General features: G+C 67.4%; 216 protein-coding genes, 2 tRNA genes, 1 pseudogene and 1 riboswitch (2 of these 220 running past the window's edge). Of the genes and pseudogenes, 115 read left to right on the top strand and 104 right to left on the bottom strand.

Annotated elements, in window-relative coordinates; all coding sequences use genetic code 11:
- The 8 genes from ACE3QC_RS08360 to ACE3QC_RS08325 all read left to right on the top strand — a co-directional run.
- On the top strand, window positions 1-580 hold the 3' portion of the coding sequence (locus ACE3QC_RS08360; RefSeq protein ID WP_374408031.1) for a nicotinate-nucleotide adenylyltransferase. The gene continues 83 nt to the left of window position 1, outside the view; only the last 580 of its 663 coding nucleotides appear in the window; the start codon falls outside the window, past its left edge; its stop codon occupies window positions 578-580.
- 79 nt (window positions 581-659) lie between these two features.
- Complete coding sequence (gene rsfS / locus ACE3QC_RS08355; RefSeq protein WP_374407170.1) at window positions 660-1,052, top strand: ribosome silencing factor; 393 nt, start codon at window positions 660-662, stop codon at window positions 1,050-1,052.
- Window positions 1,053-1,062: 10 nt separating this feature from the next.
- Window positions 1,063-1,485, top strand: coding sequence for a 23S rRNA (pseudouridine(1915)-N(3))-methyltransferase RlmH (locus ACE3QC_RS08350; RefSeq protein WP_374407168.1), 423 nt, complete (start codon window positions 1,063-1,065; stop codon window positions 1,483-1,485).
- Between the two features lie 4 nt (window positions 1,486-1,489).
- Entirely contained in the window at window positions 1,490-2,725 is a 1,236-nt protein-coding gene (locus tag ACE3QC_RS08345) for a murein hydrolase activator EnvC (protein WP_374407166.1), read from the top strand.
- Between the two features lie 100 nt (window positions 2,726-2,825).
- Entirely contained in the window at window positions 2,826-4,163 is a 1,338-nt protein-coding gene (locus ACE3QC_RS08340) for a S41 family peptidase (RefSeq protein WP_374407164.1), read from the top strand.
- 13 nt (window positions 4,164-4,176) lie between these two features.
- The gene (locus tag ACE3QC_RS08335; protein ID WP_374407162.1) at window positions 4,177-4,671 is read left to right on the top strand and encodes a disulfide bond formation protein B; all 495 of its coding nucleotides are present in this window, start codon (window positions 4,177-4,179) and stop codon (window positions 4,669-4,671) included.
- Window positions 4,668-5,189, top strand: a complete 522-nt coding sequence (locus ACE3QC_RS08330) for a demethoxyubiquinone hydroxylase family protein (protein ID WP_374407160.1) — start codon at window positions 4,668-4,670, stop codon at window positions 5,187-5,189. The genes ACE3QC_RS08335 and ACE3QC_RS08330 overlap by 4 nt, the downstream gene beginning before the upstream one ends.
- 106 nt (window positions 5,190-5,295) lie before the next feature.
- Entirely contained in the window at window positions 5,296-5,895 is a 600-nt protein-coding gene (locus tag ACE3QC_RS08325) for a hypothetical protein (RefSeq protein WP_374407158.1), read from the top strand.
- Window positions 5,896-5,919: 24 nt separating this feature from the next.
- Here the strand turns inward: ACE3QC_RS08325 and ACE3QC_RS08320 are convergent, their stop codons facing one another.
- From ACE3QC_RS08320 to ACE3QC_RS08310, 3 genes are all read right to left on the bottom strand, one after another.
- Window positions 5,920-6,933 carry an NAD-dependent epimerase/dehydratase family protein gene (locus ACE3QC_RS08320; protein ID WP_374407156.1) on the bottom strand — a complete coding sequence of 338 codons (1,014 nt, stop codon included), beginning with the start codon at window positions 6,931-6,933 and terminating at the stop codon, window positions 5,920-5,922.
- Window positions 6,934-6,944: 11 nt separating this feature from the next.
- Complete coding sequence (locus ACE3QC_RS08315) at window positions 6,945-8,213, bottom strand: nucleotide sugar dehydrogenase (protein ID WP_374407154.1); 1,269 nt, start codon at window positions 8,211-8,213, stop codon at window positions 6,945-6,947.
- A gap of 86 nt (window positions 8,214-8,299) precedes the next feature.
- On the bottom strand, window positions 8,300-9,478 hold the full coding sequence (locus tag ACE3QC_RS08310; protein WP_374407152.1) for a DegT/DnrJ/EryC1/StrS family aminotransferase: 1,179 nt from the start codon (window positions 9,476-9,478) through the stop codon (window positions 8,300-8,302).
- 216 nt (window positions 9,479-9,694) lie between these two features.
- On the opposite strand from ACE3QC_RS08310, the gene ACE3QC_RS08305 reads away from it, so the two are divergent.
- The 7 genes from ACE3QC_RS08305 (at window position 9,695) to ACE3QC_RS08275 (ending at window position 16,277) form a co-directional block, all read left to right on the top strand.
- The gene (locus tag ACE3QC_RS08305; RefSeq protein WP_374407150.1) at window positions 9,695-11,605 is read left to right on the top strand and encodes a polysaccharide biosynthesis protein; all 1,911 of its coding nucleotides are present in this window, start codon (window positions 9,695-9,697) and stop codon (window positions 11,603-11,605) included.
- The gene (locus ACE3QC_RS08300; RefSeq protein ID WP_374407148.1) at window positions 11,602-12,210 is read left to right on the top strand and encodes a sugar transferase; all 609 of its coding nucleotides are present in this window, start codon (window positions 11,602-11,604) and stop codon (window positions 12,208-12,210) included. Before ACE3QC_RS08305 ends, ACE3QC_RS08300 begins: the two co-directional genes overlap by 4 nt.
- Window positions 12,207-12,839 carry an acetyltransferase gene (locus ACE3QC_RS08295; protein WP_374407146.1) on the top strand — a complete coding sequence of 211 codons (633 nt, stop codon included), beginning with the start codon at window positions 12,207-12,209 and terminating at the stop codon, window positions 12,837-12,839. The genes ACE3QC_RS08300 and ACE3QC_RS08295 overlap by 4 nt, the downstream gene beginning before the upstream one ends.
- Complete coding sequence (locus ACE3QC_RS08290) at window positions 12,836-13,942, top strand: glycosyltransferase family 4 protein (protein WP_374407144.1); 1,107 nt, start codon at window positions 12,836-12,838, stop codon at window positions 13,940-13,942. The genes ACE3QC_RS08295 and ACE3QC_RS08290 overlap by 4 nt, the downstream gene beginning before the upstream one ends.
- 66 nt (window positions 13,943-14,008) lie before the next feature.
- Window positions 14,009-15,190 (top strand): O-antigen ligase family protein, encoded by a 1,182-nt coding sequence (locus ACE3QC_RS08285; protein ID WP_374407142.1) that lies wholly within the window; start codon window positions 14,009-14,011, stop codon window positions 15,188-15,190.
- Window positions 15,187-15,534, top strand: coding sequence for a hypothetical protein (locus tag ACE3QC_RS08280; RefSeq protein ID WP_374407141.1), 348 nt, complete (start codon window positions 15,187-15,189; stop codon window positions 15,532-15,534). The genes ACE3QC_RS08285 and ACE3QC_RS08280 overlap by 4 nt, the downstream gene beginning before the upstream one ends.
- Window positions 15,531-16,277, top strand: coding sequence for a capsular biosynthesis protein (locus tag ACE3QC_RS08275; protein ID WP_374407139.1), 747 nt, complete (start codon window positions 15,531-15,533; stop codon window positions 16,275-16,277). Before ACE3QC_RS08280 ends, ACE3QC_RS08275 begins: the two co-directional genes overlap by 4 nt.
- A 4-nt stretch (window positions 16,278-16,281) precedes the next feature.
- On the opposite strand, the gene ACE3QC_RS08270 is transcribed toward ACE3QC_RS08275, so the two are convergent.
- Together ACE3QC_RS08270 and ACE3QC_RS08265 are read right to left on the bottom strand one after the other, a co-directional pair.
- Complete coding sequence (locus ACE3QC_RS08270; protein ID WP_374407137.1) at window positions 16,282-17,400, bottom strand: glycosyltransferase; 1,119 nt, start codon at window positions 17,398-17,400, stop codon at window positions 16,282-16,284.
- The gene (locus ACE3QC_RS08265; protein WP_374407135.1) at window positions 17,397-18,488 is read right to left on the bottom strand and encodes a glycosyltransferase family 2 protein; all 1,092 of its coding nucleotides are present in this window, start codon (window positions 18,486-18,488) and stop codon (window positions 17,397-17,399) included. Before ACE3QC_RS08265 ends, ACE3QC_RS08270 begins: the two co-directional genes overlap by 4 nt.
- A 129-nt stretch (window positions 18,489-18,617) precedes the next feature.
- Between ACE3QC_RS08265 and ACE3QC_RS08260 the strand changes: the two genes are divergently transcribed.
- The 3 genes from ACE3QC_RS08260 to ACE3QC_RS08250 all read left to right on the top strand — a co-directional run bounded on the left by ACE3QC_RS08260 (window position 18,618) and on the right by ACE3QC_RS08250 (window position 22,865).
- The gene (locus tag ACE3QC_RS08260; protein WP_374407133.1) at window positions 18,618-20,438 is read left to right on the top strand and encodes a sulfatase; all 1,821 of its coding nucleotides are present in this window, start codon (window positions 18,618-18,620) and stop codon (window positions 20,436-20,438) included.
- A gap of 123 nt (window positions 20,439-20,561) precedes the next feature.
- Window positions 20,562-21,746: a nitroreductase family protein gene (locus ACE3QC_RS08255; protein ID WP_374407131.1), complete on the top strand. Its 1,185-nt coding sequence runs from the start codon at window positions 20,562-20,564 to the stop codon at window positions 21,744-21,746.
- A 9-nt stretch (window positions 21,747-21,755) separates the two neighbouring features.
- Entirely contained in the window at window positions 21,756-22,865 is a 1,110-nt protein-coding gene (locus tag ACE3QC_RS08250) for an acyltransferase family protein (protein WP_374407129.1), read from the top strand.
- Window position 22,866: 1 nt separating this feature from the next.
- Here ACE3QC_RS08250 and ACE3QC_RS08245 read toward each other — a convergent pair whose 3' ends face one another.
- The 5 genes from ACE3QC_RS08245 to ACE3QC_RS08225 are packed head-to-tail and all read right to left on the bottom strand — an operon-like array spanning window position 22,867 to window position 28,555.
- Window positions 22,867-23,748, bottom strand: coding sequence for a sulfotransferase domain-containing protein (locus tag ACE3QC_RS08245; protein WP_374407127.1), 882 nt, complete (start codon window positions 23,746-23,748; stop codon window positions 22,867-22,869).
- The gene (locus tag ACE3QC_RS08240) at window positions 23,745-25,040 is read right to left on the bottom strand and encodes a polysaccharide pyruvyl transferase family protein (RefSeq protein ID WP_374407125.1); all 1,296 of its coding nucleotides are present in this window, start codon (window positions 25,038-25,040) and stop codon (window positions 23,745-23,747) included. The genes ACE3QC_RS08245 and ACE3QC_RS08240 overlap by 4 nt, the downstream gene beginning before the upstream one ends.
- Complete coding sequence (locus ACE3QC_RS08235; protein WP_374407123.1) at window positions 25,037-26,584, bottom strand: oligosaccharide flippase family protein; 1,548 nt, start codon at window positions 26,582-26,584, stop codon at window positions 25,037-25,039. Before ACE3QC_RS08235 ends, ACE3QC_RS08240 begins: the two co-directional genes overlap by 4 nt.
- A 4-nt stretch (window positions 26,585-26,588) precedes the next feature.
- Entirely contained in the window at window positions 26,589-28,172 is a 1,584-nt protein-coding gene (locus tag ACE3QC_RS08230; protein WP_374407121.1) for a phosphotransferase, read from the bottom strand.
- Entirely contained in the window at window positions 28,169-28,555 is a 387-nt protein-coding gene (locus ACE3QC_RS08225; RefSeq protein WP_374407119.1) for a capsular biosynthesis protein, read from the bottom strand. The genes ACE3QC_RS08230 and ACE3QC_RS08225 overlap by 4 nt, the downstream gene beginning before the upstream one ends.
- Before the next feature lie 251 nt (window positions 28,556-28,806).
- Here ACE3QC_RS08225 and ACE3QC_RS08220 point away from each other — a divergent pair, with 251 nt between their 5' ends.
- From ACE3QC_RS08220 to ACE3QC_RS08205, 4 genes are all read left to right on the top strand, one after another.
- Complete coding sequence (locus tag ACE3QC_RS08220) at window positions 28,807-30,192, top strand: O-antigen ligase family protein (protein ID WP_374407118.1); 1,386 nt, start codon at window positions 28,807-28,809, stop codon at window positions 30,190-30,192.
- 81 nt (window positions 30,193-30,273) lie between these two features.
- Window positions 30,274-30,984, top strand: coding sequence for a polysaccharide biosynthesis/export family protein (locus ACE3QC_RS08215; RefSeq protein ID WP_374407116.1), 711 nt, complete (start codon window positions 30,274-30,276; stop codon window positions 30,982-30,984).
- 11 nt (window positions 30,985-30,995) lie between these two features.
- On the top strand, window positions 30,996-33,146 hold the full coding sequence (locus ACE3QC_RS08210; RefSeq protein WP_374407114.1) for a GumC family protein: 2,151 nt from the start codon (window positions 30,996-30,998) through the stop codon (window positions 33,144-33,146).
- Complete coding sequence (locus tag ACE3QC_RS08205; RefSeq protein WP_374407112.1) at window positions 33,103-34,344, top strand: hypothetical protein; 1,242 nt, start codon at window positions 33,103-33,105, stop codon at window positions 34,342-34,344. Before ACE3QC_RS08210 ends, ACE3QC_RS08205 begins: the two co-directional genes overlap by 44 nt.
- 12 nt (window positions 34,345-34,356) lie before the next feature.
- Here the strand turns inward: ACE3QC_RS08205 and fabI are convergent, their stop codons facing one another.
- From fabI to ACE3QC_RS08190, 3 genes are read right to left on the bottom strand one after another with little or no spacing between them, the layout of a single operon-like run.
- Entirely contained in the window at window positions 34,357-35,163 is an 807-nt protein-coding gene (gene fabI / locus ACE3QC_RS08200; RefSeq protein ID WP_374407111.1) for an enoyl-ACP reductase FabI, read from the bottom strand.
- The gene (locus tag ACE3QC_RS08195) at window positions 35,160-36,221 is read right to left on the bottom strand and encodes a YihY/virulence factor BrkB family protein (RefSeq protein ID WP_374407109.1); all 1,062 of its coding nucleotides are present in this window, start codon (window positions 36,219-36,221) and stop codon (window positions 35,160-35,162) included. The genes fabI and ACE3QC_RS08195 overlap by 4 nt, the downstream gene beginning before the upstream one ends.
- Window positions 36,222-36,245: 24 nt before the next feature.
- Window positions 36,246-37,220, bottom strand: a complete 975-nt coding sequence (locus tag ACE3QC_RS08190; RefSeq protein WP_374407107.1) for a DnaJ C-terminal domain-containing protein — start codon at window positions 37,218-37,220, stop codon at window positions 36,246-36,248.
- 175 nt (window positions 37,221-37,395) lie between these two features.
- On the opposite strand from ACE3QC_RS08190, the gene pdxH reads away from it, so the two are divergent.
- Entirely contained in the window at window positions 37,396-38,028 is a 633-nt protein-coding gene (gene pdxH, locus ACE3QC_RS08185; protein WP_374407105.1) for a pyridoxamine 5'-phosphate oxidase, read from the top strand.
- 14 nt (window positions 38,029-38,042) lie between these two features.
- Entirely contained in the window at window positions 38,043-38,849 is an 807-nt protein-coding gene (locus ACE3QC_RS08180; protein WP_374407103.1) for a PhzF family phenazine biosynthesis protein, read from the top strand.
- Here ACE3QC_RS08180 and ACE3QC_RS08175 read toward each other — a convergent pair.
- Entirely contained in the window at window positions 38,834-39,961 is a 1,128-nt protein-coding gene (locus tag ACE3QC_RS08175) for a serine hydrolase domain-containing protein (RefSeq protein WP_374407101.1), read from the bottom strand. The two genes, ACE3QC_RS08180 and ACE3QC_RS08175, sit on opposite strands and share 16 nt — an antisense overlap.
- A 35-nt stretch (window positions 39,962-39,996) precedes the next feature.
- Between ACE3QC_RS08175 and ACE3QC_RS08170 the strand changes: the two genes are divergently transcribed.
- Window positions 39,997-40,347, top strand: coding sequence for a hypothetical protein (locus tag ACE3QC_RS08170; RefSeq protein WP_374407099.1), 351 nt, complete (start codon window positions 39,997-39,999; stop codon window positions 40,345-40,347).
- On the opposite strand, the gene mnmA is transcribed toward ACE3QC_RS08170, so the two are convergent.
- Window positions 40,314-41,501, bottom strand: a complete 1,188-nt coding sequence (mnmA, locus tag ACE3QC_RS08165) for a tRNA 2-thiouridine(34) synthase MnmA (protein ID WP_374407097.1) — start codon at window positions 41,499-41,501, stop codon at window positions 40,314-40,316. The two genes, ACE3QC_RS08170 and mnmA, sit on opposite strands and share 34 nt — an antisense overlap.
- A gap of 95 nt (window positions 41,502-41,596) precedes the next feature.
- Here mnmA and ACE3QC_RS08160 point away from each other — a divergent pair, with 95 nt between their 5' ends.
- The 6 genes from ACE3QC_RS08160 (at window position 41,597) to ACE3QC_RS08135 (ending at window position 48,793) form a co-directional block, all read left to right on the top strand.
- Window positions 41,597-41,911: a hypothetical protein gene (locus ACE3QC_RS08160; RefSeq protein ID WP_374407095.1), complete on the top strand. Its 315-nt coding sequence runs from the start codon at window positions 41,597-41,599 to the stop codon at window positions 41,909-41,911.
- On the top strand, window positions 41,911-42,210 hold the full coding sequence (locus ACE3QC_RS08155) for a DUF1153 domain-containing protein (RefSeq protein WP_374408029.1): 300 nt from the start codon (window positions 41,911-41,913) through the stop codon (window positions 42,208-42,210). Before ACE3QC_RS08160 ends, ACE3QC_RS08155 begins: the two co-directional genes overlap by 1 nt.
- Before the next feature lie 155 nt (window positions 42,211-42,365).
- Window positions 42,366-42,632: a GlsB/YeaQ/YmgE family stress response membrane protein gene (locus ACE3QC_RS08150; protein ID WP_374407093.1), complete on the top strand. Its 267-nt coding sequence runs from the start codon at window positions 42,366-42,368 to the stop codon at window positions 42,630-42,632.
- Between the two features lie 211 nt (window positions 42,633-42,843).
- Window positions 42,844-44,043 (top strand): efflux RND transporter periplasmic adaptor subunit, encoded by a 1,200-nt coding sequence (locus ACE3QC_RS08145; protein ID WP_374407091.1) that lies wholly within the window; start codon window positions 42,844-42,846, stop codon window positions 44,041-44,043.
- 5 nt (window positions 44,044-44,048) lie between these two features.
- The gene (locus ACE3QC_RS08140) at window positions 44,049-47,495 is read left to right on the top strand and encodes an efflux RND transporter permease subunit (RefSeq protein ID WP_374407089.1); all 3,447 of its coding nucleotides are present in this window, start codon (window positions 44,049-44,051) and stop codon (window positions 47,493-47,495) included.
- A gap of 77 nt (window positions 47,496-47,572) precedes the next feature.
- Entirely contained in the window at window positions 47,573-48,793 is a 1,221-nt protein-coding gene (locus ACE3QC_RS08135; protein ID WP_374407087.1) for a DUF445 domain-containing protein, read from the top strand.
- 8 nt (window positions 48,794-48,801) lie between these two features.
- Here ACE3QC_RS08135 and ACE3QC_RS08130 read toward each other — a convergent pair whose 3' ends face one another.
- The 3 genes from ACE3QC_RS08130 to ACE3QC_RS08120 are packed head-to-tail and all read right to left on the bottom strand — an operon-like array spanning window position 48,802 to window position 51,457.
- The gene (locus ACE3QC_RS08130) at window positions 48,802-49,686 is read right to left on the bottom strand and encodes an energy transducer TonB (RefSeq protein ID WP_374407085.1); all 885 of its coding nucleotides are present in this window, start codon (window positions 49,684-49,686) and stop codon (window positions 48,802-48,804) included.
- 57 nt (window positions 49,687-49,743) lie between these two features.
- Window positions 49,744-50,673, bottom strand: a complete 930-nt coding sequence (locus ACE3QC_RS08125; protein ID WP_374407083.1) for an electron transfer flavoprotein subunit alpha/FixB family protein — start codon at window positions 50,671-50,673, stop codon at window positions 49,744-49,746.
- 37 nt (window positions 50,674-50,710) lie between these two features.
- Window positions 50,711-51,457: an electron transfer flavoprotein subunit beta/FixA family protein gene (locus ACE3QC_RS08120; protein WP_374407081.1), complete on the bottom strand. Its 747-nt coding sequence runs from the start codon at window positions 51,455-51,457 to the stop codon at window positions 50,711-50,713.
- 199 nt (window positions 51,458-51,656) lie between these two features.
- Here ACE3QC_RS08120 and ACE3QC_RS08115 point away from each other — a divergent pair, with 199 nt between their 5' ends.
- Entirely contained in the window at window positions 51,657-52,169 is a 513-nt protein-coding gene (locus ACE3QC_RS08115; protein ID WP_374407080.1) for a DUF6265 family protein, read from the top strand.
- 4 nt (window positions 52,170-52,173) lie between these two features.
- Here the strand turns inward: ACE3QC_RS08115 and sucC are convergent, their stop codons facing one another.
- Window positions 52,174-53,373: an ADP-forming succinate--CoA ligase subunit beta gene (gene sucC / locus ACE3QC_RS08110; RefSeq protein ID WP_374407078.1), complete on the bottom strand. Its 1,200-nt coding sequence runs from the start codon at window positions 53,371-53,373 to the stop codon at window positions 52,174-52,176.
- 106 nt (window positions 53,374-53,479) lie between these two features.
- Between sucC and ACE3QC_RS08105 the strand changes: the two genes are divergently transcribed.
- Complete coding sequence (locus tag ACE3QC_RS08105) at window positions 53,480-54,268, top strand: 3'(2'),5'-bisphosphate nucleotidase CysQ (RefSeq protein WP_374407076.1); 789 nt, start codon at window positions 53,480-53,482, stop codon at window positions 54,266-54,268.
- 62 nt (window positions 54,269-54,330) lie between these two features.
- Here ACE3QC_RS08105 and ACE3QC_RS08100 read toward each other — a convergent pair whose 3' ends face one another.
- Entirely contained in the window at window positions 54,331-55,020 is a 690-nt protein-coding gene (locus ACE3QC_RS08100; protein WP_374407074.1) for an OmpA family protein, read from the bottom strand.
- Window positions 55,021-55,162: 142 nt separating this feature from the next.
- On the opposite strand from ACE3QC_RS08100, the gene ACE3QC_RS08095 reads away from it, so the two are divergent.
- Complete coding sequence (locus tag ACE3QC_RS08095) at window positions 55,163-56,455, top strand: hemolysin family protein (protein ID WP_374407072.1); 1,293 nt, start codon at window positions 55,163-55,165, stop codon at window positions 56,453-56,455.
- Window positions 56,456-56,734: 279 nt separating this feature from the next.
- Here ACE3QC_RS08095 and ACE3QC_RS08090 read toward each other — a convergent pair whose 3' ends face one another.
- The 10 genes from ACE3QC_RS08090 to ACE3QC_RS08045 are packed head-to-tail and all read right to left on the bottom strand — an operon-like array spanning window position 56,735 to window position 65,734.
- Window positions 56,735-57,151 carry a DUF3035 domain-containing protein gene (locus ACE3QC_RS08090; RefSeq protein ID WP_374407071.1) on the bottom strand — a complete coding sequence of 139 codons (417 nt, stop codon included), beginning with the start codon at window positions 57,149-57,151 and terminating at the stop codon, window positions 56,735-56,737.
- A 1-nt stretch (window position 57,152) separates the two neighbouring features.
- Window positions 57,153-57,683 (bottom strand): signal peptidase II, encoded by a 531-nt coding sequence (lspA, locus tag ACE3QC_RS08085; protein ID WP_374407069.1) that lies wholly within the window; start codon window positions 57,681-57,683, stop codon window positions 57,153-57,155.
- Complete coding sequence (ileS, locus tag ACE3QC_RS08080) at window positions 57,680-60,646, bottom strand: isoleucine--tRNA ligase (protein WP_374407067.1); 2,967 nt, start codon at window positions 60,644-60,646, stop codon at window positions 57,680-57,682. The genes lspA and ileS overlap by 4 nt, the downstream gene beginning before the upstream one ends.
- Before the next feature lie 49 nt (window positions 60,647-60,695).
- Window positions 60,696-61,631 carry a bifunctional riboflavin kinase/FAD synthetase gene (locus ACE3QC_RS08075; protein WP_374407065.1) on the bottom strand — a complete coding sequence of 312 codons (936 nt, stop codon included), beginning with the start codon at window positions 61,629-61,631 and terminating at the stop codon, window positions 60,696-60,698.
- Window positions 61,628-62,809 (bottom strand): dipeptidase, encoded by a 1,182-nt coding sequence (locus ACE3QC_RS08070; protein ID WP_374407064.1) that lies wholly within the window; start codon window positions 62,807-62,809, stop codon window positions 61,628-61,630. Before ACE3QC_RS08070 ends, ACE3QC_RS08075 begins: the two co-directional genes overlap by 4 nt.
- Window positions 62,806-63,300 carry a dihydrofolate reductase gene (locus ACE3QC_RS08065; RefSeq protein WP_374407062.1) on the bottom strand — a complete coding sequence of 165 codons (495 nt, stop codon included), beginning with the start codon at window positions 63,298-63,300 and terminating at the stop codon, window positions 62,806-62,808. Before ACE3QC_RS08065 ends, ACE3QC_RS08070 begins: the two co-directional genes overlap by 4 nt.
- A gap of 7 nt (window positions 63,301-63,307) precedes the next feature.
- Window positions 63,308-64,363: a 5-(carboxyamino)imidazole ribonucleotide synthase gene (locus ACE3QC_RS08060; RefSeq protein WP_374407060.1), complete on the bottom strand. Its 1,056-nt coding sequence runs from the start codon at window positions 64,361-64,363 to the stop codon at window positions 63,308-63,310.
- A complete protein-coding gene (purE, locus tag ACE3QC_RS08055) occupies window positions 64,360-64,857 on the bottom strand; it encodes a 5-(carboxyamino)imidazole ribonucleotide mutase (RefSeq protein ID WP_374407058.1) in 498 nt (165 codons plus the stop codon). The genes ACE3QC_RS08060 and purE overlap by 4 nt, the downstream gene beginning before the upstream one ends.
- A gap of 1 nt (window position 64,858) precedes the next feature.
- Window positions 64,859-65,545, bottom strand: a complete 687-nt coding sequence (gene gpmA, locus ACE3QC_RS08050) for a 2,3-diphosphoglycerate-dependent phosphoglycerate mutase (protein ID WP_374407057.1) — start codon at window positions 65,543-65,545, stop codon at window positions 64,859-64,861.
- A gap of 36 nt (window positions 65,546-65,581) precedes the next feature.
- Window positions 65,582-65,734, bottom strand: coding sequence for a hypothetical protein (locus tag ACE3QC_RS08045; protein ID WP_374407055.1), 153 nt, complete (start codon window positions 65,732-65,734; stop codon window positions 65,582-65,584).
- Window positions 65,735-65,821: 87 nt separating this feature from the next.
- On the opposite strand from ACE3QC_RS08045, the gene ACE3QC_RS08040 reads away from it, so the two are divergent.
- From ACE3QC_RS08040 to ACE3QC_RS08030, 3 genes are all read left to right on the top strand, one after another.
- Window positions 65,822-65,896 (top strand) — tRNA-Thr (locus ACE3QC_RS08040).
- Between the two features lie 397 nt (window positions 65,897-66,293).
- On the top strand, window positions 66,294-66,761 hold the full coding sequence (locus ACE3QC_RS08035; RefSeq protein ID WP_374407053.1) for a PH domain-containing protein: 468 nt from the start codon (window positions 66,294-66,296) through the stop codon (window positions 66,759-66,761).
- Window positions 66,758-68,281 (top strand): PH domain-containing protein, encoded by a 1,524-nt coding sequence (locus ACE3QC_RS08030; protein ID WP_374407051.1) that lies wholly within the window; start codon window positions 66,758-66,760, stop codon window positions 68,279-68,281. Before ACE3QC_RS08035 ends, ACE3QC_RS08030 begins: the two co-directional genes overlap by 4 nt.
- Here ACE3QC_RS08030 and ACE3QC_RS08025 read toward each other — a convergent pair.
- A complete protein-coding gene (locus ACE3QC_RS08025) occupies window positions 68,274-68,582 on the bottom strand; it encodes a GNAT family N-acetyltransferase (protein ID WP_374407049.1) in 309 nt (102 codons plus the stop codon). The genes ACE3QC_RS08030 and ACE3QC_RS08025 overlap by 8 nt on opposite strands.
- A gap of 51 nt (window positions 68,583-68,633) precedes the next feature.
- Between ACE3QC_RS08025 and ACE3QC_RS08020 the strand changes: the two genes are divergently transcribed.
- Window positions 68,634-69,629 carry a low specificity L-threonine aldolase gene (locus ACE3QC_RS08020; protein WP_374407048.1) on the top strand — a complete coding sequence of 332 codons (996 nt, stop codon included), beginning with the start codon at window positions 68,634-68,636 and terminating at the stop codon, window positions 69,627-69,629.
- The gene (locus ACE3QC_RS08015) at window positions 69,626-70,546 is read left to right on the top strand and encodes a DMT family transporter (protein ID WP_374407047.1); all 921 of its coding nucleotides are present in this window, start codon (window positions 69,626-69,628) and stop codon (window positions 70,544-70,546) included. The genes ACE3QC_RS08020 and ACE3QC_RS08015 overlap by 4 nt, the downstream gene beginning before the upstream one ends.
- 166 nt (window positions 70,547-70,712) lie before the next feature.
- Here the strand turns inward: ACE3QC_RS08015 and ACE3QC_RS08010 are convergent, their stop codons facing one another.
- Window positions 70,713-71,492 carry an SDR family NAD(P)-dependent oxidoreductase gene (locus ACE3QC_RS08010; RefSeq protein WP_374407046.1) on the bottom strand — a complete coding sequence of 260 codons (780 nt, stop codon included), beginning with the start codon at window positions 71,490-71,492 and terminating at the stop codon, window positions 70,713-70,715.
- A gap of 53 nt (window positions 71,493-71,545) precedes the next feature.
- Here ACE3QC_RS08010 and pepN point away from each other — a divergent pair, with 53 nt between their 5' ends.
- From pepN to ACE3QC_RS07970, 8 genes are all read left to right on the top strand, one after another.
- Window positions 71,546-74,200, top strand: coding sequence for an aminopeptidase N (gene pepN, locus ACE3QC_RS08005; RefSeq protein ID WP_374407044.1), 2,655 nt, complete (start codon window positions 71,546-71,548; stop codon window positions 74,198-74,200).
- 43 nt (window positions 74,201-74,243) lie between these two features.
- On the top strand, window positions 74,244-74,945 hold the full coding sequence (pgeF, locus tag ACE3QC_RS08000; protein WP_374408027.1) for a peptidoglycan editing factor PgeF: 702 nt from the start codon (window positions 74,244-74,246) through the stop codon (window positions 74,943-74,945).
- Between the two features lie 177 nt (window positions 74,946-75,122).
- Window positions 75,123-75,698: a ubiquinol-cytochrome c reductase iron-sulfur subunit gene (petA, locus tag ACE3QC_RS07995; RefSeq protein WP_374407042.1), complete on the top strand. Its 576-nt coding sequence runs from the start codon at window positions 75,123-75,125 to the stop codon at window positions 75,696-75,698.
- A gap of 17 nt (window positions 75,699-75,715) precedes the next feature.
- Window positions 75,716-77,005, top strand: coding sequence for a cytochrome bc complex cytochrome b subunit (locus ACE3QC_RS07990; RefSeq protein WP_374407040.1), 1,290 nt, complete (start codon window positions 75,716-75,718; stop codon window positions 77,003-77,005).
- Window positions 77,006-77,027: 22 nt separating this feature from the next.
- Window positions 77,028-77,888: a cytochrome c1 gene (locus tag ACE3QC_RS07985; protein WP_374407038.1), complete on the top strand. Its 861-nt coding sequence runs from the start codon at window positions 77,028-77,030 to the stop codon at window positions 77,886-77,888.
- A gap of 84 nt (window positions 77,889-77,972) precedes the next feature.
- Entirely contained in the window at window positions 77,973-78,509 is a 537-nt protein-coding gene (locus ACE3QC_RS07980; protein WP_374407036.1) for an adenine phosphoribosyltransferase, read from the top strand.
- A gap of 62 nt (window positions 78,510-78,571) precedes the next feature.
- A complete protein-coding gene (locus tag ACE3QC_RS07975) occupies window positions 78,572-80,425 on the top strand; it encodes a cation:proton antiporter (protein WP_374407034.1) in 1,854 nt (617 codons plus the stop codon).
- A 29-nt stretch (window positions 80,426-80,454) separates the two neighbouring features.
- Window positions 80,455-81,057: an OmpA family protein gene (locus ACE3QC_RS07970; protein WP_374407032.1), complete on the top strand. Its 603-nt coding sequence runs from the start codon at window positions 80,455-80,457 to the stop codon at window positions 81,055-81,057.
- Window position 81,058: 1 nt separating this feature from the next.
- On the opposite strand, the gene ACE3QC_RS07965 is transcribed toward ACE3QC_RS07970, so the two are convergent.
- The 3 genes from ACE3QC_RS07965 to cysD are packed head-to-tail and all read right to left on the bottom strand — an operon-like array spanning window position 81,059 to window position 84,644.
- A complete protein-coding gene (locus tag ACE3QC_RS07965; protein WP_374407030.1) occupies window positions 81,059-81,796 on the bottom strand; it encodes a 3'(2'),5'-bisphosphate nucleotidase CysQ in 738 nt (245 codons plus the stop codon).
- The gene (gene cysN / locus ACE3QC_RS07960) at window positions 81,793-83,727 is read right to left on the bottom strand and encodes a sulfate adenylyltransferase subunit CysN (protein ID WP_374407028.1); all 1,935 of its coding nucleotides are present in this window, start codon (window positions 83,725-83,727) and stop codon (window positions 81,793-81,795) included. The genes ACE3QC_RS07965 and cysN overlap by 4 nt, the downstream gene beginning before the upstream one ends.
- On the bottom strand, window positions 83,727-84,644 hold the full coding sequence (cysD, locus tag ACE3QC_RS07955) for a sulfate adenylyltransferase subunit CysD (RefSeq protein WP_374407026.1): 918 nt from the start codon (window positions 84,642-84,644) through the stop codon (window positions 83,727-83,729). The genes cysN and cysD overlap by 1 nt, the downstream gene beginning before the upstream one ends.
- Window positions 84,645-84,824: 180 nt before the next feature.
- Here cysD and ACE3QC_RS07950 point away from each other — a divergent pair.
- The 3 genes from ACE3QC_RS07950 (at window position 84,825) to ACE3QC_RS07940 (ending at window position 88,176) form a co-directional block, all read left to right on the top strand.
- Window positions 84,825-84,898 (top strand) — tRNA-Gly (locus ACE3QC_RS07950).
- Window positions 84,899-85,149: 251 nt separating this feature from the next.
- The gene (locus ACE3QC_RS07945) at window positions 85,150-87,375 is read left to right on the top strand and encodes a TonB-dependent receptor (protein WP_374407024.1); all 2,226 of its coding nucleotides are present in this window, start codon (window positions 85,150-85,152) and stop codon (window positions 87,373-87,375) included.
- A 72-nt stretch (window positions 87,376-87,447) separates the two neighbouring features.
- The gene (locus ACE3QC_RS07940; RefSeq protein WP_374407022.1) at window positions 87,448-88,176 is read left to right on the top strand and encodes a TetR/AcrR family transcriptional regulator; all 729 of its coding nucleotides are present in this window, start codon (window positions 87,448-87,450) and stop codon (window positions 88,174-88,176) included.
- 18 nt (window positions 88,177-88,194) lie between these two features.
- On the opposite strand, the gene panC is transcribed toward ACE3QC_RS07940, so the two are convergent.
- Window positions 88,195-89,061 (bottom strand): pantoate--beta-alanine ligase, encoded by an 867-nt coding sequence (gene panC, locus ACE3QC_RS07935; protein ID WP_374407020.1) that lies wholly within the window; start codon window positions 89,059-89,061, stop codon window positions 88,195-88,197.
- 99 nt (window positions 89,062-89,160) lie between these two features.
- Between panC and ACE3QC_RS07930 the strand changes: the two genes are divergently transcribed.
- From ACE3QC_RS07930 to ACE3QC_RS07910, 5 genes are read left to right on the top strand one after another with little or no spacing between them, the layout of a single operon-like run.
- Complete coding sequence (locus ACE3QC_RS07930; RefSeq protein WP_374408025.1) at window positions 89,161-89,961, top strand: division plane positioning ATPase MipZ; 801 nt, start codon at window positions 89,161-89,163, stop codon at window positions 89,959-89,961.
- Window positions 89,962-89,965: 4 nt separating this feature from the next.
- Window positions 89,966-90,253 carry a molecular chaperone DnaJ gene (locus ACE3QC_RS07925; RefSeq protein ID WP_374407018.1) on the top strand — a complete coding sequence of 96 codons (288 nt, stop codon included), beginning with the start codon at window positions 89,966-89,968 and terminating at the stop codon, window positions 90,251-90,253.
- A gap of 9 nt (window positions 90,254-90,262) precedes the next feature.
- Entirely contained in the window at window positions 90,263-91,666 is a 1,404-nt protein-coding gene (gene pgmG, locus ACE3QC_RS07920) for a phosphoglucomutase/phosphomannomutase PgmG (RefSeq protein WP_374407016.1), read from the top strand.
- Between the two features lie 23 nt (window positions 91,667-91,689).
- A complete protein-coding gene (locus tag ACE3QC_RS07915) occupies window positions 91,690-92,514 on the top strand; it encodes a hypothetical protein (RefSeq protein ID WP_374407015.1) in 825 nt (274 codons plus the stop codon).
- A complete protein-coding gene (locus tag ACE3QC_RS07910; RefSeq protein WP_374407013.1) occupies window positions 92,495-94,960 on the top strand; it encodes a ligase-associated DNA damage response DEXH box helicase in 2,466 nt (821 codons plus the stop codon). Before ACE3QC_RS07915 ends, ACE3QC_RS07910 begins: the two co-directional genes overlap by 20 nt.
- Window positions 94,961-95,149: 189 nt before the next feature.
- Here the strand turns inward: ACE3QC_RS07910 and ACE3QC_RS07905 are convergent, their stop codons facing one another.
- From ACE3QC_RS07905 to ACE3QC_RS07890, 4 genes are all read right to left on the bottom strand, one after another.
- On the bottom strand, window positions 95,150-95,596 hold the full coding sequence (locus ACE3QC_RS07905; RefSeq protein ID WP_374407011.1) for an ExbD/TolR family protein: 447 nt from the start codon (window positions 95,594-95,596) through the stop codon (window positions 95,150-95,152).
- Window positions 95,597-95,632: 36 nt separating this feature from the next.
- Window positions 95,633-96,166 carry an ExbD/TolR family protein gene (locus ACE3QC_RS07900; protein ID WP_374407009.1) on the bottom strand — a complete coding sequence of 178 codons (534 nt, stop codon included), beginning with the start codon at window positions 96,164-96,166 and terminating at the stop codon, window positions 95,633-95,635.
- Between the two features lie 71 nt (window positions 96,167-96,237).
- Window positions 96,238-97,050: a MotA/TolQ/ExbB proton channel family protein gene (locus ACE3QC_RS07895; protein WP_374407007.1), complete on the bottom strand. Its 813-nt coding sequence runs from the start codon at window positions 97,048-97,050 to the stop codon at window positions 96,238-96,240.
- Between the two features lie 78 nt (window positions 97,051-97,128).
- The gene (locus ACE3QC_RS07890; RefSeq protein WP_374407005.1) at window positions 97,129-97,758 is read right to left on the bottom strand and encodes an energy transducer TonB; all 630 of its coding nucleotides are present in this window, start codon (window positions 97,756-97,758) and stop codon (window positions 97,129-97,131) included.
- A gap of 375 nt (window positions 97,759-98,133) precedes the next feature.
- Between ACE3QC_RS07890 and ACE3QC_RS07885 the strand changes: the two genes are divergently transcribed.
- Entirely contained in the window at window positions 98,134-98,991 is an 858-nt protein-coding gene (locus ACE3QC_RS07885; protein ID WP_374407003.1) for a hypothetical protein, read from the top strand.
- Between the two features lie 89 nt (window positions 98,992-99,080).
- The gene (locus ACE3QC_RS07880; RefSeq protein ID WP_374407001.1) at window positions 99,081-100,406 is read left to right on the top strand and encodes a homoserine dehydrogenase; all 1,326 of its coding nucleotides are present in this window, start codon (window positions 99,081-99,083) and stop codon (window positions 100,404-100,406) included.
- Between the two features lie 16 nt (window positions 100,407-100,422).
- On the opposite strand, the gene ACE3QC_RS07875 is transcribed toward ACE3QC_RS07880, so the two are convergent.
- Window positions 100,423-100,989 (bottom strand): hypothetical protein, encoded by a 567-nt coding sequence (locus ACE3QC_RS07875; RefSeq protein ID WP_374406999.1) that lies wholly within the window; start codon window positions 100,987-100,989, stop codon window positions 100,423-100,425.
- A gap of 56 nt (window positions 100,990-101,045) precedes the next feature.
- On the opposite strand from ACE3QC_RS07875, the gene glpX reads away from it, so the two are divergent.
- Window positions 101,046-102,026: a class II fructose-bisphosphatase gene (gene glpX / locus ACE3QC_RS07870; RefSeq protein WP_374406998.1), complete on the top strand. Its 981-nt coding sequence runs from the start codon at window positions 101,046-101,048 to the stop codon at window positions 102,024-102,026.
- A gap of 172 nt (window positions 102,027-102,198) precedes the next feature.
- On the opposite strand, the gene ACE3QC_RS07865 is transcribed toward glpX, so the two are convergent.
- The 3 genes from ACE3QC_RS07865 to ACE3QC_RS07855 form a co-directional block, all read right to left on the bottom strand.
- Entirely contained in the window at window positions 102,199-102,663 is a 465-nt protein-coding gene (locus ACE3QC_RS07865) for a hypothetical protein (RefSeq protein WP_374406996.1), read from the bottom strand.
- Window positions 102,664-102,780: 117 nt separating this feature from the next.
- Window positions 102,781-103,389 carry a putative toxin-antitoxin system toxin component, PIN family gene (locus ACE3QC_RS07860; RefSeq protein WP_374406994.1) on the bottom strand — a complete coding sequence of 203 codons (609 nt, stop codon included), beginning with the start codon at window positions 103,387-103,389 and terminating at the stop codon, window positions 102,781-102,783.
- Complete coding sequence (locus tag ACE3QC_RS07855) at window positions 103,352-103,813, bottom strand: helix-turn-helix domain-containing protein (RefSeq protein WP_374406992.1); 462 nt, start codon at window positions 103,811-103,813, stop codon at window positions 103,352-103,354. Before ACE3QC_RS07855 ends, ACE3QC_RS07860 begins: the two co-directional genes overlap by 38 nt.
- A 253-nt stretch (window positions 103,814-104,066) precedes the next feature.
- Between ACE3QC_RS07855 and ACE3QC_RS07850 the strand changes: the two genes are divergently transcribed.
- Window positions 104,067-105,002, top strand: coding sequence for a ribose-phosphate pyrophosphokinase (locus ACE3QC_RS07850; protein WP_374406990.1), 936 nt, complete (start codon window positions 104,067-104,069; stop codon window positions 105,000-105,002).
- 6 nt (window positions 105,003-105,008) lie between these two features.
- Here ACE3QC_RS07850 and ACE3QC_RS07845 read toward each other — a convergent pair whose 3' ends face one another.
- Complete coding sequence (locus tag ACE3QC_RS07845; protein ID WP_374406988.1) at window positions 105,009-106,016, bottom strand: helix-turn-helix domain-containing protein; 1,008 nt, start codon at window positions 106,014-106,016, stop codon at window positions 105,009-105,011.
- A 54-nt stretch (window positions 106,017-106,070) separates the two neighbouring features.
- Here ACE3QC_RS07845 and hisN point away from each other — a divergent pair, with 54 nt between their 5' ends.
- The 3 genes from hisN to ACE3QC_RS07830 are packed head-to-tail and all read left to right on the top strand — an operon-like array spanning window position 106,071 to window position 109,706.
- Window positions 106,071-106,862, top strand: a complete 792-nt coding sequence (hisN, locus tag ACE3QC_RS07840; protein ID WP_374406986.1) for a histidinol-phosphatase — start codon at window positions 106,071-106,073, stop codon at window positions 106,860-106,862.
- A gap of 35 nt (window positions 106,863-106,897) precedes the next feature.
- Window positions 106,898-108,901, top strand: a complete 2,004-nt coding sequence (locus ACE3QC_RS07835) for an LTA synthase family protein (protein ID WP_374406984.1) — start codon at window positions 106,898-106,900, stop codon at window positions 108,899-108,901.
- 25 nt (window positions 108,902-108,926) lie between these two features.
- Window positions 108,927-109,706 (top strand): SDR family NAD(P)-dependent oxidoreductase, encoded by a 780-nt coding sequence (locus ACE3QC_RS07830; RefSeq protein WP_374406982.1) that lies wholly within the window; start codon window positions 108,927-108,929, stop codon window positions 109,704-109,706.
- Here ACE3QC_RS07830 and ACE3QC_RS07825 read toward each other — a convergent pair.
- Window positions 109,703-111,850, bottom strand: coding sequence for an AsmA family protein (locus tag ACE3QC_RS07825; protein ID WP_374406980.1), 2,148 nt, complete (start codon window positions 111,848-111,850; stop codon window positions 109,703-109,705). The two genes, ACE3QC_RS07830 and ACE3QC_RS07825, sit on opposite strands and share 4 nt — an antisense overlap.
- A 163-nt stretch (window positions 111,851-112,013) precedes the next feature.
- Between ACE3QC_RS07825 and rpmI the strand changes: the two genes are divergently transcribed.
- The 11 genes from rpmI (at window position 112,014) to ACE3QC_RS07770 (ending at window position 122,964) form a co-directional block, all read left to right on the top strand.
- Window positions 112,014-112,217 carry a 50S ribosomal protein L35 gene (rpmI, locus tag ACE3QC_RS07820; protein ID WP_374406978.1) on the top strand — a complete coding sequence of 68 codons (204 nt, stop codon included), beginning with the start codon at window positions 112,014-112,016 and terminating at the stop codon, window positions 112,215-112,217.
- Window positions 112,218-112,247: 30 nt separating this feature from the next.
- The gene (rplT, locus tag ACE3QC_RS07815) at window positions 112,248-112,607 is read left to right on the top strand and encodes a 50S ribosomal protein L20 (RefSeq protein WP_374406976.1); all 360 of its coding nucleotides are present in this window, start codon (window positions 112,248-112,250) and stop codon (window positions 112,605-112,607) included.
- Window positions 112,608-112,798: 191 nt separating this feature from the next.
- Window positions 112,799-113,680, top strand: a complete 882-nt coding sequence (locus tag ACE3QC_RS07810) for a helix-turn-helix domain-containing protein (protein WP_374406974.1) — start codon at window positions 112,799-112,801, stop codon at window positions 113,678-113,680.
- 61 nt (window positions 113,681-113,741) lie between these two features.
- Entirely contained in the window at window positions 113,742-114,842 is a 1,101-nt protein-coding gene (pheS, locus tag ACE3QC_RS07805; RefSeq protein WP_374406972.1) for a phenylalanine--tRNA ligase subunit alpha, read from the top strand.
- The gene (pheT, locus tag ACE3QC_RS07800; RefSeq protein ID WP_374406970.1) at window positions 114,839-117,241 is read left to right on the top strand and encodes a phenylalanine--tRNA ligase subunit beta; all 2,403 of its coding nucleotides are present in this window, start codon (window positions 114,839-114,841) and stop codon (window positions 117,239-117,241) included. The genes pheS and pheT overlap by 4 nt, the downstream gene beginning before the upstream one ends.
- A complete protein-coding gene (locus tag ACE3QC_RS07795; protein WP_374406968.1) occupies window positions 117,238-117,990 on the top strand; it encodes an SDR family NAD(P)-dependent oxidoreductase in 753 nt (250 codons plus the stop codon). The genes pheT and ACE3QC_RS07795 overlap by 4 nt, the downstream gene beginning before the upstream one ends.
- A 115-nt stretch (window positions 117,991-118,105) precedes the next feature.
- A complete protein-coding gene (locus ACE3QC_RS07790) occupies window positions 118,106-119,638 on the top strand; it encodes a peptide chain release factor 3 (RefSeq protein WP_374406966.1) in 1,533 nt (510 codons plus the stop codon).
- Window positions 119,639-119,844: 206 nt separating this feature from the next.
- Entirely contained in the window at window positions 119,845-120,411 is a 567-nt protein-coding gene (locus ACE3QC_RS07785) for a pyridoxamine 5'-phosphate oxidase family protein (protein ID WP_374406965.1), read from the top strand.
- Between the two features lie 17 nt (window positions 120,412-120,428).
- On the top strand, window positions 120,429-121,130 hold the full coding sequence (locus tag ACE3QC_RS07780) for an endonuclease/exonuclease/phosphatase family protein (protein ID WP_374406963.1): 702 nt from the start codon (window positions 120,429-120,431) through the stop codon (window positions 121,128-121,130).
- Window positions 121,131-121,279: 149 nt separating this feature from the next.
- Window positions 121,280-121,618 (top strand): P-II family nitrogen regulator, encoded by a 339-nt coding sequence (locus tag ACE3QC_RS07775; protein WP_374406961.1) that lies wholly within the window; start codon window positions 121,280-121,282, stop codon window positions 121,616-121,618.
- 29 nt (window positions 121,619-121,647) lie between these two features.
- A complete protein-coding gene (locus ACE3QC_RS07770; protein WP_374406959.1) occupies window positions 121,648-122,964 on the top strand; it encodes an ammonium transporter in 1,317 nt (438 codons plus the stop codon).
- Window positions 122,965-123,363: 399 nt separating this feature from the next.
- On the opposite strand, the gene ACE3QC_RS07765 is transcribed toward ACE3QC_RS07770, so the two are convergent.
- Genes ACE3QC_RS07765 through ACE3QC_RS07755 form a run of 3 tightly spaced genes read right to left on the bottom strand, consistent with a single transcriptional unit; the run spans window position 123,364 to window position 126,311 of the window.
- On the bottom strand, window positions 123,364-124,950 hold the full coding sequence (locus tag ACE3QC_RS07765; protein ID WP_374406957.1) for a GMC family oxidoreductase: 1,587 nt from the start codon (window positions 124,948-124,950) through the stop codon (window positions 123,364-123,366).
- 25 nt (window positions 124,951-124,975) lie between these two features.
- A complete protein-coding gene (locus ACE3QC_RS07760; RefSeq protein WP_374406955.1) occupies window positions 124,976-125,902 on the bottom strand; it encodes a sterol desaturase family protein in 927 nt (308 codons plus the stop codon).
- Between the two features lie 10 nt (window positions 125,903-125,912).
- Entirely contained in the window at window positions 125,913-126,311 is a 399-nt protein-coding gene (locus ACE3QC_RS07755; RefSeq protein WP_374406954.1) for a hypothetical protein, read from the bottom strand.
- A 99-nt stretch (window positions 126,312-126,410) separates the two neighbouring features.
- Here ACE3QC_RS07755 and ACE3QC_RS07750 point away from each other — a divergent pair, with 99 nt between their 5' ends.
- A complete protein-coding gene (locus tag ACE3QC_RS07750) occupies window positions 126,411-127,838 on the top strand; it encodes an amidohydrolase (RefSeq protein ID WP_374406952.1) in 1,428 nt (475 codons plus the stop codon).
- 7 nt (window positions 127,839-127,845) lie between these two features.
- Here ACE3QC_RS07750 and ACE3QC_RS07745 read toward each other — a convergent pair whose 3' ends face one another.
- Window positions 127,846-128,286, bottom strand: coding sequence for a TIGR01244 family sulfur transferase (locus ACE3QC_RS07745; protein WP_374406950.1), 441 nt, complete (start codon window positions 128,284-128,286; stop codon window positions 127,846-127,848).
- A complete protein-coding gene (locus ACE3QC_RS07740) occupies window positions 128,283-129,086 on the bottom strand; it encodes a TerC family protein (RefSeq protein WP_374406948.1) in 804 nt (267 codons plus the stop codon). Before ACE3QC_RS07740 ends, ACE3QC_RS07745 begins: the two co-directional genes overlap by 4 nt.
- 245 nt (window positions 129,087-129,331) lie before the next feature.
- Here ACE3QC_RS07740 and ACE3QC_RS07735 point away from each other — a divergent pair, with 245 nt between their 5' ends.
- The 7 genes from ACE3QC_RS07735 to ACE3QC_RS07705 all read left to right on the top strand — a co-directional run bounded on the left by ACE3QC_RS07735 (window position 129,332) and on the right by ACE3QC_RS07705 (window position 136,159).
- Window positions 129,332-130,093 (top strand): cold-shock protein, encoded by a 762-nt coding sequence (locus ACE3QC_RS07735; protein WP_374406946.1) that lies wholly within the window; start codon window positions 129,332-129,334, stop codon window positions 130,091-130,093.
- A gap of 118 nt (window positions 130,094-130,211) precedes the next feature.
- Window positions 130,212-131,399 (top strand): aspartate aminotransferase family protein, encoded by a 1,188-nt coding sequence (locus ACE3QC_RS07730; RefSeq protein WP_374406944.1) that lies wholly within the window; start codon window positions 130,212-130,214, stop codon window positions 131,397-131,399.
- The gene (gene argF, locus ACE3QC_RS07725; protein WP_374406942.1) at window positions 131,399-132,328 is read left to right on the top strand and encodes an ornithine carbamoyltransferase; all 930 of its coding nucleotides are present in this window, start codon (window positions 131,399-131,401) and stop codon (window positions 132,326-132,328) included. The genes ACE3QC_RS07730 and argF overlap by 1 nt, the downstream gene beginning before the upstream one ends.
- A gap of 58 nt (window positions 132,329-132,386) precedes the next feature.
- Window positions 132,387-133,280, top strand: a complete 894-nt coding sequence (locus tag ACE3QC_RS07720) for an Hsp33 family molecular chaperone HslO (protein WP_374406940.1) — start codon at window positions 132,387-132,389, stop codon at window positions 133,278-133,280.
- Between the two features lie 59 nt (window positions 133,281-133,339).
- Window positions 133,340-133,780 (top strand): DUF3617 domain-containing protein, encoded by a 441-nt coding sequence (locus ACE3QC_RS07715; RefSeq protein WP_374406938.1) that lies wholly within the window; start codon window positions 133,340-133,342, stop codon window positions 133,778-133,780.
- A gap of 74 nt (window positions 133,781-133,854) precedes the next feature.
- Complete coding sequence (gene queC / locus ACE3QC_RS07710; RefSeq protein ID WP_374406936.1) at window positions 133,855-134,559, top strand: 7-cyano-7-deazaguanine synthase QueC; 705 nt, start codon at window positions 133,855-133,857, stop codon at window positions 134,557-134,559.
- Window positions 134,549-136,159 (top strand): MFS transporter, encoded by a 1,611-nt coding sequence (locus tag ACE3QC_RS07705; RefSeq protein ID WP_374408023.1) that lies wholly within the window; start codon window positions 134,549-134,551, stop codon window positions 136,157-136,159. Before queC ends, ACE3QC_RS07705 begins: the two co-directional genes overlap by 11 nt.
- A 9-nt stretch (window positions 136,160-136,168) precedes the next feature.
- Here the strand turns inward: ACE3QC_RS07705 and ACE3QC_RS07700 are convergent, their stop codons facing one another.
- From ACE3QC_RS07700 to ACE3QC_RS07615, 18 genes and pseudogenes are all read right to left on the bottom strand, one after another.
- The gene (locus ACE3QC_RS07700) at window positions 136,169-136,699 is read right to left on the bottom strand and encodes a superoxide dismutase family protein (protein WP_374406935.1); all 531 of its coding nucleotides are present in this window, start codon (window positions 136,697-136,699) and stop codon (window positions 136,169-136,171) included.
- A gap of 93 nt (window positions 136,700-136,792) precedes the next feature.
- The gene (locus tag ACE3QC_RS07695) at window positions 136,793-137,932 is read right to left on the bottom strand and encodes an OmpA family protein (protein WP_374406933.1); all 1,140 of its coding nucleotides are present in this window, start codon (window positions 137,930-137,932) and stop codon (window positions 136,793-136,795) included.
- Between the two features lie 197 nt (window positions 137,933-138,129).
- Window positions 138,130-138,588 (bottom strand): DUF2793 domain-containing protein, encoded by a 459-nt coding sequence (locus ACE3QC_RS07690; protein ID WP_374406931.1) that lies wholly within the window; start codon window positions 138,586-138,588, stop codon window positions 138,130-138,132.
- Between the two features lie 20 nt (window positions 138,589-138,608).
- Window positions 138,609-140,795: a phage tail protein gene (locus ACE3QC_RS07685; RefSeq protein ID WP_374406929.1), complete on the bottom strand. Its 2,187-nt coding sequence runs from the start codon at window positions 140,793-140,795 to the stop codon at window positions 138,609-138,611.
- A gap of 4 nt (window positions 140,796-140,799) precedes the next feature.
- A complete protein-coding gene (locus ACE3QC_RS07680) occupies window positions 140,800-141,192 on the bottom strand; it encodes a peptidoglycan endopeptidase (RefSeq protein ID WP_374406927.1) in 393 nt (130 codons plus the stop codon).
- 35 nt (window positions 141,193-141,227) lie between these two features.
- The gene (locus ACE3QC_RS07675) at window positions 141,228-142,043 is read right to left on the bottom strand and encodes a DUF2163 domain-containing protein (RefSeq protein WP_374406925.1); all 816 of its coding nucleotides are present in this window, start codon (window positions 142,041-142,043) and stop codon (window positions 141,228-141,230) included.
- Complete coding sequence (locus tag ACE3QC_RS07670) at window positions 142,040-144,373, bottom strand: DUF2460 domain-containing protein (RefSeq protein WP_374406923.1); 2,334 nt, start codon at window positions 144,371-144,373, stop codon at window positions 142,040-142,042. Before ACE3QC_RS07670 ends, ACE3QC_RS07675 begins: the two co-directional genes overlap by 4 nt.
- A gap of 398 nt (window positions 144,374-144,771) precedes the next feature.
- On the bottom strand, window positions 144,772-145,350 hold the full coding sequence (locus tag ACE3QC_RS07665) for a tail tape measure protein (protein WP_374406921.1): 579 nt from the start codon (window positions 145,348-145,350) through the stop codon (window positions 144,772-144,774).
- On the bottom strand, window positions 145,343-145,537 hold the full coding sequence (locus ACE3QC_RS07660) for a phage tail assembly chaperone (RefSeq protein WP_374406919.1): 195 nt from the start codon (window positions 145,535-145,537) through the stop codon (window positions 145,343-145,345). The genes ACE3QC_RS07665 and ACE3QC_RS07660 overlap by 8 nt, the downstream gene beginning before the upstream one ends.
- A gap of 8 nt (window positions 145,538-145,545) precedes the next feature.
- Entirely contained in the window at window positions 145,546-145,881 is a 336-nt protein-coding gene (locus ACE3QC_RS07655; RefSeq protein WP_374406917.1) for a gene transfer agent family protein, read from the bottom strand.
- Complete coding sequence (locus ACE3QC_RS07650; protein ID WP_374406915.1) at window positions 145,878-146,285, bottom strand: phage major tail protein, TP901-1 family; 408 nt, start codon at window positions 146,283-146,285, stop codon at window positions 145,878-145,880. Before ACE3QC_RS07650 ends, ACE3QC_RS07655 begins: the two co-directional genes overlap by 4 nt.
- Before the next feature lie 168 nt (window positions 146,286-146,453).
- Complete coding sequence (locus ACE3QC_RS07645; RefSeq protein WP_374406913.1) at window positions 146,454-146,843, bottom strand: DUF3168 domain-containing protein; 390 nt, start codon at window positions 146,841-146,843, stop codon at window positions 146,454-146,456.
- 18 nt (window positions 146,844-146,861) lie between these two features.
- Window positions 146,862-147,029 (bottom strand): hypothetical protein, encoded by a 168-nt coding sequence (locus ACE3QC_RS07640; RefSeq protein ID WP_374406911.1) that lies wholly within the window; start codon window positions 147,027-147,029, stop codon window positions 146,862-146,864.
- Entirely contained in the window at window positions 147,026-147,568 is a 543-nt protein-coding gene (locus ACE3QC_RS07635; protein WP_374406909.1) for a hypothetical protein, read from the bottom strand. Before ACE3QC_RS07635 ends, ACE3QC_RS07640 begins: the two co-directional genes overlap by 4 nt.
- Window positions 147,569-147,923: 355 nt before the next feature.
- The gene (locus ACE3QC_RS07630; protein WP_374406907.1) at window positions 147,924-149,090 is read right to left on the bottom strand and encodes a phage major capsid protein; all 1,167 of its coding nucleotides are present in this window, start codon (window positions 149,088-149,090) and stop codon (window positions 147,924-147,926) included.
- Between the two features lie 300 nt (window positions 149,091-149,390).
- The gene (locus tag ACE3QC_RS07625) at window positions 149,391-149,780 is read right to left on the bottom strand and encodes an HK97 family phage prohead protease (protein ID WP_374406905.1); all 390 of its coding nucleotides are present in this window, start codon (window positions 149,778-149,780) and stop codon (window positions 149,391-149,393) included.
- Window positions 149,777-150,085: a DUF6127 family protein gene (locus ACE3QC_RS07620; protein WP_374406903.1), complete on the bottom strand. Its 309-nt coding sequence runs from the start codon at window positions 150,083-150,085 to the stop codon at window positions 149,777-149,779. Before ACE3QC_RS07620 ends, ACE3QC_RS07625 begins: the two co-directional genes overlap by 4 nt.
- Before the next feature lie 5 nt (window positions 150,086-150,090).
- Window positions 150,091-151,227 (bottom strand): annotated as a pseudogene (locus ACE3QC_RS07615) (phage portal protein).
- A 28-nt stretch (window positions 151,228-151,255) separates the two neighbouring features.
- Between ACE3QC_RS07615 and ACE3QC_RS07610 the strand changes: the two are divergent.
- Window positions 151,256-151,795, top strand: coding sequence for a cysteine hydrolase family protein (locus tag ACE3QC_RS07610; RefSeq protein ID WP_374406901.1), 540 nt, complete (start codon window positions 151,256-151,258; stop codon window positions 151,793-151,795).
- 29 nt (window positions 151,796-151,824) lie between these two features.
- On the opposite strand, the gene ACE3QC_RS07605 is transcribed toward ACE3QC_RS07610, so the two are convergent.
- The 8 genes from ACE3QC_RS07605 to ACE3QC_RS07570 all read right to left on the bottom strand — a co-directional run bounded on the left by ACE3QC_RS07605 (window position 151,825) and on the right by ACE3QC_RS07570 (window position 158,051).
- On the bottom strand, window positions 151,825-153,153 hold the full coding sequence (locus ACE3QC_RS07605; RefSeq protein ID WP_374406899.1) for a DNA-packaging protein: 1,329 nt from the start codon (window positions 153,151-153,153) through the stop codon (window positions 151,825-151,827).
- A complete protein-coding gene (locus tag ACE3QC_RS07600) occupies window positions 153,153-153,632 on the bottom strand; it encodes a hypothetical protein (RefSeq protein ID WP_374406897.1) in 480 nt (159 codons plus the stop codon). The genes ACE3QC_RS07605 and ACE3QC_RS07600 overlap by 1 nt, the downstream gene beginning before the upstream one ends.
- A gap of 163 nt (window positions 153,633-153,795) precedes the next feature.
- A complete protein-coding gene (locus ACE3QC_RS07595; RefSeq protein WP_374406895.1) occupies window positions 153,796-154,227 on the bottom strand; it encodes an OsmC family protein in 432 nt (143 codons plus the stop codon).
- 56 nt (window positions 154,228-154,283) lie between these two features.
- Window positions 154,284-155,042 carry an SDR family NAD(P)-dependent oxidoreductase gene (locus ACE3QC_RS07590; protein ID WP_374406893.1) on the bottom strand — a complete coding sequence of 253 codons (759 nt, stop codon included), beginning with the start codon at window positions 155,040-155,042 and terminating at the stop codon, window positions 154,284-154,286.
- 4 nt (window positions 155,043-155,046) lie between these two features.
- Window positions 155,047-156,042, bottom strand: a complete 996-nt coding sequence (locus ACE3QC_RS07585; RefSeq protein WP_374406891.1) for a GSU2403 family nucleotidyltransferase fold protein — start codon at window positions 156,040-156,042, stop codon at window positions 155,047-155,049.
- Between the two features lie 68 nt (window positions 156,043-156,110).
- Entirely contained in the window at window positions 156,111-157,361 is a 1,251-nt protein-coding gene (locus ACE3QC_RS07580) for an aminotransferase class I/II-fold pyridoxal phosphate-dependent enzyme (RefSeq protein ID WP_374406889.1), read from the bottom strand.
- Window positions 157,358-157,603 carry an acyl carrier protein gene (locus tag ACE3QC_RS07575; RefSeq protein WP_374406887.1) on the bottom strand — a complete coding sequence of 82 codons (246 nt, stop codon included), beginning with the start codon at window positions 157,601-157,603 and terminating at the stop codon, window positions 157,358-157,360. Before ACE3QC_RS07575 ends, ACE3QC_RS07580 begins: the two co-directional genes overlap by 4 nt.
- 79 nt (window positions 157,604-157,682) lie before the next feature.
- Window positions 157,683-158,051 (bottom strand): response regulator, encoded by a 369-nt coding sequence (locus ACE3QC_RS07570; RefSeq protein ID WP_374408021.1) that lies wholly within the window; start codon window positions 158,049-158,051, stop codon window positions 157,683-157,685.
- 157 nt (window positions 158,052-158,208) lie between these two features.
- Here ACE3QC_RS07570 and ACE3QC_RS07565 point away from each other — a divergent pair, with 157 nt between their 5' ends.
- From ACE3QC_RS07565 to ACE3QC_RS07545, 5 genes are read left to right on the top strand one after another with little or no spacing between them, the layout of a single operon-like run.
- A complete protein-coding gene (locus ACE3QC_RS07565; protein ID WP_374406885.1) occupies window positions 158,209-158,418 on the top strand; it encodes a DUF3572 family protein in 210 nt (69 codons plus the stop codon).
- Window positions 158,415-159,056 carry an HAD family hydrolase gene (locus ACE3QC_RS07560; protein ID WP_374406883.1) on the top strand — a complete coding sequence of 214 codons (642 nt, stop codon included), beginning with the start codon at window positions 158,415-158,417 and terminating at the stop codon, window positions 159,054-159,056. The genes ACE3QC_RS07565 and ACE3QC_RS07560 overlap by 4 nt, the downstream gene beginning before the upstream one ends.
- Complete coding sequence (locus ACE3QC_RS07555; RefSeq protein ID WP_374406881.1) at window positions 159,053-159,514, top strand: RidA family protein; 462 nt, start codon at window positions 159,053-159,055, stop codon at window positions 159,512-159,514. The genes ACE3QC_RS07560 and ACE3QC_RS07555 overlap by 4 nt, the downstream gene beginning before the upstream one ends.
- Entirely contained in the window at window positions 159,486-160,259 is a 774-nt protein-coding gene (locus ACE3QC_RS07550) for a glycerophosphodiester phosphodiesterase family protein (RefSeq protein ID WP_374406879.1), read from the top strand. The genes ACE3QC_RS07555 and ACE3QC_RS07550 overlap by 29 nt, the downstream gene beginning before the upstream one ends.
- A complete protein-coding gene (locus ACE3QC_RS07545; RefSeq protein ID WP_374406877.1) occupies window positions 160,256-161,395 on the top strand; it encodes a GNAT family N-acetyltransferase in 1,140 nt (379 codons plus the stop codon). Before ACE3QC_RS07550 ends, ACE3QC_RS07545 begins: the two co-directional genes overlap by 4 nt.
- A gap of 36 nt (window positions 161,396-161,431) precedes the next feature.
- Here ACE3QC_RS07545 and ACE3QC_RS07540 read toward each other — a convergent pair whose 3' ends face one another.
- Window positions 161,432-161,761 (bottom strand): hypothetical protein, encoded by a 330-nt coding sequence (locus ACE3QC_RS07540; RefSeq protein ID WP_374406875.1) that lies wholly within the window; start codon window positions 161,759-161,761, stop codon window positions 161,432-161,434.
- Between the two features lie 277 nt (window positions 161,762-162,038).
- Between ACE3QC_RS07540 and dksA the strand changes: the two genes are divergently transcribed.
- From dksA to kynU, 6 genes are all read left to right on the top strand, one after another.
- Complete coding sequence (gene dksA / locus ACE3QC_RS07535; protein ID WP_374406873.1) at window positions 162,039-162,497, top strand: RNA polymerase-binding protein DksA; 459 nt, start codon at window positions 162,039-162,041, stop codon at window positions 162,495-162,497.
- Window positions 162,498-162,636: 139 nt separating this feature from the next.
- Entirely contained in the window at window positions 162,637-163,002 is a 366-nt protein-coding gene (locus ACE3QC_RS07530; protein ID WP_374406871.1) for a PilZ domain-containing protein, read from the top strand.
- 53 nt (window positions 163,003-163,055) lie between these two features.
- Window positions 163,056-164,561 carry an ABC transporter substrate-binding protein gene (locus ACE3QC_RS07525; protein ID WP_374406869.1) on the top strand — a complete coding sequence of 502 codons (1,506 nt, stop codon included), beginning with the start codon at window positions 163,056-163,058 and terminating at the stop codon, window positions 164,559-164,561.
- 288 nt (window positions 164,562-164,849) lie between these two features.
- Window positions 164,850-165,275, top strand: a complete 426-nt coding sequence (locus ACE3QC_RS07520) for a DUF4112 domain-containing protein (protein WP_374406867.1) — start codon at window positions 164,850-164,852, stop codon at window positions 165,273-165,275.
- A gap of 36 nt (window positions 165,276-165,311) precedes the next feature.
- On the top strand, window positions 165,312-166,103 hold the full coding sequence (locus ACE3QC_RS07515; RefSeq protein ID WP_374406865.1) for a tryptophan 2,3-dioxygenase: 792 nt from the start codon (window positions 165,312-165,314) through the stop codon (window positions 166,101-166,103).
- A gap of 190 nt (window positions 166,104-166,293) precedes the next feature.
- Complete coding sequence (kynU, locus tag ACE3QC_RS07510; RefSeq protein WP_374406863.1) at window positions 166,294-167,520, top strand: kynureninase; 1,227 nt, start codon at window positions 166,294-166,296, stop codon at window positions 167,518-167,520.
- A gap of 74 nt (window positions 167,521-167,594) precedes the next feature.
- On the opposite strand, the gene ACE3QC_RS07505 is transcribed toward kynU, so the two are convergent.
- Both ACE3QC_RS07505 and ACE3QC_RS07500 read right to left on the bottom strand, forming a co-directional pair.
- Complete coding sequence (locus ACE3QC_RS07505) at window positions 167,595-168,431, bottom strand: hypothetical protein (RefSeq protein ID WP_374406861.1); 837 nt, start codon at window positions 168,429-168,431, stop codon at window positions 167,595-167,597.
- 280 nt (window positions 168,432-168,711) lie between these two features.
- A complete protein-coding gene (locus tag ACE3QC_RS07500; RefSeq protein WP_374408019.1) occupies window positions 168,712-169,299 on the bottom strand; it encodes an HNH endonuclease in 588 nt (195 codons plus the stop codon).
- 143 nt (window positions 169,300-169,442) lie between these two features.
- Here ACE3QC_RS07500 and gluQRS point away from each other — a divergent pair, with 143 nt between their 5' ends.
- Genes gluQRS through ACE3QC_RS07475 form a run of 5 tightly spaced genes read left to right on the top strand, consistent with a single transcriptional unit; the run spans window position 169,443 to window position 172,438 of the window.
- Window positions 169,443-170,315 (top strand): tRNA glutamyl-Q(34) synthetase GluQRS, encoded by an 873-nt coding sequence (gene gluQRS, locus ACE3QC_RS07495; protein WP_374408017.1) that lies wholly within the window; start codon window positions 169,443-169,445, stop codon window positions 170,313-170,315.
- Window positions 170,312-170,542 carry a hypothetical protein gene (locus ACE3QC_RS07490; RefSeq protein ID WP_374406859.1) on the top strand — a complete coding sequence of 77 codons (231 nt, stop codon included), beginning with the start codon at window positions 170,312-170,314 and terminating at the stop codon, window positions 170,540-170,542. Before gluQRS ends, ACE3QC_RS07490 begins: the two co-directional genes overlap by 4 nt.
- A gap of 19 nt (window positions 170,543-170,561) precedes the next feature.
- Window positions 170,562-171,134: a cob(I)yrinic acid a,c-diamide adenosyltransferase gene (locus ACE3QC_RS07485; RefSeq protein WP_374406858.1), complete on the top strand. Its 573-nt coding sequence runs from the start codon at window positions 170,562-170,564 to the stop codon at window positions 171,132-171,134.
- A 42-nt stretch (window positions 171,135-171,176) separates the two neighbouring features.
- Window positions 171,177-172,046, top strand: coding sequence for a 3-hydroxyacyl-CoA dehydrogenase family protein (locus ACE3QC_RS07480; protein WP_374406856.1), 870 nt, complete (start codon window positions 171,177-171,179; stop codon window positions 172,044-172,046).
- 53 nt (window positions 172,047-172,099) lie between these two features.
- A complete protein-coding gene (locus tag ACE3QC_RS07475) occupies window positions 172,100-172,438 on the top strand; it encodes a hypothetical protein (protein WP_374406854.1) in 339 nt (112 codons plus the stop codon).
- Window positions 172,439-172,442: 4 nt separating this feature from the next.
- Here the strand turns inward: ACE3QC_RS07475 and ACE3QC_RS07470 are convergent, their stop codons facing one another.
- The gene (locus ACE3QC_RS07470; RefSeq protein WP_374406852.1) at window positions 172,443-172,844 is read right to left on the bottom strand and encodes a hypothetical protein; all 402 of its coding nucleotides are present in this window, start codon (window positions 172,842-172,844) and stop codon (window positions 172,443-172,445) included.
- A 26-nt stretch (window positions 172,845-172,870) separates the two neighbouring features.
- Window positions 172,871-175,477, bottom strand: a complete 2,607-nt coding sequence (mutS, locus tag ACE3QC_RS07465) for a DNA mismatch repair protein MutS (RefSeq protein WP_374406850.1) — start codon at window positions 175,475-175,477, stop codon at window positions 172,871-172,873.
- Window positions 175,478-175,587: 110 nt separating this feature from the next.
- Here mutS and ACE3QC_RS07460 point away from each other — a divergent pair, with 110 nt between their 5' ends.
- Entirely contained in the window at window positions 175,588-177,858 is a 2,271-nt protein-coding gene (locus tag ACE3QC_RS07460) for an NADP-dependent malic enzyme (RefSeq protein WP_374406848.1), read from the top strand.
- 54 nt (window positions 177,859-177,912) lie between these two features.
- Here the strand turns inward: ACE3QC_RS07460 and ACE3QC_RS07455 are convergent, their stop codons facing one another.
- Entirely contained in the window at window positions 177,913-178,059 is a 147-nt protein-coding gene (locus ACE3QC_RS07455) for a hypothetical protein (RefSeq protein WP_374406846.1), read from the bottom strand.
- Here ACE3QC_RS07455 and ACE3QC_RS07450 point away from each other — a divergent pair.
- On the top strand, window positions 178,046-179,005 hold the full coding sequence (locus ACE3QC_RS07450; RefSeq protein WP_374406844.1) for a TetR/AcrR family transcriptional regulator: 960 nt from the start codon (window positions 178,046-178,048) through the stop codon (window positions 179,003-179,005). The two genes, ACE3QC_RS07455 and ACE3QC_RS07450, sit on opposite strands and share 14 nt — an antisense overlap.
- Before the next feature lie 24 nt (window positions 179,006-179,029).
- Here ACE3QC_RS07450 and ACE3QC_RS07445 read toward each other — a convergent pair whose 3' ends face one another.
- The 3 genes from ACE3QC_RS07445 to ACE3QC_RS07435 form a co-directional block, all read right to left on the bottom strand.
- On the bottom strand, window positions 179,030-181,264 hold the full coding sequence (locus ACE3QC_RS07445; RefSeq protein WP_374406842.1) for a hypothetical protein: 2,235 nt from the start codon (window positions 181,262-181,264) through the stop codon (window positions 179,030-179,032).
- 339 nt (window positions 181,265-181,603) lie between these two features.
- Complete coding sequence (locus ACE3QC_RS07440; RefSeq protein WP_374406840.1) at window positions 181,604-182,089, bottom strand: hypothetical protein; 486 nt, start codon at window positions 182,087-182,089, stop codon at window positions 181,604-181,606.
- A 214-nt stretch (window positions 182,090-182,303) separates the two neighbouring features.
- The gene (locus ACE3QC_RS07435) at window positions 182,304-185,309 is read right to left on the bottom strand and encodes a TonB-dependent receptor (protein WP_374406838.1); all 3,006 of its coding nucleotides are present in this window, start codon (window positions 185,307-185,309) and stop codon (window positions 182,304-182,306) included.
- 394 nt (window positions 185,310-185,703) lie between these two features.
- On the opposite strand from ACE3QC_RS07435, the gene ACE3QC_RS07430 reads away from it, so the two are divergent.
- The 4 genes from ACE3QC_RS07430 to ACE3QC_RS07415 all read left to right on the top strand — a co-directional run bounded on the left by ACE3QC_RS07430 (window position 185,704) and on the right by ACE3QC_RS07415 (window position 190,507).
- Window positions 185,704-186,555 carry a metal-dependent hydrolase gene (locus ACE3QC_RS07430; protein WP_374406836.1) on the top strand — a complete coding sequence of 284 codons (852 nt, stop codon included), beginning with the start codon at window positions 185,704-185,706 and terminating at the stop codon, window positions 186,553-186,555.
- A 5-nt stretch (window positions 186,556-186,560) separates the two neighbouring features.
- Entirely contained in the window at window positions 186,561-186,974 is a 414-nt protein-coding gene (locus tag ACE3QC_RS07425) for a DUF2147 domain-containing protein (RefSeq protein WP_374408015.1), read from the top strand.
- 97 nt (window positions 186,975-187,071) lie between these two features.
- Window positions 187,072-187,287, top strand: a riboswitch (cobalamin riboswitch).
- A gap of 111 nt (window positions 187,288-187,398) precedes the next feature.
- Entirely contained in the window at window positions 187,399-189,702 is a 2,304-nt protein-coding gene (metE, locus tag ACE3QC_RS07420; RefSeq protein ID WP_374406834.1) for a 5-methyltetrahydropteroyltriglutamate--homocysteine S-methyltransferase, read from the top strand.
- 4 nt (window positions 189,703-189,706) lie between these two features.
- Entirely contained in the window at window positions 189,707-190,507 is an 801-nt protein-coding gene (locus ACE3QC_RS07415; protein WP_374406832.1) for an acyl-CoA thioesterase, read from the top strand.
- A 168-nt stretch (window positions 190,508-190,675) separates the two neighbouring features.
- Here ACE3QC_RS07415 and ACE3QC_RS07410 read toward each other — a convergent pair whose 3' ends face one another.
- On the bottom strand, window positions 190,676-191,377 hold the full coding sequence (locus ACE3QC_RS07410) for a tRNA (guanosine(46)-N(7))-methyltransferase TrmB (protein ID WP_374406830.1): 702 nt from the start codon (window positions 191,375-191,377) through the stop codon (window positions 190,676-190,678).
- Window positions 191,378-191,774: 397 nt separating this feature from the next.
- The gene (locus ACE3QC_RS07405) at window positions 191,775-192,539 is read right to left on the bottom strand and encodes a sulfite exporter TauE/SafE family protein (protein WP_374406828.1); all 765 of its coding nucleotides are present in this window, start codon (window positions 192,537-192,539) and stop codon (window positions 191,775-191,777) included.
- 182 nt (window positions 192,540-192,721) lie between these two features.
- Here ACE3QC_RS07405 and ACE3QC_RS07400 point away from each other — a divergent pair, with 182 nt between their 5' ends.
- Window positions 192,722-193,549 (top strand): helix-turn-helix transcriptional regulator, encoded by an 828-nt coding sequence (locus ACE3QC_RS07400; RefSeq protein WP_374406827.1) that lies wholly within the window; start codon window positions 192,722-192,724, stop codon window positions 193,547-193,549.
- A 348-nt stretch (window positions 193,550-193,897) separates the two neighbouring features.
- Here the strand turns inward: ACE3QC_RS07400 and ctrA are convergent, their stop codons facing one another.
- From ctrA to lptB, 3 genes are all read right to left on the bottom strand, one after another.
- Window positions 193,898-194,593, bottom strand: coding sequence for a response regulator transcription factor CtrA (gene ctrA, locus ACE3QC_RS07395; protein ID WP_374406825.1), 696 nt, complete (start codon window positions 194,591-194,593; stop codon window positions 193,898-193,900).
- 418 nt (window positions 194,594-195,011) lie between these two features.
- The gene (rpoN, locus tag ACE3QC_RS07390) at window positions 195,012-196,457 is read right to left on the bottom strand and encodes an RNA polymerase factor sigma-54 (RefSeq protein ID WP_374406823.1); all 1,446 of its coding nucleotides are present in this window, start codon (window positions 196,455-196,457) and stop codon (window positions 195,012-195,014) included.
- Window positions 196,458-196,483: 26 nt separating this feature from the next.
- Entirely contained in the window at window positions 196,484-197,311 is an 828-nt protein-coding gene (gene lptB, locus ACE3QC_RS07385) for an LPS export ABC transporter ATP-binding protein (protein ID WP_374408014.1), read from the bottom strand.
- A 185-nt stretch (window positions 197,312-197,496) separates the two neighbouring features.
- Between lptB and ACE3QC_RS07380 the strand changes: the two genes are divergently transcribed.
- Window positions 197,497-197,901, top strand: coding sequence for a hypothetical protein (locus ACE3QC_RS07380; RefSeq protein WP_374406821.1), 405 nt, complete (start codon window positions 197,497-197,499; stop codon window positions 197,899-197,901).
- Between the two features lie 9 nt (window positions 197,902-197,910).
- On the opposite strand, the gene ppa is transcribed toward ACE3QC_RS07380, so the two are convergent.
- Both ppa and ACE3QC_RS07370 read right to left on the bottom strand, forming a co-directional pair.
- On the bottom strand, window positions 197,911-198,444 hold the full coding sequence (gene ppa / locus ACE3QC_RS07375; RefSeq protein ID WP_374406819.1) for an inorganic diphosphatase: 534 nt from the start codon (window positions 198,442-198,444) through the stop codon (window positions 197,911-197,913).
- A gap of 94 nt (window positions 198,445-198,538) precedes the next feature.
- A complete protein-coding gene (locus ACE3QC_RS07370; RefSeq protein ID WP_374406817.1) occupies window positions 198,539-200,479 on the bottom strand; it encodes a M61 family metallopeptidase in 1,941 nt (646 codons plus the stop codon).
- Between the two features lie 95 nt (window positions 200,480-200,574).
- Between ACE3QC_RS07370 and hisS the strand changes: the two genes are divergently transcribed.
- The 6 genes from hisS (at window position 200,575) to metK (ending at window position 207,525) form a co-directional block, all read left to right on the top strand.
- A complete protein-coding gene (gene hisS, locus ACE3QC_RS07365; RefSeq protein ID WP_374406815.1) occupies window positions 200,575-201,828 on the top strand; it encodes a histidine--tRNA ligase in 1,254 nt (417 codons plus the stop codon).
- Entirely contained in the window at window positions 201,825-202,895 is a 1,071-nt protein-coding gene (gene prfA / locus ACE3QC_RS07360; RefSeq protein WP_374406814.1) for a peptide chain release factor 1, read from the top strand. The genes hisS and prfA overlap by 4 nt, the downstream gene beginning before the upstream one ends.
- Complete coding sequence (gene prmC / locus ACE3QC_RS07355) at window positions 202,892-203,716, top strand: peptide chain release factor N(5)-glutamine methyltransferase (RefSeq protein WP_374406812.1); 825 nt, start codon at window positions 202,892-202,894, stop codon at window positions 203,714-203,716. Before prfA ends, prmC begins: the two co-directional genes overlap by 4 nt.
- Window positions 203,717-203,953: 237 nt before the next feature.
- Window positions 203,954-204,661 carry a DUF4167 domain-containing protein gene (locus ACE3QC_RS07350; protein ID WP_374406810.1) on the top strand — a complete coding sequence of 236 codons (708 nt, stop codon included), beginning with the start codon at window positions 203,954-203,956 and terminating at the stop codon, window positions 204,659-204,661.
- 28 nt (window positions 204,662-204,689) lie between these two features.
- Entirely contained in the window at window positions 204,690-206,267 is a 1,578-nt protein-coding gene (lnt, locus tag ACE3QC_RS07345) for an apolipoprotein N-acyltransferase (protein ID WP_374406808.1), read from the top strand.
- Between the two features lie 46 nt (window positions 206,268-206,313).
- Window positions 206,314-207,525: a methionine adenosyltransferase gene (gene metK / locus ACE3QC_RS07340; RefSeq protein WP_374406806.1), complete on the top strand. Its 1,212-nt coding sequence runs from the start codon at window positions 206,314-206,316 to the stop codon at window positions 207,523-207,525.
- A 7-nt stretch (window positions 207,526-207,532) separates the two neighbouring features.
- Here the strand turns inward: metK and ACE3QC_RS07335 are convergent, their stop codons facing one another.
- Genes ACE3QC_RS07335 through ACE3QC_RS07315 form a run of 5 tightly spaced genes read right to left on the bottom strand, consistent with a single transcriptional unit; the run spans window position 207,533 to window position 210,442 of the window.
- Window positions 207,533-207,835, bottom strand: coding sequence for a nucleotidyltransferase family protein (locus tag ACE3QC_RS07335; RefSeq protein ID WP_374406804.1), 303 nt, complete (start codon window positions 207,833-207,835; stop codon window positions 207,533-207,535).
- Window positions 207,822-208,211 carry an HI0074 family nucleotidyltransferase substrate-binding subunit gene (locus ACE3QC_RS07330; RefSeq protein WP_374406802.1) on the bottom strand — a complete coding sequence of 130 codons (390 nt, stop codon included), beginning with the start codon at window positions 208,209-208,211 and terminating at the stop codon, window positions 207,822-207,824. Before ACE3QC_RS07330 ends, ACE3QC_RS07335 begins: the two co-directional genes overlap by 14 nt.
- A gap of 41 nt (window positions 208,212-208,252) precedes the next feature.
- On the bottom strand, window positions 208,253-208,888 hold the full coding sequence (locus ACE3QC_RS07325; protein ID WP_374406800.1) for a CoA transferase subunit B: 636 nt from the start codon (window positions 208,886-208,888) through the stop codon (window positions 208,253-208,255).
- Window position 208,889: 1 nt separating this feature from the next.
- Window positions 208,890-209,738, bottom strand: a complete 849-nt coding sequence (locus ACE3QC_RS07320) for a hypothetical protein (RefSeq protein ID WP_374406798.1) — start codon at window positions 209,736-209,738, stop codon at window positions 208,890-208,892.
- Window positions 209,735-210,442 (bottom strand): CoA transferase subunit A, encoded by a 708-nt coding sequence (locus ACE3QC_RS07315; protein WP_374406796.1) that lies wholly within the window; start codon window positions 210,440-210,442, stop codon window positions 209,735-209,737. Before ACE3QC_RS07315 ends, ACE3QC_RS07320 begins: the two co-directional genes overlap by 4 nt.
- Window positions 210,443-210,854: 412 nt before the next feature.
- Between ACE3QC_RS07315 and ACE3QC_RS07310 the strand changes: the two genes are divergently transcribed.
- Window positions 210,855-213,161: a CDC48 family AAA ATPase gene (locus ACE3QC_RS07310; RefSeq protein ID WP_374406794.1), complete on the top strand. Its 2,307-nt coding sequence runs from the start codon at window positions 210,855-210,857 to the stop codon at window positions 213,159-213,161.
- 27 nt (window positions 213,162-213,188) lie between these two features.
- On the opposite strand, the gene ACE3QC_RS07305 is transcribed toward ACE3QC_RS07310, so the two are convergent.
- From ACE3QC_RS07305 to polA, 3 genes are all read right to left on the bottom strand, one after another.
- Window positions 213,189-214,268, bottom strand: coding sequence for a mechanosensitive ion channel family protein (locus ACE3QC_RS07305; protein ID WP_374406792.1), 1,080 nt, complete (start codon window positions 214,266-214,268; stop codon window positions 213,189-213,191).
- An 80-nt stretch (window positions 214,269-214,348) separates the two neighbouring features.
- Complete coding sequence (locus tag ACE3QC_RS07300; RefSeq protein WP_374406790.1) at window positions 214,349-215,614, bottom strand: sensor histidine kinase; 1,266 nt, start codon at window positions 215,612-215,614, stop codon at window positions 214,349-214,351.
- Window positions 215,611-218,469: a DNA polymerase I gene (polA, locus tag ACE3QC_RS07295; RefSeq protein ID WP_374406788.1), complete on the bottom strand. Its 2,859-nt coding sequence runs from the start codon at window positions 218,467-218,469 to the stop codon at window positions 215,611-215,613. Before polA ends, ACE3QC_RS07300 begins: the two co-directional genes overlap by 4 nt.
- A 206-nt stretch (window positions 218,470-218,675) precedes the next feature.
- On the opposite strand from polA, the gene ACE3QC_RS07290 reads away from it, so the two are divergent.
- Window positions 218,676-218,960, top strand: coding sequence for a hypothetical protein (locus ACE3QC_RS07290; RefSeq protein ID WP_374406786.1), 285 nt, complete (start codon window positions 218,676-218,678; stop codon window positions 218,958-218,960).
- A gap of 108 nt (window positions 218,961-219,068) precedes the next feature.
- Here the strand turns inward: ACE3QC_RS07290 and ACE3QC_RS07285 are convergent, their stop codons facing one another.
- The gene (locus tag ACE3QC_RS07285) at window positions 219,069-220,112 is read right to left on the bottom strand and encodes a serine hydrolase (RefSeq protein ID WP_374406784.1); all 1,044 of its coding nucleotides are present in this window, start codon (window positions 220,110-220,112) and stop codon (window positions 219,069-219,071) included.
- Window positions 220,113-220,230: 118 nt separating this feature from the next.
- On the bottom strand, window positions 220,231-220,638 hold the full coding sequence (locus tag ACE3QC_RS07280; RefSeq protein ID WP_374406782.1) for a host attachment protein: 408 nt from the start codon (window positions 220,636-220,638) through the stop codon (window positions 220,231-220,233).
- A gap of 198 nt (window positions 220,639-220,836) precedes the next feature.
- Between ACE3QC_RS07280 and ACE3QC_RS07275 the strand changes: the two genes are divergently transcribed.
- Entirely contained in the window at window positions 220,837-223,041 is a 2,205-nt protein-coding gene (locus ACE3QC_RS07275) for a DUF305 domain-containing protein (protein ID WP_374406780.1), read from the top strand.
- Here ACE3QC_RS07275 and ACE3QC_RS07270 read toward each other — a convergent pair.
- Window positions 223,038-223,291: the end of a protein-L-isoaspartate(D-aspartate) O-methyltransferase gene (locus ACE3QC_RS07270; protein ID WP_374406778.1), read on the bottom strand. Its footprint extends 1,717 nt past the window's final position; 254 of the gene's 1,971 nt are visible here — the last part of the coding sequence; its start codon lies off the right edge, out of view; it ends in the stop codon at window positions 223,038-223,040. The genes ACE3QC_RS07275 and ACE3QC_RS07270 overlap by 4 nt on opposite strands.

Genomic DNA, 223,291 nt, shown 5'->3' with positions numbered 1-223,291 from the left:
GCTGAATGCGCTCGGGCTGGACGAGGTCTGGTGGCTGGTCTCGCCCGGCAATCCGCTGAAGCCCGCCGCGGGCATGGCGCCATTGGCCGCGCGGGTACGCTCGGCGATGGTGCAGGCGCGCCGCGCGCCGATCCGGGTCACCGCGATCGAGCGCGACTTCGGCACCCGCTATACCGTCGATACCTTGCGCGCGCTGCAGCGGCGCTGGCCGGGGCGGCAGTTCGTCTGGCTCATGGGCTCTGACAACCTCGCGCAATTCCACCGATGGAAGGACTGGCGCGACATAGCGCGCGCGATGCCGATTGCGGTGATCGCGCGGCCGGGCTATGATGCCGCAGCCGTCGCCGGTCCCGCGATGGCCTGGCTGCGCCGCCACCGCGTCGACGCCGCCACTTTCAGGAACCGGGACGAGTGGAGTGCGCCGAGCCTGATTACCCTGCGTTTCGATCCGGATCCCCGATCGGCCACGGCCATTCGCCGTGCCGATCCCGAGTGGGCCGATCGCCTGCCGCAGGTGCCGCTGCGCGACCAGCTGACATTCAGGCCCATTTCCGAAACGGAGCTTTCGCCGGCGCCATGATGCGCTCGCCCGCCTCCGTCCCTTTCTCCCGCAACCATCAGGAGCTCAGCATACGCCTATGAACCAGGCGCAGACATCGATGTCCGACCAGGATTCGGCCGCCGCCCCCGCGATCGAAGCCGAGCCGGGCTCGCTTCACGCGCTCGTGCTCGACCAGCTCGACGAGGATCAGGCGCAGGACGTGGTCTCGATCCCGCTCGCGGGCAAGTCGAGCATCGCCGATCACATGGTCATCGCCTCCGGGCGCTCGACCCGTCAGGTCGCGGCGATCGCGCAGAAACTTGCCGAGCGGGTCAAGCAGGAGGGGCACGGCCCCGTGCGCTTGGAAGGCCTGCCCCAGGCCGACTGGGTGCTGATCGACGCGGGCGACGTGGTCGTCCACCTGTTCCGCCCCGAAGTGCGCAGCTTCTACAATCTCGAACGCATGTGGGCGTTCGGCGACGCACCGCCGGTCGCCGCCGGAACCGCCTGAGGCGCAAACGATGCTCCTGCACGTCGTGGCGCGCGGCAAGATCGGACGCTCGCCCGAAGCGGAGCTCGTCGCCCGATACGAGAAGCGGCTGACCTGGCCCTTCAAAGCCACCGAGCTGCCCGAAAGCGGCGGCAAGGTGCCCGATCCGCAGACACCGCTGCGCACCGTGCTGCTCGATGAACGCGGCAAGCAGCTTTCGTCCGAGGAATTCGCCGAGCTGCTCGGCCGCTGGCGCGACGAAGGCGTGCGCGAGGCGCGCTTCGTGCTCGGCGCGGCCGATGGTCATGCGCCGGCCGAACGGGCCGAGGCGGACCTGCTGCTCGCCTTCGGCCCGGCGACCTGGCCGCACCTGCTCGCCCGCGCGATGCTGATGGAGCAGCTCTACCGCGCCACGGCGATCCTTGCCGGGCACCCCTACCATCGGGCAGGGTGACGTCATGGCGCACCGCGCGATCCGCTTCATCCCCGCCCTCGGCCTGACGTTCGCGACCGTCGCACTCGGCGGCATGGCGCTGGCCCAGCGCCTGGATACCTTTTCCGATCCCGGCGATGCCCGCGCCGCCCTCCAGCGCGCGCAACAGGCCGCGCGCGGAGCCGAGAGCCGCGGCGCGCGCCTCGAGGCGGCGGCGCTCGCGGCGACCGAAGCGGCGGAAAAGACCGCGCGGCAGGGCGCCGCGCTCGCCGCGCGCATCCAGCAGGCCGAAGCGCAGATCGCCGCGGGAGAGGCGCGGATCGCGCTGATCGACGATCAGCGGCAGCGGCTCGGCCGCCGCCTTGCCGAGCGGCGCGAACCGCTGTTGCGGCTCACCGCCGCGTTGCAGAAACTCGCCCGCCGCCCGCTCGCGCTGTCCGCGCTGCGCCCGGGTTCACTGCGCGAAACCGTGTATCTGCGCGCGATGCTCGAGACGACGATACCCGAGGTGCAGACCCGCACTGCCGCGCTGCGCGCCGAAATCGGGCGCGGCCGCAGGCTCGAGGCCGAGGCGCGCGCCGCGCTTACCGCGCTCAACGCGAGCGAGCAGGAACTCGACACACGGCGCGAGCGGCTGCTGGCGCTGGAGAGCCGCCAGCGCATCGAATCGCGCCGCGCCAGCGGCGCCGCCGACCGCGAGGCCGAGCGTGCGCTGGCACTGGCCGAAGAGACGCGCGACCTCGACACGCTGATCGCGCGGCTCGACGATGCGAGCGCCTTGCGGCGCGAACTCGCCGATCTGCCAGGGCCGATCATCCGGCCCCCGCGGCCGCGCGATTCGACGGTGGTCGCCGCGGGTCTCGCCGAAGCCACGCCCACGCCCGCCGCCACCGCGCCGCCGGGCGATTTCCAGCTGCCGGTGATCGGGCGGACCGTGGCGGGGTTCGGCGCGGTTTCCGCCGCCGGGCTGGTCAGCAGCGGGCTCTCGATCGCTCCGCGCGAGGGCGCGCAGGTGATCGCGCCGGCGAGCGGGCGGGTCGCCTTTGCCGGCCCCTATCGCGGCTACGAGCGGATCGTGATCATCGAGCACGACGGCGGGTGGACGAGCCTCGTCACCGGTCTCGCGCGCGCCGATGTCGCGGTGGGCGAGACCCTGCTCGCCGGATCGCCGCTCGGCGTCGCGGCGGTCGATTCGCCGGTGGTGACGCTCGAGCTGCGGCGCGCGGGCGAGCCGGTGAATCCGCTCGACTACCTGAGTTAACTCCTGGAATCGCGCGCACCGTTGCATGCGGCCCCGGCAATCCTCATCTGGCATTAAGCCCGCGTGCGCGATAAAAGCCGCCCCGAGGAGACTCCTGCCCATGAAATTTGCCGCACTCGCCCGTTCGGCCGCGCTCGTCACCGCGGTGGCGCTGATTCCGGCCACCACCGCCGGGATCGCCCAGGTCGACGGCCGTGCCGGGCCCGAGTTCGCCCGTCTGTTCGCGACCTACGAGCGGATCAAGGCGAGTTACGTCGAGCCGGTGGACGACGAGACGCTCATCCGCGGCGCGATCGACGGCATGCTCGCCAGCCTCGATCCGCATTCGGCCTATCTCGACGGGTCGGACCTCCAGCGGCTCGAGACGATGATCGACGGCAACTACACCGGCCTTGGCCTGTCGGTCCAGATGGACGACGGCGCGGTGAAGATCATCTCGCCGTTCCGCGGCAGCCCGGCGATGGAGGCCGGGCTCAAGGCGGGCGACTACATCACCCACCTCGACGGCAAGCTGATCTACGGCGGCGATCTTGACGAGGCGGTCAGCCAGATGCGCGGCCCCGCCGGAACCTCGATCCGGTTGACGATTTTCCGCACCGGGCGCGAGGAGCCGTTCGACGTGACCGTCACCCGCGGCCTGATCGACCTCGAGCCGGTCACGCACGAGATGAAGCCGGGCGGGCTCGGCGTCATCATGATCAACGAATTTTCGCGCGATGTCGGGGCGGACGTGTTCGCCGCCTGGGAAGCGCTGAACAAGGAGGCGGGCGGACGCCTGAACGGCCTCGTGCTCGACCTGCGCGCCAACCCCGGCGGCTCGCTCGACGAGGCGGTGGCTTTGAGCGACCTGTTCCTCGACGATGGCCAGATCGTCTCGCAACGCGGCCGCGCGCAGGGCGAAACCTACATCTACGAGGCGGAGACGGTCTATCGCGGCCAGATCGCCGAGGACGTGCCGCTGATCGTGCTGATCGACGCCGGTTCGGCATCGGCGAGCGAGATCGTCGCGGGCGCGCTGCAGGATCATCGCCGCGCGCTGGTGATGGGCGAGCGCAGCTTCGGCAAGGGCAGCGTGCAGACGCTGTTGCCGCTCGGCCGCGACGCCGCGCTCAAGCTCACCACCGCGCGCTACTACACCCCTTCGGGCCATTCGGTGCAGGAAGGCGGGATCGAGCCCGACATCGCGGTGCCGCAGCTCAGCGATCCGGACCTCGCCAAGCGCGCCAAGTTCACGCTGCGCGAATCGGACCTGCGCGGCCACCTCGTCAACGAGGCGGCGCTGAAGGACGAGGAGATGGAGCGCGACAAGCGCGAGGATCCGCGCTTCACGCTGACCGCCGCGCAGCTCGAGGAGCAGGGGATCGAGGATTACCAGCTCCACTACGCGCTCGAGACGCTGCGCCGGACGACGCCCAGCACCGTCGCGCGCCGCAAGTAATCGGGGCGCCCGAATGCTCGACACGCCCCACGCCCGGCTGGCCCACGCCCGGCTGGCGCAGCGGCTCGCGCTCGGCGTGCCCGCGCTCCTGCTCGCGGGCGCCTATCTCTCCGAGTACGGTTTCGGCCTCTACCCGTGCGAGATGTGCTGGTGGCAGCGCTGGCCGCATTTCGCCGCGCTCGCGCTCGCGCTGCTGTCGACCGTCGCCGCGCCCAAGCGCCTGTGGGTCGCGCTCGCCGCGGTCGCGGTGCTCGTGTCGGGCGCGATCGGGGCATTCCACGCCGGCGTCGAATACGGCTGGTGGGAAGGCGTGACCGGCTGCGCGATGACGGCGCAGGCGGGCGGCGGGGACCTGCTCGAATCGATCATGAACGCGCCGATCATCCGCTGCGACCAGCCGCAGTGGACGCTGATCGGTATCTCGCTCGCGGGGTTCAATTTCCTGTTCTCGACCGCTGGCGGGCTCGCGATTCTGTGGCTGCTGGGCAAAGGAAGGCGCGCGGCATGACCAGGGACGAAACCGCGCGGATGATCCGCGTCGACCAGGCCGGCGAGTTCGGCGCGACGCGCATCTACCAGGGCCAGCTCGACGTGATAGGCGATCGCGGACCCCACGCCGCCGAGATTGCCGAGATGGCCGAGCAGGAGAAGGGCCACCGCGCGAAGTTCGATGCGCTGATGGCGCGGCGCGGAGTGCGGCCGACCGCCCTCCAGCCATTCTGGTCGGCCGCGGGCTACGCGCTCGGCGCGGGCACCGCGCTGCTCGGGCCCGAAGCGGCGATGGCCTGCACCGCCGCGGTGGAGGAAGAGATCGACCGCCACTATTCGCACCAGCTCGACCGGCTCGCCGAAAGCGACAGCGACCCGGAACTCGCGACGATGATCGAGGAATTCCGCGAGGACGAGCGCGCCCACCGCGACGCCGCGCTCGCTGCGGGGGCGGAGCAGGCGCCCGCCTATCCCCTGCTGTCGGGCGCGATCCGGCTCGGCTGCCGGCTCGCGATCCGGCTCGCCGAACGGGTCTGACGAAGCCGGGCGGGAACCGCTTCCGCCCGCCATACGCTTCATCTAGAGTTCACGCCGAAACACCGAAATTCCCGCGCGACCGCGCCGAAACACGATGGGATACGCCATGAAATCGCTTCTCGCCGCCGCTGCCCTTGCCGGATTGGCCCTGACTGCCGCGCCTGCCGCCGCGCAGGGCGTGGCGTCGGGTGACGAGAACGTGCGCATGGTTATCGTCTACGGCGACGATACCGCCCCCGAAGCGCAGGGCGACGAGATCGTGGTCGTCGCGCGCCTGCCCGAATCGGAGCGCTACCGCATTCCCGAATCGCTGCGGCTGAGCGACGATCCGGCGAACGTTGCCTGGACCCGGCGGGTCGAATCGCTCGAGATGGTCGGCGCCTTCGGCACGCTGTCGTGCTCGCCGACCGGCGCGGGCGGCTTCACCGGCTGTACGCAGCAGCTCATCAACCAGGCTTACGGCGAGCGCGCCACCGGCGCGAACGTGCGCTTCAGCGAACTGATTGCCGCCGCGCGCGCGGAGCGCCTGTCGACGATCGACGAAGCCGCCGCCGCCGAGCAGGAACGCGTCGAGGCGATCGAACGCGATTACATGGAACGCCTCGAAGCCGAACGCGACGCCGAACTGCCCGACGAACAGAACCCCCCGATCGCCCCGAGCGAAGCCGCCGAGCCGATCATGGAAACCCCGCAGCCGCAGGGTTGATGCTGTCAGCTTTCGATTGGCGAGCTAGACCCCGTAATAATCGCGGTACCAGGCGACGAACCGTCGTACGCCGTCGCGGAATTCGGTTTGCGGGCGGTAGCCGGTGAGTTCCTGCAACAGCGTCGCGTCGGCCCAGGTCGCGGGCACGTCGCCGGTCTGCATGGGTAGGAAGTTCTTGATCGCCTCACGGCCGCATTCGGCCTCGATCGCCTCCACGAAATCCATCAGCCGTATCTTATCGCTGTTGCCGATGTTGACCACGCGGAATGGCGCAACGGGCGAGAGGCTGTCGTAGGCGGCGATCTCGTCGCGGCTCTCGGGCCGCACCGGTGCGGCGTCGATCAGCAGGCGGATGCCGCGCACCAGGTCGGTCACGTAGGTGAAGTCGCGGTACATGTCGCCATCGTTGTAGATATCGATCGGCGTGCCTTCGAGGATGCCCTTGGTGAACTTGAACAGCGCCATGTCGGGCCGCCCCCACGGCCCGTAGACGGTAAAGAAGCGGAACATCGTGGTCGGCAGAGTCCACAGGTGGGCGTAGCTGTGCGCCATCGCCTCGTTCGCCTTCTTGGTCGCGGCGTAGAAGGTGAGCGGGGTGTCGCACTTCTCGCGCTCGTCGAACGGCATGTCCTCGTTCGCGCCGTAGACCGAGCTGGTCGAGGCCATCAGCAGGTGCTCGACGCCGAGTTCGCGCGCACATTCCATCACGTTGAACGTGCCGGTGAGGTTCGCGTCGAGATAGGCGCGCGGGTTCTCCAAGCTGTAGCGCACGCCCGCCTGCGCGGCGAGGTGAACGATCACGTCGGGCTTCTCGGCCATCGCGAGTGCGTGCAGCGCATCGAAATCCTCGAGCATGCCGACATGCGCGGAAAAGTGCTGGTTCTGCAGCAGCATCTGATGCCGCCGCTCCTTGATGCGCACGTCGTAATAGTCGGTCATCCCGTCGAAGCCGACGACCGCGAAGCCTTCGTCCAGCAGCAGTTGCGACAAGTGGAAGCCGATGAACCCGGCCGAACCGGTGACGAGAACCTTGCGCATTTCGGTGTGTCCTAGAGAGTCCAGTCGGCGCCTTCGAGCGCGCCCTTGAGATCGGCGAGAGTGCCCCCCGGCTCCAGCCGCTCGCGGAAAACATCCGCGCCCATCGCGAGATATTCGCGGTGGGGCACGGCCAGCAGCACCGTATCGTAGGTGTGCTCCAGCGCGCCGCCGTCGAGTTGCAGCCCGTATTCGTGCAGCGCTTCGTCTGCGTCGGCATGCGGATCGTGCACCGTCACCACGTGCCCGCGCGCTTTCAGCGCCTCGACCAAATCCGCCACCTTGGAGTTCCTGAGATCGGGCACGTCTTCCTTGAACGTGAGGCCCAGCACCAGCACGCTGCCCGCCTTGTCGCCGCGCGCGGCATGGAGCCGCTCGGCCACCCATTCGGCCATCCCGTCGTTCGTGCTGCGCCCGGCCAGGATCACCCGCGGATCGTGGCCCAGTTCCTCGGCCCGGTGCGACAGGTAATAGGGATCGACCCCGATGCAGTGCCCGCCCACGAGGCCGGGCGCGAAGGGCAGGAAGTTCCACTTGGTGCGCGCGGCGGCCAGCACGTCCCACACCGAAAGATCCATTCTGCCGAAGATCTGGGCGATCTCGTTCATGAAGGCGATGTTGATGTCGCGCTGCGCGTTCTCGATCACCTTGGCGGCTTCCGCCGCGCGGATCGAGGCGGCGCGGAACACCCCGCCGCTGGTCACCGCATCGTAGAGCGCGGCGACATCCTCGAGAACTTCGGGCGTCTGGCCCGAAACGACCTTGGTGATGCGATCGATCGTATGCTCGCGGTCGCCCGGATTGATCCGCTCGGGGCTGTAGGCGAGGAAGAAATCCTCGCCGCACGCGAGCCCTGACACCTTTTCAAGCAACGGGCCGCAGATATCCTCGGTCACGCCGGGATAGACCGTACTTTCGTAGACCACGATCGGCCTGCGCCCCTCGGCATGGGCCGCCGCGATCATCGTGCCGACGGTGCGCGTCGCCGCCTCGACGATCGACAGGTCGGGACGCTTGTCGCCGTCGATCGGGGTGGGGACGGTGACGATATAGAAATCGGAGGGTGGGCACTCGTCCGCACTCGCCGTCAGCGAAAGTTTGCTGTCCGCAAGCCGTTCGCGGTCGATCTCGCCGGTGCGGTCGTGTCCGTCGTGCAATTCGGCGATACGGCGCGAATCGACGTCAAAGCCAGTCGTCGGGAACTGCCGGGCCAGCGCGACCGCCAGCGGCAGGCCGACATAGCCGAGACCGATCACCGTAACGTCGCGCCGGGAGTGTGCCATCGTCTGTTCGCACCGCTTTCAGTGGAGGGGGGATCGTGTGCCGCACGCGCTCTATCGGCGCATGGGCTCGGCAGCAACAGGCTCGGCTATGCCGCCGCCTCGCCGAGCGTTTCGGACACCGCCGCGCACATCCGGTCGACGTCCTCGTCGGTCAGCGTGGGATGGGTGAGGAACATCAGGCTGGTTTCGCCCAGTTCGCGTGCGCCGGGCAGGCGTTGCGTGGGCCGCCAGTCGGTGCCGTCGAACGCCGTTTCGAGATAGACTTCCGAACAGCTGCCCTGCATCAGCGGCACGCCGCGCGCGGTCACTTCGGCGACGATCCGGTCGCGGCTCCAGCCCTGTTTCAGCCCGTCTTCGCGGACGTAGGCGTAGAACCGGTACCACGCGTGATCCATTCCCGGTGCGGGGACGGGCGTACGCACCGCCCGCGCGAACGGGGCGAGCGTCTGGCGGTAGCGTTCGGCGATCTCGCCGCGCCGCTGCGCCCAGCGCTCCATCCGGCCGAGCTGGATCAACCCGATCGCGGCCTGTATCTCGAGCATGCGCCAGTTGGTGCCGAAGCTTTCGTGGAGCCAGCGGAAGCCCGGCTCGTGCTCGCGCTCGAACACCGCTTCCCACGACTTTCCGTGATCCTTGAACGACCACATCGCGCGCCACAGGTCGCGGTCGCTGCAGGTGACCATGCCGCCTTCGCCGCCGGTGGTCATGATCTTGTCCTGGCAGAACGACCATGCCCCCGCGTGGCCGAAAGAGCCGACCGGCCGGCCGTCGATCCGCGCGCCGTGCGCCTGTGCGCAATCCTCGATCACCGCGATTCCGCGCGGTTCGGCCAGTGCCATGATGCCCGGCATGTCGCACGGCCAGCCCGCGAGATGGACCGGGACAATCGCCTTCGTCCGTTCGCTCAGCACCGGCGCGATCGTGGCGGGCGAGATATTGCCGCTGTCGCGATCGACGTCGGCGAACACCGGTACCGCGCCCGCGTTGACCACGCTCGAGACCGAAGCGATGAACGTGCGCGGCGTGACGACGACCTCGTCGCCCGGCCCCACGCCGAGGCCGCGCAACGCGAGATCGAGCGCGAGCGTTCCGTTGGCCACCGCCACCGCGTGATCGCACCCGGCGAAATCGGCAAATGCGCGTTCGAACGCGCGCACCTCCTCACCGGTCCACTGGTTTACGCGTCCCGAGCGCAGGACGCCCGCGGCAGCGGCGATCTCTTCTTCATCGTAGGACGGCCAAGGTGCGACCGAGGTGCCGAGCATGTGATCCCTTCGCGCTGCCGGTTGCAGGCCTCGCGCGCTGCCCGATCCCCGCGGCGTTTGCAAGTACGCTCCACTGCGTGGTGGGAAACCGCCGAAAATCTTCGTAAATCCAGGGGAAAGCTGCTCGCTTGCATAGAGCGCGGCAAGTCCATAAGGGGCCGACATTATCTCGATAACAGAATATACCAGAAACGACGCTCACCGAGAGGGGAGACGATGATGATGCGGCTTGTGGACAAGGCTGAAGCGCTCGCGCGAAGCGTTTCCGCCGGCCTGCTGGGCGCCAGCCGCCGCTCCAAGCGCCTGCTCGCCGGCGCGGTCGATGTCGTGCTGTGCGTGCTGGCGGTGATCGTCGCGTTCTCGGTCCGGCTCGGCTACTGGGAGGCGCTCGACCAGCCAATGGTGGTCATGGTGGCGGTCGAGATCGCCCTGTTCCTGCCGATCTTCGTCGCGTCCGGCGTCTATTCGAACCTCTTCCGCTTCCACGGCGCGCAGGGGATGATCCAGATATCGCGGGCCTGCGCCATTCTGGCGATTCCGAACGTGATCGTGTTCGGCCTGATTTCCTATGATGGTGTGCCGCGCACGCTCAGCGTGCTGTTTCCGCTGGTATTCTTCGCGCTCGTCGCGCTTTCGCGCATCGTCGCGCGCTATGTCTTGGTCGATGTGTTCGGTGAAATCGGCGTCAAGCGCAATGTCCTGATCTACGGCGCAGGCTCGGCCGGCCGGCAGCTCTCGTCCTCGTTGGCCCACGAAAACAAGTATCGGCTCGTGGGCTATATCGACGACGATCCAGTTCTCAGCCGGAGCAAGCTGGAAGGCATTCCGATCCACGCCTCGGATCTGCTGGAGAGCGTGATCCGGCGCGACGCGGTCGAAATTGTGTTTCTCGCGATACCGGGGATGCCACGCGCGCGCCGCGCCGAACTGGTCGAGCGCCTGCAGGCGGCGGACGTGCATGTCCTGACGCTTCCCGGCGTGACCGAGATCGTCGACGGGAAGGTTTCGGTCAGCGACTTGCGCGAGATCGACGTGGCCGATCTGCTCAGCCGCGATCCGGTGCAGCCCGACGCCGCGCTGATGCGCCAGACCATCGCCGGCAAGATCGTGCTGGTGACCGGCGCGGGCGGCTCGATCGGTAGCGAACTCGCGCGGCAGATCGTCGCTCAAAGGCCCGAGCGGCTGATCCTGGTCGAGATGACGGAAGCCGCGCTCTATCAGATCGATGTCGAGCTGCGGGCGCTGGCCCGGCAGCACGGGATCGAGGTGGATATCGTTCCGGAACTGGCGTCGATCGACAAGAAGGGCAGCGTCCGGCGCATCTTCGACCACTACCGGCCGCACACGGTCTATCACGCCGCGGCGTACAAGCACGTGCCGATGGTCGAGGCGAACGTGGTCTCGGGCGTGGCCAACAATCTGCGCGGAACGCTGAACTGCGCGCTCGCCGCGTGCGAGATTGCAGCGGAACGGTTCATTCTCGTCAGCACCGACAAGTCGGTGCGGCCGACCAACGTCATGGGGGCATCGAAGCGTATCTGCGAGATGGTGCTGCAGGCACTTTCGACGCAGGACTGCCCGACCGTGTTCTCGATGGTCCGCTTCGGCAACGTGCTCGGCTCGTCGGGATCGGTCGTACCGCGCTTTCGCGAGCAGATCGCGGCGGGCGGGCCGGTTTCGATCACCCACCCCGATATCACGCGCTATTTCATGACGATACCCGAAGCGGCCGAACTGGTGATCCAGGCCGGTGCGATGGCCGAGGGGGGCGAGGTCTACCTGCTCGAAATGGGCGAGCCGGTGAAGATCATCGACCTTGCGCGCACGATGATCCAGCTTTCCGGGCGGACCTTGCGCGATGCCGACAATCCCGAAGGCGATATCGCGATCGTGGAAACGGGACTGCGGCCCGGCGAGAAGCTGTTCGAGGAGCTGCTGATCGGCGCCGAGGCGCAGCCGACGCAGCACCCGCGAATTTTCCGTGCGCGCGAGGATCACCTGCCGTGGGCCGAGCTGGAGGAGCAGCTGGCCCAGATCGACCGGCTGGTGCGCGTGGGCGACGCGCTCGGGATTCGCGCCAAGCTGCGCGAGCTGGTGCCCGGATACACGCCGCAGACGGTCGCATGAAGCGCGCGTTCGACATCGTGCTGGCGGGCGTGCTGCTGGTCGTGCTCGCGCCGCTGTTGCTGGCGCTGGCGCTCTGCGTGCGGCTGGCGCTGGGGAGCCCGGTGCTGTTCCGCCAGACTCGCCCCGGGCTCGGCGGCCGGCCGTTCGGGATCCTGAAGTTCCGGACCATGACCGACGCGCGCGATGCGCGCGGAGAGCTGCTGCCCGACCGCGAGCGGCTAACCGCGTTCGGCCGCTTCCTGCGCGCGAGCAGCCTCGACGAACTGCCCGAGCTGCTCAATATCCTTCGCGGCGAGATGAGCTTCGTCGGTCCGCGCCCGTTGCTGATGGAATATCTCCCGCTCTACACCGCCGAACAGGCGCGGCGGCACGATGTGCGGCCGGGCATCACCGGCTGGGCGCAGGTCAACGGGCGCAACGCGATCGGGTGGGAGCGCAAGTTCGCGCTCGATGTCGAGTACGTGGAGCGCCGTTCGTTCGCGTTCGACATGAAGATCCTCGCGCTCACCGCGCTCAAGGTCATCCGCAAGGAAGGCATCGCCGCCTCGGGCGAGGCGACCATGCCGCGCTTCACCGGCGGGCCGGACGGAGGCCCGCGCGCATGAGGCATCTGGCGATCTACGGCGCTGGCGGCGCGGGGCGCGGCGTGATGCCGCTGCTGCGCGCCGCGGCGCGGCCCGGCGACACGCTGTACTTCATCGACGACGGCGAGGCCGGGCGCGAGATCAACGGGCATCGCGCGCTCGCCTTCGCCGAATTCGCGGCGCTGGCAGGCGAAAAGCGGGCGGCGCTGGCTGTGGCCGACGCGGATACGCGCCGCGCGCTGGCCGATCGGTGCGCGGATGCCGGTGTGAGTTTCCTCGAGGTGCGCGCCGAAAGCGTCGTCGAGATGGACGACGTGCGGCTGGGCGAGGGCGCGATCCTCTCCCCCTTCGTCGTCCTCACCAGCAATATCCGCATCGGCCGGCATTTCCATGCCAACCTCTATTCCTGCGTCGAACACGATTGCGTGATCGGCGATTTCGTCACCTTCGCGCCTTCGGTGCGTTGCAACGGCGCGGTGACGATCGGCGACGGCGCCTATGTCGGCGCGAACGCGGTGATCCGGCAGGGCCTGTCGATCGGCGCGGGCGCCACCGTGGGGATGGGTGCTGTCGTGACGAGAGACGTGCCCGCCGGCGAAACATGGGTCGGCAACCCTGCCCGCAGGCTCGACCGGAGCGGCGGCGGGTGAGGATACTTCTCAACGGCTCCTACGCGCCGTCGCTGATCGGGTTTCGCGGCCCCCTGATCCGCATGCTGTGCGATCGGGGCGACGAGGTGCACGTCTCCGCGCCCGACATCGCCGGTGACGTTCGCGCGGAACTCGAGCGATACGGCGCGACGGTGCACGAGGTGCCGCTCAGCCGCACGGGGACGAGCGTCGCGGGCGATATCGGCTATTTCCTCGCGCTGCGCCGGCTGATGCGCCGCATCGCGCCCGACTTCGTGCTCGGCTATACGATCAAGCCCAACATCTGGGGCTCGCTCGCGGCGCGCTCGCTCTCGATCCGCAGCGCCTCGATGGTCACCGGCCTCGGTTATGCCTTCGCGGAGCCCGCAGGCGCCGCCGGGAGGTTGCTGTCGGGCCTGTCGCGGCGGCTCTATCGGCTGGCGACGAACGCAAATGCCCGCGTGATCTTCCAGAACCCCGATGATCTGGCCGATTTCGCGGCTGCGGGCTGCCTCGCCGATCCCGCCAAAGCCGGCATCGTCAACGGCTCCGGCGTCGATCTCGCACACTACGCCCCGGCACCCCTGCCTTCCGATGCGGTGTTCCTGCTGATCGGCCGTTTTCTCGGCGCAAAGGGCGTGCGCGAATATGCGCAGGCCGCCGCCAGTTTGCTCGCGCGCCATCCCGAGTGGCGCTTCCAGTTGGTTGGATTTCCCGACGAAGGCCCCGACGGCATTCCGGCGGCCGAGCTGACCGCGATCGAGGCATCGGGGGTGGAATTCCTCGGCCGGCAGGACGACGTGCGTCCCGCGATCCGTGAAGCCAGCGTCTTCGTCCTCCCCTCCTATCGCGAGGGCACGCCGCGCAGCGTGCTCGAGGCGATGGCCATGGGCCGCCCGATCGTGACCACCGATGCCCCCGGTTGCCGCGAAACCGTGACCGGCGGCGTGAATGGTCGTCTGGTCCCGGTCGGCGATGCCGAAGCGCTTGCATCCGCGATGGAAGAACTCGGGAGCAGCCGAGCGTTGCGCCAGGCAATGGGCGCCGAAAGCGTGCGCATCGCGCGCGAGAAATACGCCGTCGAACAGGTCAACACGTCGCTGGTGCGGCTGCTCGGCATCTGATCGCGGCCATTGCCACCGATCGGGCCGGACTCTAGGAGGGCGGCACCCGCCGCCGAGGTCGAGCGCATGAGCAAGCCAGGATCCATCCAAGCCTTTCTGTTGTTTCTCGGCGTCGCGCTGCTGCCGGTCTACCTGTTCGGTTCGGGCGCTGCCCAGCCCACCCACATCGCCCTCGCGCTGTTTGCCGGGGCGGTCTGGCTCACCACGCGCATCGCACTCGATCGCTGGAGCTTCCTGCTGCTGCTGCTGGCAATTCACGGAACGCTGGTCGAACTGATATACCTGGCTGCAGGAGCGGACCCGCAGAACCTGATGAGCGCGGTGTTCCTGATCTACAACTTCATCGTCCCCTTTGCCGTGTTCGCCTATTGCTCGCGATACGGCGACCGGCCGATCGCCTTCGGGCTGATGATCGCCGCGGTGATTGCGATCGGCACGGTCGCGCTCAATGGCGTAGAATTGCAGGATGTCGGCGGTACGTCGCGCTCGACCGGATCGTTCAACAATCCCAACCAGCTTGGTTATTTCGCAGTCTGCCTGCTGTCGCTGACCTATCTCCTGCGAGAGCGCGGCGCGTATGGAAACCGGGTAACGATAGCCTTCTACGGCGCGGCCTTGTTTCTCGCGATCGCCTCGCTCTCGAAAGCCGCCATGGTCGCGACGTTCGTGGTCATCTTCTTCGCCTCCAAGCCGCGCATGTCGCGCAATTATTTGGCCGCGTGGACATTGGGCGTGGTCGGCGCCGTCGGGCTGTTGCTGTATGCCTATCTGGCGGGCTATCTCGACCAGTACCTGTTCATCCAGCGGCTGGACGGCATGCTCAATGAAGGCGACAGCAGCCTGGCGAGCCGTGGGTATTTCGCGTTCCTCGACGGGGGGATAATGCAGATATTCCTCGGGCTCGGGTCGGAAAACGTGATCCGCATGGTCGGGCACGAGGTGCATTCGACCTTCTTCTCGATCCTCAGCAACTACGGTCTCGTGGGCTTCGGGCTGCTGCTGGCGGTGGTGATCGTGTGGTTCAGGCTGCTCTGGCGGATGCACGGGTTTGTGGGGCTGGTGTGCATCGCCGGCCCGGCGATGATGTACGGCATAACGCACAACGGCTCGCGGTTCACGATTTTCTGGATTCTGTTCGCCCTCTCGCTCGTGCCGAAGCCCCGCAGCGTGCCGAAGCGTCAGGCGCGGCCGCAATCCGCAATGCCGCCGCCGGGTGCGGGTGCTGCGCCCTCGCGGGCTTCGGCATGAAGAAGATCGTGCTCGATCTCGGGGATGCTCTCGCATGGGCGGAAGGCGACGGCGATCACGCGCCGCTGATGGCCGCTGTCGAACGCTATCGGACGCGCGGATTTTCCGTCGTCCTCGCGGGTGGCGAACCGGGGGAAGAGGACCACTGGCCAGCGGGTCTGGCGCGCGCTGTATCTTCGCTGGAAGCGCGCGGGCTGGTTTGCGACGCCTATTCGCCCCGGGGCGTCCACATCTCGGCTCACGATCTCGTGATCGACGACAAGGTGGTGACGACGAGCGAATTCGTCGAGCACGAACCGGAAGCGCTCGCCGCCCTGCTCGCGCAAGAGGAAGTCGTGCGATGATCGTGTTTCCGATGGCGGGGCTGAGCAGCCGGTTCCTCAAGGCGGGATACGAGACGCCGAAATTCATGCTCCCGCTATGGGATCATTTCGTGTTCGACTACGCGGCGGCGAGCTTCCGCCCGCGCTTCGCGAGCGAGCGCTTCGTGTTCATCTACCGCGAAACCGGGGGGGTGCGGGACTTCATCGAAGCGCGGGCGCGATCGCTCGGGATCGCGGACGCCACGCTCGTCGCGCTCGAGCGCGAAACCGCAGGGCAGGCCGAGACGGTCGAACTGGGCCTCGATCTCGCATCCGCCGGCGCGGCGGAGCCCATAACGGTGTTCAACATCGACACCTTCCGCAATCCCGACATCGCGGTTTCCGGGCTGCGGCAGGACGTTGCCGGATGGCTCGAGGTGTTCCGGGGGGAGGGCGACAACTGGTCGTTCGTCGAGCCCGCCGCGGAGCCCGGCCTGGTCCGCCGGACCACCGAAAAGCAGCCGATCAGCGATCTGTGCTGCACCGGGCTCTACCAGTTCGCCACGGCGGACCTGTTCCGCGCCGCGCTCGCGGCCGAACGCAAGAGCCCCAATGCCCCCGAGCTCTACGTCGCGCCGATCTACAACCACCTGATATCGGCCGGCGAAGCGATCGGCTTCGGGCTGGTCGAGCGCGCGGACATCACCTTCTGCGGGGTGCCCGCGGAGTACGAGGAATTGCTCGAGCGACCCGCGCCTTACGCCCCGGGCATTGCGCCCGCCTGATTGTTCAGCGGCGGGCGAAGCGCAGGAACAGGTCCTCGTATTTGCGCACGATCGCGGACTTCTCGAAATTGCGCGCGACATGGTCGCGCCCGCGCCTGCCCACGGCAGCCGGGTCGCTTGCCATCGCGCGCTCCATGGTCGCGCCGATCGCCTCGGAATCGATCGTGGCGGCGAGGAATCCGGTTTCACCGTCCACCACCAGATCGCGCGTCGCGCCGGGGCAGTCGGTCGCCACGACCGGCACGCCGAGCGCCATCGCCTCGAGCATGGCGTTGCTGAACCCCTCATAGCGCGAAGAGGACACGAACAGATCGGCGCGTGCGATCTCCGCCAGCACGGCCTCGCTGCGTCCGGGCATGGAGACGCAGTCCGCGAGGCCGAGCGCCTCCGCTTGGCGTTCGAGCGCCGCACGCTCGGGCCCTTCGCCGAAGATCGTCAGTGTCGCCTGCGGATACCGGGCGCGAAACGCGGCGAATGCCGGAAGGAAGAGATCGAACCCCTTCTGCGGGGCGAGGCGGCCGACCGTGACGACCGCAGGGCGGCGGCGCTCGGCAAGCGGGCTCGCGGCTTGCTGCCGGGTCAGGGCCTGCTGAATCTCGTCGAGCGAGACCGGGTTGCCGATGACCGCGATTTCCTGCCCCGGCCGCAACTCGCTGCGCAATTCGCGCGCCATGTCGTCCGACTGCGCGACCACCGCGTCGGCGCGGCGCATGAGCAGGCGGATGACCAGTTGCGCGAGGCGATGCTTGATCAGCGAGGTGCGGTTTAGGATCGCGAAATCCGCAGAGATCGCGTTGGCTTGGCGAATTATGACCGGCTGCTTGCGCCGCTGGATGATGCGCGCCGCCAGGGCGGTAACGTTCATTCGCAATGTGGTGAAGACGAGTGCGGGCGCAATCCGGTCGATCTCCCGTGCGAATGCGCGAGCCGGGTAACGCCCGCCATCGATCGCGATGATGCGCACGTCGCGCGGCAGGGCGTCGAAATAGCGCCCTCCGCGTGTCGAGGTTATCAAAACCGGAGCGAAGCGGTTGCGGTCGAGCCCCGTCAGCAACTCGTACATCACGCGATCGGGCCCGCCTGCATCGAGTTCGGGGATCGCCAAGGCGATCGGGACGGTCATGGCGCGCCCGCCGCCGTCCCCGGCGTGTCGTTCGCGGCGCCTTGCGCTTCGTAGGAGGCCATCGCCCGCCGATAGAAAGGCCGGGCGACCATTGTTCCCAGTGGGCCGAGCGCCAGCAGTGCCCGCAGAATCCGAACCTTGCCGCAGTGCCCCGCCACGGCCGGATAGGCGGCCTTGCCGAAGTCGACGCCGCGGCGCGCCAGCGTCCGCTCCCCTTCGGCGACCATCTTCAGGCCGCGCAGCCCGATATCCTGCTCGACGAAGGCGCGCGCCATGTCCTCCCGGCTGAAACCCGCGCGTTCGAGCACTTCGGGCGCGGTGTCGAACGTCGCGCGATACTGGTCCATCAGGTGCTTGAGCGCCCCCGCCTCCCGTTGCAGCGCGGCCTGGTTGTTCGCATGGACGCGATAGGCGAACAGCGGCCGGTCGACGAAGAACGCCTGATCGGCGGCGGACATAAGCTTCCACGCGAACATCTTGTCGGGGTTGAACATGTATCCCCCGCCATAGCCCTCGAGCTGTTCGTAGAGGCCGCGCGGATAGCAGGTCGAAGCGAACGAGAACGGCGTGCGGACCAGTTCGAGCGAGCGCTGCAGCAGGCGCGCGGCATCGTGGCGATAGACCGGCGCGCCGACCGCCGCGCTCAGCGCCTCGTCGCGCTCCGCCTCGGGCCACAGGCGACGGTCGAGACCCGCTTCGCCCGTCTTGATCCCATCGCCATCGATGACCTCATAACCCGAGGAAAATATCGCGCGATCCGCCGCCGGGCCCAGCGCTTCGGCCAGCGCGGCATACGTGCCGAAGGCATCGGGCCGGGCCAGATCGTCGGACGATAGCAGCAGCATGCGGTCGCCCGTCGCGTCCTGACACGCCCGGTCGAGATTTCCCGCGAAGCCGACATTGCCGCGGTTGACGTGCAGTTTGATCCGCGGATCATCGAAGGCCTCGACCACCGCCACGCTGTCGTCGGTGCTGCAGTTGTCCGACACCAGGATCTCGATCTCGGCCTGTTGCCTGCGCACGCTCTCGATCGTCTCGCCGATATAGCGCGCGTAGTTGTAGTTCGGGATGCAGATGCTGAATTTCATGAAGTGTGCGGGTCCGTTGGCGGTGTGCGCGGTGGTCGGCCGGGCGGTTGCGTTACCGGCAGCGCTCGGTAAGGGTCAAGCGTGAAGCCCGGGCGCGCCGCATCGTTCGGGAGGGCAGGGGGAACAGGCATGGCCGAAGGCGTTGCGACGCCCGCCCGCCGCAGGGATTTGCGGTTGACCGCCACGGTCGCCGCGCTGGCCACCGTGCTCGTTCTGTCGAAAGCCGCGATCGCCTGGCGCGACAACAGCCCCCTCGTTCCGCTCGACAATGTCCCGCTCGAGGCGCTCGCGGGTTCGCTGCAGGGCGTTGCCGTTCTCGCGCTGCTGGTCGTGCTCGGCTGGCTCACGCCGCGTCGTGGGGGCGGGATGTGGCTGCTCGGTCCGCTCGCGGCAGGGTATGCGCTGCTGCTGCTCGTCAACGTGGCCTTCGCGGTGAAGTTCGGGCGGAGCTTCTCGCTGTTCTGGCTGAGTTACGCGCACGCCGACAACGCCGTTGCGCTGGAGCGCTATCTGTCGGCGGCATTGACCGGCAAGCTGATGCTCGCGTTAACCGCGATCGCCGTTACGGGTGTCGCGGCATTTCTCGCGGCGCGATGGCTGAAACTGGTTTGGGCGCCGCCGATGCTGCTCGCGCTGCTCGGGGCCTTCGCGGCGCTGGCGTGGGGCGCGGGGCGGCTGTCGCCCTCCCCGCCGGCGAATTTCGTGACGCAGAAGGTGCGCAGCGATCCGCTGATGGCGCAAGTCGGCGATGCGGTCGCCCGCTGGCGCATCCACGCCGCGCCTGACTGGACCGGCGAGCGCGAATGGGCGCGCCGTTCCTTTGCCGCCCGGCCGCTCGACGGCGAACGGCCATCGCTCCTGCTCGTGGTCGCCGATTCGATTTCGGCCGCGACGTTCGAGCGCATGGCGCGCGCGGGCGAGATACCCCACCTCGCGGCGTTCGCGGCCGAAGGCCAATATATCGCGCGCGCCTATACGCCGGTGCCGACCTCGGCCAAGGCGTTTCTCGCGCTGCATGTCTCGAGCTATCTCGACGTCGATAGCTTTGCTGCGAACCCGGCCTTCATCCCCGCAGGCCACCAGACGTTTTCGGACACGCTGCGCGACGCCGGCTATCGCACCGGCCTGTTCATGAGCGGATCGCTGCAGAACTACGGGATCGCCGATTTCCTGCGCAACCATCCGTTCGACGTGCAATACGACAACGCCAACCTCGCCTGCCCCGACAGCCATGAATGGCGCAGGCGGCTATACGATCATCCGGGTGACGATTGCCTGATCGACGCGGCGGCGCGCTGGATCGGACAAGGCGATGAACCATGGTTCGGCTGGGTCTGGCTCAACGGAACGCACTACCCTTATTTCGCGCCCGACAATCCCCGGAATCCCTCGGTCGGCGCTCCGCGCGAGCGGCACGACAACGCGCTGCGCGAAGTCGATCGCGTGTTCGGCGTGTTGCTCGAACGGCTCGCGGCGCAAGGCCGGCTCGACGATACGCTGATCATGTTCGTATCCGATCACGGCGAGGCGTTCGGCGAACATGGCGACTGGATCCACGGCACCTCGATCTACGACGAACAGGTGCGCGTTCCGCTGATCGTCGGGCCGGTTCCGGGCAACCGGGGCGAGGAGCCGATGCCGATCGCCTCGCTCGTCGACATCGGGCCTACGCTGCTCGACGCGGCGGGCTTCCCCCAGCAGCGCGCGGTGCAGGGCCGCAGCCTGTTGCGGGCGGACAGCCGCCGGCCGGTGTGGTTTACAAGCAAGGGCGGCGGCAACGCGATCGGCTATCGCGGCGGCGGGCGAAAGGTGATCTTCGACTACCGGGACGGCATGCCGCTCGCCTACGACCTGACGCGCGATCCGCTGGAGCTCGACCCGCGCGAATTGGAAGGCGAGGATGCACGCCGAGCGATGGCGCGGATCAAGGCGTTCATCGGCGATCGCTGACCGTCGGGATACAGCGACGCAAGAGCGCCCTTCCGCTTCGCCGTTGCTCCGCGGACCCGGTTCTTCTATGCGCCCTGCGACACGATCGCGCGGCACTTTCGCCGATGGCGCAGGGACTTTCCAATGAAACTGGAACGCAAATTCCTCGCGGTGGAGGAAACCGGAACGGCCTATCGGCGCAAGGGCATGCGGCGCATGCTGTTCGCGCTCCTTCCGGAGAACGCCTACGACCGGCTGCGCGGTGGGCGCGTGCGGTTCGAAGCCTCCCCCTGGGGCCGGCGGTGGAGCCTGTTCGTCGCCGCCTGGCTTTCCGCCATCGCCCGGTCGGGCGTGCTCAGCGGGCTGCACTACGCGCTGTTCTCGCGCGAGTTCGATCGCGAGCACCGCGCGGTGCTCGCTGCGCGCGGCCGGCACATCCGCGACGTGTTCGCCGGGCGCGGCAATCTCTACATGCTGCGGCGCAACGTCCACCGGCTCGAGAAGGGCCTGATCATGAAGCCGCCGCGGCCGATCTTCGGCCTCGGCAAGATCGGCGAGACGGTGACCGCCTACCGCGCCTGCCTCGGCCAGCTCGGCCGGGGAGACGAGGATTTGCGGACGAGCCTCGAATGGGCGAAGGATATCCTCAACACCTATTTCGACCGCGTCGCCGATCACCCCGTGGTGGCCGAAGCGCGCGCGCGTTTCGAAGCCGCCGATGCAGATCACCATGTGCCGACCAGCGCCGATCGCGCGCCGTTCCTGCGCGCGCTGGAGCCCAGCCTGCCCACGATCGAGCAGATCGAGAGTCTCGCAGCGCATCGCCGCTCGGTCCGCTGGTTCGACGGGCGGCCCGTGCCGCGCGGCGTGATCGACCGCGCGGTGGAGATCGCCGCACAGTCGCCCACCGCGTGCAACCGCCAGCCGTTCCGGTTCGAGTTCTTCGATTCGCCCGAACTGGTGCAGAAAGTCGGCGCGGTGCCCAAGGGGACTCCCGGCTGGCTGCACCAGATTCCCTGCTTCATGGTCATCATCGGCAAGTTCGATGCGTTTCGCTTTGAGCGGGACCGCCATGTGCCCTATATCGACGGGTGCCTGTCGGCGATGGCGCTGATCAACGCGCTGGAGGTGCAGGGCGTGTCCAGCTGCTGCGTCAACTTCCCCGATTTCGCCGATACCGAACAGCGGATGGCCGAGGTGCTCGGCCTGGCGCCGTGGGAACGCGCGATCATGTGCCTCGCCATCGGCTACCCCGAGGACGGTGAGCGGGTTCCGTTCAGTCAGAAGCTGCCGCTGTCGATGATGCGCCGCTACAATCACGGCGAATAAGGCGCTGTCTTGAACAGATCCGTTCGCTTCGTGGTGCTGGATTCCTGGCGCGGGATCGCGGCGCTCGTGGTTGCGTTCGGCCATCTCCATACCACCGGGTTGCTATCCGGCCTGCCGCTGTCCTCCACCAGCTACCGCTTCGTCGATTTCTTCTTCGTACTTTCGGGGTTCGTAATCGCGCATTCGAGCGGCGAACGGCTGTCTGCCGGACGGCGCGAGGCGGCCCGCTTCATCGTGCGCCGGATCGCCCGGCTCTGGCCGCTGCATCTGTTCATGCTGACGCTTTTCGGCGCGCATCAGCTCGTGCTGCTCGCCGCCAATGGCATGCATCTGGTGGAGGAGCCGCGCGCCTTTACCGAGAGCTTCGATCTCGCCTGGCTCCCTGCAAATCTGGCGATGGTTCAGGCATGGGGAACGACTCCCTTCAACACGTGGAACGAACCGGCATGGTCGATTTCCACCGAGCTCTTCGCCTATCTCTGCTTCGCGCTTGCCTGTCTCGTCGCGCGACGGAAGGGATGGGCCATCATGGCCGCGATCGGCGCGGTCTGCATGGCCTGTGCGTTCGTGTTTCCCCATATCATGCGCGCGACGGTCGGGCTTGCGATCATACGGGGGATGGCGGGGTTCGGGCTGGGCGTGCTGACCCACTGGATATGGGCGAGATGGCGCGACGTGCGCGTTCCTTTCGCCACCGCGCTGGAAGTCGCTGCGATCGGTGCGACGTTTCTGGCTGTCATTTACGATCCGATGGCACTGGGGGCGCTGGTGGTTCCGCTGTTCGCGCTTGTCGTGCTGTTGTTCGCGTACGAGCAAGGCTCGGCTTCGCGGCTTCTGCGGCGGGGCGCGTTCGTCTTCCTGGGCGAACGCAGCTATTCCATCTACCTGATGCACGCCATCATCTTGATGGGCATCCTGTCCGCCGCCGCCGTGTTCGGCCTGCTCGGCGGCAGCGAGGGCAACACCAGGATCGTGTTACCGCCGCCGTTGGGCGACGCCCTCCTGATCGGCTATCTTTGCTTCACGGTTGCATTGGCGAGCCTGACCTACCGCTTCATCGAAATGCCGGGGCAGGCGATCGGCAAGAGAATCCTTCGCCGCGAAGGCCTCGCGCAATAGCTCAGGCCTGGGGCTGACGGTCCAGGATAGCGCGCAGGCGGTCCTCGTGCGGTCGATAGTGTTCGCGCAGCGAGGCCTTGGCGCCTTCGTCGATATCCGCAAAGCGGCGGATGATCTCCGCCTTCTGCGATCGCGCCCTGGCGGCGTTCGTCAGTGACGTCAGGGTGGGTATCTGCCCGCTTCGCAACCGTTTGATGGCCTTGCCGAAGAGCCCCTGCCGCAGCCTGGCGTCGGTTCGGTTCCGGCTGGGTTCGCGGACGACCGGGATCGGCGCGACGCCGAAGAAGAGGCAAGCCGAATCGAGCAACCCTTGCGGATTCCCGCGCAGCTGGTCGAATTCGCAGAAGAAGAAGTTCCGGGCCGGAAACAGGCTGCGAAACGCCTCGACCTGTTCGGCATAGTATCCGCGCGAAACGATCACCGACCGGGGCGGATCGCGCAACTCTTCGGCGATAACCTCGGCGAACGTGCGCAACCGGCCGTTGCGCTGGATCAGCTTCGCACGGTCGGGGTTGCCTTGCGTGATCAGCATGTGCCGGTAATGCGAAACCGCCCTGTCGACCGGATCGCGGAAAATCCACAGCAGACGCAGATCGGCGCCCAGCGAATCGTATATGCGTTGCGGAAGGAAGCCCATGTCCGCGATTCTGGAATAGACCGGCGTCTTCTCCCCTTGCCAGCGCGCATGGGTGCCTTGGAAATGGCGGCTGTAGCTGGCGAGCCCTCGGGCGAAAGCGCGTTCGTCGTTGAAGAAGTGCAGTTCGCGTTCGGCGACGAAAATGTCGTCATGGCTGTCGAGCAGATCGGCCAGCGAGGAGGTGCCGGCCTTCATGGCGCCCACGATCAGGAAGTTGGGCAGCGCGAGGCCATCAGCCCGCGTCACCGGTAGTTCTCCCGGTCCGCCGCACCGCCCCGTCCGCCGATTTCAGGAAATGCCGCCGTCAGGCCGTCCACCAGTCGCGATCGCGCGTCGAACAGGCATTCGTCCTGCCGTTTCAGAGTGGCGTCGCGATCGGCCAGTACGTCTTCGATACGCGCTTCGATACGCGCTTCCCAATCGCCATCGCCCATCCGGATCGGTTCGCCATCCATCCCGATCGCGTTGAAGAAGCCGGTCAGCTTGAAGGTGCCGGTCTCGACCGGTATTATCGGTGCGCCCGCAATCAGGCCCAGCACGCAAGTGTGCAGCCGCGAACTGACGACCGCGTCGAAACCTGCCAGATGCCGGGCATATTCGTCGTAGGGCAAGGTCCGGCCTTCGCATTCGATGCCGTCCAGCTCCAGGTATTTCTGCCAGAACGGAAAGTCGGTCGACCATTCGTTGCTCGTCAGGGTGATCCCGTGCCTCGTGCGAAGGCGATCGATGATGCCGTCCCACTGGCCGGTCAGGCCATGCGTTCGAACCTGCAGCGCGTTGATCGCCAGCGCCAGCCCGCCGCCGCCGGTGCCGCCGGTTCGCTCGATCGCACTCATCGCGGCTCCGTCGGGCAACACGATCGGCCTAGTGCGGCCGCCGTTCTCGGCGAGATAGTCCACGCTTTCGGTGTCGCGGAACTCGACCAGATCGCACTGCGCGAACACGTGGTCCGACAGCGCGACCAGCATCTTGTCCTCCAGCTCGAAGCTCAGGTTGACAAACGCCGTGCGCGCGCCGGCGAGCTGCGCGCAGCGGGTTTCGAGCAGATAGTGCAGCGCGGTGTCGGTCGCGTCGGCCTGGAACTCGCCGGCCGGATTCACCACCACCAGATCGGCCGTACAGATGAAGGCCAGCCGATCGAGATAGTCTTTCTCGCCCAGCCCCAGCGCGGCCACCCGGCTGCGCAGGCGCAGCGCCTTCCGCAGCCGCACGAACCGGAGAACTTGCTGCTGTTCGTGATCGTGCCGCACGGCCCAGCGCGATGGATCGCGGGCCGGCGCGGCGGGCATCCGCGCGACCAGCTTGCGCGCCAGCGCGTCGAATGCCGCCACCGGATCGCGCGCCCGCTTGAGCTCGCCGACGGTATACCGCTTGAGATAGCCCGGCGCACGCTCGACCAGCCGCACGTTCGCATCCGGGTAACGGCGCGCCAGGAAGTCGCGCCAGGCGATCGACAGCGCCTGGTTGCCCTGGTTCTGCGTCGCGGTCTTGGTGATCAGGACGACGCGGGGGTGAACTGTCTGTATCGTTTCGCTCATCTGTCTCTCGTGGAGTGCGGTTTCCCGCGCCGCCGCGGACGGACCCGATCCGTTATGGCGCGCACTATCCGATTTCGCCGCCGGGTCCATTCGGGAAATGTCCAGGCTTCGGGAAGGAACACGGCAAGAGCCACGACGCACACCGCGAACAGCGCCGCGATCACCGCCGCCAGACCCAGCTCTCCCCATGGCCAAATCGCGCCTATCGCCTCACCCGCAATCACCAGCAGGCCGCCGATCGCCATGCCGGGCGCGATGGCGAGCAACACCGCCCGGCGCGACAGCGGGGGGCTCTCGCCCGTGGTGTCGACCGCCACCGGCAGCGCGATGTAGAGCGCGGCGGTGACGACGCAGGCGACCGCGACGATGCCCCAGCTCGCCGCCGCAGCCACGCCGCCGCCGACGAGGACGCACATGAAGATGTGCCGCCGCAGCATGTGCGCCATGCGCCCCGACACCAAGATCGCGCTGTCGATGAAGTTGAGCGCGATGCGGGCGGGCAGCCCGGCGACGAGGATGGCGAGCGGCACGACCACGCCGCCCCATTGCGGGCCGAGCAGGATTTCGACGACCAGCTCGCGGAACAGCACGAGCGACGCGGCCACCAGGCTCGTCCCGATCGTGACCAGCCGCAGGATCTTCGGCGCCAGCGTCGCGATGCTCCCGTCGCGCTCGCGCTTGGCGATCAGAGCCTGCCGGATCGGATGGTCGAGTGCTACGAACGGCTCCTTCGCCTGCGTGCTGAGATTGTAGGCGCGGCTGTAGAGGCCGGTCGCCGCGGCCGAGGTCGACAGCCCCACTGCGATCGTGTCGACCGCCGACCAGAACCAGGCGAACACCCGCGATGCCAGCCCGTAGCTGCCGGTCGCCGCGAGCCCCGACAGGTCGAACCGGCGCGGCCAGCGCAGCGACAGCCGCGCCGCGAACGCGAACTGCACCGCCATCGCGAAGTGTAGGGCGATCTGCCCCGCGACGAGGCTCCAGTAGCCCCAGCCCGCCACTGCGCCCGCGATCGCGACGACGACGTAGATCGCCGCGCTCACCACGAGGAACAGGCCCGCGTCGCGGAACCGGTGCTGGCGCCGCATTATCGCGCGGCCGGTCACCATCACCGCCTGGAAGAAGAAGATCGGGCACGTCGCGCGCAGCACGCCCGCGAGGCCGGCGAAGCCGAACAGCGCTTCCAGCGTGGGCGCGGCGACGATCACCACCGCCGAGCTTGCGGTCATGATCGCGAAGCACGCCCACAGCAGCGAGCGCAGCCGGTCTTCGTCGAGGTCGTTGGAGCGCAGGATCGGAAAGTCGATGAAACCGTCGGCGATCACCAGCATCAGGACGGTGAGCGAGGTCGAGATGGCGATCACGCCGAAATCGCCCGGCGTCAGCAGTCGCGCGAGCACCACGGTGCCGGCGAGCATGACGAAACTCTGTCCGAACCGGCCGAGCAGCGACCAGAAGCCGCCGCCGATCAGCAGGCGCGAAAGGCTCGCCGAACTGCCGCGCCCGGCGCGCGAATCGTGTTCGGGAGGTCTTGTCCCGGCCATCGGCTCATTCGCCGAAGAAGCGCGCGTGGAGGCGCAGCGCGTTGGCGAACAGGGTGCGCTGGCGCTTCGGGTTGTCCGCGTGGAGCGGGATCATCGACAGGAACAGCGACACCATCGCCGCGCGCACCGCCGGCTCGTCGAACGCCGCGCCGCCCGCGCTGGCGGCGAAGAACCGTTCCTCCAACCATTCGCGCAGCGCGTCTCCGCCGGGCACCTCGAGCGTGAAGTCGCGGCCCGTGGCGTCGCACTCGGCCACGAGGTGCTCGGCGACGATCTGGTCGTAGCGGCCGACGATCGAGTGGCCCAGCTTGGCGATATCGTAGCGGATGTCGCCGAATATCGTCTGTTCGCCGCGCACCGCGCCGCGCGGGTCGATCAGCACGATGCGGTCGGAGCGGACATCGAACAGCATGTTCGAAAAACAGAAGTCGCCGTGCATGATCGCAGGCGCGCGCGCGGGCGCCGCGGCGATCGTCTCCGCCAGCCGCGCGACGATATCCTCCAGCGTGCCCACCGGCGCGCCGTTGATCGTCAAGCGCTCGTCCGCGGCGGGCAGGAACCCGGGGTATTGCCCCAGCCGCTCGCGCAGCTTGTCGATCACCAGCCACGCCAGCGGCGTCTCGCCGGGCCCTTCGAACCGCGCCGCGGCGTCGAGGTATTCGCGGCAACCGGCGAGGATCTTCTGCCACACGAAGCGCGAGGACCGCGCGAGGTAGAGCTCAGCGACGGTCGGGAAGTTGGCATAGACCGTGCGGTATTCGCCCGCTTGCGGCGCGCCGCGCGTCTCGATCAGCCGGGCGGTGTAGGGCTGCAGCGCGGCCGGGACCGAGCGCAGCCAGTTCGCTTCGGCATCGAGTTTGGCGGCGTCCCGGCTCTTCTTGTGGACGGTGTAGCCGTCGATCGACAGCGTGTTGAAGTGGCGGGCTGCGGCGAGCCGGTAGCGCGAGGAATAGTACGTCTTGAGATGCCCGAAATCGAGCGCTTCGATGGCCGCGATCCCCGCGACCGCGTGGTCGCGGCAATAGCGGTCGATCGCCGACACGAAGCCGAAGTCCGACCGCGACAGGCACTTGAGCAGCGCGGCGGTGTCCGAGAAACGGAAATAGCCGCTGAGCATCAGCGATTCCTCGGTCAGCCGGTCGCCGCGATGCTCGCTGGCGACCGCGCGCACCCGCTCGCCATCGAGCGTGACCAGCCCCCAGCTGTACTGCTCGACCACGCCGGCGATCGAGAGGCAGTCGTCCGGCGGCGTCTCGGGGGGCGTGACCAGCGTGTCGCCGTGAACGATCTGCAGCGGGCCGTCGGCACCGATCTCGAGGATCGACTGGAACACCGACATGCCGAGCGATTTCGTCGGGTCGATGCGGATGATCCGCACGCCTTCCGCCTCGAGCAGCCGGGCCAGCGCGGCGTCCATCGCGAAATCGGCCGGAAGCGAGAGCCAGACCTCGTCCTGCTCGCCGAGCCGGCGCAACTGGTGCTGGACGAGGTAGCTGGATCCCACGGGAAGGAAGGCGGGCGGGATGCGGCCGAACTCGGCCTGCATTTCCTCGCCGATATAGGTGCCCGAGGTGATGAGCACGCTCATCGGGCATGCCCTTCGCGGGCGGGGGCCATCAGCCGGTCGAGCTCGTCGAGCGGCAGCGCGAGGAATTGCGACGGGCGCATGCTGCGATCGTGAACGTAGAACCCTTCGGTGCCGCACCAGGGCTTGCCCATGTGGATCTCGTCGAACGCAACCGAATGGCGGTCGAGCCAGTCGAGCAGCACGGGCAGGGTATGCTTGTTTATCTTGCCGACGTTGCCCCGGTGGGTGCGCATGTTGCGCGCCGAGTAGACCACGATCGTCGCGCCGCGCCGGTGGAGGTGATTGACCCGCTCGATCACGTCGCGCCGGGGCAGCCGATCGGCGTAGTCGACCGTCGGGTCGTCGACCGTCAGAGTGCCGTCGACGTCGAGGATTATGCGCACGATCCGTCCCTTGCAACTGGCCCTTGCAACCGGCCGCGCCCGCCGTTTCCGGGCTGCACGCCGCGGGTCGGCGCGCCGCGCTCCGCGGGCCGCGAGGTTCCCTAGGTTCATCGGCGCGCGATCTCAACATATTAAGCACGTGCGATATTAAGCATGCGGGGCCGATCGACGGCGGACCAGTCGGCTTGACATCGCGCGCCGCCCCCGCGAGAGCGGCGAACCTTTCCCGGCCCGGCAACCGAAGCGATCCGATGACTCCAAGCCAAGCACGATCGCGCTCCCGACCGCTGTTCGCGTGGACGGTCTTCGGCCTCTTCGCGCTGCTCGTCGCCTTGCTCGGCGGCAGTTCGCGCCCCGACGCGGTGCAGATCCTCGCGCTGCGCCCGCTCGCGGCGCTGTTCCTCGCGCCGGTGCTCTATTTCTGGGCGTGGCCGCACATGCGCGACATGTGCACCCCTTTCCTCTTGCTGGCGGCGCTGACCGCGCTGATCGCCATCCAGCTCGTGCCGCTGCCGCCGGGACTGTGGCAGGCGCTGTCCGGCCGCGGGCCGGTCGCCGAGCTGGATGCGGCGCTGGGAACCGCCGGGATCTGGCGGCCGCTGTCGATGGTGCCGAGCCGGACGCTCGACACGCTCGCCTCGATGATCGTGCCGCTCACCGCGCTGGCGCTGATCGCCATGCTGCGCATCCGCCGCAGCGCGCTGCTCTACACGGTGGTCGCACTCGGCGGCGTCAGCGCGCTGCTCGGCCTGCTCCAGATCGCCGGCGGCGACGCGCTGTATTTCTACGACAGCGCCAATCGCGGATCGCCGATCGGGTTCTTCGCCAACCGCAACCACGCCGCCGTGTTCTACGCGATGACGCTGGTGACGCTCGCCTACCTCGCGACCGCGCCCGACCTGGGCCGCCGCCCGCCGTGGCACAACATCCTCCTCGGTGTACTCGCGGTGCTGGTGCTGCTCGCGGCGCTGCTGACCGGGTCGCGCGCCGGGCTGCTCGCGCTCGTGCTGGCGCTGGCCGCAGGCGCGGGGCTGTTCCGCGCGCGCCATGTCCGGCGCACCCGCGCCCGCCAGGCGGATGCGACGGAGATTTCCCCCGTGCTCGGACTCCGGCTGGCGCTGGGGCTGGGCGTCGCGGCCGTGGCGGGGATCGTCGTACTGTTCTTTGTGTTCGATTCGATTCCCGCGCTCGACCGGCTCGCGGAGCAGGGGCTGGCCGACGACATGCGGGGCCAGTTGGCCCCAATCCTGTTCGAGATGATCGGCCGCTACGGCCTGACCGGCAGCGGCTTCGGCACCTTTGAGGAAGTCTACCACATCAGCGAGCCTGCCGCGCTGATGCTGCCGCAGTACATCAACCAGGCGCACAACGACTGGGCACAATGGGTGATCGAGGGCGGGCTGCCCGCGGTCGCCATCGCGGCGGGCTTTCTGGTCTGGCTGGTGGGTGCGATGCGGGCGATCTTCCGCGGCCGTTATGGGTTCGTGCGCGGACTGCACTGGGTGACCCTCATCGCGATCGCACTCAGCGCCAGCCTGGTCGATTATCCGCTGCGCATTCCGCTGTTCCAGTTCGCTGCGGTCCTGTGGCTCGCCGCGCTGTGCCGCGAGCGGCGCCGGGCGCGCGACGGTTACTGAACGCCCTGCGGGGGGGAAAAGGTCTTTGCATAAGCCCTTGCCGACGATTAAGGCCGGGGTGCTCGGGACGTGAAGGATAGCATGACAAGCCTGATTGGAAGAGTACTGGTGTCGGTACTGGTCTCGGCATCGCTCGCCGCTTGCGCGCACGATCGGACCGTGGGCGCTGCGCCGGGTATCGAGGTGGCCGACGTCGCCACCTTGCCCGTGCCGCAGGATATCGGGGTCTACACCATCGGTGCGCAGGATACGCTGCAGATCTCGGTCATCGGATCGGAGATGCTCAGCGGCACGTTCCTGACCGACGAGGAAGGCTACCTGCAATATCCGCTCGTCGGCGACATCCTCGTTGGCGGCAAGACTCCCAGTCAAGCCGCGCGAATGATCGCCGATGGTCTGCGCGGCCGCTATGTCGTCAATCCCCAGGTGAGCGTGCGACCCGATGCGATCGCCGCGCCGACCATCTCGGTCGGGGGCGAGGTCGAAGCGCCCGGCACCTATCCGGCCGCCACTTCGGTCAGCCTAGTCCGGGCGGTCAACAACGCCGGCGGCCTGTCCGCCTATGCCAAGTCGGACGACGTACTGGTGCTGCGCACGGTCGACGGCCAGCGCTATATCGGGGCCTACAACATTGAAGCGATCCAGCGCGGGAACTACGACGATCCGGCGATCTATCCGAACGACGTCGTGACCGTGGGCGATTCCCCGTTCCGCCGGACGCTGGAGACGGTGCTGCGGTTCGTTCCCCTGCTTTCGACCAGTGTGATCCTGTTCGACCGGGCTGGGAGCTGATGCGAGCCGACATGAACGACACCACGCACTTTCGCGATTCATCTGGCACGGCCGCCGAGAGCGTGTCCGCCCAGGACGCGTTCCGCCGCGATCTCGAGCGGTACTGGCTTCAGGCGCGCAACCTGCGCTACTGGTTGCTGGGCATCCTCGCGCTCGGCCTGCTCGCCGGCGTCGTCGTCACGATGCTGTCGACCGAACTCTACCGCGCCAGCGCGCGGATCGAGATTTCGCGCTCGTTGCAGAACGTCACCGAGGCCGAGCCGCTCGAACTCGATGGCGGAGGGTCCGACAACCAGTATTACGTCACGCAGTACGAATTGCTCGAATCGCGCTCGCTGGCGCAGCGCGTGGTCGACGAAGGCAATCTCACGCGCGACCAGGCCTTCCTGCGCGCGTTCGGCATGGGCAATGGCACCGGCGTCGCGCCCGGCGCGATCGAAGGGGTGCTGCTCGGCAATATAACGATCGAACCGGTCGAGAATTCGAGCCTGGTCGACATCAGCTTCTCCAGCCCCGATCCCGAGGTTTCGGCCAACATCGCGAACCTGTGGGCGCGCCAGTTCCTCGCCGCCAATTACGAAAAGCAGTTCGGCGCCAACATCGAGGCGCGCCAGTTCCTCGAGGACCAGATCGAGGAACTGCGCGAGCGCCTCGCGCTGTCGGAGCGCGAGCTGATCGACTATGCCAACGCGAACGGGATCGTGATCCTCGATTCCGGCGGCGGTGGCGCCGACGGATCGGATACCGCCAGCCAGACGCTGATCGGCTCCGAGCTCACCGCGCTCAACGAAGCGCTCGCCACCGCGACCGCCCGGCGTATCGCCGCGGAAGCGGCGCTGCGCGCCGGCGCGCAGGGCGAGAGCGCGCAGGCGGCGTCCGTCAGCCTGCGTTCGCGGCTCGCCGACGCCCGCGCCGAGCTCGCCGAGCTGCGGTCGCGCTTCGGGCCCGAATATCCCGAGATCGAAGCGAAGGAAGCCGAAGTCGCCTCGCTCGAGCAGGCGCTTTCGGGCGAAAGCAGCTTCGGCTCGGACGCCTCGCGTGCCGCGTTCCGCGCGGCCTCGATGGAAGAGAGCCAGCTTCGCGCGCAGCTCGACCGGGCGCGCAATTCCTATCTCGGGGAGCAGAACGAGAGCATCCAGTACGGGATCCTCAAGCGCGAGGTCGATACCAACCGCCAGCTCTACGATGCGCTCCTCCAGCGCTACAAGGAGCTGGAGGCGGCCGGCGCGGGCAAGAACAACATGACGTTGATCGATGCCGCGCGGGTGCCCGGCGGCCCCTACGCGCCATCGCTGGCGATGAACCTGCTGTTCGGCCTGCTCGCCGCGCTCGTGATCGCGATGATGGTGGTCTACGTCCGCGAAGTGCTCGACCAGACGCTGCGCGATCCGACCGATCTCGACCGGCGTCTCGGCCTCGCGCCGCTCGGCCTCATCCCGCGGGCGAATTCGGAAGACATCATGGCCGATCTGGAGGAACGCAGCTCGGAGATCAGCGAAGCCTATATCGCCGCGCGCACGAACATCACCTTCCTCACGCCCGAGGGTGCGCCGTCCTCGTTCATGCTCACTTCGACCCGGCCGAACGAAGGCAAGAGCTTTTCGGCGGTTGCGCTCGCGCGCAGCTTCAGCGGGCTCGGCAAGAAGGTTCTGCTGATCGACGCGGACCTCCGGCACTCGGCGCTCGACGATTTCGTCCACGTCGAAAGCAGCGAAAGCGCGGGGCTCACCGGCTTGCTTACGGGCAACGGCGACTTGCGCGATGCGGTCGTCGCGGTCCCGAAGCACGGGTTCGACGTGCTGCCGTCGGGCCGCCGTCCGCCGAACCCGGTCGAGCTGCTCGCGGGCACGCGCCTGCGCGAGATCGTTCGCGAGGCTACCGGGCACTACGATCACGTGCTGATCGACGGCGCGCCGGTGCTCGGCCTGGCCGATGCGCTCGAGGTGTCGAAGGCGGTCGAGGGCGTGATCTTCGTGATCGAAGGCAACGGGGTCAATTTCCGCGGCATCGAGAACGCCTTGGCGCGCCTGCGCAGCGCCAACGCGCATATCTTCGGCGCGATCGCGACCAAGCTCGATCATCGCAACGCCAGCTACGGCTACGGCTATGGCTACGGTTATGGCTACGGATACGGCGAACCGCACGATGGCCGCCCGGCCTAGGCCGGGGGCGCGACCCGAGGCTGCGGCGCGCTTCCGGCCCGGCCGGGCGGCTGTGGTGGTGGGGATCGCGCTGGTCCTCGCGGCGGCGCTGCTCGCCCAGGCGGTCACCGGCGCCCTCGCGGGACGCCAGCCGCTGATGGCCGCCCAGCTGCCGGTGCCCAACGGCGCGGCTGACGAACAGGTCGCGATGATCCGCCACACGGCGGCCGTGATGAGCGGCCTCGATCCGCAGGAGGCTGCGCGACAGGCTCGCCCGCTGGCGCTGCGCGCGCTGGCGCACGATCCGCTGGCTCCACGCGCGATCGCCATCGCCGCGCTCGCGACCGAAGACAGCGCGGCGCGGCGCGCGATTCTCGACGCGGGCACGGCGATCAACCGCCGCGACCTGCTGCTGCAGGGGCTGACGCTCGAGGACCGTGCCGCGCGCAACGACTATCGCGGTACGATCGAGACGCTCGACGCCCTGTTGCGGGTCCATCCCGAACAGCGCGACCTGATGTTCCCGCTGCTGCTCCAGGCGCTCGCTCAGGATGCCGCGGTGCCCGAGTTCGTGCGCTTCCTCGACGGCAGCTCGGTGTGGCACCGGACGTTCCTGCGGCACGCCGCCGGACAGGCAGAAGTGCTGCCCAATCTCGGTGCATTCCGGCTGGCCAGCCGGCTCGACGATGCCCCGTTCGACCGCAATCTGGTCATCGGGCTCGTCGCCCAGGGTGAGCTCGACCTCGCCTATCGCGTCTACAACCGCGCGACGGGCAAGCAGATCGGCCCGCTCGCCCCCGGTCCGATCGACTGGAGCACCGAGCTTCCGCCATTCGACTGGCAGTTCCCCAGCCAGCGCGGCATGCGCGTCAATCCGCAGCCGGAGAACGACCGGATCGAGCTCTACGTGCGCGGCGGACAGGGCGGCGTGATCGCGCGCAAGCTGGTCCGCAATCCGCGGGCCGATTTCGCGATTCGAGTGAACGAGAACATATCGCCGCCCGGCGCGGTGAGCGACCTGCGCCTGCGCCTGCGCTGCCCGGGCAGCGGCATCTGGCTGTTCGACCGCGCGTTCGCGGACGGGGCGCAGACGTTCGCGATCGACTTGCCGCCGGCCGACTGCCGTTTCCTCTCGCTGGAAATCCACGCCCGCGCGTGGAGCGGTCAGCCGCCGATCCAGGGCACGATCGACCGCCTCGAAATCATCGCGGCGAACTAAGGCTCGCCCGCCTTAGGTGTCCAGCGCGATATCGGGCGCGTCTTCCTGCTTCATGCCGACCACGTGGTAGCCCGCATCCACGTGATGCGTCTCGCCGGTCACGCCGGAGGACAGGTCGGACAGGAAATAGAGCCCCGATCCGCCGACATCGTCGATCGTCACGTTGCGGCGCAGCGGCGAGTTCAGCTCGTTCCACTTGAGGATGTAGCGGAAATCGCCGATCCCACTCGCCGCCAGCGTCTTGATCGGCCCTGCGCTGATCGCGTTCACCCGGATGTTCGCGGGCCCCAGATCGTTGGCGAGATACTGCACGCTGGTTTCCAGCGCCGCCTTGGCGACGCCCATCACATTGTAGTGCGGGATGACCTTTTCCGCGCCGTAGTAGGTCAGCGTCAGGATCGAGCCGCCGTTCGGCATCATCTCAGCCGCGCGCTTGGTCACGGCGACCAGCGAATAGGCGGAGATGTTCATCGTCATCAGGAAGTTGTCGAGGCTGGTGTCGACGTATCTTCCGCGCAGCTCGTTCTTGTCCGAAAAGCCGATCGCGTGGACCACGAAATCGATCGTCTCCCAGCGGCTCTTCAACGTTGCGAACGCGCTGTCGAGCGCGGCCATTTCGGAAACGTCGCACTCGAAGGTGAAATCACTGCCGAGCTGCTCGGCGAGCGGCTTCACGCGCTTCGCCAGCGCCTCGCCCTGATAGGTGAACGCCAGTTCAGCGCCCGCCTCGCGCAGTTTCTTCGCGATGCCCCAGGCCAGCGACTTGTCGTTCGCGAGGCCCATGATCAGCCCGCGCTTGCCAGCCATCAACCCGTTCATGCCGTTTCCTCTTTCGTTTCCTGTTCGGCCGCTTCCTGGTCGCCTTGCACGCGGCGGCGCGCATCGGCCCGCCGCCGGTCGTCCGCCTGGCCGATGCGGTTCTCCTCTTCCTCGGGAGTCTCGGCCATGGCGGCGTTGAGTTCGGCGCCGATCACCACCCCTAGGCCCACGAGGTAGAAAAAGAAAAGCGCGATCATCATGCCCGCGAGGCTGCCGTAGGTCGCGTCGTAGCTGAAAAAGCTGCGGATCACCGGCGGCAGCGCCAGGGTCACCGCGACCCACCACAGCGTGGTCGCCAGTGCACCGGGCCATTTGGGATAGCGCCGGTCGCGATAGGCCTTGGGCGCGAGCGTCAGGAACAGCAGGTAGAGCGATCCGAACAGCCCGAAGGCGGGGATCAGCCGCGTGATCTGCAATTGCCCGATGACGTGCGACAGCCAAGGAAAATAGGCGTCGATGACTTCCTGTGCCGCGCCGATCGCCACTTGCGCGATCAGCGACAGCATGAGCAGCACCACCGCCGAAACGATCACGCCGGCCGAGAGCAGGCGGTATTTCCAGAACGCCTGCGTCGCCGATGTGCCGTAGGCGCGGCGCAGGATGTCGCGGATCGTCTCGATCAGGCTGGAAACGGTCCACAGCGCCACGATGCCGCCGACCCACAGCAACAGCCCGTTGCGCGCCTGGACGACCTCGCGCGCGACCGGCTCGATCACGTTGCCCACGATCGGGGGCAATGCGGACAGCACTGCGTCGATCGTCGCCGCGCGCTCGCCGTTTTCGCCCAGGATCGAAAAGATCGCCGCGCCCAGCACGAAGAAGGGGAAGATCGCCAGCATCGCCATGTAGGCGAGGTTGCCCGCGTGGATGAACCCGTCGTTGTAGGCACCCACAAGCACGCGCTTGCCGACCGAAAAGGCGCGCGTGCCGGGCCCGACCCGCTCGGCCACCGCGCCGCGCAGCCCGTGGCGCGCGGCGATCGCATCCTTGCGCCGCTCTTCGGGCGACAGCGTGTGGACGACGCGCTCTTCAGGAGCTGGCAGGATGTCTTCGCTCATGGGACCGTTATGCAGCGAGGGCGATCAGACCCCCAGATCGGCGCGCGGATTGCCGGTGTCCTGCCAACCTTCGAGCCGCTTGGCCAGTTCCGACACGTCGCCGGGCAAGGCGATCTCGAGCGTGACGAGCTGGTCGCCGCGCGTGCCCGACTTCGCCGAAAAGCCCTTGCCCTTCAGCCGCATCGTGGTGCCCCCGCTGGTGCCGGGCCGGATCGTCAGCATCACCGTGCCATCCACCGTGGGGCAGCGCACTTTCGCGCCCTCGACCGCTTCGGTCAGCGTGATCGGCAGGTCGAGCCGCACGTCGTCGCCGTCGCGGCGAAAGAACTTGTGGCGATCGACCGCGATCGTGACCAGCCCGTCTCCCGTTCCGCCGGGCCCCTGCTCGCCCTTGCCCTTGAGGCGCATCTGCGTGCCGTCCTCGACGCCCGCGGGCAGCTTGAGGTCGATCGTCTTGCCGTCGGCGAGCGTGATCCGCTGATCCTTGCGCGCGGCAGCATCGGCGAAGGGCACGCGCAGGCGATAGCCGATGTCGGCGCCTTTTCGCGGCGGGGGCGGGGGGCGGCGCTGCTGGCCGAACCCGCCGCCGCCGCCAAAGCCGCCCGCGCGCCGTCCGCCACCGCCGCCGAACAGCCCTTCGAAGATATCGCCGAGGTCCGCACCGTCCTGCTGGAAGCCCTGGAAATCCTCCGCCCGGAAGCCGCGCTGGCCACCACCACCACCCGGCCTGCCGCCGCCGAAGCCGCCGCCGCCCATGCCGGCGAACGGATTGGCCGGGTTGCCGTCGCCGTCGATTTCGCCCCGGTCGAATTGCGCGCGCTTGGCCGTGTCGGACAGCAGGTCGTAGGCCTGCGTCACCTGGCTGAACCGCTCGGCCGCCTTGGGATTGTCCTTGTTGCGATCCGGATGCAGCTCTTTCGCCAGCTTGCGATAGGCGCTCTTGATATCCTTCTCGCTCGCACTGCGAGAGACACCCAGCGTTGCATAGGGATCGGCCATGGCGTGTTAGCTAGGTGAGGCAGTGGGCGGGCGCAAGCGGGCATGGCTTTCCTACCTGTCCGGCGGACGTTAGGACTGGCGCGATGACGCGCTTTCCGCTCCTTCACCCGGCTTCCGCTCGCCCGATCGTCGGCGCTCGCGGGCCGCGAACTTTTTTGCGCCAGGACAGTGTAACATGTGGTCCATGTCTCGGGTGCAAGCGATGAACGAGGAGCGGTCCGCGTTGCCCGAATCGGATCCGCTGGCGCTGTTCGACGCGTGGTTCGCCGAGGCGCGCGCGGCCGAGCCCAACGATGCCAACGCGATGGCGCTCGCCACCGCCACCCCCGATGGCGCGCCGTCGGTGCGCATGGTGCTCTTGAAGGGGCACGGGGCGGACGGCTTCACCTTCTTCACTAATGCCCAGAGCCGCAAGGGCGACGAGATCCGCGCCAACATGCAGGCCGCGCTGCTGTTCCACTGGAAGAGCCTGCGGCGGCAGGTGCGGATCGAAGGGCCGCTGGCCGAAGTGAGCGCGGACGAGGCCGACGCCTACTTCCGCTCGCGCGCCTTCGTCAGCCAGGTCGGATCGGCGGCGAGCGACCAGTCGCGCCCGCTCGATGCGCGCGCCACCTACGTCGCGCGGGTCGAGGCGCTGGCCGAGGCGTGCAAGGCCGCGGGCGAAGTCCCGCGTCCGCCGCACTGGACCGGCTTCACGCTCGCGCCCGAGCGGATCGAGTTCTGGCTCGACCGGCCCAATCGCCTCCACGACCGCCGCTTGTTCACGCGGGACGGCGCGGGGTGGACCAGCACGCTGCTCTATCCATGATCCTGGGAAAGCCCATGAGACTGCCCTACTGGCACGTCGACGCCTTCGCCGCGCGGCCCTTCGCGGGCAATCAGGCGGCGGTGATGCCGCTGGAGGAATGGCTGCCCGACGAGACGCTCCAGGCAATCGCGGAGGAGAACATGTTCGCCGAAACCGCCTTCGTGGTGCGCGACGAAAGCGGCGAAGCGGATTGGGAACTGCGCTGGTTCACCCCGGCGATGGAAATCCGCCTGTGCGGCCACGCGACGCTCGCGTCGGGCCATGTGCTGCTCGGGCAGGCCAATGACTTGACCGATGGCGAGCGGGTCACCTTCCGCACGCGCCGGGCGGGGCTGCTCGAGGTGCGGCGCAGCGACGCGGGTTACGAGCTGGCGCTGCCCGCGATCGCCACCGAGCGGTCGGACTGGCCCGAGGCGACCCGTCTGCTCGGCGCGCAGCCGCAAGAGGTCTGGCGCAGCCCCGACCGCTACGGAATCTACCTGTTCGACAGCGAAGAGGCGGTGCGCGCGCTCGATCCCGACCTGCGCGGCCTCGGCGCGCTGGGGGACGACCAGTTCATCTGCACCGCGCCGGGGGATGCCACCGACGTCGTCAGCCGCGTGTTCGTGCCGGGCGGCGGGGTGGACGAGGACAGCGTGACCGGCTCGGCCCACGCCGCGCTCACCCCGTTCTGGGCCGCGCGGCTCGGGCGTGGCAGCTTCACCGCGCATCAGGCCTCGCGCCGCGGCGGCGATCTCGCCTGCCGGCTCGACGGCGACCGCGCATGGCTCGGCGGCCCTTGCGTCACGGTGGTGGAGGGGACGTTCTACGTCGCGGGGTAGAGTTCCATTATATCGGCCAGCTCCTGCAGCATCGGCGGGCGCTGCTCGGCGTCCGAATGGCCGAGGCGGACCACGGTCAGCTTCTGCTCGGGCGAGACGAGGATATACTGCCCCATGTGGCCGATCGCGGCGAACATCGAGCGCGGCGCGCGCCCGGGAAACAGCGGGCTGGTGTCCTCGCCGGGAACCGGGCGATTGAGCCAGGTCTGCAAGCCGTAGTTCTCCTGCCTGGGGCTCGGCGCAGTCATCAGCTCGACCCACTTGCGCGGGACCAGCTGACTGCCGCGATACGAGCCTTTGTTGCGCAGGAAATCGCCGAAGCGCGCCCAGTCGCGCGCGTTGCCGTGGATCAGGCTGCCGCCGATCAGCGTGCCGCTCGCGTCGAATTCGGGGACCATCGATTCCATCGCCAGCGGGGTGAACAGCCGCGTGTCGAGATAGTCCGCCACCGCGCGCCGCCGCGCTTCGGGATCGTCGCTGCGCGAGAGCACCCGCGCGGCGATATCGGCGAGGATCACGCTGGTGGCGGAGGAATACTCGAATTCGCGCCCCGGCTCGGCCTCGAGCGGCTGGCTCTCGGCCCAGTCGGCCATGTCGTCGCGCCCGTCGAGGAACAGCATGCGCACCTCGGACGATTCGTAGGGGGGATCGCCGGCCTCGGTGTGGCGCAGCCCGCTGCGCATCTGGAGGAGCTGGCGCAGCGTGATCTCGCCGCGCGGGTCGCCGGGCCGCTGCCAGCGCGGGATCGGCGGCGATTCGTCGAGCGCGAGCCGACCGTCCGCGACCAGCATGCCGATCATTACCGCGGTCATCGTCTTGGCCATCGACCAACTGACGAAGCGCGTCTCGGCATCGTATCCCGGCGCGTAGCGCTCGGCGGCGATCGTGCCTCCGTGCATCACCACCAGCGCGCGCGTCTCGCCGAGCCCGTCCTTCGTGAACAGATCGTCGATCTGGCGCGCGAGCTGCTCGGGCGGCGCGCCGGGTTCCTCGGCCACCGCGTCGATCGCTTCCTGCGTCAGCGGTTCGGGCGGCGGTGGAGCATCGCTGCACGAAACGAGGGTTGGCAGCAGGGCGAGGCAAGCGATAAGGGGGGCAGGCCGCAGGCGCATGCGGCAATCCCTCGCGCAGCAACCCGGGCTTGGCAATGGCTAAAACTTCCAGGCGTACAGGACCGGCCCGGCGGCGGCGCTGGCCGCTGTTCGTTTTGCTGCTGGCGCTGATCGTGGCGGGAACGGCGTGGCACTATCGCGCGCCGATCGGCGGCTATTCGGGCATCGCCGCAGCCTATTCCGCGCGCGTCGCCTGCTCGTGCCGCTTCGTCGCCGGGCGCAGCCTGGAAGATTGCGAGAAGGACAAGCTCGCCGGCATGGAACTCGTCACGCTGAGCGAGGATGTCGAGGCGAAGAGCGTCACCGCGCGCTTCCCGCTGCTCGCCAGCGAGACCGCGACCCTGCGCGATGGTTATGGCTGCGTGCTGGAGCCGTGGGCCGGCTGATCGGCCACGCCTTCGGTCGAATCGATCCACCCGCCGCCGACCACCCGCTCGCCCGCGTAGATCACCGCCGCCTGCCCCGGCGCGACGCCGTATTCGGGCTCGGCGAAGCGGATTGTGCACGCCGCGCCGTCGCCCAGCGGCCCTTCCAGCGTGACCGGGACCGGCCGGGCGAGACTGCGGACCTTGGCGGTCAGCGGCGTATCGGGCAGCGGGCCGATGCGATTGGTCTCGATGATCCGCGCTGCCGTTACGCCGAGCATCCGGCGCGGGCCGACTCGCACGCTGCGGTTCTCCGCATCGATCCCGACCACATAGAGCGGCTCGGCCTGCCCGCCGATCTCCAGCCCTTTGCGCTGGCCCACGGTGTAATGGACAATGCCCTTGTGCCGCCCCAGCGTCTCGCCGCTTTCGGCATGAACGATCGGGCCGGGCTCGCCGCCCGTGGGGCGCAGCGCCTTCACGATTTTCGCGTAGTCGCCGTCGGGCACGAAGCAGATATCCTGGCTATCGGGCTTGGCCGCGTTGCGCAGGCCCGCGTCTTCGGCCAGCCGGCGGACCTCGCTCTTGGGCAGACCGCCCAGCGGAAAGCGCAAATAGGCGAGCTGGTCCTCCGTCGTCGCGTAGAGGAAATACGACTGGTCGCGCGCCGGATCGTGCGCTCGATGAAGCTCTGGGCTTACCGCGCCCGCCACGCGCCGCACGTAATGCCCCGTGGCGAGGCAATCCGCGCCCAGTTCGCGCGCCATGCGGAACAGGTCGGTGAACTTGGGCCCCATGTTGCAGCGGATGCACGGCACCGGGGTACGCCCGGCGAGGTAATCGTCGGCGAAGGTTTCGACCACGTCCTCGCGGAACGCGCTCTCGTGGTCGAACACGTAGTGCGCGATGCCGAGCCGGTCGGCGACGCTGCGCGCATCGGCGATGTCGTCGCCCGCGCAGCACGCGCCCTTGCGCCCGGTCGCCGCGCCGTAATCGTAGAGCTGGAGAGTGACGCCGATCGTTTCGGCCCCGGTCTGCGCGGCGAGCGCGGCGACGACCGACGAATCGACCCCGCCCGACATCGCGACTACGATCCGGCATTCGCCTGCCGGGCGCGGCAGGTCGAACAGCGCTGCGGCGTCGGAGGGGGGGGAAAGGCGGGCGGGGGCGTTCATCCGCGCGCCCATACACGCAGGCACGCGATCCATAAACCCGCGTGTCGCGCGCGGCCTTTACCCGATGTTGACCAAGCCGGGTGTAGGACGGGGCCATGTTCGAAGGGCAGATCGTTCCCGCCTCCACCGGATCCCTGGGCGATTCGACGGGCGAAGACGCCGCGTTGCGGGTACCGGCCTGGCCGGACCTCGTCGCGCGCCTCGCCGCGGGGCATGAACTGCGCCGCGCGCTGTCGCATGCCGCGAAGCATCCGGCGGGAAATTTCGATCGCTTCGGCACCAGCGGCGAGGGTTATCCGGAGCGAAGCCAACTCCTCGTTAACCCTGATGATTTAAGCCATGGCAAAGGCCTCAGGGGCATGGTCTTTCCCGCCGCAAGTGACGTGGCAATGGCGAGCCGAGAAACGTGATGATCGAAAACCAGAAAATCCGCCCCGACCACGTGATCGGCCCGCTCGGTGAGCCGCTCACGATCGAGGATCTGCCGCCTCGCAACACCAAACGCTGGGTCGTGCGCCGCAAGGCCGAAGTCGTGGCCGCGGTCAACGGCGGGCTGTTGACGATCGACGAAGTGCTCGACCGCTATGGCCTCACGCTGGAAGAATTCGCCTCGTGGCAGCGCGCGGTCGACCGTTCGGGGATGCAGGGCCTGCGCGTCACCCGCATCCAGCATTACCGCGATCTCTACGAGCGCCAGCTAAAGTACTGAACACCTCCGATTTATCCCCCGCCCTACCGTGCGCCGCTGGCGGCGCGCGCGCGTTTGGCGTATCCTTGTCGCACGGCTCGTAGAAAGCCGGGGAACCGCTTGGCCTTGCCCGCAGTTTAGGGCGGTACAAGGCTTTGCAAACAGGAGGAGTTCATATGGGCTGGATTATCGCAATCATCGTCGGTGGCATCGCCGGCTGGCTGGCAAGCCTGGTAATGAATCGCGATGCCTCGATGGGCATTTTCTGGAATGTCGTGGTCGGCTGTATCGGTTCGCTGATCGGCAACGCGCTCGCCGGACCGCTGTTCGGCGTGCAAGGCACGGTGCAGGCGTTCTCGCTCACCGGTCTGATCATCGCGCTCGTCGGGGCCATCGTGCTGCTGGCGATCGTCAATCTGGTTCAGCGCGGGCGCGTCCGCTAAGGTCGCATTCAGGCTGAATCAGCCGAAAGGGCGGGCGCGGCGCAGGCCGTGTCCGCCCTTTTCGCGTGCGCCGGTCATTCGTCGGGCGCATATGGCATCGGTCGAACGGCAAGTTGCCGCACGCCACGGCCCGGTTTAAGGAAAATCGGACTATTGCCACGAGTGAGTTACGGGGGTAACACACTTCGGTTTTCTGCAGACTGAGAGTGCGATGAACTACGAAACTTCGGTGACGGCGGAATCGGCCGAGGGCTATCCCGCCGACCTGAGCGACGACAGCGAAGTGCGTGCATCGCGCCGCCGGCGCTGGATCGTGATCGCGCTGGTCGCTTTCGTCGTGCTCGCCGGCGTGGCGTTCTTCGTGGCGCGCGGGAACGATGACGGCGCGGTCGGCGCGGGCGACGATCAGTCGCAATTGCCGGTCATCTCGGTCGTGACCCCCGGGCGGACGACGATCGCGGGCGAGATAGACGCTTCGGGCACGCTCGCCGCGCGCCGGCCGCTGCCGGTGGGATCGGTCGGCGAGGGCGGACGCGTCGTTTCGGTGCCGGTCGACGCCGGCGACTGGGTCGACCGCGGTCAGGTGCTCGTGGTGGTCGACCGCGGCGTGCAGGTGCAGCAGGCCGCCAGCGCGCGCGCCAATATCCAGGTAGCGCAGGCCGACGCCGAACTCGCGCAGGCGAACCTCGACCGTGCGTTGCAACTGGTCGATCGCGGGTTCATCTCGAAGGCCGAGGTCGATCGCCTGACCGCGACGCGCGACGCCGCGCGTGCGCGCGTGCAGGTCGCCCGCGCCCAGTTGGGAGAACTGCAGGAGCGGACCGCACGGCTCAATATCTACGCGCCCGCCTCGGGCCTCGTGCTCCAGCGCAATGTCGAACCGGGGCAAACCGTCGGCGGCGGCGGCGAGCCGCTGTTCATGATCGCGCAGGGCGGACAGATGGAAATGATGGCCAAGGTCAGCGAAGCCGACCTCGCCAAGCTTTCGGTCGGGACCAAGGCGACGGTCACCCCGGTCGGCACCGACACCAGCTTCACCGGCCAGATCTGGCAGCTTGCCCCGATGATCGACGAAGGCAACCGCCAGGGCACCGCCCGTATCGCGCTGTCCTACCAGCCCGGCCTGCGCCCCGGCGGTTTTGCCAGCGCAACGATCGCCAGCGGCACCATCGTAGCGCCGATGCTGCCCGAATCGGCGATCCTGTCGGATGACGAGGGCAGCTTCGTCTATGTGATCGATGGCGAGAACAAGGCGCAGCGGCGCGGGGTGCGCACCGGCATCGTCACCGCGAGCGGCATCGCGATCGTCAGCGGTCTCGACGGTAGCGAGCAGGTCGTGCTGCGCGCGGGCGGCTTCCTGACGGAAGGCGAGACGGTCAAGCCGCAGAAGGTCTCGGCGGACGGGAACTGAACGCGATGAACTTCCGCAACATCTCCGCCTGGTCGATCCGCAACCCGGTCATTCCGCTGGTGTTCTTCACCGCGCTGCTGTTCGCAGGGCTGCTGTCGTTCATGCGGATGGACGTGGTCGACCAACCCGAAGTCGAGTTCCCCGCAGTCAACGTCTCGATCTCGCAGCCCGGCGCGGCGCCGACCGAGATCGAGAACCAGATCACCCAGCGGGTCGAGGCCGCGGTGCGCTCGATCAACGGCGTCAAGTCGATCAATTCGACGGCAAGCGAAGGCAGCTCGACCACGATGGTCGAGTTCGAGATCGGGATCGATCCGAACGACGCCACGGTCGAGGTCAAGAACGCGATCGACCAGATCCGTGGCAGCTTGCCCGACGGGATCATCGAGCCGCAGGTTTCGAAGATCGACGTATCGGGCGGCTTCCTCGGCATCTTCGCAGTCGAAGCCGACGATATGACGATCGAGCAGTTGAGCTGGTTCATCGACGATACGGTGGCCAAGCGGCTGCTCTCGGTCGAGGGCATGGCCGAGATCGACCGGTTCGGCGGCGTCGATCGCGAGATCGAGGTGATCATCAATCCCGAACGCATGCAGGCGTTCGGCGTCACCGCCAGCCAGATCAACGGCGTGCTGCGCCAGTCGAACATCGATGCCGCCGGCGGCGCGGCCGAAGTCGGCGGCACGCGCCAGTCGGTTCGCGTGCTCGGCAGCACCGAAACCGCCTACGAGCTGTCGCAGCGGCTGATCCAGCTCGGCGACGGGCGCACCGTGCGCCTGTCCGACGTCGCCACGGTGCGCGACGGCAACAGCGAGCGGACCTCGATCAGCAAGGTGCGCGACAAGGAAGTGGTCAACTTCGCGATGTCGCGCGCGAAGGGCGCGTCGGACGTCACCGTGTTCGACAACGCGCTGGAAGAGATCGCGGCGATCGAGGCCGACAATCCCGGCGTCGAGATCATCCAACTCACCGATCGCGTGCGCTACACCAAGGAACAGTACGAAAGCTCGATGGCCGCTATGATCGAAGGCGCCATCCTCGCGGTCGTGGTGGTGTTCTTCTTCTTGCGCGATTGGCGTGCGACGGTGATCTCCGCGATCGCCATCCCGCTGTCGGCGATCCCGACCTTCTGGTTCATGGACCTGCTCGGGTTCAATTTGAACTCGCTCTCATTGCTCGCCCTGGGGCTCGTCGCGGGTGTGCTGGTCGACGACGCGATCGTGGAGATCGAGAACATCGTGCGCCACATGCGCATGGGCAAATCGGCCTATCAGGCATCGATCGACGCGGCGGACGAGATCGGCCTGCCGGTTGTCGCGACCAGTTTTTGCATCGTCGCGGTGTTCCTGCCCGTGGGCCTGATGCCGGGCATCTCGGGCCAGTTCTTCAAGAATTTCGGCATCACGGTGGTCGTCGCGGTGCTGATGAGCCTTGCCGTCGCGCGCATGATCACGCCGATGCTCGCCGCCTATTTCCTCCAGGCGCATGGCGAAGCTGCGCACGGCGAGGGCAAGTGGATGGACCGCTACATGCGCGTGCTCGGCTGGTCGCTCGATCGCGGCAAGATGTATGCGCGGCGCGAAGGCCTACCGGGTCCGCGCAACCGCTTCCTCTACATGCTCGCGTTCCTGGTCACGGTGCTGGTGCTGATCATGGTCCCGTTCGTGGTCGTGTTCGCGGCCTACAATGCGCTGCAGGCGCTGAGCATGCCCGAGACGCTGGCCGGAGCGCTGGTTCCCAGCGGCGAAGGCACGCTGCACTTCCTCGTGCTCAAGCCGCTCGAAATCCTCGAACTCGGTGTCGTCGTGGCGATCGGGCTCGGCGCAGGGTGGCTCGCGCTCAAGCTGATGGGCCTGCCCTGGCGCGGTCACCTGCGCGACAGCTGGCGCTGGCTCGAGGCGCGCTTCTACGATCACCGCGTGTGGATGATGATGACCGGCTATTTCGCGCTCATCCTCACCGTGCTGCTGTTCATGAACGTGCCGCCGCAGTTCCAGCCCGATATTGATAGCGACAACAGCCAGATCGAGATCGAGATGGTGCCGGGCACCACGCTCGAAACGACCGAACGGGTCGCGGACAACGTCGCCCAGATCCTTTACCAGCAGCCCGAAGTCCTGCGCGCGCTCGAGCGCGTACGGGTAGGCAACGCCTCGATCTACATCACGCTCAAGCCCGATCGCGAACGGACCTCGGTCGAGTTCGAACGCGCGCTGGCGCCGCAGCTCTCCCAAATTCCCGATGCGCGCGTCCGCTTCCAGTCTCAGGGCGGCGGATTCGGCAGCGGGCGCGACATCACCGTCATGCTCGCGGGATCCGATCCAGAGCTGCTGGAGGAAACTGCCGCGCAGCTGGTCGAGCAGATGAAGGGGCTGAACACGCTCGTCGCGCCGCGGATCAGCGCGGATATCAACCGGCCCGAAATCATTATCCAGCCGCGTGCGGACCTTGCCGCCGAACTGGGCGTCACGACCGCCGCGTTGAGCCAGACGATCCGCATCGCCACGCTCGGCGAGATCGAGCAGAACGCGGCCAAGTTCTCGCTCTCCGATCGCCAGATTCCGATCCGCGTCAAGCTGCCCGAGCAGTCGCGCGAGGATATGAGCACGATCGAGAACCTGCCCGTGCCCACGCGCACCGGCGGCACCGTGCCGCTCTCGCGCGTGGCCGACATCAGCTTCGGTTCCGGGCCGACCACGATCCAACGCTACAACCAGAACCGCCGCGTGCTGGTCGGCGCCGACCTCGCCGAAGGCGTGGTGAAGGGCGAGGCCGATGCGCAGATCAACGCGCTGCCCGTGCTGCGGGATCTGCCGCAGGGCGTGATCCGCGATCTCGTGGGCGAGGACGAGTGGCAGCAGGAGATGATGGGCAGCCTGACGATCGCGGTGATCTCGGGCATCCTGCTGGTCTTCGCGGTGCTCGTGCTGCTCTACAAGCGGGTGATGAGCCCGCTGGTCAACATGACCTCGCTCGCGCTCGCGCCCTTGGGCGGCATCTTCCTCGTCTGGCTGGTCGGCCAGCCCCAGTCGATGCCGGTCTATATCGGCATCCTGCTGCTGCTCGGCATCGTGTCGAAGAATTCGATCCTGCTGATCGACTTCGCGCTGGAGGAGATGGACAAGGGCACGCGCAAGCTCGATGCGATTCTCGACGCAGGCCACAAGCGCGCGCAGCCGATCGTGATGACCACGGTCGCGATGACCGCGGGCATGGTCCCCGTCTCGCTCTCGCTTTCGGGCGACGGCGCCTGGCGCGCGCCGATGGGCACGGTCGTGATCGGCGGGTTGATCATGTCGACGCTGCTCACCCTGCTCATCGTGCCGGCGGGCTTCAGTCTGGCCGACGGATTCGAGAAGCGCCTCGGCCCGTGGTTGCGCTCGCGGTTGCTGACCTACCGCCCGGACGAGGCGGACCCCCGCACACCGCCGGGGCCGCAGCCGGCCGAGTGAGCGGCGAAACCCAGCCGCCGCCCGCGCGTTTCCCCATGATGAGGCGCGCCCCGCTCCCACCCGATCGTGCGCGCCGCATGCGCCTGACCGCCACCGCGATGCTGGTGCTGATGGCGGCCGTGTTCCTGTTCTCGCGCCAGTATCTCGGTGTGCACCCGGCCTGGGGCTACGTTCATGCCTTCGCCGAAGCGGCGATGGTCGGCGGGCTGGCAGACTGGTTCGCGGTCACCGCGCTCTTCCGTCACCCGCTCGGCGTGCCGATCCCGCACACCGCGATCATTCCCGAGAACAAGGATCGCATCGCGGACACGATGGCGCAGTTCCTGCGCGACAACTTCCTCACCCCGGCGGTGGTCGCGCGGCGGATGCAGGCGATGAATCTCGCGCGCGCGATGGGCGATTTCTTGGTCAAGCCGCCGGCGGCGGGCCCGGGCGGCGCGCAATCGCGGATCGGTGCGGGTGCGGCGGAGCTGTTCGCCGGCGCGCTCGAATCGCTCGATCCAGAGAGGCTGGGCGGGCAGGTGCGCGCCGGGCTCAAGCATCAGCTCGACAAGCTCGAGGTCGCACCGCTGCTCGGGCAGATGCTCGGTGCCGCGATCGCCGACAAGCGGCACCTGCCGCTGCTCGATGCGATCGTGCGCTGGGCGGGCCTGACGCTCGAGGACAACGAGGCAATGGTCCGCGCGATGATCCACGAACGCGCCAACGCGTTGCTTCGCTGGACGGGGCTCGACGAGCGGCTCGCCAATTCGGTGCTGGACGGGCTCTACAAGCTGCTCGCCGAAGTGCTGGTGGACCCGAACCATCCGCTGCGCGGCAAGATCGAGGAGGGCTTGGAAAAGCTGGTCCACGATCTCCAGCACGATTCCGAGATGCGCGAGAAGGTGGAGCGGATGAAGCGCGAGCTGCTCGACAATCCCGCTGTCGCCGACTGGTGGCAGGGCGTGTGGGAGCGGATGCGCACCGCGCTGATCGCGATGGCGCGCGATCCCGATTCGACGATGGACGGCTGGTTCGGCAGCACGCTGGCCGAGCTCGGCGCCGCGCTGCAGGGCGATCCGCGGCTCCAAATGCAAGTCAACCGTTTCGCGCGCCGCACCGCGGTGGGCGTGGCGACGCGCTACGGCGGGCAGATCGTGCAGCTCGTGTCAGAGACCGTACGCCGGTGGGACGCGCGCACGATCACCGACCGCCTCGAAAACGCCGTCGGCCGCGATCTCCAGTTCATCCGTATCAACGGCACGCTGGTCGGCGGGCTGGTCGGCGTGACGATACATGCGCTCGTTCACATACTTTGAGGCCGAACCTACCTTGCGGCTACAAAGGCGACGGTACTCGCCCAGAACGATGCGACCGGCTGCCCCGTCTGATCGAGGCCGGGTGTGAATTTGGCCCGTTCCGTAACCAGCCTGCATGTCGTTTCTTGAAATGAGAAATCGGACATGGCGCTTTGAATCGTGCAGTCCGTGACATCCCCGTCGGCGCTTATATTCAGGCGGAAGCGAACTTGGCCTGAAATGCCGTTGCGCATGGCGTTTCTGGGGTAGTCTATCGGGCGTATCCAGCGGTCTGGCCGGTTGATCGGTTCGGGCGGCTGGCTCAGGTTTCGCTGAACCTGAGGGTCGAAACCCCAACTGGCGATCAAATCGTCGATGCAGGTGTCCATGGCCGCCATCGGCTTCGCCATGTCCCCCAGTTCCAGCGTAACCGGCTCGCCGATACCCTTCGTTATCGTGAGCTGTGTGACTTGTGCAGCACGCTCTTCTTCTCGGCGAGCCATCAGATGTCGATCGACCGGTTTCGTCTCGATCAATTCGTCGAATTCTTCGTGTGGGATAAGCCCCGTTGTGAATTGCCAGCTCGTACCTGCATCCCCTTTGCCGTACATCGCATTTTCATGCTTGTAAGGTTCGTCGCCGGGCATAAACGCCGCTTCGAACGAGTAGCCTTCAGGTTCGAGGATCTTGCCGAGAAGCACGATCTCCATGCTTGTGCTCGGCTCGTACTTGCTGAAACGCGAAATCACCGCGCGATCGCCATCGCCGAACTTTCGCGCCAGAGCACAACCTTGTTCGTCGTAACTCAAATTCCACGGCGAACTTGCCTTGAGCGCGATGGCATCGTCTGCCGCTGCAACATATTGCGCCTGCGCTGCAAACGCACTCACTGTCAGGATTGTCCAGACCCGCACGCCGATACCCCCCAACTCGAGAGTATCGGCCGTGCACTCGCCTGTAAACTGAGGGTATTACAGCTTCTCGGTCAGCTCCGGCACGACCTTGAACAGGTCGCCCACCAGGCCGACGTCCGCGACCTGGAAGATCGGGGCGTCCTCGTCCTTGTTGATGGCGATGATGGTCTTGGAATCCTTCATGCCGGCGAGGTGCTGGATCGCGCCGGAAATGCCGATCGCGATGTACACTTCGGGGGCGACGATCTTGCCCGTCTGGCCGACCTGGAAGTCGTTGGGCACGTAGCCCGCGTCCACCGCCGCGCGGCTCGCGCCGACGCCCGCGCCGAGCTTGTCGGCGAGCGGCATGATGTATTCCTGGAAAGTGTCGGCGTCCTTGAGCGCCCGCCCGCCCGAGACGATAACCTTGGCGCTGGTCAGTTCGGGGCGCTCGCTCTTGGCGAGTTCCTGCCCGACGAAGCTGGAGATGCCCGCATCGCCGTCGCCCGAGACGGCCTCCACGGTGCCGCTGCCGCCCTCGGCGGATGCCTTGTCGAACGCGGTGCCGCGCACGGTGACGACCAGCTTCGCATCGCTCGATTCAACCGTGGCGATCGCGTTGCCGGCGTAGATCGGGCGGGTGAAGGTCTTGTCGCCTTCCACGCTCATGATCTCGGAGATCTGCATCACGTCGAGCAGCGCGGCAACGCGCGGGGCGACGTTCTTGCCGGTGGTGGTCGCAGGCGCCAGGAATGCGTCGTGCGTCTCCATCAGCTTGGCGGCAAGCGGCGCGACGTTCTCGGCCAGCTGGTGCTCGTAGGCGGCATCGTCGGCCAGGTGGACCTTGCCGACGCCTTCGATCTTCGCCGCCGCATCGGCGACCGCCGCGCAGCCGCTACCGGCCACCAGCAGGTGCACTTCGCCGAGCTTGGAAGCGGCGGTGACAGCGCTCAGCGTGGCGTCCTTCACCGAAGCGTTGTCGTGTTCGACCAGAACCAGGGTTTTCATGGCTGTGTCCTTGTAGATTCGTGCTTGCGGTGAGGGCTCAGGCGATCCCGAGCGCCTTGATCTTGGCGACCAGTTCGTCGACGTCGGCGACCTTCACGCCCGCCTGGCGCACCGGCGGCTCGGCGACCTTGGTGGTTTTCAGGCGCGGCGCGGTGTCGACGCCGTAGTCCGCCGGGCTCTTGGTATCGAGCGGCTTGGACTTGGCCTTCATGATGTTCGGCAGGCTGGCGTAACGCGGCTCGTTCAGGCGCAGATCGGTGGTGACGATCGCGGGCAGCGTGAGCTTCACCGTCTCGAGCCCGCCGTCGATCTCGCGCTTCACCGTCACGCTCTCGCCGTCGAGCTCGACGGTGTTGGCGAAAGTGCCCTGCGGGCGCCCGGTGAGCGCGGCGAGCATCTGGCCGGCCTGGTTCGAATCGTCGTCGATCGCCTGCTTGCCGAGGATCACCAGGCCCGGCTGCTCCTCGTCGTAGATCGCCTTGAGGATCTTCGCGACCGCGAGCGGCTCCACTTCGTCGTCCGACTGCACCAGGATCGCGCGATCGGCGCCCATTGCGAGCGCGGTGCGCAGCGTTTCGGTCGCCTTGGCCGGACCCACGCTGACCGCGATCACTTCCTCGGCCTTGCCCGCTTCCTTGATCCGCAGCGCTTCCTCGACCGCGATCTCGTCGAACGGGTTCATGCTCATCTTCACGTTGGCGAGATCGACGCCGGAGCCGTCCGCCTTGACGCGGGGCTTCACGTTGTAGTCGATCACCCGCTTGACGGGGACGAGGATCTTCATGGGTGGTCCTTCCTCTCGAATTGCGCGGCGTCCGCCTAACTCGCGTTTACGTAAACGTCAAGTGAAGGGGACTCGCTCTCATGGTCAAAACTGCGCGCCATCCCTCGCGTTCCGCACTCTCCGGGTCAAGCCTCGATCGCTTTACGCGGCATCGCCGTGGGGGTATTTCGGCTTTGGTCGCATGAAGGAGAGTTCATTCATGCTTCGATGTGCGATTGTCACGCTGGCCGCGTTGCTGGCCGCCCCGCTTGCCGGGCAGGAAACCCGCGTCGCGCCGGAAGGACACGTGCCGCCGCCCGCGTCGATCGCAGACGCGGCGTGGCTCATCGGCGACTGGGTCGGCACGGGGATCGACGGTGCAGAGGCGGCCGAGGTTTGGCTGCCGCCGTCTGGCGACACGATGGTCGGGCTGTTCGTGCAGGAGAAGCCCGAAGGCGGGCTGATGTTCACCGAGCACATGTACATGGCCGAGGAAGAGGGCAGCCTCGTGCTCAAGCTCAAGCACTTCGATCCCGATCTGACCGGGTGGGAGGAGAAGGACGGGATGGTCCGCTTCCGCCTGCTCTCGATCGAGCCTTGCGTGGCTTATTTCTCCAGCCTCACTTACAAATGCGACGGCGAAGACGGGCTGCTGGTCGCGGTGCGGGTGAAAGGCGAGGGCGACGCGGTCGAGGAACTCGTGTTCCGCTTCCAGCGCCGCCCGCAGCCCTAGGCGATCACGCCGCCTGCTTCACTTCGGCGACGATCTTCTTCGCCGCGTCGCCCAGGTCGTCGGCGGCGACGATCGGTAGGCCCGAGTTGGCGAGGATTTCCTTGCCCTTCTCGACATTGGTGCCCTCCAGCCGGACGACCAGCGGCACCGAGAGGTTCACGTCCTTCGCCGCCGAAACGATGCCGTCGGCGATCACATCGCATTTCATGATCCCGCCGAAGATGTTGACGAGGATGCCCTCGACCGCCGGATCCTTGAGGATGATCTTGAACGCCGCGGTCACCTTCTCGCGGCTCGCGCCGCCGCCCACATCGAGGAAGTTCGCCGGGAACGCGCCGTTCAGCTTGATGATGTCCATCGTCGCCATCGCGAGGCCGGCGCCGTTGACCATGCAGCCGATCGTGCCGTCGAGCTTGATGTAGGCGAGATCGTATTCGCTCGCCTCGACTTCGGCCGGGTCTTCCTCGGTCTCGTCGCGCAGCGCCTGCACGTCGGGGTGGCGGTAGAGCGCGTTCGAATCGAAGCTCATCTTGGTGTCGAGCACCAGCAGCTTGCCATCCTCGGTTTCGACCAGCGGATTGATCTCGAGCATCGCGCAGTCGAGATCCATGAAAGCGGTGTAGAGCTGCTTGGCGAGCTTCTGGGCCTGCTTGGCGAGATCGCCCGACAGCTTGAGCGCGAAGGCCACCGCGCGGCCGTGGTGCGGCATGAAGCCCTGCGCCGGGTCGATCGCGATCGTGGCGATCTTTTCCGGCGTGTCGTGCGCGACCGCCTCGATATCCATGCCGCCTTCGGTCGAAACGATCATCGCCACGCGCCCGGTGGCACGGTCGACCAGCATCGAGAGGTAGTATTCGGAGGCGATGTCGACCCCGTCGGTGACGTAGAGCCGGTTCACCTGCTTGCCCGCATCGCCCGTCTGCACGGTGACGAGCGTGTTGCCGAGCATGTCCTTCGCGTTCGCCTCGACCTCCTCGATCGACTTGGCGAGGCGCACGCCGCCCTTCGCGCCCTGTTCCAGTTCCTTGAACGTGCCCTTGCCGCGCCCGCCCGCATGAATCTGCGCCTTGACCACGTAGAGCGGCCCGGGAAGCTGCTTCGCGCCCGCGACGGCTTCCTCCACGGTCAGCGCCGCATGGCCGGCGGGGATGCCGATGCCGTACTTCGCGAGCAGTTCCTTGGCCTGATATTCGTGGATGTTCATGGAGCGCTGGTCCCGTTGGTCTGCGTGGGAAAGATGATGCGGCGCGGCATAAGCATGGATCGGCGCGCTTGAAAAGTCTCGCGTCCGCTAGCAACAGCGTTCGGACATGCTCGACCGTTTGCGCCTTGAGGAAATCGTCCGCGAAGCTGGGAGGATAGCGCTCGGCGCCTGGCCCGGCGCAGGCCATGTGGTGGAAAGCTGGGAGAAGTCGCCCGGCAACCCGGTCTGCGCCGCCGATCTGGCGGTCGACGCCTTCCTGCGGCGCGAGCTGGCGCGGTTGCTCCCTTCGGCGGGGTGGCTGTCGGAGGAGACCGCGGACGATCCCGCGCGACTCGCACGAGGGCTGATCTGGCTGGTCGATCCGATCGACGGCACGCGCGATTTCATCCGCGGACGCGCGGGCTGGGCGGTCTCGGTCGCGCTCATCAGCGAAGGGCGGCCGCTGATCGGCATGCTCGCCGCGCCCGCGCGCGAGGAGGAGTGGATTGGCGTCTCGGGGCAGGGATCGTGGCGCAACGGCGCGCGGCTTGCCGCTTCGCGTCGCATGGACTTCTCCGGTGCGCGCGTGCCCGCCGATTCGCTGCCGAAGGAAGATCGCGACCTCACCACGGTGGCCAAGCCCAATTCGATCGCCCTGCGCGCGGCGATGGTCGCGGCGGACGAGGCGGACCTGCTCGCCACGCTGCGCTGGGGCTACGAGTGGGATATCGCTGCGGCGGCGTTGATCGCGCGCGAGGCCGGGGCCGCGGTCACCGATGCCTTCGGCGCACCGCTCAACTACAACAAGCGCGATCCGCGCGCCTTCGGCCTGCTGGTCAGCGCGCCGGGCATCCACGCCGCCGCAGTGGATAGGCTCGCCGACCGGGCGCGCGCCCTGACGCGAAAGCAGGCGTAAAAAAGGGGCCGATCCGAAGACCGGCCCCTCTCTCCGCTCGCTGTGCGGAAGCGGTGAACGCGTTACTGGTTGCGGGCCGCGTCGATCTCCGCCTGCGTGAGCGGAATGATCTTGATCTCGACCCGGCGATTGAGGCGACGGCCTTCCTCGCTCGAATTGTCGGCCACCGGCATCGTTTCGCCGAAGCCCTGCCAGCGGATGCGCGCCGAATTGACGCCGCGGCTGGTGATGTAGTTGGAAACGGTCTGCGCGCGCCGTTCCGACAGGCCCTGGTTGAACGAATCCGAACCGGTCGAATCGGTGTGGCCGTACACGTCGATCAGGCTGTTCGGGTATTGCTGGAGGCTCGCCGAAACATTGTCGAGCGTGGTGCGGAACGCCGGCTTGAGCGTAGCGCTGCCGACGTCGAACGTCACCCCGTCGGGCAGGTTGACGAGGATCGCATCGCCGCCATCCACTTCGCTGACGTCGACCCCCGAACCGGCGGTCGATTCGCGCAGTTCCTTGATCTGCTGGTCCATCTTGTAGCCGACCACGCCGCCCACGGCGCCGCCGCCGACCGCGCCGATGATGCGCCCGGTCTTGCCGCCGATCAGACCGCCGAGCAGCGCGCCCGCGGCCGCGCCGCCGACGCCGCCGATGGCGGTGCGCGAAATCTTGCGCTCGCCGGTGTTCGGGTCGGTCACGCAGGCCGAAACGCTCACCAGCGAAACTGCGGCGAACCCGGCGATGAACATTCTCGATTTCTTCATGGGATTACCCCTCTTTTGTGAACATTTCGCCCACATTGCGGGCCGGGCGCGCCCACCTGCGCCTCGATTGCGTAAACACCTTCCGGCCCGGCGCGTTCCCTCGCAGGCTGGCGCGCGCGCACATTTGTGCTAGCGGGATCGCGTGACACCCTTTCCCTGGACAGACCTGTTCATCATCGCCGGGCTGATCGTGCTCAACGGCATTTTCGCGATGTCCGAGCTGGCGATCGTCTCCGCCCGCACCGCGCGCCTCAAGGGCGCGGCGGACAAGGGCAGCAGCGCTGCCGCCACCGCGCTCGCGCTCGCCGCCGATCCGGGCAAGTTCCTTTCGACCGTGCAGATCGGCATCACGCTGGTCGGGATCATCGCGGGCGCCTATTCGGGCGCGAGCCTCGGCGGTCCGGTGGGCGAACGGCTTGCCGCGCTGGGTCTGCCCACCGCATGGGCGGGTGAGGCCGGCTTTGTCCTCGTCATCGCGCTGACGACCTATTTCAATCTCGTGGTGGGCGAGCTCGTGCCCAAGCAGGTCGCGCTGCGTGCCGCGGTGCCGATCTCGCTGGTGATGGCGCGCCCGATGGCGCTCCTGTCGCGCGTCGCCGCGCCGCTGGTGTGGCTGCTCAACACCTCGTCGGGCCTGCTCATCCGCCTGCTCGGCGTGCGTCCGGCCGGCCAGTCGAGCGTGACGGCGGAGGAGCTGCACATGATCTTCGCCGAAGCGACCCGCTCGGGCGTGATCGAGGTCGATCAGCACCAGATCCTCGCCGGCGTGGTCCGGCTGGCGGACAAGCCGGTGCGCGACGTGATGACTCCGCGCACCGAACTCGACTGGGTCGATGCCGATGCCGACGAGGCCGCGATCCGCGCCGCGATCGAGGCGAGCCCGCATTCGCTGCTGCCGGTGGCGGAAGGCTCGTCCGACCGGATCGTCGGCGTGGTCAAGGTGCGCGAAGTGCTGGCGCGAATGGTCGCGGGCGAGGCGGTGTCGCCGCGCGCGATCATGCGCAAGGCGGAGGTGGTGCCCGACCAGCTCGACGCGATGGACGCGCTGCGCGTGCTCCAGCAGGCCGAAGTCGCGATGGCGATGGTGCACGACGAATACGGCCACCTGGACGGGATCGTGACCCCCGCCGACCTGCTGATCGCGATCGCCGGCCAGTTCGCCAGCGATCAGGACCAGGGCGAACAGCCTGGCATCATCGAGCGCGCCGACGGCTCGCTGCTCGTCTCCGGGGCGCTGGCGGCGGACGATCTCGCCGAGCGGCTTGGTATCGAATACCCCGAAGACCGCGAATTCGCGACCGTCGCCGGCTACGTGCTCTCGGTCCTCAAGAACCTCCCGACCGAAGGCGAGAGCTTCACCGACCAGGGTTGGCGCTTCGAGGTGGTCGATATGGACGGGCGCAAGATCGACAAGCTGATCGTGAGCGGGGAGTAGAAGGGGGAAGTAGCGCCGGGGGAAAGAGGAGTTTTTGTTGGCGCAAGCGCATCCGCGCTCGCGATATCCTCGGGCCTGACGGCCCTGCGGGCGCGCGTTCGCGCTTGCGGTCGGCTGGTCGCCGACCGGGCTCTTCCAAGCCATGGCTGTCGGGCGAAATCCGGTCCGCGACTAGCGGACCGCAAGGGCGACGGCCCGCCCGCAGGCGCCTCGTAGCGTAGCGGAGGGAATAGCGCCGAGGACGCGCGCCCGGATGGGCGTGCGAAAAACAAAAAGCGGCTATCCTTCCGGGATAACCGCTTGCGCGAACTGGCCGTCGCCTTCGGGGGCGGAGACGATGTCGCGGGTGACGCTGCCCTTGGCGACGGTGTTGGTCTGCGGATCGCCCACTTCGGTGCGGATGCCCGGTTCTGCCGTGCCGGCGCGGTCGAGCGCGCTGGTTTCCACTTCGCTGCGCGGCGCGGAGCCGCCGAACAGCACGCCGAGCGCTTCTTCGCTCGCGGCGTCGTCGCTCGGGCGCGGGGCGCCGGGGGCGGGGGGGACGAGGTTGAAATCGGGCGGCACGACCAGCGGCGCCTGGCGTTGCACGGCGAATTCGTCGGGGCGATCGCGCCCGAGGATGCCGCCGCTGCTGCCGCATGCCGCGAGCATCGCGCTGGCGCCGGCCAGCAGGGCGAGGGTGGTCGATTTACGCATCTCAGCTCTCCGCGGCGCCGTGCGCCGTGTCTGGTTCGGGATTGGCATCCTTGTCGCGCACGAAGAACGCGCGGGCAAGGATTATCACGACGCCGATGGTGATCGCGGCGTCGGCGATGTTGAAGATCAGGAACGGGCGGAACTCGCCGAAATGCAGGTCGGCATAGTCGATTACGTAGCCGAATTCGTAGCGGTCCTTGATGTTGCCCAGCGCCCCGCCGAGGATCAGCGCGAGGCCGAGGATTTCGCCCAGCAGCTTCTCGCGCAGCATCCACACCGTCACCACCAGCGCGATCAGGCTGGTCACGCCCACGAGGATCCAGCGCATCTCCATCGAATCGGCTTGGAACATGCCCAGCGAGACGCCGAAGTTGTAGGTCAGCCGGAAATCGAAGAACGGCAGCAGTTCGACCACATCCCCGCGCTGCATCGCCAGCGTCTCGGTGACGTAGCGCTTCATCGCCTGGTCGGCGAAAAACAGCACGATCGCCGCGACGAAGCCGATCAGGCGGTATTTCATGACCTTGTTCATGCAGCAGCGTCCATTTGCGAAACGACATCGTCGCAGCGCGCGCACAGCGCGCCGTCTTCGGCCACGTCGGGCAGCAGGCGCCAGCAGCGGCCGCACTTGTGGTCGGTGGTGCGCGTCACGGTCACGCCCGCGCCCTGCCCGCGCGCGACTGACGCGGTGATGAACAGTTCGGCGAGGTCTTCGTCGGTGAACCCGGCGGGCACCGCCTCGGCAGGCACGGTGACCTCCGCCTCGAGCCCGGACCGCACCACCTTGTCGCGCCGCAGCGGCTCGATTGCCTCCATCACCCGCTCGCGCAGGGCGCGCAGGCCGTCGAACCGTTCGGCCAGTGCCGGATCGGCCCATTCCTCGGGCAGAGGATGCAGTTCCTGCAGGTGCACGCTGCCGCGCTCGGGAAAGCGCGTGGTCCACGCCTCTTCCGCGGTGAACACCAGCACCGGCGCGGCATAGCGCACCAATGCGTGGAACAGCACGTCGAGCGTGGTGCGATAGGCGCGGCGGCGTGGATCGTCCGCCCCATCGCAATAGAGCCGGTCCTTGCGGATATCGAAGAAGAAGGCCGACAGGTCCTCGTTCGCGAATTCCACCAGCGCGCGGGTGTATTCGTTGAAGTCGAAATCGTCGATCGCCTGCTGCAGCTCGGCATCGAGCGCGTGGAGCCGGCCGAGCACGTAGCGCTCCAACTCGGGCATCTCGGCGGGATCGACCCCTTCGGCATCGTAATCGAACCCATCGAGCGCGCCGAGCAGGTAGCGGAAGGTGTTGCGCAGCTTGCGATACTGGTCGGCGGTGCCCTTGAGGATCTCGTCACCGATCCGGTGATCCTCGGTATAGTCGATCGAGAGCGCCCACAGCCGCACGATATCCGCGCCGTACTGCTCGATCACCTTGTTCGGATCGATCGTGTTGCCGAGCGACTTGGACATCTTGCGCCCGTCGCTCGCCATAGTGAAGCCGTGGGTCAGCACCGCGTCGTAAGGCGCGCGGCCGCGCGTGGCGCAGCTTTCGAGCAGGCTCGACTGGAACCAGCCGCGATGCTGGTCCGACCCTTCGAGGTAGAGATCGGCGGGCCAGCGCAGTTCGGGCCAGCGCCCGCTTTCGAGCACGAACACATGCGTGCAGCCCGAATCGAACCACACGTCGAGGATGTCGGTGATCCGCTCATAATCGGCCGGATCGTAATCGGGGCCGAGCAGGTCCGCGGCGGCATCATCGGTCCAGGCATCGACGCCGCTTTCGTGCACGGCGGCAACGATGCGGGCGTTGACCGCCTCGTCGACCAGGTATTCGCCGGTCTTGCGATGGACGAACAGCGTGATCGGCACGCCCCAGGCGCGCTGGCGGCTGAGCACCCAGTCGGGCCGCCCTTCCACCATCGCGCCGATCCGGTTGCGGCCCTTGGCGGGCACGAAGCGGGTGCCCGCGATCGCCTCGGTCGCGGCTTGCCGCAAGGTGGGCGGCGCGCCGGTCATCTCGTCCGAAGGATCGAGAGCGCCGCCTTCGTTTTCCCACTTGCGTTCGGGCGGGGTCTTCACGTCGAGCCCGGTCAGCGGCTGATCCATCGGCACGAACCACTGCGGGGTGCAGCGGTAGATGACCTTGGCCTTGGACCGCCAGGAGTGAGGGTAGGAATGCTGATAGTCCGCGCTGGCGGCCAGCAGCGCCCCGGCTTCGCGCAGGTCCGAACAGATCGGACCGTCCGGCGCGTTGAACTTGGGGTTGATGACCGACATGCGCCGCTCGTCCTCGCCGCCGAGCCACAGCCAGTCGTCGCGGTAGCGCCCGTCGGCTTCGACCGCGAACTTCGGCGTCAGGCCGTTGGCCTTGCACAGCTCGAAATCGTCCTCGCCGTGGTCGGGCGACATGTGGACCAGTCCGGTGCCGCTGTCGGTGGTGACGAAGTCGCCGGGCAAGAACGGGCGAGGGGCGGCGTAGAACCCGCCGAGGTGGTGCATCGGGTGGCGCGCGACGGTGCCGGCGAGGTCGGAGCCTTTCCACCGACCAACCTCACGCGAAACTAGGTGCGTCCGAAGCTTGAACTGATCAAGCAAATCCGCCGCCACCAAGATTTTTCGACCAGCTAGCAGTTGGTTTTTATCATGGGGGAATGGCGGAATTTGCTGGCCAATTTCGTAAGCGCCAGCTTGAACATAGCCGAGCCCATCAAGCAGAACATACTCGACATCCGGCCCATAAGCCAAAGCCTGGTTCACCGGAATCGTCCACGGCGTTGTCGTCCAGATCACCGCGTGCGCGCCACGCAATTCTTCGATCGGGCTTTCGACGATCTCGAACGCCACGTCGATCTGGGTCGAGACGATGTCCTCGTACTCGACCTCGGCCTCGGCCAGCGCGGTCTTCTCCACGGGCGACCACATCACCGGCTTGGCACCGCGGTAGAGATTCCCCGCTTCGGCGAACTTCAGCAGTTCGGACACGATCGTGGCTTCCGCCGCGAAGTCCATCGTCAGGTAAGGATTGTCCCAGTCGCCGTTGATGCCGAGCCGCTTCAGCTGTTCGCGCTGCACGTCGACCCAGTTCTGCGCGTAGGCGCGGCATTCGGCGCGGAACTCGGCCGGGGGCACCTCGTCCTTGTTGAGCTTCTTCTTGCGGTACTGTTCCTCGACCTTCCACTCGATCGGCAACCCGTGGCAGTCCCATCCGGGCACATAGGGCGCATCCTTGCCCAGCAGCGTCTGCGTGCGCACGACCATGTCTTTGAGCACGTGGTTCAGCGCGTGGCCGATGTGCATGTCGCCATTGGCGTAGGGCGGGCCATCGTGGAGGATGAACTTTTCGCGCCCGGCACGCTCTTCACGCAGCTTGGCGTAAAGCCCTTCGCCTTCCCAGCGCGCGAGGATGCCCGGCTCCTTCTGCGGCAGGCCGGCCTTCATCGGAAAATCGGTCTTCGGCAGGAAGACCGTGTCCTTGTAATCGCGCTGGGGTTTCGGGGTGTCGGTCATGGAACCAGCGCCGCTAGAGGAAAGCGGGCAGCGAGGAAAGTATTAGGTTCTATCCCGCACCCGCCAGCAACGCCCGCGCCCGCTCGCAGTCCGCGTCGATCTGCGCGACCAGTGCATCGAGCGAATCAAACTTCGCTTCGGGCCGCAGAAAATGGTGGAACGAGACCTCGATCTCCTGCCCGTAGAGATCGCCGGAAAAATCGAAGAAGTAAGGCTCGAGCAGTTCCTTGGGCGGCTGGAACTGCGGGCGCACGCCGATGTTGGCCGCGCCCTGCAATTCCTCGCCCGTCGCCAGCAGGCGGCCCGTCACCGCGTAAACCCCGAACTTCGGGCGCAGGTAGTGCTCGATCGCGAGGTTGGCGGTGGGATAGCCGATGTCGCGCCCGCGCTTGTCGCCGTGCTCGACCACGCCGCGGATCGCGAAGGGCCGGGTCAGCAGGCGCGCGGCCTCTTGCGGATCGCCTTCGCGCAAGGCGTCGCGCACGCGGCTGGAGGAGACCGGCGCGCCGTTGTCCATCACCGGCGCCACCGCGCGCGCGGCGATCCCCGCCTCGCGCCCGAGTTGCTCCAGCCGGGCGCGGTTGCCCGCGCGGCCCTTGCCGAAGGTGAAATCCTCTCCCGTCACCACGCCCGCCGCGCCGAGCCGTTCGGCCAGCAACACGCGCACGAAATCCTCCGCGCTGGTGCCCGCCAGTGCGGCGTCGAAGTGGAACACCAGCATCGCGGTCGCCCCGGCGGCGAGGTAGAGTTCCTGCCGCTGTTCCAGCGTGGTCAGCCGGAACGGCGGCGCATCGGGCTGGAACAGGCGCACCGGGTGCGGGTCGAAGGTGGCGATGATCGCCGGGCGCCCCTCGGCGCGCGCCCATTCGATCGCCTCGCGCGCGACCGCCTGATGGCCGAGGTGGAACCCGTCGAAATTGCCCAGCGCGATCACCGCGCCACGCAAGCTCTCGGGGATCGGCTCGCGATGGTCGAGCCACCTCATCGTGCAGGCTCTTGGGGGGCGATCCCTTGGCGTAGCACCCGCAGCGCGTTGCCGCCCATCGCCGCGCGCACTTCGGCGGGCGTGAACCCTTCGTCGAGCAGCGCCTGCGTCACCTGCACCAGCTGGCTGGCGTCGAAGCGCACCGTGGTCGCGCCATCGTAGTCGCTGCCCAGCGCGACGTGTTCGATGCCCACGAGATCGCGCACATGCTTCATCGCGCGGGCGGCGGCGCGGGGCGAGGTGTTGCAGATCGCCGCATCCCAGTAACCGACGCCGATCACCCCGCCGGTGCGCGCGACGCCGCGGATTTCGTCGTCGGTCAGGTTGCGGTTGACCTTGCAGGTCGCCTGCACCCCGCCATGGCTGGAGACGACCGGGCGGCGCGCCATCGCGATGATGTCGGCGACGCAGGCGTGGCTGCAATGGGCCACGTCCACGATCATGCCGAGTTCCTCCATCCGGCGCACCGCCGCGCGGCCCTTGGCGGTCAGCCCGCCTTTCTCGATGCCGTGCATCGACCCGGCGAGATCGTTGTCGAAGAAATGCGTCAGCCCCGCCATGCGGAAACCGGCGGCGTGGAGCGTGTCGAGATTGCCGAGATCGCGCTCGAGGTTTTGCAGGCCCTCGATGCTCAGCAGCGCGCCGACCGGGCCGCTGCCGCCCTGCCGCGCCGCGATCAGGCCCGCCAGGTCGCCGGGCTGCGCGACCTTGACCAGCCGCCCGTCCGACGCCGCCACCGCGCGATCGAGCTTCTCGCCGTGATAGAGCGAGCGCTGGAGCAGCGAGGTCCAGGTGCGCGGCGGCTGAAGCTGCGCGATCACGAGCGCGGTGATATTGTCGCTGTCGGCGCCGTTCGCTTCGTAATTCTGGCCCTTGGGCGTCTTGCTGACGCTGGAGAAGACCTGCAGCGCGACGTTGCCGTCCTGCATGCGCGGCAGATCCTCGTGCCCGCGATCCGCGCGGTCCAGCAGGTCGCGGTCCCACAGCAGCGTGTCCGAATGCAGGTCCACGATCGCGAGCGTGTAGTGCAGCGCGCGCGCCTCGCCTGACACCGCGATCAGCGGCTTGCCGTCGATCGTGTTCATCCCGCGCTCGACCACGCCGGGCGCGAAGGCGAAGAACGCCGCCGCCGCGAGCACCACCAGCGCCAGTGCGCCCAAGGCGATCCGACGCTTCATCCCGCGCGCTCCAGCGTCACGAAATCGTACGCGGGCAGCGGCCCCGCCGCCGGATGCGCCTCGCGCGCGGTCTCGCGCCATTCCCGCCCGAGCGGCGCCATCGCCACGTCGCCGGGATAGTCGGCGTGGATCTCGGTCAGCTCGACGCGTTCGGCCAGCGGCAGCAGCGCCGCGAACACCGCCGCGCCGCCGATCACCGCGATCTCACCGTCTCCCGCCAGCGCCAGCGCGTCCTCCGGCGAATGCGCGGGCTGTGCGCCATCGACCGCCCAGCCGGTATCCCGCGTCAGCACGATATGGCGGCGGCCAGGGAGCAGGCCCGGCAGGCTCTCGAACGTCTTGCGGCCCATGATCAGCGGCTTGTCCATGGTCAGCGCCTTGAACCGCCTGAGGTCCGCCGGGATATGCCACGGCAGCGCGCCCGCATCGCCGATCGTGCCGTTGGCGGCGCGGGCGTAGACCGCGAACAGGCCGGGACGCGTGGATTTCACCGCCCCCTCACCGCGCCGCGATCCGCGTCACATGCCCCATCTTGCGCCCGTCGCGCGCCTGGCGCTTGCCGTAGAGGTGGAGGTGCGCGCCCGGATCGGCGAGGCATTCGTGCGCGCTCGCGGCGTCCTCGCCGATCAGGTTGGACATCACGACCTGCGCGGCGATCGTGGCGGTGTCGCCCAGCGGCAGACCGCAGATCGCGCGCACGTGGTTCTCGAACTGGCTCGTCGCCGCACCCTCGATCGTCCAGTGCCCGGAATTGTGGACGCGCGGGGCCATCTCGTTGAACACCGGGCCTTCCGCCGTGGCGAAGAACTCGCAGGTCATCACCCCGACATATCCCAGCGCCCCGGCCACTTTCGCCGCCAGTTCGCGCGCGGCGGGCACCTGCGCGGTGACGGTGTCGCCCGGCGGCAGGGTCGAGGTGGCGAGCACGCCGCCGACATGCGCGTTCTCCGCGCTGTCCCAGAAGCGTACCTCGCCATCGCGCCCGCGCACGAGGATGACGGAGAATTCGGCCGCGAACTCCACGAACCCTTCGTAGATCGTCGGCGCTTGCGGCAGGCGAATCGCCTCGGCGTCGCGCGCGGAGCCGATGCGCCACTGGCCCTTGCCGTCGTAGCCGTCGCGCCGGGTCTTGAGGATGCCGGGCGCGCCGATCCGGTCGATCGCTTCCGCCAGTTCCTCCGCCGTATCGACCGGCGCATAGGCGGCGGGCGTGCCGCCGAGGCTTTCGACGAAGCGCTTCTCGCTCAGCCGGTCCTGCGCGGTTTCCAGCGCGCGCGGGTGGGGCGCGAGCAGCGGCTCGATCGCGGAAAGCGGGCCGACCGGCACGTTCTCGAATTCCCACGTCACCACGTCGCACGCGGCGGCGAAATCGCTGAGCGCGGCCTCGTCGGTCCACGGCGCGCAGGTGAAGGCGGCGCTGACCTCGGCCGCCACGCTCTCGCGATCGGGCGCATAGACGTGGCAGCGATAGCCCATCTGTGCCGCCGCCATGGCGATCATCCGGCCGAGCTGCCCGCCGCCGAGAATGCCTATCGTTCCGCCCGGTGCGATCATGCGTCTTCGGGCCAATTCTTGACCGCGGCGGTGCGCGCCGCGCGCCAATCCTGCAACCGGCGCGAGAGGTCCGTGTCGCCCAGCGCGAGGATCGCGGCGGCGAGCAGCCCGGCGTTGGTCGCCCCGGCCTTGCCGATCGCCAGCGTGCCGGTGGGCACCCCGGCGGGCATCTGCACGATGGAAAGCAGGCTGTCCTGCCCCGAAAGCGCCTTCGATTCGACCGGCACGCCCAGCACCGGCAGATGCGTCAGCGCGCTGAGCATCCCCGGCAGGTGCGCCGCGCCGCCCGCGCCCGCGACGATGACCTGGAAGCCTTCGCCCGCCGCGCCCTTGCCGAACTGATACATTCGGTCGGGCGTGCGGTGGGCCGAGACGATCCGCGCCTCGTAGGCGACGCCGAGCTCGTCCAGCACCTCGGCGGCGCATTTCATCGTCGGCCAGTCGGACTGGCTGCCCATCACGATAGCGACTTTCGCCGTTCCCCCGTCGCTCATCTCAGCGGTCCTTCAGATACTGCCGCTCGCCCCGCGCCATGTCGCTGCCGAACTCGTAGACGATCGGCTGTCCGGTGGGGATTTCCAGCCCGGTGATGTCCTCGTCCGAGATGTTCGACAGGTGCTTGACCAGCGCGCGCAAGCTGTTGCCGTGGGCAGAGACGATCACCGTCTCCCCGCTCGCCAGCACGGGCAGGATCTCGCTTTCCCAATAGGGCAGCACGCGCTCGATGGTGAGCTTGAGGCTCTCGGCCTCGGGCACGTCGATCCCGGCGTAGCGCGGATCGGCGGACAGATCGTATTCGCTGCCCGCGTCCATCACCGGCGGCGGGGTGTCGAAGCTGCGGCGCCACACATGGACCTGCTCGTCGCCGTGCTTGTCGCGCGTCTCCTGCTTGTCGAGCCCGGTCAGCCCGCCATAGTGCCGTTCGTTCAGCCGCCAGTCCTTGACCTCGGGGATCCACAGCCGCCCGCAGGCCTCGAGCGCGAGGTGCAGCGTCTTGATCGCACGGGTCTGGAACGAGGTGAACGCGCGCGTCGGCAGCACGCCCTTTTCCGCCAGCAACTCGCCCGCCGCGTTCGCCTCGGCGGTGCCCTTGTCGGTCAGGTCGACGTCCCACCAGCCGGTGAAGCGGTTTTCCAGATTCCACTGGCTCTGGCCGTGGCGGATCAGGATCAGCGTGGGCAAGGGGCGGCTCCTCTCTCGTTCGAAGAGCGAGTGCGGTTAGCTTTTCGCGTCCGGCTTGGAAAGCCCGCTGTCGCCCGATTCGCCCGCGCGCATCCCGCGAGACCGCGCCTTGCGCCGCCGCAGGTTCTCGCGCAGCCGCGCCGCGAGCCGCTCTTCGCGCGACATTTTGTTGTTCGCGTCTTCACCCATGCGCAACGCCTTGCCCTTATCGGCGCGAAGGCTCAAGCTTGGCTTGACATTGCCCGGGGCCGCGACAATAGCGCGCCCGCTTCTCCGGCTGCTGTAGCTCAGTGGTAGAGCGCACCCTTGGTAAGGGTGAGGTCGGGAGTTCAATCCTCCCCAGCAGCACCATTCCTGCCGCAGGCAGGAATGTGGTTTTTGTTTTTCGAGCGCGCATCCGCGCGTTCGTCCTCGGCGCTATTCCCTCCGCTACGCTACGGGGCGCCTGCGGGCGGCCGTTCGGCCTTGCGGTCCGCTGGTCGCGGACCGGAATTTCGCCCGACAGCTTGGTCCAGGAATGTTCCGGTGCCTGACAGCCATGGCTTGGAAAGGTCCGGTCGGCGACCAGCCGACCGCAAGCGCGAACGCGCGCCCGCAGGGCTGTGAGGCCCGAGGATAGCCAAGGGGCCGGATGGCCCCGCCGGCGCTTGAGGCGCAAACAAAAAACTCCGCGGATGCAAACGCCACCGCTGGTGGCTGAACAAACAAACGCTTGCCCCCTTCCACCGTCTTATCCATGTAAACCACCATGGACGAGACCGAGGACCTCACCCCGCTGCACCCCGATCACGTCAGGGCGTTGCGCGCTACGGCGATCATCGGGGCGCTGCCGTTCGTGATCGGGGCGCTGGTGCTGGAGATCGCGGGGTTCCTGCCGCCCGGCGCGTTCCTCGTGCCGGTGCTGCTGGTCGCCGCGTTCGTCGTCGTGCGGATGCCGTTGCGGCGCTATTCGGCGCGCGGTTACGTGATGGGCGAGGATCGGCTGCGCGTGGTGCGCGGGATCCTGTTCCGGTCGGACACGGTGGTGCCGTTCGGGCGGGTGCAGCACATCGACGTCGATCAGGGGCCGCTCGAACGGATTTACGATCTCGCTACGCTCACGCTCCACACTGCGGGCAACCACAATGCCTCGGTGCATCTGCCCGGCCTCGCGCAGGCCGACGCGCTGGCGATGCGCGAGACGATCCGCGCGCGGATCAAGCGCGACACGATGTGAGCGAGGCTTTGCCGCCCCCGCAGACTGCCGAACGCCGGACCGAGCCGGTCGGGCTGGTCCTGCGCGCCATCGCCGGGCTGCGCCAGCTCGTTCCCGCGCTGCTGGCACTGGTCTTCGTCCTGCGCGATCAGGGGCCGTGGCTGCTCTCGGTCGTGCCGCTGGCGATCCTCGCGGCGGGGGCGACGGGTTTCTGGGCCTGGCTCCAGTGGCGTAAGTTCACCTACCGCGTGGGCGAAGAGGATATCCGCGTGGAAAGCGGCGTGCTCAGCCGCGCGGCGCGCTCGGTGCCGTACGAGCGGATACAGGACGTCAGCCTCGAACAGGGGCTGCTCGCGCGGATATTCGGGCTGGTGACCGTCCGCTTCGAGACGGGCGCGGGCGGCAAGGACGAACTCGCACTCGCCTACCTCAAGGAAGCCGAGGGCGAGCGGCTGCGCGAACTGGTGCGCGCGCGCCGCGATGGCATGGACGCGCGGGACATGGCCGAACCCGTCGCGCCCGAACCTGCGCCCGAAATGCTGTTCGCGCTGCCGCCCCGCCGGTTGTTCACGTTCGGACTGTTCGAATTCTCGCTCGCGGTCGTCGCGGTGGCGGCGGGCGTGGTGCAGCAGTTCGACGTGCTGCTGCCGTTCGATCCATGGGACTTCGATGGCTGGCAGGAACGCCTCGCGGGCCCCGGCGCATGGCTGGCGCATCTCGGCCCTGTCGCGCAGGTCGTCGGCGGGCTGATCGCCGTGGGTTCGCTGATTGCACTGGGCGTCGCCACGGGTCTGGTGCGCACGACCCTGCGCGACTGGGGCTTTGTGCTCGAACGCACCGAGAAGGGCTTCCGCCGCCGCCGGGGGCTGCTGACGCGGACGGACGTGGTGATGCCGGCGCACCGGGTGCAGGCGCTGAAGTTCTCGACCGGGATCGTGCGCCGCCTGTTCGGCTGGCACGGGCTGAAATTCGTCAGCCTGGCGCAGGACGCGGGGGCGGAAAGCCACGATGTCGCCCCGTTCGCGCGCTGGGCCGAACTCGCGCCGATCGCGCGCGCGGCGGGCTTCGCTGCGCCGGACGAGGCGCTCGACTGGCACCGCGCCAGCGCGCGCTACCGCACGGATACCGCGCTGATCGCGGGCGGCATGGTCGCCGCGATCGCGCTCGCCGCGCTGCTGGCGTTGTCCGCCACGCAGGCAGCGAGCCCGCTCTTCGCGCTGATCCCGCTCGCGCTCGCGCTGCCGATCGCGGCGTGGCAGTGGTTCCTCTGGCGGTTCGAGCGGCACGCGCTCGATGGCCAGCAGCTCTACGCCCGGCACGGCTGGCTTGCCCCGCGCACCGATGTCGCGAACCGGGTGAAGCTCCATTCGGCCGAGATCGTGCAAGGCCCGATCGCACGCCGTCGCGGCTACGCGTCGCTCAGGCTGGGGCTAGCCGGAGGAAGTCTGGTGCTCGCTGGCATTCCACTGGGCGAGGCGCGCCGCCTACGCGCCGCCGTGCTGGACAGCATCGCGGCGCAGGATTTCTCGCGGATCAACTAGGCGTTGGCGCCAGCAGCTCGCTCCATTCGGGATGGCGGCGGAACTGTGCTTCGACATACGAACACTGCGGCACGATGGTGAAGCCTTGTTCCCTCGCATCCGCCACCAGCGCATCAACGAGCGCAGCGGCCACGCCTTGCCCGCCGATTTCGGGCGGCACCAGCGTGTGATCGGCGATCCGCGCGCCGCCGCGCGCTTTCCACGTCAGCCGCCCGACATGTTCGCTGCCCAGCACCCGCGCGACATATTCGCCGTGCGTGGTGCTGTCCTCGTGCGTGATTTCGAGCCCTTCGCCAGTCATCGCTTCGCTCCTTCTTGCGCTCAACGCCGGGGCGGCTAGACGCGTTCCGCCATGATGTTCCTTTCCGACAACGCCGCCGCCGTCCATCCCAATGTGTGGGAGGCGATGCGTGCCGCCGACGCGGCCGACTCGCCCTATGATGGCGATGTACCGTCGCAGCGGCTCGATGCGGCATTCTCGGAGCTGTTCGGGCGCGAGTGCGCGGCGATCTGGGTCGCCACCGGCACCGCGGCGAACTGCCTCGCGCTCGCCACGATGGTCCAGCCGCACGGCGGCGTGGTGTGCCACCGCGAGGCGCATATCGAGGTGGACGAGGGCGGCGCGCCCGGTTTCTACCTCCACGGCGCGAAGCTGCTGCTGGCCGAAGGCGAGGGCGCGAAGCTGACGCCCGCGACCATCCGCGCCGCGATCGACCCGATTCGCGACGACGTGCACCAGGTGCAGCCGCACGCGATCTCGGTGACGCAGGCGAGCGAATACGGGCGCTGCTACCGCCCGCAGGAAATCGCCGCGATCGGCGCGCTGGCGAAAGAGCGCGCGCTGGGCTTCCATGTCGATGGCGCGCGCTTCGCCAACGCGGTCGCCTTCCTCGACTGCTCGCCCGCCGAGGCGATCGGGAGTGCCGATGCCCTGAGCTTCGGTTGCATCAAGAACGGCGCGATGAGCGCGGAGGCGGTGGTGTTCTTCGACCCCGCCGCCGCCGACATCGCACGCTATCGCCGCAAGCGCGCCGGGCACCTGCAATCGAAGGGCCGCTTCCTCGCCGCGCAGGTTCTGGCGATGCTCGAAGGCGATCTGTGGCTCGACAACGCGCGCGCGGCGAACGCGGCGGCGGGCGAGATCGCCGGGGCCTGCGGCGATCGGCTGCTGCATCCGGTCGAGGCGAACGAGCTGTTCGTGCGGCTGACCCCCGCCGAGCGCGAGGCGCTGCGCGCGCAGGACTTCGGCTTCTACGACTGGGGCGCAGACGCGGCGCGCTTCGTCACCGCGTGGAACAGCGATCCGGCCGACGCCGCGGCGCTGGCGCGCGCGATTTCCGGCTTGTGAGCGACACGGCGGGCGATCCCGCGCCGCACGCGCTGCTGCGGCCGCGGATCGTGCTGCCGTTCGCGATCGTCGCGCTGATCTGGGGTTCGACCTGGTACGTCATCACCGGCCAGATCGCCGCGGTGCCGCCAAGCTGGTCGATCGCCTACCGTTTCGCCATCGCGACCCCGGCGATGTTCGCGGTCGCGCTGGCGATGCGGCGTCCGCTGTCGCTCGGGCGCGCGGGGCATCTGCTGGCGCTGGCGATCGGGCTGACCCAGTTCTGCGGCAACTTCAACTTCGTCTATCGCGCCGAACTGCACCTAACCTCGGGCATCGTCGCGGTCATGTTCGGGCTGCTGATGGTGCCCAATGCGCTGCTCGGCGCGTGGCTGCTCGGCCAGCGGGTGACGCCGCGCTTCCTGATCGGCGGCGCGGTGGCGATCGCGGGCATCGCGCTGCTGCTGCTGCACGAGGCGCGGCTCTCGCCGCTGGGCGGAAGCGTGCTACTCGGCGTCGCGCTGGCGGTGGGCGGGATCCTCTCGGCCTCGATTGCCAACGTGATCCAGGCGAACGAGACCGGCCGCGTGCTGCCGATGGCGAGCCTGCTCGCCTGGTCTATGCTCTACGGCACCGGCTTCGACGTCGCTTTCGCGTGGTGGACCGCCGGGCCGCCGGTCTTTCCCGATTCGCCCGCGTTCTGGGCCGGGACGGCGTGGCTGGCGATCGCCGGGTCGGTCGTCACTTTCCCGCTCTACTACACCATCGTGCGTCAGCTTGGGCCGGGCCGCGCGGCGTATAATGGGGTGCTGGTGATCGTGGTCGCGATGCTGATCTCGACGCTGGTCGAAGGCTACCAGTGGTCGCTGCTGGCGGGCGCGGGCGCGGTGCTCGGCATCGCCGGAATGATCCTCGCCCTGCGCGCGCGGCAGGCGTGAGCTGGTTCACGCAGAGACGCAGAGACGTGGAGGGGTTGTGCGCGAACATCTGTTGGCCTCATTCCTGCGAAGCGGGACTTGATTGATACCTTGGGAAATGAATCCCGCATTCGCGGGGGGTGAAAGACACTAGGGCTTGCGCAACCTCTCCGCGCCTCCGCGTGAATTACACCAGCGACGCCAGTCCCTCTCGGAACGTCGGGTAGCGCGGCCGCCAGCCGAGCACGCGCTTCGCCTTGCCGTTCGCCACGCGGCGGTTCTCGGCATAGAAACCGCGCGCCATTGCGGAGAGGCCCGCCTCGTCCATCGTTTGCAACGGAGGCGGAGCGACGCCGAGCAGGCGGCAGGCCTCCTCGGTCACCGCATTGTGGCTCGCGGGCAGGTCATCGGCGAGATTGTACGCCCCCGGCGGCGCATCGACCGCGGCGAGCACGCCCGCCACGATATCCTCGACATGCACCCGGCTGAAGACTTGGTCCGGCAGATCGATCCGATGTGCCGTGCCCTCGCGCACCCGGTCGAGCGCGCTGCGGCCCGGCCCGTAGATGCCCGGCAGGCGCAGCACCCGCGCGCCCATTGCCAGCCATTTCGCGTCCGCCTCGCTGCGCGCCGTGCGCCGTCCGGTGCCGACCGGGGCGCTTTCGTCCACCCATGCGCCGCCCGTGTCGCCGTAGACTCCGGTGGACGACAGGTAGCCCAGCCACGGCGTCCCGGCGAGCACATCGCCGTAAGCCGCCAGCACATCGTCCTCCCCGCTTTCGCGCGACGGGGGGACGGAGGACAGCACATGGCTCGCCCCGGCCAGCGCGGCGCGCACCGCAGCGCCGTCGTCGAACGCCACCGTGCCCGCGCGCCCGGTCCCGGCCACGCGCCACCCGCGTGCCTCCAGCGCGGCGGCGACCCGGCCGGCGGTATAACCCATTCCGAAGATGAACATCGTACCCATATCGTACGTTCTACCCGCTGGACGCGAAGGCGAAAGGACTTAGAAACCGGAACATGGACATTGTCAGCGACCCGACCACCCCCGACGGCAACCCCGAAATGGCCGATGCGGCCGTCGAACCGAAAGAGCCGCCGCTGATCCGGCGCGAGGATTACCGCCCGTTCGACTGGCTCGTGCCCGAAATCGCGCTCGATTTCGATCTCGGGCTGGAGAAAACCCGCGTTTCGGCGACGCTGTCGGTCGAGCGCAATCCCGCAGCCGACGCCGCCGACACGATCCGCCTCAACGGTGACGGCCTCACCCCCGCCTCGGTCGTGGTCGACGGCACGCCGGTGAACGACTGGTCGATGGAGGGCGGCGATCTGATCGTCCCGCTACTGGGCGACGCACACGAGATCGCGATCGTCACCGAGATCGATCCTTCGGCCAATTCGCAGCTCATGGGCCTCTACGCCTCGAACGGCATGCTCTGCACCCAGTGCGAGGCCGAGGGCTTCCGCCGCATCGCGTTCTTCCCCGACCGGCCCGACGTGCTCTCGACCTACCGCGTGCGGATGAGCGGGATGAAATCGCTGTTCCCGGTGCTGCTGTCGAACGGCAACCTCGTTGCCGAGGGCGAAGGCGAGGGCGGGGCGCACTGGGCCGAATGGCACGATCCTTGGCCCAAGCCGAGCTACCTGTTCGCGCTGGTGGCGGGCGATCTGGTCGCCAATTCGGGCAGCTTCACCACGAAGGGCGGGCGCGAAGTCGCACTCAACGTCTGGGTGCGGGCGGAGGATCTGCCGCGCACCGACCACGCGCTCGAATCGCTGAAGCGCTCGATGCAATGGGACGAGGAGACCTTCGGCCGCGAATACGATCTCGACCTGTTCAACATCGTCGCGGTCGGCGATTTCAACATGGGCGCGATGGAGAACAAGGGCCTCAACGTCTTCAACACGAAATACGTGCTGGCCGACCCCGACACCGCGACCGACGGCGATTTCGACGCGATCGAGGGCGTGATCGGGCACGAATACTTCCACAACTGGTCGGGCAACCGCGTGACCTGCCGCGACTGGTTCCAGCTATCCCTGAAGGAAGGCTTCACGGTGCTGCGCGACCAGCTTTTCTCGCAGGACATGCAGGGCGAGGCGGTCAAGCGGATCGAGGACGTGCGCGTGCTGCGCAGCGTCCAGTTCCCCGAGGATTCGGGACCGCTGGCGCATCCGATCCGGCCCGACAGTTTTCGCGAAATCTCCAATTTCTACACCGCGACGGTCTACAACAAGGGCGCCGAGGTCATCCGCATGATGCGCACGATGGCGGGGCCCGAGGCGTTCCGCGCGGGCGCCGACCTCTATTTCGACCGCCACGACGGCGAAGCCGCGACGTGCGAGGATTTCGTGCGTGCGATGGAGGACGGCGCGGGTCTCGACCTCGAGAAGTTCCGCCTATGGTATTCGCAGGCGGGGACGCCGAAGGTTTCGGTGTCGCTCGACCACGCGGGCGACACCGCTACGCTGACGCTCAAACAGGTGGTGCCGCCGACGCCCGGCCAGCCCGCCAAGCATCCGATGCCGATCCCGCTGCGCATCGCGCTGTTCGACCGCGAGAGCGGCGCGCACGGCGGCGAACAGCTCGTCGTGCTCGACGGCGCGGAAAAGACCATCGCGTTCGAGGGGTTCGACCGCGCGCCGGTGCTGTCGGTCAACCGCGGGTTCTCCGCGCCGGTTTCGATCGAGCGGCATGTGGCGCGCGAGGACCTGGTGTTCCTCGCCGCGCGCGACGACGATGCCTTTGCCCGCTCGGAAGCGATGCAGGAACTGGTCGTCGGCCATCTCGTCGCCGCGGCCGGCGAAGGGCTGGACGAGCGTGAGCGCGGCGAGGGCCGGAGGGCCATCGGCGAGGCGCTGTCCGCGATCCTCGAGGACACGGCGCTCGACGACCTGATGCGCGGCGAACTGATGGTCCTGCCGGGCGAGACCTATCTCGCCGAACAGATGCTCGTCGCCGATCCGGGCCGCATCCGCGCCGAGCGCGAGGGCCTCAAAGCTTGGCTGGCGGGCGACCTCGACCATGCCTTGCGCGCCCTCCACGCCCGCGCGAGCGAGGTTCCGTACAGCCTCGACCCGGCGGCGCGCGGCGCGCGCAAGGTCAAGACGCTGGCGCTGACCTATCTCGCGGCGGGCGATCCGGCGCGCGCGGCTCGGATCGCGGCGGCGCAATACGACGCGGCCGACAACATGACCGACCGGCAGGGGGCGCTGATGGTGCTCGCCGGGCTGGAAAGCGATGCGCGCGCCGACCGCCTCGCCGATTTCTACCGCCGCTATCAGGGCAATCCGCTGGTGATCGACAAGTGGTTCAGCCTCCAGGCGATGTCGCTTCATCCCGATGCCATCGCGCACGTGAAGGCGCTGCGCGACCACGCTGACTTCACGCTGCGCAATCCCAACCGGGTGCGCGCGCTCTACATGCCCTTCACGGGCACCGCGCAGGGTTTCCATGCGGCGAGCGGCGAAGGCTATCGGATGATCGCGGACCTGATCCTCGCGCTCGACCCGATCAACGCGCAGACCGCCGCGCGCTTCGTCTCGCCGCTCGGCCGCTGGCGGCGGATCGAGCCGGGCCGCGCGGCGCTGATGCGCGCCGAGCTCGAACGGATCGCCGCCGCGCCCGAGCTGTCGCGTGACTCCCGCGAGCAGGTGACCCGCTCGCTTGGCTGAGGCACTGCAGGCCGGGGTGCTCGCGGGCGCTGCGCACGGGTTCATGACCCGTCGCGGCGGCGTCTCGACGGGGGATGCCGCCGGGTTGCAATGCGGCTTCGGCGCCGGCGACGATCCGGCGGCGGTGGCGGAGAACCGGCGGCGTGCCGCAGAGGCGGTGCTGCCGGGCGCAGCGCTGGTGAGCGTGCATCAGGTCCACTCGCCCGATGTCGCGACGGTCGCCGAGCCGTGGAGCGACGACGCACGTCCGCATGCCGATGCGCTGGTCACCGACCGCCCCGGCGTGCTGCTCGCGATCGTCACCGCCGATTGTGCACCCGTGCTGCTGGCCGACCGCACGGCGGGCGTCGTCGGCGCGGCGCATGCCGGATGGCGCGGCGCGCACGGCGGCGTGATCGCGAACACGGTGGAAGCGATGGTCGCGCTGGGCGCCGCGCACGAACGGATCGCGGCGGCGATCGGCCCGTGCATCGCGCAGCCGAGCTATGAGGTGGACGATGGCTTTCGCGAGCAATTCACCGAGGCCGACGTGCGCTTCTTCGGCCCCGGCGAAGCGGGGCATTGGCAGTTCGACCTGCCCGGCTACGTCGCCGCGCGGCTGCGCATGGCGGGCGTCGATACGGTCGAGGATCTGGCCTTGGACACCTATGCCGATCCGGCGCGGTTCTATTCCTACCGCCGCGCCACGCATCGCGGCGAGGCCAATTACGGGCGGCTGATCTCGCTGATCGGGCTCGGCGGCTAGCCGCTTCGGCGGCCAAAAAGGCGGTTGGCAGCTTCCGCATTCGCAGCTACAGGCCGCCCAAACCGGCACCGCAGGGGGCCTCGCCCGTGCTCGTGCAGGCGACGGTCGCATGGGGGTTCTTCCCATCGGCGGCGGCGCCGGATCAAAGGCAAGACAGGTCTGAACAAGGCAGGGCTAATGGCTGATACGACTGGCGCCGCGACACCCGACATGGTCGCCGAAAATGGTGACGACGGGGTCCGCCGGCGCGACTTCATCAACATCGCGGCGGTCAGCGCCGCGGGCTTCGGCGGGGTCGCCGTGCTCTATCCTCTCATCAGCCAGATGGCGCCTTCGGCCGACGTGCTCGCCGAAAGCAGCACCGAGGTGGACGTGTCCTCGATCCAGGCCGGTCAGGCGATCAAGGCGATCTTCCGCAAGCAGCCGCTGTTCGTGCGCCGCCTGACGCCGCAGGAAATCGCCGCCGCCGACGCGGTCGACGTGTCCTCGCTGCGCGATCCCCAGACGCTGGCCGAGCGGACCAAGGAAGGTCACGGCGACGTGCTCGTCACGATGGGCGTGTGCACCCACCTCGGCTGCGTGCCGCTGGGCGCCGCCGAGGGCGAGAACAAGGGCGAGTTCGGCGGCTACTTCTGCCCCTGCCACGGTTCGCACTACGACACCGCGGCGCGCATCCGCAAAGGCCCGGCACCGCTCAACCTCGAAGTGCCCGAGTATGAATTCACTTCCGACACCGTGATCACGGTCGGCTGAGGAGCGAGAGACAGAACATGAGCTTCCCCTGGGCCAAGGAATACACCCCGACCAATCCGGTCATGAAATTCTTCGACGAGAAGCTGCCCCTGCCGCGGCTCGTCTACAACGCGGTCGGCGCGGGTTACCCGGTGCCGCGCAACCTCAACTACATGTGGAATTTCGGCGTGCTCGCCGGGTTCTTCCTGGTGCTGCAGATCATCACCGGCGTGGTGCTGGCGATGCACTATTCGGCGGACGCCACGGTGGCCTTCGGCAAGACCGAGCACATCATGCGCGACGTCAACTGGGGCTGGCTGATGCGCTATGCCCACGCCAACGGCGCCAGCTTTTTCTTCATCGTCATCTACCTGCACATCTTCCGCGGCTTCTTCTACTCCTCGTACAAGGCCCCGCGCGAGATGGTCTGGCTGCTCGGCGTGGTCATCTTCCTGCTGATGATGGCGACCGCCTTCATGGGCTACGTGCTGCCGTGGGGGCAGATGAGCTTCTGGGGCGCGAAGGTCATCACCGGCCTGTTCGGCGCGATTCCAGTGGTCGGCGAGCCGCTCCAGGTCTGGCTGCTGGGCGGCTACGCGCCCGACGACGCGGCGCTGAACCGCTTCTTCTCGCTGCACTTCCTGCTGCCGTTCGTGATCGCCGGCGTGGTGATCTTGCACATCTGGGCGCTGCATATCCCCGGATCGTCGAACCCCACCGGGGTCGAGGTGAAGAGCGAGAGCGACACCGTGCCGTTCCACCCGTACTACACGGCGAAGGACGGCTTCGGGCTCGGCGTGATCCTCGTGCTCTACGCGATCATGGTGTTCTTCCTGCCGAACTACCTCGGCCACCCGGACAACTACATCGAGGCGAACCCGCTCTCAACCCCCGCGCACATCGTGCCCGAATGGTATTTCTGGCCATTCTACGCGATCCTGCGCGCCTTCACGATGGACTTCATCCTGCCGGCCAAGCTGTGGGGCGTGCTGGCGATGTTCGCGGCGATCCTGATGTGGTTCTTCCTGCCCTGGCTCGACCGTTCGCCGGTGCGCAGCGGCCACTACCGCCCGCTGTTCCGCAAGTTCTTCTACGTGCTGCTCGGCGCGATGGCGGTGCTGTTCTACTGCGGCGGCGCGCCGGCCGAAGAGCCGTACGTGATGCTGAGCCAGATCGCGACCGCATACTACTTCCTGCACTTCCTGGTGATCCTGCCGCTGGTGTCTTCGTTCGAGAAGCCGCAGCCGCTGCCCTATTCGATCACCGAAGCGGTGCTGGGGTCGGACAAGAAGGCCGTGCTCGGCGAAAACACGACGCCCGCGACCTGAGGACGAGAGAAAGAGACACGCAATGATCCGGCCTATCGCAATCCTCATCGGCCTCGGCTTCACGCTCGTCGTGCTGCTGTCCTTCGTGACCGGCGCCTACACCTGGGCGACCGAGGAGGCGCAGCACACCGCGGAGCACGAGTTCCACCTCGCGCCCCACAGCCCCGAAGGCGGCTTCTCCCACAACGGCCCCGTCGGCACGTGGGACGTGGCTCAGCTCCAGCGCGGCTACCAGGTCTACAAGGAAGTCTGCTCGGCCTGCCACAGCCTCAAGTACGTCGCGTTCCGCGATCTTGCGGGGATCGGCTACTCCGAAGGCCAGATCAAGGCCGAGGCGGCGAGCTATCAGGTGCCCGGCATCAACCCCGACACCGGCGAGAACACCTTCGTGCCGGGCCTGCCCACCGATTTCTTCCCCTCGCCCTATCCCAACGCGGTCGCGGCCGCGGCGGCGAACAACAACGCGGTTCCGCCCGACCTTTCGCTGATGACCAAGGCGCGCCACCACGGCCCCGAATACGTCTATTCGCTGCTGACCGGCTACGGGCCGATCCCCGACGAACTGCGGCAGGAGTTTCCCGACTTCGAGACCCCGGCGGGCCTCCACTTCAACCGTTACTTCCCCAACCTGAACCTCGCGATGGCGCCCCCCCTCACGACGGACGGACAGGTGACCTATGCCGAAGGCAACCCCGCGCCGACCATCCGCCAGATGAGCGCCGACGTCGCCGCGTTCCTGACCTGGACGGCCGAACCGAAGATGGTCGAGCGCCGGCAGACGGGCTGGCCGGTGGTCGGCTTCCTGATCTTCGCCACGATCCTCGCCTTCCTCGCCAAGAAGCAGGTCTGGTCGAGCGTAAAGCCGCGCCGCGCCGAAGACTGATCGGTTCGCCGCAGCATTGCTAATCCGGGCGCCCCTCCATCCTGCGCGATGCGAGGGGCGCCTTCATTTCGGGAAAGGCCTGCGATGAGCCCCGACGAACTGAAGGCGCTGGTCCGCACGGTGCCCGATTTTCCCGCGAAGGGGATCGCGTTTCGCGACATCACCACGCTCCTGTCCCACGGGCAGGGCTTTGCCGCCACCGTCGGCCATCTGGCGGACCGGGCAAAGGCGGCGCGGGCGCAGGCCATAGCGGGCATGGAAGCGCGCGGCTTCATCTTCGGCGCGGCGGTGGCGGTGGAACTCGGCATCGGTTTCGTGCCGGTGCGCAAGCCGGGCAAGCTGCCGGTGCCGACCATCGGGATCGACTATGCGCTCGAATACGGCAGCGACCGGCTGGAAATCGATCCCGACGCGGTTTCCGCCGGGCAGAACATCGTGATCGTCGACGATTTGATCGCCACCGGCGGGACGGCGCTGGCGGCTGCGCAACTGCTGCGTTCGGCGGGCGCGCAGGTCGGTCATGCGCTGTTCGCGATCGACCTGCCCGACCTGGGCGGCGCAGACCGGCTCCGGGCCGATGGCGTGGCGGTCGATGCCCTGATGCGGTTCGAAGGCGGATAGCGGGATAGAAACGGGCTGCCGGGCATTGCAGGGTGACGGCATTACAGCGAGTATCGGGGGCAATGCAGGAACAGGGACTCGTCATCGCGCTGGTCGGCGTGCTCGGCATCGGCGCGCAGTGGATCGCCTGGCGCACCGGCTGGCCCGCCATCGTGCTGATGCTGGCGGCCGGCTTCCTCGCCGGGCCGATCCTCGGCGTGATCGATCCCGAGCATGCCTTCGGCGACCTGCTTGAGCCGATGGTCGCTATCGGCGTCGCGCTGATCCTGTTCGAAGGCGGGCTCAGCCTCGATCTGCGCGAGCTTCGCCATGCGGGCGACGGGGTCTGGCGGCTGGTCATCTTCGGCGTCCCGATCGGCTGGCTGCTCGGCAGCTTCGCCGGCTACTACGTCGCCGGGCTGGTCTGGCCGGTCGCGATCCTGTTCGCCGGCATCCTCGTCGTCACCGGCCCCACCGTGGTGCTGCCGCTGCTGCGCCAGTCGAGCGTGCAGCCGCGCCCCGCCGCGATCCTGAAGTGGGAAGCGATCGTCAACGATCCGATCGGCGCGCTGTGCGCGGTGATCGCCTACGAATACTTCCGCATGCTCGCCGAAACGCCGGGCGCGACGGTGTTCGAAGTGGTGCCGCCGCTGATCATCGCTGCGGTGCTTGCCGGGGGCATCGGCTATGTCGCCGCGCTGTTCATCGCCTGGTCGTTCCCGCGCGGACTGATCCCCGAATTCCTCAAGGTGCCGGTGCTGCTGACGATGGTGATCGGGGTGTTCGTCGCTTCGAACCTGATCGAGCACGAGGCGGGGCTCGTCGCGGTCACGGTGATGGGCATCGCGCTCGCCAACATGAACGTCACCAGCCTGCGCTCGATCCACCCGTTCAAGCAGAACATCGCGGTGCTGCTGGTCTCGGGCATATTCATCGTGCTCTCGGCCTCGCTCGACGCCGAACAACTCAGCTATCTCAACTGGCGCTTCGGGCTGTTCCTGCTCGCGCTGCTGTTCCTCGTGCGCCCGCTGACGATCCTCGCCAGCTTGCTGTTCAGCTCGGTGCCGTGGAACGAGCGCCTGTTCCTCGCCTGGATCGCGCCGCGCGGCATCGTGCTGGTGGCGATTTCCGGCCTGTTCGCGCTGCGCCTGTCGGACATCGGCTATTCCGACGGCAACGTGCTGATCGGGCTGAGCTTCGCGGTGGTGGTGGCAACGATCGTCGCGCACGGCTTCACGGTCGACCTCGTGGCGCGCTGGCTGGGCGTGAAGGGTAACGAACGGCCCGGCCTCATCATCGTCGGCAGCACGCCGTGGACGATCGCGCTGGCGCAGCAGATGCATGCGCTCAAGACGCCGGTGATGGTCGTCGATGGCAGCTGGCAGCGCCTCGCCCCGGCACGCCGCGCGGGCCTGCCCTACTACCACGGCGAGATCCTGAACGAAGCGACCGAGCACAACCTCGACCTCACGCCCTATCAGGTGCTCGTCGCCGCGACCGACAACGAAGCCTACAATACGCTGGTATGCAACGAGTTCGCCTACGAGATCGGGCGCGACACCGTCTATCAGCTCGGCGAGGCGGCGGACGAGGACGACAAGCGCGCGATCCCGCCCTCGTTGCGCGGGCGCGCGCTGTTCGAATCGGGGTTCGGCGTGGCCGACGTCAACGCGCTGCAGGCGCAGGGCTGGATCTTCCGCAAGACCAAGCTGTCGGAGGAGTTCGATTTCGACGACGCGCAGGAATTGCTGCCCGAAGGCGGGCATCTGCTCCTGCTGTTGCGCAAGAACGGCAACCTGCGGTTCTTCACCCACGCCGCCCGCCCCGATCCGCGCGCGGGCGACACGGTGATTTCGTTCACTCCGCCGAAGAAGCGCGCGACGAGCGAGGAAGCGCCGAAAAACGGCGGCGAAGGCGCACAGGTGCAACCGGCATGAGGAGGAGCGCGATGATCGCACGATCGACGATGACGAGGGCGATAATGGGCGCGGTGGCCGCACTCGCGCTGGCGGGCTGTCAGGACCGCGAGGAAACCCCGGCGCCCGAACCAAGCCCCACCGCGTCGCCTTCGCCGACGCAAGCGTCGATCATCCGCCCCGACGTGGCGGTCGAGCGGATCGAACCCGAGCTGGAGCCGCTCGAGGCGAGCGTGTCGTTCGCGGAAGCCGGCGGCGAGCTGTCCGACGCCGCGATCGCGGATCTCGAGGCCATAGTGGCTTCGCCGCAGACGGCCGAAGGCGGCGCGATCGTGCTGCGCGGCCACACCGATTCGGTCGGCGACGACGAAGCCAACCTGCGCGTGTCCGAGCGGCGCGCGGAAATGGTCCGTGACTGGCTCGTCGAAAAGGGCGTGGCGGAAGACCGGATCAGCGTGATCGCGCTCGGCGAGCAGCGCCCGATCGCGCCGAACGCGCAGCTCGACGGCACGCCCGACGAGGGCGGGCGCGCGGCGAACAGGCGGGTCGACGTATCGGTCGCGCTGCCCGGCGGCGGCGATCCCGCGGAAGCGACGGACGCAGCCGAACCGCAAGAGAAGACGGTCGCCGAGGCCCTCGCGGGCGACGACTAGGTCAGCCGATCCGGCGCACTTCCGCGAGCACCCTCTCGGCCCATTCCGGGCGGCAGATCAGCAAGTCCGGCAGCGTAGTATCGGGCCGGTTGTAGACCAGCGGGCTGCCGTCGATCCGCGAACAATGCAGGCCGTGCGCGGCGGCCACGGCGACGGGCGCGCAGTTGTCCCACTGGTGCTGGCCGCCCGAATGCAGATAGATTTCCGCCTCGCCGCGTACCACCGCCATCGCCTTGGCCCCCGCCGAACCCATCGGCGCCAGCGCGCCGCCGATCGCTTCGGCCACCGCCAGCGCTTCCTTCGCGGGGCGGGTGCGGCTGACCACGAGGCGCGGGGTGGCGGGCATCTCGGGTAGCGGGGCGACCTCGTCCGAGCGCAGCACCAGCCCGCCGTCCAGCCCCGGCAGCGCGACCGCGCCGACTTTCGCCTCGCCGCCGATCGAGAGACCGACGTGGACCGCCCAGTCGCTGCGCGCCTCGCCGTATTCGCGGGTGCCGTCGACCGGATCGACGATCCACACCCGCTCCTCGTCCAGCCGGGTCAGCGTGTCGCGGCTTTCCTCCGACAGCACGCCGTCGTCGGGCCGCTGGACCTTGAGCGCGTGGAGCAGGAACTTGTTCGAAACCTCGTCTCCCGCGCTGCCGAGCGGCTTGCCTTCGAACAGCCCGCTCTCGCGCACTTCGATCAGGATGCGTCCGGCGACTGTGGCCAGATGCGCGGCGAGCTGGGCGTCGGTCATTTCAGGGGCAGAATTTTCGCGATGATGTAGTCGGCCGCTTCCTCGACCGTCATGTCCACCGTGTTGACGCGGATTTCGGCGGTCTCGGGCTCCTCGTAGGGGCTGTCGATCCCGGTGAAGTTCTTCAGCGTGCCGCTGCGTGCCTTTTTGTAGAGGCCCTTGACGTCGCGCTGCTCGGCCACCTCCAGCGGGGTGTCGACGAAGATTTCCACGAACTCCTCGCCGATCATCTCGCGCACCATGCGCCGCTCGGCGCGGAACGGGCTGATGAAGGCGGTGAGCACGATCAGCCCGGCATCGGTCATCAGCTTCGCCACTTCACCCACGCGGCGGATGTTCTCGATCCGGTCGGCCTCGGTGAAACCGAGATCCTTGTTGAGCCCATGGCGCACGTTGTCGCCGTCGAGCAGGAAAGTGTGCCGGTTCATCAGCGCGAGCTTCTGTTCGACCGCGTTGGCGATGGTCGACTTGCCCGACCCCGAAAGCCCGGTGAACCACAGCACGCGCGGCTTCTGGTTCTTCAGCCCCGCATGATCGTCGCGGCTCACGGTGGTCGGTTGCCAGTGCACGTTCTGCGCCCGGCGCAGGCTGAAATGCAGCATGCCCGCGCCGACCGTGGCGTTGGTCATCTTGTCGATCAGGATAAACCCGCCGAGGGCGCGGCTGCGCTCGTAGGGTTCGAACACGATCGGCTTCTCGGTGTGCAGTTCGGCCACTCCGATCGCGTTGAGCCCCAGCGTCTTGGCCGCCAAGTGCTCGCCCGAACTCCCGACGGCATTCACGTTGATCTCGTACTTCGGCTCCTGCACCGTGGCGGTCACGGTCTGTGCGGCGAGCTTGAGCCAGTAGCCGCGGCCGGGCTTCAGTGCCTCGTCGCTCATCCACACGATCGTCGCCTCGAACTGGTCGGAAGCCTCGGGCGGATCGCCCGCCGCCGCGATCACGTCGCCGCGCGAGCAATCGATCTCGTCGGCCAGCGTCAGCGTGACCGATTGTCCGGCCACCGCCTCGTCCAGATCGCCGTCGAAAGTCGAGATGGCTTTCACCGTGCTCGTCTTGCCCGAAGGCACGACGCGCACCGGATCGCCCGGCTTCACGCTGCCGCTCGCGATCAGGCCGGCAAAGCCGCGGAAGTCGAGGTTGGGGCGGTTGACCCATTGGACCGGCATGCGGAAGGGGCGCGCCTGCGCCGCGGCATTCGCGATCTCGACCGTCTCGAGATGTTCGACGAGGCTCAGCCCGTCGTACCACGGCGTGTTGCCCGAAGGCGCAGCGGTGATGTTGTCGCCCTTGAAGCCCGAAATCGGAATCGCGGTGAACGTCTCGATCCCGATCGATTCCGCGAAGGCGCGATATTCCGCAACGATGTCGTCAAAGGTTTTCTGATCGTAATCTACCAGGTCCATCTTGTTCACCGCCAGCACCAGGTGGCGGATGCCGATCAGGTGCGCGAGGTACGAATGGCGCCGCGTCTGCACCAGCACGCCCTTGCGCGCGTCGACGAGGATCACCGCAAGGTCGGCGGTGCTCGCGCCCGTCACCATGTTGCGCGTGTACTGCTCATGCCCCGGCGTGTCGGCGACGATGAACTTGCGTTTTTCGGTCGCGAAGAAGCGATAGGCGACGTCGATCGTGATGCCCTGCTCGCGCTCGGCGGCAAGCCCGTCGACCAGCAGCGCGAAGTCGAGTTCCTGCCCCTGCGTACCCTGCTTCTTCGAATCCGATTCGAGGCTGGCGAGCTGGTCCTCGAAGATCATCTTCGAATCGTAGAGCAGCCGCCCGATCAAGGTGGACTTGCCGTCGTCAACGCTGCCGCAGGTGATGAAGCGCAGCAGCCCCTTGTTCTGATGCTGCTCGAGGTAGGCGTTGATATCCTCGGCGATCAGCGCGTCGGTCTGGTAGACCGGCTCGGGAAAAGCCTGATCGGCCATCAGAAGTACCCCTCCTGCTTCTTCTTCTCCATGCCGACGCCGCCCTCGTCCTTGTCGATCGCGCGGCCCTGCCGCTCGCTGGTGGTGGTCAGTAGCATTTCCTGCACGACCTCGCTCAGCGTCGCCGCTTCGCTCTCGACCGCGCCGGTGAGTGGATAGCAGCCAAGCGTGCGAAAGCGGATCGAGCGCATGACCGGCTCCTCGCCCGGCTCGAGCGGGAAGCGCTCGTCGTCGACCATCAGCAGCAGCCCGTCGCGCTCGACCGTCGGGCGCGGCGCGGCGAGGTAGAGCGGCACGATGTCGATCCCCTCGGCCATGATGTACTGCCAGATGTCGAGCTCGGTCCAGTTCGACAGCGGGAATACCCGGATGCTCTCGCCCCCATTTTGATTCCGTGGGGATTTCCGCGCGTTGTAGAGGTTCCACAACTCGGGCCGCTGGTTCTTCGGATCCCATCCGTGGCTGGCGGTGCGGAAGCTGAAGATGCGCTCCTTCGCGCGACTCTTTTCCTCGTCGCGCCGCGCGCCGCCGAACGCCGCGTCGAAGCCGTAGTGGTCGAGCGCCTGCTTCAGCCCTTGTGTCTTCCACATGTCGGTGTGCAGCGCGCCGTGGTCGAACGGGTTGATCCCCCGCTCCTGCGCCTCGGGATTGTGCCACACGAGCAGCTCCATTCCCGCCTTCTCGGCCATCCGGTCGCGCATCGCGTACATCGCCTTGAACTTCCACGTGGTATCGACGTGGAGCAGCGGGAAGGGAGGCGGCGCGGGATGGAAGGCCTTACGCGCGAGGTGCAGCATCACCGCGCTGTCCTTGCCCACCGAATAGAGCATGACGGGCCGCTGCGCCTCGGCCACGACCTCGCGCATGATATGGATGCTCTCGGCCTCGAGCCGCTCGAGATGGGTCAGCGTGTGCATGAATGGCCTGTGGCGTAATATCTTGGATCGGGGAAGGGTGGCTCGCTCGCTAGAAAACTCGTGGCCATGGGCAAAGCCCGATTTCCTTGCCCCCCGGCAAGCGCTGGTGTTCACCCAAGGCGGCGAAACGCGATATTGACGAACCCGCGCCAAAGGTGGCAAGCGGCATGCGCCGAGCGAGCGGGTATAGCTTAGTGGTAAAGCCCTAGCCTTCCAAGCTAGTTATGCGGGTTCGATTCCCGCTACCCGCTCCAACAGCGCTCCTCCGGACATCCGCGAAAATCTCGTAGCCATCTGCTTCAGCTTTCGCGCAACCGCCTGCCCCCATTTCACACCGCGGCAACCAGTTTCGCCCGTCAGCGGCGCGGCCGTCCGCTCGCACCATAACCATGCAAACGCTAACACAATAATATGCATTCATGTGTGAATGTATATTGACACCGATCGCCGGCGGTTCCAGATCGAACGCACCTGCCGACAGAGCAGGCCGACATGGGAGAGGTTCGTGGACAGACGCCTTTTTGCCGCCGTTTCGATCGCTGCTCTGGCCTGGAGCGCCAGTGCGGCTGCGCAAGCCGAACAACCTCCCGGTTCCGCACAATCGAGCGCTTCCGCCGCCGCGCCGCAGCAGGCTGACGCTTCGGATGGCGAGCTTGGCGAGATCGTGGTCACCGCCGAACGCCGCAATACGAGCCTTCAGCGCACCGGCGTCGCCGCGACCGTGCTGACCGGAGAAGATCTCGAGCGGAAGAACGTGCTCTCGGTCGACGATCTCCAGTTCGCCGCGCCGTCGCTCACCGTTCAGAACTTCGGTCAGGGCAACCAAGTGAATGTCCGCGGCGTCGGCAAGGCCACGGGCGGCGCTGCGATCAATGTCGGCGTCGTGACCTATCGCGACGGGGTCGCGATCTTCCCCGGGTATTTCCAATCAGAACCGTACTACGATATCGCCAGCGTCGAGGTTCTGCGTGGGCCGCAGGGGACGTTCGTCGGCCAGAACGCCACCGGCGGAGCGATCTTCATCACCTCGCGCGATCCGCAATTCGATGGCGTCCACGGCTATGGCCAGGTGCAGATCAGCAACTACGACAACGTGCGCACGCAGGGCGCGCTCAATGTGCCGGTCAGCGACACGCTCGCCGTCCGCCTCGCGTTCAACCGCGAGGTGCGCGACAGTTTCTACGATATCGCGGGCGGCTATGGCGGGCATCCCGGCCGGCTCGAAGGCAACAGCGTTCGCGGCAGCCTATTGTGGGAGCCGACCGATCAAGTCCGCATCCTGCTGAAGGGCGACTACAACAATATCGACAAGGGCGGCTACGCAGCCGATCTCGCGACGGACACCGGCAACCCGTTCGAGGTCGCGAACAACGCCGCGATCAACGAAGGCCAGGACGATTTCGGACGGATCGTGCTGAACGCGAGCTACACCACCGGGGGCGGGGTCGAGATCCGCTCGATCAGCGGCTTCCAGAAAGGCACCAGCGCGGCGGTCGGCGATCTCGATGCGACCATCCCGGGATCGTCGGCGCCGGCGGCGGTGGCGGCCGCCTCGACCATCTACAACTTCATCTCGGACGAGCGGATACTCTCGCAGGAGATCAACGTGATCTCGCCCGACACCGGCCCGTTCACGTGGATTCTCGGCGCCTACTATCAGCACGACAAGGGCACGTATCCCGATGGCCGGTTCTTCACCCGCAATGCGCTGGGCACGGTCAACTTCACCGAAGGCCTCTCGATCAAGTCGAACACCGCGGGGTTCGCCCAGGTCGGCTACGAAATCGCCGATGGCCTGCAGATCGAGGGCGGCGTCCGCTATTCGCGCTCGACATTCGAGAACATCGGTCGGCTCCGCAGCGTGACGGCGGCCGGCGCGACGGTGATCTTCCCGACTGACAGCAAGTACGACGACGACGCGGTGACCGGAAAGGTCGCGCTCAACTGGCAGGCGAGCAGGGACCACTTCTTCTACGCCTTCGTCGCCACCGGCTACAAGAGCGGCGGGCTCAACGTCGCTTCGAGGACGCCGGCCACCCAGTCTTTCGAGCCCGAGCACGTCACCGATTACGAGATCGGCTGGAAAGGGACGTTCCTCGACGGCAGGTTGCGCACGCAGCTGGGCGGATATTACAATCGCTACAAGGATTTCCAGGTTCGGATCGCCGATCCGGAACTGCCGCAAACCAGCCCGTTCCAGAACATACCTTCGGCCACCACGCTCGCCGGTGTGGAAGCGTCGGCTCAGGCGAGCTTCGGCCCGCTCGGCATCGATCTCGGCATCGGCTATCTTCACTCGGAGTTCGGCCAGTTCTTCGCCGCCGATCCGCGCCTGCGTCCGACCGGCTCCTGCGATCCGCTGACCGGCCCGGCCTCGCCGACATGTACCGACCTGACCGGCCGCAGGACGCCTTACGCGCCCGAATTCACCGGCAACGTCGGCGTGCAATATGCGCTTGCGCTGGGCGGTGGCGTCACGCTGACCCCGCGTGTCGATTACGCCCATATTTCCGAAAGCTTCGGCACGCTGTTCCAGGACGAGGCGCGTGGCGACCGGCTCGTTCCGCGCGACATCTTCAACGCGCAACTGACGCTCGATGTCGATCGCCTGTCGGTCACCGGCTACATCACCAACGCCACCGACCTGACCTACGTCGCCGCGACCAACGGCAATTTCCGCTACGCCGCGCCGCCACGGCAATATGGCGTGCGGATCACCGGGCGCTTCTGACCGGCGTCAGGTGAAACGGGGTGCCAAACGGCGGTGAGGCATCTACGATCGTCGCGCAAACAGGGATTGACGATGCAGCAAGGAAAATCCGCCGAGACGCCGCCGCGCGGTCAGGCGCCGAAGCGCAAGCGCGTAACCAAGGCGCAGCAGCGCGAAGCGACGATCGCCCAGATCCTCGATGCGGGCGAATATCTCTTCTCCCGGCGCGGTTTCTTCGGGGTGACGCTGAAGGACATCGCCGAGGAGGTTGGCGTCCATACGTCGTTGATCCACTACTATTTCGACGATAAGGAAGCGCTCTTCGAGCAGGTCGTGGCGCGCCGCGCGCCGCTCGTGAACGAGAAGCGGGTGGCGGCGATGGACCGCTACGAGCGGGAGGCGGGCGGCGACATCACCGTGGCCGGCGCGCTGCACGCCTTTCTCGACACCAATCTGGAACTCTACGACAGCGGCGAGGAATGGCGCAATTACGGCGCGCTCGCGGGGCTCATCAACAATTCGTCCGAATGGGGCGCCCGGTTGATGGACGACAATTTCGACAGCGCCGTCCTGCGCCTGGTGGAATTGTTGCGCAAAGCCCTGCCGGACTGCTCCGAAGCGGACCTGTTCTGGGGCTATCACTTCGTGTCCGGTGCGCTCACCCTGACGCTCGCGCGGACCGGGCGGATCGACAAGCTGTCGGGGGGAGCGTGCGATTCGAACGACTTCGCGGCTGTCAGGCAGCGCATGGCCGAGTTCATGGCGGCGGGTTTCACCACCGTTTGCGGCAGATCCAAAGGGCCCGGCGGCGCCACGGGGTAGATCCGGGCAGCCGCCTCTTTACCGGCGGGGCGGCTCCACCGCCATGTTGTCGATCAGCCGCGTTCCGCCGATGCGCGCGGCGACCATCAGGCGGGCGGGGCGCTCTCCGGGGGCGTCGATGGGCTCAAGGCTGGCGGCGTCGGCGAGGCCGGCGTAGTCGACCTGCCCGAACCCGGCGGCGAGCAGCTTCTCTTCCAGCGCGACCAGCGCGGCACGCGCCGGTTCGCCCGCCTCGATCCGTGCGATCGCCTCGCCCATCGCACGCGGCAGCGTGGCGGCGGCGGCGCGCTGGTCGGACGAGAGATACCGGTTGCGGCTCGACATCGCGAGCCCGTCCGCCTCGCGCACGGTCGGCACGCCCAGGATGGCATCGGCGTGCGGCTGCATCAGGTCAAGGTCGCGCGCCATGCGGCGGATCACCGCGAGTTGCTGCCAGTCCTTCTCGCCGAACAGCGCCACATCGGGGCGGACCTGGTTGAACAGCTTGCCCACCACGGTCGCCACGCCATCGAAATGGCCGGGCCTGCTCGCGCCGCAGAACCCCTCGCTCACGCCAGCGACCGAGATCGCGCTGGCGAAGCCCTCGGGATACATCTCGCCCGCGTCCGGGGCCCACAGCAGGTCGACCCCTTCGGCTTCCAGCATCGCCGAATCCTCGGCCAACTGGCGCGGATAGGCCGCGAGATCCTCGTTCGGGCCGAACTGCGTGGGGTTGACGAAGATCGACACCGCCACCCGGTCGGCCCGCGCTTTCGCCGCGCGCACCAGCGTCAGGTGCCCTTCGTGGAGCGCGCCCATCGTCGGCACCAGCGCCACCGTCTCGCCCGCATCGCGGAAGGCGGCGACGGCCGTTCTCAACACATCAAGCTCTCTGGCGGTTTGCACGGGGGTATGGCCTCCGATAAAGCGGGCGTGGGGGCCAACTAGCCGCTGGCGCCCGGCAAAGACAACAGACAGGAAGCCCGCCGCCCCGTGCCCGCCGAAATGCCCCCGCACCGCCCGCACCGCATCGTCTTCGCCAACGAGAAGGGCGGCACCGGCAAGTCGACCACCGCCGTGCATGTCGCAGTCGCGCTGGCCTATCGCGGGGCGAAGGTGGCGGCGCTCGATCTCGATTCGCGCCAGCGCACGATGGACCGCTATTTCGAAAACCGGCGCGAGACCGAGGCGCGGCGCGGGATCGAGCTGCCCGGCGCGCGCTCCGCGGTGTTTCGCGGCGAGAGCGTGGAGGCGCTCGACAGCGAGCTGGCGCGGCTGGGCGAAGGCGCCGATTTTCTCGTCATCGACACGCCGGGGCGCGACGATCCGCTGGCCCGCCACGCCGCGACCGGCGCGGACACGCTGGTCACTCCGCTCAACGACAGCTTCGTCGATTTCGACCTGATCGGACAGGTCGATGCCGAGACGTTCAAGGTCCGCCGCCTCAGCTTCTACGCCGAGCTGATCTGGGAAACGCGCAAGGCGCGCGCGCTCCAGCGGCGGCAGGAGATCGATTGGGCGGTGGTGCGCAACCGCACCGGCCATGTCGAGGCGCGCAACATGCAGCGGATCGAGCGTGCGCTGGGCGAGCTTTCCAAGCGCGCCGGTTTTCGCGCGGCCAAAGGCCTGTCCGAGCGGGTGATCTACCGCGAGCTGTTCCCCTCGGGCCTGACGCTGCTCGACAAGGGGCACTTGGGCGAACTGGGCACCAGCCACCTCGTCGCGCGGCAGGAGCTGCGCACGCTGGTCGCCTGGCTCAACCTGCCCGATCCCGCGCGGCAGGCGCCCACGCTCGAAGCGGCCTGAGCGGGTGCTGCGGCTGATCCTCATCGCCGCGGCGATCGCCGTGGCCTGCCGCATGTTGCTGGGCAAATGGCCTTGGGAGTATCTGCGCGGCGGCTCGATCCGCAGCCAGGCGCTGTTTCGCGCGCGCGAACTGCTCGGGGTGCGCGCGAATGCCGACCGCAAGGAAATAATCGCCGCGCACAAGCGTTTGGTGACCGTGGTCCACCCCGATCGGGGCGGGACCGGAGCGCAAGTGCACGAGGCGAACGCCGCGCGCGACCTGTTGCTCGGCGAATTGCCCGACGAGAGCTGAAGGGACCGCATGCCGCACGAATTCCACCCCACCGTCCTGCGCGAATACGATATTCGCGGGATCATCGGCGAAACGCTCGGCCCCGACGATGCCCGCGCGATCGGCCGCGTCTTCGCGACGCTGTTGCAGGCGGCGGGCGGGCGCACGGTCGCGGTCGGTTACGACGGGCGGGTGAGTTCGCCCACGCTCGAACACGCGCTGGTCGAGGGGCTGACCGCGAGCGGGTGCGATGTGGTGCGGATCGGCATGGGGCCGACCCCGATGCTTTATTACGCGGAAGCGTCAGCCGAAGAGGTGGATGGCGGTATCCAGATAACCGGCAGCCACAATCCCGCCAACTACAACGGCTTCAAGATGGTGTTTCAGGGCCGACCGTTTTTCGGCGAGGACATCCAGCAGCTCGGCCGGCTGGCGGCGGAAGGGGCGTGGCGCGACGGAACCGGCGCGGTCGAGGAGCGCGACGTGCTCGGCGAATACGTCGAGCGGCTGCTGTCCGGCCTCGACGGGATCGACCGTGCCGGGCTCGAGGGGCTGCGCGTCGGGTGGGACGCGGGGAACGGCGCCGCCGGCCCCGCGCTCGAGGCGCTCGCCGCGCGCCTGCCGGGCGAACACCACCTGCTCTACACCGATGTCGACGGCGACTTTCCCAATCATCATCCCGATCCCACGGTCGAGGCGAATCTGGCCGACCTGCGCGCGCTGGTCGCGGAAAAGAACCTCGATTTCGGGGTGGCTTTCGACGGCGACGGCGACCGCATCGGGGCGATCGACGGCGAGGGCCGGGTGATCTGGGGCGACCAGCTGCTGATGATCTATGCCGAGGATCTGCTCGCCCGCCAGCCCGGCGCGACGGTGATCGCCGACGTGAAGGCCAGCCGCGCGCTGTTCGATCACGTCGGCGCGCATGGCGGGCAGCCGGTGATGTGGAAGACCGGACACTCACTGATCAAGTCCAAAATGAAGCAGACGGGCGCGCCGCTGGCGGGCGAGATGAGCGGCCACGTGTTCTTCGCCGACGAATACTACGGCTTCGACGACGCGCTTTATGCTGGTGTGCGCCTGCTCGCCGCCAGTGCTCGTCTGGGCTGTTCGGTCACCGACTTGCGCTCCGCCATGCCGGCGATGATCAACACGCCAGAGATGCGCTTCCAGGTGGACGAGAGCCGCAAGTTCGCTGCGATCGACGAAGTCGCGGCGCGGCTGGCGGACAGCCCGGCGAAAGTCGACGACACCGACGGCGTGCGCGTCACCACCGACGACGGCTGGTGGCTGCTGCGCGCCTCCAACACGCAGGACGTGCTCGTCGCGCGCGCGGAAAGCGACAGCGAGGCGGGGCTCGAACGGCTGATGGCGCAGATCGACGAGCAGCTCGCGCTGTCGGGGCTGGAACGCGGCGCGCAGGCCGGGCATTGATCTCGAAACGGAGACGTGTCCCCATGAAGACGATCCTCGCCGCCGCCGTTTTGCTGACCTCCGCATCGGCGATGGCGCAGACGAGCGAGGAAAGCGCGTCCGTGTCGGATGCCATGGCGGCGGACCACGCCGAACTGACTGAAATGTATTCGGCGATGTTCGCCAGCGAGCCGCTTTCCCCTGAGCAAGAAGCGCGTGTACCGCTGGCGACCGAGGTCGTCGCGCTTCTCTTTCCGCCCGGCACTTATGCGAAGATGATAAACGAGACGATGGCGCCGATGTTCGACACGATGTTCGGTGCCGCCGCGCCGCTCTCGCGTCTCGCCCTGGCCGAAGTGCTCGGCGTCGATGGCGCGCGCCTTTCCGCGCTGGATGAGAGTGAATTGACGCAAGCGCTGGAAATCGTCGATCCGGCGCACGAACAGCGCGCCGAAATAACCGGGGCCGCCATGCTCGATGTGACGGGCGAATTGATGAACGAGGTCGAACCGGCATATCGCGAGGGTCTGGCGCATGCCTATGCCGCGCGTTTCGAAACCGCCGACCTCGAGGCGTTGAAGCAGTTCTTCGCGACGTCGGTAGGCGGCCGCTACGCCGAGCAATCGTTTCTCGTCTATTCCGATCCGAAGGTCATGTCCGCAATGACCCAGGTCATGCCCAGGGTCATAGAACTGGTGCCGCAGATGATGGAGCGGATGGCCGAGAGCATGGAGGCGCTGCCCGAGCCGCGCGACGTTTCGGATCTTTCCCCGCAGGAGCGTGAGCGTCTGGCCGGATTGCTCGGCATGTCGGTGGCCGATCTGGAGGCCGCCGCAACCGAAGTGTCGGGTGACGACGAAAGCTTCTGACGCGGCTATCCCGCCGGAAATCGCCGGCTGGTTCGCCGGGCGTAGCTGGCGTGTGCGGCGGCATCAGGCGGAAATGCTCGCTGCCAGCGACGCCGGGCGGCACGCGCTGCTCGTCGCGGACACCGGCGCAGGCAAGACGCTCGCCGGGTTCCTGCCGACGCTGGCGGCATTCTGCCCGAGCCGGGGCGCGGAGCCGCCTGAAGGCCTGCACACGCTCTATGTCTCGCCGCTGAAGGCGCTCGCACACGACGTGCAGCGCAATCTCGTCGCTCCGGTCGAGGAGATGGGTCTGCCGATCCGCATCGAGACGCGCAGCGGGGATACGCCGGGGGACCGCAAGCGCCGCCAGCGCAGCAAGCCGCCCAACGTGCTGCTGACTACGCCCGAATCGCTCTCGCTGCTGCTGAGTTACCCCGACAGTTTCCAGATGTTCGCCGGGCTGAAGCGCGTGGTGATCGACGAGGTTCACGCCTTCGCCACCGGCAAGCGCGGCGACCTGCTGACGCTCGCGCTGTCGCGCCTGCAGGCGATCGCGCCCGACATGCAGCGCGCGGCCCTGTCGGCTACGGTCGCCGACCCGGAAGCGTTCCGCGAATGGCTCGCGCCCTGGGGAGAGATCGAGGCCGTCGAGCTTGTCGCGGGCGAGGCGGGCGCGCCGGCCGAGGTCGAGATCCTGCTCCCCGAGGAGGAGCGCGTGCCGTGGGGCGGGCACGCGGGCCGTTGGGCGATCCCCCAGCTCTACGAAGAAATCCGCCGCAACCGCACCACGCTGATCTTCACCAACACCCGCTTCCTCGCCGAGTTCGTGTTCCAGCTCCTGTGGGACTTGAACGAGGATACCCTGCCGATCGGTGTCCACCACGGCAGCCTGAGCAAGGAAGCACGGCGCAAGGTGGAAGGCGCGATGGCGCGCGGGGAACTGCGCGCGCTGGTCGCCACCGCCAGCCTCGATCTCGGGGTGGATTGGGGCGATATCGACTGCGTGGTGCAAATGGGGGCGCCCAAGGGATCTTCCCGCCTGCTCCAGCGCATCGGGCGCGCCAACCACCGGCTCGACCAGCCGAGCCGCGCGATCCTGGTGCCCGGCAATCGCTTCGAATTCCTCGAGGCGACCGCGGCGAAGGACGCGGTGGACGCGGGCCAGCGCGACGGCGAGGATTTCCGGCCCGGCGGGCTCGACGTGCTGGCGCAGCACGTGATGGCCTGTGCCTGCGCCGCGCCGTTCGATGAACGGGCGCTGCTGGCCGAAGTGCGATCGAGCCTCGCCTATGCCTGGGTGGACGAGGCTGTGTGGAGCCGCGTGCTCGGCTTCGTCGAGAACGGCGGATACGCGCTGCGCGCCTACGACCGCTTCAAGCGCATCGTGCGCGATCGCGAAGGCGTGTGGCGGCTGACGCATCCCGAACACGCCGCGCGGCACCGCATGAACGCGGGGATCATCGTCGATTCCGAAATGCTCACGGTGCGGTTCCGCAATGGTCGCCAGCTCGGCAAGGTCGAGGAGCGCTTCGCGGCCTCGCTCTCAACCGGCGATACGTTCTTCTTCGCCGGCACCAGCCTCGAGGTCGAGCAGGTCAAGGACATGGAGGTGATCGTCCGCGCCGCCAAAAGCTCGGCCACGATCCCCTCGTACGGCGGGCAGCGGCTGCCGCTGACCACGCATCTGGCCGAGCGGGTGCGTGCGATGCTGGTCGATCGCGCGGGCTGGGCACGGTTTCCCGACGACGTGCGCGAATGGCTGGAGGTGCAGGACTGGCGCAGCTGCCTGCCGGGGCCGGGCGAGCTGCTGGTAGAAAGCTTTCCGCACGCGAAGAAGCACTACAGCGTCTACTACACCTTCGACGGGTGGAACGCGAACCAGAGCCTCGGCATGCTCATCACCCGACGGATGGAGGACCGGGGGATGGTGCCCGGCGGCTTCGTCGCCAACGACTATTCGCTCGCGGTCTGGGGGCTGCGGCCGGTGGCGGATCCGGCGCCGCTGCTTTCGCCCGATATCCTCGCGCACGAATTCGTCGACTGGGTGCAGGATTCGCACTTGCTGCGCCGCGCGTTTCGCGAAGTGGCGGTGATCGCCGGGCTGGTGGAGCGCCAGCATCCGGGCAAGCGCAAGACGGGCAAGCAAGTCACCTTTTCGACCGACCTGATCTACGACGTACTGCGCAAGTACGAGCCCGACCACGTGTTGTTGGAGGCGGCATGGGCCGACGCGCGCGCTCGGCTGACCGACGTGGGCCGGTTGGCCGACCTGCTCGAACGTTCGGCCGAGCAACTGGTGCATGTCGAGCTCGACCGGGTCAGCCCGCTCGCGGTGCCGGTGATGACCATGATCGGGCGCGAGGCGTTGCCACAGGGCGCGGTCGACGAGGAGTTGCTGCTGGAGGCGGAGAGCCTCGCGGCCGAAGCGATGCGGGTCGACGCGCCGCCCGAAGACGAAGACGGCTAGCGCGGGTCAGCGGGCGGCGAAGGTGCGGTACTTCTCGTTGCCGACGAAGCCGAACTTCGTGACGCCCTATGATTGCATAGTCCAGGTGCGCCTTCGCTACAGCGGCGGCGGCAAAAGGGGGCGGGGCAAAAGAAAAGGGGGCGGATCGTTCCGCCCCCTTCTGAAAATCTACGGCGCGGATCGCGCGGTTCAGGCTCCGGGCGCCTTGCCGAACGCGCGGTACTTCTCGTTGCCGACGAAGCCGAACTTGCTCACGCCCGATCCCTTGATGATGTTGAGGACCTTCACCGAAAGATCGTAGCTGGCGAACTGCTCGGGCTCGAACTGCAGTTCGGGCTCGGGATCGATGTTCTTGCTGATCTCGAGGTTGCGGACCAGTTCGCCCTGATCGATCGAATCGCCGTTCCACAGGATCTCGCCGGCCTGATTGATGACGATCTTGTTCTTGATCGGATCGATCTGGTCTTCGGGCGGCGGGTTGGGGTTCGGCGCCGGAAGGTCGATGTCGACCGAGTGCGTCGCCACCGGGATGGTGATGATGAACATGATGAGAAGCACGAGCATGACGTCGATCAACGGCGTCGTGTTCATTTCCATCATCGGTGAGCCGTCGTCGCGGCCGCCTGACATTGCCATGGTGGGCTACTCCTGAATTCTGTCCGTCCCGCCCGATCAGCCGTTGGGATCGACCGGGTTGGAGATGAAGCCGATGGTCGGATAGCCGGCCGCCTGCACGTTGTAGATCGCGCCCGCCACGCACTGCCACGGCGCGTTGACATCGCCGCGGATGTGGACCTGCGGGATCGCATCGGGGTCGTCCATGATCGCCTCGGGCCCGCCCGCGCGCTGCACGATCGCGTCGAGACGCTGGAACGCCTGGTCGTAGAGTTCCTGCGAATCCACCGGGGTCGTGTTGTTGAAGTAGACCCGGCACTGCCCTTCGCGCGCGGCACCTTCGAAGCCGGGCTCGCCCGCGCTGCGCCCGCTAGCGTCGGTGGTGCTCACGGTGAGCTGCAGATTTTCGACCTTGTCCTTCGATTCGGTCGATTCGAACACCGGGATGCGCAGCTTCTCGATCGTCTGGATCGCGACCGGAACCGCGATGAGGAAGATGATCAACAGCACCAGCATCACGTCCACGAGCGGCGTCGTGTTGATGTCCGACATGGGCGTTTCCTGGCCGCCGCCTCCCGTCGAAATCGCCATGGGTATATCCTATCCAACTAATCCGTTTGGGTTGCCTCGCCGGACCGGCCGAGCCGGCCCGGCGAACGGCATCAGCGCTTGGTGGTCGTGGTCGTGGTCGTTGTACCCGCGACCGGCTTGGTGGCCGGTGCGGTCGCCGCGGCCTTGCCAGCTTGCTGGGTCGAGGTCTTGGTGATGACCGCGGGCTTCACGGCACCCTTGGAGTTGATGTTGGCGAGGATGTCGGTCGAGAAGCCCGAGAGCAGCTCGGCGATCCGCTTGTTGCGGCTCTGCAGCCAGTTGTAGGCCAGCACCGCGGGCACGGCGACGAGCAGACCGATCGCGGTCATGATCAGCGCCTCACCGACGGGACCGGCGACCTTGTCGATCGAGGCCGAACCGGCGAGACCGATGTTGATCAGCGCGCGGTAGATACCGATGACGGTGCCGAGCAGGCCGACGAACGGCGCGGTCGCACCGACCGAGGCGAGGAACGGCAGACCACCGGCGAGCTTGGCGTTGATCGCCGCTTCCGAGCGGTTCAGCGAGCCGTGCAGCCAGTCGTGCGCTTCGAGGCTGTCGGTCATCTTGCCATGCTGGTCTTCGGCCGACAGAGCGTCGTCGACGAGCTGGCGCCAGGCGCTGTTCTTGTCGAGCTTGGTCGCGCCTTCGCGAATGGTGCCCGCGCGCCAGAAGCCGCTGCGTACGTTCTTGTACTGATTGAACACCTTCTGCTGCTCGAGCAGCTTGGTGATCAGGATGTAGAACGAGCCAACCGACATGATGACGAGCACGGCGAAGATCGACCAGGCGATGACGCCGCCCTGTTCCATGGCTTCCATGAAGCCGAAGGAGTTCTGGGGGGCGGCCTCGGCGCCGGCGGCGGCAAGAAGTTCGATAATCATTGCGAAAGTCCTCTCAGAAAGAAGCAATACGGGTTGATCGGGTCCGCCGCCGCGCCCTGCGCGACGGCGGGAAAGTCGTTAGTCCGGAATCTCCCAGCGAACCGAACCGGAGAAGTTTCCGGCAACCTCGTCGCCATTGCCGTTGGTGGCGGGATCGAAGCGTGCTCGGCGCTGGATGAGGCTGCAGGTGGCGTCCTTGAGTTCGGACGGCGCGGAACCACCGGTGACCGAACACGATTCGACGCGACCGTTGGCGCCAACCCGAAGGGTGAACGATGCCGTGCCGGTGTATTCGCGCGAAATCCAGCTGCTGCGATAGTCCGACGTGGTGACCCAGCCGCCGTTGCGGGGCGAAGGGTTCTTCGGCTGGAACCGCGGCGGCGGCGGCGGCGGCGGAGCCGGCGGTGCCGGCGGCGGCACGCGCAGCACCGGCGGAGCGGGCGGCGGAATCGTCGGCTGCGTCCGGATCGGGGGCGGCGCCGGAGCGATGCTGATCGGCGGCGGCGGCGCGACCGGCGGCGGCGGAGCCGTGTCCGGCTCGGGCGGCGGCGGTTCTTCCGGCGGCTCCTCAGGCGGCGGCGGCGGCTCCTCGATATCGACCGTCGTCACGCGCTCGACCACTTTCGACACCGCCTCGTAGGCGAGGCCAGTGATCAGCGCATATCCGACCAGAAGATGGACGAGCGCCACAACGACTATGGCGATCATCCGGTTAGCACTCATTTGTTGGTCAGAGTAGGCCATTCAGTCGCTTCACTCCATCGTCTCTCGCCGGGCGCGGGCCCGGCGTCTCTCCTCACGACAAGCAAATCCCTTGCCAGAGGGCAATCCCAAATGTCCACCCTGCCGGCCGATACCCGAAGCGCGAAGGCCGTAAGGGCCACTGCGCCGGGAGGCCCGGCACGGGCCCGTCCGCGGCATCTTGTCTTATGGTTGCCCCGGACCGGCGCAATCCTTAGCTTCGATGCCAAACCCGCGCAAACGCTTTATCGGTTAACGGCCGATTCACGCGCGCAAGTCTTGGAACGCAGCAAGCGCGAATCGGTTCACGAAATTGCGATCCGGATTTCATACGGAATATTTATGGCCCATACTCAATATCTTAAAAAGCTGTCGATTCTGGCTGCGAGCGGACTGCTGGCGGCGTGTTCGGGCGCCTTGGCGCAGCCCGCGCCCGTCCCGCCCTCGCCGAACGGCGGCGCGACTTATGCCGATCTGGCCGACCTTGCGGACCGCGCCAATCTCGTGATCCATGCCGAGATTCGCGATCAGGCGAAGCTGTCCGCCGAACGCGCGCCCAATGTCACGCCGGGCCATGCGCGGCTCTATATCGAGGCGCAGACGGTCGCGCTGATCGGCGGCAGCAGGCCGATCGGCGAATCGCTCAGGTATCTGGTCGACGTGCCGGTGGACGAGGATGGCGATCCCCCGAAGCTGAAGAAGCAGCAGGTGATCCTGTTCGCCCGCGCCGGGCAGGGTCGCCCGGGTGAGGTGCAGCTGGTCGGCCCCACCGCGCAACTGCCGTGGAACCCCGAGTTCGAGGCGCGGCTGCGCCCGATTCTCGCGGAGATGGCCGAACCCGATGCGCCGCCCACGGTCGTCGGCGTGCGCGACATCCTGTCGATCCCCGGCAACCTCGCGGGCGAATCGGAAACGCAGATCTTCCTCAACACCGATGGCGAAGGGCCGGTTTCGATCACGGTCGTGCGTCGGCCGAACATGAGCCCGGTATGGGGCGTGTCGTGGAGCGAGATCGTCGACCAGGCCGCGCGCCCGCCGGCGCGCGACACGCTCGCCTGGTATCGCATCGCGTGCTTCCTGCCCGACCAGCTGCCGCGCGATGCGATGCTGTCGGACGATCCGGCATCGCAGGCGCAGGCGGCGGAGGATTTCGCGTTCGTGCAGCAGAGCCTCGGGCCCTGCCAGCGCAACCGCAGCTAGCGCGCGCCCAAGCGAAACTGGTTCCCTTGCCACCGTCCCGCGCGTTAGGGGCGGCGCCATGAAACACGCTGCCGATCTTCGCCGCCGTCATGGCTGAGCCGCTGCGCATCGCGCTCGCCGGGCTCGGCACCGTCGGCGCGGGCGTCATCCGCCTGCTCGATACCAACGCCGCCTTGCTTCGCGCCCGCGCCGGACGCGAATTGCAGGTCGTCGCGGTCAGCGCGCGCGACCGCGACAAGGACCGCGGGGTCGACCTGTCGCGCTTCGCGTGGGACGACGACATGACCGCGATGGCCGCGCGCGACGATGTCGACGTGGTGGTCGAACTGGTCGGCGGCGCGGACGGCCCCGCCCTGACGCTGGCGCGCGGAGCGATCGCGGCGGGCAAGGCGCTGGTCACGGCCAACAAGGCGATGATCGCGCACCACGGCCCCGCGCTCGCCGAAGCGGCGGAGACGGCGGGCACCGCGCTCAAATTCGAGGCCGCGGTCGCGGGCGGCATTCCGGTGGTCAAGGCGCTGCGCGAAGGCGCCGCGGCCAATGCGATCGAGCGCATCTACGGGATCCTCAACGGCACCTCGAACTATATCCTTTCCACGATGGAGGCGACCGGAGCGGACTTCGCTGACACGCTGGCGGAGGCGCAGCGGCAAGGTTTCGCCGAGGCCGATCCGGCGTTCGATATCGAAGGGACGGATGCGGCGCACAAGCTCGCGATCCTCGCCGCGATCGGGTTCGGCTCGCGGGTGGATTTCGCCGGGGTCGACTGCGAGGGTATCGCGCGCATCCGGGCGGAGGACATCGCCCGCGCCGAGACGCTCGGCTACGTCGTGCGGCTGATCGGCATGGCCGATGTCGAAACGGGGCCCGATGGCACGCCCGCGCTGCTCCAGCGGGTCAAGCCGTGCCTCGTGCCGAGGGGGCATCCGCTCGCGCACGTGACCGGGGCGACCAATGCGGTCGTCGCCGAGGGCAATTTCTCCGGTCGCCTGCTGTTCCAGGGCGCGGGTGCGGGCGCGGGGCCGACCGCGAGTGCGGTCGTCGCCGACCTGATCGATATCGCGCGGCAAACGAAGGAGGGCGGCGAGATCGGTGCGCCGTTCTCGATTCCCTCCGCCGAGATGGCGCCGATGGCGCGCGCCGAATCGGGGCACCGCACCGGCCGCACCTACCTGCGCTTCACCGTCGCCGACCGCCCCGGCGTGCTCGCCGAACTGACCGCCGCGATGCGCGATGCGGGCGTTTCGATCGAGAGCCTGATCCAGCAGGGGCGGCAGGAGGAAGGCGGTGAGGTGCTCGTCGCGATGGTCGCGCACGAAGGGCCCGAGCGGAACGTGGCGCACGCGCTCGAACTGCTGCGCGGGTCCGACAGCCTCACCGCGCCGCCGCTGTCGATGCAGATCCTCGAAGGCTGAGCGGCCGGCCAGCGCACTATTCGGGCGCATCATCCCCCGCTTCTTCCGCCTCCGGCGCTGCCGGGGGCTCGGGCGTGAAGTCGCCGTCGTTCCCGCGCGGGGCGAGGCCTCGGGCGGCGCGGTCGGCGTCCGATCCCGGCGGCGCGTCGGGCAAGGCGTCGAAATCGATGATATAGGCGGGCGGCGGCGGGCATTTCTGCAGGCCCGGGATGCACAGCTTGCCGACCGTGGCCGGCCCGCGGAAGATGCCGGGGCCGCCCACGTCGGGCGCGGGCGGGTTGCCCCGGTTCATGGTCTCGGCCGCGTATTCGTTCTCCGCCTCGTCGTCGGAGCGGACGCGGAACTGCGATTGTTCCTCCAGCCGGGCGCAGACGACGATCTCGTCGCCCTCCGGCTCTTCGCAGTCGGGCTGGGCGGGCTCGGGCGGCGGCGGACCGTAGGATTCGCGCATCGCATCGAACGCTTCGTCCACCGGGTCGGGGCCTGCGCTGGATCCGGTGCTGGATCCGCCCGGTGCCGTATCTTGGGCGGAAAGCGGCGCGGCGAGCAGCGCGCAGGCCAGCACCAGGTGGATTCTCGACATTCCCGCTCCCGCTGTCTAAGCGCGCAACCAACCACGTCCGAGGGACTGAATCCAGCATGAATCACAAGACTCCGGCCGCCGGCGCGCAACTCGATCGCGTCCTCGTCCTCGAACTGGTCCGCGTGACCGAAGCGGCCGCGATCGCCGCCAGCGCGCTGATCGGCCGCGGCGACGAGAAAGCGGCCGACGCCGCCGCGGTCGAAGCGATGCGGCGCGCTTTCGACCAGCTCGAGATAGACGGGACGGTGGTGATCGGCGAAGGCGAGCGCGACGAGGCGCCGATGCTCTACATCGGCGAGAAGGTCGGCGGCGCGCCCGGCAAGGGGCCGCAGATCGACATCGCGCTGGACCCGCTCGAAGGCACCACCATCACCGCCAAGGCCGGGCCCAACGCGCTCGCGGTGCTCGCCGCGGGCGAGAAGGGCTGCCTGCTCAACGCGCCCGACACCTACATGGACAAGCTCGCGGTCGGCCCCGGCTACCCGGAGGGCGTGATCGACCTCGCCAAGAGCCCGACCGAGAACGTGCAGGCGGTCGCCGCCGCGAAGGGCGTGGAGCCCAAGGACATCATCGTCTGCGTGCTCGACCGGCCGCGCCATGCCGATCTCATCGCCGAGCTGCGCGGGCTGGGATGCGGGGTCGTGCTGATCGGCGACGGCGACGTGGCGGGCGTGATCGCGACGACCGATCCCGAAACCACGATCGACCTGTACATGGGCCAGGGCGGCGCGCCCGAAGGCGTGCTCGCGGCAGCCGCGCTGCGCTGCGTCGGCGGACAGTTCAACGGCCGGCTGGTGTTCCGCAACGACGACGAGAAGCGCCGCGCGGCCAAGTGGGGGATCGAGGATCTCGACCGCATCTACAAGCTCGAAGATCTCGCCCGCGGCGACTGCATCTTCGCCGCCACCGGGGTCACGCCCGGCTCGCTGCTCGACGGGGTCAAGCGCCTGCGCGGCGGCAAGATGACCACCGAGAGCGTGGTGATGCGCGCGTCGAGCGGCACCGTGCGCTGGATCAAGGGCGAGCACCGGATTTGACACGGGCGAGCGGGAACCGCCCTCGCCAAGCAACTGACGGTCCTGCGCACCCCGAGAAAACACGTCAGGTGGATCAAGGGCGAGCACCGCATCTAGGCGTGCTCGCGCCCGGCCGCGCGATCTGGCGTGGACCGCCGACCCGGGGCCGATGAAAAACTTCGCCGCCACCGCTTCAGCCTCGCTCGTGCGGATCGCCGGGCCCGCGCCCGGTCCGCCGCGCCACGCGCAAGAGCGTTGAAATATCGGGCTTTGTCCGAATGCCGGCCATCGCCCCGCGATAGACCACCGGCTGCACCAGCGCGCGGTCGAGCCGCGCCATGAGCGTCGCAGTTGTCACCTTCCGGAAATCCTCGCGCGGCGCCTCGGCGCGCTCCCACCGGGGCAGCGACAGCACCCGGTCCCAGGCGTGGGCGAAGCTCTCCGCCCCGCCACGTGTCCGCAGGCGATAGGCGCTGGCCCGGCTCATCCCCACCGCCCGCGCCGCCGCGGTGACCGATCCGGTGACATAGAGCTGGACAAGGAACGCGCATTGCCGCCCTTCGCTCCACCCGTCGCGCCGCGAGCGCAGCGGGATGGGACGAAACCAGCCGGGACGGTGGCGAAGGGTGTGTGCGGGGGAGCGTGTGTTGGTGGCCATCGCGAGGGTAGGCCACAAGCGCAGGCGTGTAGGAAAGTGTTTTTGCGAGTTGGTGTACGCTGTTGCCGATCGAGACACGGGTAGGAGCAATCGGCCGCGGATGGTGCCTCAAGAGAGCTATATAATCGGGCGGAATGGATGCAGAACGGCGGCGGTCTTTGTCAGACCTTGCCGGGCCAATATGTCTAAATACTCCTCGGCCGAAATCTCGGGGTTTTTCAACCGCGCCCGCACTCGCTCAGCTGCAACAATCACACGAGCATTGTCGAAATCGAACTGGAATCGCACGAAATCATCGGGATGGAGCACCTCAATTTGGTATTTTGATGCGATGTCTGGAGGGAAATCTCTGAGATTGAAGGTGACAATTGCATCTGCGCCACAATGGATAGCGGCGGCTAATACATGCCGATCATCTGGGTCGGGCAGCTCAAGAGAGCCAACGAGATCCATATGGCCTTCGACCAAACAATCGAGCACGGCCGCATCCATCAGTTCCCGCGTTTTCTCCAGCTTCTGCGTTAAGAGGTCGGAGCGTTTTGCGAGTAGGTTTCTCATCCACTCATCGTGGATTTCGTTGCTCCACTTTGCTCGAAATAGCGATGCTGCCGCCATTTCCAGAAGGAGATCACGGACCGGTGCAGGGTAAAGCACGCATGCGTCGTAGACGACGGTATAGCGCGAATGCTTAATATCCCATGCCCTCTTCCTGCGCCTGCTTGGCAAGCTCGGAAAGGTTGTCTTCTCGTTCGCGCTCCCGTTTTGCTCGGTAAGCTTCCAAATCTTGAAAACGTACGCGGCGGTGAGTGCCTACTTTGTGATGTGGTAACTCGCCCGCCTCGAGTAATTTGTTTAAATGCGGGCGGGAGATGTTGAGCAAATTCGCTGCCTCCTGAGTAGTAAGTTCAGCATGGAGGGGGATCAGCGTAACAGCATTGCCTTGCGCCATTTCGGTTAGGATTTTTACGAGGAGCGGCGTCACCGCCTTAGGAAGTTGGAGATCGGTTCCATCTTCTAGGCGAACGCTCACAGAGTCCTTTGCTGCACGCGCCAGTTGGCGACTTGCGGTCGCCGCAAGCTCGGAATCAACTTCGTCCGGCACGAGGTTCGTGCCGGATTCCAAGATGTCAGCCATCAAGATGTCAGCCATTGAGGTTACTCCCTTCAATGTGGTCGCTATGAATCAATTCCGCCCCAAACGCAATATTCGAAAACCGGTTGCAATTCCGTTCAGATTTTTCCCATTCATTCCATGAGCGAGCGGGCATCCAACCACATTACCGTCCAATGTCCTCCGCGGAGCCGCGCCTAACCCATCGGGGACACCACCCACCCATAATGTTGCATCCCGCGCCCCCTGCGCTAAGCCCGCGGCAACCGATTCCCGCCAGCGAGGGCCAGCAATGAAGATCATGTCCGGCAATTCGAACCTGCCGCTCGCGCGCGCGATCGCGGGCTATCTCGAGATGCCGCTGACCGATGCCAGCGTCCGCCGCTTCGCCGACGAGGAGATCTTCGTCGAAATCCACGAAAACGTGCGCGGCGAGGACGTGTTCGTGATCCAGCCGACCAGCTTCCCGGCGAACGACAACCTGATGGAACTGCTGATCTGCATCGATGCGCTGAAGCGCGCCTCGGCCAAGCGGATCACCGCGGTGGTGCCCTATTTCGGTTACGCCCGGCAGGACCGGAAGCCCGGCCCGCGTACGCCGATTTCGGCCAAGCTGGTCGCCAACCTCGTCACCGAAGCGGGCGCCGACCGGGTGCTCGCGGTCGATCTCCACGCCGGGCAGATCCAGGGCTTCTTCGATATCCCGACCGACAACCTCTACGCCGCGCCGGTGATGGCCGCCGATATCCAGGCGCGCTACGGCGACCGCGACCTGATGGTCGTCAGCCCCGATGTCGGCGGCGTGGTCCGCGCCCGCGCGCTGGCCAAGCGGCTCGACAACGCACCGCTGGCGATCGTCGACAAGCGCCGCGACCGCCCGGGCGAGAGCGAGGTCATGAACATCATCGGCGAGGTCAAGGGGCGGCACTGCATCCTGATCGACGACATCGTCGATTCGGGCGGCACGCTGTGCAACGCCGCGCAGGCGCTGCTCGACCAGGGGGCTAGCTCGGTCGCCGCCTATATCACCCACGGCGTGCTGTCGGGCGGCGCGGTGGCGCGGGTCGACGGCTCGGTGTTGACCGAACTGGTCATCACCGATTCGATCCGCCCGACCGACGCGGCGCAGGATTCGAGCAAGATCCGCATCCTCACGATCGCGCCGCTGATCGGCGAGGCGGTGCGCCGGATCGCCGATGAAAGCTCGGTCTCCAGCCTGTTCGACTGAACCGTCTCAGCCCTCAATGTCGAACTCGGCCGCGGGGTCGCGCCACGGCCGGTGCGATTCGCTGCCGATCTCGGCCCCGCCTTCGATCAAGGTCGCCAGCCGGCGCGACTGGCGCAGCTCGATATTGAGCCGCAGCATCGGGTGCGCCCCGCGCATCAGCTCGCCGGGGGTGAAACCGAAGAAGCGCCGGACCTCGCGGCTCTGGTGCGACTGGTCGTAATAGCGCAGCTCCAGCGCCGCTTCCTCTTCGGGCAGGGCCACGCCGAGCAGCCGGGCCGCGGTGTCGAGCGCCCGGGCGCGGCGCATCACCTGCTTGGGCGTCAGGCCGAAATTGCGCTTTATCGTCCGTTCCAGCGTCCGCTGGGATATCGCGCGGTGCGCGGCGAAGCCCCCGATGCGGAAATCGGGGCGCGTCAGGCAGGCGCGGGCGAACGCGGTGGCGGTCGGGTCGGGCGGATCGGGCTTCTCGCGTGCCAGCCGGCGGCGCAGTTCGCCCTCCAGCGCGGCGAGCCAGTCTCCGTACCCCCGTTCCTGCGGGATCGACTTCGCGAGCGGGGCCGCCCCTGTCAGCCCGTCGAAATCGACGATCCGGTCGAGCATCGACGTCTGCTCCGGCAAGCCGAGGACCGGCGCGGCGCCCGCCCCCAGCATCAGGGTGATGACGCGGTAGGATCCGGCGACGCTGATCGGCATGTAGCGGGTCTGCGGGCCGAAATAGAGCGCCAGCCCCTCGCCGGGCTCGAACGTCATCGCGCCGTCGGCGGTTTGCGCGGTCCACGTCCCGCCGAACAGGATGCGGATCACCGGATTATCGCCGAGCATGCCGCAGTGCACGGTCTGATCCGGCGCAACCTCCCCCGCCGCCGCGCTGATCCACTGGAACCACGGCGCGAGGTCGGGCGCGGCCTTGCGTGACGCGGCCAAAGGCGCGCCCGCGAGCGTCGCGCCGGTCAGCGACCGGATCGGATTTTCCTTGCCCCCCACGGCGACCAAGTGCTCCCCTTCGTGTTGCATGTTCTGCCAAGGACAGTAGTGGCGTCAAGCCATCACCCCCGTTTCGGAGCATTCATGCCTGCATCCGCCAGCGACCTCGCGCTCGCCAACCGTCTCGCCGATGCCGCCGGAGAGGCGATCCGTCCGCTGTTCCGCGGCACCTGGACCGCGGAGCGCAAGCCCGACGCCAGCTTCGTGACCGAGGCCGACCGCGCCGCCGAGGAAGCGATGCGCGCGATCATCGAGGCCGAGCGGCCCGACGATGGGATCATCGGCGAAGAATACGGCAATCGCAATCCGGGCGCGGCGCGGCAATGGGTGCTCGATCCGATCGACGGCACCACCAGCTTCATCGCCGGGCGGCCGATCTTCGGCACGCTGATCGCGCTGATGGAAGGCGGCTGGCCGATGCTGGGCGTGATCGACCAGCCGGTGCTGCGCGAACGCTGGGTCGGCCGGGTGGGTCATGCGACGACCTTCAACGGCGCGCCGGTGCGCTGCGCGCCGTGCCCCGACCTCGCCGACGCGGTGCTCGGCACCACCAGCCCGCACGCGTTCTCGGGCGAGCAGGTCGATGCCTTCATGGGGCTGGCCAAGGCGGTGGCCGAGCGCAAGATCATCTACGGCGGCGATTGCTACAACTACGGCCTCGTCGCCTCGGGCCATCTCGACGTGGTGTGCGAAGCGGGGCTGAAGTTGCACGATTTCGCGGCGCTGGTGCCGGTGGTGGAGGGCGCGGGCGGGACGATGTGCGACTGGCAGGGCGAGCCGCTCAATGCGGATTCGACCGGGGAGGTCGTCGCGCTCGGCGATTCGGCGCGGCTGGAGGATGTGCTGGAGGCGCTCGCGGGCCACGCGCACGATTAGCCAATTGCTAAGCGATGCGCGCTAATGCCGCGCGCATGGCGACTCTACCGATCAGCGACGGCCCGGCCGGCCCAGCGCGCGGGCGAAGCGTAGCCGCGCGCCTGCTCGCGCTGTTCCCGTTCGCGCTGGTGGCGCTCGTCTCGCTCGTCGAGCTGGCGCTGGCAGATCGCAAGTACGGCCTGTTCACCGGCGGCTTCGGCCAGTCGCGCGCGGTCGATACGTCGGGCGAGGTGGCGCTGTTCCTCGCCGGATACCTCGCCGCGCAGGCGCTGATCGGGCTCGCCGGATGGGCGCTCGCGCTGCGCCTTGCGCGCCGCGGCCCGGCCTGGGCGGCGCTGTTCCTGTTCGCGCTGATAAATGGCGCGTTGTTCCTGGCGCTGCTTGTTGCGCAGTATCAGCTCCATTCCTATTTCAGCGACGCGGTCGGCTTCGCGCTGCTCAAGCAACTGGGCGGCGGCAGCCTGGTCGATGCGATCCTGTTCGGGTTGAGCGAGATCGGCGTCGCGCTGATCGCGCTCGTGGCGGTGATCGCGGCGGCGTGGATCGCGTGGAAGCTGCTCGCGCGCCTCCTGCCCGCCGACCTGCCGCGCTCGGCCCGCCCGCGCCGCGCGCTGTCGATCGGCGTCATCGCCGCGTTCTTCGTCTCCGCTATCGCCATCCCCCGCACCGGCAGCGACGCCGCGTTCGGCCTCAATCGCACGCTCGCCTGGCAGGGGCTGACCGGCACGCTCGACGCGCTGAGCGATGTCGACCGCGACGGCTACGGCCTGTTCGGCATCCAGCACGACAGCGCTCCGTTCGACGGCAGCCGCCACCCGCTGGCGCTCGATGTTCCCGGCAACGGGGTGGACGAGGACGGCTACGGCGGCGACCTCGCGCTCGTCCCGCTTGCCGCGCCGCTCGGGTCGCAGGTGTTCACCAGCGAGCGCTCGCATGTCGTAATCGTGGTGATGGAATCGACCCGCGGCGACGTGCTCGGCAAACGCGTGAACGGCAAGCTCGTCGCGCCCAATCTGGAGGCCTTGGCGGTGGAAGGCGGCGCCGTCCCGGCCTACAGCCATGTCGCCTTTACCACCGAAAGCCTCAAGTCGCTGTTCTCCGGCCAGCTCGCTCCACGTAAGGGCGGTCCCTCACTGTTCCGCGATCTGAAAGCGAGCGGCTACCGCATCGGGGTGTTCTCGGGCCAGCCGGAAGACTTCGGCGGAATATCCGAGACGGTCGGTATGCGCGGGGCGGCCGACGTCTACGTCGATGCCGAAACCCTGCGCGATAAGCGCGCCTTCGATTTCGCCGCGCAAGGGTCGCTGCTGGTGGACGAGAGCCACCTGCTCGACGCCTTCGACCGGACGCTGGGCGCGGAAGACTGGCAGGCGCGCCCGCATTTCGCCTATTTCAATTTCCAGTCGGCGCACTTCCCCTACCACCACGATGGCGTGCGCATGCGCGTGGCCGATCGTCCGATCGAGCGCGGCGCGATCGGTGCCGACCGGGCTGCCGAGGTGCAGGCAACCTACTGGAACGCGGTCGCCAACGCCGACGCCTGGCTGGGCGAATTGATCGCGCGATTGAAAGCGAAAGGCGTGTGGAACGATACGTTGCTGATCGTCACCGGCGATCACGGGGAGGACCTGTTCGAGGACGGCTTCCTCGGCCACGGCCATATCGTCAACCAGCGCCAGTTCGGCACCGTGCTGGTCGCCAACCGGCCTGGCATATTGCCAGCAGGCCCGCTGGCGCTGGCCGATTACCGCGCGGTGATTACCGCCGCGCTGCGCGGCGAGCCGCCCGCACCGCCCGCCGCGCCGCCGTTCCTCCACATCGGCCCACTCGACGCGCCGACCGCGATCGGGCTGGCGGGGCGGGGCACGCTCACCAGCCTGCGCCTCGATACCGGCGAGGCGTGCATGACCGAGCGCAGCCAGTGCGCGCCGCACGGCGACTTCACCGGCACCGACAAGGCCCGCATCGACGCCCTGATCGCCCGCTGGGGCTCCGAACGCTGGCGCGCGCACCGTCGAGAAGGCCAAGCCGGGCACTGACCGCGCGGTCCGGCGTTGGCCGGGCATGGCACATGATACGAAGACGATCGCAATCACCGGTGGCGGGGCGGGGATCGGGCGCGGGATCGCGTTGCATTTCCACGGGCTTGGCTGGCGGGTCGCCGCGCTCGACAAGGATGGCGCGGCGCTGGCGGAACTGGCCGCACTGCTGCCCGGCGATGCCTGCCTGACGCTCGAATGCGATGTCGGCAAGGAAGCGCAGGTGCGCCGGGCGTTCGGCAAGCTGGATGCGTGGCTCGACGGGATGCCGCTCGCCTGCCTCGTCAACAACGCCGGGATCGCCGATCCTTATGCGGGGCCGCTGGAGGATCTCGAACTCGCCGCATGGCAGGGCTGGATCGACGCCTCGCTCACCGCCGCCTTCCTCTGCACGCGCGAGGCGCTGCCGCTGCTGCGGCGCGGTGCCACGAACTCCGGGGGTGCGAGCGTGGTCAACATATCGAGCACGCGCGCGCTGATGAGCGAGCCGGAAAGCTACGCTTATGCCGCGGCGAAGGGCGGGCTCGACGCGCTGACCCACGCGATGGCGGTCAGCCTCGGCCCCGCGATCCGCGCCAACGCGGTGCTGCCCGGCTGGATCGAGACCGGCCCGTGGCAGAAGGCCGCCGACCGCAGCGAGCCCAAGCATTCGCAGCGCGCGCGCGGACAGCATCCGGCGGGACGCGTGGGGACGGTCGAGGATATCGCCGGGGCCGTCGAGTGGCTGGCGGGCGCGGGGTTCGTCACCGGCCAGCGCATCGTCATCGACGGCGGAATGACGGTGAAGATGATCTACGAGAGCTAGAAGATCCCGAGGAATTTCTTGCGCTGGCCGTCCTTGTCCTCGTCCGACTGCTCGCCGTCCTCCGATTTCGCGGTGGTGCCGCGGCCCACGTCGTCGCGCGCTTCGCCGTCTTCGGTCCGCTGCGCCTTTGCGCTCGCGCCCGCCAGCACCGGGCCGCAGGCGGCGGCCTTGGCGTCGCCCGGATCGACGAAGGCGAGCAGACCCGCCACCGGGCTGGCGACCGCCGCGATCCCGATCCCCGCGCCCGCGCGCCCGACCAGATCGCCGCTGATCGGGTCGATCGCGGGCGCGGCGAAATAGCCCTTCACGCCCACCGGCGACTGGCCGGAGAACAGGCTGAAGGTCTTGGCGTCGGCGCGCACCGCCATGTCGATCGCCTCGCTGCGGAAACTGAAGCCGCCGCGCCCGAGCATGACGTTCTTCTTCGTGTCGATCAGGATCGGGTCGGCCGCCGCCACCCCGTCGCGCACGGTGAAGGCGATCAGCCCGCAATTCACCTGCACCGGCTCCTTCAACTCGTCCTCGAACATCTTCTGTGCGAACGTGCCCAGATCCAGTTCGGCGAGCTGGATGTTGCGCGTCCAGAACGTGCCCGCCGGGATGATGAAGGCGATCCGCCCGCTCGAATGCGCGAGGCTCTGGCGCAGGCTGTCGCCCGTGCCTGCGAGCTGCACCCGCGCCGAGACGCTGCCGGTGGTGCCCGACTGCTCGGTGCCGAAGCTCGCCAGCAGCCGGCCCATGTTGGTCGGCGACAGGCGGATGTCGTAGGCGGTGCGGACCACCGGCTCGCGCGCGTTCAGCGCGATGTCGGCGGTGATCGTGCCGCCCGCGACATTGGCGGTGAGCGGCTCCATCGTCAGCAGCGAATCGTCGAGCCCCAGCGTCAGGTCGATATTCGACAGCGGAAAGCTTTCGGCGCGCACCTTCGCGACCTTGTAACGCAGCTCTGCGTCGAACCGCCGCAGCGCGTCGATCCGCAGCGTCGCGTCGGGCAGCACGCGCGGGCGGCCGTTGACCTGCCGGATCGCGCCCGCCTTGCCCATGTCGTCGAGCCGCCGGGGATCGTAGCCGATGAACGGGCCGACATCGACGATGTCGAGCGACTGCGTGGCGAGATCGGCGATCAGCTTGAGTCGTCCGTTCGGCGAGCCGACGCGCAGCGATCCAGCGAGATCGCTTTCGCCGAACACGCCCTTCAGGCCGGTGAACTTCCATTCCGACCCGTCGTAGGTCAGCGCCGACGTGAACCGGTAGGCGCGGGTGGACGGCACAGCCACGCCGAGGAAATCGAACAGGTTCGCGATATCGTATCCGCGCACGCCGAAGCGCAGGTCCGATCCTTCGAGCTGGGTGGCGGCGGGCAGGGTGCCCGACACGTCGAGCACGGTGCCCGAGCCTTCGGCGCGCAGGGCGAGGCGGTTGCTACCGCCCGCGATCGTCTCGTTCGGGCTGAGCAGGTTGCCCGCCAGCGTGAAGGGCCGTTCGCGCATCGTGCCTTCGCCGGTAAAGCGGATATCGCTGTCGAACCGGGTGTCCTTCGCCTGCACGGTCTCGAACCCGATATCGGCGAACAGCTGCAGCGGGGGATCGCGATAGACGAGCCGGCTGCCGCTCACCGTGCCGCGCTCTATCTGCGGTATCTCGAGCGGCTCTCCCGGCGTGTCGGGATCGCCGAAGGTCCAGGTGTTGCGCGTACCGTCTTCGTCGCGCTCCAGCGCGACCGCGCCCTGGTCGAGCGTCAGCCATTTCATCTTTCGCTGCCCGAAGATCAGCGGGAAGATGCGGATGCGCGTGTCGATCAGCCGCGCGGTGAAGAACTGGTCGGCCTCGGCCCAGTCGGGGTTCGAGATGCGCACGTCCTCGGCGAGGAACTTCACGTCGATCGGCGCGAAGTAGAGCTGGAAGTCGCCGCCGACCGATACCTCGCGCTCGAGCGCGGAGGAGGCGATGCCTTCGAACGGTCCCTTGAGGAAGCGCCCCTTGGTGACGAACAGGATCAGCCACACCGCGAACAGCGCCAGCAGCGCGATCGCCACCGTGCGCACCGCGATTCGCAGCGGTCGCGGGCGGTCGGCCAGCCAGCGCGGCGTCCAGGCCCGGCGGGCATAGTCTCGCGAGCGATCGAGAGTGGGCGCAATTGCCATGCAACGGAAAATCCGCGATCCTTCAGCGGGTTCCGCACGGCGCTTGCGTTCTTTGCGGGCACGGACTATTGGCGCGCGCTTCACCGACACGTGATTCATCTGCCGGTCTGGCCGAAAGGGCTGCCAGGGCTGGCAAGGACGTGTCCCAGAAATGGAGACGAAAATGCCCAAGCTGAAGACCAAGAGCGGCGTGAAGAAGCGCTTCAAGCTCACCGCCACCGGCAAGGTCAAGCATGGTGTCGCGGGCAAGCGCCACCGCCTGATCAGCCACAATGCGAAGTATATCCGCCAGAACCGCGGCACCACCGTCCTGTCCGATGCGGACACGCGCACGGTGAAGAAGTGGGCCCCCTACGGCCTCGACTGAGCCCGGATCGACATTCAGGAGTACTAGCAAATGCCACGCATCAAACGCGGCGTCACCACGCGCCAGAAGCACAAGCGGATCCTCGATCAGGCCAAGGGCTATCGCGGTCGCCGCAAGAACACCATCCGCATCGCCCGCCAAGCGGTCGAGAAGGCCGGGCAGTATGCCTACCGCGACCGCAAGGTAAAGAAGCGCAACTTCCGCGCGCTGTGGATCCAGCGCATCAACGCGGCCGTGCGCGCCGAGGGCCTGACCTACTCGCAGTTCATGCACGGCGTGAAGCTCGCCGGCATCGAACTCGACCGCAAGGTGATGGCCGATCTCGCGATGAACGAAGGTGCCGCGTTCACTTCGATCATCGCGCAGGCGAAGAAGGCCCTGCCGGCCTGACATCGGCCTGACATCGGCCTGCCGGACGGCGTGAAAAGGGCGCGGGAAGCACGTCTGCTTCCCGCGCCCTTCGCGTATCTCCATCCCGTTTTCGCAGGGTGCGCCAGCCGAGGTCAGCGCCATCTTCCCTTCGCGCCGGCTAACGGTTAGTCTGCCGGCGAACAGGGTCAGCGACGGGCGCAGCGAACGAGATGGCGACGCAATGCGATATTGCGGTGCGCTTCCACGCGCCGCCCGCGGACCTCGCGCGGTACTTCACGACCTTCTACCGGGTCGAGATCACCGTGCCCGAGGGCGTGCGCGTCGCCGATGCGCTCCAGCCCGAGTGGGGCAACTTGCGGTTCTTTTCCGGCGATCTGCCGGTCAGCCGTTCGGCGAGCGGCGATCTCGTGCGTGATGCGGATTTCGCGCCCACCGGGCCGAGCAGCGGGCCACTGGAATTCACGCTCGGCAACACCCGGCTGTGGGGCGTCGGCCTGCTGCCGCTCGGCTGGTCGACCTTCATCGGGCAGCCCGCCAACGCGATGGCCAACCGCGTGTTCGACGGCCGCGCCGAACCGGCCTTCGCCCCGTTCGTCGCCCTCGCCGATGCGCTGACCGGCGAGGCGGAACGCGAGGAGGAGGAATGCGCGCGGCTGATCGCGTTCTTCCGCCACGAGGCGCCGCGCCACGGGCGCGAGGATGCCCGCATCGGCGCGATCCACGCGGTGCTGCTGGCAGACGCCCTGCCGAGCGTGGCGGAGATGGCGGGCCGCGCCGGGATCAACCAGCGCACGCTGGAACGGCTGTCACGGCGGGCGTTCGGCTTTCCGCCGAGAGTCCTCCTGCGCCGCCAGCGCTTCATGCGCAGCTTGGCCGCGTTCATGCTCGATCCGAAGGCCGGGTGGAGCCATTCGATCGACACCGGCTATTACGACCAGTCGCATTTCGTGCGCGACTGCCACGATTTCCTGCGTATGACGCCGAGCGAGTATGCCGCACTCGACCACCCGGTGATGGCCGGCTTCCTGCGCGAGCGGCAGCGCGCCTTCGGCAGCCCGGTGCAGACGCTCGATCGGCCGGCTGCGGGCTGAGCGGGCCCGCGCCCACATGCGCTTTGCCTTGCCGGCGATTTGCCGCTAGCGCGCGCGGGCCATGAACGAACTGCAATCCCGCAAGGACGCGGCGCTCGCCGCCATTACCGCCGCCGATACGCCCGAGGCGGTCGAGGCGCTGCGTATCGAGGCGCTGGGCAAGCAGGGCTGGATCAGCCAGCTGCTCAAGACGCTGGGCGGCATGTCGCCCGAGGAACGCCAGAGCCAGGCCCCCGCGATCCAGTCCGCCCGCGCCGAAGTCGCCGATGCGATCGCCGCGCGCAAGGATGCGCTGGAAGCGGCCGAGCTCGACCGGCGGCTGGCGAACGAGACGCTCGACCTCTCGCTGCCCGCGCCCGACGCCCCCCGCGGCTCGGTCCATCCGGTCAGCCAGGTGATGGACGAGTTGGCGGAAATCTTCGCCGACCTCGGCTTCTCGGTCGCCACCGGGCCGGAGATCGAGGACGACTGGCACAACTTCACCGCGCTCAACATGGCCGAGACGCATCCCGCGCGCGCGATGCACGACACGTTCTATTTCCCCGACCGCGACGAGGCGGGCAATCGGATGTTGCTGAGGACGCATACCTCGCCGGTGCAGATCCGCGCGATGGCGAAGCAGGGCGCGCCGATCCGCATCATCGCGCCAGGCCGCGTCTATCGCAGCGACAGCGACGCCACGCACACGCCGATGTTCCACCAGGTCGAAGGGCTGGTGATCGACCGCGATATCCACCTCGGCCATCTCAAGTGGACGCTCGAGACCTTCCTCAAGGCCTTCTTCGAGCGCGACGACATCGTGCTGCGCCTGCGCCCCAGCTACTTCCCCTTCACCGAGCCGTCGGTCGAGGTCGACGTGGGCTGGCAGGACGTGGACGGGCGGCGGGTGCTCGGCGGTGACGGCGACGCGCCGGGGCACGGTTGGATGGAACTGCTCGGCAGCGGCATGGTCAACCGCAAGGTTCTCGAATTCGCCGGGCTCGATCCCGACGAATGGCAGGGCTTCGCCTGGGGTCTGGGCGTCGACCGGCTGGCGATGCTGAAATACGGGATGGACGACTTGCGCGCATTCTTCGACGGCGACGGGCGCTGGCTGGCGCACTACGGCTTCTCCGCCTTCGACCAGCCGACGCTGTCGGGCGGCGTGGGAGCCCGCGCATGAAGTTCTCGCTCGAATGGCTGCAGGATTTCCTCGACACCCAAGCCACGGTCGCCGAGATCGCGGCTGCGCTCAACGCCATCGGCCACGAGGTCGAGGGGATCGCGGACCCGGCGGAAAAGCTTGCGGGTTTCCGTGTCGCCGAAGTGCTCACCGCCGCGCCGCATCCCGATGCCGACAAGCTGCAGGTACTCACAGTATCTTGTGGGGATGGCGATCCGCTGACGGTCGTCTGCGGCGCGCCCAACGCGCGCGCGGGGATGAAGGGCGTGCTCGGCCTGCCCGGCGCGGTCGTGCCCGCAAACGGCATGGAACTGCGCAAGAGCGCGATCCGCGGAGTCGAGTCGAACGGCATGATGTGCTCGGTGCGCGAGCTCGAACTGGGCGACGCGCACGAAGGCATCATCGAGCTGCCCGCCGATGCCCCGGTGGGCGCGAGCTTCGCCGAATACCAGGCGACCAGCCCGGTGTTCGACGTCGCGATCACCCCTAACCGGCCCGATTGCATGGGCGTGCTCGGCATCGCGCGCGATCTCGCGGCCGCGGGGCTCGGGGCGCTCAAGCCGGTCGCGGTGCCCAATATCGCGGGCGAGGGTGCGTGCCCGGTCGAAGTGCGCACCGACGATCCCGCAGGCTGCCCGGCGTTCTACGGGCGCACGATCAAGGGCGTGAGCAACGGCAGCAGCCCCGAGTGGATGCAGCGCCGGTTGCTCGCGGCGGGCCAGCGCCCGATCTCCGCGATCGTCGACGCGACCAATTACCTGATGCTCGCCTATGGCCGCCCGGCGCACGCCTACGACCTCGCGAAGCTGAGCGGCGCGGTGGTCGCGCGGCGCGCGAAGGGCGGCGAGACGGTCGAGGCGCTGAACGAGAAGACCTATACTCTCGACGATAGCATGACGGTGATCGCCGACGACGCGGGCGTGCACGACATCGCCGGGATCATGGGCGGCGAGCATTCGGGCGTGACCGAGAGCACGAGCGACATATTGCTCGAGATCGCCTATTTCGATCCGACCCGCATCGGCGTGACGGGCCGCAAGCTCGGCCTCGCCAGCGATGCGCGCATCCGGTTCGAACGCGGGGTGGACCCGGCCTTCCTCGACGAGGGCCTCGCGATCCTGACCGACCTGATAGTGCGCACCTGCGGCGGCACGCCGAGCGCGGTCGTGCGCGCGGGCGAGCCGCCGGTGGAGCCGAAAGTGGTTGCCTTCAATCCCGCGCTGACGCAGCGGCTGGGCGGGGTGGCCATCGCCGAAGACGAACAGCGCCGCATCCTCGAGGCGCTCGATTTCAGTGTCGGCGACGATTGGCAGGTGACCTGCCCGCCGCGCCGCCACGATATCGAGGGACCGGCCGATCTGGTCGAGGAAGTCGTGCGCATCCACGGGCTCGACAAGGTCGAGAGCGTCGCGCTGCCCCGCGCAGATGGCGTCGCCCGGCCCACCGCTACCCCGCTCCAGCAGATCGAGCGCAAGCTGCGCCGCAGCGCCGCCGCGCGCGGGCTGAACGAGGCGGTGACTTGGTCCTTCCTTCCCACGGCGGAGGCCGAGCACTTCGCCGACGGCGCCGAGCTGTGGGTTCTGGAAAACCCGATCAGCGAGGACATGAAGGCCATGCGCCCCTCGCTGCTCCCGGGCCTGATCGCCGCCGCCAAGCGCAACGCCGATCGCGGCGCGGGCGGTGCGCGGTTGTTCGAAATCGGGCGGAGATATTTCCGCGGCGCAAAGGGCGCGAGCGACGAGCGGCCGACGCTCGGCGTCGTGCTCGCGGGCGAAAAGACGCCGCGCGGCTGGGCGAACGGCAAGGCGGCCATGTTCGACGCCTACGACGCCAAGGCCGAGGCCATGGCATTGCTCGAAGCCGCAGGGGCGCCGGTCGGCAACCTGATGGTGATGGGCCCAGATGCAAACGGACCGGGGCCGCAGTTCCACCCCGGCCAATCGGCCACGCTGCGGCTCGGGCCGAAGAACGTGCTCGCCCGCTTCGGCGCGCTGCACCCGAACACGCTGAAGGCGTTCGATATCGAAGGGCCGGTGATGGCCGCCGAGATATTCCTCGATGCGATCCCGGCGAAGAAAGGCGCGGCCAGCTTCGCCCGCACCACGTATGCGCCGCCCGCATTGCAGCCGGTGACGCGCGACTTCGCCTTCCTCGTTCCCGCCGATCTCGCCGCCGCCGACCTCGTGCGCGCGGTGCGCGGGGCGGACAAGGCGGCGATCGTCGATGCGCGGGTGTTCGACGTGTTCGCCGGGCAGGGCGTGCCAGAAGGCAGGAAATCGGTCGCAGTCGAGGTCGTGCTCCAGCCGGGCGACAAGAGCTTCGCCGATGCCGAAATCAAGGCGATCGCGGACAAGGTGGTCGCCGCCGCGGGCAAGCAGGGCGCGGAGCTGCGGGCATGAGCAGGGTCGCCTTCGTCACCGGCGCCACCGCCGGGATCGGCGAGGCGTGCGTGCGCGCGCTGGTCGCCAGTGGCTGGCGCTGCGTCGCGACCGGGCGGCGCAAGGAGCGGCTCGACGCGCTGGTGGCGGACCTTGGCGCAGACACAGTCCACCCGGCGCTGTTCGACGTGCGCGACGAGGCGGCGATGGATGCGGCGATCGCGGCGTTGCCCGATGAATTCGCCAAGATCGACCTACTGGTGAACAACGCGGGGCTAGCGCAGGGTCTCTCGCCCGCGCAGCAGGCGGACCTCGCCGACTGGCAGACGATGATCGACACCAACGTCACGGCGATGGTCGTGCTGACCCGCAAGCTGCTGCCCGGCCTGATCGAACGCAAGGGCGCGATCATCGCGATCGGCTCGGTCGCGGGCAGCTACATTTATCCGGGCGGCAACGTCTATGCCGGGTCGAAGGCCTTCGCGAACCACTTCACGCTCGCGCTGCGCGCCGACCTCCACGGCACCGGGGTGCGGGTGACCAGCATCGAGCCGGGCATGGTCGAGACCGAATTCACGCTGGTGCGCACCGGCAGCCAGCAGGCCTCGGACGATCTCTACGCCGGGGTCCACCCGATGACCGGCGAGGACATCGCCAACACGATCAAGTGGATCGCCGAGCTGCCGCCGCACCTCAACGTCAACCGCATCGAACTGATGCCGGTGAACCAGGATTTCGCGGGCTTCCGGGTGGCGCGCGAGAAGCAGTAGCCCGGCGAGCACCACCACATCCGCTCGTGCTGAGCCTGTCGAAGCACGCTGGCGCCGAGCGAGCATCCTTCGACAGGCCCAGGATGAGCGGGCTTGGGCGCAAGAGAAGAGACCGATGAGCAACCCCCAGAACTCCCGCCGCACATTCGCGATCATTTCGCACCCCGACGCGGGCAAGACCACGCTGACCGAGAAGCTGCTGCTCCAGGGCGGCGCGATTCATCTCGCGGGCGAGGTCAAGGCGCGGGGGCAGGCGCGGCGCGCGCGCAGCGACTGGATGAAGATCGAGCAGCAGCGCGGGATTTCCGTGACCTCGAGCGTGATGACGTTCGAGAAGGGCGGGATTACCTTCAACCTGCTCGATACGCCGGGGCACGAGGATTTCTCGGAAGATACCTACCGCACGCTGACCGCGGTCGATTCGGCGATCATGGTGATCGACGCGGCCAAGGGCATCGAGCCGCAGACGCGCAAGCTGTTCGAGGTGTGCCGGCTGCGCAGCGTGCCGATCATCACCTTCGTCAACAAGGTCGACCGCGAGGGCCGCTCGATCTTCGAGACGCTCGACGAGGTGGCCGATGCGCTGGCGCTCGACGTCAGCCCGCAGGGCGCGCCGCTCGGCATGGGCGGGCTGTTCACCGGCGTGCTCGATTTCGCGACCGACACCGTCGCGCGGCCCGAAGGCGGGAGCAAGGAATACCTCGGCAAGCGCGAGCCGCTCGGGGAACTGCCCGAGGAGCTCGCCGAAGAGATCGAGCTGGCGCGGATCGGCTATCCCGAGTTCGACCTTGAGGCGTATCGCAACGGCGACCTGACGCCGGTGTTCTTCGGCTCGGCGCTCAAGAACTTCGGGGTCGAGGAGCTGATCGACGCGATCGCGAAATGGGCTCCGCCGCCGCGTCCGCAGCCCGCGGGCGAGGAGCAGATTTCGCCCGAGCGCGACGAGGTGACCGGGTTCATCTTCAAGGTCCAGGCCAACATGGACCCCAACCACCGCGACCGGATCGCGTTCATGCGGCAGGTTTCGGGCACGTTCAAACGCGGCATGAAGCTGACGCCGAGCGGCCTCGGCAAGCCGATCGCGATCCATTCGCCGATCCTGTTCATGGCGCAGGACCGCGAGCTGGCCGACACGGCGGAAGCCGGCGACATCATCGGCATTCCCAACCACGGCACGCTGCGGGTGGGCGACACGCTGAGCGAGAAGAACGCGATCCGCTTCACCGGCCTCCCTAATTTCGCGCCCGAGATCCTGCGCCGCGTGGTGCTGCGCGATCCGACCAAGACCAAGCAGTTGCGCAAGGCGCTCGACGACCTTTCGGAAGAGGGCGTGATCCAGGTGTTCTACCCCGAGATCGGCGCGCAGTGGATCGTCGGCGTGGTCGGCCAGCTCCAATTGGACGTGCTCGTCTCGCGGCTGGAGGCGGAATACAAGGTCGAGGCGGTGCTCGAACCCTCGCCCTTCGCCACTGCGCGCTGGCTGAAGGGCGAGGCGAAGGCGATGGACGAGTTCGAGAGCTTCAACCGCGCGAACCTCGCCAAGGACCGCGACGGCGACCTGGTGTTCATGGCCAAGAGCCCGTGGGACGTCGGCTACCAGCAGGAAAAGAACCCCGAGGTGGCCTTTTCGGCGATCAAGGAGCGGTAACGGTTTCGCGCAAAGGCGCTAAGGCGCGAAGATGGTTCGCCGGGCCGAAGGCCATCGAATAGTGTCGAGGGTCACCCCAAGAACCCGCTTGTGGCCTTGCAGGCGGCTTCGCCGCAAACGCTATATCTTCGCGCCTTGGCGACTTTGCGCGAACCAAACGGGCGCCTCGCTTGCCGCCAGCCTGGCCTCGGTATAACCACCGGCCCATGGCCGACTTCACCGAAACGCTGACCGACGACCATATCGCGATGATCGCGAAGCAGCCGGTGTTCTTCGTCGCCACGGCGGCGGAGGGGGCGCGGATCAACCTCAGCCCCAAGGGACTCGACTCGTTCCGCGTGCTTGCACCGGATCGCGTCGGCTACCTCGATCTCGGCGGCTCGGGCAACGAGACCAATGCGCATCTGCTGGCGGACGGGCGCATCACGGTGATGTTCTGCAACTGGGAGCAGCCCGCGCTGATCCTGCGCATCTACGGCAGGGGCCGCCCGGTGCTGCCCGCCGACCCGGAATGGGAAGCGCTCGCCGCGCAATTCACGCTGCTGCCCGGCACGCGGCAGATTTTCGACATCGCGGTCGAGAGCGTGCAGACGAGCTGCGGCTGGGGCGTGCCGCTGATGGAGTTCGAGCGCCCGCGCGCCACGCTCGTCAAATACCACGCGCAGGCCGATCCTGTGAAATGGGCGGAAAAGACGGCGCAGCGCACGCGCAGCATCGATGGCCTGCCGACGCGCCCGACCGATCGGTACATCGCGGGCACCAATCCCGCCTGAGGGGCGTTACTCTTCGCGTGCAGCTGACTTTTGCGAGCTACAACATCCACAAGGCTGTGGGGACCGACCGGCGGCGCGATCCCGACCGGATCATCGCCGTGCTGCGCGAGATCGACGCCGACGTGATCGCGTTGCAGGAGGCCGACCGGCGGATCGGCGACCGGGCGAGCGTGCTGTCGCGCGCTGCGCTCGACGACACCCCGTGGAAGCCGGTGCAGCTTGCCCGGCGGCCGCGCAGCCTCGGGTGGCACGGCAACGCGATCCTCGTTCGCCGCGAGTTCGACGTGGTGGATGCCGAGCCGCTCGACCTGCCGACGCTCGAACCGCGCGGCGCGGTGCGCGCCGATATCGATTGCGGCGGGCAGCGGGTGCGGGTGATCGGCACGCATCTCGACCTGTCGGGCCTGCGGCGGCGCGATCAGGTGAAAGCGATCCTCGCGCACCACGGCCGCTGCCAGCCTGCGTGCCCTTCGATCCTGATGGGCGACTTCAACCAGTGGGGCGCGCGCAGCGGCGCGATGCGCGAGTTCGGCGAGGGCTGGCAACTGCTCGACCCCGGCCGCAGCTTCCCCAGCCGCCGCCCGGTCGCACGCTTCGACCGCATCCTCGCCTCGCATCACTGGCGCGCCGACGAGGCCGGAGCGCACCACAGCGCGCTTTCGGCGCAGGCGTCGGACCACCTGCCGGTCTGGGCACGCCTGGAAATGCCCAAAAAATAGGCTAAGCCTAATAAATAGGCATACGTGAACCGGCGTTTGAAACGGTGTTTTGCCAAACCCTCCTGAAAAGACAGCAAGTTTCCCGTCTGGCACGGCTTTTGCTGTTTGTGCGAAGCCGGAAACGTTCCGGCGGGAAACAGGGGGGATCGATGAAGTTCATCATCGCCATCATCAAACCGTTCAAACTCGACGAGGTTCGCGAGGCGCTCGGCGGCATCGGCGTGGCCGGCATGACCGTGTCCGAGGTCAAGGGCTTCGGGCGGCAGAAAGGCCAGACCGAGATTTATCGCGGGGCCGAATATTCGACCAACATGCTGCCCAAGGTGAAGCTGGAGATCGCCGCGACCGACGATCTCGCGCCGCAGGTGGTCGAGACGATCACGCAGACCGCCAGCACCAGCAGCATCGGCGACGGCAAGATATTCGTCTTCGACCTCGCCGAAACCACTCGCATCCGCACGGGCGAAACCGGGGATACCGCGCTGTGAGCGGCGCGTCACGATCGAGGGACCACACGATGATCCGCAAAACTACACTGGTGGCGGGCGCGCTCGGCGCGTCGATCTTCGCCGCCGCGCCCGCTTTCGCGCAAGAGGCCGCCGCCGCAGTACCGAACCCGGGGAACAACGCCTGGATGATGACCGCCACGGTCCTCGTCCTGATGATGATCCTGCCGGGCCTCGCGCTGTTCTACGGCGGTCTGACCCGTTCGAAGAACATGCTCTCGACGATGACGCAGATCGGCGGCGCCGCGGCGCTCGCCATGCTCATCTGGGTGATGTGGGGCTACGGCACCGCGTTCGGCCCGAACGGGAATGCGCTCTTCGCCTGGGGCAACTACTTCCTCGGCGCAGTCACGCCCGAGACGACCGCGGCGACCTTCTCCGACGAGGTCATCAGCGAATACGTCTTCGTCAGCTTCCAGATGACGTTCGCCGCGATCACCGTGGCGCTGGTGCTCGGCGCGACGGTGGAGCGGCTGAAGTTCTCCGCCGTGATGCTGTTCACCGCGATCTGGCTCACAATCGTCTATTTCCCGATCGCGCACATGGTCTGGGCCGGTGGCGGGCTGCTGTTCGAGATGGGCGCGCTCGATTTCGCGGGCGGCACCGTGGTGCACATCAACGCCGGCGTCTCGGCGCTGGTGCTGGCGATGTTTCTCGGCAAGCGGCGGGGCTATCCCGCCGAGCCGATGCCGCCACACAGCCTGACGCTGACGATGGTCGGCACGGGGCTGCTGTGGGTCGGCTGGTTCGGCTTCAATGCCGGGTCGGAGCTCGAGGCCGACGGGATCGCCGGGCTCGCGATGATCAACACGTTCGTCGCCACCGCCGCAGCCGCGCTGTCGTGGATGCTCATGGAACGTTTCGCCGGGCACAAGGGAAGCGCGCTGGGCTTCTGCTCGGGCGTGATCGCCGGGCTCGTCGCGGTGACGCCTGCGGCGGGCAACAGCGGGCCGTTCGGCGCGATCGTGCTGGGCATCGTCGCGTCGGTCGTCGCTTACTTCGCGGTGGCGAAGCTCAAGCCGAAGCTGGGTTACGACGACGCGCTCGACGTGTTTGGCATCCACGGCGTGGCGGGCATCGTCGGCGCGATCGGCACCGGGATCGTCTATTCGCCCGCGCTGGGCGGGCCGGGCGACGCCGCCGAATATGTCATGGGCAGCCAGGTGACGACGCAGATCATCGCGGTGATCGTCGCGATTGCCTGGGCCGCTGTCGGTACCGCGATCGTCGCCACGATCGTCAAGCTGGTGACCGGCCTGCGCGTCTCCGAGGAAACCGAAGTCGACGGGCTCGACATCGGCGAACACGGAGAGCGCGCCTACAACTGACGCTACCGACTTGGCGGGCCGGGGGTTCTCTCCTCTCCACCCCGGCCCGCCTAACCGTGTTCCTCCTGCGAACACCGCCTTCAAGGGCCGGAGCCAGCCGCTCCGGCCCTTTTTTTGTTTTTGCCTCAAGCGCCGGCGGCCGCATCCGCGGCCTTGGCTATCCTCGCTCTCACGCCCTTCGGGCGCGTCGCTGCGGGCGCGCGTTCGCGCTTGCGGTTCGCTAGTCGCGAACCGGAATTTTGCCTGATGGCAATTGCCTGGAAAGGTCCGGTCGGCGACCAGCCGACCGCAAGGCCGAACGGCCGCCCGCAGGCGCCCGGTAGCGTAGCGGAGGGAACAGCGCCGAGGACGCCCGCCCGGATGGGCGGGCGGAAAACAAAAAACTCATCTCCGCAGGCGCTAGCTCAGATACGCTCTCACGAAATCCGCGCACCTTTCGCCGATCATGATGCACGGCGCGTTGGTGTTGCCGCTGACGAGGCGGGGCATCACGCTCGCGTCGGCGATCCACAGGCCGTCGATACCGTTGGCCTTGAGCGTGGGATCGACCACCGCATCGGCGTCCGCGCCCATGCGGCAGGTGCCGACCGGGTGGTAGACGGTGTCGGCGCGGCTGCGGATCAGGTCGTCGAGCGCGGCGTCGTCGGCGAGGTCGATCGGGTAGCGGTCGCGCGGGGCGTAGTCGTGCAGCGGCGGTGCCTCGGCGATGCGGTGCGACAGGCGCACGCCCGCGCGCAACGTCGCCATGTCGCGTTCGTCGGCGAGGAAATTGGGATCGATCGCCGGGGCCATCGCCGCATCGGGTGAAGCAAGGCGCACCGTGCCGCGGCTCTCGGGCCGCAGCACGCAGGCATGGAGCGAGAAGCCGTGGCCCTTCACCTTGGTCCGACCGTGATCCTCGAGCATCGCGGGCACGAAGTGCCACTGCACGTCGGGCGCGGGGGCGTCGGGCATGACGCGCCAGAACCCGCCGGCTTCGGCATAGGGCGTCGTCATCGCGCCGGTGCGGTGGCGGCGGTGCTCGACGATCGCCTTCACCATCCGCCAGGTGCCCGCGAGGCTGTCACCGATCAGGTCGCGGCTGTCGGTCGCCCAACTCGATACGTAATCGATATGGTCCTGCAGATCGGAACCGACCGCGGGCCGGTCGAGCGCGACCGCGATCCCGTGCTCGCGCAAGTGCGCGCCCGGGCCGATGCCCGAAAGCATGAGGATCTGCGGGCTGTTGAACGCGCCGGCCGAAAGCACCACGCCGCCGCGCGCACGCAAGGTCTCGCGCCGGCGGCCGCGCCGGATCGCGACGCCGGTGACGTGGCCGCCCTCGAGCACCAGCCTCTCGACCAGCGTGCCGGTCATCACCGCGAGATTGCCGCGCCCCTTCAGCGGTTCGACATAGGCGCGCGCGGCCGACCATCGCTCGCCGCCCTTCTGCGTCACCTGATAGAGCCCGAAGCCTTCCTGCCGCGCGCCGTTGAAATCGTCGTTGCGCGGCATTTGCAACGCGGCGGCGCTTTCGACGAAGGCCCTGCTGCCCGGGTTGGGCCACTTCTGGTCTTCGACGCTGAGCGGTCCGTCGGCGCCGTGGTATTCGCTCGCCCCACGCACGTTGCCCTCGGCGCGCTTGAACCACGGCAGCACGTCGTCGTAGCTCCAGCCGGAACAGCCGAGCGCGGCCCAGTTGTCGTAATCCCATCGATGCCCGCGGATGTAGATCATCGCGTTGATCGCGCTCGATCCGCCCAGACCGCGGCCGCGCGGCTGGTAGCCGTTGCGGCCGTTCAGCCCCTTCTGCGGGACGGTTTCGTAGCGGTAGTTCGAAGCCTTGGGGATGAACGGCATCATGCCCGGCGTCTTGACCTGCCAGGTGTCGTTGGCCCCGCCCGCTTCGAGCAGACAGACGCGCCTTCGGCCGTCTTCCGACAGCCGCCCGGCGACCGCGCTGCCCGCGCTGCCGCCACCCACGACGATCACGTCGAATTCCGCCATGCCCGCTCCTCTCTCGAGGACAGGATTAAGCAGCCTCGCTGTCGGGAGCAATCGGGTTTCGACTTGCAACCGCTTCTTGCCGCTCGCGCCAACGCGTGCGGATCATGTCGCTGGTCTCGCGGCTGCCGTCGTGGGTCCAGCCGGGTTCGCGCAGGAGGTAGGACAGCTTGTGCCGCCACGGCGCGCGCCAAATATCGTGCAGCATGCCGATCCACTCGTGAAACACCGAATGCAGCAGGTTGAAGCTGCCGAGCTGCTTGACGATGCCATAGCGAATGCGCTCGCTCCCGTCTTCGGTCTCGAACGTGCCGAACATCCTGTCCCACACGATGAACACGCCGGCGTAGTTGCGGTCGAGGTAGCGCGGGTTGGTCGCGTGGTGGACGCGGTGATGGCTCGGCGTGTTCATCACCGCTTCGAACCAGCGCGGCATCCGCTGAATCGCTTCGGTATGGATCCAGAACTGGTAGATCAGGTTGAAACCGCCGACGACGGCGATCATCACCGGGTGGAAGCCCAGCAGCACCAGCGGCAGCTTGAATGCGAAGCCCAGCGTGAAGGCACCGGTCCAGCTCTGCCTGAGCGCGGTGGAGAGGTTGTAATGCTGGCTCGAATGATGGTTCACGTGGCTCGCCCAGAACCAGCGCACGCGATGGCCTGCGCGATGGACCCAGTAATAGGCGAGATCGTCGAGCACGAAGCAGGCGATCCACGCCCACCAGACCCAGCCGATCTCGAATAGCCGGTATTCGTACGCCGCGAGGAACACGAACAGCGCGAACCCGCCGAGCAGCACGCCCGCCACGGTGCTGCCGAGCCCGAATGCGAGGCTGTTGAGGGTGTCGCGCGCCTCGTAGGCCTCGGGCCGGCGCTTCCACGCCCACAGCATCTCCGCCAGCACGAGCAGGACGAAGCCGGGGATCGCGTAATCGACGGGCGAGAAATCGGGCATGGCGCGGTGCTCACAGCCTCCTGAGGCTTGCTGCCCAATACTGCGCCTTGTTCCCGAGGTCGAGCGTCACCTCGCCGAAGCGCTTGTCGCTCGTGCCGACGACGAGGAGGTGGCGGTCGAGCCGTACGCTCGCATGCCCGGTCAGCAACCGCGATGCGAAGTGGGAGCCGTGGCGGCGCAGCAGCAGCACGCGCCCGTCCGTATCGCGCAGCAGCGCGGCGTATCCCGCGCGATCGATCGCGATGTCGACCGCGGAGAAACCGGACTCCGCCTCGTCCGCCAGTTCGCGCGCGTGCTCCTCGTCGCGGATGCGGGTGTCGCCGCCCAGACCGAGTTTCCATGCGATCCCCGCCAGTACGAGGATCGCCAGCAGCGACGCGCCGAGTTGCAGGAGAAGGCCGAAATCCATCGTCAGCGATGTGCCACGCGCACTGCGCGCTTGTCGAGCGGCGGGCGTTGGCAATTCGCCCGGGCCGCCCTAGACCGGTCACAACCAGGGGAGATATCGATGACCAGAGCCGTTTTCCTGATCGCCAGCGCTGCCGCCGCGCTGTCCGCGCCCGTCGCTCATGCGCAGGATTTCGACGCGGTTGCAGCGGTCGACGCGCAATACGAACAGACCGAGCGGGTCGCGCGTCAACTGTGGGACTGGGCAGAGGTCGGCTATCAGGAAACGCAGTCGAGCCAGCTGCTCCAGAGCGAGCTCGCGGCGGAAGGCTTCACGATCGAGCGGGGCGTGGCGGAGATCCCGACCGCCTTCATCGCCGAATACGGCAGCGACGGGCCGGTGATCGCGATCCTCGGCGAATTCGATGCCTTGCCGGGCATCAGCCAGTCCGATTCGCCTGTGCGCGCCGCGATCGAAGGCAAGCACGCCGCGCACGCCTGCGGGCACAACCTGTTCGCCGCCGGCTCGCTCGCCGCGGCGATCGCGGTGCGCCAGTGGCTCGAGAAAACCGGCACGCCGGGCCGGGTGCGGTTCTACGGCACGCCCGCCGAAGAGGGCGGATCGGGCAAGGTCTACATGACCCGCGCGGACCTGTTCGACGATGTCGACGTGACGCTCCACTGGCACGCCGACGACGAGAACAGCGCGGCGGCGCAGACCAGCCTCGCTAATCGCTCGGCCAAGTTCCGCTTCCACGGCAAGTCCGCCCATGCCGCCGCCGCGCCCGAGCAGGGCCGCTCGGCGCTCGACGGGGTCGAGGCGATGAACCTGATGGTCAACATGATGCGCGAGCACACCACGATCGATTCGCGGATCCACTACGTCATCACCGAAGGCGGCACCGCGCCCAACGTGATCCCCGACTTCGCCGAGGTGTTCTATTACGTGCGCCACTCGGACACCGCCGAGGTCGAGGCGATGTGGCAACGGCTGGAAGCGGCGGCGCAAGGCGCGGCGATGGGCACCGGGACCGAAGTCGAGTGGGAGATTATCCACGGCAACAACCCGCTACTGGTAAACGAATCGCTGGCAAAGATGATGGACGCCAAGCTGCGCCGGGTCGGCGGAGTAGAATACACCGCAGAGGAACGCGCCTGGGCGGAGGAGCTTGCCAAAAGCCTCGGCGACGCTGCCGAGCCGCTCGCCGGCGCGAACGAGATCAAGCCCTACGCAAAGTCGCTCGGCTACGGCTCGACCGACGTCGGCGACGTATCGTGGGCGACGCCGACGGTCGGCGTGCGCACCGCGACATGGGTACCGGGCACCTCGTCGCACAGCTGGCAGTCGGCTGCGGCGAGCGGCACGACGATCGGCTACAAGGGGGCGCAGGTCGCGGCCAAGGCGATGGCGCTGGCCGCGATCGAACTCTACACCAACGACGGGCTGCGCGAGCAGGCGCGCGCGGAATTCGACGCGGCGCGCGGGGAAGGCTACGAATACCGTTCGCTGCTCGGCGATCGCGATCCGCCGCTCGATTACCGAAAATGAGGGTGGATCAGTTGCGGGCGCGCGCAGCGAGCATGTCCATCGCCGGGCGCACCGGGGTGACGTCGTAGCCCGCATCGGCTGCCGCTGTTGCGAGGTCTTCCGGATCGCGCCCCGCCTGCGCCTGCGCGAGCGACCACAGCAGCGTCGAGCGCGTGCCCGAGCGGCAATAGGCGAGCACCTTGCCTTGCGCCCCCGCGAGCGCCTCGGCCATGGCCTGCACTTGCGGCTCACCGAAGCCCGCACCGCCGACGGGGATCGCGACGTAATCCAGCCCCGCTGCGCGCGCCGCGGTCTCGATCTCCGCGCCGGTCGGCTGGCCGTCGGCCTCGCCGTCGGGCCGGTTGTTGATCACCAGCGTCACGCCTTGCTCGCGCGCCGCGGCGATATCCTCCGCCGCGATCTGCGGGCTGGCGTAGATCGTCTCGCCCAGCTTGCGAAAATCGCTCATTGTGCGGCCTGCGCCTTCTTCGCGCGCCGGTTGCGCTGGACCATGTTGAGCAGCTCGACGCCGACCGAGAAACCCATCGCGGCGTAGATATAGCCCTTGGGAACGTGGAACCCGAAACCGTCGGCGATCAGCACCAGCCCGATCATGACGAGGAAGGCGAGCGCCAGCATCACCAGCGTCGGATTCTTCTCGATGAAGCGCGACAGCGGATCGGCTGCGATCATCATGATCCCCACGGTGATGACGACCGCGGTGACCATGATCGGGATCTCGTCGGTCATGCCGACCGCCGTGAGGATCGAATCGACCGAGAACACGAGGTCGATCGCGATGATCTGCGCGATCACCGCGCCGAAAGTGGCGGTGGCGGCCTCGGCGACGCCGGGCTTCTTGTCGAGCAGTTCGCCCGAATGGTCCGCCGGCTCCATCGAATGGTGGATTTCCTTGGTCGCCTTCCACAGCAGGAACAGGCCGCCCGCCAGCAGGATCAGGTCGCGGCCGGAGAACGCGGTCTCGAAGCTGGCTTCGCCGTATTCGTTGGGCGCACCTTGCAGGCCGAGGTCGAACAGCGGCGTCTGCAGCGTCACGATCCAGCCGATCAGGAACAGCAGGCCGATTCGCATGACCAGCGCGAGCGAGAGCCCGATGCGGCGCGCGCGCTGCTGCTGATGTGCGGGCAGCTTGTTCGACAGGATCGCGATGAAGATCAGGTTGTCAATCCCCAGCACCACCTCCAGCGCGATCAGCGTGAGCAGCGCCGCCCATGCGGCCGGATCGGAGAGGAGAGCGAGGATGTCCATGCGCGGCTGATGCCGCAAGCCGAGGTGGCAGGCAAGCGCTTGTGCAATGCGAAAATGTCACATTCTTGCGCCATTGACGGGTCTGCGGTTAAATCGTTCGCGTAGCACCGTATTGTGCGCTATGGTCGATGTTTGGCAGGTGGGAATCCGGCGTGCGCTGGCTTCGGACACCACGTGACCTTGCCGGGATCCGCTCTCCCGGGGGCATGAAATGTTTGGGGCGGTGCGAAGGTACGTGTTGGATTATGGGTTACGATAGAGGCCGCCGGGGTCGCGGACGCGACAAGCGCGATGGTTTCGGAGAAGACGGTTTCGACCCCTTTGGTGGCGGCCCTTCCGGAAATTTCGGTGACAGCAATTACGGCGGCGGCGGCGATCGATTCGGCGGTGGCGATCGGTTCGGTGGCGGGGACAGGTTCGGCGGTGGCGACCGCGGCGGTCCGCGTGGCGGCGGTGGCGGTGGGGGCGGGTTCAACCGCATGCCCGCACAGGTCGTCGGCACCGGCAAGGGCGTCGTAAAGTTCTTCAACGGACAGAAGGGCTTCGGCTTCATCCAGCAGGAAGGCGGCGGGGAGGACGTGTTCGTCCACATCAGCGCCGTGGAGCGTGCGGGCCTCGAAGGGCTGGCCGAAGGGCAGGAGCTCGAATTCAACCTGGTCGATCGCGGCGGCAAGACCTCGGCGCAGGATCTCCAGATCGTCGGCGACGTCATCCCCGTGCAGTCGCGTGGTGGCGGCGATCGTGGCGACCGCGGCGATCGCGGCGGTGCCCCGCAACGCGAGCTGACCGGCGAGAAGGCGACCGGCACGGTCAAGTTCTTCAACGCGATGAAGGGCTTCGGCTTCCTCGTCCGCGACGATGGCCAGCCCGATGCGTTCGTGCACATCAGCGCGGTCGAACGGTCCGGTCTGAACGGCATCAACGAAGGCGAACGCTACGAGTTCGACCTCGAGGTCGATCGACGAGGCAAGCACTCGGCGGTCAACCTGGTGCCCGTACAGGGCTGACCCGCCCGCTTCCCTCCGGCGTTTGACCCGGCGGGCGCGAAAATCTAGACGGTGCGAATGGCGGCTCGGAAGGGCCGCCATTCGTCGTTTCCAGCTTGCGATTTTGAAGGATTTGCCGATGTCGATCACCCCGCTCATGCCCGTCTATCCGCGTTGCGGCGTGCGCCCGGTGCGCGGCGATCACTGCCACCTGATCGACGAGGACGGCACGCGCTATCTCGATTTCGCCAGCGGCATCGCGGTCAATCTGCTCGGCCACAGCCATGAAGGATTGATCGGCGCGATCCAGCGGCAAGCGGCGACGCTGATGCACGTCTCCAACCTCTACGGCAGCCCGCAGGGCGAAGCGCTAGCGCAGCGGCTGGTCGACACGACGTTCGCCGACACGGTGTTCTTCACCAATTCGGGTGCCGAGGCGGTCGAGTGCGCGATCAAGACCGCGCGCGCCTACCACAAATCGCAAGGGTCCGACCGGTTCGAACTGATCACCTTCAAGAACGCCTTCCACGGCCGCACGATGGCCACGATCAGCGCCTCCAACCAGGAGAAGATGCACAAGGGCTTCATGCCGCTGCTCGCCGGGTTCAAGTATGTCGAGTTCGACGATCTCGAAGCGGCGAAGGCGGCGATCGGGCCGCAGACCGCGGGTTTCCTGGTCGAGCCGATCCAGGGCGAGGGCGGTATCCGCCCGGCCTCGATGGAGTTCATGAAGGGCTTGCGCGCGCTGGCCGACGAGCACGACCTGATGCTGGTGCTCGACGAGGTACAGTGCGGCGTCGCGCGCACCGGCAAGCTCTATGCGCACGAACATTACGGCATCGCGCCCGACGTGCTCGCCACCGCCAAGGGCATCGGCGGCGGCTTCCCGCTCGGCGCGTGCCTCGCGACCGAGAAGGCCGCGCGCGGCATGGGCCTCGGCACGCACGGCTCGACCTACGGCGGCAACCCGCTTGCGATGGCCGCCGGAATGGCGGTGATGGACGCAGTGGCGAACGAGGAATTCCTCGCCGAGGTGACCGAGAAGGGCGAACGCCTGCGCAGCCGGCTCGAACAGTTCATCGGCAACTATCCCGAGCTGTTCGAACTCGTGCGCGGCAAGGGGCTGATGCTCGGGATCAAGATGAAGGTCGAAAGCCGGCCGTTCTTCGCGCACCTGCGCGACAAGCATCAGCTTCTGACGGTGGCCGCGGGCGACAACACGCTGCGCGTCCTGCCTCCGCTGGTCGCGGGCGATGCCGAGTTCGACGAGTTTTTCGATCGACTCTCGGCGGGCGCGGCGGACTACACGGTGCCCGAGACCGCCTGATGGCGATGCGCCATTTCCTCGACCTGTCGGATGCGGGGGCCGATGCGCTCGCGGCGATGATCGACGATGCGCAGACGCGCAAGGCGGCGCGCGCGGGCTGGCCCAAGGGCAAGCCCGACGCCGACGCGCCGCTCGCGGGCCACGTGCTGGCGATGGTGTTCGAGAAGAATTCCACCCGCACGCGCGTCAGCTTCGACATGGCGATGCGCCAATTGGGTGGGTCGGTGCTGATCCTCGATTCGGCCTCGAGCCAGCTCGGCCGCGGCGAATCGATCGCCGACACCGCGCGCGTGCTCGGCCGCATGGCCGATGCAATCATGCTGCGGACCGACGATCATGCCAAGGCGGAGGAGATGGCGCGCCACGCCGGGGTGCCGGTCATCAACGGGCTCACCGACCGCTCGCACCCGTGCCAGATCGTCGCCGACCTGCTGACCGTGATCGAGCAGGGCAAGCCGTTGCCCGGGCTCGAGTTTGCCTGGTTCGGCGACGGCAACAATGTGCTGCACTCGATCCTCGAGGCGGCGGGCCTGTTGAAGTTCAACGTCCGCGTGGCGACGCCGCAAGGTTACGAGCCGGAAGCGGAATTCGTCGAGCTGGCGCGCGCTGGCGGTGCGACTGTCACGCTGACCGCTGATGCGGCCGAAGCGGTCGAGGGGGCGGATGTGATCGTCACCGACACCTGGGTTTCGATGGGGCAGGATCACGCGCACAACAAGCTCGCCGCGATGGCGCCGTTCCAGGTAAACGAAGCGCTGATGGCGCGCGCCAAGCCCGATGCGCGCTTCCTTCACTGTCTGCCCGCGCATGTCGGAGACGAAGTGAGCGAAGGCGTATTCGAGGGCGCGCAATCGGCGGTGTTCGACGAGGCGGAAAACCGCATCCACGCGCAGAAATCCATCCTGCTGTGGTGTTTCGGCAAGCTCTGACGGCTGGTCCTTCCGGGCCGCTCCTTACTTTCGCCGCGCCGGCCCCCATATTCCGCGCATGACCGAACCGGCCGAAACCTACTCCGACACCCTGCTGGGCTTCACCATTCCCGGGCGTGACGCGCGCGGCAAGGCGGTGCGGCTCGAAGGAGCCGTCGACACGATCCTCGCCGCGCACAGCTATCCCTCCGCGATCAAGCATCTGCTCGCCGAAGCGCTGGTGCTCGCATCGCTTATCGGCGGGCTGCTGAAGGACGCGAGTGGCCAGCTGACGATGCAGGCGCAGACGGAAGGCGGCGTCGTGCGCCTGCTGGTGTGCGACTATCGCGATGGCGCGCTGCGCGGCTACGTCGATTTCGACCCGGAGCGGCTCGCGGAACTAGGCGCCAACCCATCGCTCTTCGCGCTGTTCGGCAAAGGCTATCTCGCGATCACCTTCGACATGGCCGACGGCAAGGGCCGCTATCAGGGTATCGTTCCGCTCGAAGGCGAATCGCTGGCGGAAGCGTGCGAAGCCTATTTCGCGCAATCCGAGCAGGTGCCGACGCTGATCCGGGTCGCGGTGCGCGCCGGTCGCGGCGGTTGCATCGCGGGTGGCCTGCTGGTGCAGCACCTGCCCGATGGCGAGGAAGGCCGCGAGCGGCTTCACGCGCGGCTGGATCATCCGGAGTGGGAACATGTCGCGGTGTTGGCTGGCAGCACGCGTCACGACGAGCTGACCGATCCCGGCCTCTCGCTCGAAGCGCTGGTCTGGCGGCTGTTCCACGAGGAGAGCGAAGTCCGCATCCAGCCCGGGCCCCACCTCGCGCGCGGATGCCGCTGCTCGATCGCCCACTATGAACAGGTGATCGCTCGCTTCCCGGAAGCAGATCGTGCCGACATGCGCGACGACGCGGGGAAAATCCTGGTCGATTGTGCGTTCTGTTCGAAAGTGTTCGAAATCGAGGCGTGAACGGCCTGTCGCGTATATGCAACGACTTGCCGTCAGAATTATGCTAATGGGATCGGTAGATGAAAGCTTTCGGAGATCGTGAAATGCGCAAGAGGACCGGCCTCGCGCTGGGCGCCATGGCGTTGACGGCGGCGATGGTGGGCGGCGCTGCGCTCGCCCCTGCTGCGGCGCAGGCGCCCAGCCTGGCGATGCTCGACGGGCTCAGCCCGGGTCAGTGGCAGCTGCGCTATCGCGACGGCAGTCCACCACGGACGATCTGCATGAAGAGCGGGCGCGAACTGATCCAGCTGCGTCATCCGCGCAACAATTGCTCGCGCTACGTGGTCGAGGACGGCGCGAGCGAGGTGACCGTGCAATATACCTGCAAGGGCAGCAATTACGGCCGCACCAGCATCCGGCGCGAAACCGGCTCGCTTGCTCAGGTCGAAAGCCAGGGCATCGCCGGCGGTCTCCCGTTTCAGTTCAGCGCGGAAGCGCGGCGGACGGGGGCCTGCCGATAGAGCACGGCGAAAAGGCGCGCGCCACGGTCGCGCTTTCGATTGCTCCGGCCCGCGTTTCATCCTAGCCGGGGCGCATGGGATCGGACATTGATAACCGCGCCGGGACGGCCGTCGTGCTGCTTTCCGGCGGGCTCGATTCGATGGTCGCGGCGGCTCTTGCGCGCGAAACCGGTTTCGAACTGCATGCGTTGACGATCGATTATGGCCAGCGCCATCGGATCGAGATCGAGGCCGCCCGCCGGATCGCCGTGAGCCTCGGATGTGCACGGCACGTGGTTCTGCCGCTCGACCTGCGGCAGTTCGGCGGCTCTGCTCTGACCGATGATATCGCGGTGCCGACCGAAGGTGTCGGAGAGAATATTCCGGTGACCTACGTGCCCGCGCGGAACATCGTATTCCTCTCGTTGACGCTTGCTTGGGCCGAAGCCTCGGGCGCGCACGACATCTTCATCGGCGTGAACGCGCTCGATTATTCGGGATATCCCGATTGCCGGCCGGAATTCATCGCGGCTTTCGAGGATATGGCGCGGCTCGGCACCAAGGCCGGTGTCGAGGGGCAGGGGGTAACCATTCGCGCTCCCCTGCAACACCTGACCAAGGCGCAGATCGCGGCGGAAGCGGCACGGCTCGGGCTCGACACCGGTCTCAGCTGGTCGTGCTACGCACCGGAACCGAGCGGGCGCGCCTGCGGGGTATGCGACAGCTGCCGCTTGCGCCAGAAGGGCTTCGCCGAGGCAGGGATAGAGGACGGGATCACGTATGAGCGATATGCAGACTGAGGCATCGGCGCGGGCGACCGGCGCGCCGCCGCCGGGCGAGCAGCAGGTCTCCGCTTACAGTTGGTACGCGCTCAGCGTCCTGGTCCTGATCTACATCCTCAACTTCATCGACCGTCAGATCCTCTCGATCCTGGCCAACGACATCAAGCTCGATCTCGGGGTCGAGGACGACTATCTCGGCTTTCTCTACGGCACGGCCTTCGCGGTCTTCTACGCGCTGTTCGGGATTCCGCTCGGGAAGCTGGCGGACAGCTGGAAGCGGGTGCGGCTGATGAGCCTCGGCCTCGCGCTGTGGTCGGCGATGACGGCGCTGTCTGGCTTCGCAAAGAACGCCGGTACGCTCACCGTCGCGCGGATCGGCGTCGGGGTCGGCGAGGCCACGGCCAGTCCGGCAGCTTATTCGTTGATCTCCGACTGGTTTCCCGCGCGGCTGCGCGCGACCGCGCTGGCGATATATTCGTCGGGTCTTTACCTCGGCGGGGGCATCTCGCTGCTGATCGGCGGGCTCGTGGTCGAGAACTGGAATGCGGCGTTCCCCGATGGCGGGCCGCTCGGCCTGGCGGGGTGGCAAGCGGCGTTTCTCGCGGTCGGGATACCCGGCCTGCTTCTCGCACTATGGGTGCTGACACTGCGAGAACCGGTGCGCGGCGCGATCGATGGCCTGCCCACGCCCGAGGACCCCCAGCCGTTCCGCGGCTTCGTGCAGGAACTGCTGCAGGTCATCCCGCCTTTCACGCTGATGGGTGCGGCGATGCGCGGATTGCCCGCGCTCGCGATCAACCTTGCCGGTGCGGCCTTCTTCACGATGCTCGCGCTATGGCTGTCGTCAGCGGTGCCGGCGACGTCCTCACTGGTCGCGGGCGTGTCCGACCAGTGGCTGTTCCTCGGGGTCGGCTATTACGCGGTGTTCAGTTGGGCGATGTCGCTCAGGTCCCGCGACCTGCCGACTTTCCGGCTCACCTGGGGATCGCCGGCGTTCCTCACGATCGTGCTCGGATACGGGACGGTTGCGTTCGTCGCTTATTCGGCGTCGTACTGGGGCGCCCCTTATGCGGAGCGCGCGCTCGGCGCAGACAAGAGCGATCTCGGCTGGTTCCTCGGCGCGCCTTCAGCGGTCGCAGGCTTTCTCGGCGTCATCGGCGGCGGACGCATGGCGGATTATCTGCTCGAGCGTCGCCCGACCGGGCGGGTCCTCGTTGTCCTGTTCGGGTTGGTGACCACCGTGCCGCCGCTCGTGATCGCATTCACCACCGCCAGCCTGCCGGTATTCTACGTCGCCAGCTTCTTCGCCCAGTTTCTGTCGGCTTCGGCGCTCGGCGCGGCGGCCGCTTCGAGCCAGGCGCTGGTCCTGCCGCGAATGCGCGGGCTCGCGACGGCGACGTTCTTCCTGTCGACCACACTGGTCGGCCTCGGGATCGGGCCGTTCATGGCTGGCTACGTGTCGGCCATCAACGGCGGCAACCTGTCGGTCGGAATGATGAGCACACTGGTGGCGGTGCCGGTTGGGCTGGTGCTGCTCCTCGCCGCGCTCAAGTTGGTGCCCGCAGCGGCGGCGAGCGTTGTGGAACGCGCCCGCGCCGCTGGCGAAAACCTGCCCTGAGGGCGCGCTTCAGCTACGCTCGAAGACGCCGCACGCGATGCGCGAACCGGCGTTGCCGGTGGGATCGGAGCGATAGTCGTCGGGGTCGGCGTGGATCACGATCGCGGTCCCGTCGGCATCGAACAGCCAAGCCATTGCCTGCTGGCGCGTGCCGTCGAGCTCTACGGTAGTCGTCGCCATTCCGTTGGACCCGATCACGAGGTTGGGCAAATCGCCGAAATGGCTACCCGCGGGATTCTCCTTGCCGTGCTCCTTGCTCGCAGGGTTGAGATGACCGCCGGCGGAGGTGAAGTCGGGCGCGGTGCAGCGACCGGTAGTGTGCAGGTGGAAACCGTGGGTGCCCGCCGGAATGCCGGTGACCGCCACGGCGAGTGAGAGGCCGTCGCCGCCGTCCATAAGCTGGACGGTGCCCGCGGGGGCGCCACTCGCCAGCGAGAGCGTGGCAGACCCGACCGGTTCGGTCGGCATCTCGGACATGGAGGTGCAGCCGGCGAGCGAGGCCGAGGCGGCAAGTGCTGCGATCAAGGTAAGACGGGTCATGGTGGGCTCCTGTTGCGATGGTTGCATGAGCCTAACGAAAAAGGGGCCGGATTGCTCCGGCCCCTCTCTCTAGAAGTATCGCTAGCGCGAAACTTACATGCCCGAATTCGGACCATAGGTGATTTCCACCCGGCGGTTCTGCAATTCGCGCACGCCGTCCGCGGTCGGAACACGCGGCTGCGATTCGCCGAAGCCTTCGCTCGAGATCCGCGCATCGGGGATACCCCGACCCGAGAGATAGGAGCGAACCGACGCGTTGCGACGTTCGGCAAGGCCTTCGTTGTACGTAACCGTACCCGAACGGTCGGTGTGACCGGCGAGCATGACCGCAGCGGTGCCGCAGTTGGTGTAGGCCGAAACCGCGTTGTCCAGAATGGTCGCTGCCTCGGGCGTGATGTCCGACTTGTCCCATTCGAAGAACACGATGTACGGGCCCTTGTTGCACACCGGCGGCGGCGGCGGCGGCGGTGGCGGCGGCGGCGGGGGGGGAGGCGGCGGCGGCGGCGGCGGCGGCGGCGGCGGCGGCGGTTCCGCACCACCGAAGTTGAACGTCAGCGTCCCCAGGATCGAGTGCGACCGAAACTTCGTTTCGAAGTCGCGACCCGCCGAGTCGACCAGCTGCACGTCTTCGGCAGTGAACATGCGATAGCGCAGACCGGCATCGATGCTGTCGGTCAGCGGAGCGCGAACGCCGGCGAGGATCTGCCACGCGAAGCCCGAGTCCGAATCGTCGAACGCGTCCGGACCGCTCGTGTCGATCGTCGCCTGGTAATCGGTCCGCGCGACGCCCGCACCACCACCGACGAAGCCCTGCAGGCCGTCGTCGTCGCCGAAGTCGACCAGACCGTTGAGCATGAAGCTCAGCACGCTAGCTTCACCGTTGGCGTCGTAAACGCCGGCCGGTGCCAAGGCGCTGCCGGTCCCGGCGCCTGCCAGAAGGCCGGAGGTGCCGACGGTCAGCGATTCGATATCGGCCTGACGGTAGCTGGCATCCGCCTCAAGACGGAAGGCACCGAAGTCGTAACCAACGACGCCACCGAAATCGTAGCCGGTGTCGTGATCGGCGCTGGCCACATCGACCTCGTCGCCATCGGCGTTGAGGATATCGAAGTCGGTGTCTTCGACGATCATCGGACCGCCCTGACCTTCGATATACCACTGGCCGTCACGTGCGAGGGCTGGCGATGCAAGAGCCGTAGAGGCCATCGCCATTCCTATGACGAGTTTCCGCATTATGTAATTCCCCTTTGTAGCGAAATAGAGAGCCACCGAGTGCTCTGTTTTCTAACTTTTCCCCAAGAGGGAGGCAAGCGGCCAATATCCCCAAACTGTTGCATGAATGCCTCGGTTTGGGTTGCTGCGACCGAAATCTTTAGTGAGTTGACCCTCCTGTGCCCCCACAACGCCCATCCTCCGATCGGGTTCCTGCATCAAGGGGTGCCGAAAATTCCTGCAGCGCGAAGGCTTTCGATCAGGTTACCGATCGCCGCGCGCGCTTCGGCATCGACGGTCGCGCCGCCGGTCGGCGCCGTGGTCGCCTGAGGGCGTTGCCAGCCGCCATCCCAGTAAACGATCTGTCTGGCGGCGCGGTCGAACACCCGCACCCCTTCGCGCGGTGCCACGAATACCCAGGCCTGCGCCTGCCGCCCCGCCAGTTCGCCCGCATGGCCTGCCCAATCGCCCGTCGGGCTGTCGCCGATGATCCACGCCTCGCCCGCCATCGGCGCAGCGGGCGGCTCGTCGGCCTCTCCCTCGACCGCGCAATGCAGCAGCATGTCGAGGCGCGACAGCGATTCGTTGACGATGAATTCCTTCTGCGCCTGCGCGGCGAAAAGCTGCGGCAGCCCGAGTCGCGGCGTGGCGGAGGCGAACGAGATCGGATCGGTCATGGGCGTGCTCCTCGTGGATTTCAGTCGAGATTGCAGAGATGGAGAGGATCGGACGCGGCGAAGCTGCCTAGCTGGCGTACCCACACAGCCGTGCCGGGATGCTCGGCCGCGAGCGCGGCGCGCTCGGCCGGGGCGATGACGAGAGCGGGTTCGCTCACTTCCCAGTTCGCGACCGGAGAACCGACCGGGCCTACTCCGACGCGATAGCGTTCGCTCTGCTCGACCAGGGGCGTCTCGATCCCGTCCGGCCAGCCCCACGCGCCACGTGCGCGCCGGATCCAGCGCAATTCGAGAGCGCCGGCCGAGGTCGACGCCGCCTGCGGATGAACGGGAGTGAGCGGCATACGAGTCGTACCCGCGCTTTCGACCATCGCCGTCACCGGCTCGCTTTCCGCCATGCCGATCGCGGCGATCGCCGGAATGGCGCCGCCTGCCGGCCCGTCGAGCGTTAGCGGAACGAGACTGTCGTCGAGCAGAGTCACGGCCGTTCCGAGGGGATGGCCCGCCTGCGCCGCGGCCTCGGTGCCGCCACGTCCGCGCAGCAGTCCGCTCAGTCGCCATATCTGCGGCGCGACCCGTTCGGCGCGCGCGAACTGGACGATTTCTCCTCCGATCAGCAGCCGGTTGGCCCCCGTTGCGAGTGCATCAAACGTGGCCGGGGCGAAGCCGAGATCGTCCGCCACTAGCTCTACCTGGAGCGCCGCCGTCCGCTCGAGCAAGAGTGCGGGCGAACCCGCCAGCGGCGTCGTGAGCGCGCCTGAGATGCTGCGCGCGCGCCCGGTCGTGCCGAGCGGCACGAGCGCGCCCGCGCGATCGGCGTGAAGCGCGGCGCCGCGCCATGATTCGCCGCCTGCGCTGGCGGCGGCGAACACCGCGGGGATCGACGGATCGCCGCTGCCGTTCCACGGCAGTTCGAACGCCCGCAGGCGTGTCGGCCAGGGCAAGGCGTCGGCCGGCAAGCCCGGTGAGCCGATCTCTCCGGGCGGCGCGAAGGCTCCGGCGGGCGGCAGCCGATGCAGTTCGAGCTCGACCGCGCCATCGCGCCATTCCCATGCCGCAACGCGCCACACGCCTGCGATACCGGGCGCGCGCACCAGCGCGCCGGGCCGGATCGCGGGATCGAGCTCGGCGATGCGCCAAGCGAGCCGGTCGCCGGTCCAGCGCGCGCGCTGGCTGGCGAGTGTAACTAGCGCCCGCGCGCCGTCCGCGTGCAGCGCGGCGGGAAATTCCAGCGTTCGGCTGGCGGCGGTCACCGCCGCGCCCTCGCTGCGTTGCAGTCCCGGCTGATAATCGCGCTCGATGTCGTAATAGCGCAGCGCGTCGGACACGGGTGTCGGCGAGGCGCGATCGTGATCGAAGCCCGCCTCGCCGCCGAAATCGTCGCGGTCGTTGCCGACCACGGCGGGCGGCAACAGCACCGCGGTCTCGGCCGCGCTGGTCGCCAAGCCGATCGACAGCGCCTTGCCACCGCCATCGCAAATCAGCGGAAAGAGCGCGTCGATCGCCTCGAGCTGGCCGCGCAGCGACCCCCCTTCGTGCGAATAGCCTTCCATCCGCGCGAACGAGACGCCCGTGGGGACGGCGGGGAGCGGCGCGATCAAAGCATCCAGCGCTACCGGCGCGGTGTCGGCGAAAACCTCGAAGGTCAGCGCGGGGATGCGGTTGCCGAAATCAGCGAGGTCGAGATCTTCGAACACCGCATAGGCACAGTTGCGGAAGGCCGGGCAAGCCACGCCTTCGGCCGAGGCGATCAGTGGGTCGGGCAGCTGGTCGCCGTGCCCGGTGTGGATGCGCAGCGTTCCCCCGGTCTTGAGGTCGCCCGCCGCGCCGCGCAGCAGGTCGCCGTCGGCCCAGATGCGCCCGACCCGCTCGATCGGACGGCTGGCGAGCGCGACCGCGAACGAGCTGGTGTAGCTGTAGGTGGTGGTCTTCGGCTTGCCCTTGCCCCCGCCGCTCGTCTCGCGGTTCTCGGCGAGGTCGGTCGCCCAGATCACGCTGCCGCCCACGCGCATGCGCCCGAAATGGCGCGGCAGCGGCTGGCCGTAGCTCGAGGTCGTGATCGCCAGATCCTTCAACCGCGGGCCTTCGCGCGCGCCGCCGCGGCCCAGCACCGCGCCGTCGACCTGCCGGCCAATAAGCGCACCGATCGCGCCGCCGACCGGCCCGCCGATCAGCGTGCCGACCGCGCCAAGTACCAATGTCGCCATGATGTCAGACCTTTCCGATCGCGCGCCAGCGGTGAAGCACCGGCCAGGCGGGTGCGCCGGGGCACGCGACGACGCGCCGCAGCCCGGCGTGGGCGTGGATGAATCCGCTCGTGGACGAGATCACGAGCAGGTGGACCTGCGCCGGCCCCGCACGCACGAGCACGATGTCGCCCGGCAGTTCGGCTCCCTGCGCCGCAACGAGGCCCGAGCGCTGCGCGAGGGCGACCGCATCGCGCGTATCGGCGTTGCGCAGCGCGTAGCCGGTGGGGGGATGCGTTTCGATTCCCGCCCCTTCCAGCGCCGCGGCGGCAAGCCCGATGCAGTCGAGCCCCCAGCCCGGATCGCGCCCGTGCAGCCGGAAGCGCGTGCCGACCAGCGCCTCTGCCGCCCGCGCCACGGCATGTCCGATCATAGCGCCCGGAACCGGCGCGCTCACGATGCCAACGGATAGCGCACGAGCAGGTCGTTGCCCGGCAGATAGGGCTCGCCCTGGAAGTTGATCGCGTTGCCGAAGCGCGCCGCGCAGGTGCTCAGCCGCTTGTCGCACCCTTCGCGCAGCGTGGCGCGAATCCCCGGCACGACCGCGGGATCGAGCGGCGCGTCGAGCACCAGCCCGTCCTCGCCAGCGGCGGCGACGCGCATCGTCGTGCCGACGTGCGGCCCGTCGATCCAGCGTATCCGTCCGCCCGCCATCGCTTGCCACGCAGGCCCATCGAAGGTTGCGGCGTTGGCCTCGAGATCGATCGCCGTCAGCACGGCCTCGTGCGTGAAGCGCGGTGGCGAAAGGCCGCATCCGGGGGCGCAGAAGTCCGCCCGGCAGGTCGGGCTGGTGCGCGGGATCGTATCGGCGTCGAGCGCCGCCTTGGCCGAGATCAGCTCGGCGGCGAAACGCCCGGCGCCGTGCGACACCTGGCCGAGCGTGCCGTGATAGAGCGTGGCGCACTCGCGCGTCTCCCAGTCCACCGCGCCCACCTCGACCCGCGCGTGATCGAACCGGCCCGCGGCGAGATCGGCGGCGGAGATGCTGTCGTGCGACAGCGCCCCGCGCACCTCGGCGCTGTCGTCGGCCAGCGCGGCGGTGCGGCGCAGCGCGCTCGGCACCATGCCCGGCGCGGCGCGGTGGAGCACGCCGTCGAACCACAGGTCGCGGTCGTGCCCGGTGAAGCCGAACGTGACCCCGTCGCGGCGATAGACGCGCCAGAAGGTCGCGACGCCTTCGAGTTCGGTGGCGAAGAACACCCGGCTCATGCCGCTTCCCTGATCTCGATCAGCGGCACCGTGGGCGCTTCGCCCGCGGCGAAGTTCGCCCCGGTCACGTCGATCCGGTCTTCGGCGAAGCGGACCGGCACGTCGAACAGGAACCCGGCGCGCACCTCGGCGCCCGGCGGCGGGGCATGATCGAGCAGCAGCCGGCCGCCCGGCGCGAGCGTCCAGCCCGCGGTCTCCACTCCGTCCACGCTGACGCGCACCGTCTGCGCGCGGGGGCGGGTGATCGGGCGCACCTGCGGTTCGTCGCCCTCGCCATAGGCCTTGACCAGCGCGAAGCCATCGCGCGCGCCGTCGCCGATGCCGAGAAGCTGGTCGAACGCGGTGGGCGTGCCGGTCATCCCGTGCGAGCTGAAATCGAACGGGTCTGCCAGGCGGAAGCCCCGCGCCGCTCCGCGCCGGGCGCGGAAGAATGCGATCAGCGCGCCCAGTTCGGCTTCCGAGCGGATGCCCGGCCCCACGTCGAAGCGCAGCCGCGCGTCGGACCACAGCGAATTGCGCCGCTCGTGCCCCGATGCGCCGACCGCGACCGAGGTAGAGAATTCGGGGCTGACCGCCGCATCGCGGCCGAGCGCGAGCGGGTACAGCACGTCGTCGAAAGCCTGCATCGATAGATCCTCTGTCGGGGGGAGCCGCACGTAACCGTCGCGCGCGATCTGCGGCTGCGCCCAGACGTAGCCGCGCGCGACCCCGCTTTCGCGCGCCTGATCGAGCCCGGCGTCGATCCGACGCCAGAACGCGTCCGCATCGCCCGCGTCGAGCACGAAGCCGGAAAGATATTCCTGCCGCTCGAGCGGATAGCCGAGCCTATCCTGTACGAAGGCGTAACCCTGCCTGCGCCGGGCATCGTGCGCGGTGGTCAGCCAGTCGTAGTCTTCCAGTTGCAGCCCGTCGTAGAGCGGCCAGCGCCAGGCGCGCGGCAGGTTGGCGCGATAGAGTTCGGGCATCGCCGGATCGAGTACCGTGGGGGTGAACACCAGCAGGCGGACGTCCGCCTCGGGCCCGGCCGCGTTGATGACGCGGTAGCGGATGCCCGAGGTCGATATCGCCAGCTCGCTGCCGGCGATGTCGAGCAACTGCTTCTGCGCCGCATCGAGCGGCTGGCGCACGTCGGCGATGATCGGGGGGTCGCCGCCGAAACGGGCCTTGGCCGCATCGTCGTAGAGGCAGATCTTGCCGTCGGTGGTGACCCACCACCACGGCTCGCCGATCTGGAACACCGGTCGCGCGCCGGCCTGCGCCATCAGGTCGACCAGCTTCAGCATCGCCACGCGCAGGAAATTCTGCGCCGCGATGTTGCACGGCGAAAGTAGCGTCGAAGGCGGCGACCAGCCGGTCAGCGCCGGGCTGCCGTCGTGCGCGCGCTGCATCCAGCCCGCCGGGCAGTCCTGCGCCAATAGTTCGTAGGACAGCGAGGGGACCGGCGCATCGCCCTGTGCCACCGCGCGCGCGAGGAAGTTGCGGTGCCACGCCAGCGCGGGCGCCGCGAACGTGGCGGATGCGGCGGCCTTCAGCCCCTCGGCGGTCCGCTCGAGTCGGTAATAGTGGCTCATCCCGACGTAGTGGACGAACGCGCCGCGATAGCCGAGGCCGCGCATCGTGCGCAGCAGCCGCGCGGGCGTCTGGTTGTAGCTGTCATCGTAGGCGGTGCACATGCCGGTGCCGTGTTCGGGCAGCATGACGTCGCCGATCGCGATCATCGCGCGGTGGCCCTCGCAGCGGATGCCGGACATCTCGGCCCAGCCGTTCGCGCGGGCGGGCAGCAGGGCCGGATCGGCAGGGTCGTAACCGGGCGGAACGAGCGAGACGAACATCCGCTCGATATCGCGCGGATACACCGCTTCGTTGCCGCCGCCGCCCAGTCCGTCCCACCCGCCGGCGATCGCGGAAAAGGGCAGCGCGATCGCGGCGTCCTCGGGGCTGCCGCTGGCGTAGTTCCACAGCCGCACGTACCAGCTGCGCGGCTCGCCCGCCGCATCGCGCCCCTCGATCGTCAGCGTCGGGCCGTGCGGCGCGTCGAGCGGCACGATGCCCGACGAACGCCAGCGGAAGCGCAGCGTGGTGCGCTCGTAATCGCGGTCGGTCGCATAGGCGAGCAGCGGGTGGTCGAGCGTGTCCTCGCTCGCCCAGATCAGCCCCGCCAGCGCGTCGCGGTGGTGGAATTCCAGATCGACCCGCAGCGCATCGGGCGACGTGGTGACGACGCTGGCGGTCATCGGACGCGGGAAGTCGACCGTCCAGAAGCGCGGATCGAACCGCTGGATCCAGTCGGAGTCCTGATCGCGGCGCTCGCGCGCCAGCCAGAAGGGCATGGTTTGTTTCTCCGGGTTGTATGGTCTGGCGAGCGGGATTCTTGGTTGCCGCGGAGTTTTTTGTTTTTCGAACGCGCATCCGCGCGTTCGTCCTCGGCGCTGTTCCCTTCCCCCGGATCAAGTCCGGGGTACGGGGCGCCTGCGGGCGGCCGTTCGGCCTTGCGGTCGGCTGGTCGCCGACCGGGATTTCGCCTGACGGAAATGACTTGGAATATTCCGGTGCCTGGCAGCTATGACTTGGAAGGGTCCGGTCGGCGACCAGCCGACCGCAAGCGCGAACGCGCGCCCGCAGCGACGCGCCCGAAGGGCGTATGAGCGAGGATAGCAAAGGGGCCGGATGGCCCCGCCGGCGCTTGAGGCGAACAAAAAACTCCGCGAGGGAGTCACCACCGCCACAATCACCCGCCCAACAAACTCCGCCGCACCGCGCTCGCGACCTGCCGCCCGGAGCGCTGCAACGCCATCGGCGCGCTTGCCCCGCGCGGGGCGGCGAGGTTGATCGACACGCGCACCTCGCGCGCAGGCGCGGCGGGCAGCGAGGCCTCGACCCGCCCGGCGCTCGTCGGCACGAACAGTTCGGGGCCGTGCTCGCCGACGACGTAGCCGCGCCCCGGAGACACCGGACCGCCGGTCGCGCGGCCCGGCAAGCCGAACAACGCTCCGGCAAGGCCGCCGAGCAGCCCGCCGATCCCGCCGCCGCCGCTCGCGCCGCCACCGCCGAGAATCCGGTCGAGCCCCAGTTGCATCGCCTGCGCGGCGATCTGGTCGAGCGCGGCCGACGCGGTGCGCTTCAGGTCGTCGAAACCCAGGCTGCCGCGCCGGATGGCGGACATCAGCCCGCGCTCCAGCACCGATCCCGCGTCGCGGAAGCCCGATACCAGCGCGGTGTCGAGCGACCCGCGCATCTGCGCGATATCGGCGGCGAAGCCCCGCGTCCCGGCGCGCACCTCGATCAGCATTTCCTCGATCTCATCCATCGCCATCGCGCTCCATCAATGTTGCGAGTTCGTCGCGGCCCATCGCCGCCGCAGCAGGCGTGCCCGGATCGGCCAGACACGAAGCCAGCTCCGCCGGAGTCGCGGCCCAGAAATCGCCCGGCCGCCAGCCGAGCCCGCGCGCCGCCAGCGCGCACAGCGGCAGCGCGGCGGCGGCGAAGGTGCTCACGCCCCCACTCATCCTGAGCCTGTCGAAGGATGCCCCTGCAATATCTGCCCGAGCAGCGCGCGCAGCGGGGCGGCGCAGGCGGCGAGGCCCTGCGCCGCGACCGCCTCGCCCACCTGCTCGCGCGTCGGCCCGCCCGGCTCGGCCAGGCAGTGCCAGAACAGCGCCGCCATCTCGGTCAGCCGCAGCCGCCCTTCGCCCGCCCGCTCGACCAGCGCGAACAGCGGGCCGAGTTCCTCCTCCGCCGCGACCAGCGCGGCAAAGGTCGGGCGCAGCAGATGCGCCTGCCCGGCGACGACCAGCGAAGCCTCTCCGCGCAACGGATTGCTTACGGTGGAGGCGCTCACGCCGGCACCACCGCGCCCGAGCTCTCCAGCTGCAGCGTGTAGTTCCGCTCGCCGTTGAAGTCCCCGGCATAATCCAGCCGCTGGACGAGGAAGCGCCCGCGCAGCCGCTCGCCGTCCTCGAACGACAGCTCGTAATCGTCGATCGTGCCCGCCAGCGCATGCGCGCGGATCGCGCCCTCGGCCTCGCTGCCGAGAAAGATCCCGCTCGCCGCGACCGAGACCGAGCGCGTCCCCGCGCCCGACAGCAGCTCGCGCCAGCCCCCGCTTTCCTTGTGGGTGACGACCACGGTGTCGCCGTTGATCGACATCTGCGTCGTACGCAGCCCGGCGACGGTGGCATAGGCGGGCGCTGCGCCGCCATCGCCGATCTTGAGCAGGAAGGCGGCGCCTTTCTGTGCGGTCATGAGTGTTACTCCTGTTGAAGAAAATCCTCCCCGGCACGGGGAGGGGGACCATGCGAAGCATGGTGGAGGGGCACATGCAGATGATCGAGACGGCGGCTGTGGTAACAGAGGCCAGTGCCCCTCCACCCCGCGCTTCGCGCGCGGTCCCCCTCCCCCGGTGGGGGAGGATCACGCCTCCAGGCACCGGAACCGGTATTCCAGCAGCACGCTGCGCCGGTTGTCCGCGCGCCGTTCGGCGCGCGCGCGCAGGAACATGGTCGAGACGATCGCGAAGTCCGCCTGCGCGCGCGGCAGCGCTTCCACCCGCCGGTCGATCGCGCTCACCAGCGCGGCATCGGCGGCGACCTCGCCGGCGCGGGTGTGCAGTTCCAACGCCACGCGCACTTCGCGGCCCTTGCGGTCCTTGGTGCTCCAGTCGATGCTCGCGCTCGCCGCGATGCCCAGCCACGGCGGGCTGGCGCGCAGCGGCGCCTCCTCGGTTACCGAATTGAGCGTATCGAGCGGCGCGGGGCCGGCGCGCAGCCAGCCGATCAGCGCCGCGCGCAAGTCGTGTTCCATAGTGCTAATCCCTCGATATCATCTTGGGCCCAGCAGCGGCCACAGCAGCGCCGCACGCCGCCAGCGCGAGGGGTCGCGGCGGCGCGTGCGGATCGCGCTTTCGCCCCGGGCCCGCGCCAGCGCGGCGGCCTTGCGCGCGAGGCGGGCGGCGAACCCCGCGGGGGAGGGGAGCTCGGCCTCGATCACGCCAGCCGCATCCTGCGCCACGGTTGCCACAGCGCGGCGACCGCGGCGGGCGGATGCGGCAGGGGCGCTCCGTCGCGCGCGCGATGAAGCTCGGCGGCGAGGCGCACCGTGCCGTGGCGCAGGCTTTCGGGCAGCGCGCTCCAATCGGCGGCGAGCCCGGCGGTGAAGCGCACCGCGATCCGCCCCGCCGCGCCCTGGCGGATCACCCGCACCCGGCCCGAGCCATCTGCGCCCAGGTCGATCGCATAGGCATCGGGCGCCAATGCGAAGCGCGGCCCCTCCGCCGGAATGCCCTCGACCCCGGCGATCGCCTGCACCGGCCGCGCGGCGAGCGATTGCCAGTCGCGGTGCGCGGGATGGATTTCCTCGCACTCGGCCACGAGCGGCATTGCGCCGGTAAACGCCTCGCAGGCATCGAGCGCGGCGGCGAGCAGGCCGGTCAGCGCCGCATCCTCGGCGGCGGACGAAATCGCCAGCCAATGCTTCAGGTCCACCAGCGCGCCCAAAAGGTCGGGCGGCGAGAGAATGGTCCGCCTCATGCGCGACCTCCTTTTGTTTGTGGGGCTTCAGGCGCCAGCGGGGCCATCCGCGCGGGGTTTTGTTTTCCGCAAGCGCATCCGCGCTCGCGATTTCCTCGCGCCTTCGGCGCTGCGGGCGCGCGTTCGCGCTTGCGGTCGGCTCGTCGCCGACCGAACTCTTCCACGCCATTTCTGTCTGGCGAATCCCGGTTCGCGACTAGCGAACCGCAAGGCCGAACGGCCGCCCGCAGCGGCCCGACCGAAGGGAGGAATAGCCGCGAGGACGCCCGCCCGGATGGGCGGGCGAAAAGCAAGGGCCTCGAACAGCGCCGAGGACGCAGATGCGGATGCGCCTGCGTCCACAGCAGTTCCTCTATTACTCCTCGATCTTCAGCAGCTTGATCGCGCCCGAATCCAGCACCTGCCCGCCCACGCGCTTGGTCGCGTAGAAGTGCACGAAGGGCTTATTGGTGAACGGATCGCGCAGGATCTGCGTGGCGCTGCGTTCGGCGATCAGGTATCCGGCGCGGAAGTTGCCGAAGGCGATCGGGAACGCGCCGCCGCCGATGTCGGGCATGTCCTCGGCTTCGACCACCGGATAGCCGAGCAGGCGATCGGGCTGGCCTGCCACCAGCCCCGGCTGCCACACGAACGCGCCGTCGGCGGTCTTCAGCTTGCGCACCTCGGCCAGCGTGGCGGAGTTCATCACGAAGCTCGCGCCCTGCCGGTGCCCGGCCTTCAAGGTGTGGACGAGGTCGATCAGCCGCAGGTCCGGGTCGCTGCCAAGCCCCGTACCGTCGCCGCTGCCGATGTATTGCAGCGTCCCGAACGGCCGCACCCCGTCCGCCGCCGTGGTGGCGGGGCTGGTGAGGAAGCCCTCGGGCTGGTCGAACCCGCTGCCGTTCACGAACGCGGCGCCTTCCGCGCAGGCGAATTCCATGGCGATTTCGCTCGCCAGCCACGCCTCGATATCGAACGCGGCATCGTCGAGCATCGCTTGGCTCGCCGCCGGATTGGCGTAGAGCTCGCCGGTCGGCGGGGCGACCTCGGCGAACTGCGGCGTGTCGGTTTCGGGCCGCCCGGCGGTTTCCGAAACCCAGCCCGAGGCGGTGCCGCCGGTGCTCACCAGCTTGCGGTAGCCCGCGGTGCCAGTCTGCACGACCTGGGCGATCGACCGGATCGGGCTGATCGCGGTCAGCTCGCGGGCGATCAGCGCGTCGATTGCACGCGGCACGGCATAGCCGCCGTCGGTCGGCACAGCGCCGGAGAGCGACTTGATTTCGGCAGTCGAGCCGCGGCGCAGGTAGCCATCGACGAAGCCCTTCACTTCGGGGGTGTCGGCGGCGGCGGCACCGGCCAGCACGGGCCGCGCGGCGGCCTTGCCGATCCGGTCGACCCGCGCCTTCACCTCGTCGACGTCGCTGCGCAGTGCGGCAATGTCGGTCTCGGCCTTGTCCTGCCGCGCGACCAGATCGAAGCTGGCGTCGAGCGGGTCGGCGGGCGCCGGTGCGGAAGTCGTCGTATCGATTACAGGCATATCCATGGGGCAATTCACCTTTCGTTGGGTGGAGAAATTTCGGACGGGCAAAATCCTCCCCGGCACGGAGAGGGGGACCACCCGAAGGGTGGTGGAGGGGACACGCCACACGCGCGGCGCGTGCGAAAAGTCCCCTCCGTCAGCCGCCGCTTACGCAGCGCCTGCCACCTCCCCGGTCCGGGGAGGATTTTGGGAAGTTCGGTCGCGAAGCGGCCGCAAGCGCGAACGCGCGCCCGCAGCGACGCGCCCGAAGGGCGTGTGAGCGAGGATAGCCAAGGCCGCGGATGCGGCCGCCGGCGCTTGAGGCTAACGAATCAAATGCACCCGCGCGCCGTGTTGCAGTGGGTGCGTCACGAGGCTGACCTCGAACAGTTCGACATCGAACAGCTCGCGCCCCGCATCCGAATGGCGAAACCTTCGCGCGCGAAAGCCGAAGCTCAGCCCGCTCACCGCGCGCCGTGCCAGCATCGTGGCCGCGCGGCCCAGCGGGTTGTCGAGCGCGGCGATCACGCGCAGCCCGCGCGCGTCTTCCGCGATCGCCTCGATCCAGCCGATCCGCCGGTCGGGCCGGTGCTGCCAGTAGAGCGGCAGCGGCCCGTCACGCTCGGCCAGGGTGCGCGCGAAGGCTCCTCGCCGGATCGTATCGCGCCCGGCGTCTGCCCGGTCGAACAGCGCCGCGTATCCCGCCAGCCTCATCGCAGCACCTCGCCCACGCCGAGCCGCACCGCGATGCCGATCAGCAGCAGCGCCATCGCGCCGCGCACCAGCCAGTGCAGCGCCGCCTTCCACGCGCTCGCCTTGGCGTCGCGCCAGGCCTGGAGCAACTCGCGCAACTCACCGAGGTCGCCGCCCGCCTTCGCATCGGCGAGGCCCAGCCGGTCGAGCGCGCGCACCGCGCCCTGTTCGCTCGCTTCCTCCACGATCGCGCGCAACGTCATGAGGTCGCACCCGTCCTCCCTCGCCTCGGCCATCAGCCGGGCGAGCATGTCGGTCCTGTCCATGTCGGTTACTCCAGCCCGAGCGCCGCGCGCTTCTCGTCGGCGCTGAGGAAATCGGCGGCGGTCACCCGCGCCCACAGCTTCTCGCGGTCCTCGGCGAGCGCGGGTATCCGGTCGAGATCGACCGCCAGCGCCGCATCGGGGAACCACGGCGCCAGCCCCTCGGACAGCCCGGACAGGATCTTTCCCGCCAGCGGCAGCAGCGTCAGCCGCCACAGCGCGCGATTGGCCTCGCGGTAATTGGCGTACGTATTGTCGCCCGGCAGGCCGAGCAGCATCGGCGGCACTCCGAAGGCGAGCGCGATGTCGCGCGCGGCGGCCGCCTTCAGCGTCGCGAAATCCATGTCGGCGGGGCTGAGCGCCATCGACTGCCACTTGAGCCCGCCTTCCAGCAGCATCGGCCGCCCCGCGTTGCCCGCGCCCTGGAAGCCGCTCGCCAGCTCCGCCTTCAGCCGCTCGAACTGCTCGGGGGCGAGGCCGCCGCCGTCACCGCCTTCGAACACCAGCGCGCCCGAGGGCCGCGCCGCGTTGTCGAGCAGCGCGCGGTTCCATGCCGAGGCCGCGTTGTGGATCGCCACGGCCTGCTCCGCCGCCGCCAGCGCGCCCGCGCCGTAATGGTCGTCGCCCGGATGAAAGCCGCGCAAGTGGATCAGGTTCGGCCACCCCGCCTCGTCCTCGAGCGGAATGGTGAAAGTGCGGTCGGCCAACTTGTACGAATAGGCGGCCGGCCATCCGTCCGCGCCCGGCACCACCGAAACCCGCTCGGGCCGTAGAGCGAACAGCTCGACCGGCTGGCCCGCGGCATCCTTCATCACCTGAACGTAGGCGTTGCCGTGCAGCAACAACTGTGCCGCGACCGTCTCGATCAGCGACTGCCCGGCGGACGTCGCGGTAACGAGCGCCGCGAGCGCCGGATCGCTCTCGCCCAGCGGCGCGGACCCGACCCCCTCCGCCACCAGCCGCACGCTGCGCTACGCGACCGGATTGTCGCAATAGGCCCGCCGTACGCTGCGCGAATATTCGTAAGGCGCCGCGCCGGGGCTCTCGAAGGCCAGCGCCCAGGGCGAAACGAACCCGCGCGCCAAAGGCACACGAGCACCGCCCCCGCCCTTGAAGGCGGAAGCGAGAGTGGTGAGGAAGGACATCGCTTTTCCTTTTAAGTTACGGAGCGGCGTGGCCCGCTCGCTAATAATTATCGACCTGATCGGAGACTGCCTCCGTCCCCTGCCGCTCGGCGTGACCGACCGCGTGATTGCCGCGACCAACGATCTCGTCGCGCTGTTCCGGCAGCGGGGGCTGCCCGTGATCTGGGTGCGGCAGGAGTTCGCGCCCGACCTCTCCGACGCGTTACTCGAAATGCGCAAACACGGCATCCACGCCTCGATCGCGGGCACCGAAGGCGCGGCGTTCGACCCTCGCCTCGCCGTCGATCCGGGCGACCCGATGATCGTGAAAAAGCGCTACAGCGCTTTCTTCCGCACCGGGCTGGACGACCTGCTGGCCAACCAGGGCACCGACGAGATCGTCTTGGCTGGGGTCAACACCCACGCCTGCATCCGCACCGCCGCGATCGACGCCTACCAGCGTGACCTAGAAGTCATCCTCGCGACCGACTGCCTCGCCAGCTACGACGAGGAACACGCCCGCGTCTCGCTGGCCTACATGGACGGCAAGATCGCGCGGGTGATGAGTAATAGCGAGATTGCTGGTTGAGCAGGGTAAGTTGATCCCGAGCTCGACTTTCAAATCACCGAAATTCTCGGCCGCACCCGCCGCCCCAGCAACAACTCCGTCAGTGCCCACACCAGCGCGTCCGCCCGGTCCGGCGAGCGGCCCGGCCCTTCGTAGCGGCCGCCCGCCAGCAGGCCGCACATCTCGTCCTCCAGCTTCGCGAACATTCCCGCGTGGCGCACGCGGCCAGCCTCGTACAAGGCCGCGACCGGTTCGGCGCGCGCCGCTTTGCCGCGCGTGGCGTGGACCAGCTTGACCGGCAGCGCCACGTCGGCGGCGCGCAGCACGCTTGCCACCATCGCGCCGCCCTGGTTGGCTTCGGCGACCACGCGGTCGGCGTGCCATGCGTGCGCCGCCTCGGCCACCGCGCGCGCCCAGCCTTCGGGGCTCGCGCCTGCGACCGAGCAATCGGCCAGCACCGCCGCGTGCCCGCCCGGCAATTCGGCCGCGACGACGATCCCGCAGGCATCGCCGCGCGTGCCCGCCGGGGGATCGACGCCGACCACCACGCGCACGAATTCCACCTCGTCCACCGCCGCAGCGCGCACCCGTTCCAGCAGCGCGCGCCTCCACAGCGCGCCCTCGATCTCGGTCAGCAGCTCGCCGCCCAGTTCCTGCCGCCCGAACTGGCTGCCCGCGAAGCGCCGCTCGACCGCCGCGATGAAGGTCGGCGGCAGGTTGCGGGCGTTCTCTCCCGTCGCGCCGCGCGTGACGGTGAAGTCGGCGTCCGCCAGCAGGCGCTGCACCAGCGGCACCGCGCGCGGGGTCGTGGTGGCCGCGACCTGTGGCAGCCGCCCCAGCCGAAGGCCGAGCACGAGATTGTCCCACGCGCGCACCGCGCGGTCGGCGGCGAGGTTCCATTTGCCGATCTCGTCGCACCAGGCGTGGCTGTGCTGCGGGCCGCGCAGGCTCTCGGGCTCCGCCGCCGAATAGAGCCGGGCTTGCGCTCCGTTCGGCCAGCGCAGCAACCTGCGCGAGGGTTCGTAGGCCGGGCGGCGGCGCGGGGAGGCGATCGCGAGCAGCCCGCTGTCGCCTTCGACCATCACCGCGCGTGCTTCGTCGAGCGAGGCGCCGACCAGCGCGATCCGCGCCGCCGGGTCGCTTTCCGCGACGGCGCGCACCCATTCGGCGCCCGCGCGCGTCTTGCCGAAGCCGCGGCCCGCCATCACCAGCCAGCCGAACCATTCGCCCGGCGGCGGCAATTGCCCCGCGTGCGCCCACAACAGCCAGTGCCGGTCGAACGCGCGTAACTGCCGCTCGCTCATCGCCTCCAGCAGCGTGCGCCGCTCGCCCGGCGGCAGCGATTCCAGCCACAGGCGGCGCGCCACGCCGCCGCGCATCACACGCTGCGTGCCGCACGCTGGCGCGCGGCCTCGCTGCGGCTGCGCATCCGGTCGATCATCGCATCGATCGAATCGAGCACCGCCTGTTCGTCCTCTTCCTCTTCGAAGGCGCGGGTTTCGGCCACCGTCTTGCGATGCGCGGCCAGCAGGCGGATGGCGTTGGCGACGTCCAGCTTGCGCTCGAAATCGTTGCCGCGCAGGCAGGCGAGCACTTCCATCTCCAGATGTTCGTAGCCCTCGCACAAAGCCTTGCGCCACTGGGCGGCGAACCCGGCGTGTTCGCGCCGCGTCTTGTAGGCGCGGCTGAGCGGGACGCCCGCCTCGTGGGCCGAGCGGGTGACGTTCGACGTCGCCGCCAGCGCCTGGAGGAAATAGGTCCGCCAGTGGCTGTCGAGATCGCCTTCGCCGTCGCGCGCCTTCTGCGCAGGGGTGATCTTCACCCGCTTGCGCGGGCGCTTCGCGTCGTTTCCGGCCATGATGTCGTGTCCCGTCCCGGTTGGAGAGGCGATGGCCCGAAACGCGAACGGGCGGCCGCCGGAACCCCGGAAGCCGCCCGCTTCGAATCACACCATCGCGATGTTCCGTTTCTCTAACCAAACAGCGTCACGATGTCAATAGAAAAGTGCCGTATAGGTTATTTCAGCCTGGGAATGTCGTCTCCAGGGTGATCTCGGCCTTGAGCAGTTTCGAGATTGGGCAATTGGCCTTCGCCTCGCCCGCCAGCTTCTCGAACTCGGCCTCGTCGATCCCGTCGACCTGGCCGGTCAGCGTCAGGTCCGAGCGGGTGACGGTAAACCCGTCCCCGTCCTTCTCCAGCGACACCTTGGCCTGCGTTTCCAGCGTGCCCTGCTCGTGGCCGGCCTTCGCCAGCGCGAAGCTCAGCGCCATGGTGAAGCAGCTCGCGTGCGCCGCCGCGATCAGTTCTTCCGGGTTGGTCCCGGCGCCGTCCTCGAACCGCGTGTTGAAGCCATAGGGCTGCTCGGAAAGCGCGCCCGATCCGGTCGAGACGAAGCCCTTGCCGTCCTTGCCCAGTCCTTCGTAACGCGCACTGCCGGTCTTGGTGATTGCCATGATGATCGTCCTTTCGTTCACCGAATGGACGCGGCGCGGCGATGGAAGTTCCGACCTTAGTCTCCCGCGACCGGCACCGTGTAGTTCAGCCCCAGCCGCCCGCCGTCGGGGTAAATCGTCTGCCCGGTGAGGTAGCTCGCCTCGTCGCTGGCGAGGAATACCGCGATCGCGGCCACTTCCTCCGGCTCGCCCGCGCGGCCCAGCGGGGTACGCGCGAGGATGCGGCCGCGCGCCGCCGGGTCTTCCGCCATGATCCCCGCGAGCATCTCGGTCGCGATCGAGCCCGGGCCGATCGCGTTGACCCGGATGCCGCGCAGGGCGAGCGCCAGCGCGGCGACGTTGGTCAGCTGCTTCACCGCGCCCTTGGAAACGGCGTAGGGAATCTGGTTCGGGATCGCGAGCACCGCGTTGACCGAACTCATGTTCACCACCGCGCCGCCTTCTCCCATCAGCCGCGCCGCCGCCTGCGTGCCCCACAGCGCGGACTTGAGATTGGTCGCGAACACGCGGTCGAAATCGTCCTCGGTCAATTCGTCGAGCGTGGCGGCGTGGGTGATCCCGGCGTTGTTGACCAGCACGTCGAGCGCGCCCCACAGCGCCTCGGCGCGCGCGATCACACCCTCGATCTCGGCCTTGCGCGACACGTCGGCGACCACTGCCTCGTGCCCAAGCGCGCGCGCCAGCGCCTCCACCGCGGGGTCGATATCGGCGAGCAGCAGCACCGCGCCCTCGGCCGCGAACCGCTCTGCGATCGCCTTGCCGATCCCGCGCGCCGCCCCGGTGATAATCGCGCGCTTGCCTTCGAGCCTTGCCATCGGGTCATCCTTTCGTGTCTGGTTGGGTATCGCGCCACGCGCGCCAATAGGGTCGCAGTTCGTCCGGAATCGCGTCCGCGAACGCCGCGTCGAGCGGATAGTGCGGCATCGCCTCGGCCACCGCATCGAGCACGGCGTTGCCCTGTCTGATATCCTTGCGCCGCTTGAGCGGATCGCGCTTCGCCTGATTGCCGAGCCACAGCTTGTGCAGCGCGAACCAGCGCGGATCGGGCACCACCAGCCGCGCCGCGCTGCCATCGCGGCAGGGCACGACCTGATCGACCGGCTTACCCAGCAACAGCCACTCCTGCTCGGGCAGCGGGATCGGGCGGGGCTTCTCGCGCGCGCTCATCGTCGCGGCACGGGAGGGCGCGACGAGCAGTTCGACCTCGTAGGATTTGCGGTTGCGGGCCTGGAATTCGCGTTCGCTGTTGAGGGTAAAGGTCGGATCGACGGCCTTGAGGGCGTTCCACAAGGCGGCGTCTTCCGCCTCCTCTTCGGCGGTCCATGCCAGGTCGAAATCGTCGGTTTCGTCCGGCGCGTCGGCGATCGCGCCGCTGGCCTCGACCGAAAAGGCCGGAATGCAGTTGGTGCCGACCACCAGCAGCGTCCCGTCGAGCAATCCGCTACGGTCGAGTTCGCGCAGCAGTTCACCCGCCGCGCTGGCCAGCGTGGGAAGGCGCAGCGGGCGGGCCAGCCGGCCGATTTCCTCGACCATTCCGCCGGCGATGGCCGCGCGATCCTGCAAGTCCGCCTTGGTCGCGCGATATTCGGCCAGCCGCTCCTCGTGCTCCGGCGTCATCGGGCCAAGGCTTTTGCCGTTGTTCGCGCGGTCGATCGCCTCGTAGAGATATTCGCGCTCGCCGACCCGCTTGCGCACGAGATTATAGGGCAAGCGCGCCAGCGCCCGCTCCGCTTCGATCAGCGATTCGTAGCGCGGGCGCAAATTGATGAGCGCGCGCGCCTGCTCGTCGGTAAAGGGGCGAACCCGGTCGGCCATCGGCCGTATTTATCCTGCAAAACCGCAAAAATGCAATAATGCAGGATAAATATCGTTTTTTCCGATATTTAAACTATCCCCACAGCCTCCCCCGCGCGTTCGAACATGCCGAGAATCGTCTCGACCTCCCCCTCCGAATGCTCGGCGCAGAGCGAGCAGCGCAGCAGGGTCATGTTAGCCGGGGTCGCGGGGGGGCGGGCGAGGTTGACGTAGAGGCCTTCCTTCAAGAGCGCTTCCCACATCGCCGCGCCGCGCTCGAGGTCGGGCATGATGACCGCGACGATCGCGCTCTGCGGTTCCTCGGTGCCGAGCGAAAAGCCCAGATCCTTCAGCCCGCCGTGCAGCCGCTTGGAATTTTCCCACAGGTGCGCGCGCTTGTTGCTGCCCTGCATCAGCTTGCGGATGCTGGTGGCGGCGGTCGCGACCACGCTCGGCGGCAGGCTCGCGGTGAACACGTAGGGGCGGCAGACCAGCCGCATGATCTCGAACTTCGGGTGGTTGGAAACGCAGAAGCCGCCCACCGTGCCCACGCTCTTGGAGAACGTGCCGATGATGAAATCGACGTCGTCGATCACGCCCGCCTGTTCGCACACGCCGCGCCCGTGTTCGCCGATGAAGCCCATCGAGTGCGCCTCGTCCACCAGCACCATCGCGCCGTGCTTCTTGGCGACCGCGACCATTTCGGCGAGCGGCGCCACGTCGCCGAGCATCGAGTAGACGCCTTCGAGCACGACCAGCTTGCCCGCGCCTTCGGGAATGCGGCCGAGCCGCTTGTCCATCGCCTCGATATCGTTGTGCTTGAAGGGCACGATCTCGGCCTTGCCCATCGCACACCCGTCCCAGATGCTGGCGTGGCTGTCGATGTCGAGCACGACGTAGTCGCCCTTGCCCGCGATCGTGGAGATGATGCCGAGGTTCGCCTGGTATCCGGTGGAGAACACCATCGCGTGGTCCATCGCGTAGAACTCGCGCAGCGCGTCCTCGCATTCCTTGTGGCCCTGATACGTCCCGTTCAGCACGCGGCTGCCGGTGGTGCCCGATCCGAAATCGTCGAGCGCCTGCTTGCCCGCCTCGACCACGTCGGGGTCGAACGTCATACCCATGTAGTTGTACGTGCCGAGCAGGATCGTATCGCGCCCGTTGCAGATCGCGCGGGTGGGGGAGAGGACCTTCTCCATCACCAGGTTGAACGGATCTTCCTGCCCGCTCGACAGCAGGCCCTCGCGCATCGCGATCAGATCGTCGAACTTGCTGAACAGGTCGGGCGTATCGCCTTCGCGGGTCACGGGCTTGTCGGGCTGGGAGACGCCTTCGCTCACTGGCCGGCCCGCATCGCGTGGACCGCATCCACGAGTTGGCCGTAGGTCTCGATCTCGGCCTGCTGGTTCATCGAGATGATCACGTCGAACTCGTCCTCGATCGCGGCGACGAAATCCATCACCGTCAGGCTGTCGAATTCCAGGTCGCCCGCGAACGTGGTCGAATCCGCGATGGCGACGCCCTTCTTGTTGAACGGTTCGATCAGGCGGCGGATGGTCTGGTCGGTCTCGGCGCGGTCCATGCGATATTTCCAATCTCTGCGTTCGGGCGGTTCGCCCGGTAAACCAATGGCGCGGCAAAGCGGCTCCCGCCCCCGCTTGTCAAGCGGGCAGCAGCTTCCGCACTGCTGCCATGAACGGGCCGATCGACACCGGCTTGGCGAGATAGTCCGCCGCCCCGGCGTCGCGGATACGGTCCTCGTCGCCCTTGCCGGCGTAGGCGGTCACCGCCAGCACGGGCACATCGGCCAGCGCGCCGTCGGCCTTCAGTCCGGCGATCAGGTCGAGGCCGGAAACGCCGGGAAGCTGGATATCCATCAGCACGAGATCGGGCGCGAAGGCGCGCGCGGCGTTCAGCACCAGCTCCCCATCGGCCACCGGCTCGACCGCGAAACCGTTCGCGCGCAGCACGTCGCAGAACAATTTGCGGTTGAGGTCGTTGTCCTCGACAACCAGTATTCTCTTTGCCACAGCCTCGCTCATTCCGGGCCCGCTCCTCAGCTTGCCCGGACGCCTTATGACCCCCGAAGGACGCTGACAAATCATTCGCGAACCCGCCCCCTCTTCGCAATCTTCCGCACATTCATCTGGCGACCCCGATTCGCTGGCGCTCGCCGCGCTCGGCTGGGTGCTGCAGGACGACGACCGCGCGCAGCGGTTGCTCTCGCTCACCGGCCTGACGCCCGATATCCTGCGCGAGCGGTTGACCGACCGGCAGGTGCTCGGCGCGGTGCTCGAATTCCTCGCCAATCACGAACCCGATCTTGTACTCGCGGCGGATGCACTGAATGTCGCGCCCGAGAAACTGATCGCCGCCCACCGGGAGCTGTCCGCATGAGCCGCCCGCTCGTCATCTCCGACTGCGACGAGGTCCTGCTCCACATGGTCGCGCATTTCCGTGACTGGCTGGGAGAGAGCGAAGGCGTCGATTTCAGCCTCGACAGCAACAATTTCGCGCAGGCGATGCGCTGGCGGACGAACGGCGAGCTGGTCGGCGAGCGCGATATTTGGCGCCTGCTCGGCAGCTTCTTCGATACCGAGATGCACCGCCAGCTCCCGATCGAAGGCGCTCTGGAAGGGATCAACGCGCTGGCCGATCATGCCGACGTGGTGATCCTCACCAACCTCACCGACGAGCGGCAGGCCCGCCGCACCCGCCAGCTCGCCGATCACGGGCTGGATGTGCGGGTGTTCACCAACCAGGGGCCGAAGGGCCCGGCGTTGAAGGCGATCGTCGAGGAATACGCGCCCTCCCGCGCGGTGTTCATCGACGACCTGCCGCAGCACCACCATTCCGCCGCTGAAACCGTGCCCGATGTGCGCCGCCTACACCTCTGCGGCGAGCCGCTGCTCGCCCCGCATATCGATTGCGCGCACCGCGCCGGGCACGCCCACGCGCGGATCGACACCTGGGCCGAGGCGACGCCCTGGCTCCTCGAACAACTGCAAACCGAAAACAGCAAGGAACAGGCATGAGCATCGACGCGAAACTCGGCGAACTCGGGATCACGCTACCGCAGGCCGCCGCGCCGGTGGCGAGCTATCAGCCGGTCGTCGTCCACGGCGGCTTCGCGCACGTTTCGGGCCAGCTCCCGTTCGTGGAGGGCGATCTGGTCAAGGGCCGGCTGGGCGAGGACGTCTCGCTCGAAGACGGCGCCGCCGCGGCGCGCGCCTGCGGGCTGATGATCCTCGCGCAGCTGAAGGCCGCGCTCGGCTCGCTCGACCGGGTGGAGCGCGTGGTCAAGCTCGGCGCCTTCGTCAATTCGGCGGCGGATTTCACCGACCAGCCCAAGGTCGCCAACGGTGCTTCGGACCTGATGTTCGAGGTGTTCGGCGAAATCGGCCGCCACGCGCGCAGCGCGGTCGGCGTGCCGGTGCTGCCGCTCGGCGTCGCGGTCGAGGTGGATGCGATTGTCGCCGTTCGCGCCGATTGATTCCTGGCGCGCGCCGCCGCCCGATCCCCGGCGCGTCGCATGGCTCGGGCGCGGGGCCTACGCGCATCGTGGGCTGCATGCGCCCGGCGTACCGGAGAATTCGCCCTCGGCCTTCGCCGAGGCGATGGTGCGCGGAATGGGCATCGAATGCGACGTCCAGCGCACCGGAGACGGGCGCGCGGCGGTGTTCCACGACTGGGATCTCGACCGACTGACCGATGACAGCGGCCCGCTGCTGCGTCGGCCGCTGGTCGAGATCGAGGCGCTCGCGCTGTCGGGCAGCAGCGACCGCATCCCCTCGCTCGAACGCCTGCTCAGCCAGATCGCCGGCCGGGTGCCGTTGCTGATCGAGCTGAAATCGAAGCGCGAGCGGCGCGTGTCTCCGCTGTGCCTCGCGGTGCGCCGCGCGCTCGACGGCTATCAGGGGCACCACGCGGTGATGAGCTTCGACCCGCGGGTGTCGCGCTGGTTCGCGGTCCATGCGCCGCGCATCGTGCGCGGGCTGGTGGTGACTGAGGAAGACGATCGCGGGATGGCCGGGCGTCTCCGCCGCCACGCCGCGCTGTGGCACGCGCGCCCCGATTTCCTCGCCTACGACGTGCGCGACCTGCCGAGCGCTTTCGCCGCCGGCCAGCGCAAACGCGGGCTGCCGGTCCTTACCTGGACGGTGGGCAGCGCCGAACTCCGCGAGCGCGCGGCTTCCCACGCCGATGCCGCCATCGCGGAGGGCGAGGGGATGGCGTGAGCGATTCCGGCCAGCGCATCCGCGTCGCCGAATCGGTCGGTTCGCTGCCGCGCGAGCAATGGGACCGGCTGGCGGGCGCGGGCAATCCGTTCGTCTCGTGGGATTTCCTCACCGCGCTGGAGGATTCGGGCAGCGTCGGGCCGGCCACCGGATGGCAGCCGCTGCCGATCGTGATCGAGCGGGGCGAGGGCAATCAACTCGCCGCGGCGATGCCCGCCTACGCGAAGTCGCACAGCCAGGGCGAATACGTGTTCGACCACGCCTGGGCCGACGCCTACGAGCGCGCGGGCGGCAGCTACTATCCCAAGCTCCAGATCGCCGCGCCGTTCACGCCGGCCACCGGGCCGCGCCTGCTCGCCGCCAATCCCGAAGACGCGCTGCTGCTGCTGCGCGCGGCGGAGGCGGTGTGCGGCCAGTTCGGCCTGTCCTCGGCCCACGCGACCTTCGTCGAACCCGCGCAGCGCGCGCTGTTCGAAGCGGGCGACTGGCTGATGCGCGCCGACATCCAGTTCCATTGGGAAAATCGCGGCTACGCCAGCTTCGACGAATTCACGGGTGCGCTCGCCTCGCGCAAGCGCCGCGCGATCCGCAAGGAACGCGCGGCCGCGCAGGAAGGGCTGGAGATCCGGCACCTGACCGGCGCGGAAATCCGCCCCGAGCACTGGGATGCGTTCTGGGTGTTCTATCAGGATACCGGCGCGCGCAAATGGGGCCATCCCTACCTGACGCGCGAAGCGTTCGAGCTGCTGGGGCAACGGATGCCGGACCGCATCCTGCTGGTCCTCGCCTACGACGGCGAAACCCCGATCGCGGGCGCGCTCAATTTCATCGGCGCAGACACGCTGTTCGGCCGCTACTGGGGTTGCACCGAGGAACGGCGCTTCCTCCATTTCGAGCTGTGCTACTATCAGGCAATCGACGCCGCGATCGCACGCGGGCTGGCGCGGGTCGAGGCGGGCGCGCAAGGCGGGCACAAGCTCATGCGTGGCTACGAGCCGGTCGAGACGTGGTCGGCGCACTGGATCGCCGACCCGGGCTTCCGCGATGCGGTCGCCGATTTCCTCGAGCGCGAGCGCGAAGGCGTGGCCGCCGACGCCGCGCTGATGGCCGACCGCGGGCCATTCAGAAGAGGTTAGAGTTTTTTTATCTTTCGGCGAAAGCCGAACGGAAAACTAAGCCGCTCGGCGCGCTTCGGTGTTCAGCCATTCGCGCGCGCGGCGCTGGGCTTCGGCGATCTCGCGTGCGGTCATCTCGTCGGAGATGTCGGCGCGGCATCCGGCGGCATCCTCGTGCCCGTTCACGGCGGCGAGGTTGAACCACTTGTGCGCTTCGATCAGGTCGCACGGCGCGCCGTGGCTGCCGGTCGAAAACGCCACGCCGAGGTCGAAATAGGCCACGATATCGCCTTGCGCCGCAGCGGCGAGGCAGCGCGCGACGAGCATGTCGGCGGCGATAGCACCCGCCGGAATGGCCATCCCGCCTTCGATCGGAGTCAAATCCATCGCAAGTTCCCCCATTCGTTCGGGCGGCCCCCTGTTTGCCGCCACGCTCCCAATCTCGGCAAAGATGGTCAACAATTGGTTAACGCGGTCCGGGGCGGCGTCTATCGTTCGGGCAGGCTTAAGATTTCCACCGCTAGGGGGCGCTCTCCGATTGCCGCTTGTGCCGGTCGGGGCCCCCGCCTATAGGCGCGCGCAATGCGAGGCCCCGGGCCGGGAACTGGCTCGCGGCGCGGTCTTGTTAAGGGTCGGCCCCGGCCGGCAGGGTTGAGAGGCACTTATGGCGTCGGCGATCACCACCGACCTCGATGTTCTTGAAAAGGCCAAAAAATCGATTGCGGCGGGCTATTTGCCCGACGACGACGAGCCTTACATGGGCGAGCGCCAGGCGAACTATTTCCGCATGCTGCTGCTCGAATGGAAGCGGTCGATCCTCGATGCGTCCTCGGCCACGCTCCAGTCGCTGCAGGACGGCCCGATCCGCGAGCCCGACCTCAACGACCGCGCCTCGAGCGAGACCGACTGGAGCATCGAGCTGCGCACGCGTGACCGGCAGCGCAAGCTCATCTCCAAGATCGATTCCGCGCTGCGCCGGCTCGACGCGGGCGAATACGGCTATTGCGAGGTCACCGGCGATCCGATCGGCATCCGCCGCCTGATCGCGCGTCCGGTCGCGACGATGACGGTCGAGGCGCAGGAAGCGCACGAGCGGCGCGAGAAGATCTCGCGCGACGATTGAGCGCGCGCCGGCCCCCGGCTTGCCCGGCGGGAAAACAGGCTTAAAGCTTCTTTAGCCTATCCGGGGGTAGGTCGATTCGTGTTCCGCGGGCGGTTCCGCGCAATGGATGGCACGATCGAAGGAAAGGACGGGATCGCGAATGTCCGGCGTCGACACCAGGCACATTCCGCGCGACAGCCTCTTCCTGATGGCGACCGTTCGCCTCGCCGGCGACGATGCCGAACACCGGGTCAAGGTACGCAACCTCTCCGCCGGCGGGATGATGGCCGAAGGCGATCTGCGGGTGGAGCGCGGCTCCCGCCTCGCGGTCGAACTGCGCGCGGTCGGCTGGGTCGACGGCGTGGTCGCCTGGGTCCAGGACAAACGCTTCGGCATCGCCTTTTCCGACGAGATCGATCCCAAGGCCGTCCGCGCGCCGGTCACGACGGGCGATGCGCGCGCGCCGCGCTACACTCGGCCCGCCGGACTCCCCGGCGCCGACGCCTCGCGCCTGCGCAAGCTTTAGAACGATCTTCCGCGCTGACCGCGCGCGCGTTCCTTGCTAGGGCGCGAAGCGCAATGCGAATCCGTCCGCTCGTCCTCGCGCTCGTCGCGCCTCTGACCCTGATCCTGACGGGATGCGGCGCGTCCGGCGGCGACGATATCGTCGACGTGGTGTTCATCGGCACGCCGGAGGATCTCACCGAAACCGGCCTGCGCCTGGCCCCGGCCGCGCAGCATCTGCGCGCCGCTACCGCCGAAGGGCTGGTCGCGCTCGACGCCGGGGGCAATGTCGTCCCGGCGGTGGCGGAGCGCTGGATCGTCACCGACGACGGCCTCAGCTACATTTTCCGCCTGCGCAATTCGGACTGGCCCGACGGCACCGCGATCGAGGGCGAGGCGGTTCGCGCCGAGCTGGAGCGCACGATCGCGCGCCTGCGCGGCACTTCGCTCGGGCTCGACCTCGCCAAGATCGGCGAAGTGCGCGCGATGACCGGGCGGGTGATCGAGATCCGGCTCGCCAGCCCGATGCCCGATCTGCTGCAGATCCTCGCGCAGCCCGAACTCGGCCTGCGCCGCGGCGGTGCCGGGATGGGGCCGATGCGCGCGGCGGAATCGGACAACGGCTGGCTCCTCACGCCGATGGCGCCGCGCACCCGCGGCCTGCCGGAAGACCCGCGGTGGGAGGACCGGGCGCGCCAGGTGCGCCTGCGCGCGCTGCCGGCGAGCGAGGCGATCGCGGCGTTCGATTCGGGCGCAGCCGACCTCGTGCTCGGCGGCTCGCTGGTCAACCTGCCGCTGGCCGACGTCGGGGCGCTCTCGCGCGGGACCGTCCGGCTCGACGCGGCGCTCGGGCTGTTCGGCCTGCAGGTCCACGCCGGGCGCGACGGCGAGAACGGCCTGCTCGCCGACGCCGCGCGGCGCGAGGCCCTGGCGCTGGCGATCGACCGCGAAGCCCTGCTCCAGCCGTTCAGCATCGGCGGCTGGATTCCGACCACGCGGCTCGTCCCGCCCGGCCTGCCCGACGATATCGGCACGATCGCCGAGCGCTGGACCGACCTCTCGATCGAGGAGCGCCGCGCGCTCGCCGCCCGGCGGATCGCCGCGTGGGACGGAGGCGAGGGCGGCGAGGAGGGCGGCAGTGCCGCACCGCGCGCCACGATCTTTCTCCCGCCCGGGCCCGGATCGGACACGCTGTTCACCCAACTGGCGCAGGATCTCGCGGCCATCGGAGTCACGCTGGCGCGGGTCGACAGCGCGGACGAAGCCGATCTCACGCTCGTCGACCGGGTCGCACGCTACGGCGGGGCGCGCTGGTTCCTCAACCAGTTCAGCTGCAGCCTCGACCGCGGACTGTGCGTGCCCGAAGCCGACCTGCGCGTGGCCGAAGCGATCTCCGCGCCCGATCCGATCACCCGCGGCGCGCTGTTCGCCGAGGCCGAAGCCGACCTGCTTTCGGCCAACGTCTACATTCCGCTCGGCGCGCCGATCCGCTGGTCGCTGCTGCGCGGCGGGGTCCAGGGGTTCGAGGAAAATCGCTGGTCGATCCATCCCTTGTTCCCGCTCGCGCTGCGGCCCATCTAAGGGTCGAAGCTCAATCAGGCCGCGGATCGAGATTGCCCATGAGAGCCCGCCGACAAGGAGTGCAGCGCAGTCGCCTAGCAGCGCTAAGCGCAAGCAAGCGACGCTGCTCGGCGGGCTCTCATGGGCAACCGCTGCGCGGCGGGCGGCTTTTGGCGCCATGCGGCGTCGCGCGTCGGTCACGATGGATATCCATCGCTCCCTCCTTGCTCCTTGCCTGGAGCCAAAATCCGCTCCGTCTCGACCGCGGCCTGATTGAATTTCGACCCTAGCAGGAAGGAGATCGCGAGAATGGACCAGCCGCCGCCCCGCCAGGCCCGCCCGATGGGAGGGTTCGACCTGCCCACCGGCAACGATCCGCATTCGGTGCGCCGCCGGATCGAGGCGATGGAGCACGTCCTCGAACGCAGCTTCCGCATCCCCGGCATCAACTATCCGGTTGGGCTCGATTCGGTCGTCGGGCTGGTGCCCGTGGTCGGCGACGTGGTGACCGCGGCGATGGGCGCCTACATAGTGTGGGAAGCGCGCAACCTCGGCCTGCCGAAGTGGAAGCTGTGGCGCATGGCGGGCAATGTCGCGTTCGACACCGCGGTGGGCGCGATTCCGATCGCCGGCGACGCGTTCGACCTGTTGTTCCGCTCGAACACGCGCAACCTCAGGATCGTGAAGAAGCATCTCGACAAGCACCATCCCGCGACACAGGTGGTCGAGGGATAGTTTCACTCGCAATCGGATCGCGCTAGGGCCGCAGGCATGGCCCGCGACGTAACCTACGCTTCCTACCTCGATCTCGACCGCATCCTGTCGGCGCAGCACCCGGTGTCGGGCGCGCACGACGAGATGCTGTTCATCGTCGTTCACCAGGCGAGCGAGCTGTGGCTCAAGCTGTGCCTGCACGAATTGCAGGCCGCGCGCGAATGCATCGCCGCCGATCGCCTGCGCCCGGCGTTCAAGATGCTCGCCCGCGTCGCCCGCGCGCAGGGGCAACTGATCCAGAGCTGGGACGTGCTCTCGACGATGACCCCGCACGATTATTCCACCGTGCGCCCGCACCTCGGCAATTCGAGCGGTTTCCAGTCCGCCCAGTACCGGCTGATGGAATTCCTCCTCGGCGGGCGCAACCCGGACATGGTGACGATGCACGAAGCGGTGCCCGAGGTGGCCGCGCAGCTTCGCGCCGAACTCGCGCGGCCGAGCATCTACCTCGAAACCGTGCGCCTGCTCGCCCAGCGCGGCTTCGCGATTCCCGAGGGCGTGCTGAACCGCGCGCACGCGGCGCCGTGGGAGATTTCCGAAGAGGTTGAGGCCGCATGGGCCGAGATCTACCGCAACCCCGCCGAGCACTGGGACCTCTACGAACTCGCCGAAAAGCTGGTCGATCTCGAATACCATTTCCAGCGCTGGCGCTTCGGCCATCTGAAGACGGTGGAGCGGATCATCGGCTTCAAGAAGGGCACCGGTGGAACGCCGGGCGTGCCCTATCTGGAAGGCGTGCTCAAACAGGCGTTCTTCCCCGAACTGCTCAGCGTGCGGACGGCGATATGAGCGTGTCGCGGATGGCTGGCGTAGCCGGACTTCACACGAAGACACGAAGCCACGAAGATGCCCCGCGGCACGAAGTGTCGCGCTCGAACCGCATAGCCCGAAGCACAGTCGCGGCGCTGCCGCAGGTACACGATCTTCGTGCCTTCGTGTCTTCGTGTGAGCAAAACCACATCGCCGGGACCCAAAAGGCGTGAGCGATCCGATAGATCAGGCCCGCGCCCTCGACGCCGCCGATCCCTTGCGCGATTACCGCGCTTGGTTCGAGCTGCCCGCAGGCGTGATCTACCTCGACGGCAACTCGCTCGGCGCACTCCCTAAGGCGACGGCCGAGCGGCTGGCGCAAGTCGTGCACGGCGAGTGGGGCGAAGGGCTGATCCGAAGCTGGAACAGCGCGAGCTGGATCGACCTGCCGCAGCGCGTCGGCGGCAAGATCGCCCCGCTGATCGGCGCCGGGGCGGACGAGGTGATCGCCGCCGACAGCACCAGCGTGAACCTGTTCAAGCTGATCGCGGCAGCGCTCCACATGCGGCCCGGACGGAAAGTCATCCTCAGCGAGCCGGGCAATTTCCCGACTGATCTCTACATGATCGCCGGGCTGGAGGCGCAGGGACTGGCCACCCGCCGCCTCGCCCCGCGCGACAACATTGCCGACGCCTTGGACGAGGACGTCGCGCTGCTGCTGCTGACCCACGTCCACTACAAGACCGGCGAAGTGTTCGACATGGCCGCGCTCACCCGCGCCGCGCACGAAGCCGGGGCGCTGGTGCTGTGGGACCTGTCGCACAGCGCGGGCGCGATTCCGGTCGATCTGAACGGGTCGAACGCCGATTTCGCGGTCGGCTGCGGCTACAAGTACCTGAACGGCGGCCCCGGCGCCCCGGCCTTCGCCCACGCCGCGCGCCGCCACCACGACGCGCTGCAACAGCCGCTGACCGGCTGGATGGGCCACGCCGCGCCCTTCGCCTTTTCCGACGACTACGCGCCCGCGCCGGGCATCGGCCGCCTGCTCACCGGCACCCCGCCGATCCTCGGCCTCGCCGCGCTGGAAGCGGGCGTGGACCTGATCGCCGAAATCGGCATCGACCGCCTGGCCGCCAAATCGCGCGCGCTGTCCGAATTCTTCCGCGAATGCCTCGCCGAACACGGCCTCGAGCTCGACCTCGCCAGCCCGACCGATCCCGCACGGCGCGGCAGCCAGCTCTCCTTCCGCCACCCGCAGGCTTACGCCGTATGTCAGGCCCTGATCGCCCGCGGCGTCATCGGCGACTTCCGCGACCCCGACATCCTCCGCCTCGGCTTCGCCCCGGCCTACGTCTCATTCGCGGATGTCGCCGAAGCCGCCCGCCATCTCGCCGAAGTGCTGGAGAACGGCGAGTGGGAGCGGGCGGAATTTCAGGAGCGGGCAGCGGTAACGTGAAGTCTGCGATAGGGTGGGAAGCTGATTGAAGCTTCAAGCCTGCTTGTCTCAAATGAAGCCTTGGCCCAATGGTGCTACGTTTCCGTTCGCTCAATTACTTCGTTCGACACTGATCGCTCTTCTTTACCATCGATCTTGATCTTTGTGGTTTCGATAGAGGTCACCTGCTTAGCAACTCGCCCAGACTCGGAAACTGTCAAGATCACTTCGATGGTCCCAGTGATCTGCTCGACCGTTCGTCGTTCATAGGCTTCATCGAAGGTGATCGGTTCACCCATGATTTCGCCCACGATGACGTCATTCTGCGCCGCAGAGCGGTGAAAATGCTCCTCGTCCACAACCATTCTCACCCGAAATTCAGACCCGACGTCATTGAGCTTTTGAAGACTACCCGGACGAATTGCCGCTGGATGGGAGAAACTTGCTCCGTCTTCCAAGTTTTCGGGTTGTATATTGATCCTACGGACAGTTTCGAGAATTGCTTCAGGATCGCACTCCACTTGAAACGCGTTCCAGGTGAAATACCAAGTCCCGCATGCTTCAAAGGGAATTTCGGCTGCCTCCAGCCAGGCATCACGGCGAGCTTCCATATCGCCACGATTGACGATTTCCATCTTGCCATCATTCGCCTCAAAAATTCGAACCGGAAATTGCCAATCGATCAGTTGGGATTTTTCGTCAGGTTGGCGAGTGATGTCGAAAACTCGCTCAACTCCCTCATTTCTGATGGCAACGATCCGCTCGATATACTCGTGTCGGCCGCTACTGCTGGACGAGCCAGTTTCCTCTTCACTTTTCGACTCGTGAAATACGGTGATGTGAAAACTTTCTCCGGCTCGGTCGGGTGGCTCCTGTGCCCAAACACAGTCAGAAAAAATTGCCAACAAAACTAGGAGCCAATAATGTCTCATGCTGGACTTGCTAGTTGGATTTACATGAAAGTCCAAGGCTCGCTGGCCGCATGGGAATGATTTCTACGAAGTCGTCGCTATCGCACATTTCCGAATTCACTGTCCTACATGCCGCGTAGCATGGCAGCCCCGTTCCATGAGCTCCGCAAACCAGATTGTCGCAGGATTCGCAAAGGTGACAACGGCGACCCGGAAACGCCGTGCAAGCTCTTGTTTGTCATTCAGAAAACCGGACGACAAAGTTGTTCAAAGCACCCCGGTCGGTGGTCCACCGCCCGGCTCACGCCTCCAGTTCGATGTCCCAGTAGAGCCAGTCGCGCCAAGTCTCGTGGAGGTAGTTGGGCGGGAAGGCCTTGCCGCGTTCCTGCAATTGCCAGCTCGTCGGGCGGATCGGGGCGACGAGCGGCATGTGCGCCTGCTTGGGCGTGCGCCCGCCCTTCTTCATGTTGCACGGCGCGCAGGCGGTGGCGATGTTCTCCCACGTCGTCCGGCCGCCGAGCCGGCGGGGCACCACGTGATCGAACGTCAGGTGTTCGCCGCTCCCGCAATACTGACAGGCGAAGCGATCGCGCAGGAACAGGTTGAAGCGGGTGAAGGCCGGGAACTCGGACTGCTTCACGTATTGCTTCAGCGCGATCACGCTGGGGATCTTCATGTCGAGCGAGGGGGAGTGGACCTCGCGCTCGTAGCTCGCCACTACGTCCACCCGGTCGAGAAAGATCGCCTTGATCGCAGTCTGCCACGGCCACAGGCTCAGCGGGTAATACGACAGCGGGGTGTAGTCGGCGTTGAGCACGAGCGCGGGGCAGGCCGACAGGTTGCGTGTCGGGTCGTCATCGGCGCTCCTGAACCGCGCCGCGCGTTCGATCAGTTCAGCCTTGAACACCCTTCAGCGTCCTCCCTGATGCGTCGAAGGGAGCACTTGCCGCAAAAGGCGTCAAGCCTGTTACAGGATGCGAATCCACAAGCTTTTTGCCGCGAGTCGCGGCATTTGCGCCACGGAGAGTCCCGCTGACCGTCACCCGCTTCGCCCCCAGCCCCAACGGATCGCTGCACCTCGGGCATGCCTTCTCGGCGATCGTGGCGCACGATCTGGCGGCGCAGAGAGGCGGGCGCTTCCTGCTGCGGATCGAGAATATCGACGGCGCGCGCAGCCGGGCGGAACTGGCGGACGAGTTCCGCGAGGATCTCGCCTGGCTCGGCCTCGCATGGCGGGAGGTCGCGCCGCAGTCTGCCCGGCTGGAAAGCTACTCCGCAGCGGCGGAAACCTTGCGAGAACAAGGCCTGCTCTACCCCTGCACCTGCACCCGCGCCGAGATCGCCGCCGCCGCCACGGAAGCGGGGCCGGAGGGTCCAGTCTATCCCGGCACCTGCAAGGGCAGGGCGGGGGCGGGGGAAGGGCCGGTCGCGTGGCGGCTCGACGTGGCCGCCGCCCTCGAACGCACCGGCCCGCTCGAATGGATCGACGAACTGGCCGGGCCGCAAGCCGCCGATCCCGCGCGGCTGGGCCCCTCGCGGCTGGGCGACGTGGTGCTGGTGCGCAAGGCCGAGCCGGCGAGCTACCATCTCGCGGCCACGCTCGACGATGCAGCCGACGGCGTCACGCTGGTTACCCGTGGGCGCGACCTGTTCGCCGCGAGCCATGTTCACCGCCTGCTGCAGGCGCTGCTCGGCCTGCCGGTGCCGACATGGCATCACCACCCGCTGCTGCTGGACGAGAGCGGCATCAAGCTCGCCAAGCGCCGCAACTCGGGCGAGGAGGGCTTTGGGCTGGCCGACCGGCGGCGGGCGGGGGAGGACGGCGCGGCGCTCGCCGCCGCGTTGCGCGCGCACCGCTTCCCGGCTGGCATTTCGCTCGGCCAAGGCCTACATCGCACGGCATGACCACACTTCTCGTCATCGTCCTCGTCGTCCTCATGGGACTGGTCGTCTATTCGCTCGTTCGCGGCGTGGTCGCGTTCCTCAAGAGCACCAAGATGGACCTCGAGCAGGAGGACACCGGGCAGGCCACCGAGATGCAGCTCCTGCAGAACAAGATGATGTTCAACCGCATCAAGTATCAGGCGCTGGCGGTGGTCGTGGTCGCGGTGCTGCTCGCCATCGCCAACTGACCGAGCGCGCACCGTACACATGGTCAAGCTCAACAAGATCTACACCCGCACCGGCGACGAGGGCACTACCGGGCTGGTCGACGGTTCGCGCACCGCCAAGCATTCGCCGCGCATCGCCGCGATCGGCAAGGTCGATGCGGCGAACAGCGCGCTCGGCCTCGCGGCGGTTTCGCTCGCGGGCGGGGAGCACGCCGAAGCGATGCATCGTATCCAGAACGACCTGTTCGATCTCGGCGCCGACCTTGCCACGCCGGGGGAGGATTTTACACCATCGGAAATGACGCTGCGCATCGTGGCCTCGCAGGTCGATTGGCTGGAGACCGAGATCGACCGGCTGAACGAAGCGCTGGCCCCGCTCACCAGCTTCGTCCTTCCGGGCGGGACCGAGGCCGCTGCGCGCGTCCACGTCGCCCGCGCCGCCGCGCGCGAGGCGGAACGCGCGATGACCGAACTGGCGGAGGCCGAACCGGTCAATCCCGCCGCGCTCGCCTATGCCAACCGCCTGTCGGACCACCTGTTCGTCCTCGCCCGCGTGCTGAACGACAACGGCGCGGGCGACGTGAAGTGGGTGCCCGGAGCCAACCGCACCTAGCCAGCCGCACCTAACCAGCTGCAACCAAGAAGAGATCATGCGATGCAAAGGATAGCCGTCATCGGGGCGGGCCAGATGGGCTCGGGGATAGCGCAGACGGTCGCGCAGCACGGGATCGACGTGCTGCTCGCCGATGTCGATCTGGCGGTCGCCGAGAAGGCCGTCTCGGGCATCGAGCGCTCGCTCGGCAAGCTGGTCGCCAAGGACAAGATCGCCCAGGCCGATGCCGATGCCGCGCTGGCGCGCATCTCCCCGGTCGCCGACTACGCGCCGATGGCGGAAGCGGATTTGATTATCGAAGCCGCGACCGAGCGCGAGGCGGTGAAGCAGGCGATCTTCGAGCAGGCGGGCAAGGTGCTCGCGGCGGACGCGATCCTCGCCAGCAACACCAGCTCGATCCCGATCACGCGCATGGCGAACCACGCGCCCGATCCCGCGCGCTTCATCGGGTTGCATTTCTTCAACCCCGTACCGGTGATGGGGCTGATCGAGGTCATCCCCGGCCTCGCTACCTCGGAAGATACGGTCGCGCGTACCCGCGCTTTCGCCGAGAGCCTCGGCAAGGAAGTGGTGCTGAGCCAGGACGAGCCCGGCTTCGTGGTCAACCGCATCCTCCTACCGATGATCAACGAGGCGGCGACGGTGCTCGGGCAGGGCACTGCCGGCATCGCCGATATCGACAAGGGCTGCCGGCTCGGCCTCAATCACCCGATGGGGCCGTTGCAACTGGCCGATTTCGTCGGTCTCGACACCTGCCTCGAGATCGTGAAAGTGTTGCACGACACCACCGGCGACCCGCGCTACCGCCCGGCGCCGCTGCTGGTGAAATACGTCGAGGCGGGCTGGCTCGGCCGCAAGACGGGGCGCGGCTTCTACGATTATTCGGGCGAGGAGCCGGTGCCTACCCGCTGAAGCGGGAACGCGGTGCCGTCGCGGCCCGTTTGGCCATGTAAAGGAGACTTCGCATGACCGACACCCCCGCAAAGAGCCAGGAACAGCGCCAGGCCGACCTCGCCCCCGAAACGCACAACGCCGAACAGGACGATCACCTGTCGCAGGCGCAGGAGGTGGCGAAGGACGCGCAGGAGCCGTCCGAAACCAGCCCGACCGAAAGCAAGAAAAGCGACAATTCGAGCGGCCTGATGAACGATTCGACGCAGGACACCGTCGATCACATGCGCGACATGGAAAGCTCGGGCCGGATCGACATGGACGCCTATCGTGGCGAGCCGAACCACGACGACAACGTCGACAAGTACGGCAAGGCGCGCAAGCCCGACGGGCTGCGCGGCGACGGCACCTGAGCAATCAGAAATCGAGTTCGCCGCCGGGCTCGATAAACATCGCCTCGCCCTCGTCTTCGAGCAGCGCGCCGTCGCTGTCCGCGGAGTCGGGAGAAATGGTCGGACCGCTGTCCAGCCCCGCCGTGTCGTCGATCAATTCCTCGTCGGAGGCGAACTCGCCTCCGCCTTCGGACATTCCGCTCATCTCGGCGGAAGTCTCGGGTGGAGGAACGTAGAGTTCGCGCGAGGGAAGCCCGGGCGACTCCTCGATGGGTCCGACCTCTTCGACGAAGTCTGGCTCGTTGCGCACGAACCGGTCGAGCAGGCCCGCGTCGCGCTCGCTGCCCACGAGCAATACCACACCGACCAGCACGAGGCCGGCGAAGGCGAGGGCAATGCCCCGGCTGCGGAAGAGATTGGGTTCCATCGCGGCATCGGCATAACCGCGAATGCTTAAGACTCGGTGGAGCCCGCGTCCTGCTTCAGCCGGTAGAGCGCATCGAGCGCGTCGCGCGGGCTGAGCGCGTCGACATCGAGTTCGCGCAGCCGCTCGCGCACAGTATCGATCGGCTCCTCGCGCACCACGCTGGCGGCGGCGAACAGCGGCAGGTCGCCGAGCCCCGCCGCCAGACCGCCGGTTTCCGCACGGCCTTTCTCCAGCTTGTCGAGCACCGATTTCGCGCGTGCCACCACTTGTTCGGGCACACCTGCGAGCCGCGCGACAGCGAGGCCGTAGCTGCGGTCCGCTGGCCCTTCGGCCAGTTCGTGCAGCAGCACGAGATCGCCCTTCCATTCGCGCGCGCGAACATGGTGGAGGCTGAGCGCGTCGCAGGTTTCGGCGAGGCGCGACAGTTCGTGGTAATGCGTCGCGAACAGGCAGCGGCAGCGGTTGGTCTCGTGCACCGCCTCGACCACCGCCCAGGCGAGCGCGAGCCCGTCGTAGGTCGAGGTGCCGCGCCCGACCTCGTCGAGGATCACGAAGCTGCGCTCGGTGGCCTGGCTGAGGATCGCGGCGGTCTCGACCATCTCGACCATGAAGGTGGAACGCCCGCGCGCGAGATTGTCCGACGCGCCGACGCGACTGAACAGGCGGTCGACCAGCCCGATCCGCGCGCTCGCGGCGGGCACGAAGCACCCGGCTTGCGCCAGCAGCACGATCAGCGCGTTCTGGCGCAGGAAGGTCGATTTGCCGCCCATGTTCGGCCCGCCGATCAGCCACAGCCGGTCGGCGGGCGCGAGCGTGCAGTCGTTGGCGACGAAGCGCTCGCCGGCCTTCGCCAGCGCCGCCTCGACCACCGGATGCCGCCCGCCGGCGATCTCGAGGCAGCGATCCTCGACGATCTCGGGCCGCGCCCAGTCGCCTTCCGCCGCGCGCTCGGCATTGCCCGCCGAAACGTCGAGCCGCGCCAGCGCCGCGGCGGTCTCGGCGATCGCCTCGCGCGCTACGGCCACCGCGCCGGTCAGCTCCTCGAAATGCGCTTCCTCCGCCGCCAGCGCGTGGCCGCCCGCCTCGGCGATGCGCGCGGCTTCCTCGTGCAGCCCGAGCGAGTTGAACCGCACCGCGCCCGCCATCGTCTGGCGGTGGGTGAAGCCGCTGTCCGCCGCCATCAGTGCGTCGGCATGCTTCGCGGGCACTTCGATGAAATAGCCGAGCACGCCGTTGTGCTTGATCTTGAGCGCGGAAATCCCGGTGTCGCCACGATAGCGTGCCTCCAGCGCGGCAATGGCGCGCCGCGCGTTGCCCGATGTCTGCCGCAACTCGTCGAGCCCGGCGTCGTAGCCTTCGGCGATGAAGCCACCGTTCTGCCGCTCGGTCGGCGGGGCGGGGACGAGCGCGCGCTGGAGCAGGTCGACCAGCGCGCCATGGCCGCCCAGCGCAGGCAGCAGCGCGTCGAGCAGCGCGGGGCGGTCGGGCTTGCCTTTCAGGTGATCCTGCACCCGCCGGGCCTCGGCCAGTCCGTCGCGCACCTGCCCCAGATCGCGCGGGCTGCCGCGTTCGGCGACGATCCGGCCCAGTGCGCGGCCGATGTCAGGCAGCGCGCGCAGTACTTCACGCAAGTCGGCACGCAACAGCGGGTCGGCGTGAAGCCAGCCGACCAAGGCCAGCCGCGCCTCGATCGCCCCCGCGTCCGTGAGCGGAGCGGAGAGATCTTCGGCCAGTTGCCGCGCGCCCGCGCCGGTGGCGCAGCGATCGACCGCCGCGATCAGGCTGCCCGCGCGCCCGCCCTGCTGTGCCTCGACGATCTCGAGGCTAGCGCGCGTCGCTTCGTCCATCGCCAGCGCGGCTTCGCCCGTGTGTGCGACCGGCGGCAGCAGCAGCGGCAGCTTGCCGCGCCCGGCGTGGTCGAGATAGGCGAGCAAGCCGCCCGCTGCGGCGAGCATCGGCCGGGTGAATGCGCCGAACCCGTCGAGCGTCGCGACGCCGTGCACCGCCTTCAACTGCGTCTCGCCCCCGTCGCTGGCGAAATCGCCGCGCGGGCGCGGGATCGCGTCGCCCGGCGCATCGTCCCAGTCCTCCGGCACCACCACCTCGCTCGGCCCCAGCCGCGCGAGCGCCGCGCCCAGCCGGTCGGGCGGGCATTCCTCCAGCGCCATGCGCCCGGTCGAGACATCCACTGAGGCCGCGCCGATTACGCCGCGCACCTCGCACACCGCGGCGAGCACGTTCGCCCGGCGCGGCTCGAGCAGCGCCTCCTCGGTCAGCGTCCCGGCGGTGACGAAGCGCACGATGTCGCGCTTCACCAGCGCTTTGGAACCGCCGCGCTTCTTCGCTTCCGCCGGGGTCTCGACCTGTTCGGCGATCGCTACGCGGCATCCGGCGCGGATCAGCCGGGCGAGGTAGCCCTCCGCCGAATGCACGGGCACGCCGCACATCGGCACCGCTTCCCCGCCGTGCTCCCCGCGCGTGGTCAGCGCGATGTCCAGCACGCCCGCCGCAACCCGCGCATCGTCGAAGAACAGCTCGAAGAAGTCGCCCATCCGGTAGAACAACAGGCAATCGCCAGCCTCGCGCTTCAGCGCATGGTACTGCTCCATCATCGGGGTCGATTTCGCCGTCATCGGTACGGGCCTAGCGCCGGCTCGCACGATTCGGAAAGGGCGTCCGAAGCGCCTTTCCCCTACCGCTCGTGCGGCGAGTTGGTTAGGGGGCGCACAAGAAATCAGGAGACATGGCGTTGGCCGAGGAAAAGCAGGCGACCTTCACCGCGCGCGAGGCGCTCTTCTACCACGAGACGATCCGTCCGGGTAAGATCGAGATCGTCGCGTCGAAGCCGATGGCGACCCAGCGCGACCTCAGCCTCGCCTATTCGCCCGGCGTCGCCGCTCCGGTGGAAGCGATCGCGGAAGATCCGGCCAACGCCGCGAAATACACCGCGCGCTCCAACCTCGTCGCGGTGATATCGAACGGCACCGCGATCCTCGGCCTGGGCAACCTCGGCGCGCTCGCCTCCAAGCCGGTGATGGAAGGCAAGGCGGTGCTGTTCAAGCGCTTCGCCGACGTCGATTCGATCGACATCGAACTCGCGACCGAAGAGCCGGACGCCTTCATCGAGGCGGTCGCGCTGATGGAGCCGAGCTTCGGCGGCATCAACCTGGAAGATATCAAGGCGCCCGAGTGCTTCATCATCGAGCAGGCGCTGCGCGAGCGCATGAACATCCCGGTGATGCACGACGATCAGCACGGCACTGCGATCATCGCCGCCGCCGGGCTCATCAATGCCTGCCACCTGACCGGCCGCAGCCTGAAGGACGTGCGGATGGTGGTGAACGGCGCGGGTGCATCCGCGCTCGCCTGCACCGCGCTGATCAAGGCGATGGGCGTGCCGCACGATCACGTCACCGTGTGCGACCGCTCCGGCCCGATCTATCGCGGCCGCACCGATTCGATGGACCAGTGGAAGAGTGCGCACGCGATCGACACCGACGCGCGCAGCCTGGAAGAGGCGCTGGTGGGCGCTGACATCTTCCTGGGCCTCAGCGCAGCGGGCGCGCTCAAGCCCGAGTGGGTCGAGAAGATGGCCGATCAGCCGATCATCTTCGCGATGGCGAACCCGGTGCCCGAGATCATGCCCGACGAGGCCAAGGCCGTGCGCCCCGATGCGATCATCGCCACCGGCCGCAGCGATTTTCCCAACCAGGTCAACAACGTGCTCGGCTTCCCGTTCATCTTTCGCGGGGCGCTCGACGTGCAGGCGACCGCGATCAACGAAGAAATGAAGATCGCCGCCGCGCGCGCCATCGCGCAACTCGCGCGCGAGCGGGTGCCGGACGAGGTCGCCGCCGCCTACGGCAAGAACCACGCCTTCGGCACCGACTACATCATTCCCGCGCCGTTCGATCCGCGGCTGATGGAGGTGGTGTCCTCGGCGGTGGCGCAGGCGGCGATGAACACCGGCGTGGCGCTCGCGCCGATCGCCGACATGGACGCCTACCGCCTGTCGCTGAAGGCGCGCCTCAACCCGACCACCTCGGCGCTGACCAACACCTACGAGCTCGCGCGTGCCAACCCGCGCCGCGTCGTCTTCGCCGAGGCGGAAGAGGACGTGGTGCTGCGGGCGGCGATCCAGTTCCGCGATTTCGGCTACGGCACCCCGATCCTCGTCGGGCGGACCGAGAAAGTCCGCGCCGCACTCGAGGCGCTCGGCGTCGACGATCCGGACGAGTGGGAGATCCAGAATTCGAACGATTCCGAGCTGGTGCCGGAAATGGTGGATTATCTCTACCAGCGGCTCCAGCGCAAGGGCCGGACCGAGCGCGACGTGCGCCGGATGGTCAACCAGGAACGCAACGTGTTCGCCGCGCTGCTCGTCGCGCTCGGCCATGGCGATGCGATGATTTCCGGCCTTACGCGCACGTTCTCGCAGACCGCGCGCGAAGTGAACCTCGTGCTCGATCCGAAGCCGGGACAGGTGCCGTTCGGTATCCATATGATGATCGGCAAGAACCACACCACGTTCATGGCGGACACGACGATCAACGAACGGCCGAGCGCCGACCAGCTTGCGCATATCGCACGCGAGACGGCGGCAGTGGCCCGGCGCATGGGGCACGAGCCGCGCGTGGCCTTCCTGTCGTATTCCACCTTCGGCAACCCGTCGGGCCAGTGGCTGACCAATATCCGCGAGGCGGTGGCCCTGCTCGACGCCGAGCAGCCCGATTTCGAATACGAGGGCGAGATGGCGCCGGACGCCGCGCTCAACCCCAAGGTGATGAGCCTCTATCCGTTCTGCCGCCTCTCGGGGCCGGCCAACGTGCTGATCATGCCGGGGCTGCAATCGGCCAACCTGTCGGCCAAGCTGCTGCGCGAACTGGGCGGCGACGCCACGATCGGGCCGATGCTGATCGGGATGGAGAAGCCGGTCCAGATCGCGCCGATGACCGCGATCGCGCCCGACGTGCTGACGCTGGCGGTGCTGGCGGCGGCGGGCGTCGTCGGCTGAGATACGAAAAAGGCCGCTCCCGAAGGAGCGGCCTCTTCATCGCAGTTCGACCGGTCAGTCCTGCTGCGGCCTGGCGGCGTTCTTGCCCTTTTCACCGGGCTGGCGCTGCTGGTCCTGCTGCTGTTCGCGCTGACGGTTCGCTTCCGAGCCGCCTTGCTGACTCGGCTGCTTTTGCTGCTCGTTGTTCTTGCTCTTTTCCATCGCACTTTTCCTTCTTCCGTCCCACGGTGGGGACAGCGAAGAAACGCCGGCCGACGAGGATATCTCCGCCGGTTTCGCCGAAACGAACCGCGCTTGCGACAAGCAACCCGTCGCCAACATTTGTTGCGTAAAGAAACCAGACGCTTGCAAACAACTCCAGCAGCGAGGCCAGTTGGAAAACTGGCGACTGAACAATCATTCCAAGCCTAGCAGCCCCAAAACATTGCAAGTTTGCCAGAGCAAGTTCTGGGCGTATGAGGGCGCCATGAAGAAATCGGAAAGGTCTAAAAGCAACGACGGGGAGAATGTGACACCCGTCGTGGCACGTGGTCGGTATGCCAAGTCCAGCGCTACCAAGAAAGCTACGCGGCGCAAACGCAGCGCGGAAGAAGCGCGGGAGGAAAGCATTGTCGCGGCCCGGTCGCTTTTGCTCGAAGGTGGGCCCGGCGCGGTGACCGTGTCGAATGTTGGGCAGCGGGTCGGTATGTCGCATGCGAACATCATCCACCATTTTGGATCGGCATCTGGTCTGCAGGCATCGCTCATGGGGGCGATGGTCGATGACCTCGCGGACGCGCTCGAGACCGCGGTCGAACACATCAGGGACAGCCGAAATGCTCAGCGTTCAGTGGTCGAACAGGTGTTCGATGCATTCGATTCCGGCGGAGCCGGTCAGTTGGCTGCGTGGATCGTGCTCGCGAGGGATTTCGAGCACCTGGAGCCGATCCGAGACGCGGTTCAGTCGCTCGTCAGTGCCTTTGCAGAGAAAATTCCGGGCCAACCGGCTGAAGAGCGGGTAAAGGGCGCAGTACTCATGATCGCCATCTCGGCCTTCGGAGATGCCGTGATCGGCCCGCATTTGCGCGAGATGCTCGATATGCGAGATGACGAGATGCGCAAGTTGACAGCCAAAATGCTTCCTTTGCTGATCACGATGCCCCGTTGAAAGCTTGCAGGCAGGACTTTTCTTTCAAAACTGAACGCTCGCCGCAAAGCGGATGGTCCGGCCCAGTGGATCGAGTTCGTCGCGCGAATACCCCTCCAGTCCGGTAGAAGATTCGATCGAGCGTCTGCTGTCGAAAACGTTCTGAACGTCCACGGACAACTTCAGAGCCTCGATCCATTCGTTATTGCTCTCTTTTGCCATCAATGATGCGGGCTCGACAAAGGCGCCGAGATTTACGGTCGTGGATGCAGGATAGCGATATTGGACTTCTGAACCGCCATTGACGCTGGCAGGGCCGGTCCAAGTTCCTCCGAGGGTAACTCCGAGGCCGTTGCGACCAACGTTGAGCTGAAATTCGGCGCTGTGGCGCGCCTGCCCCAGTCCTTCGAGACGATCGATAACGCCGAGGCCGGGACGAATTTCCGTTTCGTTTTCCAGGTCCCATTGAAATGTCAGCGAGCTCGTAATCGTCCACGGCGGTTTGGCATCTTCGAGAACGCCGGAGTCTTCCGACCAGCGAAGCGAAAGTCCACTCGTAAGCCGTCTCGTTTCATCGAAGCCGATGTTTATCGGCCGTGCATCGATCGCGACCAACCGCCCTGTTTGGTCTCGATAAATCCTTTCAGGAAAGGCGGTTTCCACATCAGGAGTTAATTCAGGGAAAGAGGCTACTCCGCCCCTCGCGATGGTGTGCCGGTATCCGAAATCTAGCGATACGAAATTTTGGCCGAAAGGGGTGGCGAAAAGATCGGCCGACAAGATTTTCAGGCTTCCGCCAGCGAGATTTTCATTCCCACCGAAGCGGAACAGCGGCTGCACGTACTCTCCCCGCGTAAAATCGAAGACACGGTTCAGGATTTCGACGCGCGGCGCGTAGAGCTCGTTGTAGGTGGGCTCGCTGTTCTCCCGCGAATAGGCCACTCGCAGATTGACCGACGTGACCGGAGACCAGTCGAGCGCGCTGCCGAGTCTGAAATTCATCGCCGCCCCGCTAACCTTGCGAAATGCGGCAGTCGTGCTGACCGTCAATTCTCCAAGAGGCTTCAGGAAATCAGCCGATGCACTGGCAACCGGAACCGACAGCGAGAGCAGGCCATCGAATTGCTCGCTGGCATTCGACGACGTTGTATTGTCGTTGGTGACTGTGCCGGCGCCGGTGACCTTGGACCGCAGATGATTTGCGTTGAACGACAGGCTCGCACGGGCCTGACCGGCGGGCACGGTGACTATGGAATTGCCCGAGGTCAGCGAAAGATTGTAGGTTTCAGTCGTCGAGCGCAACCGATCGGCCTGGGGCGTCCTTGAGAGCCCAGCGACGCTTGGGTTTGCATCCATATCGCCCGGCCGTGGCGACGTAATTTCCGCGTATCCTAGTTGTCGGACAGATTCCGCCCAATTGACACTGTATCGAAGCCCTATGTTGGACTGCCACCCCCCGACCGCGCCGGTTAGCGATATGCCGGTACTGAAGCTTCTGGAGTTTTGAAGGTATTTCAGCGCACTCCTCGAAGCTAAGCCTCGCCGGTCTTCAAGCAGTCTGGGTTCAAGAGGGTTACTCGCTGGACGGGAAATAACGACAGGAGGGCCGATTTTCAGCGTCGAGTTGTTGCGGTTCGCTGCAAGATTCAGCGTGCCACTGAAGGATCCCACGGGGTGAGTGACATTGGCGTTGAAGCCGATAGATTGTGCCCGCGGCAATAGCGCTGTGTCGTCGTCGGGGTCGAATTGTGCCCCCGCATCGTCCGGGCCGCCTGTCCACTCTAAAGGTGCTGCCTGCGCGGGAAGCGAGCGTTCGCTTCGCAAGAGTTCGGAGTCATGCGAGAAAGTCGCCCCGACGTTCCAACGAGTATCTTGATCGATCGTGAAGCGACCGGCCGTCAGGGCGACGCTTCGCCTGCCGCCGGATGTCGGCGTTTGCACCGCCGCTTCGCCGGTCCAGCTAGCAAAATGCTGCTTGAGTTCCAGGTTGACGACACGCTTATCCTGCTCGACCCCATATGCCGCTGCCGCTTCTCTCGGCAGCAGGGAAATCTGAGCCAACGCCTCCTTGGGATAATCCTCGAGTTCGGCAGGATTGGTAATTCGCTTGCCGTTGACCAACAGTTCCGGCTCGCCTCCGGAGGGGTCTAATACAGGAGAGATGGCATCGAGGAGCTCCCCAATGGTGTTTGCTCCAAACGATTCGATTTCGTTCTCTTTGATTGCCGCTTCGGCCTCGATATCGGCCTGCCCCCAGCGCTTTGCGCGAACGATTATCACGCCATCGTCGAGGGAGTCGTCATTCAGTTGAACGGGTTGGCCGGTTGGCTCGGCGACTTCGGCAGAGCCGTCCTGTGCAAATGCAGCGTAGGGCGAGCCGAGCGCCGCGATAGCGAGAATTGCTAAATATGTACCCGAAAAGCCTGACCTAGAGATAAAAGCGGCCTTGAGCCGCGTCGGCTGTAATGAGTTTTTCCGGTGAAGAGGCGCACTGACTTGAATAGGAATGCCCTAAGGGAAAACTTGTCACCACCTGACTGACAACGGGAAAAAGAGGCGCGCGTAATGACGCGCGCCTCTGCAGTTTGAGGAGCTTCTAATTGCCCTGAAAAGGTGTTTTCACGGAGTGATGCTGACCGGAGCACCCGCGGTTTGCGTCAGAGTGCCGGCCATTTTACAGGCGGCGCCGCTGGTTGCAGACGAGTTCGATAGCGGAACACTCAAGGTGATCCTGCGCGGCGACACCGAATTGCCTCCCCACACCGTTCTGATGGGGCCGGTGCACGTTCCCGAACTGATCGGCGGATCGATCACCAGACCCGAGATAGTCAGATTGGTGCCGTTGTAGAAGGCGGTGCCCGTGCCATTTACGGCAATCAGCGAGCAAGGAAAGGCACCACTCAGAGATCCGGTTACCGAAGCGCTGGATCCGGCCGTGGCATCGACGTTGACCGTCAAAGTGCAATTGTAGGCGAGACCGTCCTTTTGGACCGTAACGGGACCAGAGAACGTCGAAGTACTCGCGGGCGTGTAGGTGTCCGCCATCGCTGCGGGAGCGGCACAAAGCCCGACAGCGCCGACTGCGATTCCGAGTTTCTTTAACATACTGAATCCTCTCATTTTATTTGTTCCGCGCACTCAAAGTCCGCGACTCGATAATATTTACGCTGACATGAATGTCAATATAAATACTATGGATATATTATGTCTTTCTTCCGCATTTTAATTGCAACCTCATATAACTTGCCGGCCACTTTGCGGCGAGCGCCGTCCTGCTTTCTGCATTTGGGAGATGGCGCAGGCGCGACTCACGACAGAATTAAAACCGCTTGCTGACATTGAAGCCAAAAATCCTCGGATCGAGCGTGAATACATTCGTGCTCAGTCCGGAATCGTCACTGTTTGTGAAGAAATCCGTGATCGGCGTGTCGTTGAAGACGTTCTTCACGTAAAATTGGAAGGCGATCTGTGAAGCGGGCCTTTCAAGGGTTATCGCGAGGTTTGCATTATCCCAGGCCTTTAGGCGATCGTACTCGGTATTGTAGACCCGTGCGTAGCTCTTCGACTGCCGGTAATAGTCCCCGCGGAATGTCAGTTCCCAATCTCCGTCTTCGATAAAGAATGTGTATTGGGCGCCGATGTTGAAGGTCAGCCGCGGCGCATTGGGCAGCTCATTGCCTTCGAGATCGGCGTAGAAGCCGCGGCCTCCATTGGGCGCATCGGTCAGCGGGTTGTACGTGAAGCCATAGAATTGCGATAGATCGAGGCCGGTGGTGTCGGGGTCGTACGCACCCGTTTCCGCCGACCCACCGCAGAAAGCGCCTAGCGCGGGGAATCCGAGGCCGAACGCGGAAATCGGATTGGCCAGCACGGTTTCGACCAGTTCGCGCGGTGCAATGCAGTTCGATGGTATTTGCAACCAGGGCCGGATCAACACCCAGTCTTCATTACCCTGCGTCCGGTTCATCACGTCGATGGACTGCGCCCCTTCCTTGAGACGTGTTTTGAGATATCCCAGGTTGCTGTCTACACGGAAGGCACGCGACGGCCGCCAGGCGGCCTCAAACTCCAGCCCCCAACTCGTCGCATCGAAATTCTCGTTCAACGAGATTCGATCGACGATCTTGGAAATCTGGTAACCCTCATAATCGTAGTAGAAGCCCGTCGCGCTGAGAGTAAGCCGCCCGTTGTCGAAACTGTTCTTGGTGCCGATCTCAAAAGCCGTAAGATACTCAGGCTCAAAAGTCGCTGGCAGCGGCTGGAATTGCACTACGAACGGGTCGATATCCGGCTGGGGCGGATTGGTACCGCCGCCTTTATAGCCGCGCGAGATGGAAGCATAAACCAGCGTGTCGTCGGAAAAGCTCACATCAGGCTGCCAATCTACGACAAGCCTACCGGTGGGCTCCGACCATTTCTGGACAACATCAGGATCTTCGGGGTAACCCCCGGCGATCGACCCGCCACTCGTTCCGTTCGTGCCGGCCCCAAGCAGCAGCTGGCTGGAAACCGGCGTGGTTGTTTTCTTGTCTTTCGTGAACCGAATGCCGGCTGTGATTTTCACATTGTTCGTGACATTGAAATAACCTTCGGCAAAGGCGGCCCAGGATTCTGTCGTGACCAGGTTCCGGCTCAAAAAATAGTTATGGCCCAGCTCATTTAGATTACCCAGTGGGTTGGGGTCGACATAAACACAGTCGAATTCCGTGGTGTCTGGATTGCAGTCGACGTATTCCGGAGGAGCGCCCTTTCTATTGTAAAGGTTGTAGGCGATGTATGAGAAAGCGTTGTTCAGTACGAAATAATCATCTTGAGTTTTGAAATTCAGGTAGTTGGCACCGATATTGAAATTGAAAGGCCCGTCCCACTCCGATTGCAGGCGAAATTCCTGCGACCACTGACGGTTACGGGAACGGCTGATGTCGATTGCTAGAAGACGGTTCGACGCTCCAAGTTGGGGGTCGGTGAACACTCCTCCAGGTGCCGCAAACTCTTGGCTTATTGGTGCGCCGAAGAAAAGATCCACAAGGCCCGAGGTGTCATTGAAAATCGGATCCGACACGAACCTGTTATAGTCTTGGGACGAATAATAGCGATCGCGTGCGTATGCGGTCTGAGAAACAAACGTCAAACCATCCGAAACGTCGAAATCGGCATTGAATTGGACTAGATCATTCTTGGCACGAAAAACGGGGTCGTAACTGGTTTCGATTTCTCGAAGATTTCGCGATTGCACAACATTCGCAAAGGGATCGCCGGAGAGAAAGGCCGGCACTACCTCTCCGGTCGTCGGGTCCAGCCCCATAGTGACGACAAGCCGCCCGGCGGCGATGAATGCGAGCGCTTCTGCATTGGGCGCTCCGAAAGCGTCGTCGTCGTACAGTGATCGCGGCAGGCAACCCTGGCTGAACTTGGAGGATAGCGGGATCGGTTCGAACGGAGTGACACCCGGAACCGGCGTGTCGCCGATCATGGTCTTGCCCGGATCACGCGTGCACAGGTTCTTGCCCGTCCGCGATCTGTTGTCGTCCTCCTCGAAATGCTGCCAGATCAGATTGGCCCTGAAACGGTCGCTCGGCTCCCATTCGAGAATCGCTCTCGTCGACCAGAGATCGCGACCGTTCACATCGTTACGGGTGAACGTGTTGTAGTCGTAGCCCTTGCGCTTGGTCCAAGCTCCTGCCGCGCGAAAGGCGAGGGCGTCGCCGATCGGAATATTTATCATTCCGCCAAGGCGCCTGGTTTCGTAGCTCCCCACCTCTCCGCTGATTTCGCCTTCGAACTCCGACGTCGGCATCGCCGGAATGAGATTGACGACACCGCCGGTCGCGTTGCGACCGTAAAGCGTTCCTTGCGGCCCCCTCAGAACCTCGACCCGCGCCATATCGAAGAACTCGGATTCGAACAGGCGATTGCGAATCAGCGGGGTATTATTGAAACTCACAGCGACTGCCGGATCCGATGATGCGGAAATCGATTTCGTGCCGATGCCGCGGATCGAGAAATTGTACATGCTGAAGTTCGACTTCGAGAAGTTCACATTGGGAACGGCTCGCAGCAACTCCGAACCACCCTCGATCTTCTGATTATCGAGTGCTTCGGCCGATATCGCCGAAATGGCGATCGGCACGTCGAGAATGGATTCCTCACGCTTTTGCGCCGTGACGATGATCACGTTCCCACCCGGCTCGACTTCATCGCCGCCGATCGCGCCGATGGTCGCAGCAGGCTGCGCGGCGTCTTGCGCTTGACCGGGCACCGCGCCGAACGCGGCAATGGCAATAATGCTTGTCGTGCACGCTGCGCGAGCCAGGAAACTTCCCATCAAGTCCTCTCCCCGTTTTTTGCCCCATTGTCCGGACCGACGAGAGCCGACCCCGGCAGGAACGTATTTTCGTTGTCGTGTCGTGCAGGCCTAAAGCCAGAAGGCTTCCACCCACGCTCGGCGAAACCTGTCGCGCCCGCTACCGACCCAACGCTCCAAACGCTCCAAACGCTATCATCACTAACAACGATGTCAACAAGGATCGTTGTCGCGCTCGGTGTTGCCGTCACCGGTAATTTTCGGCTTCTGGGAAAATTCGCCTAAGGCCATGTAGTAGAAGCTTAAATTTCGTAGATGGATCTCGCTTCGAGCGGAAAGTGCGAAAATATCGCTTGCTACTGATCAGCGATTAGATATTTACATCAGTGTAAATATTGTACTGGAGCCCTCGACGATGTCCGCTGTGACACCTGAACCGGATAGCATCCACAGGCGCGACCTGCGATTTGGAAGGGATGTCGCCCTAGACCGCTGGTGGCACGGAGGAGATGCTGGCCGAACCGCCTTTTTCAACGCCCTGTCGTCGACATTCCCCGTGGGCGAGAAGTTCTTCATGACCGCGGTGCGCCACTTCAAGGACGAAACGCCGGAACTGCTTCGCGAGCAGATCGAGGATTTCATCTATCAGGAATCGATGCACACTCGCGAGCATGTCGTGTTCAATCGCCAGGCTGCCGAAGCAGGATTCGATATCGCACCGCTGGAAGAACGTGCGCGCCGCACAATCAGCTGGGCCCGGCGACGTTCACCCGTGCAGCAACTCGCCGCGACGTGTGCTCTCGAGCACTTTACGGCCACGCTCGCGAATGACCTCCTGGCCGACCCACTGCATCTCGAGGGTGCGTCCGAAGAACCTGCTCGCTTGTGGAAATGGCATGCGATCGAGGAAATCGAGCATAAGGCAGTCGCGTTCGACACCTATCTCGTCGCGACACGCAAGATGACGCGATTTCGCCGTTGGCTCAAACGCAGTGCGGTAATGGCCGTAACCAGCATGCGCTTCCACTATGTCATATATCGCAACACGGCGGATTTGCTCGCGCAGGATGGGAAGAATAACGTGCCAACGTGGGCGAAACTCCTGGCATATCTTTACGGCCGTCCCGGACCGATGCGGAAGCTGCTCGCCGAAGTTTTCATCTACATGCGACCGGGATTTCATCCGTGGCAGGTGGATGATCGTCACCTGTTGAAAGCCGCTCTTGCAGAGCTCGAGCTTGATACAGGCAAGGGAGTTACGACGTGAAGAGGATGATACTCGCTTTCGCGGTCGCTGGTCTGCTCGCTGTCCCCGCGATGGCCGAAGCCAGAGATATTACGGGACTATGGAACACCGGAAGCGAAGGCGGCAAAGTCGAGATCTATCGATGTGGCAACGCCTATTGCGGCAAAGTGGCGGCCGCCTCGCGACTTAAGACCAACCCCGATCTGCGAGATGTCCGCAATTCCGATGCAAAGCTCCGCTCACGTCGCATCAAAGGCCTAGTCGTGCTGAAAAATTTCAGCGGCGGACCGGCCGAATGGACGGGCGGTCCGGTGTACGATCCTGAGACTGGGGACGGGGGACGCTCGGGTAAGCTCACGTTACTTCCAAATGGAAATCTCCAGGTGAAAGGCTGTGTAATGATGTTCTGTCGGACCAAAGTTTGGACGCGGGCAGATTGACTTCGTTGAGGCAGTCGGCTGCCGATGAACTGAACGGGGCTTGGGAGGGATATAAAGAAATCCTTATATGCACTCTTGACGCGGTCGAGCAAAGCGCCGATTGCGCTTGCGTCGAGGTTCTCCGGCCGGTTCGCCGCGCCGGAGCTAAGACGGGAAGCCGGTGCGCCTCGACAGGGGCAAGGCCGGCGCTGCCCCCGCAACTGTAAGCGGCGAGCGGCGGTCCATTCATGTCACTGGGGCTCGCCTCCGGGAAGACGGACCGCTCCGTGTCGACCCGCGAGCCAGGAGACCTGCCTCCGACGCGATAACGTCCACCGGCGGGGTGCCCGGTCTGGTCGCTTGCATGGCGCGCGTCCGGGCTTCCCGCCGCGCGTCCGGCGCGCGCGCCCGATCGGTCGCCCCGTCTTCATCGGGGTATATGAAGATGACCGTTTCCGTAGCTACCATGGGGTTTCCCCGCATCGGCCCACGCCGCGAACTGAAGTTCGCGCTCGAGAAGTTCTGGGCCGGCAAGATCACGCAGACCGAACTCGAAGAAGCCGCCGCCGGCCTGAGGACCGCCGCCTGGGCGCGTCAAAAGGCGCTGGGCGCCGACTGGCTGCCGTCGAACGATTTCTCGCTCTACGATCACGTGCTCGACACCAGCATGATGCTGGGCGCCATCCCGGCGCGCTACGATGTGGAAAGCGCCGAGGACGCCGGGCTCGATACTTATTTCGCGATGGCGCGGGGCAGTACGGGCGGGGCGGATTGCGGCCACGCGCACGGCAGCGTCACCGCGGGCGAAATGACCAAGTGGTTCGATACCAACTACCATTTCATCGTCCCCGAGATCGAACCGGGCGCCAGGCTCCAACTCGGCAGGCTCGAGCCGCTCGAGGAATATCGCGAAGCCAGGGCGCAAGGCTTCGAAACGCGCCCCGTGCTGCTGGGCCCCATCACCTGGCTGAGCCTCGCCAAGGGGCAGGGCATCGACCCCTTCGACCTGCTCGACGATGTCCTCGCGCACTACGCCACGCTGCTTGGCCTGCTCCGGCACGCCGGGGCGGAATGGGTGCAGATCGACGAGTCGATCCTGGTTACCGATCTGTCCGAGCGCCAGCGCAGGGCCTTCACCCGCGCCTACGCCAAGCTCGGTCGCGCCGGGCCGAAAGTCATGCTCACCACCTATTTCGGCGGGCTGGAAGACAACCTGTCGCTCGCAGCCTCATTGCCGGTCGCGGGGCTGCACATCGATCTGGTGCGCGCGCCCGAGCAGCTCGACGCGGTGCTCAAGGCGGTGCCGAAGGATCGCCTGCTCTCGCTCGGCGTGGTCGACGGCCGGAACATCTGGCGCGCCGATGTTGCCGCGCTGCTCGATCGGCTGGAACCCCTGGCCGCGCAGCGCGACCTGATCCTCGCGCCATCGTGCTCGCTGTTGCACGTACCGGTCGATCTCGAACTGGAAGGCAAGCTCGACGACGAACTCAAGCAGTGGCTCGCCTTCGCGGTGCAGAAGATCGGGGAGCTCGACCTGTTGCGGCGGGCGCTCGACGACGGTCGCGACAGCGTGGCGGACGAACTGGCGGTCGCCGCACGTGCCAGCGCTGCGCGCAAGACCGCCACGCGCATCCACGACCGCGCGGTCGGCGAACGGATCGGGGCGCTCACATCCGACATGCGCGAGCGCCGCGCCGGGCACGCCGACCGGATCAGCGCGCAGGCCGAAGTGCTCGATCTTCCGGCTTTCCCGACCACCACCATCGGCTCGTTGCCGCAGACCGCCGCCGTGCGCAAGGCGCGCGCCGAGCACAACCGCGGCGTGCTCGACACGGCGAGTTACGGCGCGTTCCTGCGCGAGGAAACCGAGCGCGCGATCCGCTGGCAGGAGGAAGTCGGCCTCGACATGCTCGTCCACGGCGAGTTCGAACGCAACGACATGGTCCAGTACTTCGGCGAGAAGCTCGCCGGTTTCGCCTTCACCGTGAACGGCTGGGTGCAGAGCTACGGCTCGCGCTGCGTTCGCCCCCCGATCCTCTATGGCGACGTGTCGCGGCCCGAGCCGATGACGGTCGACTGGTGGCGCTTTGCGCAAGGGCTGACCGACAGGCCGGTCAAGGGCATGCTCACCGGCCCGGTCACGATCCTCAACTGGAGCTTCGTGCGCGACGACCAGCCGCGCGAAGCGAGCTGTCGCCAGATCGCGCTCGCGATCCGCGACGACGTGCTCGACCTCGAAGCCGCAGGCTGCAAGGCGATCCAGATCGACGAAGCGGCGCTGCGCGAAGGCCTGCCGTTGCGCCAGCGCGACTGGCAGCGCTATCTGGACTGGGCGGTGGACTGCTTCAGGCTTGCCGCCGCCGGGGTCGGCAATGCGACGCAGATCCACACGCACATGTGCTATTCGGAGTTCAACGACATCCTGCCCTCGATCGGAGCAATGGACACCGACGTGATCTCGATCGAGACCGCGCGGTCGCAGATGGAGCTGCTCGAGGCCTTCGCCCGCTACCGCTATCCCAGTGCGATCGGGCCGGGGGTCTACGACATTCACTCCGCGCGCGTGCCGGACGAACAGGAGATGGTCGCGTTGATGCGGTTGGCGCAGAAGCACCTGCGCCCCGAACAGCTCTGGGTCAATCCGGACTGCGGGCTCAAGACCCGCGGTTGGGACGAGGTCCGGCCGGCGATTGCGGCGATGGTGTCGGCCGCACGAACGCTGCGCGCCGAAGCACGAGTGGAGGCCTGATCCGATGAACGAGACAGAGGGCGCGCGGGCTGCCGTGCAATTGATCGACATCGTCTTCCCCGGCGATACGAACCATCATGGGACGCTGTTCGGCGGGGTCGCGCTGGCGCACATGGACAAGGTGGCGTTCCTCGCCGCCTCGCGCCACGGCCGCGCGCCCTTCGTCACCGCCTCGTCGGAGAAGATCGACTTCGCCGCCCCCGCGCAGGAGGGCGACATGGTCGAGGTGACCGGCCGCGTGGTGCGCGTCGGCACCAGTTCGCTCGATGTCGAGGTCGAATTGGTGGCCGAGGCGCCGGTATCGGGCGAGCGGCGGCTGTGCACCCGTGGCCGCTTCACGCTGGTGGCGAGAAAAGGGCCCGACACGCGGCTGCCGCTCCCGCCGATCGCTGCAGCCGGTCCCGCGGAACCGGGGCGTATCCTCCGGCTCGCGGAGATGGTCTTTCCGGGGCAGGCGAACCACTACGGCACGCTCTACGGCGGCGATGCGCTGCGCATGATGGGCAAGGCGGCCTTCATCGCCGCCACCCGCCATGCGCGCGAGGTCCTGGTAATGGCCTCGTCCGACCGCGTCGACTTCGTCGCGCCGATCCAGGAAGGCGACATGGTCGAGCTGGTGGCCGAGGTGAAGATGACCGGGCGCAGCTCGGTTCGCGTCGCGGTCGAACTGTGGTCGGAAGAGCTTCTGAGTGCAACGCGCACCCATGCTGCGACGGCGCTCTTCACGCTAGTGGCCGTCGACGAACGCGGCGCGTCAAAACCGATCCGCGCGTTGGAGGTGGGCGGCGCTGAGCGAGAGCCCTGACTGACGACGGCAGGCAAACAATCGGCTGCGCCGCGCTTTTCTTTATTGCTCTTAAGAAGCTGAAAAATTTTTGTTGCGTCGGCGGACGCGAATCCCTCTTCTGGCAATCACGCAAGCGGAAATCGCGGCGACAGATAAAGCTGCGAACCTCCGGGAATCTCCTGCGAGCTAAAGGCGGCGGAACCTGAAATACCACACCTCGTGCCCATAAACCGTGCGCGCCTTGTGTTCGTAGCGGGTTTCGGACCAGCCGCCGGGGCGATTTTCCCAGCTTTGCCGCCCTTCGACCCGCCATTCGAAGCTTTCCGTATGACGCCGCATGACCGACAAGGCGTGGCGCAGGTACACCGGGTGGTCGGTGCCGAAGCGGAATTCGCCGCCCGGCTTCAGCTTGGCGGCGAACAGTTCGAGCGGCCCGTCGTTCATCATCCGTCGCTTGGCATGGCGCGCCTTGGGCCACGGGTCGGGATGGAGCAGGTAGAGCATCGTCAGCGCACCGTCGGGGATGCGTTGCAGCACTTCGAGCGCGTCACCGTGATGCAGCCGCACGTTGGCGAGCGTACCGTCGCGCACGTGCCCCAGCGCCTGCGCCACGCCGTTGACGAACGGTTCGGCGCCGATGAAGCCGTGGTCTGGCAGCAGGTCGGCGCGCTGGGCGAGATGCTCGCCGCCGCCGAAGCCGATCTCGAAATGAAGCGGGCGATCGTGTCCGAACAGACTTTCCGCCGTCACCGGGCCCTCGGTAGGCACCGCGATCTTCGGCAGCAGGTTCTCGACCAGATCGGCCTGCCCCTTGCGCAGCGGCTTGCCCTGACTGCGGCCGTAGAGCCGGTTGAGCGTGGTGGGATCGCCTTCCTTGTGCGCGGTCATGCGTGCGGCGCATACATGATTTTTTTGGGGCCTCAAGCGAGAGTGTTTTGTTTGCGCCCGCCCATCCGGGCGGAGTTGTTTGCTTGGCCTCAAGCGCCGGCGGGGTCCTTTGTTTGCGCAAGCGCATCCGCGCTCGCGATATCCTCGCTCATGCGACCTGCGGTCGCGTCGCTGCGGGCGCGCATTCGCGCTTGCGGTCGGCTGGTCGCCGACCGGACCCTTCCAAGCCATCGCTGTCAGGCACCGCAACATTTCCGGCCACGGCTGTCTGGCGAAATTTCGGTCCGCGACCAGCGGACTGCAAGGCCGAACGGCCGCCCGCAGGCACCCCGTAGCGTAGCGGAGGGGACAGCGCCGAGGACGAACGCGCGGATGCGCGTTCGAAAAACAAGGATCATCAGGATAACGCCGTATATATCCCCCACGCGCTCGTCACGCTCAGCGCGGCGCCGACGAGGATCAGCATCACCTTCGGGCGGAAATGCTTCGCCGCCAGCGCGCCGAACGGGGCCGCGGCGATGCCGCCGATCAGCAGCCCGAGTGTGGCCCCGGCGAGGTCCGCGATACCGAGGTGGAAGATGAACGTGGCCGAGATCGTCACCGTCAGAAAGAATTCGACCGAGTTCACCGTGCCCACGACCTTGCGCGGTTCCGCCCCCTGCACAAGCAGGTTCGAGGTCACCACCGGCCCCCAGCCGCCGCCGCCCGCCGCATCGAGGAAGCCGCCGATCAGTCCGAGCGGGGCGATCCGCTTCGCCTCGCGAATCTTCGGCGGATAGAGCAGCCCGCGCGCGAGCAGATACAGCCCCATCCCCGCGAGGTAGGCGAGCACGAAAGGCTTGATGACCGAGGCGTCGATCGAGGTCAGCAGGTAGGCCCCCGCCACCCCGCCGATCACGCCGGGCACCAGCAGGCGGACGAACAGCTTGCCGTCGATATTGCCGTGCAGCAGGTGGCTGATCCCGCTCGTCGCGGTGGTGAAGCATTCGACCACGTGGACCCGCTGCGATGCCTGCGCCGGGGGCAGGCCCAGCACGCCCACCAGCATCGTGTTGGTGATGACGCCGAACGCCATGCCGAGCGCCCCGTCGACGAGCTGCGCGGCAAAGCCGATCGCGATGAACGGCAGAAGCCCGGAAAGGTCGATGCCCAGAAATTCCATCGCGGCCCTCGTGAAGAAGCGCGAGGGCTAACCGCGATCGCGCATGCTGGCGAGCGCGGAAAAGCTACCTGTGCTGAAAGAAAAGGGCTTGGAAGCGGTGCGCGCTCGCCCACCCACCAGGCAGCCGCGTTTCCAAAAAAATCGTGCTGGACCCTCGCCCGGCCGTGTGGTGAGCAGGCGCCATGCCATCCACGCAACTTTCGCGGCGCTCGCTTGCAGAAGAGCTCACCGGCAAGGAACTGGAAATCCTGCGGCTGCTGGCGGCCGGGCACACCGTCAAGTCCATCGCCGCCGAGTTGGACCGTTCGGAAAGCTCGATTAACGAGCGGCTGCGCGACGCGCGGCGCAAGACGGGCGTGGGCAGCCGCCGCGAGCTGGCGCGCCTGCTGAACGCCCAGAAAATCTGGCACAAGAAAACTGATCTATCGTCGCAAGGCCCCGCCGCCGACACTTTCGAGCAGCCCCAACCCACGGGGTTCGCATGGTCGAAAAGGACGATTATCATGATCGCATCATTACCCCTCGCTGCCGCCGGGCTCATCTTCGCGGCGGCGACTTCCACGCAACCGGGTGACGCAACCCAAGCAACTCAGGCCGAAACATCGAGCCAATCGCCCCTGTCCGGCATTTGGTCGCTGGACGTAAACCGGATTCCCGAAAACGAACGGCCCCGGCGGGTGACGATGACGTTCAGCGTTTCGCCCGATCGGAAATGGACGACCCATGTCGAAATCGTCGGACCGGACGGTTCGACCCTCCAGGCGGATTCGACAGCGGCGCTCGACGGCGTCCCCGTTCCCGTCACCGGCAACATACCGTCCATCGACACGGTTTCGCTGCGCCAGCCCGAGCCGGGCACGCTGGTGATGACGCTGGCGAAAGAGGGTTCGCCCGTATCCACCCGCGTCTACACGGTTGCGAAGGATCGCCAATCCATGACCGAGACGATCATCTGGGCGGGCGACGGCATCCCGCAACTGCCGACGACCTATTTCAACCGGATCGGCTGAGGGGTGTTTTGTCTGGCCTCAAGCGAGAGTGTTTTGTTTTGCCTCAGGCGCCGGCGGGGCCATCCGGCCCCTTAGCTATCCTCGCTCACACGCCCTTCGGGCGCGTCGCTGCGGGCGCGCGTTTGCGCTTGCGGTCGGCTGGTCGCCGACCGGCCCTTTCCTAGCCATGGCTGTCAGACGAAATTCCGGTCCGCGACCAGCGGATCGCAAGGCCGAACGGCCGCCCGCAGGCGCCCCGTAGCGTAGCGGAGGGAACAGCGCCGAGGACGAACGCGCGGATGCGCGTTCGAAAAACGAAACTCGAATAGCGCCGAGGACGCGCGCCCGGATGGGCGCGCGCAAAGCGAATTACGCCGCTTCGGCCTGGGCGTCGGGATCGCGCAGCACGTAGCCGCGGCCCCAGACGGTTTCGATATAGTTCTCGCCGCCGCAGGCATGGCTGAGCTTCTTGCGCAGCTTGCAGATGAACACGTCGATGATCTTGAGTTCGGGCTCGTCCATCCCGCCGTAGAGGTGGTTGAGGAACATCTCCTTGGTCAGCGTGGTGCCCTTGCGCAAGCTGAGCAGCTCGAGCATCGCGTATTCCTTGCCGGTCAGGTGAACGCGGGCGCCGTCGACCTCGACCGTCTTGGCGTCGAGATTGACCGCCAGCTTGCCGGTGCGGATGACCGACTGGCTGTGGCCCTTGCTGCGGCGCACCACGGCGTGGATGCGCGCGACCAGCTCCTCGCGGTGAAAGGGCTTGGTGACGTAATCGTCGGCGCCGAAGCCGAAGCTGCGGATCTTGCTGTCCATCTCGGAAATGCCCGAGAGGATCAAAACCGGGGTCTGCACTTTGGCCACGCGCAGCTTCTTGAGCACGTCGTAACCATGCATGTCGGGCAGGTTCAGGTCGAGCAGGATGATATCGTAATCGTACAGCTTGCCGAGATCCAAGCCCTCCTCGCCCAAGTCGGTCGAGTAGACGTTGAACCCTTCGGTCGTCAGCATGAGCTCGATGGCCTTCGCCGTGGTCGGCTCGTCCTCGATCAACAATACGCGCATGGGTGAGTCCCCCCTTATGCCCCCAAAACTCCGCGCGGTAATTTTCCGCTAAGAGGTGTTGCCCGGTATTAACCACACAAGGTCTGAACGGAAAAGGTTAATATGTTGTAAAGGGGTTGGAGTTCTTGTTTTTTTTTGCCTCAAGCGCCGGCGGCCGCCTCCGCGCGAAATTTGTTTGCGCAAGCGCATCCGCGCTAGCGATATCCTCGCTCACACGCCCTTCGGGCGCGTCGCTGCGGGCGCGCGTTCGCGCTTGCGGGCTGCTGTTCGCAGCCCGGATTTTTCCAGCCATAGCTGTCAGGCGAAATCCCGGTCCGCGACCAGCGGACCGCAAGGCCAAACGGCCGCCCGCAGGCGCCCCGTAGCGAAGCGGAGGGAATAGCGCCGAGGACGCACCCGCGGATGCGGGTGCGCAAAACTAAAAAGCTTCCAGCTTTTTAGCCCGGCGCCGCTGGACCGAACTGCCGATCCCCATGGCCTCGCGATACTTGGCCACGGTGCGCCGCGCGATGTCGAAACCCTCGGCCTTGAGCAGGTCCACCAGCGTATCGTCGGACAGGATCTTCTTCGCATCCTCGGCATCGGTCAGCGCCTTGATGCGCGCCTTCACCGCCTGGGACGATGCGCCTTCGCCGTCCGCGCTACCCACGCCGCTGGTGAAGAAGTATTTCAGCTCGAACGTGCCGCGGTCGCAATGGAGATACTTGTTGCTCGTGACCCGGCTGATCGTGCTTTCGTGCATGCCGATCGCCTCGGCCACTTCGCGTAAGGTGAGCGGGCGCAGTTCGGATACGCCGCGGTGGAAGAAGCCGACCTGCTTCTTCACGATTTCCGCTGCCGTCTTGAGGATCGTCTTCTGCCGCTGGTCGAGCGCGCGGATCAGCCAGTTGGCATCGGCCAGCTTCTCGCCCAGCCACGCCTGCGCCGCCTTGCCCGCGCACCCCTGGCGCAGTTCGAGGTAATAGGCGCGGTTGACCACGAGGCGCGGAAGCGTGTCTTCGTTGAGCGCGATATCCCAGCCGCCGTCCTTTCCCTGCGCGATCAGGATATCGGGTACCACCGCGCTTTCCGCCGCGCCGCCGAAGCGGCAGCCGGGCTTGGGATCGTACCCGCGCAGCTCGGCGAGCATCTCGGCGAAATCCTCGTCGTCCACTTCGCACATGCGCTTGAGCCGGGCGAATTCGCCGCGCGCGACCAAATCGAGGTTGTCGATCAACCGCGCCATGCATGGGTCGTAGCGGTCGGCTTCCTTCGCCTGCAGCGCCAGGCATTCGCCGAGCGAGCGCGCGCCCACACCGGTCGGGTCGAGCGACTGCACGACCGCGAGCGCGCGCTCGACCTCGGCCGGCGCGATGCCGAGCTCCGCCGCGACTTCGCCGAGATCGGCCGCGAGATAGCCCGCTTCGTCGAGCAGGCCGATCAGGTGGCGCGCGACGAACGCCTCGCGCGCGTCGCCCGAGGCGGCGCCGACCTGGTCCTCGAGGTGTTCGGCCAGCGTCGGGCCGTCATCACCGCGCTCGTCGATTCCCGGAAGGTCTTCGGACAGCCCGCTCGCGTGCGCCGCCCCCCATTCGCCGTCCCCGGTGTCGCGGTCGCGGTCGAGCGAACCGGGATCGATATCGAGTGCGCTGTCGTCGCCCGCCGCGCTGTCGGCGCTCGGTTCGTCGGAGGGCATCTCCGCCGCTTCGCCGTCCTCGCGCCGGACCTCGCCCGCTTCGAGCAGCGGGTTGGCTTCCAGCGCCTCGCCGATGAAGGTCTCGATCTCGAGGTTCGACAGCGCCAGCAGTTTGATCGCCTGCTGGAGCTGCGGCGTCATCACCAGCGACTGGGACTGCCGGAGATCGAGGCGCGGGCTCAGCGCCATGCGTCAGGCGATGGGGCGGGGCGGGCTCATAGCGAAAAGCTCTCGCCCAGATAGAGCCGGCGCACGTTCTCGTCGGCGACGAGATCTTGCGGAGTGCCGGCGAACAGCACCTGCCCGCCGTAGATGATGCACGCGCGGTCGACGATGTCGAGCGTCTCGCGCACGTTGTGGTCGGTGATGAGCACGCCGATCCCGCGCTGCTTCAGGTCGATCACGAGATCGCGGATGTCGCTGATCGACAGCGGATCGATGCCCGCGAACGGCTCGTCGAGCAGCATGATCGAAGGCTTAGCCGCCAATGCGCGGGCGATCTCGCAGCGCCGCCGCTCACCCCCCGACAGCGCCATCGCGGCGCTCTCGCGCAGCCGGGTCAGGCCGAATTCCTCGAGCAGCCGCTCCAGCTCCGCGGCGCGGGTTTCCTTGTCCGGCTCGACCATCTCGAGCACGCAGTTGATGTTCTGCTCCACGGTCATGCCGCGGAAGATGCTGGTTTCCTGCGGCAGATAGCCGAGGCCGAGGATCGCGCGGCGATACATCGGCAGATTGGTCACATCCTCGCCGTCCATCAGGATGCGGCCCGCGTCGGGCTTCACCAAGCCCATGATCGAATAGAAGCAGGTGGTCTTGCCCGCGCCGTTGGGGCCGAGCAGGCCGAGCACTTCGCCCTTGCCCACGGTAAGCGAGATGTCGGTCAGCACCGCGCGCTTGTCGTAGCTCTTGGCGATGGAGATGACCTCGAGCCCGCCGTCCGGCAATGGCGCGCTAGCATCTACGGAGGGGGCATCGACAGGGGGGGCATCGACGGGAGGCGCCTCGACGGAGCGGGCGTCGGCGGGGGGCGCGGCTTCGGCCATCGGCTTGTTGGTGTCCATTCTTCCGGCCATGTAGCATCGCTGCGGCGACAGGAAACCCCCGCACGGGCGATTTGGCAGGTTTCGTGCATAGCCTGCGACGGGAGAGAAGGGCGATCGCGCTTGATTGCTGGCGCGGGCTCTGGAATACTTCGATTCGGACAGAGGACATGATTGGGAGAATGCGCATGACCGAAGCGCTTCACCGCACGAAAGAGCCCGCGACGCCTTACGATGGCGCTCGTTACAGCGGCCCCCGCCCGCACACGCGCGACTGGCGCCGGGGCATGAGCGACAATGTCGCCTACGCGTTGCTTGTCTACACCGCGCTGCAGATTTTCGTCACCGTGCATGCGATGAAAGAGATCGGGGCCTCGATCCTGCCCTATCTCGCGCTCGTCGTGCTGGTCGCCGGCATCATCCCGGCCTGCCGCTGGTTCGAGAAGCGCTGGCGCAACCTGTCGCACGAAGAGGCGAGCGACCCGGCACTCGCCCCCGTCTATCGCCGCGACCGGCTGTTGCTCTGGGGCCTGGCGATCGTCTTGCCGCTGGCGCTCACCGCGCTGTTCAGGGGCATCGCCGCGGTCGCCTGACGGCGCGCGCTACGCGGCCGCCTTGCAGCGCTCGATCGATTCGAGCACGATCCGCTTCGCCTCGGCGGCGTCGCCCCACTGGCCGACGCGCACCCACTTCTCCTTCTCCAGATCCTTGTAGTGGGTGAAGAAGTGCTCGATCTGCTGGAAGATGATCGAGGGCAGGTCCTTGGTCTCCGCGACGTCCGAATAATACGGGAACGTGGTGTCGATCGGCACGCAGACCAGCTTCTCGTCCCCGCCGTGCTCGTCTTCCAGGTTCAGCACGCCGATCGGGCGGGCACGCACGACGCAGCCGGCGATGAACGGGCTGCGCGCGATCACCAGCGCATCCAGCGGATCGCCGTCGGGGCTCAGCGTGTGGGGGACGAAGCCGTAGTTCGCCGGGTAGCGCATCGGCGTGTGCAGGATGCGGTCGACGAACAGCGCGCCGCTGTCCTTGTCGAATTCGTATTTCACGGGCTCGCCGCCGGTGGGGACCTCGATGATGACGTTGAGGCTTTCGGGCGGATTGTCGCCCGTGGGAACCCTGTCGATGCGCATGTCTGTTCTCGCGTTGTGGTCGGCCCCTCTCCCAAAGGACTTTGCGGGCGGGCCTTTAGAGCGCGCCCGGACCACCGGCAACAGGCCGGGTGAGTTATTTTGCGCGCGGGGCCAGCAAGCGGTCGAGGCCTTGCATCCCCGTGCCGGCCTTTTCGAGCCAGGGATAGCGAAGCCCGCCGTGGTAATCGATCGCCACGGTGTCGTACCGCTCGCCCCGCTTGACCAGCAGCTCGATCGGCTCGCTGCCGTCCTTCGCGGCGGTGACGGCGTCCTTGATCGCGTCCTGCGAGTAGGCCTCGCCGCCGACGGCGACGACCTGCGCGCCGTTGACGAGCCCCGCGTCGAAGGCCGGGCCGTCCCACAGCGTGCTGCTCACCCTACCTTCGCTGTCGAGGTTCAGCCCGAGCGAATAGAACAGGTTGAGATACTTGCCGGCGGTCATGCGCCCTTTGTCGTAGGAATTGGGTTCGTCCTTCCAGACCAGGCGGTAGCCGGCCATCTCGATACCGCGAGTCGGCGCAGGCTGATTGGGCTGGCGCAAACGCGTGTCGAGGAAGGTCGCCCAGTCGTATGGGTAAACCGAATTCAGCGTCGCCGCGACCTCGTCGAAATCGTAGGTGAGCACGCCCCAGTCGCCATCGGTCTTGCCGAAGAAGGCCTTGGCGAAATCGTCGAGGCCCTTGCGGCCATTGGTGCCGTCGCGGATGATCTGGTCGGCCTCGAGCCAGACCAGCGCGCCTTCGACATAGTAATCCTCGCTGCGCTGGAGCGAGCTGTAGGGGATCGGACGGCGCGCGTTGATGATCGGATCGTAGGTCGTGTCCTGCACGGGGCGCCAGGCGCGGCCGGGCTGGCCTTCGGAATAGGTCGCGGTGGCGACCGCCAGCGTGTCGAGGATGGTCTCCTTGCTCTGCAGCCCGGAGCGGGCGGCGAGGATATACCCCCAGAACTGCGTCTGGCCTTCGTAGACCCACAGCAGGTCGTCCTGCATCGGGGTGCGATAGTCGGGGGTCCACAGCCCCTCGGAGCGGCGGAACTTGCCGTTCCAGCTATGCACGAGCTCGTGGCTGACCACGTTGTGGTCCCAGTCCATCTTGTCCCAGTCGATCAGCGAATTGGGCTCGTAGGAATTCTCGGCCGAGCGGTGGTGTTCGAGGCCGACCCCGCCCATCCGATCGGTCATCGCGAGCAGGATGTCGTAGTGGTCGAAGTGTCGCGCGCCGAACAATGCGTCGGCCTCGTCGATCAGCCGTTCGAAGCGGGCGAGATTCTCGGGCGCGAGCTCGAGATACTTGGGCGCATCCGCGACGGCATCGAGCCGGACGTCGTCGCCCACCTCCCACTGTTTCGCATACTTGCCGGCGAAGATCGGCGAATCGACCAGCGTCTCGTAATCGACCACGTCCCACCCGACGGTGTCTCCGCTGCGGGTCTTGCCGTCGAGCGCGGTGAAGACCTGCCAGCCTTGCGGCACCGTGACGGTGGGCTTGACCGCGATGCGGCGGGTATAATGGCCGGCGGGATAGAGGCTCATCTTCTCCCACTGGAGGTTGAGCATCTCCTGCGTCATCGTGACGCGTCCTTCGCTGCCGGTAATGGGCGAGGTGTGGACGAACTGCGCGGTCACCTCGCGCACGCCTTCGGGCACGGTGACGCGGAATTCGTAGACGTCGAGCGTGTTGCGGTGCCATTCGAGCGGCTGGCCGTTCGCGGTGAAGCGGATGTTGGACAGCAGCGAGATCGGTCCGCGCGCGGCGTGGTTGCCGGGCAGCCATTCGGGAAACAGCAGCGAAAGCTCGTTCGTCCCGGCGGGGACCGGGATCGTCTGGGTGACGCGATAGACGCCGCGCCGGGTGTCGGTCGCATCGATATCGAGCGCGATCGTGCCGCCGGGCCAGGGCGTGTCCTGCGGCAGCGGCGTCGTGTCCGACAGCTGCGGCGCGATCGGGGCCGAGTTGCCTTCTGGGCGGGCCTGGAGCGGCTGGATGAAGAGGACGGCGGCGGCGAGCGCGATCGGCGCGGTGCGGATTTTCATGCGCGCCTTCATGCGGGTTGGGCTCGACGAGCGCAACACACCCTTCGACGAGCGGCTTTCCCAGCTCCACCGAACGCGCTAAGCGCCCGCGCGCTATGAGCGCAAAGACACCACAGGCCATTCGCGGAACGCAGGACATCTTCGGTGCGGAGGCGGAGGCGTTCGCGCATGTCGTGGAAACCTTCGAGCGCGTGCGGCGGCTCTACCGCTTCCGCCGGGTCGAGATGCCGGTGTTCGAGAAGACCGAGGTGTTCAGCCGCGCGATCGGAGAGACGACCGATGTCGTCTCGAAGGAAATGTATTCGTTCGAGGATCGCGGCGGCGAGTCGCTGACGTTGCGGCCCGAATTCACCGCCGGGATCGCACGCGCCTGGCTCACCAACGGCTGGCAGCAGCACGCGCCGCTCAAGGTCGCGACGCACGGCCCGCTGTTCCGCTACGAGAGGCCGCAGAAGGGCCGCTATCGCCAGTTCCACCAGCTCGATGCCGAGATCATCGGCGCGGCCGAACCGCAGGCGGACGTCGAACTGCTGGCGATGGCCGATCAGCTCTTGCGCGAACTCGGCATCGAGGGGGTGACATTGCACCTCAACACGCTCGGCGATGCCGACAGTCGCGAAGCCTGGCGCGCCGCGCTGGTCGAGCATTTCCGGGGCGTGAAGGGCGAGTTGAGCGAGGATTCGCAGGAGCGGCTGGAGAAGAACCCGCTGCGCATCCTCGACAGCAAGGACCCGCGCGACAAGCGCTTCGTGGCCGATGCGCCGAAGATCGACGCGTTCCTGTCGGACGAGGCGCTGGCTTTCTTCGAAAGCGTCACCAGCGGCCTCGATGCGGCGGGCGTGAAATGGCAACGCGCCGAGAGCCTCGTGCGCGGCCTCGACTACTACCGCCACACCGCGTTCGAATTCGTGCCCGACGAAGGCTCGGCGGCGGCGAACGCGCTCGGCAGCCAGAGCACGGTGTTGGGCGGCGGACGGTACGACGGGCTGATGGAGAGCTTGGGCGGCGCGCCGACGCCCGCCGTCGGCTGGGCCGCCGGGATTGAGCGGCTGGCCATGCTGGTGGAGAAGAGCGGCGATTCTCAAATCGACGTAGCAGTGGTCGTTGAAGATGAAATACGCTTAAGTCATGGTATTGCGCTGATAAAATTTCTGCGTTCGAAGGGTTTTATCGCAGAGTTTATAGCCAATGGCTCTCCAAAGAAGAGATTCGACAAGGCTGTAAAACTTAACCCGAAAGCCATCGTTAATTTAGCCTTTGAAAGGCACGGATTTAGGATACAGGCCAGTAAGGCATTTAGTATCGCGCTCGAGACGGCGCTCGCTGAGTCCGAATCTCTTTGGCAATGACCATCCCCGCCGAACGGCTCGACCAGATCGCGCATCGCTTCGCCGAGCTCGAGGCGCGGCTGGCTTCGGGCACGCTCGAGGGCGAGGCGTTCGTCGCCGCAAGCCGCGACTATGCCGAGCTGGAGCCGGTGGCCCGCGCGGCGGAGGGCGTGCGCACGATGCGCGGCGAGCTGGCCGAGCTGGAACGGCTCGACGATGCCGATCCCGATATGAAGGCGCTCGCCGAGGAAGAGATCATGCGGCTGCGCAACGATCTTCCCGAGGCCGAGCGCGCGCTGGCGGTGGCGATGCTGCCGCGCGATGCCGCCGACGCGCGGCCCGCGATGCTGGAAATCCGCGCGGGCACCGGGGGCGACGAGGCCGCGCTGTTCGCCGCCGACCTGTTCCGCATGTACGAACGGTTCGCGAGCGAACAGGGCTGGCGGGTCGAGACGATCTCGGTCAACGCGTCCGACATCGGCGGGGTCAAGGAAGTGGTCGCCAACGTCGCGGGTGCCGGGGTGTTCGCGAAGCTCAAGTTCGAAAGCGGGGTCCACCGCGTCCAGCGCGTGCCCGTGACCGAGAGCGGCGGGCGCATCCACACCTCCGCCGCGACCGTCGCCGTGCTGCCCGAGCCCGACGCGGTCGACGTCCAGATCGAGGACAAGGACCTCAAGATTGACGTCTATCGCGCCAGCGGGGCGGGGGGGCAGCACGTCAACACCACCGACAGCGCAGTGCGCATCACCCACCTGCCGACCGGGACGGTCGTCACCTGCCAGGACGGGCGCAGCCAGCACAAGAACAAGGACAAGGCGATGCAGGTGCTGCGCGCCCGCCTGTTCGAAGCGCAGCGCGAGGCGACGCAGGGCGCCGAGGCCGAGGCGCGCAAGGCGATGGTCGGCAGCGGCGACCGTTCCGAGCGCATCCGCACCTACAACTTTCCGCAAGGCCGCGTGACCGATCACCGCATCGGCCTGACGCTGCACAAGCTGGAGGAAGTGCTCGCCGGGCCGGGCCTTGCCGAACTGGTCGACGCGCTGACCGCCGAGGACGAGGCCAAGCGGCTCGCGGCGATGGACACGTGACCACCGTCGGCGAGGCGCTGCGCGCGGCGGCCGAGCGGCTTGGCGAAACCTCCGACACCGCGCGGCTCGATGCCGAATTGCTGATGGCGCACGCGCTGGGCATATCGCGCTCCGCGATGCTGCTGGGGCATATGGCGGACACGGCGCCCGCCGGGTTCGCTACGCTGACCGAGCGGCGCGCGGCGCACGAGCCGGTCGCCTATATCGTCGGCGAGCAGGAGTTCCATGGCCGTCCGTTTCACGTCACGCGCGGCGTCCTGATCCCGCGCGGCGACAGCGAGACGACGCTGGCGGCCGCGCTGGAGGGCGCGGGGGAGCGCGGCCGGGTGCTCGATCTCGGCCTCGGATCGGGCGCGCTGTTGCTGAGCTTCATCGCCGAAAAGCCGGGCTGGGAGGGCGTGGGCATCGACCGTTCGCCCGCCGCGCTGGCGGTGGCGGTGGGCAATGCGGAATCGCTGGGCGTCAGGGGCAGGGCGCGGCTGGTCGAAGCCGACTGGCACCGCGCGGGCTGGTCCGATGATTTCGGCGGGTTCGACCGGGTCATCGCCAACCCGCCCTATGTCGAGGCCGATGCCCCGCTCGACCCCTCCGTGCGCGATTACGAGCCGGGCGAGGCGCTGTTCGCCGGGGCCGAGGGGCTCGACGACTATCGCGTGCTGATCCCGCAGTTGCGAGCCTTGCTCGCGCCGGACGGAGTCGCGGTGCTCGAAATCGGTGCTTCGCAGGCCGAAGCCGTCGGCGAAATCGCGCGCATGGCGGGGTTTTCCACCGATCTTCGCCGCGATCTCGCCGAACGCCCCCGCGCATTGATTTTGCGTTAGGGGTTGGCAAGCGGCATCGCGATAGCTAACTCTGCTGCCAAGGCCCCCGGTTCGCGGCGCGTTCGCCTCCCGGCCAGGCCTTGTTCCTACACTTGCAAACCGTCCGGGCGCTCAGGCCCGCGCACAGGTGCAGATGGAACGGCCGCGAGCCGCTCGGGAAGCGGACGCGGTGAGGGGTCATGCGACCGCACGGGCAATGGTGCCGGCAGGGCGGTCCCGAATGAGGAAGAGTATTCCTTGAACAATCATCGCAATAACAATCGCCGCCGCGGCCGCGGCAATCGCCCGCAGGGCGGCGGCAACCAGAGCAACCGGATCGACAGCAGGGCGCGCGGCAACGCGCCCCAGATGCTCGACAAGTACAAGAAGCTCGCGCAGGACGCGCAGCATCACGGCGACCGCGTGCAGGCCGAATACTACCTGCAGTTCGCCGATCACTATTTCCGCGTCATCGCCGACAACAAGGCGCGCCAGGACGAACAGCGCGGCAAGCGCCAGGACGAGCGCGACCAGGACGACGACGACGGCGAGGACGAGGGCGACAATCGCCGCCGCCAGCAGCCGCGCAGCACGCGCGGCCGCCGCGACGATGCGAACGGCCGCGGCAATGCGGGCGATCGCGACGACGATGCGCGCGACGACGACGATTACGAGCCGGCCGACAACCCGTTCAAGCGCCAGTCGCGTAGCGAAGGCCGCCCGCCGCGGAGCGAAGAGCGCCAGCCGCGCAGCGAAGAGCGTCAGCCGCGCGCCGAAACGCGCAAGCCGCGCAAATCGCGCAGTGCGAGCGAGGATCGGGACGGCAGCGAGATCGACGCCGCCGCGCTTCCTCCCTCGATCGCCGAAGCCGGCGACGGCGAGCCGCCGAAGAAGAAGCGCGCGCCCCGCGCCCGCAAGGCGGCCGAACCGGCCAAGGACGACGACGCGGTGCGTGCGGTCGGCTGACAGCGGCTATTAGGGGATCGGCCCGCAGATGAACCGGATCGACCGCTGGTTCGCCGCGCATCCGCGGATCGCGGCCGCGCTGTGCGGGCTGCTTTCGGCAACGGGCTTCCCGCCGCTCCATCTCTGGCCCGTCGCGCTGCTCGGCATCGGTGCGTTCGCGCTGGTCGCGCTGCGTGCGCCGACTTGGCGTAGCGCGCTGTTGAACGGATGGCTGTTCGGTCTCGCCCATTTCACGCTGGCGAACAACTGGATCGCGACCGCGTTCACCTATCAGGCGGAAATGCCTGCTTGGCTCGGCTGGCTCGCGGTGCCGCTGCTGGCGGTCTACCTCGCGGTCTATCCCGCGCTCGCCGCACTGATCGCCTGGGGCCTGGGCCGCAGGCTTGGCGCGGGAGCGGCGTCCTGCGTGTTCGGCGGCGCGTGGATCGTGACCGAATGGCTGCGCAGCTGGGTCTTCACCGGCTATGCGTGGGATCCGTTCGGCCTTGTCCTGCTGGGCCCGTTCGACCGGCCCGGCCTGGCCGCGGTGCTGCCGTGGACCGGCACGTATGCCCTTTCGGGCTTCGCCGCACTGGTCGGGGCGATGCTGATCGTCCTGCTGCGCGAGCGCCGGTTCGTGCCGTTCGCGGCGGTAGCAGTGCTGCTGGCGGCGGGCATGTACTGGCCCGCGCCCGCGCGCGAGGAAGGCACGATGCGTTTCACGCTGGTGCAGCCCGATCTGCGCCAGCCCGATCTCGACAACCCGGCCAAGTTCGAAGAGCAGTTCGCGCGCATCGCGCAGCTTTCGGTCCCGCGCGAACCGGGCACGCAACGGCTGGTGCTGTGGCCCGAATCGGGCGTGCCCGACTACCTGCGCGACGGCTATCCGCAGCGCTATTACGACCAGCTGACCGCTGCGGGCGACCCGCGCTATGCCCGCTGGCGGATCGGGCGGGTGATCGGCGAGGGCTCGATGCTGCTGACCGGTGCGGTCGATCTCGAGATCGGCATGGCCGAGGGGCAGGAACGCGCGGTCGGCGCCTACAACACGATCACCCCGATCTCTGCCGAGGGCACGCTGGGCGAGCGCTACGCCAAGGCGCACCTCGTGCCCTATGGCGAATATCTGCCGATGCGCTGGCTGCTCGAACCGCTGGGGCTGACGCGGCTGGTGCCCGGCGCGATCGACTTCCTCCCCGGGCCGGGGCCGCGCACGCTCGATCTCGGCGAATGGGGCAAGGCGGGCGCGCAGATCTGTTACGAGATCGTGTTCTCCGGCCAGGTCGTCGATCGCGGCGACCGGCCCGACTATATCTTCAATCCCTCGAACGACGGCTGGTTCGGCGCATGGGGCCCGCCGCAGCATCTGGCGCAGGCGCGGATGCGCGCGATCGAGGAAGGGCTGCCCGTGCTGCGCTCCACCACCACCGGCATCAGCGCTGTGATCGACGCGCGCGGCGTGGTGCGCGATCATATCGGCATGCACCGCGCCGACCGGATCGACGGCATCATCCCTCCGGCGCGGGCTCCGACGCTGTTTTCGCGGACGGGCAACTGGCTTGCGATCGCGTGGGCGCTGCTGCTGATCGCCGGATCGCTGGTTGCCACGCGGCTGCGGGGTCGCTAGGACGCTGCGCGAGACATAAAGCTATCTTTATATCGGAATATCAAGCATGCGCAGCACTTACCTCTTCACCTCCGAAAGCGTTTCCGAAGGCCATCCCGACAAGGTTTCGGACCAGATTTCGGACGCGATCGTCGACCTGTTCCTGTCGAAGGATCCCGAGGCGCGCGTTGCTTGCGAAACGTTGACGACGACGCAGCGCGTGGTGCTGGCGGGCGAAATCCGCGGCAAGGGCATCATGGACGCGGGCGGCGACTGGGCGCCGGGCGTCGAGGACGAGATCGAGCGCGTCGTCCGTGGGGTGGTGAAGGACATCGGCTACGCGCAGCAAGGCTTCCACTGGGAAACGCTGACCTTCGAGAACCACCTCCACGGCCAGAGCGCGCATATCGCGCAAGGCGTCGATGCTAGCGGCAACAAGGACGAGGGCGCGGGCGATCAGGGCATCATGTTTGGCTTCGCCTGCGACGAGACGCCCGACCTGATGCCTGCGGCGATCGACTACAGCCACAAGATCCTCCAGCAGATGGCGCACGACCGCAAGGCCGGCACCGCGCCGTTCCTCGAACCCGACGCCAAGAGCCAGGTCACGCTGCGTTATCGCGAGGGCAAGCCGGTCGCGGCGACCGCGGTGGTCGTCTCCACCCAGCATGCGCCGGGCTATGACGAAGGTGACAAGGAAGCCGAGCTCAAGGCTTACGTGAAGCGCGTCGTCGCGGGCGTGCTGCCCGACGGTTTCCTGTCGGACGAGACGAAGTGGCACATCAACCCCACCGGCACGTTCGAGATCGGCGGGCCCGACGGCGACGCGGGCCTGACCGGCCGCAAGATCATCGTCGACACCTATGGCGGCGCGGCGCCGCACGGCGGCGGCGCGTTCAGCGGCAAGGACCCGACCAAGGTCGACCGCTCGGCCGCCTACATCAGCCGCTATCTCGCCAAGAACATCGTCGCGGCGGGCCTCGCGAAACGCTGCACGATCCAGCTCGCCTATGCGATCGGCGTCTCCGAGCCGCTGTCGCTCTATGTCGACACGCACGGCACCGGCACCATCGCCGACGACCGCATCGAGGACGCGATCCGCGGCATCCCCAAGCTGGGCGGGCTGACCCCGCGCGGCATCCGCACGCACCTGGGCCTCAACAAGCCGATCTACCGCCAGAGCGCCGCCTACGGCCACTTCGGCCGCGCCGCCGAAGGCGACGCCTTCCCGTGGGAACGCACCGACCTCACGACCGATCTCAAGGCTGCGTTGGGGTGATTTCGTCTCAGACTTCTTCAGCGAAAAGTGGAACCGCATAACGTCTGATTTGTTCGCGGAGCGCTTCCGACGTGACCTTGTCCCATGGCACGACATCGACGAAAATCGGCAGGTCGCTCTCTTCGAACGCATCCATGAGATCGTACAGCTCTCGCTGCGCGATCGGAGGATATACGACCAGGTCGAGGTCCGACGAAGGCCGTGCCCGACCGGTCGCCCGCGAACCGAAAACTTTCACCTCGCCGATTCGTCCGGCCATGCTGCGGATGATTTGCTCGACTGTTGCGCGCTCGCGATCAGTGAGCGTCACGGCTGGCGATATCGGCATCATTAAGTGCTCCTGCCAGATCCTGGAATAAAGGCAGATAGTCGCTGGCTATTGTCGCCAACGCACCGGCCGCGCGATCCGGGCGATATTCGTGCGAAAGCGTATGGCGAACGTTGGCTGCATCGAGCCATGCTTGGGCATTCGCGACGAGGTCGATCTTGTGAGCCGTTCGTATCGCGCCTGTCGGCGAGTTGATGCCATCCGTGAAGCCGCGCGTGACGAGATAGTCGCGCATCGTTTTCCACCCCAGCTCCCAAGCGATCTCGAACAGTTGGATCATGCCGGCCTGTTGGACGATATCCATGTTCCCCTGCCGATACATACGGCAGGCTATCTCCAGATTGGCGATCGATTGCACGAAATCGGGCTCTCGCAGCTTCCAGCGAGGTGTTTCCCCACTCATGACACGTACTTCGCCGTCGTCTTCTCCGCCACTTCCTCGGCGCTCACGCCCGGCGCCAGTTCGATCAGCTTGAACGGGCTGTCGTGGTCGGGGCGCTGGAACACGGCGAGGTCGGTCACGATCATGTCGACCACGTTGGTGCCCGTCAGCGGCAAGGTGCATTCGGGGATGAACTTGGGGCTGCCGTCCTTCGCGGTGTGCTCCATCACCACGATGATCTTCTTTACCCCGGCGACGAGGTCCATCGCGCCGCCCATACCCTTGATCATCTTGCCGGGGATCATCCAGTTGGCGATGTCGCCGTTGGCCGCCACTTCCATCGCGCCCAGCACCGTCAGGTCGATGTGCCCGCCGCGGATCATCGCGAAGCTCGCCGCGCTGTCGAAATAGGCGCTGTGCGGCAGCTCGCTGATCGTCTGCTTGCCCGCGTTGATGAGGTCGGCGTCCTCCTCCCCCTCGTAAGGGAAGGGGCCTATGCCGAGCATGCCGTTCTCGCTCTGCAGGGTGACATGCATTCCCTCGGGGATGTGGTTGGCCACCAGCGTCGGGATACCGATGCCGAGGTTGACGTAATATCCGTCTTCCAGTTCCTGCGCCGCGCGCGCGGCCATCTGGTTGCGGTCCCAGGGCATGTCAGTCTTCCTTGGTGTCTTGAAGTGTGGAAACGAGGAACCAGCGGTCGCCGACCAGCGGCTCCAGATCCGCGGCGGCGGACGGGTCTTTGAGATAGCCGAACAGCTCGTCGAAGTCCGGCCGTTCGTCGCCCGCGATCGCGACCACGCAATGCGTCTGCGACAGTTCCTTGCGGCGCAACTGCTTGCGGTCGGTGGCGCGGCGCATGAGCAACAGCGCGTCGCGCGCTTCGGGATCGAGCCCGGTCTCGCGCAAGCGAGTGCGCAGCGCGCCCGCCTGACCGGCCGAGGCGTTGCTGATCCAGTTGACCTCCACGCCCTGCAGCCGCAGCGCGGCGAGGCCGCGGGCGAGCACGGGGTCGGCGGCCAGAGCGGCGATGTCGAGCGTCGCGCCGCGCGGATCGAGATCGATCACCACTGCCGGGGGCAGAATCGCGCATTCGGTGGTCGTAGGGGTGAGCGAGCCGGGCGCGGTGAGGATCGCCGAGCTGCGGGGCGCGGCGATCGGATCGCGCGCCGCCTGCGCCGTGGCGTGGGCGAGGAATGCGTCGTAGTCGCCGGCCCGGCCAGACGCGACGGCAAGCGTTGCGGCCTGCGCTTCGGCCGCGAGCGAACCGGGGGCCGGGCTCGCGGGTGCGGATTGCGGGGTATTCCCGAGGGTCGGTGACGGAGCGGCAGGCGCTTCGGAGCGTGGCGTCGCAAGGCTCGCGTCGCTGCGCTCCTCGTCTGTATCGCCGCGCGTCGCGATCGCTCCGCCCGCGACGAGCGGGATCGCCGCCGCCACGCAGCCGCCGAGCGACAACGCGAGCGCCGATACCGCGAGCGCGGCGCGGAGCCGCGATGCGCTCATGCCGCGGCGCGCTCCCGCACGGTGCGGAACTCGATCTTCTTGTCGTAGGGCGCGCCAACGATCATGCGTTGTACGTAGACGCCGGGCAGGTGGATGCAGTCCGGGTCGAGGCTGCCCGCGGGCACCACTTCCTCGACCTCGACCACGCAGGCCTTGCCGCACGTGGCGGCGGGCAGATTGAAGTTACGCGCGGTCTTGCGGAACACCAGATTGCCAGTCTCGTCCGCTTTCCAGGCCTTCACGATCGCGAGGTCGGCGAAGATGCCGCGTTCGAGGATGTAGTCCTCTCCGTCAAAAGTCTTGACCTCCTTGCCCTCGGCCACCTGCGTGCCGACCCCCGTCTTGGTGTAGAAGCCGGGAATGCCCGCGCCGCCCGCGCGCATGCGTTCGGCCAGCGTGCCCTGGGGGCAGAATTCGACCTCGAGTTCGCCGGACAGGAACTGGCGTTCGAACTCCTTGTTCTCGCCGACGTAGGACGAGATCATCTTCTTCACCTGCCGCGTGCGCAGCAGCTTGCCGATGCCTTCGTTGTCGATCCCGGCGTTGTTGCTGCAGAAGGTGAGGCCCTTCACGGCGCTGTCGCGGATCGCGTCGAGCAGGCGCTCGGGAATACCGCACAGGCCGAAGCCCCCTGCAGCGATCAGCATGTCGTCTTTCAGCAGTCCGTCGAGGGCTGCGGCGGCATCGGGGTAGAGCTTGTTCATCGGGCCTCCGTAACAGCCCGGCTGTTAGGCATCGTGCAGCCTGCTGTCACCCCCGCAGCGCAACCGTATGCGCAAATCCATGTTGCACTGCAGCAAAGCCGGTGGCGAGCCCGTTGCCGAGCCTTGCCACAAAAATGAAACAAAACAGCGCGATTTCGCTCTGGTTGCGAATTATGCAACAAAGAATGCGCTTTTCGCACTTGCACAATGACCTGCTGCGCTGCAAACAGGACGGGCCTTTACAGGCATCCTCTCCCAAGACTTTCCAGGCCCGGTCCTCGTGACCGGGCCTTTTTTCTTGTCTCGCGCAACCGGCAAAGCGGCACCGTTGCGGCATTCGTTCATTTGACTCGCAGCCAACGCTCCTTAGCTAGGGGCGAAGCCCGAACCATTGGACTGGAGAACATTACGGATGGCCGAAGTCGACGCGGCGGTAGAGGAAAAGGCGGTCCGGCTCCAGGTCGCCGCGGCACGGCAGGAAGAAAGCGGGCGCGGCATCGCGCGTTTGCCGCGTTCGGCCTTCCAGGCGCTCGGGATCACCGAGGGCGATGTGGTCGAGATCGAGGGTAAGCGGACCACCACCGCGATCGCGATGTCGGCCTACGACGAGGATCAGACGCTCGACGTCGTTCGGCTCGATGGACTTCAACGCAACAATGCCGAGTGCGGATCGGGCGAGCACGTCCGCATCGCCTCCGCCGAATCCCGCGCCGCTACGCGTGTGGTTTTTGCGCCCGCCAGCCGCGAGATGCGGCTCCAGGGACCGACGCAGGCGCTCAAACGCAATTTCTTCCGCAAGCCCCTGCTGGCGGGCGATCTGGTGGCGACCACCGGCCAGCAGCCGGTGCAGAACATGCCCCCGCAGGTCCAGCGCATGTTCAACGCGCCCGCCTATGCGCTGACGCAAATTCGCCTGACCGTCGTTTCGACCGCTCCCAAGGGAATCGTCCATATCGACGAGAACACCGAGGTCGAGCTGCGCGCCGAATTCGAGGAAGCGCCCACGGGTCGCGCGGTGGTGAACTACGACGATGTCGGCGGCATGGAAGACACGATCCAGCAGCTGCGCGAGATGGTCGAGCTGCCGCTGCGCTATCCCGAGCTGTTCACCCGCCTAGGCGTCGATCCGCCCAAGGGTGTGCTGCTCCACGGCCCGCCGGGCACCGGCAAGACCCGGCTGGCGCAGGCCGTGGCGAACGAGAGCGACGCGCAGTTCTTCACCATCAACGGGCCGGAGATCATGGGCTCGGGCTATGGCGAGAGCGAGAAGCGCCTGCGCGAAGTGTTTGAGGAAGCGACCAAGTCCTCGCCCGCGATCGTGTTCATCGACGAAATCGATTCGATCGCGCCCAAGCGCGCGCAGGTCCACGGCGAGGCGGAAAAGCGGCTTGTTGCGCAGCTGCTGACGCTGATGGACGGGCTCGAAGCGCGCTCGAACCTCGTCGTCATCGCCGCCACCAACCGGCCCGACGCGATCGACGAGGCGCTGCGCCGCCCCGGCCGGTTCGACCGCGAGATCGTGATCGGCGTGCCCGACGAGAAGGGCCGGCGCGAAATCCTCGCGATCCATACGCGCGGCATGCCGCTCGGCGACCGGGTGGACCTCGACGAGCTGTCGCGCGTGACCCACGGTTTCGTCGGCGCGGATATTGCCGCGCTCGCGCGCGAGGCGGCGATCGACGCGGTGCGTCGGATCATGCCGCGGCTCGACCTCGACGCGCGCACGATCCCGCCCGAGGTGCTCGACGATCTTTCGGTGACCCGCGAGGATTTCCTCTCGGCCTTGAAGCGCGTGCAGCCGAGCGCGATGCGCGAAGTCATGGTGCAGGTGCCCAATGTCGCGTGGAGCGATATCGGCGGGGTCGACGATGCGATCGACATGCTGAAGGAAGGCATCGAGCTGCCGCTCAAGAATCCCGACGCCTTCGGCCGTCTCGGCATCCGCCCGGCCAAGGGCTTCCTGCTCTATGGGCCTCCCGGAACCGGCAAGACGCTGCTGGCCAAGGCGGTGGCGAAGGAAGCGGAGGCGAACTTCATCTCGATGAAGAGTTCGGACCTGCTGTCCAAATGGTACGGCGAAAGCGAGCAGCAGATCGCGCGCATGTTCCAGCGTGCCCGCGCGGTCGCGCCGTGCGTGATCTTCATCGACGAGATCGACAGCCTCGTGCCCGCGCGCGGCAGCGGGCAGGGCGAGCCGCAGGTGACGGGGCGCGTGGTCAACACGATCCTCGCCGAAATGGACGGGCTCGAGGAACTGCAGTCGGTCGTCGTGATCGGCGCCACCAATAGGCCCACGCTGGTCGATCCGGCGCTGCTGCGGCCGGGCAGGTTCGACGAACTGGTCTATGTCGGCACGCCCGACGAAGCCGGGCGTGCGCGCATCCTCGGCATCCACACCCAGGGCATGCCGCTTGCGGCGGATGTCGATCTCGGGTCGATCGCGGCGCAGACCGACCGCTTCACCGGGGCCGATCTGGAGGACGTCGTGCGCCGCGCCGGGCTCAATGCCCTGCGGCGCGTCGGCCGGGAAGTGGACGCGGTGGCCACAGTCGATTTCGAGGAGGCGCTGAAGGATTCGCGTGCCACGGTCACCTCGCAGATGGAGGAAGAATATCGCAAGATGCGCGGCGAATTGAAGAAGCGCGCCGCAGAGGCGATGCCGATCGGCTTCATCAGCGAAGGGATGGTCGAACCGACGCGCGAGCGAAAGCACGGCTGACCCGGCGCGGCGCCGGGGACTGGTGCGTTATTCGCCCTGAACGCCGGCGTTCGCGTCCTCCACCCCCAGCCGGTGGCGGATCAGCGCGTCGGGCATTTCGGTGCGCAGCCATTCGATCATGTGCTCGCGCACCGCGCAGCGCAGCGTCCACAGGTCGGGAATCGTCGCTGCGCTGACCGCGATTCGCAGCTCGATGCTTTCCGGGTAAGCCTCGGTCATCAGCAGTTCGCCCGTGCGCCCGTCCCATTCGGCGCGGGTCGGAAGATAGCTCTCGAACTCGGCACGGATCGGCGCGACTGCGGCGGCGGGGTCGAGATGGAGGAACACCGCGCCGGTCAGCTGCTCGCTTTCGCGCGACCAGTTTTCGAAGCTCTTTTCGAGGAACGAGCTGGTCGGCACCACGATCGCCCGCTCGTCCCACGTGCGCACGATCACGAAGCTCATGCGGATTTCCTCGACCCGGCCCGAAAACCCCTCGATCACCACCAGGTCGCCGATTCGCAGCGGCTCGGTCAGTGCCATCTGCATTCCCGCGATCAGAGACTTGAGTGCGGGCTGCGCCGCTGCGCCCACTGCAAGCGCGGCGAGGCCGGCCGACGCCATCAGCGTCACCCCCACGTCGCGCACGCCGGGGATCGCCAGCAGCATCATCGCCACCGTCAGCATCACGATCAGGAAGCCTGCGGTGCGTGAGAGGATCGCGACCCGCGTGCGGCGGCTGCGCGCGGCGATCGGATCGGACGACAGCTCGCTGCGCATCTGCATCGCCGCGGCGAAGGCGCGCACCAGCGACAGCGCGACCCAGCCGACCAGCGCGGGCACCAGCAGCGGGGCGATCCATTCCCACACCGCGCGAATGTTGGGGTTGGTCTGCGCCACCGCCGCGATGGCGATCGCGACGACCGACCAGCGGATCGGCCGGGCGAGCCGGTCGAACACCAGCTCGTCGACGTCGGAGTGCGAGCGGCGCGCCAGCCGGCCCAGCAGGCCGAACACGATCTTGTGGATCACGAAGGCGATGACGACGGCAATCGCGATGGCGACCGCCGCGACCACGACCTCGTCCCAGGCGATCGACCAGTTGCGCGGATCGAAGCGTTCGAACATGCCGCGCGGATTATGGGTTCAGCGCGGCGCTTGCAAGCGGCAGACGCTAGCGCGTCATGCAGGGGGCAAGCGGCAGACCCTCAGGCGGCGTGCGGGATGGTGATCGTCACTTCGACGCCTTCTTCGCCGAACCGCCGGTCGATCTCGCCGCGTAGTTGCCGCGCGGCGCTGGTCATCAACAGGCTGCCGAAGCCCTTGCGCTCGGGCTCCCGGCCTTCGGATTCGCAATGTTCGCGCCATTCGATGACGAGCGAGCCGTCCGCCAGTCGCCAGCGCACTTCGAGCAGGCATCCCCGGCTCCACGCGCCGTATTTGACGGCATTGGTGGTGAGTTCGTGCAGCACGAGGCCGAGCGGCGTGACCTGCTTGGCCGGCAGCTCGATCTCGGGTCCGTCGATCTGGGCCGGGAGCTTGTCCGAGCGATAAGGGGCGAGCGTGGTCTCGACCAAAGCGCGCAGCGAGGCGACCGGGCGTTCCAGCGTCCCCTGGGTCACCTCGTGCGCGGTCAGGAGTGCGTGGATACGTTCGGAAATCCGCTCGATTACCGGCTTCGCCTCGGGTGTGTCCTTCGCGCTCATGCGCACGATCGCAAGGATGACGGCGAACAGGTTCTTGACCCGGTGGTTCAGCTCGCGCGCGAGCAGGTCCGCCCGGTCGCGCGCTTCGCCGAGCGCTTTCGCCTGCGACGCTTCGGCCTCCGCCCGCGCGGCGCGGGTGACGAGGCGATAGCCGAGCGCGAGCGCGACCAGCAGCACCAGCACGATTCCGCCGAGCAGCGGCAGCACGCGCCCTTCCGCGCGCGCGGTCTCGCTCGCCGCGCGCAGCAGGATGCGGTTCTCGATCTCCTCCATGTCGCGCGTCGCGCGGCGCAGCCGGGCCATGACCTCGGCGCCTTCGTTGTCGAGGACCCGTCGCCGCGCTTCGAGCACTTCGCGCCGCTCGATCAGTTGGATCGTCTCCTGCATCTCGGCGAACTTCGAGTCGGCGAGAGTCTCGATCTCGTCGAGCAATTCCTGCTGGCGCGCGGTCGCGTCCGGCTCGACGCGCGCGCGCAGCCGCGCCATCGCCGGCGGGTACTGTTCGCGGCCGACCAGATACGGGTCGAGATAGCGGCGATCAAGCGTCAGGAGATAGCCGCGCTGGCCGGTCTCGCCGTTGAGCGTGGCCCGGGTGATGTTGCGCAGTTCGAGCAGGATTTCGCTGGTCTCGCGCATCTGCGCGCGTTCGCTGCGCTCGGCCTCGATCGTCTGGAAGACGAAGAAGATGCCCAGAAACAGCGCGAGCGCGATCAGCCCCAGCACTGCCAGGTTTCCGAGATGCGCGCGGCGCAAACGCGGGCGGATCAATGCGCGGCGCCCCAGCTGTGGCCCGAACCGATCTCGATCCCGAGCGGCACGTCGAGCGCGACCGAGGGCAGCGCGGCTTCGGCCATCACCCGCTCGATCACCGGCGCGGCCGCGGCCACGTCGCCCGCGGGCAGTTCGAACACCAGTTCGTCGTGCACCTGCAGCAGCATCCGCACGTGCCCGAGACCGGCATCGTCCAGTGCGGGCATCATGCGCACCATCGCGCGTTTGATAATGTCGGCGCTGGTGCCCTGGATCGGCGCGTTGATCGCCGCGCGCTCGCTGCCCTGGCGCTCCGCCTGGTTCTTCGATCCGATCCGGGGAAACCACGTCTTGCGGCCGAACAGCGTCTGCGAATAGCCGCGCTCGCGCACGGTTTCGAGCGTCTCCATTATGTAGCGCTGGATGCCGGGGAAGCGCTTGAAATAGGTGTCGATCATCGCCTGCGCCTCGTCCGCCTCGACCTTGAGCCGGCCGGCGAGGCCCCAGCGGCTGATGCCGTAGAGGATCGCGAAGTTGATCGTCTTGGCCTGCGCGCGGGTGTCGCGGGTGACTTCGCCGAACATCTCGGCCGCGGTGCGCGCGTGGATATCCTCGCCGTTCGCGAAGGCTTCCTTCAGCTCGGGAACGTCGGCCATGTGCGCGGCGAGGCGCAATTCGATCTGCGAATAGTCGGCGGCGAGCAGCACGTTGCCGTCCTCCGCCACGAACGCGTCGCGGATCTGGCGGCCGATCTCGGTGCGGATCGGGATGTTCTGCAGGTTGGGGTCGGTCGAGCTCAACCGCCCGGTCTGCGCGCCGACGAGGCTGTAGCTGGTATGGACGCGTTCCGTATCGGGATTGATCGCGGCCTGCAGCGCGTCGGTATAGGTGCTTTTGAGCTTGGTGAGCTGGCGCCATTCGAGCACCTTGTCGGCGATCTCCGCACCTTGCGCGGACAGCTTTTCCAGCATCGCCTGATCGGTCGAATACTGCCCGCTCTTGCCCTTGCGCCCGCCCTTGTAGCCCATCTGCTCGAACAGCACATCGCCCAGCTGCTTGGGGCTGCCGATGGTGAATTCGGTCCCGGCGATGGTGTGGATTTCGCCTTCGAGCCGGCCGGTCTCGGCGGCGAATTCGTCCGACAGCTTGCCCAGCCGCGCTTTGTCGACGCGGATGCCGTGGCGCTCCATCCGTGCGACCACCGGGATCAGCGGGCGGTCGACCCGCTCGTAGATGCGCGTGCCGCCTTCCACCGCGAGCCGGGGCTTGAGCTGGCTGTGCAGCCGCCAGGTCACGTCGGCATCCTCGGCGGCATATTCGGTCGCGCGGTCGAGCGGCACCTCGCCGAAGGGGATCGCCTTCTTGCCGCTGCCGCACACGTCCTTGAAGGTCAGCGTGGTGTGGCCGAGATGGCGCTCGGACAGCTCGTCCATTCCGTGCCCCCCCCCGATCCCGTCGAGGCTGCGGCCCGCATCGAGCGCGAACGAGACGATCATCGTGTCGTCGACCGGCCCCATCGCGATTCCGTGGCGCGCGAGGACGTTGAGGTCGTATTTGATGTTCTGCCCGATCTTCGTCACCGCGTCGCTTTCCAGCAGCGGCTTGAGCAGCGTCAGCGCGGTTTCGCGCGCGACCTGTTCCGGCTTTTCGGCGAACATGTCGCTGCCGCCGTGGGCGAGCGGGATGTAGCACGCGTCGTTCGGCCCGAGCGCGAGGCTGACCCCGGCGAGATCGGCGCGCATCGCGTCGAGCGCGCTGGTCTCGGTGTCGATCGCCACCAGCCCGGCGGCGAAGGCGCGCTCGATCCAGTGTTTGAGCCGCTCGGTGCTCTGCACGCACTCGTAGGAGCTGCGATCGACCTTCGGCAGTTCGGGCAGCGCCTGCCGGTTTCCCTCAGGTGACGGCGCGGCGGCCTTGTTGACCGGCTTGGCGGGGTTGAGCTCGGTCGGGCGGCCCGGGCTGCCGCTGCCGGCGTCGAGCCGCCGCAGCAGGCTGGTAAACCCGTGCTTTTCGAGAAATGCGGCGAGCGGTTCGGGCGCGATGGATCGGAGCGCGAAATCCTCCAGCGCCATCGGCAGGTCGCAGTCTTCCTTGAGCTGGACGAGGACGCGGCTGAGCTCGGCCATTTCGCGCCCCTCGATCAGCCGTTCCTGCAGCTTCGACTTCTTCATGTCCGGCGCGGCGTCGAGCGCGGCGGCGAGGCTGCCGTGCTCGACGATCAGCTTGGAGGCGGTCTTGGGCCCGACGCCGTATATGCCCGGCACGTTGTCCACCGAATCGCCCATCAGCGCGAGCACGTCGCCGACCAGTTCGGGCGGCACGCCGAACTTCTCGATCACCTCGTCGCGCCCGATGCGCGCGTTCTTCATCGTGTCGAGCATGTCGATGCAGCCGCCCTCGGCCACGCCTTCGTCGGGCTCGGCGCACTGGCTGATCAGCTGCATCAGGTCCTTGTCCGAACTGACGATCGTTACGTCCCATCCCTTGCGCGTCGCGGCGCGGGCATAGCTGGCGATCAGGTCGTCCGCCTCGAGACCCTCCTCTTCGATGCAGGGCAGGCTGAAGGCGCGCGTCGCATCGCGGATGAGCGGGAACTGCGGCACCAGATCCTCGGGCGGATCGGGGCGGTTCGCCTTGTATTCGGCATAGATGTCGTTGCGGAAGCTGGTCGATCCCTTGTCGAGGATCACCGCGAGGTGCGTCGGCCCTTCGGCCTTGTCGAGATCGTCGGCGAGCTTCCACAGCATCGTGGTGTAACCGTAGACCGCGCCGACCGGCGTGCCCTCCGGATCGGTGAGGGGCGGAAGGCGGTGATAGGCCCGAAAGATGTAGCCCGAACCGTCGACCAGATAGAGATGCTGCTTGTCTGCCATCGCACGCGTGGTAGCAGCGCTTTTCGGGCCGGTCAGCCGGTTTCGTGTGCAGCGCGGAATGCGACGAATTGCGGCGCAAAAGTGTCAAATCGCTTGCATCGCCACAAAACGGCCATTATTTGGGGCGGCGAAGTCTGCTGCTTGTGGGCTTCGCGTTCCGGCTCCGGCCGGGATGAAAACCACTCGCTGTTCAAGGAATTCGAATTATGCGTAAGATCATTCTCGCCGCCGCCGCCGGCGCCGCCGCTCTGACCCTCGCCGCCTGCTCGGAAGGCACCCAGGACGCCGCTGGCGAAACCGTCGACAGCGCCGCCGCCGACGCCGAAGCCAATGCCGATGCCATGGGCACCGCCGTTGAAGACGCCGCGACCGACGCCGGCAACGCCGTCGAAGGCGCGACCGAAGAAGCGACCGCCGCTGCCGACGAAGCCGCCGCTGCTGCGGAAGCCGAAGTGCAGGACGAGTCGACCGCCGAAGCGCAGGCCGACTGATCCTCGCTATCATAGCGAAAACGGAAGGGCGGTGCCGCGAGGCGCCGCCCTTTCTGTTTATCCGGCGACGGTCCGGTCCGGTGCGAACGTGTCCTGCAGGTCCGGTTCTCAGGGGCTCGCGGCGACGACTTCGCCCGCGCCGGCATAGCTCGCGTCGGCCCAGGTGCGCCCGTTGGGATAGTCGTAGCCGGCATAGGCCGCGCGTGCGATCTGCGCGATCCGGTCTTCGCGCGCGGGGCGCGTGCCCTGGCCGGTGACATAGATCGCGACCGCGAAGGCGCGCCCGTCCGGCGTGTTGACGATGGCGATGTCGCTCGAGGTGTTGTTGAGCGATCCGGTCTTGTGCGCCACCAGCGCGCCTGCGGGCAGTAATGCGGGAATGCGGCGCTTGCCGGTGCGGCAGCGCTCCATCGCGCCGATGATGACCCGGCGGCTGCTCTCGTTCAGCCAGCGGCCCTGATAGATTCCGGCGAGCAGTTCGGTCATCGCGCGCGGCGTGGCGCTGTCGCGCAAGTCGATCGACCGCGCCGGATCGATCTCGCCGTCGTCTCGCACCAACGTGGCGATGTCGCGGGTGAGCTGGAATTCCTCGATCCCCGCGCGCTGCATCCAGTCGTTCACCGCCTGCGGTCCGCCGACCGCGGCGAGCAACGCGTCGGTCGCGGTATTGCTCGAACGCGTGATCATCAGCTCGATCAGTTCGTGCGCGGGCAAGTGGTTGCCGGGCCGCACCGGCGCCTTGACGCTGGAAAACGGTTTGGAGCGTACCGGAATCAGCAGCGGGAATTCGCTCGACAGAGTCCAGCGGCCCTTTTCGACCCCTTCCAGGAAGGTGGCGGCGATGGCGATCTTGCTGGTGCTGGCCATCGGAAAACGCTGGTCGCCGAGGACCGAGAATTCCTGGCCGGTCGCGAGATCGAGCACCGCCACGCCGATGCGCCCATCGGCCCCGTCCGCGGCGAGCGCGATGCGCTGTTCAAAGCCGCTCTGGTAGACTGCCTCGAACGTCTGCGGCGCGCGCTGTTCGGTGCCGAACGTGCTGTCGAACGCGGCCTCGAAATTCGCAGGCTGCGCGTAAGCCGGTTGCGTTGCAGCGAGGCCGAGCGCAAGCGCCCCCGCCAGTACCCTTGCGATTCGCGATCCCAGTGCCATGGTGGCCGTTGTAACCCTCCCTAGGTTTGCAACGGCTTAACGGTTTCGGATTCGCACGAACAAGGCCGCTGGCGACGAGCGGTTGCTCGTCAGCGGTGAATGCGATGGATTTGCCGTATCAAGCGGCGGCGATTGCACCCGCGATCCGGTCGCTGGTTTCGCCGGTCATCGTCTTGGCGATCTCGCCCACCAGCCGTTTTTCCAGCTCGCTATGATAATGCCGCCGCATTTCGCCCAACGTCTTCGGGTCCGCGATCACCAACACATTATCCACTTCGCCTGCGATCGCCTTCGCATTCAGCCATTCGGCCGCCGCCGCGCCATGCGCCAGTTCGTTGAGATCGGTACGCCCGTGTTGCTGGCCGATCGTATCCTGATGGCGCACGCCAGCGCTGAAATTGGTCGCATCGAGGTCGGGCTTTTCCACCGCCTCGAGCACGGGTTCGAATGCCTGGCCCTTGTTGCGCATGACCACGAAAGTATTTCCGTCGACCAGTGCGACGTACGCCTTGTGCGGCAATTTCATTTGTATCTTCTCCTCGTTGTTTCGTTGCTTTCATCCAACGGAGCAGTGCGCATTTCGTTGCGCGCGCGGGCAACCGATCGTCGCTGCTGGGGCGCGGAGGCCGATGAACCGCCCATATGTCTCGACAGGTGGTGACTTGACTTGGCGCGCAGAACTGGTGCCTTCTCGCGCGGGAAAATTTCAAGGGGACGCACCATCATGACCGCACGCCGTTTCGCTCGCCTGTCGCTCGCCGCCAGCCTGCTCGCCACCGCGACCACGCTCGCCGCGCAGGATGCGCCGATCGTTCAGCCCGGCGCGCCGGGGGAGGCGACCAAGACACTCAGCGCCGCGGACGCGACGAAGCTCGCCGACACCTCGTTCGCGCCGGCGGACGTTACCTTCATGCAGGGCATGATCGTCCATCACCAGCAGGCGGTGGACATGGCAGCGCTGGTGGCGGACCGGACGAACAACGCCGACATCGTCGCGATCGCCGGGCGGATCGACGGCAGCCAGAAGGACGAGATCGGCTTCATGACCGACTGGCTCAACGAACATTCCCAGCCGGTGGCGATGGCCGGAATGGGCCACGCGCATCACGACCACCAGATGAAGGGGATGGCGACGCCCGAGCAGATGGCGCAACTCGCCGATGCGAACGGCACCGCGTTCGACCGTATGTTCCTCGAGCTGATGATCCCCCACCACCTGGGCGCGATCGACATGGTCGAGGAACTGCACGAACAGCCCGGCACCGCCTACGAGCCGGTGCTGTTCGAATTCACCAACGACGTGGTGAGCGACCAGCAGGCCGAGATCGACCGGATGAACGGCGTCCTCGCCGGGCTCTCGACCGATCCGCGGGTGGCGCTCAAGCCGGGCCTGCGCGATGCGGGCGAAGCGATCAGCAACCTGCGCCATGTCGTCGCGCTGGCCAAGCCCGCCGGCTTCTTCGATCCCGCCAACCCCGGCCAGTTCCGCCCGATCAAGGAAAAGGACGAGGCCGAAGGCGCCGGCAAGGACGCCGATGCCGACAAGGCGGACGGCGAAGAGGACAAGCCGCAGTTCGGCGAACGCGGATCGCTGCTGTCGTTCGCCAACACCGATATGGCGTTCTCCGGCGATATGCTGGTGGCGGGCAGCTACCACGGCTTCAACGCCTACCGGCTGGGCGAAGACGGCGTGCCCGCGCTCGTCAGCTCCACCGTCTGCCCGGGCGGGCAGGGCGACGTCTCGATCGTGGGCGACCTCCTCATCATGAGCGTGGAGGACAGCCGCGGGCGGATCGACTGCGGGCTGCAGGGCGTCGACGGGCGCACCAGCCCCGAGCGGTTCCGCGGCATCCGCATCTTCGATATCTCCGATTTCACGCGCCCCCTGCAGGTCGGGCAGGTGCAGACCTGCCGCGGCAGCCACACGCACTCGATCGTCTCGGCCGACGACCGGCGGATCGTGGTCTACAACTCGGGCACGTCCTACGTGCGCGAGGAAGACGAGCTCGAAGGTTGCACCGATGCGCCGGGCGACGACACCGCGCTGTTCTCGATCGACGTGATCGAGATCCCGGTGGCGGATCCCGCGGCCGCGCGCATCGTCGATCGTCCGCGCGTGTTCGCCAAGGACGGGCAGATCGCGGGCCTGTGGCGCGGCGGCGACCACGGCGAGGGGACGCAGGACACCAACGTCACCAACCAGTGTCACGACATCACCGTGTTCCCGGCGAAGAACATCGCCGCCGGCGCCTGTTCGGGCAACGGCATCGTGCTCGACATCTCGAACCCCTTGAAGCCCGAGCGGATCGACGACGTGACCGAGAAGGGCTTCGCCTATTGGCACTCGGCCACCTTCAACAACGACGGCACGAAGGTGCTGTTCACCGACGAATGGGGTGGGGGCGGCCGACCGCGCTGCCAGGCCGGCGATCCGATGAACTGGGGCGCCGACGCGATCTATGCGATCGAAGACGACAAGCTCGAGTTCCGCAGCCTCTACAAGCTGCCCGCGCCGCAGACCGACATGGAAAACTGCGTCGCGCACAACGGCTCGATCATCCCGGTGCCGGGGCGCGATATCTTCGTGCAGGCGTGGTATCAGGGCGGGATCAGCGTGATCGACTTCACCGATGCCGAAAACCCGGTGGAGATCGCCTATTTCGATCGCGGGCCGGTGGACAAGGATCAGCTCGTCACCGGTGGATACTGGTCGGCCTACTGGTACAAGGGGCGCATCTACGCGACCGAGATCACCCGCGGGCTCGACGTCTTCGCGCTGGAGCCGAGCGAGTTCCTGACCGAAGCCGAGATCGCCGCGGCGACCGCCGCGGAATATCCGGGCGGCGTGTTCAACCCGCAGACGCAGACACAGGTGACGTGGCCGCAGGCCGCGCTCGACGCGGTGGAGGCGAGCCGCCGGGGCGGCTAGAGGCCGAAGGGCCAGGTTTCGGGAATGTTGCTGTTCGGTTCGTGCCGCTCCAGCGGCTCGAGCGCGCGGGTTTCGTCGAACCAGACGTAGCCGTCGAACTGCTCGGGCAGCACGACTTCGCTGTAGTGGCTCCAGCGTTCGCTCTCGGGGCGGTAGATCACCCCGATGAACCGTTCGAGCAGCGGCTCGGCCAGCCGCCGGGCGAGCGGGCCGTCGCCGGTCAGGTCGAGCAGGAAGCGCGCCACGCCGC

The organism is Pelagerythrobacter sp., from assembly GCF_041912895.1.
Taxonomy (GTDB): domain Bacteria; phylum Pseudomonadota; class Alphaproteobacteria; order Sphingomonadales; family Sphingomonadaceae; genus Pelagerythrobacter.
This window is presented reverse-complemented; position numbering and strand designations above follow the sequence as displayed.

Excerpts from the sequence above, each read along its gene's own strand:
- rsfS (WP_374407170.1), top strand. The coding sequence starts at position 660 with ATGTCCGACCAGGATTCGGCCGCCGCCCCCGCGATCGAAGCCGAGCCG.
- ACE3QC_RS08350 (WP_374407168.1), top strand. The coding sequence starts at position 1,063 with ATGCTCCTGCACGTCGTGGCGCGCGGCAAGATCGGACGCTCGCCCGAA.
- ACE3QC_RS08345 (WP_374407166.1), top strand. The coding sequence starts at position 1,490 with ATGGCGCACCGCGCGATCCGCTTCATCCCCGCCCTCGGCCTGACGTTC.
- ACE3QC_RS08340 (WP_374407164.1), top strand. The coding sequence starts at position 2,826 with ATGAAATTTGCCGCACTCGCCCGTTCGGCCGCGCTCGTCACCGCGGTG.
- ACE3QC_RS08335 (WP_374407162.1), top strand. The coding sequence starts at position 4,177 with ATGCTCGACACGCCCCACGCCCGGCTGGCCCACGCCCGGCTGGCGCAG.
- ACE3QC_RS08330 (WP_374407160.1), top strand. The coding sequence starts at position 4,668 with ATGACCAGGGACGAAACCGCGCGGATGATCCGCGTCGACCAGGCCGGC.
- ACE3QC_RS08325 (WP_374407158.1), top strand. The coding sequence starts at position 5,296 with ATGAAATCGCTTCTCGCCGCCGCTGCCCTTGCCGGATTGGCCCTGACT.
- ACE3QC_RS08320 (WP_374407156.1), bottom strand. The coding sequence starts at position 6,933 with ATGCGCAAGGTTCTCGTCACCGGTTCGGCCGGGTTCATCGGCTTCCAC.
- ACE3QC_RS08315 (WP_374407154.1), bottom strand. The coding sequence starts at position 8,213 with ATGGCACACTCCCGGCGCGACGTTACGGTGATCGGTCTCGGCTATGTC.
- ACE3QC_RS08310 (WP_374407152.1), bottom strand. The coding sequence starts at position 9,478 with ATGCTCGGCACCTCGGTCGCACCTTGGCCGTCCTACGATGAAGAAGAG.
- ACE3QC_RS08305 (WP_374407150.1), top strand. The coding sequence starts at position 9,695 with ATGATGATGCGGCTTGTGGACAAGGCTGAAGCGCTCGCGCGAAGCGTT.
- ACE3QC_RS08300 (WP_374407148.1), top strand. The coding sequence starts at position 11,602 with ATGAAGCGCGCGTTCGACATCGTGCTGGCGGGCGTGCTGCTGGTCGTG.
- ACE3QC_RS08295 (WP_374407146.1), top strand. The coding sequence starts at position 12,207 with ATGAGGCATCTGGCGATCTACGGCGCTGGCGGCGCGGGGCGCGGCGTG.
- ACE3QC_RS08285 (WP_374407142.1), top strand. The coding sequence starts at position 14,009 with ATGAGCAAGCCAGGATCCATCCAAGCCTTTCTGTTGTTTCTCGGCGTC.
- ACE3QC_RS08280 (WP_374407141.1), top strand. The coding sequence starts at position 15,187 with ATGAAGAAGATCGTGCTCGATCTCGGGGATGCTCTCGCATGGGCGGAA.
- ACE3QC_RS08275 (WP_374407139.1), top strand. The coding sequence starts at position 15,531 with ATGATCGTGTTTCCGATGGCGGGGCTGAGCAGCCGGTTCCTCAAGGCG.
- ACE3QC_RS08270 (WP_374407137.1), bottom strand. The coding sequence starts at position 17,400 with ATGACCGTCCCGATCGCCTTGGCGATCCCCGAACTCGATGCAGGCGGG.
- ACE3QC_RS08265 (WP_374407135.1), bottom strand. The coding sequence starts at position 18,488 with ATGAAATTCAGCATCTGCATCCCGAACTACAACTACGCGCGCTATATC.
- ACE3QC_RS08260 (WP_374407133.1), top strand. The coding sequence starts at position 18,618 with ATGGCCGAAGGCGTTGCGACGCCCGCCCGCCGCAGGGATTTGCGGTTG.
- ACE3QC_RS08255 (WP_374407131.1), top strand. The coding sequence starts at position 20,562 with ATGAAACTGGAACGCAAATTCCTCGCGGTGGAGGAAACCGGAACGGCC.
- ACE3QC_RS08240 (WP_374407125.1), bottom strand. The coding sequence starts at position 25,040 with ATGAGCGAAACGATACAGACAGTTCACCCCCGCGTCGTCCTGATCACC.
- ACE3QC_RS08235 (WP_374407123.1), bottom strand. The coding sequence starts at position 26,584 with ATGGCCGGGACAAGACCTCCCGAACACGATTCGCGCGCCGGGCGCGGC.
- ACE3QC_RS08230 (WP_374407121.1), bottom strand. The coding sequence starts at position 28,172 with ATGAGCGTGCTCATCACCTCGGGCACCTATATCGGCGAGGAAATGCAG.
- ACE3QC_RS08220 (WP_374407118.1), top strand. The coding sequence starts at position 28,807 with ATGACTCCAAGCCAAGCACGATCGCGCTCCCGACCGCTGTTCGCGTGG.
- ACE3QC_RS08215 (WP_374407116.1), top strand. The coding sequence starts at position 30,274 with ATGACAAGCCTGATTGGAAGAGTACTGGTGTCGGTACTGGTCTCGGCA.
- ACE3QC_RS08210 (WP_374407114.1), top strand. The coding sequence starts at position 30,996 with ATGAACGACACCACGCACTTTCGCGATTCATCTGGCACGGCCGCCGAG.
- ACE3QC_RS08205 (WP_374407112.1), top strand. The coding sequence starts at position 33,103 with ATGGCTACGGATACGGCGAACCGCACGATGGCCGCCCGGCCTAGGCCG.
- fabI (WP_374407111.1), bottom strand. The coding sequence starts at position 35,163 with ATGAACGGGTTGATGGCTGGCAAGCGCGGGCTGATCATGGGCCTCGCG.
- ACE3QC_RS08195 (WP_374407109.1), bottom strand. The coding sequence starts at position 36,221 with ATGAGCGAAGACATCCTGCCAGCTCCTGAAGAGCGCGTCGTCCACACG.
- ACE3QC_RS08190 (WP_374407107.1), bottom strand. The coding sequence starts at position 37,220 with ATGGCCGATCCCTATGCAACGCTGGGTGTCTCTCGCAGTGCGAGCGAG.
- pdxH (WP_374407105.1), top strand. The coding sequence starts at position 37,396 with ATGTGGTCCATGTCTCGGGTGCAAGCGATGAACGAGGAGCGGTCCGCG.
- ACE3QC_RS08180 (WP_374407103.1), top strand. The coding sequence starts at position 38,043 with ATGAGACTGCCCTACTGGCACGTCGACGCCTTCGCCGCGCGGCCCTTC.
- ACE3QC_RS08175 (WP_374407101.1), bottom strand. The coding sequence starts at position 39,961 with ATGCGCCTGCGGCCTGCCCCCCTTATCGCTTGCCTCGCCCTGCTGCCA.
- ACE3QC_RS08170 (WP_374407099.1), top strand. The coding sequence starts at position 39,997 with ATGGCTAAAACTTCCAGGCGTACAGGACCGGCCCGGCGGCGGCGCTGG.
- mnmA (WP_374407097.1), bottom strand. The coding sequence starts at position 41,501 with ATGAACGCCCCCGCCCGCCTTTCCCCCCCCTCCGACGCCGCAGCGCTG.
- ACE3QC_RS08160 (WP_374407095.1), top strand. The coding sequence starts at position 41,597 with ATGTTCGAAGGGCAGATCGTTCCCGCCTCCACCGGATCCCTGGGCGAT.
- ACE3QC_RS08155 (WP_374408029.1), top strand. The coding sequence starts at position 41,911 with ATGATCGAAAACCAGAAAATCCGCCCCGACCACGTGATCGGCCCGCTC.
- ACE3QC_RS08150 (WP_374407093.1), top strand. The coding sequence starts at position 42,366 with ATGGGCTGGATTATCGCAATCATCGTCGGTGGCATCGCCGGCTGGCTG.
- ACE3QC_RS08145 (WP_374407091.1), top strand. The coding sequence starts at position 42,844 with ATGAACTACGAAACTTCGGTGACGGCGGAATCGGCCGAGGGCTATCCC.
- ACE3QC_RS08140 (WP_374407089.1), top strand. The coding sequence starts at position 44,049 with ATGAACTTCCGCAACATCTCCGCCTGGTCGATCCGCAACCCGGTCATT.
- ACE3QC_RS08135 (WP_374407087.1), top strand. The coding sequence starts at position 47,573 with ATGCGCCTGACCGCCACCGCGATGCTGGTGCTGATGGCGGCCGTGTTC.
- ACE3QC_RS08125 (WP_374407083.1), bottom strand. The coding sequence starts at position 50,673 with ATGAAAACCCTGGTTCTGGTCGAACACGACAACGCTTCGGTGAAGGAC.
- ACE3QC_RS08120 (WP_374407081.1), bottom strand. The coding sequence starts at position 51,457 with ATGAAGATCCTCGTCCCCGTCAAGCGGGTGATCGACTACAACGTGAAG.
- ACE3QC_RS08115 (WP_374407080.1), top strand. The coding sequence starts at position 51,657 with ATGCTTCGATGTGCGATTGTCACGCTGGCCGCGTTGCTGGCCGCCCCG.
- sucC (WP_374407078.1), bottom strand. The coding sequence starts at position 53,373 with ATGAACATCCACGAATATCAGGCCAAGGAACTGCTCGCGAAGTACGGC.
- ACE3QC_RS08105 (WP_374407076.1), top strand. The coding sequence starts at position 53,480 with ATGCTCGACCGTTTGCGCCTTGAGGAAATCGTCCGCGAAGCTGGGAGG.
- ACE3QC_RS08100 (WP_374407074.1), bottom strand. The coding sequence starts at position 55,020 with ATGAAGAAATCGAGAATGTTCATCGCCGGGTTCGCCGCAGTTTCGCTG.
- ACE3QC_RS08090 (WP_374407071.1), bottom strand. The coding sequence starts at position 57,151 with ATGCGTAAATCGACCACCCTCGCCCTGCTGGCCGGCGCCAGCGCGATG.
- lspA (WP_374407069.1), bottom strand. The coding sequence starts at position 57,683 with ATGAACAAGGTCATGAAATACCGCCTGATCGGCTTCGTCGCGGCGATC.
- ileS (WP_374407067.1), bottom strand. The coding sequence starts at position 60,646 with ATGACCGACACCCCGAAACCCCAGCGCGATTACAAGGACACGGTCTTC.
- ACE3QC_RS08075 (WP_374407065.1), bottom strand. The coding sequence starts at position 61,631 with ATGAGGTGGCTCGACCATCGCGAGCCGATCCCCGAGAGCTTGCGTGGC.
- ACE3QC_RS08070 (WP_374407064.1), bottom strand. The coding sequence starts at position 62,809 with ATGAAGCGTCGGATCGCCTTGGGCGCACTGGCGCTGGTGGTGCTCGCG.
- ACE3QC_RS08060 (WP_374407060.1), bottom strand. The coding sequence starts at position 64,363 with ATGATCGCACCGGGCGGAACGATAGGCATTCTCGGCGGCGGGCAGCTC.
- purE (WP_374407058.1), bottom strand. The coding sequence starts at position 64,857 with ATGAGCGACGGGGGAACGGCGAAAGTCGCTATCGTGATGGGCAGCCAG.
- ACE3QC_RS08045 (WP_374407055.1), bottom strand. The coding sequence starts at position 65,734 with ATGGGTGAAGACGCGAACAACAAAATGTCGCGCGAAGAGCGGCTCGCG.
- ACE3QC_RS08035 (WP_374407053.1), top strand. The coding sequence starts at position 66,294 with ATGGACGAGACCGAGGACCTCACCCCGCTGCACCCCGATCACGTCAGG.
- ACE3QC_RS08025 (WP_374407049.1), bottom strand. The coding sequence starts at position 68,582 with ATGACTGGCGAAGGGCTCGAAATCACGCACGAGGACAGCACCACGCAC.
- ACE3QC_RS08020 (WP_374407048.1), top strand. The coding sequence starts at position 68,634 with ATGATGTTCCTTTCCGACAACGCCGCCGCCGTCCATCCCAATGTGTGG.
- ACE3QC_RS08010 (WP_374407046.1), bottom strand. The coding sequence starts at position 71,492 with ATGGGTACGATGTTCATCTTCGGAATGGGTTATACCGCCGGCCGGGTC.
- pepN (WP_374407044.1), top strand. The coding sequence starts at position 71,546 with ATGGACATTGTCAGCGACCCGACCACCCCCGACGGCAACCCCGAAATG.
- pgeF (WP_374408027.1), top strand. The coding sequence starts at position 74,244 with ATGACCCGTCGCGGCGGCGTCTCGACGGGGGATGCCGCCGGGTTGCAA.
- petA (WP_374407042.1), top strand. The coding sequence starts at position 75,123 with ATGGCTGATACGACTGGCGCCGCGACACCCGACATGGTCGCCGAAAAT.
- ACE3QC_RS07990 (WP_374407040.1), top strand. The coding sequence starts at position 75,716 with ATGAGCTTCCCCTGGGCCAAGGAATACACCCCGACCAATCCGGTCATG.
- ACE3QC_RS07985 (WP_374407038.1), top strand. The coding sequence starts at position 77,028 with ATGATCCGGCCTATCGCAATCCTCATCGGCCTCGGCTTCACGCTCGTC.
- ACE3QC_RS07980 (WP_374407036.1), top strand. The coding sequence starts at position 77,973 with ATGAGCCCCGACGAACTGAAGGCGCTGGTCCGCACGGTGCCCGATTTT.
- ACE3QC_RS07975 (WP_374407034.1), top strand. The coding sequence starts at position 78,572 with ATGCAGGAACAGGGACTCGTCATCGCGCTGGTCGGCGTGCTCGGCATC.
- ACE3QC_RS07970 (WP_374407032.1), top strand. The coding sequence starts at position 80,455 with ATGACGAGGGCGATAATGGGCGCGGTGGCCGCACTCGCGCTGGCGGGC.
- ACE3QC_RS07965 (WP_374407030.1), bottom strand. The coding sequence starts at position 81,796 with ATGACCGACGCCCAGCTCGCCGCGCATCTGGCCACAGTCGCCGGACGC.
- cysN (WP_374407028.1), bottom strand. The coding sequence starts at position 83,727 with ATGGCCGATCAGGCTTTTCCCGAGCCGGTCTACCAGACCGACGCGCTG.
- cysD (WP_374407026.1), bottom strand. The coding sequence starts at position 84,644 with ATGCACACGCTGACCCATCTCGAGCGGCTCGAGGCCGAGAGCATCCAT.
- ACE3QC_RS07940 (WP_374407022.1), top strand. The coding sequence starts at position 87,448 with ATGCAGCAAGGAAAATCCGCCGAGACGCCGCCGCGCGGTCAGGCGCCG.
- ACE3QC_RS07930 (WP_374408025.1), top strand. The coding sequence starts at position 89,161 with ATGCCCCCGCACCGCCCGCACCGCATCGTCTTCGCCAACGAGAAGGGC.
- pgmG (WP_374407016.1), top strand. The coding sequence starts at position 90,263 with ATGCCGCACGAATTCCACCCCACCGTCCTGCGCGAATACGATATTCGC.
- ACE3QC_RS07915 (WP_374407015.1), top strand. The coding sequence starts at position 91,690 with ATGAAGACGATCCTCGCCGCCGCCGTTTTGCTGACCTCCGCATCGGCG.
- ACE3QC_RS07905 (WP_374407011.1), bottom strand. The coding sequence starts at position 95,596 with ATGGCAATGTCAGGCGGCCGCGACGACGGCTCACCGATGATGGAAATG.
- ACE3QC_RS07900 (WP_374407009.1), bottom strand. The coding sequence starts at position 96,166 with ATGGCGATTTCGACGGGAGGCGGCGGCCAGGAAACGCCCATGTCGGAC.
- ACE3QC_RS07895 (WP_374407007.1), bottom strand. The coding sequence starts at position 97,050 with ATGATTATCGAACTTCTTGCCGCCGCCGGCGCCGAGGCCGCCCCCCAG.
- ACE3QC_RS07890 (WP_374407005.1), bottom strand. The coding sequence starts at position 97,758 with ATGATCGCCATAGTCGTTGTGGCGCTCGTCCATCTTCTGGTCGGATAT.
- ACE3QC_RS07885 (WP_374407003.1), top strand. The coding sequence starts at position 98,134 with ATGGCCCATACTCAATATCTTAAAAAGCTGTCGATTCTGGCTGCGAGC.
- ACE3QC_RS07880 (WP_374407001.1), top strand. The coding sequence starts at position 99,081 with ATGGCTGAGCCGCTGCGCATCGCGCTCGCCGGGCTCGGCACCGTCGGC.
- ACE3QC_RS07875 (WP_374406999.1), bottom strand. The coding sequence starts at position 100,989 with ATGTCGAGAATCCACCTGGTGCTGGCCTGCGCGCTGCTCGCCGCGCCG.
- glpX (WP_374406998.1), top strand. The coding sequence starts at position 101,046 with ATGAATCACAAGACTCCGGCCGCCGGCGCGCAACTCGATCGCGTCCTC.
- ACE3QC_RS07865 (WP_374406996.1), bottom strand. The coding sequence starts at position 102,663 with ATGGCCACCAACACACGCTCCCCCGCACACACCCTTCGCCACCGTCCC.
- ACE3QC_RS07855 (WP_374406992.1), bottom strand. The coding sequence starts at position 103,813 with ATGGCTGACATCTTGATGGCTGACATCTTGGAATCCGGCACGAACCTC.
- ACE3QC_RS07850 (WP_374406990.1), top strand. The coding sequence starts at position 104,067 with ATGAAGATCATGTCCGGCAATTCGAACCTGCCGCTCGCGCGCGCGATC.
- ACE3QC_RS07845 (WP_374406988.1), bottom strand. The coding sequence starts at position 106,016 with ATGCAACACGAAGGGGAGCACTTGGTCGCCGTGGGGGGCAAGGAAAAT.
- hisN (WP_374406986.1), top strand. The coding sequence starts at position 106,071 with ATGCCTGCATCCGCCAGCGACCTCGCGCTCGCCAACCGTCTCGCCGAT.
- ACE3QC_RS07835 (WP_374406984.1), top strand. The coding sequence starts at position 106,898 with ATGGCGACTCTACCGATCAGCGACGGCCCGGCCGGCCCAGCGCGCGGG.
- ACE3QC_RS07830 (WP_374406982.1), top strand. The coding sequence starts at position 108,927 with ATGGCACATGATACGAAGACGATCGCAATCACCGGTGGCGGGGCGGGG.
- ACE3QC_RS07825 (WP_374406980.1), bottom strand. The coding sequence starts at position 111,850 with ATGGCAATTGCGCCCACTCTCGATCGCTCGCGAGACTATGCCCGCCGG.
- rpmI (WP_374406978.1), top strand. The coding sequence starts at position 112,014 with ATGCCCAAGCTGAAGACCAAGAGCGGCGTGAAGAAGCGCTTCAAGCTC.
- rplT (WP_374406976.1), top strand. The coding sequence starts at position 112,248 with ATGCCACGCATCAAACGCGGCGTCACCACGCGCCAGAAGCACAAGCGG.
- ACE3QC_RS07810 (WP_374406974.1), top strand. The coding sequence starts at position 112,799 with ATGGCGACGCAATGCGATATTGCGGTGCGCTTCCACGCGCCGCCCGCG.
- pheS (WP_374406972.1), top strand. The coding sequence starts at position 113,742 with ATGAACGAACTGCAATCCCGCAAGGACGCGGCGCTCGCCGCCATTACC.
- pheT (WP_374406970.1), top strand. The coding sequence starts at position 114,839 with ATGAAGTTCTCGCTCGAATGGCTGCAGGATTTCCTCGACACCCAAGCC.
- ACE3QC_RS07795 (WP_374406968.1), top strand. The coding sequence starts at position 117,238 with ATGAGCAGGGTCGCCTTCGTCACCGGCGCCACCGCCGGGATCGGCGAG.
- ACE3QC_RS07790 (WP_374406966.1), top strand. The coding sequence starts at position 118,106 with ATGAGCAACCCCCAGAACTCCCGCCGCACATTCGCGATCATTTCGCAC.
- ACE3QC_RS07785 (WP_374406965.1), top strand. The coding sequence starts at position 119,845 with ATGGCCGACTTCACCGAAACGCTGACCGACGACCATATCGCGATGATC.
- ACE3QC_RS07775 (WP_374406961.1), top strand. The coding sequence starts at position 121,280 with ATGAAGTTCATCATCGCCATCATCAAACCGTTCAAACTCGACGAGGTT.
- ACE3QC_RS07770 (WP_374406959.1), top strand. The coding sequence starts at position 121,648 with ATGATCCGCAAAACTACACTGGTGGCGGGCGCGCTCGGCGCGTCGATC.
- ACE3QC_RS07765 (WP_374406957.1), bottom strand. The coding sequence starts at position 124,950 with ATGGCGGAATTCGACGTGATCGTCGTGGGTGGCGGCAGCGCGGGCAGC.
- ACE3QC_RS07760 (WP_374406955.1), bottom strand. The coding sequence starts at position 125,902 with ATGCCCGATTTCTCGCCCGTCGATTACGCGATCCCCGGCTTCGTCCTG.
- ACE3QC_RS07755 (WP_374406954.1), bottom strand. The coding sequence starts at position 126,311 with ATGGATTTCGGCCTTCTCCTGCAACTCGGCGCGTCGCTGCTGGCGATC.
- ACE3QC_RS07750 (WP_374406952.1), top strand. The coding sequence starts at position 126,411 with ATGACCAGAGCCGTTTTCCTGATCGCCAGCGCTGCCGCCGCGCTGTCC.
- ACE3QC_RS07745 (WP_374406950.1), bottom strand. The coding sequence starts at position 128,286 with ATGAGCGATTTTCGCAAGCTGGGCGAGACGATCTACGCCAGCCCGCAG.
- ACE3QC_RS07740 (WP_374406948.1), bottom strand. The coding sequence starts at position 129,086 with ATGGACATCCTCGCTCTCCTCTCCGATCCGGCCGCATGGGCGGCGCTG.
- ACE3QC_RS07735 (WP_374406946.1), top strand. The coding sequence starts at position 129,332 with ATGGGTTACGATAGAGGCCGCCGGGGTCGCGGACGCGACAAGCGCGAT.
- ACE3QC_RS07730 (WP_374406944.1), top strand. The coding sequence starts at position 130,212 with ATGTCGATCACCCCGCTCATGCCCGTCTATCCGCGTTGCGGCGTGCGC.
- argF (WP_374406942.1), top strand. The coding sequence starts at position 131,399 with ATGGCGATGCGCCATTTCCTCGACCTGTCGGATGCGGGGGCCGATGCG.
- ACE3QC_RS07720 (WP_374406940.1), top strand. The coding sequence starts at position 132,387 with ATGACCGAACCGGCCGAAACCTACTCCGACACCCTGCTGGGCTTCACC.
- ACE3QC_RS07715 (WP_374406938.1), top strand. The coding sequence starts at position 133,340 with ATGAAAGCTTTCGGAGATCGTGAAATGCGCAAGAGGACCGGCCTCGCG.
- queC (WP_374406936.1), top strand. The coding sequence starts at position 133,855 with ATGGGATCGGACATTGATAACCGCGCCGGGACGGCCGTCGTGCTGCTT.
- ACE3QC_RS07705 (WP_374408023.1), top strand. The coding sequence starts at position 134,549 with ATGCAGACTGAGGCATCGGCGCGGGCGACCGGCGCGCCGCCGCCGGGC.
- ACE3QC_RS07700 (WP_374406935.1), bottom strand. The coding sequence starts at position 136,699 with ATGACCCGTCTTACCTTGATCGCAGCACTTGCCGCCTCGGCCTCGCTC.
- ACE3QC_RS07695 (WP_374406933.1), bottom strand. The coding sequence starts at position 137,932 with ATGCGGAAACTCGTCATAGGAATGGCGATGGCCTCTACGGCTCTTGCA.
- ACE3QC_RS07690 (WP_374406931.1), bottom strand. The coding sequence starts at position 138,588 with ATGACCGATCCGATCTCGTTCGCCTCCGCCACGCCGCGACTCGGGCTG.
- ACE3QC_RS07685 (WP_374406929.1), bottom strand. The coding sequence starts at position 140,795 with ATGGCGACATTGGTACTTGGCGCGGTCGGCACGCTGATCGGCGGGCCG.
- ACE3QC_RS07675 (WP_374406925.1), bottom strand. The coding sequence starts at position 142,043 with ATGAGCCGGGTGTTCTTCGCCACCGAACTCGAAGGCGTCGCGACCTTC.
- ACE3QC_RS07670 (WP_374406923.1), bottom strand. The coding sequence starts at position 144,373 with ATGCCCTTCTGGCTGGCGCGCGAGCGCCGCGATCAGGACTCCGACTGG.
- ACE3QC_RS07665 (WP_374406921.1), bottom strand. The coding sequence starts at position 145,350 with ATGGATGAGATCGAGGAAATGCTGATCGAGGTGCGCGCCGGGACGCGG.
- ACE3QC_RS07650 (WP_374406915.1), bottom strand. The coding sequence starts at position 146,285 with ATGACCGCACAGAAAGGCGCCGCCTTCCTGCTCAAGATCGGCGATGGC.
- ACE3QC_RS07645 (WP_374406913.1), bottom strand. The coding sequence starts at position 146,843 with ATGGAACACGACTTGCGCGCGGCGCTGATCGGCTGGCTGCGCGCCGGC.
- ACE3QC_RS07635 (WP_374406909.1), bottom strand. The coding sequence starts at position 147,568 with ATGAGGCGGACCATTCTCTCGCCGCCCGACCTTTTGGGCGCGCTGGTG.
- ACE3QC_RS07630 (WP_374406907.1), bottom strand. The coding sequence starts at position 149,090 with ATGGATATGCCTGTAATCGATACGACGACTTCCGCACCGGCGCCCGCC.
- ACE3QC_RS07625 (WP_374406905.1), bottom strand. The coding sequence starts at position 149,780 with ATGAGGCTGGCGGGATACGCGGCGCTGTTCGACCGGGCAGACGCCGGG.
- ACE3QC_RS07620 (WP_374406903.1), bottom strand. The coding sequence starts at position 150,085 with ATGGACAGGACCGACATGCTCGCCCGGCTGATGGCCGAGGCGAGGGAG.
- ACE3QC_RS07605 (WP_374406899.1), bottom strand. The coding sequence starts at position 153,153 with ATGCGCGGCGGCGTGGCGCGCCGCCTGTGGCTGGAATCGCTGCCGCCG.
- ACE3QC_RS07600 (WP_374406897.1), bottom strand. The coding sequence starts at position 153,632 with ATGGCCGGAAACGACGCGAAGCGCCCGCGCAAGCGGGTGAAGATCACC.
- ACE3QC_RS07595 (WP_374406895.1), bottom strand. The coding sequence starts at position 154,227 with ATGGCAATCACCAAGACCGGCAGTGCGCGTTACGAAGGACTGGGCAAG.
- ACE3QC_RS07590 (WP_374406893.1), bottom strand. The coding sequence starts at position 155,042 with ATGGCAAGGCTCGAAGGCAAGCGCGCGATTATCACCGGGGCGGCGCGC.
- ACE3QC_RS07585 (WP_374406891.1), bottom strand. The coding sequence starts at position 156,042 with ATGGCCGACCGGGTTCGCCCCTTTACCGACGAGCAGGCGCGCGCGCTC.
- ACE3QC_RS07575 (WP_374406887.1), bottom strand. The coding sequence starts at position 157,603 with ATGGACCGCGCCGAGACCGACCAGACCATCCGCCGCCTGATCGAACCG.
- ACE3QC_RS07560 (WP_374406883.1), top strand. The coding sequence starts at position 158,415 with ATGAGCCGCCCGCTCGTCATCTCCGACTGCGACGAGGTCCTGCTCCAC.
- ACE3QC_RS07555 (WP_374406881.1), top strand. The coding sequence starts at position 159,053 with ATGAGCATCGACGCGAAACTCGGCGAACTCGGGATCACGCTACCGCAG.
- ACE3QC_RS07550 (WP_374406879.1), top strand. The coding sequence starts at position 159,486 with ATGCGATTGTCGCCGTTCGCGCCGATTGATTCCTGGCGCGCGCCGCCG.
- ACE3QC_RS07540 (WP_374406875.1), bottom strand. The coding sequence starts at position 161,761 with ATGGATTTGACTCCGATCGAAGGCGGGATGGCCATTCCGGCGGGTGCT.
- dksA (WP_374406873.1), top strand. The coding sequence starts at position 162,039 with ATGGCGTCGGCGATCACCACCGACCTCGATGTTCTTGAAAAGGCCAAA.
- ACE3QC_RS07530 (WP_374406871.1), top strand. The coding sequence starts at position 162,637 with ATGTCCGGCGTCGACACCAGGCACATTCCGCGCGACAGCCTCTTCCTG.
- ACE3QC_RS07525 (WP_374406869.1), top strand. The coding sequence starts at position 163,056 with ATGCGAATCCGTCCGCTCGTCCTCGCGCTCGTCGCGCCTCTGACCCTG.
- ACE3QC_RS07520 (WP_374406867.1), top strand. The coding sequence starts at position 164,850 with ATGGACCAGCCGCCGCCCCGCCAGGCCCGCCCGATGGGAGGGTTCGAC.
- ACE3QC_RS07515 (WP_374406865.1), top strand. The coding sequence starts at position 165,312 with ATGGCCCGCGACGTAACCTACGCTTCCTACCTCGATCTCGACCGCATC.
- ACE3QC_RS07505 (WP_374406861.1), bottom strand. The coding sequence starts at position 168,431 with ATGAGACATTATTGGCTCCTAGTTTTGTTGGCAATTTTTTCTGACTGT.
- ACE3QC_RS07490 (WP_374406859.1), top strand. The coding sequence starts at position 170,312 with ATGACCACACTTCTCGTCATCGTCCTCGTCGTCCTCATGGGACTGGTC.
- ACE3QC_RS07485 (WP_374406858.1), top strand. The coding sequence starts at position 170,562 with ATGGTCAAGCTCAACAAGATCTACACCCGCACCGGCGACGAGGGCACT.
- ACE3QC_RS07480 (WP_374406856.1), top strand. The coding sequence starts at position 171,177 with ATGCAAAGGATAGCCGTCATCGGGGCGGGCCAGATGGGCTCGGGGATA.
- ACE3QC_RS07475 (WP_374406854.1), top strand. The coding sequence starts at position 172,100 with ATGACCGACACCCCCGCAAAGAGCCAGGAACAGCGCCAGGCCGACCTC.
- ACE3QC_RS07470 (WP_374406852.1), bottom strand. The coding sequence starts at position 172,844 with ATGGAACCCAATCTCTTCCGCAGCCGGGGCATTGCCCTCGCCTTCGCC.
- mutS (WP_374406850.1), bottom strand. The coding sequence starts at position 175,477 with ATGACGGCGAAATCGACCCCGATGATGGAGCAGTACCATGCGCTGAAG.
- ACE3QC_RS07460 (WP_374406848.1), top strand. The coding sequence starts at position 175,588 with ATGGCGTTGGCCGAGGAAAAGCAGGCGACCTTCACCGCGCGCGAGGCG.
- ACE3QC_RS07455 (WP_374406846.1), bottom strand. The coding sequence starts at position 178,059 with ATGGAAAAGAGCAAGAACAACGAGCAGCAAAAGCAGCCGAGTCAGCAA.
- ACE3QC_RS07440 (WP_374406840.1), bottom strand. The coding sequence starts at position 182,089 with ATGTTAAAGAAACTCGGAATCGCAGTCGGCGCTGTCGGGCTTTGTGCC.
- ACE3QC_RS07435 (WP_374406838.1), bottom strand. The coding sequence starts at position 185,309 with ATGGGAAGTTTCCTGGCTCGCGCAGCGTGCACGACAAGCATTATTGCC.
- ACE3QC_RS07430 (WP_374406836.1), top strand. The coding sequence starts at position 185,704 with ATGTCCGCTGTGACACCTGAACCGGATAGCATCCACAGGCGCGACCTG.
- ACE3QC_RS07425 (WP_374408015.1), top strand. The coding sequence starts at position 186,561 with ATGATACTCGCTTTCGCGGTCGCTGGTCTGCTCGCTGTCCCCGCGATG.
- metE (WP_374406834.1), top strand. The coding sequence starts at position 187,399 with ATGACCGTTTCCGTAGCTACCATGGGGTTTCCCCGCATCGGCCCACGC.
- ACE3QC_RS07415 (WP_374406832.1), top strand. The coding sequence starts at position 189,707 with ATGAACGAGACAGAGGGCGCGCGGGCTGCCGTGCAATTGATCGACATC.
- ACE3QC_RS07410 (WP_374406830.1), bottom strand. The coding sequence starts at position 191,377 with ATGACCGCGCACAAGGAAGGCGATCCCACCACGCTCAACCGGCTCTAC.
- ACE3QC_RS07405 (WP_374406828.1), bottom strand. The coding sequence starts at position 192,539 with ATGGAATTTCTGGGCATCGACCTTTCCGGGCTTCTGCCGTTCATCGCG.
- ACE3QC_RS07400 (WP_374406827.1), top strand. The coding sequence starts at position 192,722 with ATGCCATCCACGCAACTTTCGCGGCGCTCGCTTGCAGAAGAGCTCACC.
- ctrA (WP_374406825.1), bottom strand. The coding sequence starts at position 194,593 with ATGCGCGTATTGTTGATCGAGGACGAGCCGACCACGGCGAAGGCCATC.
- rpoN (WP_374406823.1), bottom strand. The coding sequence starts at position 196,457 with ATGGCGCTGAGCCCGCGCCTCGATCTCCGGCAGTCCCAGTCGCTGGTG.
- lptB (WP_374408014.1), bottom strand. The coding sequence starts at position 197,311 with ATGGCCGAAGCCGCGCCCCCCGCCGACGCCCGCTCCGTCGAGGCGCCT.
- ACE3QC_RS07380 (WP_374406821.1), top strand. The coding sequence starts at position 197,497 with ATGACCGAAGCGCTTCACCGCACGAAAGAGCCCGCGACGCCTTACGAT.
- ppa (WP_374406819.1), bottom strand. The coding sequence starts at position 198,444 with ATGCGCATCGACAGGGTTCCCACGGGCGACAATCCGCCCGAAAGCCTC.
- ACE3QC_RS07370 (WP_374406817.1), bottom strand. The coding sequence starts at position 200,479 with ATGAAAATCCGCACCGCGCCGATCGCGCTCGCCGCCGCCGTCCTCTTC.
- hisS (WP_374406815.1), top strand. The coding sequence starts at position 200,575 with ATGAGCGCAAAGACACCACAGGCCATTCGCGGAACGCAGGACATCTTC.
- prfA (WP_374406814.1), top strand. The coding sequence starts at position 201,825 with ATGACCATCCCCGCCGAACGGCTCGACCAGATCGCGCATCGCTTCGCC.
- lnt (WP_374406808.1), top strand. The coding sequence starts at position 204,690 with ATGAACCGGATCGACCGCTGGTTCGCCGCGCATCCGCGGATCGCGGCC.
- metK (WP_374406806.1), top strand. The coding sequence starts at position 206,314 with ATGCGCAGCACTTACCTCTTCACCTCCGAAAGCGTTTCCGAAGGCCAT.
- ACE3QC_RS07325 (WP_374406800.1), bottom strand. The coding sequence starts at position 208,888 with ATGCCCTGGGACCGCAACCAGATGGCCGCGCGCGCGGCGCAGGAACTG.
- ACE3QC_RS07320 (WP_374406798.1), bottom strand. The coding sequence starts at position 209,738 with ATGAGCGCATCGCGGCTCCGCGCCGCGCTCGCGGTATCGGCGCTCGCG.
- ACE3QC_RS07315 (WP_374406796.1), bottom strand. The coding sequence starts at position 210,442 with ATGAACAAGCTCTACCCCGATGCCGCCGCAGCCCTCGACGGACTGCTG.
- ACE3QC_RS07310 (WP_374406794.1), top strand. The coding sequence starts at position 210,855 with ATGGCCGAAGTCGACGCGGCGGTAGAGGAAAAGGCGGTCCGGCTCCAG.
- ACE3QC_RS07305 (WP_374406792.1), bottom strand. The coding sequence starts at position 214,268 with ATGTTCGAACGCTTCGATCCGCGCAACTGGTCGATCGCCTGGGACGAG.
- polA (WP_374406788.1), bottom strand. The coding sequence starts at position 218,469 with ATGGCAGACAAGCAGCATCTCTATCTGGTCGACGGTTCGGGCTACATC.
- ACE3QC_RS07290 (WP_374406786.1), top strand. The coding sequence starts at position 218,676 with ATGCGTAAGATCATTCTCGCCGCCGCCGCCGGCGCCGCCGCTCTGACC.
- ACE3QC_RS07285 (WP_374406784.1), bottom strand. The coding sequence starts at position 220,112 with ATGGCACTGGGATCGCGAATCGCAAGGGTACTGGCGGGGGCGCTTGCG.
- ACE3QC_RS07280 (WP_374406782.1), bottom strand. The coding sequence starts at position 220,638 with ATGAAATTGCCGCACAAGGCGTACGTCGCACTGGTCGACGGAAATACT.
- ACE3QC_RS07275 (WP_374406780.1), top strand. The coding sequence starts at position 220,837 with ATGACCGCACGCCGTTTCGCTCGCCTGTCGCTCGCCGCCAGCCTGCTC.